Below are 174,413 nucleotides of genomic sequence, written 5' to 3'. Positions count from 1 at the left end.
CGCTGCACTCGTGGTTGGCCCGGTATGAGGCGCATGGTCTTGAAGGACTCGTGGATCGGTCGCATCGTCCGGTGTCGTGTCCGCATCAGATGTCTGCCGAGGTAGAGGCGCGGCTGTTGGAGTTGCGGCGCTCGCGCCCGTATTGGGGGCCGCGGCGGTTGGTTTTCGAGTTGGCCAAGCGTGGTGTGGTGCCGGTGCCCTCGGAATCGGCGGCCTACCGAGCGTTGGTGAGGGCGCAGATGATTGATCCGCATGCGCGGGATCGACGGTCGCGGAAGTGGAAACGCTGGGAGCGCGCGGCAGCGATGGAGCTGTGGCAGATGGATGTCGTGGGTGGTTTCCCGCTGGCTGATGGCACCTCGGCCAAGGCGTTGACCGGGATCGATGATCATTCTCGGTTGTGCGTGTGTGCGCAATTGATGGTCCGCGAGCGCACCCGCGCGGTCTGCGACGGGCTTCGCGGCGCATTGACCCGATATGGGGTGCCATCGCAGATCCTGACCGATAATGGCCGGGTGTTCACCGGCCGGTTCAACCATCCTCCGGTGGAGGTGCTCTTTGATGCGATCTGTCGGGAGAACGGTATCGAGCACTTGTTGACTCAGCCACGCTCGCCGACCACGACGGGCAAGATCGAGCGCTTCCATCGGAGCTTGCGAGCGGAGTTCCTCAGCGGGCGAGCACCTTTCAAGAATGTGAAGGTTGCCCAGCAGGCACTTGATGAATGGGTGGCGTTCTACAACACTGAGCGTCCGCATCAGGCGTTGCAGATGCACACTCCGCAGTCGCGGTTCGGCGCGGCCCGGGCAGTCGATGCGACTGTGGTCTCACCGCCGGCTGTGCAAGGACTGCGTGGTGAGCGCGCCGGTGCGGACTGGGTGAGTCGCCGGGTGACCACCAACGGGGTGGTGTGCGTGTCCTGGCAGCAGGTCAGTCTGGGCCGTCACTACGCCGGTGCGCGGTGCGACGTGCATGTCGACGGTGAACTGCTGCGGTTCTACATCGGCGACATTCTGGTCAAGACTGCCGCGCGCAGCAGTACCGGCGAGGTAAGAAACAAACGGGCACTGCGCAGCAGCACAGAGCCTTAACCACAACACCGAGTGTCAAGGATCAACCGCAACAGATCCGTCAAGCATCAACCGAAGCCCAACAGGGGCACGGTGTGTGATGTCGCAAGACATCGGAATAGCCGCGGACCTACTTCAGGTCCGCGGTTTTACCATATGGGCCCTCTGGGGTGGCGATGGGTTCGGTAGCGGTGTCGTCCGCGACGCCACCAAGCCAACAAGCGGCGAAGTGGACAGAATTCGGACTTGCACAACGTCCACTGTGCCTATGCTCCCACGATGAAGACGGTTATCGGCGCGCGTATCGGGATGTCGCTCCTGGTGACGGTGATGGGGTTGGCGACGTTCGCGCCCCACGCTGCCGCCAATCCCTACTCCGGAGCGGACGACGCGCACGTTCAGTTCTTCAGGTCGCCGACAGGCAACATCCAATGCGAAATCAACTTCGGACGCGCAGGCGCGGAATCGCTGCCGGACGGGGTCTACTGCATGTCCCAGCAACCACTACAGAGCGTACAAATCCGCGCCGATGGGTCGCTGACAGACGTCTGCACGGGCCCGACGTGTGGCAGTGACGGGCCCACAGATCAGGGCGTCCTCGCCTATGGCCAGAGCGCGACCCTCGGGCCATTCACCTGCCTGTCGGAGGAGTCGGGGATGACCTGCACCGCCAACGGCCGGGGATTCGAGATCTCGACCGCCGGCATCTTTGCGGTGTAGCGGGCCACCGCCCTCACTTCACCGCCAGCTCGTCACACCACCGACGCGCCCGCTGCTCCACGAACTGCCGTGCCTTCTCGATATCGGGGTGCTGGTAGCGGTCTTGGTCCAGATGGCTCACCTCGGAACGGAACTCGTTGAACAGCTTCGCCGTCTCCGGTGAGAGCCGCAGCCCCTCGTTCAGGTCGATGGCCTGCGCCGCGGTCAGCAATTCGATACCCAGAATGTAGGTCAGGTTGTCGATCACCTGCATCAGCTTGTAGGCCGACGTCCCGCCCATGCTCACATGGTCCTCCTGCAGCTGGCAGGTGGCGATGGTGTCGACACTGGCCGGGGCCGACAGCACCTTGTTCTCGTTGACCAGGGCGGCCGAGGTGTACTGCGGGATCATCAGCCCGGAATCCAGGCCGGGCTTGGCCACCAGGTAGTCGGGCAGGCCGTGCTGGCCGGACAGCAGTTGGTAGGTGCGGCGTTCGGAGATGCTCGACAGATCCGTCAACGCGATCGCCAGCAGGTCCATCACCATCGCCGACGAGGCGCCGTGCAGGTTACCCGCGCACAGTTCGGTGCCCTCCTCGTAGAAGAAGACCGGATTGTCCGAGACGGTGTTGCATTCCTGCTCGATGATCTGGGTCGCGAAGTTGATCGCCTGACGCGCCGCGGCATGCACCTGCGGCACGCAGCGATACGAGTACGGATCTTCGTGGGCGATATTGCACTGCGGCAGCTCGTGATGGTTACTGCCCGCCAGCAATGTCTCCAGATTCTTGGCGACGGTGACGCGCTCGGGGTGCCGCCAGGTCTTCTCCAGCAGCGGCTGATAGAAGCTCTTGGCGGTGCTGAAACCCTGAATGCTCAACGCCGTCACCAGATCCGCGAACCGGATGAGGGTGCGGGCACGCAACAGGCAGTCGACGGCGATCGCGTTGATGTACTGCACGCCATTGGTCAGCGCCAGCCCCTCCTTGGGGCGCAGCCGCAGCGGCTCGAAACCCTCGCCCGCCAGCATCGTGGCGGCATCGACGAGTTCGCCCCGGTAGTAGACCTTCCCCTCACCGATCAGCGGCAGCGCCAGATGCGCCAACGGCGCGAGATCGCCACTGGCACCGACGGTTCCCTTCTTCGGAATGGCCGGCACGATGCCACGGGCCCAGAAGTGGAGCATGCGGTTCACGGTGTTCGGCGTGATCCCGCAGTACCCGCTGCGGAACGTGAGCAGCTTGATGACGGTGGTGATCCGGCTGATCCGCGCGGGCATCGGCTCCCCCACCCCGCAGGCATGCGACAGCAGGTGGCGGTGCTGCAGTTCGGACTGCTCGTGTTCCTCGATGCGCCGCACGCACAGCGAGCCGAAGCCGGTGTTGATCCCGTAGATGTGGCGGTCCTCGCCAGCGATGCTGGCGATGTAGTCCGCACCGCGGCCGATGCACTCCTGCACCTCACCGTCGAGGGTGAGTTCCTGTGCGTTGTCGACGATATCGGCGATATCGTCGAGGCGGTAGAAGTCCAGTGAGATACTGCGAGTTTCTGTCATCACTTCGTCTTTCTGATGTTCGATGGTGGCGCGGCAGCCGGTGATTCAGCGAGCCGCCGCGGAACAGCGGTCTTTGACCGTGGCGAGCCGTTCGATACTTCCCAGGGCCTCGTGAGCCTCGACGCCGAAATCGACAAGGCAGGCGATATCGTCGACACCGATTTCGGCGAATCGCCCAGCGACATCGACGCATTGGTCGATATCACCGAGCAGGCCCACACCGTCGAAGTATCGTTCGACGCGCAGGTCGAGGAGTTCTTCGAGAATGTCGTCGTCATAGCCGTCACCGTCGGACGCGGCCGCCGCCTTGATGTCCAGCTGCAGGGCCGAACCCAGGTAGTGGCGCAACGGCGCGGCGGCCACCGCCCGCGCATGGTCGGCGTCCGCACCGACGAAGGTGTGCAACATGACTGTGACGCAACCGGTTTCGGGATCGTGACCGGCCGACCGCAGAGCCTGGCGATACTGGCCGATCAGCTCGGCCAGCTCGGCGAAATCCTGGGTGATCATATGGGTCAGCAGGTTGGCTCCCGCGGTGCCGGCGCGCACGAACGTCTCGGCGGTGCCCCCGGTGGTGATCCACACCGGTAACTGCGATTGCACCGGCCGCGGGGTCAGCTCGACCTCGATCTGCGCGCCGACGCCGTTGGTCCGCCGGATCCGCTCCCCGCGCCACAGCGCGTGCACCGTGTCGATCTGCTCCCACATCAGGTCCTTGCGACCGCCGTACTGCGCGGGCGCCAAGGCGAAGTCATTCGGATTCCACCCGGAGCCGAAGGACACCGCGGCCCGGCCGCCGGACAGGTTGTCGATCATCGACCAGTCCTCGGCGATCAGCAGCGCATCGTGCAACGGCGAGATGACGCTGCCCGCCCGCAACTGGATGTTCTCGGTCACCGCGGCCAGCGCCGCATTCGTGACGACCGGGTTCGGGAAGACCCCACCGAATTCGTCGAAATGTCGCTCGGGGGTCCAGATCCCGGCGAAACCCTGCCGGTCGGCGATCCGCGCGGCATCCAAGAGCAGCTGGTAGTGCCGCTGCGCGTCACCGGTGGCCAGGCTGGCGAAAAACATCAGGGAGAACTTCATCGCGCGGCGCGCACCCCCGCCGTGCCACCGATCACCGGACTTGCCGGGGCCGATGCCGCGGCGATGGCCAGACCTTGGATCGTCGGATCATCGATGAACGTCCCCAGGCTGATGCGCACCCCGAACTGTTTGCGCACCCGCGACAGGATCCGGGTGGCCACCAGGGAATCCCCACCGATGCGGAACAGGTTCGCCGATCGGGAGATGCCCTGTTGTTTGAGCAGGTCCTGCCAGATCTCGGCGATGGCCACCTCCACCTCACCGGTGGGCTGGTCGCCATCATCCTCGTAGGGCTCCGGGGAGGCCAGCTGCGCCACCGCGGGCCGGTCGATCTTGCCGTTGGCGTTGCGCGGCAGGTGCTCTACCGCAATGACGGCCGAGGGGACCATGTACGCGGGCAGGGCGGCGGAAAGTTGTTCCCTGACGGACTCGGGATCGAAATCGTCCGCCCGCTGCGCCACGGCGAAGACCACCAGCGTCATCGCCCCGCTCGGCGAGGTCCGCACATCGGCGGCGGCCGCGAGCACCGCACCGGTGTTCATGACCGCGGCTTCCACGTCCTCCAACTCGACGCGCTGACCGTTGATCTTCACCTGATTGTCGGTGCGACCGACGAAAAGCAGCTCCCCGCCGGGCAATCGGCGCGCGACGTCGCCGGTGCGGTAGATCACCTCGCCGGTATCTGGCACGGTGACGAAACGGTTCTCGGTCGCCGCGTCGTCGTTCAGATATCCCTTGGCCAGATAGGAACTGGCGATGCAGATCTCACCCTCGTCGCCCACGGCCCCGTCCTGATCACGCAGGGTGATCGTCCGGCCGGGAATGGCATGCCCGATCGGGACGGTGCCCAGGTCGGCGGGCAGCTCCCCGATCGGGTAGAAGGTCGCCGCCACCACCTCGGTGGGGCCGTAGACGTTGACCAGTTTCGTTGTGGGCGAGAGCAGCTGACGCGATCGCGCCACCACCGACGGTGACAAGGCCTCGCCGACGAACAGGACGGTGGTCAGGTGCGGCAGGTCGGTACCGGTCTGCTCGATCTCCGAGAGCAACGTGGCCCAGTGCCCAGACACGATCTGCAGCAGCGAAATACGTTCTGCCCGCAGCCACTGCACCAGCGCGGCGGGATCATTGCGGATCTCATCGGAGACCATGTGCACGGATGCACCGCGCGTCAACGCCCCGAAGATCTCACAGAACGACACGTCGAACCCGGGTGGCGCCAGCGCCGCGACCCGGCTGCCCGCGGACACCCCGAACGCCACCGCCTGCCAGTCGACGAACTGCTGCAGCGTGGCATGCCGGTGCGGGATGCCCTTGGGCAAACCCGTCGATCCCGAGGTGAACGCGATATATGCCGGATCGTTGCAGGTCACATCGGGTCGGTCGAGTCGCGTGGACACCGAAGCCGCGGGGGTGGTCGACAGGTGCGGCAGGTGAGCAAACTCGTCCTCGACGAGCCGGCGGTGCTCCTGCGGCGCGTCATCGTCGATCAGGATGGCACCTGGCCGCGCCGCAGTGATGACATGACGGACCCGGTCGACGGGGTGCGCCGGATTGGCGACGACGAAAACGCCACCGGCGGTGAGCGTTCCGAACATCGCGATGACCATCGACGGGCCGCGGTCGGCGATGATCACCACGGGCGTCTGCGGCTGCAGACCGGCATCGGTGAGGCCGTCGGCCAGCCGCCGGGACGCTTTCTCCAGTTCGGTGTAGCTCAGTTCACACCGTCCCGCCTCGGTCACATGCGACAGCGCGAGGGAACCCGGAAGCCGCTCGGCGTGGCGCCAGAACATGTGATGGAGTACCTGTTCGGCCATCGTTTCGTGCGTCTCCTTCGCAAATGCAGACCTTGCTGGCGTCGCCGCCCGCCGAGACTATCCCACGGCAAGTTAAGTTAGCCTAAGCTGCCGTCAGGAGAAAGACGTCCGGTGCCCGTGCGCTATCGGCCCCGCGTGGGTGCACTTCGCATCGGTGAGCCACCCTCTACCACCAGACCCGGGAGCGCATACATGCATGCTGTCGACGAGCGCGAAGCGTCCTACGGCGAGGCTCGGCTGTGGTCGCTGTACCGCCTGGACGGTCCGACTGCGGCAAACAATGTGCCGCTCGCTGTCGAATTCCTCGGACCGCTGGATGTCGACGCACTGAACAACGCGGTGATCGCCGTTGCCCGGCGCCACGTTCCGTTGCGCACGGTGTACGCCGAGATCGACGGTCGGCTGAAACCGACCATCGTCGATCCCGAGGACGCCGCCCTGGAGGTCATCGAATGCCGCCGGGAAGATCTGGCGGCGGTGCGGGCCGACCTGGAGAACTGGGCGTGCGACCTGGGCACCGAGATGCCGTTCCGCGCTCGGTTGCTGCGGGTTTCCCCCGATGAACACGTGTTGTCGATGGTGATCCACCACATCGCCATCGACGGCAACTCGATCGGCCCGCTGTTCGACGACCTGCAACGCAGCTATCGCGCACACCGGGACGGTGCCGGTGACGCGGGCGAACCGCCCGCGGCCCAGTACCACGACTACGTGCGCTACCACCGCGACCTGCTGGAGACACCGGGCCTGCAGGACGAACAGCTCGAACACTGGCGCGCGGTGCTCGACGGCGCCCCTGCCGAGGTGGCACTGCCGCTGGACCGAACGCGCCCACCGGTGCGCGGCTACCGCGGCGACGCGGTGCTGATCCCGCTGCCCGACGACCTGTCGAAGCGGGTGACCGATATCGCGCGGGCCGCCGATGTCACACCGTTCGTCGTGCTCTCCAGCACGGTGGCCGCCGTGCTGTCCCGGCTCGGCGCCGGTGACGACATCCCGCTCGGCACGCCGGTCGCCGGCCGACTCGAAGAGGAATTCGACGACCTGGTCGGCTTCTTCATCAACATGCTGCCGCTGCGGCTGGACCTCAGCGGCCATCCGCGATTCTCCGAGGTGCTGCGCCGGGGCCGTCGCACACTGTTCGCGGCGCTGAGCAATCAGGAGGTCCCGTTCGAGAAGATCGTCGACGCCGTCAACCCGGTCCGCTCACCCAACCGCAACCCGCTGTTCCAGGCGCTGGTGTCGCTGCAACCGGCAGATCCGGAACGCCTCGATCTCCCCGACGTCCAGGGCCGCCTGCTCGACCCCGTGATCACCCCCGCCGCATTCGACATCGCCTTCGAATTCTTCGACCTGCCCTCCGGGGGACGTCGGCTGCGCATCGTCTATGCCACCGACATCTTCGACCGCACCGGTGTCGAATTGCTGGGCCACCGACTGCTCGGCGCGCTCACCGCGGTGACCGCCGACCCCGACATCCGGCTCGGCGACATCCCCCTCGTCGACGACGCCGACCGCTGGTCCGCCGTGGGCATCGGACCGGCCGGCCTGCGCGCGACCGTCACCGAACTGTTCGACGCGCAGGTGCGTCGCACCCCGCGCAGCATCGCACTGCGCCACGGCAACAGCGAGATCCGCTACGAGGAACTGTCCGAGGCCGCCGACCGGCTCGCCGGCGCACTGGCCGAAGCCGGCGTGCGCCGCGGTGACACCGTGGCCCTCGCGCTGTCCCGCGGCACCGATCTGGTGATTGCGCTGCTGGCGGTGTTACGCGCCGGCGCGGCGTATCTGCCCATCGATCGGCGCTACCCGGCGCAGCGTGCGCACTACATGTGGTCTGACGCGCAACCCCGCGTCATCATCGTCGACGACGCGAGTGCACCGGACTGGTCCGACCATCCCGCGGTGCCCGTCACCGCCCGCGCGCAATCGCGCGCAACCGCACCGCTCGGCCCCGACGATGCGGCCTACGTGGTCTACACCTCGGGCAGCACCGGGCGCCCCAAGGGAGTGATCGGCACCCACGGTGCATTGGCCAACCGCCTGTGGTGGGCCGCCCGATCATGGTCGACCCGTGCCGGGGCAGATATCCGGATCGCCAAGAGCTCCATCGGGTTCATCGACGGCAGCACCGAGATACTCGGCGGACTACTGGCCGGCGCACTGGTCGTCATCGCCGATGACGACACCGCAGGCGACGGTGACGCGCTGACCGAACTGATCGAACAGGCAGGCGCCACCCAGATACTCGCGGTCCCCAGCCTGGCCGGGGCCATCGCCGAGTCCGCACCCGACCGGCTCGGCTCCGTCGCGCGGTGGATCTGCAGCGGTGAGCGACTCGACTCCTCGACGGTGGCGGCATTGCGGGCGGTGTCCCCCACCGCCGAACTCGTCAACTCCTATGGCTCCACCGAGGTCGCCGGTGATGTGCTGACCGCGGTCGTCGACGACGGCCGGGTATCGCTGGGGCGCCCCGTCCCCGGCGTCACCATTCACCTCCTCGGCCCCCACCTGGAGCTCGTCCCCCCTGGCGTCGCGGGTGAGATCTATGTCAGCGGACTCCAGTTGGCACGCGGCTATATCGGTCAACCGGCCTCCACCGCCACACGTTTCGTCGCCAACCCGCACGGCGGAGCCGGGGAACGGCTCTACCGCACCGGTGACATCGCCAGGTGGACACCCGAGCATCAGATCGAATACCTGGGCCGCGCGGATGACCAGGTGAGCCTGCACGGATTCCGCATCGAGCTCGCCGAGGTGGAATCCGCCCTCACCGCGCTACCCGGTGTGCACAACGCCGCCGCGGCGGTCCGGGAGAACCCGGCCGGGGGCAGGCGACTGGTCGGCTACGTCACCGCCGAGGACAGCGTCGACCAGGAACTCTGCCGGACCGAGCTGGCCCGCCGGCTGCCCGACTACATGGTCCCCGCGACGCTGGTACAGCTTCCCGAAATGCCGCGTGGCGCAACCGGAAAAATCGATCGCCTGGCGCTGCCCGATCCGGAATTCACCAGTATCTCCGCCGGGCGCGCGCCCCGCACCGAGTTCGAGACGGTGCTCTGCGAGGCGATGGCCACGGCGGTCGGCATCGCGGTCGTCGGCCCCGACGACCAGTTCTTCGCCATGGGTGGTGACTCGATGTCGGCCATCCGCGTCGCATCGCTGGCACGCGGCCGCGGCGTCCGGGTCACGCCCCGGCAGGTGCTCGAACACCCCACACCTGCGGCACTGGCCGCCGTCGCACGCGGTGTTGTGGACGACGGCGAGCTCCCCGGAAATGCCGACGCGGCGGCCACATCCGCGGGCATCGAACTCAGTGCCGCCGAACGTGCGGAACTGTCCGCCCTCGGGTCTATCGACACGGTCCTGCCACTGCTCCCCCTGCAGTACGGCATGTACCTGCATTCGGCCTATACCGAGCCGGAGACCGACCTCTACCGCATCCAACAGATTGCCCGCCTGAGCGGCCCGCTCGACCCCGATGCACTGCACGAAGCAATCCGGACAGTCATCGCACGGCACCCCGCCCTGCGGGTGGCCATGCACACACTGGTCGACGGATCACCGGTGCAGGTGGTCTTCAACGAGGTCGAACCTCGTTGGCGCACTATCGACCTGCGCGGCACCGATCCCCACGCGGCACAGGCCGAACTACTACGCATCGCCGCCGCCGAACGCGCCGCGCCGCTGGCGCTGGACCGGCCACCCCTGCTTCGCCACGTCCTGGTGACGCTGACCGACGACGACCACCGGCTGGTCCAGTCGATGCACCACATCGTCGCCGACGGCTGGTCGCTGTCGTCGATGTTCGACGAGATCGCACGGGTCCACAATGCGATCGTGGCCGGCTCCTCGCCGGAGATCGCCGTCGACGGCTTTGCCGACTTCGTCGCGCGGACCGAACGTCGCGCCGAGAGTTCCTCGCGGGCATGGGAAACCGTCCTGGCCGATGTCCGTCCCACCCTGCTCGCCGCGACCGACTCGCGCGCGGTGGAGAGCCAGGACCACCGCGACGTGACCACCAGTCTGTCTCGCGCGCGTACCGACCGACTCTATGCGGCCGCCCGGCGTGCGGGTGTCACCGCGGCCACCGTCGTGCACACGGCGTGGGGCCTGGTTCTCGGTCGCCGACTCGGGATCGACAGCGTCGTGTTCGGCTCGCTGGTCTCCGGGCGCGGAACGGGCCATCCCGGTGTCGAATCGATCGTCGGCCTGCTCATCAACACGGTACCGGTGCCGCTGTCGTGGCAACCCACGGACAGCCTGAGCGCGGCGGCCACCCGACTGCAGGAACAGCAGAACCGCGTGCTGGAGGCCCAGCACGCGCGGCTCACCGACCTGACCAGGTCAGCCGGCACCCGCGCCCTGTTCGACAGCGTCGTCGTGATGGAGAACTTCCCGGACACGGGCGCCACCGACGGTGATCGAAACACCCTGGCCTACCGGGGATTCGACGGCTCCAGCGTCAAGACCGACTATCCGGTCGCGCTGGTCGCCGACGCCGCCGACGAGCTCGAGCTCCGGCTCGACTACGACCCCGGCCTGATCGGCGCCGCGCACGCCGGCGATCTGCTCGGCGATGTCCTGACCATCCTCGAGGCCTTCGCGGCCGACCCGGGCGCGACGATCGCAGCGCTGCCCCCGGTCGATGCGATGCCGGCATCGCCGAGCACTGGTCCTGTCTCAGCCGGCGCTCCCGCCCGTTCCGCCGATGCCGCGGTCGTGGCTCAACTGGCCGGCCTCTACACCGATCTCCTGGGTGTCCCGGCCGGCGCAGACGACGACTTCTTCACCCTCGGCGGTGACAGCGTGCTGGTGATCCGCCTCGCCGGACGCGCCCGCCGCAGCGGACTGCCGCTCAAGCCCCAGGTGGTTTTCGCCCATCGGACGCCCGCCGCGGTGGCGGCCGCCCTCGCCGCCGATTCCGGGGCGCAGGGGTCGCCCTCCGTCGCCGACGGGCCGCTGCTGGAACTCTCCGAGGCCGAACGCGACCGGGTGGCGGCGGCGACCGAACGCACCGTCGTCGACGTGTGGCCGCTGTCGCCCCTGCAGGCGGGGATCTACTTCCAGGCCCGCTACGCCGAGAATGCCGCGGTCTACATCCTGCAGAACGTCATCGAGCTGCGCGACAGTGTCGACATCGCCGCCATGCAATGGGCGTATGCACTTGTGCTGGAACGTAACCCGGTACTTCGGTCGGGGTTCGTGGCCGACGACCTGCCGCACCCGGTGGCCTTCATCGCCGGCGACCCGTCCTGCCGTGTGCAGCTCGTCGATCTGTCCGAGGACGACCGGGACAGTGCTCTGGCAGCCACCCGACGGCTGATCGAGCAGGACCGACACGTTCCATTCGACATGACCGCGCCACCGTTGTCGCGGCTCACCCTCATCCGCAGGCGCGGCGGTGACGCGCTGATCCTGAGCTGCCATGTGCTGCTGATGGACGGTTGGTCACGCGAATTGCTGATGCGTGACCTGCTCAGCGCCTACGCGATGGCCACGCAGGGACGCCTCAGCCCGCCGCGCGGTCCGGCGCACGGCTACCAGGATTATCTGCGCTGGCTCGGCGCCCAGGACAGCACGGCCGCCGCCGACTACTGGGCACACGTCCACGACGGACTCACCGAACCGACCTTGCTGCTGCCCGAGGCCGCAGGTGCCGAACCGGCCATGACCTCGCGGGTCGACCTCCAGCTCTCCGACGACTGCGCCCACGCGTTGCGGGAGACCGCGCAACACCTCGGCGTCACACTCAACACGCTGCTCACCACCGCGCTCGGCATCGTCCTCGGTTATGAGACCGGCCGCGACGACGTGGTTTTCGGTACCACCGTCGCCGGCCGCCCCACCGAGGTGGACGGCTCCGACGCGGTCATCGGGTTGTTCCTCAACACGGTTCCGGTGCGCCTGCGCCTCGATCCCGGCGCAACGGTGGCCGATACCGTGCGCGGTGCACAATCCGATCGCCTGCGGTCCCTCGACCATGAATTCCTCGGTCTCGGTGATATCCAGCGCGCGGTGGCCGACGCACACCGCAGCTCCGGTCTGCTCGCCGGCGGCGGGGCGCTGTTCGACAACCTGTTCGTGCTGCAGAACTTCTGGAGCGACGAGGCGTTCGCCGATGCCGAGAGCGAGTTCGGCATCCTCAACCATGACACCTTCGACGCGTCCCACTACCCGCTGACATGGGTGGTGGCTCCCGGGGACACCCTGGCGGTGAAGCTGGAGTACCGGCCCGATTTCGTCACCGAATCGGCCGCTCGGCGCCTGCTGGACCGCTACCGCACCGTCGTCGAGTTCCTCGCCGCCCGACCCGATGCCACGCTGTGCTCCGTCGCAGTCCAGCTCCCCGACGAACGCGACGGCCGTGCCGACCGCAGCAACCGGGCCCACCACGAGGTACCCGACCTGACCATCGCCGAGATGCTCGCCGACTACACCGATGGCGACAGCACGGCGCTGGTGTACGGATCCGCCTCGGTCACCCGCACCGAACTCGACCAGCGGGTCAGCCGATTGGCGGGTCTGCTTGCCGCCGAGGGCATCACCGGTGAGGACACCGTCGCGCTGGCCATTCCCCGCTCCATCGACACCGTGGTCGCCCTGTTCGCGGTGTTGCGCGCCGGTGCGGCGTACTTACCGCTGGAACTGGACTATCCCGACGAGCGCCTGGCCGTGATGCTCGACGATGCCCGTCCGCGCATCCTGCTCACCACGACGGCGGTGCGCGAGCGCATCGACGCCATCACCCCGCCGGATTGCCTGCGGATCACGTTGGACGACGCGGGAATCCACAGCGCGCTGGATGCGTTGGCGCCGAACTGGACCGGCGAACGACCCACGCCGGACCGCCCGGCGTATGTCATCTACACATCCGGGTCCACCGGTAAGCCCAAGGGTGTCGTCACGCCCTACCGCGGACTGACCAACATGCACTTCAACCACCGGGAAGCCATCTTCGCCCCCGCGATCGCCAAGGCCGGCGGCCGGCGACTGCGCATCGCCCACACGGTCTCCTTCGCCTTCGACATGTCCTGGGAAGAACTGCTGTGGCTGGTCGAGGGTCACGAGGTGCACATCTGCGATGAAGTGTTGCGCCGCGACGCGGCCGCCCTCGTGGCGTACTGCCGGGCACACCTGATCGACGTCATCAACGTGACGCCTACCTACGCCCAACTGCTGTTCGAAGAGGGCCTGCTCGACGACGGTGAACACCACCCCGTCCTGGTCCTGCTGGGCGGTGAGGCGGTGCCACCGGCGGTGTGGGACCGGCTCCGCGACGACCCCACCACCTACGGCTACAACCTCTACGGACCCACCGAATACACCATCAACACCCTCGGTGGCGGCACCGACGACAGTGCCGAACCCACTGTCGGGCAGCCGATCTGGAATACCGATGCGCACATTCTCGACCCCTGGCTGCGCCCCGTGGCCGACGGCCATCCCGGCGAGCTCTACATCGCCGGTGCCGGCCTGGCACGCGGCTACGCGCACCGATTCGGCCTGACGGCGCAGCGTTTCGTCGCCAATCCGTACCCCACCGCCACCGCGCCGGCGGGCACCCGGATGTACCGCACCGGTGACCTGGTCCGGCGCGGCGCCGACGGCAACATCGAATTCCTCGGCAGGACCGACGAGCAGGTCAAGATCCGCGGGCACCGCGTCGAACTCGGTGACGTGGAGTCGGCGATCGTCGCCCATCCGGGCGCCGCCCAGGCCGCGGTGATCGCCACCGACGATCCGCGGGTGCCGGGCACACAACGACTCGTCGCCTATCTGGTTCCTGCTGCCATCCCCGAGGACGACCGCGCGGCCGCCGAAAGCGCCCATGTGGGCGAATGGGAACAGATCTACTCCGACGAATACTCGACGATCTCCACCGCGGTGTTCGTCGAGGACTACGCCGGCTGGGATTCGAGCTACGACGGTACACCCATTCCGTTCGAGGAGATGTCGGAATGGCGGGCCACCACGGTGGCCGCCATCGCCGGGTTGTCTCCGGCGCGAGTCCTCGAGATCGGCGTCGGCACCGGGCTTTTGCTCGGGCAACTCGCGCCACGGGTCGACGAGTACTGGGGCACCGATCTGGCCGCGCCGGTGATCGAGGCGCTGAACAACGAACTGCGCACCGATCCGGAGCTCCGCGATCGGGTCCATCTGACCGTCGCCCCTGCCGATCGGCTCGGTGACGTCCCCACCGGCCACTTCGATGTGGTCGTCATCAACTCGGTGATCCAGTACTTCCCGTCGGTGCGCTATCTGGCCGACGTGATCGAGAGTGCCGCCCGGCACCTGCGGCCCGGCGGTGCGCTCTTCATCGGCGATGTCCGTAACAGGTTGCTGCTGAACACCTTCCACACCGCGATCGCGCTGTCCCGAAGTGCCTCCGACAGCGCCGACGCCGAGCAGATTCGCCGCGCCGCCGACCGGGGCGTGGAACTGGAAAAGGAACTGCTGCTCGATCCCGAGTTCTTCGTCGCGCTCGCACACCGACTGGGCCTGACGGCCGAGATCAGACTCAAGACCGGCGCATTCCACAACGAACTCAGCAGGCATCGTTATGACGTGATCCTGCGCGCTGATGCGCCCGCTGCACCGGCGCGACGCGCGACGCTGCACTGGCCCGGTGACCTGGAGACGGTGAAGGCCGCGCTCGGGGAGGCAGATTCGGACGGACTTCGGGTGACGGCCATCCCCAACGGCAGGTTGGCCGGCGAGATCGGCGCGACGGAGCGACTCGCGGCGGGTGATGTCACCGGCGCCAGGACCGCATTGCGCACCCCCGCCGGTGTCGATCCTGCGCACCTGTACGCGTTGGCCGGTGCGACCGGCTGGACGGTCCGACTGACCTGGCATCCCGGCGACCCGGCGCTGATGGACGCCGTGTTCACCACCACCGGTGAGCCGCTCGGTGACCTGTACAGCTCGAGTGCCGTCGACCGCCCGCTGGAGGAACTCGGCAACAACCCCGCCGGGGCGCGCGAGCGCTCGGGCGCCATCGCCGCGCTGCGCCGCCATCTGCGCGACACCCTGCCCGACTACATGGTGCCGTCGGCATTCGTCGCGCTGGACCGGATACCGTTGACCGACAACGGGAAACTGGATGTCCGGGCACTGCCCGATGCCGACGCGGCCGCACCGGTCTCCACCAGCCGCGCCGCCCAGAATCCCGTCGAGGAACTGTTGGCGGAGTTGTTCGCCGAGGTGCTCGGCGTCGACCAGGTCGGCGTGGAGGACAACTTCTTCGACATCGGCGGCCATTCCCTGCTGACCATCCGGCTGATGAGCCGGGTGCGCAGTGCGATGGGCGCCGAACTCACCATCCGCGATGTCTTCGACGCCCCGACCGTGGCCCAGCTGGCCACCAAGCTCCGGCTCGACGCTCCCACCCGTCCGGAGCTGACCGCCGCGGCACGCCCCGATCGGCTGCCGCTGTCCGCCGGGCAGGAACGGTTGTTCGTCCTCGAACAGCTCGGTGAAACCGGTGCGGCATACAACTATCCGCTGACCTTCCGGCTCCGCGGATCGCTCGATACGGACGCGTTCACCGCGGCGCTGACCGATGTGGTGGACCGCCACGAGGTGCTGCGCACGGTCTTCACGACCCAGGACGGCACCCTGCACCAGGCGATCCTGCCCGTCGGTGCGCGGGTGCCGGTCACGGTGCTCGACTGCGACGAATCCGCCGTCGGTGCCCTCGTCGACGCCGCGGCCAACCACCGCTTCGACCTGAACACCGACATCCCGCTGCGCGCGACGATCCTGCGTCTCGCCGAAGACGACCATGTCATCGCGCTGATCCTGCACCATATCGCCGTCGACGAGTGGTCGGATGCGCCATTGCTCGACGACCTCGCCACCGCTTACCGGGCCCGGCGGGCCGGCCAGGCACCCGCGTGGTCACCACTGCCCCTGCAGTACGCCGATTACGCGCTGTGGCAACAGAACCTGCTGGCCTCCGTCGCCGACGAGCAGACCGCATTCTGGACCGCGACGCTGGCGGGTGCACCGGATGAGCTGGCGCTGCCCACCGACAGGTCGCGTCCGGCCAAGCCCAGCGGCGCAGGCGGCACGCTACAACTGGACCTGCCTGCCCCGGTGGTCGCCGGCCTGCGTCGGATGACCGGCGAGCACCAGGTGAGCACCGTGATGTGCTTCCATGCCGCCGTCGCCGCACTCCTGCACCGCCTCGGCGCGGGTGAGGACATCGTGGTCGGCACACCGGTTGCCGGACGCACCGAAGCCGAGCTGAACCCGTTGGTCGGATTCTTCGTCAACACCGTGGTGCTGCGCGTCGACGTGTCGGGCAACCCCACGTTCGTCGAGCTGATCGACCGGGTTCGCGATGTCGACCTGGCGGCCTTCGACCACCAGGATCTGCCGTTCGACCGAGTGGTCGAGGCGCTCAACCCGCCGCGTGCCGCGGGACGTAACCCGCTGTTCCAGACGTTCGTCGGCTACCACTACCGCGACGACGCGACCGCCGATGTGCTCGACATTCCGACAGAGTGGTTGTCGCCCACCGTCACGGCCGCCATGTTCGACCTCGGCTTCACCCTGATCGACAACATCGCCCGTGGGCAGATGACGGTCCTGGCGGAGTTCGCCACCGACCTGTTCGACACCGACACCGTCGAGCGCATCACCGAACGCCTGCTGGCGCTGCTCACCCAGGTGGTCGCCGAACCCGCCACCCGCATAGCGGATTCCGAGGTGTTCCTGCCCGGTGAACGTCAATGGCTCGCCGAGGTCGGCTCCGGACCGGTCGCACCGGTATCGCCGGACGATCTCGCCACGATGGTGATCCGCCAAGCGCTGCGCAGCCCCGATGCCGTCGCGGTGCGCGGTGACGAGGCGGACACTGCGCTCACCTACGCCGAGCTCGACGCGTGGTCGCGCCGGCTGGCCGCCGATCTGGCCGGCGAGGGTGCCGGGCCCGGCACCCTCATCGGAGTGGCGGTGCCGCGCTCGGTCGAGCTGATCGTCGCGCTGGTGGCGATCGCCCGGTGCGGTGCGGCATTCCTGCCCCTGGACAGTGACTTCCCCGTCGACCGATTGCAGTTCATGCTCGACGACGCGCAGCCGGTGACCGTACTGCGGGACAACACACGGATCCGGGCCGCCCGACACGGTGAAAGCGGCACCAGGACAGCACGATCCGAGAGTGCAGCCCGGGGTGAGCACTGGGCGTATGTGCTCTACACGTCCGGGACCACGGGACGGCCCAAGGGTGTGCCCGTGCCCCACCGCGCCATCGCCAACCGGATCGCGTGGTTGCAGCAGGCCTACCCGCTGTCGGTGGCCGACCGGATGCTGGTCAAGACCCCGATCAGCTTCGACACCTCGGTCTGGGAGGTGTTCTGGCCGCTCAGCGTGGGCGCGACCCTGGTGCTCGCCCGACCCGGCGGACACCGCGAACCCCGCTACCTTGCCGAGACCATTGCCGCGCATGGCGTCACCGCCGTGGACTTCGTCCCTTCGGTGCTCGAACTGTTCCTCGACGAACTCGACACCGACCGCTCGGCTGATCTGTCCAGCCTGACCCGGGTCACCGTGGGTGGTGAGGCATTGCCCCGCGAACTCGCCGACCGGACCGCCCGACGCCTGGGTGTCCCCCTGCACAACCTGTACGGACCGACCGAGGCCGCCGTGGACGTCCTCGGCTGGACCGCCGACGGCGGCCCTGTCGCGATCGGCGTCCCGGGCGCCAACGTCCGGGTTCACGTCCTCGACGGCCGCCTGCGCCCCACTCCCCCAGGCATTCCCGGTGAGCTGTACCTGGCCGGCGTGCAGGTGGCGGACGGATATCTGGGCAGACCGGCGCTGACCGCCGAACGATTCGTGGCCGATCCCTGGGGACCGGCCGGTGCCCGGATGTACCGCACCGGTGACGTGGTGCGGTGGCGGTCGGACGGACAACTGGAGTATCGCGGCCGCGACGACGACCAGATCAAGGTCCGCGGTGTGCGCATCGAACCCGGTGAGATCGAGGCGGTGCTCGCCAGGCACCCGGCCGTCAGCTCGGTCCGCGTATTGCTGCGCGCGGGCGCACTCGTCGCCTATTACGTATGTGCGGGCGCGGATTCGCCGACTACCGAACAGCTGCGGCGCTTCGGCGCGCAATCACTGCCGATGCACATGGTGCCCGCGGCATTCGTCGAACTCGACGCGCTGCCGGTGACCGCGACCGGCAAGCTCGATCGCGATGCGCTGCCCGATCCGCTCCCTTCGCCGGGATCCGGCAGGGCACCTGCCACGGCGACCCAGGCCGGCTTGTGCGCGCTCGTCGGTGATGTCCTCGGCGTCGAAACCGTCAGCATCGACGACGACTTCTTCGCTCTCGGTGGGCATTCGCTGTCGGCGATCAGGTTGCTCGGCAGGATCCGCGCGACCCTGGGCGTCGAGTTGAGTCTTCGTGAGCTGTTCGACGCCCCGACCGTCGCCGAACTCTCGGCTCGTATCGACCAGGACAGCGGTGTCGCGGCGGTACGGCCGACGCTGGGTGCGCGGCCGAGGCCCGACCGGGTGCCGCTGTCGCCCGGGCAGGCCAGTATGCGGTTGCATTACGCACTGGAGGGTCCGAACCCGACCTACAACGTGCCCATGGTGTGGCGGGTGGACGGTCGGTTCGACATCGCGACACTGGAACTCGCGCTACACGACGTGATCGGGCGCCACGAGATCTTGCGGACCATCTATCCCGACCGGGACGGTGTCTTCGAGCCTCGTGTCCTCGACCCCGCCGAGGTGGCTCTGCATGTCGAGCTGATCTCCGACCATGAGCTCCGCGATGCGGCACGGTACTGCTTCCGCCTCGACGAGGAGATACCGGTCAAGGTGTACCTCGTTGCCCGGGGCACCGAGAGCGTGCTGTTGGTCAACATCCACCACATCGCCACCGACGAGTGGTCCGACGAACCGCTGCTGCGTGATCTGCGCACGGCCTATGAGGCCCGTCGCGCCGGGCTGGCACCGCAATGGCCGGAGCTGTCACTGCAGTACGCCGACTACGCCCTGTGGCATGCCGAATTGCTCGATGGTGTCGCCGAGAACCAGTTGCGGTACTGGCAGGAGGCGCTGGCCGGGGTTCCCGAAGAGACCGGCCTGCCGACCGATCACCCACGCCTGCCGACGAACACCTTCCGTGGCGGCACCGTGACGACGTCGCTGCCGCCCGAGACCGTCGGTGCGCTGCGTGCACTCGCACGCGACAGCCAGTCGACGATGTTCATGGTCGCCCACTCCGCGGTGGTCACGCTGCTGAACCGGATGGGCACCGGCGACGATATCGTCGTCGGAACACCGGTGTCGGGGCGATCGGATGTGCTGTTGCACGACCAGATCGGCTATTTCCTGAACACGGTGGTGCTGCGCTCCCAGGTGCGCGGCACGCAGACCTTCGCCGAATTGTTGGCCGACAACCGGGCGGGCGTTCTGCGAGCCTTCGACCACCAGGACATCCCGTTCGACCGGATCGTCAAGGAAGTCAATCCGATTCGCGTCCGCGGGCAGCACCCGCTGTTCCAGATCATGATGATGTACCTGGTGAGCGGGGACACCGAGCGCATCGAGATCGACGGGATGACGCTGACCGCCGATGAGGTCGATACCGGCACGGCGAAGTTCGACCTGTCGATCGATTTCGTCGAGCATGCCGACGAATCGGTCACCCTCACCATGGAGTACAACGCCGACCTGTTCGAGGCGTCGACCATCGACGCGCTGCTGGCCCGTCTGGTGGCGGTGCTCGACCGGGTGTCGCAGGACGCGAGCGTCCGGCTGTCCGATATCGACATGCTCATCGAACCCGAGCCGGACCGGATCGCCGGATGGGAGCACGGCACCGAGGTCGCCACCCCGGCGGCGACGCTGACCGCACTGTTCGAGGCACAGGTGCGCGCCACTCCTGGTGCCCTGGCGATCATCGACGGTGCGCGGGAGCTGACGTTCGACGAGGCGAACCGTCGGGCCAACCGGCTCGCACGCCACGCGATCGCGCGGGGTCTGGGGGCCGACGATATCGCCGCGCTGGATCTGCCCCGTTCGGCCGATGTGCTCATCGCAATCCTGGCCGTACACAAGGCCGGCGGGGCGTATCTGGCGCTCGACGCCGAATATCCCCGCGAACGAATCGCGCACATGCTCGCCGATGCCCGCCCGGTGCTCACTATCACCGCCGAAACGATGGCCGACGCAGACGGTGACCAGACGCTCTCCGATGCCGACGTCACCGATGCCGAGCGCCGCACCCCGGCGCATCCGGATCATGCTGCCTACCTGATCTACACCTCGGGCAGCACCGGAAAGCCCAAGGGTGTCGTCGTGCCGCAGCGCAGCATCGTCAACCTGTTCGCCAGCCACCGCGAACGCCTCTACCGGCCGACGATGGCGACCGCAGGCCGCGACCAGCTACGGGTCGGGCACGCCTGGTCGTTCGCGTTCGACGCGTCGTGGCAACCGCAGCTGTGGCTCTACGACGGCCACACCATCTGTCTGGTGTCCGACGAGACACGTCGCGATCCGGCGCTGCTGGCCACCCAGCTCGACGACCAGCGATTCGACTTCATCGAGCTCACACCGTCGATGTTCGACAGCGTCGCCCGCGCCGGGGCTATCCGCGACGGGGCGTGCCGCTTGTCCGCGATCGGCGTCGGCGGCGAGGCCGTCCCACCGGAGCTGTGGGCCGAGCTGGGCGCGATGCCGGGCACCCGGGCCTACAACCTGTACGGGCCGACGGAGACCACCGTCGACGCCCTGGTCGCCGAGCCCGCCGGTTCGCTCGAACCGAAGATCGGTACCCCGGTGTCGAACTCGACGGTCTACGTGCTCGACCAGTGGTTGCGCCGGGTTCCGCCCGGGGTGCGCGGTGAGTTGTACGTCGCCGGAGCAGGTCTGGCGCGCGGGTACCTCGGCCAATACGCCAACACCGCACAGCGCTTCGTCGCCAATCCCTACCGCGATGGCGAGCGGATGTACCGGACCGGTGATCTTGTCAGCTGGTCGGTCGACGGGCAGTTGGTCTACCACGGCAGGGCCGACGAGCAGGTCAAGATCCGCGGCTATCGGGTGGAGCTCGGTGAGATCGAGTCGGCACTGCGGGCGGCGCCGGAGGTGGCCGACGCGGCCGTGGTGGCCCGCCATGACTCGGCGAATCACGCTGTCCTGGTGGGGTACGCGGTGCGGACCCCTGGCTGTGCACCGGACCCCGCCGAGCTCAAGCGGCAGCTGTCCACGCGGTTGCCGGGCTACATGGTCCCGACGGCGATCGTGCTCGTCGAGGCCATTCCCTTGTTACCCAACGGCAAACTGAACCGGGCGGGTCTGCCGGTGCCCGATCTGGCCGCCGCGCCGGTGGTGCCACCGCGCAACGAGCTGGAGGCCGCGCTGTGCGATGCGGTCGCCTCGGTCATCGGTTGCGACGACATCGGTATCCACGACGACTTCTTCGAGCGCGGCGGCGACAGCGTCGCCACGATGCGTCTGGTCGCCGCGGCCCATGCCGCCGGGATCGCCGTCAGTGCGCGTCAGATCTTCGAGCACCGCACGGTCGCCGAACTGGCGACCGTCACCGCGATCAAAGCCGGATGAATGCCGGGATGAACCGATGAGAGTGGCTCTCGGCGAACCGGTCCCGTGAACACAACACACCGCGAGCGCGGCGCGGTCGACGCGCTGCGTTCGCGGTGTGTGTTACCGCGTCGGGGTCAGCTGACGATTGCCGGGACGGTGGCCGGGTTGCCGTCGAGCGCCACGGCGAGTTGCGGGGCCAGCCGATCCAGCAGGTACGGGATCGACAGCACCGAGGCGAAGTAGTAGGCGCAGCTGGCGTCCGAGCCACCCTGGATGAACACCGAACGGTCTTCCCGGGCGACGCGTAGCCGGGAGAAGATCGGGTCGGCGGCCAGTTCGGCCTTCAGCGCTGCGACATCCTTGGGCTCCCAGACCAGAACATCGGCATCGATCAGGTCGGCCCGCTCGAAACTGATGGTGGCGTCGAAGTTGTCACCCAGCGCGTCCTTGACGGCAGCGGACTGGGTGAACCCGAGCATCTGCAAGAACTGGCCGCGCGGATCGGTCGCCGCGGAGACGCTGTAACCGTCCTCGTTGCGGTAGACCGACAGACCGGTCTTGCCCTCGAATTGCGGGTAGGTGGACTTGGTCTCGGCGATCTTCTCGCGGGTCTGGGCCAGCAGCTGGTCACCCTTGGCCTTTTCGTCGAGAGCCTGCGCGAGGATCGGGGTGATCTGTTCCCAGGTCGCGGCGTAATCGTTGGTGTCCTTGGGCTGCGCCAACGTCGGCGCGATCTGCGACAGCCGCGCGTACTGCGTATCGGTCAGGTCGGAGTACAGACCGACGATCAGATCCGGTTTGAGGTTGGCGATCTCCTCGTACGGCGGCGCACCGTCGGCGGCGAAGGACAACTCGGCGGGTGCCTGCCGGTCCCCGAGCAGGTCCTTCGACCACGGGCCGAGCACGCCGGTGGTGAAGTATCCGTCCCAGGTCATCACGGCGACGGGCACGGTCCCGAGCGCGATCAGGGTGTCCTGCTCCTGCAGCCCGATCACCACGACGCGGGTGGGCTTCTGCTCGAGCGTGGTGCTGCCGTATCGATGGTCGATGGTGACCGGGTAGGACCCCGACTGCTGGGCCGAGGTGGCGGCGGAGTCGGTTTGACTGCTCGAGCAACCGGCCGCGACCAGCGCGAACAACATCACCAAGAGCATCAATACCCGGCCGCGCGCCCCGTTGCCGCCACGGCGGTCCGTGCTGGTCTGTCGCTCGGGCATGGTTGCCGCCATGGTCATCACAAAGATTCCCTCCGATGATCGAATTTGGTGAGCCTAACCTCGCACAGGTGGCCGGTTCAAGCGGCACGGGGCGCACCACCCGGGCGTGTCCGACCGCTAGCCTGTCCGGGTGCCTGACGACCGCGATGCGCAGATCTCGTACCTGCCCCGTGCACTGTGGCCACTGCGCAACCGCGACTACCGGCTGCTCACGCTCGGGCTGTCGACCACCCTGCTGGGCAACGGGCTCTGGTCGGTCGCCTTGGTGTGGCAGGTCATCGCGATGGGAGGCGGTGCCGGCCAGGCGGCGATCGTGATGACGATGTTCAGCGCGGGCCTGCTGATCAGTGTGCTGCCCGCGGGGGTGGCGGCCGACCGGCTGCCCAAACTCGTCGTCATGCGCGCCTCGCTGTGGGTGCAGGCGACGCTGCTGATCATCGTCGGGGTCCTTGCCGTCGGCGACCAGGTGCAGATCTGGCATCTGGCGGTCACCGGCTTCGCGTTCGGCATCGCCGAGGGTTTCTACATTCCCGCCTACACCGCACTGCTGCCGACCATCCTGGCACCCGAGGAACTGTTGGCCGCCAACGGGATCGAGGGCGTGCTGCGCCCCGGTCTGCAGTTCGCCCTCGGCCCGGCGATCGGTGCGCTGCTGGTGCAGCTGTGGTCGCCGGCATGGGCGATCCTGATCCAGGGTGCGATGTTCGTCCTCGCCGCGATCATCCTCGGGTTCATCAGGCCGCCTTCGGCTGTCGCGTCCGAGACCGCGGACCACGAACCGGAATCGGCACTGGGGGACCTGCTGGCCGGACTGCGGTACATGTACCGCACCAGGTGGTTCTTCGCGACGCTGTTGTTCGCCGTGGGCAATGTGCTCGTCGTCGTCGGCCCCATCGAGGTGCTGCTGCCCTTCGTGATCCGCGATAACGGCGGAACCCCCGGGCATCACGCGACCGTGCTGGCGGTCTTCGGGGTGGCCGGTGCGGTGGGCGCTCTGTTGGTGGCCTCGCGCCCGCTGCCGCGGCGCTACATCACCGTCATGCTGGTGCTCTGGGGGCTGGGAGCACTGCCGCTTGCCCTGATCGGCTACACCGAAGCGATCTGGATAATCGCCGCGGTGATGGTCGTCGTCGGCGCCACGTCCGAAGCCGGGCAGGTCATCTGGGGAACCCTGCTGCAGCGGCGAGTGCCCGCCGAGATGCTCGGTCGCGCCTCCAGTCTGGATTTCTTCGTGAGCCTGGTGATGATGCCGGCGTCGCTGGCGCTGGCGGTACCTGCCGCACATCTGATCGGCACGACGGGCGTCTTCATCGTGGCGGGCGTCGCACCCGTGGTGTTCGCGGTGATCGCGCATCTGGCCGCCCGGCTCGGCCGCGATGAACTCGACCACCCGCTGGATGACCGGACATGACGGGCTGCCGCACCGATGAGTGCTGATACCTCGCTGCCCGTGCCCGACGTCACGAGCGATGCCCGCCGGACGGGCACCAGAACTCGCCTGGTCTGGCTGGCCATCTTCTGTCTCGTCCTGCTACTGGTCTGCATCGCCAGCGCCGCCGTCGGCACCCGAGACATCCCGATCGCGACGGTCATGCGCGCACTGTTCGACTATCAGGGATCCGACGACGAAGTGGTGGTCCGCGCGGTCCGCATTCCCCGAACCGCGCTGGGGCTCCTGGTCGGCGTGGCGATCGGCGTCGGCGGCGCCATGATCCAGGCCGTCACCCGCAATCCGCTGGCCGATCCCGTCGTGCTGGGCATCACGCCCGGCGCGATGTTCAGCGTGGCGCTGGCCGTCGGCATGTTCGGATTTCGGTCCATCCACCAGTACCTGTGGTTCGCGCTCGTCGGATCCGCCGTGGCGATGGCGATGGTCTACGCCATCGGCCGCTCGGGCCGCTGGGGTGCGACGCCCATCCGGCTGACGCTGTCCGGGATCGCCATCGGCGCGGTCTTCACCGCATTCACGTTGGCCCTGACGCTGTTGAACCCGTCGGCATTCGACCAGATGCGGGCGTGGGACGCGGGATCGATCGCCGGACGCGGCTGGGACGTCACCCTCGCGGTGCTGCCGTTCGTCCTTGTCGGACTGGCGATCACGGCGTCGGTGGCCCGTGGCCTCGACGCGATCGCACTCGGTGACGATATGGCGCGCGCACTCGGCACCCAGCTGGTCCGGACGCGCACCCTGGGACTCATCGCGATCACCCTGCTCTGCGGTGCGGCGGCAGCTGCGGCAGGCCCGATCGCCTTCGTCGGTCTGATGATCCCGCACATCGCCCGGTGGCTGGTCGGCGCCAACCAGCGGTGGATCCTGCTCATCTCGGCGATCGCCGCCCCGGCGCTGGTGCTGGCCGCCGATGTCCTCGGCCGGATTGCGTTGCGTCCGGCCGAATTGCCCGTCGGGATCGTCAGTGCGTTTCTGGGGGCTCCCGCCCTGATCTGGTTGGTCCGGCGCAAGACGGTGATCCAACCGTGACGACCGGGACGCAGCGGGTCGATTTCGGGCGCCCCACCGTGCGATGGCGGCAGCTGCGCATCGACGTCATCTCCGTGGTCACCACCGCCGTGCTGGTTTTCGCGGCGGTCGTGGTGTCGATCCTCAGCCTCGGTGCCGGTGACTACGACATCGCGCCATGGGACGTGCTGCGCGCGGTGTTCGGCGCCGGGGCGCCGTTCGACATCGTGGTGGTCCGCGAGTGGCGGGCACCGCGGGTGTTGATGGCGCTGATCCTCGGTGCGCTGCTGGGCATCTCGGGTGCCATCTTCCAGTCGCTCACCAAGAACGCACTGGGCAGCCCGGACGTCATCGGCTTCAATTCGGGTTGCTACTTCGGCGCGCTCGTGGTGATCCTGTTCGTCGGCGCGCACTCCAGCGCACTGCTCGCCCTCGGCGCGGTCGCCGGCGGCTTCGCGACCGCCGCCATCGTGTATCTCCTTGCCTTCAAACGTGGTATCGCCGGCTTCCGGTTGATCATCGTGGGGGTCGCGGTCGCTATCATGATCGAGGCCGTCAACACGTGGATGATCCTCAAGGCCAACCTGCAGGTCGCCATATCGGCCGCAGCATGGGGTGCGGGCACCCTGGCCAATGTCACCAACAACCAGGTTCTGGTGGTCCTCGCCGGAACCGCCGTGCTCGTCGTGCCGCTGGCCGTGATCGCCCGACGGATGCCGGTCGCCCAGCTGGGCGATGACGTCGCCGCCGCGCTCGGCCTGCGCATGGAGGCCACGCGGGTGTTGATGCTGGCCGTCGGTGTCGGATGCGTGGCCATGGCAACCGCTTTCACCGGGCCCATCAGTTTCGTGGCGTTGGCCGCACCGCAACTGGCCGCCCAGGTCACCCGCGGCGGAGGTTTGCGGCTGGCCCCGTCGGCGGCGATGGGAGCGGCCATCCTCGCCGCATCCGATGCCGCGGCCCAGCACCTGTTGCCCGGCCAGCTGCCCGTCGGCGTGATCACCTGGGGTATCGGCGGCGCGTATCTGGTGTGGCTGCTGATCAGACAGTCGGGCTGAGCGACTGCGAGAGGTGGTCAGTAGACCGTGAGGATCGGCTCCAGCTCCGAGGGTGTGGCGCCGTGCAGAATCACCCCGTCGGCGCCAAGAGCCAACTGCTCACGAATGGTGGTGACACACTCCTGCGGACTGCCGGTGGCCGCCGGCGCCGTCCACTCCGGGGGCAACAACGTCGCAATGTGCTCGAGCTTCTCGACGGGAGTGGTCGGGCTGTCGATGGCCTGCAATCCACCCACATAGAAACTCTGCACCACCTCGTCATCGCGAAAGCGCTGCAGCACAGCCGGATCCCAGCGATTGGTCCGCACCAGCAGATCACCATAGGCCTGCAGATAGGTCGCCAGCCGGCCGACGAGCTTGCGCAGCCGCATCTCCTCGGGAAGGTGATCCCCGATGGTCGCCAGACATGACCACACCTTCACATCGTCGGGGTTGCGGCCGGCCCGCTCGGCGGCGTACTTCACCGTCTGGACACACCGCGCCAGCGTCTCGTCGGTGAAGAAGGTGTGCAGGATGACCTGGTCCATTACTCGGCCTCCCAGCTCAAGGGAGTTCGGCGCGAAGGCGACCATGCCCATCGGGATATCGACGTCGTAGTCCTGGCCGAGCCGCAGCAAGGGAAAGCTGCCCATCGGACCGTCATGGCCGACGATGGTCTCACCGCGGAACAGTCGGCGCATCACCCCGACGAAATCCTCCATCTGAGCGGTGGTGATGCGCGGCATCCCGAACGCATCCTGCAGCGGCGGCACACCCCGGCCGATACCCAAGGTGAAGCGGCCCTCGCTCAGACGCGACATCGTGAGCGCATAGGCGGCGGTGACGATCGGGTGGCGAGTGTTGTGATTGGTTGCGCCGGTGGCGATGGCGATGCGTTCCGACACCGCGGCTGCGGCCCCCGACAGGGTGCATGCCTCCTTGGTGTTGAAGCGCTCGGAGATGAAGACGTGGCCGAGCCCGAGTTCCTCGGCGCGGCGGATCTCGTCGATCATCACCCGCGGTGATTCCGGTTGCCCGCCAAGGGTGTAGAAGCCCAACTCGGATTTCATGGTCGCGGTCACAGCGTTGCCTCCTCGGCCAGTTCGGGCCACCGGTCATGGTCATACGTGCAGGGATTCCATACTTCGACGATGCGTCCCCCGACCACCCGATAGACCTCGATCGAGGAGATGACGTCGTGTGTTCCGTCGTGATGGACGATGTCTGCTTGGTAGACAATCGAACACAGCTGCTCATCGGCGACGATATGCGGCAGCGTGAAATGCACGCTGCGCACGCCCGCCCACAGATCGCGCACCCGCTGCACTGCCTCGTCGTGGGTGAGCACGGTTCGGCCGCCTGGGGTGTTCCGGATGATCTGCTCACCGATGATCTGCTCGCCGACCGGGTAGTTCCGCTCATTCCACAGCTCGTAGTTGTAGCGCTCGATGACAGTTCTCGGATCGGCCATCGGGACACTCGGCGTCGGCGCAGCCGGCTGCGGTGTAACCATGCACACATTCTTACTTGCTTGCGCGCAAGTTAACAACTACTTTTCGAATATGACGTCGACAACACAGCTCTTCCCCCGCTCCGCGTCCGAGCTGACGGCGGACTGGCTCACCGAGATCCTCACGTCCTCGGGCGCCATCGCATCGGGGACACACGTCACCGAACTGCGCGCGCAACGCATCGCCGAGGGCGTCGGCTTCGCCTCGTTCCTGTATCGGGTGCACCTCGGTCTCGACGGTGCGGGCCCGGCCACCGTGATCGCCAAGTTCCCCACCGACTACCCCGATTACCAGCTGCTGGCCTCCTCGATCCGGCTCTACGAGCGAGAGGTGACGTTCTACAACGCGGTCGCCACGTCGGCTCCCGTGCGCACCCCACGCGCGCACGCGGCCGCGTTCGATGCCGCCACCGGCGAGTTCGTCATCGTGATGGAAGACGTGGACGCTCTCGAAAATGCCGACCAGGTGGCCGGATTGAGTTTCGACCGGGCCCGTGCAGTGCTCGCGGAAACGGCCCGCTTCCATGCCTGGGGCTGGGATACGACACCACCGGTCACCGCTCACCCGGCCTTCCTCGGTCTCGACGACGCGCGGATGGCCGGGCTCTTCAGCGCCGGCACCGCGGCGGGATGGCAGGTGTTCGCCAAGCACGGACGCGCTTGTGCGCCTGCCGATCTGGCGGCGGTGATCGACGACTACGCCGCATCGGCACCGAGTCTGTTGGCAGCACTGGGGACGCCCACCACACTCATCAACGGGGACTTGCGGGCCGACAACCTGTTCTTCGCCGAGGACGGCTCACACGTCACCGTGGACTTTCAGTTCACCGGTCGCGGGTGCGGTATGTGGGATGTCGCCTATCTGGTGGGCCAGGGTATGTCGCCGACCGAACGGGACGGCCGACAGACCGAGTTGGTGCGCCATTATCTGACCACCCTTGCCGGGCTCGGCATCGACTACCCGTTCGACAAGGCCTGGCGACAGTTCCAGATCGCCACGGTGCTACAGATCGCGTTGCCCCTGGCGGCCATGATGTCCTGGGACAACGTCAACGACCGTGGCCGCGAACTCCTTCAGGTCCTGATGGAGCGCAGTATCGCGATCATCGCCGACTGCGGTGCGATCCCCGCGGTCCACGCCACGCTCGGCTGACCTCACCGGTCACCGAAGCCCGTTCGTCAGCCTCACGATCAGTCGGTCGTGCAGCCGGCTCAAGGTTTCGTCGAAATTCGTCGTGTCGGGGTTCAGCAACCACGCGTAGGCATACCCGATGGCCGCCGCGGTCAGTTCCGACGCGATCTCGTCGGCGTCGCATTCCGGTGCCACCGAACCATCGGACTGTCCGTCGAGCACGGCCTGGCGAAGTCCGGCGCGGGTCCGTGCGAGCCAGCCCTCGATACGCGGCCGAAGGATGTCGTGGTCATGCAGGGCCTCGAAGTTCAGGGTCAGCGCGGCGCGCAACAACCGTGGGTCCTCCGCCGCGAATTCACGAAGCGCCACCACCGGCGCGAGCACCTTCTGCAGGCCGGAAGCACCCGGCTCGGGCGTGACCTCGACGCCCCGCTCGTACTCCTGCAGCACCGTCTCCAACAACGCCTCTTTGGACCCGAACCGCTCCCGCACCATGGCCCGGCTGTAACCGGCCCTGATACCGATCTCCTGGGCCGTCGCGTTGGTGTAGCCCTTCTCGGCGATGAGTTCGATTGCCGCTTCGGCAAGTCGGCGCGAAGACTCCTCGACGCGTTCCCGCTGCGAACGGCGCTCCGTGCTCATCGCGTCGCCGGGAAGGATCTGCAGAGATACATCCGCGAGATTCTAGCCACCTGCCACCAGCGGCAGCCCGAGCCCGCACCGGCACTACATGTCCAGCACCACATCCCCGGACGGATACGCGCAGCACGGCAGCAGATTGCCCGCAGCGGGCGGTTCCAGCGGCTCGGGATCGTAGCCGACCTCGCCGGCGAGCAGCCCCGTTTCGCAGGTGTGGCAGACCCCGGTGCGACACGACCACCTGGTCGGCACGTCACAGGCCTCGGCGAACTCGAGCAGGCTGCCGTAGTGCGCGCTCCACGCCACGGTCAACGAGCTGCGGGCGAAGGACACCGCAGGCCCCGAACCGGTTTCGGCAGGCGGGTGCACTCCGGCCGGCACCACCACCCCCGCAAGACCCGGATTGACCGCGGCCGCCGCACCGAAGGTCTCGGTATGCAGCCGGCCGGTGCCGATACCGAGGTTCTCCAGCCCGGTCACCAGATCGTTCATGAATCCGGTTGGGCCGCAACCGTATATGTCACCTTCCAACGGAACACCGAGTCCCCGCAGGGTGTCCACCGATATCCGCCCGGCAAGGTCGTAATCGAGCCCCAGACGATCCGCCGGACCGGGCCGGCTGTAGAAGGTGCGGCTGTGCGCGTGAGGCAGCCGCCCGATCAATGCCCGGATCTCCTCGGCGAAGGCATGTTCGGCACCGTCGCGCGACCCGTGAATCCACCAGACTTCGCGTGTGGAACGGTGATCTGCGAGCAGGTGCAGCATCGACAGCAGCGGCGTCACCCCGATACCGGCCGACAGCAGCACCACCGGATCCGCACCGTCGTCGAGGGTGAACGCACCGCGCGGCGCGGCCACGTCCACCGCATCGCCCACGCCGACCCGGGTGTGCAGATACTCCCCGGCCGCGCCACCGGCAAGGCGTTTGACGGCCACCCGGAACTCCGGTGAGCCCGGCAGATTGGACAGCGAGTAGCTGCGGATGACCGCCGGCCCGTCTTCCGGGGTGAGGCGCACGGTGACGTACTGCCCGGGTCGCCACCCCGGCAGTGGGCCACCATCGCGATCGACCAACGTCAGCACGACGATATCGGCGCCCGCACGTTCCAGCGTGCGCACCGCGAGCCGACGGAACCCGGCCCAGGCCGGTGGCGCGCCCGCGGCGGCGGTCAGGCCCGGATTTCCCGACGATCCGGGCTGCTGCTGACCGTCCTGCTCGGCGAGCGCGCGCAGTGACTGTTGCCAACCCGGGCTCAGCGCAGGGATCTTCAACGCCCGCGCGAGGAGCTCGGGGGAATGGCCGGGAAGGTAGAGCAGCGCATCGATCTCGGCCACCGACACCTGCTCGGGACCGGTGGCGATCTTGGTGATCACCTCCCCGGGTCGCACCTCGCCCTCTTCGATGACCCGGCAGTAGAAGCCCGGGCGATGATCGGCCACCAGCAGCGCGGCCATGCGTGGCTCACCGAGTCGCAACCCCACGCGATAGCAGGTGACCCGTGGCTGGGTGACCTCCAGCACCACCGCTCCGACGCGGAACCTGTCCCCGATGCACACCTCGTCGTCGCCGAGGCCCGAGACCGTGAAGTTCTCGCCGAAATGCCCGGGCCGCAGGTCATCTCGACCCAGGACCGCCGACCAGTGCTCATACGACCCGAGTTGGTAGACCAGGACCGCACGTTGCTCGCCACCGTGCCCACCCAGGTCCCCCTGCCCGTCACCGTCGATGTTGAGCCTGCGCACCATCACCGGCCCGGACACCGGTGTCTTGTACACCGCCGTTCGCACGACCCGCCCCTGCCACGGCACATCCTGGGGCATACCGATATTGATCGACACCAACCTCGGGTCCCCCGCGGCGTCCGCCATCATGGGCCGCTCAGTCCTGCCTGGCTGCCATCGCGGACACGATCTCGGCGGTGTCCGGGACCGCATGCGCGAGATAGGCGAAATTCACCAGCGCGGCCTGATATCCGTCACCGCGCACCGGATGGCGGGGACCGGCGGTCGCATCGCGGACGACGGCCACCTCGAAACCCTGCTCCAGCAGATCCCGCAGGTGTGATTCGACGCAGATGTTGGCGAGCATGCCGCACAGGATCACCCGTTGCACGCGCCGCTTGCGCAACTGCAGAACCAGATCGTTGGTCTGCGGGCCCCACACCTTGTGCGGGCTGACCACGGTGGTCGCCTCGTCCTCGATGAACGGTGCCAGTTCGGCCAGCCAGTCCGCGCCCGAGCCGGTCAAGCCATCCAGGTTCAGCACACCGGTGCGGGCAAAGGTGCCCGTGCTCAACTCGTCGTTCTCCAGCGGTCCGTTGAAGGCCCAGCGGTGATCGTGCGGATAGAAGTAGTGCGGTGAGACGAATACTCCGAAACCGGTGTCCCTGGCGGTGCCGAGAATCTGTGCAAGGTGTTCCACCACGCCGTTCTCCGTGACGCTCGCACCCAGCACGGCCCAGTTCTTTCCGGTCGGGCTCAGGACATCGTTCTGCGGGTCGATGACGACCACGGCGGTGTCGTCGGGGCGATAGAGCACCGGTAACTCCTGGGATGTGGATCTGGACGGATCGACCGGTCGAACGCTACGCCCAATTGCGCGGCTGCTCGGACAATTCACACCTCTGCCGGCCCTCGACCTCGCGCCGCGCCCGATGCGCGGGTGTTCGGCCAATCCGCGACGAACAAGATCAGCCAGGCGCTGCTGCGTGGTGACTTATGGGTAGGGTCGTCATTGTTGTCAGTTATTAGGAGATCCGGTGCGACCGGGGCCAGCGCCCCAGGTGGGGGATGTTGATCTTTCATGCCCGCACCACAGCGTCCGCTGGCTTCACCCGGGCTCAATGTTGCCTCACCCATAGGGCGAGCGCCGTTGTCCCTGCTCCTGGTCGAGGATGATCGCGGCGACGCGTTGCTCGTCGAGGAACTCATCGAGGAGGCCGGCGCAGGTTTCCAGTTCAATTGGTCGCAGTCGGTCGCCGAAGCCGAACGCGCCGTCGCCGACCGTCGACCCGACTGCATTCTTCTCGACCTGAACCTGCCCGACTCCAACGGCATGGATGCCGTGCACCGGATCGGCAGACTGGACTCGTCCATCCCCATCATCGTGCTCACCGGGCACTCCGATGAGCACTTCGGCGTGAACGCGATGACCTCGGGCGCACAGGATTACCTGGTCAAAGACCGCGTCGACCCGGAAATGCTGCGCCGCGCGGTGCTCTACGCCATCGAGCGCAAGCGGGCCGAGATCGCGACCGTCGACCTGCATGCCAGCCAGATGCGTGCCATGGAGAACGCCCGGCTGGAGCGTGGGCTGCTGCCTTCACCGGTCCTGCTCGACTCCCCCGGGGTCAACATCGTCACCCGATCACGCCCCAGCCGCCAGGACGCCCTGGTGGGCGGTGATTTCTTCGACGTCGTACAGACCCCGAACAGAACCGTGCACATCATGATCGGCGATGTCGCCGGTCACGGCCCCGACGAGGCCGCCCTCGGGGTGGCGCTGCGCATCGGCTGGCGGGCCCTCACATTCGCCGGATTGCGCGGAAACGAAAGAATGCGCGAATTGGACCGCATCCTGGTCAGCGAGCGCCCTCACAAGGGCATCTTCGCCACGTTGTCGAGCGTCGCGCTCGAACCGGACACCGGGGCATTCACCATCCTGCGCGCCGGTCACCCCGGGATGCTGCTGCAGGGCGGGGGCACCGTGGACTGGATCGAGCCCGTCGCAGGTAAGGCACTCGGGCTGGGCGCCACCGAATGGCCGGTCAACGAGTACCAGCTGGCCGAGCATCACGGGCTGCTGCTGCTCACCGACGGACTCTTCGAAGGGCATTCCGGCCCCGGCGAGGAGCGGCTCGGCGAACACGGGCTGCTCGCCATCGCCCGCTCGCTGGCCACGCTGCCCGATGCCCAGTTCGTCGAGGCACTCATCGAACATGCCGAGGCGCGCGCGCAGCAACACGGCGGCCTCACCGACGACATCGCCGTCATCCGAGTGGAGCGGTCGCGGACATGAAACTGACGGTGCAGGGTTGGCAGAACCTGGTGCTCGCGGTCATCGGCACCGCGGTGCTGGCGTGCGCGGTGGCCACGACGATCCTGGTGAGCCAGGCCGACAAGGTGTCCAACCGGCTGCGCGACGGTGTCCAACCGGCTGCGCGACGGTGTCCAGCCGGCCCGCGTCGCGGCCTACCAGCTGCAGGCCGCACTGCGTGACCAGGAGACCGCCGTCCGGGGCTACCTGATCACCGCCGATCGCCGCTTCCTTGACCCGTACAACGACGGCCGCGCCGCCGAGGCCACCGCCGTCGAGGAGATCCGCGACACCATCGCCGAGTATCCGGACCTGCTCGACGACCTCGACAACATCGAGGCCGCGGCCCAGAACTGGCGCGTCGAGTACGCCGATCCCCTGTTGGCCAGCGCCGCGCCGACCCGGGCCACCGAGGAAGCCGGGATCGAAGAGGGCAAGGCCCTCTTCGATCGACTGCGCGCGCTGTTCACCATCCAGAACGACCATCTGAGCGAGGCCAGGAACGCCGGACTGGCCCACCTCGAACAGATCCGGCAGTGGCGCGACGCCACCCTGGTGGCCATGATCCTGGCGTTCGTCACCACCGCGGTGCTGCTGGCGGTGGTCATGCGCGCGGCGGTGAACCGACCGTTGTCGCAACTGGCCGCGTCGTGCCGGCGGATCACCGAGGGCAATTTCGGTGAACGCATCATCCCGAGCGGGCCCAGGGATATCCGCGCGATGGCCACCGATGTCGAGAACATGCGCCAGCGCATCGTCGACGAGCTGGAGATCTCCCGTGCCGCGCGCAGCGCGCTTGACGAACAGGCCGGCGAGTTGCGGCGCTCCAATGCCGAACTGGAGCAGTTTGCCTACGTCGCGTCCCACGACCTTCAGGAACCGCTGCGCAAGGTGGCCTCGTTCTGCCAGCTGCTGGAGAAGCGCTACGGCGACAAACTCGACGAACGTGGAACGGAATACATCGCTTTCGCCGTCGACGGTGCGAAACGGATGCAGATCCTGATCAACGATCTGCTGACCTTCTCCCGGGTCGGTCGGCTCAACGCCACCATCACCGAGGTCGCGCTGGACGCCACCGTCGACGCCGCGATGCACAATCTCAGCAGCACCATCGAGGAGTCCGGCGCCGAGATCGTCCGCCCGAACGAACCGCTGCCCACGATCGACGGCGACCCCACGCTCCTGACCATGGTGTGGCAGAACCTCATCGGCAACGCCGTGAAATTCCATCGCGACGGGGTCACGCCCAGGGTGCTGATCGAGTGCCACGACGGTACCGGCGAGAACGCCGAGAGTTGGGTTTTCACCTTGTCGGACAACGGTATCGGGATCAGCGCCGAGTTCGTCGAGAAGGTATTCGTCATCTTCCAGCGACTGCACGGCCGCGACGCGTATGCGGGCACCGGCATCGGTTTGGCGTTGTGCAAGAAGATCATCGAGCATCACGGCGGCACCATTCACATCGACACCGCCTACACCGACGGCACCCGATTCGTCTTCACCCTGCCCAAGACTCCGGTCACCGAACCCGATCTGGCGCCCGGTAGGGCGCCGGATGCCCAGCTGGAAGGAACCAACCGATGAAGCTACCCGAGGGCCGCGCGATCGACATCCTGCTTGTGGAGGACGACCCGGGTGATGAGCTGATCACACGGGAAGCGTTCGAGCACAACAAGATCAAGAACAATCTTCATGTCGCCCACGACGGCCAGGAGGGGTTGGACTTCCTCTACCGGCGCGGCGAGTACGCCGATGCGCCCCGACCGGATCTGATCCTGCTCGACCTCAACCTGCCCAAGTACGACGGTCGGCAACTACTGGAGCAGATCAAGAACGACGAGAACCTCTGCCACATCCCGATCGTGGTGCTCACGACATCCTCTGCCGAGGAGGACATCCTGCGCAGCTACAAGCTGCACGCCAACGCCTATGTCACCAAACCGGTCGACTTGGACCAATTCATGAGCGCCGTGCGGCAGATCGACGAATTCTTCGTCCAGGTGGTGCGGCTACCGCAGTCGTGACCTGTGACTGGGCGTGATGTGATCCCACTCCAACCGGACGCTGGTGCCGGTCGGCGTGGTGTCGATATCGGCGCGGTCAGTGAGCGCGTGGATCAGCGGTAGCCCGCGCCCGCGCGCCGAATCGACCATGCTCTCGTCCTTGGTCCGCCACACACCTTCGTCGGTGATCGTGACCTGCAAACTGCCGTCACCGGGATGGAATGCGGCGTGCATGTGCATCAGACCGGGCTCCGGCGCGCCGACATAGGCGAATTCGGCGGCATTGGCCAACGCTTCATAGACAGCGAGCAGCACATCGCTCGACTTCTCCGGATCCAGCTGAAAATGATCCCGCAGCCACGCCGCGAACTCCTCCCGCACCTGGGCGGCGAGTTGTGGATCGGCGAGGACGCCGACCTTGGCGAAGCTAGCGGAGGCGCCTTGCTCTGTCATGTCGGACTGCTGGCTACCCGTTCGCCGATTTTTCTAACTCTGCAACGCTGCCAACGCTTCATCCAGCGTGGCGTAGAGGTCGACGATATCGGCGATGCCCACCAATCTCAGCGGTCGGCTGGTCGCAGGCCCGTCGGCCACCACGCTCAGTTTCACCCGAGGCGAGAGGTCACCATGGGCGGCGACCAGGACTCCCATCCCGGCCGACGCCAGAAACTCCACGGCGGTGAAATCGACGACGACCGCCGACGGCGAACTCTGCGCCGCCGCCGCGATGGCCGCTTCCAGCTTCGGAGCCGTCAACATGTCGACCGTTCCGCTCACAGCAACCACGCTGATATCGCCGACACGACGTTCCTCGACCTCGCCGACAGCCGCTGCACGGCTGGGAGTGGGGTCTTGCTGGCTACTCATCGATACCTCCGAACATCTTTACCCACCCGAAGGTGGCAACGGCCAGAGTCTATCCGCACAACACGGGCACACGACGAACCCGGTATCCGCGGTCAGCTGCTGGTACCGGCCAGCGCGCGCAGCCGCCGCGGCCGTCGTCGTCGTTCACACAGGTCAGCGCCGGTGTAGTCCGGCGCAGGTTGGGGTACAGATTCCTCATGCGGACCCCGGCTGCCCTCCTCGCGGCCGTGCTGCTCGTGGCCTGCACGGCCTGTTCGCCGGGCCGCGGAGTGGACCTGGGGCAGGGCTCGGGAAACCTGATCGCCGCCATCGCCGGCGAGCCCGACCAGCTCGATCCTCACAAGACCAGCGCCTACTTCTCGTTCGAGGTGCTGGAGAACGTATTCGACACGCTGGTCGAACCCGATGCCGACCTCAACATGGCACCGGCGTTGGCCGAGTCGTGGGACACCGCGCCCGACCAGCTCAGCTGGACGTTTCACCTGCGTCCCGGAGTCACCTTCCACGACGGCAGCCCGCTGACCGCCGATGATGTCGTGTACTCCTACCGGCGCATCATCGATGAGAAGCTATCCACCGTCGACAAGTTCAGTGCCGTCACCGCCGTCTACGCGATCGACCCCGGTACCGTCCGGATCAGCCTCTCCCGACCCACCCCGAACCTGCTGACCAACCTCGGCGGATTCAAGGGAATGGCGATCGTCTCGCGCCGCAACGTCGAGGACGGCTCGATCGCGACCCACCCGATAGGCACCGGCCCGTTTGCCTTCGCCGGGCGCCAGAGCGGTGACTCGATAACCCTGACGGCCAATCCGGACTTCTGGGGCGGGGCCCCGAAACTGCCCGGTGTCACCTTCCGGTTCATCAGCGAGACCTCGACGGCGCTGGCGGCGCTGCAGGCCGGCGAGGTCGACTGGACCGACGCGGTGCCCCCGCAACGGGTGCCTCAGCTGGAAGGTGACGATTCCCTGCGACTGGCCCGCACCCCCAGTAATGACTACTGGTACTTCGCCCTCAACGCCGCCCGACCGCCGTGGAACGATGTCCGGGTTCGCCAAGCCGTCGCCTACGCCGTGGACCGGCCCTCGATAGTGCAGGCCACCAGTTACGGCACCGCCGAGGCGAACCAGCTGGCGATCCCGCAGGGCAACCCGTGGTTCACCCCCTATGACCGGTACAGCCGCGATATCGACCGGGCCAAGGCATTGCTTGCCGAGGCCGGGGCCGCCCCGCAGCGCATGGACATGTTGGTCACCAGCGAGTATCCGCAGACAGTCACCGCGGCACAGGTGGTCGCCGACAATCTCGAACCGCTCGGCATCACGGTCGACATCCGTACCGTGGACTTCGCGACCTGGCTCGACGAGCAGAACAACGGCAACTTCGACATGCTGATGATGGGTTGGCTGGGCAATATCGACCCCGACGACTTCTACTACGCCCAGCACCACACCGACGGCGCCAACAACGCCCAGAAGTTCTCCGATCCGCGCGTCGACGCCGCACTGGATGCCGGTCGCTCCGAGGTTGATCCGCAGGCACGCAAACGCGATTACGCCACCGCGGCCACCCTGATCGCCGATGGGGTGAGCTACATCTTCCTGTACAACCCCGCCGTACTGCAGGCGTGGACACCGAACCTGCACGGGTATGAGGCGCGCCGGGACAAGGCAATCCGGTTCCGGGACGCGGCACTGGGCGGTGAGCCGTGACGGTCGTGAAATTCCTGGGCCGCCGGCTGGCCTACTCGGCCGTGGTCCTGGTCGGGGTGGTGATCGTGGTATTCACCCTGGTGCACCTGGTTCCCGGCGACCCGGTCCGCATCGCGCTGGGCACCCGCTATACCCCGCAGGCCTACGACGCGCTGCGCGCGGCAAGCGGATTGGACCAGCCCCTGCTCACGCAGTTCTTCCAGTATCTGGGCCGCGCGGCGACCGGCGACCTCGGCGTCAGCTTTCGCAACGGCGCCCCGGTGACCGAGGTCCTGCTGGAACGCCTGCCGGCCACCGTCTCACTGGCACTGGTCGGCATCGTGCTGGCGCTGCTGATCGCTCTGCCCGCGGGCACCTGGGCGGCCCTGCACGAGGGCCGGACGAGTGACGCCCTGGTGCGGGTCACCAGCCAATTCGGCGTGTCCGTACCGGACTTCTGGCTGGGCATCCTGCTGATATCACTGTTCTCCACGACGCTGGGCTGGTTACCGACGTCGGGATACCGGCCGCTGTTGGAGGACCCCGCCGGCTGGTTACGCCACATCATCCTGCCCGGCCTGACGGTGGGAGTGGTGGCGGCGGCGATCATGACCCGCTACATCCGTTCGGCGGTCCTGGAAGTCGCGGCCATGGGCTATGTGCGCACCGCCCGCTCGAAGGGGCTTCCGCCGCGCACGGTGACGTTGCGGCACACCGTGCGCAATGCGCTGGTGCCGATCCTGACCATCACCGGAATTCAGTTGGGCACCATCCTCGGTGGCGTCATCGTCGTCGAAGTGGTGTTCGCCTGGCCCGGTATCGGCAGGCTGGTCTACACCTCGGTGGCCGCCCGCGACTACCCGGTGATCCAGGGCGCTGTCTTGTTGATCGCCGTGTCGTTCCTGGCGATCAATCTGCTGGTGGACCTGTTGTACGCCATCGTCGACCCGAGGATCCGGCTGTCATGAACCGAGTGAACGCCTGGCGGCTGTTGGCCGGTAATCCGGTGACGCTGCTCAGCGCCGCGGTATTGGCGGCGGTCGTGGTGATCAGCGTTGCCGCCCAATGGATCGCGCCGTTCGGCGTCAACGATATCGACGTGCCGCAGGCCCTAAAGCCGCCGAACGGCGCACATTGGTTCGGCACCGACGAGCTGGGTCGCGATGTGCTGTCACGGGTGCTGGTGGCCGTCCAGGCCTCGATGAAGGTCGCGGTGGTCAGCGTCGCGTTCGCTGCCGTCATCGGGGTGGCGGTCGGGGTGATCGCCGGATACCTCGCCGGACGCGAGGGCGGCTGGTTGGACACCGTGCTGATGCGCATCGTCGACGTGATGTTCGCCTTCCCGGTGCTGCTGCTGGCATTGGCCATCGTCGCGGTGCTCGGCCCCGGGATCGGCACCACCATGCTGGCCATCGGGGTCGTCTACACCCCGATCTTCGCGCGGGTGGCGCGCGCCAGCACGCTGTCGGTGCGGGTGGAACCCTATGTGTCCGTGTCGTACACGATGGGCACCGGCGCGCGTTACATCGTGACCCGGCACATCCTGCCGAACATCAGCGGACCGCTGATCGTGCAGACCTCACTGTCGCTGGCGTTCGCGATCCTGGCCGAGGCCGCGCTGTCCTTCCTCGGGTTGGGTATCCAGCCCCCGCAACCCTCACTGGGTCTGATGATCTTCGACGCACAGGGTTTCGTGACGTTGGCCTGGTGGATGGCGGTGTTCCCCGGTCTGGCGATCTTCCTGATCGTGCTGGCGTTCAACCTTCTCGGCGATGGGCTGCGCGATGTGCTGGACCCCAAGCAGCGCACCATGATCGAAGCCCGGCGGGCCAGATGAGCATTCTGACGATCAGTGACCTCTCGGTGCGGATCGGGCGCCGTGACATCGTGCGCGGCGTGTCCTTGACCGTCGATCCCGAACAGACCGTCGGCATCGTCGGCGAGTCCGGATCGGGCAAGTCGATGACGGTGCTGGCGGCCACCGGCCTGCTGGACGCACCGGGCGCGGTGGTACACGGATCGTGTGTTCTTGCCGGAGAACAGGAACTCGTCGGAGCATCGGCCCGGACGCTGCGCGCGGTGCACGGCGGTCGGATCGGTTTCGTCTTCCAGGATCCGGGCACGTCGCTCAATCCGTTGCTGACCGTCGAACGCCAGATCACCGAATCGCTGGAGACACACCGCAGGATGACCCGCCGGGCCGCCCGGCAGCGCGCGCTGGAACTACTCGACGCCGTGGGACTTCCGGACCCGGACAGACGTCTTGAGTCCTATCCGCACCAGCTCTCCGGCGGTCAGCGGCAGCGGGTGATGGTGGCGATCGCGCTGTCCTGCGATCCGGGGCTGCTGATCGCCGACGAACCGACCACCGCCCTCGACGTCACCACCCAGGCCCAGATCATCGACCTGGTCGCCGAACTGCAACGCGACTTCGGCACCGCGGTCATCTGGATCAGCCACGATCTGGGCGTCATCGGGGAGGTGGCCGATACCGTGACCGTGCTGCGCGACGGGAGCATCGTCGAGCAGGGCACGATCGACCAGATCTTCGACGCCCCCGGCCAGGAGTACACCCGCGAACTACTGGCGGCACGCCCGCTGCTCGACGGCACCGGCCCGCCCGCGGCCCCTGCCGACACCGAGGTGCTCCTCGATGTGCGCGGCCTCGACGTGCGCTACGGCGGCGTGCGCGCGGTGGACGATGTGTCGTTCCAGATCCGGCGGGGCACGACGCTGGGACTGGTCGGCGAATCGGGGTCGGGTAAGTCCACGGTGGCGGCCGCGCTGACCGGATTGGTGAAACCCGATGGTGGCAGCGCGATGCTCGACGGCGCCGATGTGCTGGACCGCAAGGCCGACCGACGACGCATCGGCATGGTGTTCCAGGATCCGTTCGCCTCGCTGAATCCCCGGATGGCGGTGGGTGTGTCGATCGCGGAGCCGCTGGTGGTGCATCGACTGGTCGGCGGTCGCGCGCAGCGCCGGGCCCGGGTCGCCGCACTGCTGGAGATGGTGGGGCTGGACCCGGATTTCGCCGGGCGCTATCCGCACGAGCTGTCCGGCGGGCAGCGCCAGCGCATCAGTATCGCCCGCGCACTGGCGGCGGAGCCGGACCTGCTGATCCTCGACGAGGCGACCGCCGCGCTGGATGTGTCGGTACAGGCGACGGTGCTCGAGCTGTTGGCCCGTCTGCAATTCGAGCTGGGGCTGACCTATTTGTTCATCGGGCACGATCTCGCGGTGATCGAGCGGATGAGCCACGACGTGCTGGTGCTGCAGTCCGGTCGGACCGTCGAATATCGCAGTGCGGAGCAGCTTTTCAGCGCACCCGAGCAGGACTACACCCGAGCTCTGTTGGCGGCAGTTCCCCCGGCGCGGCCGAGCCGTTCCTGATCTCGCGCGGCTCGCGGAAATGGCCGAGCTCGGAGGCCAGCAGGGCGATCAGGATGGAGCCCGCCGCAGCAGCGAGCAGGACCGCGAATCCGTAGGGCAACGCCGCCGCACCGATGAGCGGGGCGATGGAGATACCGATGTACATCGCCGTCGAGTACCAGGCCAGGGCCACGCCGGCATATCGGGCGTCGATGACGGCGAGCCGGTATTGGATGGCCACCGAAGCCGCGGTCCCGGCCAGACCAGAGCAGGCGAAGACCGCCGCGGTGGCGACCACCGAGTGATGTGCCGGTATCAGCGTGAGGAAGGCCGCGCACTGGACGGTGAGCACCCCCTGCAGGGTGCGGCGGCTGCCGATACGGTCGGTGAGCCTGCCGCCCAGGACGTTGCCCGCGATACCGGCCATGCCGTACACCAGCAGCAGCACGGCGGTCTTCGAACTGTCACCGCCCGTCGCGTCGTGGGTGATGACCGCACTGAAGATGTAGACCATGTTGAACGCCAACATCATCAACAGCGATGCGGCGGTTGCGAAGACGATGTGCCGGTTGCGCATCACGGCCACCCGGTCGCGCAGGCGCACCCCGTCGCCGAGGGGCACGTCACGCACCACGAGCAGCAGCACCGGGGCCAGCACGGCGGCCAGGCCGGCCAGCAGGGCCAGCGGCAGCCGCCATCCGCCGATATCGGCCAGTGCCGTCCCGATCGGTGATCCGATCGCCATGGCGAGGGTGAATCCCATGCCGACGAAGGCGATCGCACGACCACGCACCGCCGCAGCCACCAGTACGGGTGCGGCGGCGATAGCCGTCGGCACCAGGGCGGCACCACCGAAAGCGGCAACCACCCGGCCGGCGGTGAACACCGCGAAGGTATCGGCCGCGGCGGCCAGGAAGGTGCCGATGGCGATCAGGACCAGTCCGGCCGCCATCACGCGCTGTTGGGGCATGCGGCCGCAGGCGACGGAAACGACGGGCGAGGCGACCGCGACGACGGCGGCGTAGACGGAGATGGCGTACCCGACGGTGCCCGGCCCCACGCCGAGTCCTTCACCGATCTTGGGCAGCAGGCCCGCGATGACGAAGGCGTTGGTGCCGACGATGAACAGGGCCAGCGCGAGCAGCGTCAATCGCACGGTGTTCACCCTGCCCAGACGCGCCGCCACGGTACCTCAGCGTACCGGGCTTTGGGCTACACCGTTTACCGCCGACACTTCATGCCGGGCACAGCACTCACCCTCAGGCCGCCTCCAGCGCCAGCAGGGTCGCCTTGACCGCCGCACCGCCGGCGTACTGGCCGATGGAACCGTCGGTGCGGACCACCCGGTGACACGGGATGACCAGGGGCAGCGGGTTGTGCCCGCAGGCGCTGCCCACCGCCCGCACCGCCTTCGGATTCCCGACGGCGGCGGCGACGTCGGCATAACTCTCCCGTAGGCCGTAGCCGATACGCCGCAGGTGTTCGACCACCTGCCGCCGGAACCCGGCCGTGAGTCGCAGGTCCAGCGGCAGATCGAAGGTGGTCCGGTCGCCGGCCAGATACTGCTCGATCTGCGCGGCCGCATCGTCGAGGCGGGCCGGGGCACGCAGCACCCGCGGGCTGACCTTGGCGGCGAGCCTGCTCAGCTCGGCTTCCTCGGGATCGTGGGCGAGGAACGCGACCCGCACCAACCCGGCCGGTGTCGCGGCGAGCAGCAGGGGTCCGACGGCGGTATCGACGGTGCGGTAGGCGACGTCGAGCGTGCCTGCGTGCTCGGCATCGCGGGCCAACCGGTCGCGCAACCGGCTCAGCGCGCTGTCATCGGCGATCAGCCGATCGAAGATCTCGGTCATGAGGACTCCCTCGGATAGGTGGTGCGCAGGGTCTTGATGCCGTCGGCCGCGGCACGCCGGGCGGCCTCGGCCGAACCGCCCAACAGTTCGGCGATCTCGCCGTAGGGCAGGCCGGCCAGGTAGCGGTAGGCCAGGGTGTGGCGTTGTTTGTCGGGAAGTGCCGCCAGCGCGGCCCACAGGTCGGGGTCGAAACCGTCGATGCGAGCCGTCTCCGGGATCTCGGCTACCGGCGCGGGGGCCCGGGTCCGCGAACGGCCGATATCGATGGCCCGCCGGTGGGCGATCGTCACCAGCCAGGCCTGCACATTGGCGTCGGGATCGAGATCCGGATAGCCGCGCATCGCCGACAGGAACGTCTCAGACCAGGCGTCCTCGGCGTCGATGGGACCGAGGACCGCCCGGCACACCCGCAGCACCATCGGGCCGTACTCGGTCACGATGCTCTCGAAGGGTCGCACGCTCACATTGTGTAGACGTCGGCGGCGGGCGAAACGTGAGATCACCCTCGAGTCACTCTCTTAGTTGTAGTAGCGTCGGTCGACATGACCGCCAACGTCTGGATCCTCGGGGGTTACCAGAGCGACTTCGCCCGCAATGTGCAGCGCGAAGGCGGCGATCTGAGCACGCTGACCGCCGAGGTGGTCCGCGAAACCCTCGCCGCGGCACACACCCGTGCGGCCGATATCGGTGTGATCCATATGGCCAACGCCTTCGGCGAGTTGTTCGCCCATCAGGGCCACCTAGGCGCGATGCCCGCCAGCGTCGAGCCCGATCTCTGGGGTACCCCCGCCACCCGGCACGAGGCGGCCTGCGCATCGGGCAGCGCGGCGGTGCTGGCCGCCATCGCCGATCTCCGATCGGGCGCCTACCCCAGCGCCCTGGTGCTCGGGGTGGAGCTGGAGAAGACGGTCCCCGGTGATATCGCCGCCCGCCACCTCGGCGCCGCCGCCTGGACCGGACACGAGGGCAGTGACGCGACCTTCATGTGGCCGTCGATGTTCTCGCGGGTGGCCGACGAATACGACCGCCGCTACGGCATCGACGACGTCCACCTCGATGCCATCTCCACCCTGAACTACGCCAACGCCCGGTCCAACCCGAACGCCCAGACCCGTTCCTGGCGCGTCGACCCGGAGTCCAACCCCGTCGTCGAGGGACGGATCCGGCGGCTGGACTGCAGCCAGATGACCGACGGTGGCGCGGGCCTGGTGCTGGCATCCGACGAGTACCTGCGTGCCCATCCCGACGTGCACCCGATCGCGGTGATCGCGGGATGGGGGCACCGCACCGTCGGCCTGGGGTTGGCACAGAAGCTGGACCGCTCCGACGACTACGTCTTTCCGCATGTGCGCCTGGCCGTCCAGGACGCCTTCGCCCGCGCCGGGGTCGGTCTCGACATGCTCGACGGGTTCGAGGTACACGACTGCTTCACTCCCAGTGAGTATCTCGCGATCGACCATATCGGCCTGACCGGGCCCGGCGAATCGTGGAAGGCCATCGAGAACGGCGAGATCGCGATCGGCGGCCGGTTGCCCATCAACCCCGGTGGCGGACTGATCGGCGGTGGCCATCCGGTCGGGGCGACCGGCATCCGGATGATCCTCGACGCCGCCCGCCAGGTCTCCGGCACCGCCGGGGAATATCAGGTCGACGGCGCCCGGAGCTTCGGCACCCTGAATTTCGGTGGTAGCACCGCCACCACCATCAGCTTCGTGATCGGCTCTGCCGAGGAGGTTTCGTGAACACGGATGTGGTCGCCAAGTATCTGTCGACATTGCCCGAGGGTGACGATCATCCCTACCGCACCGGGCCCTGGCGGCCGCAGACCTGCGAATGGGACGCCGACGACCTGATCGCGGTGGAGGGCGAGATTCCCACCGATCTGGACGGGGTGTACCTGCGCAATACCGAGAACCCGCTACACCCGGCGTTCAAGGCCTATCACCCCTTCGACGGTGACGGGATGCTGCACATCGTCGGCTTCGGCGACGGTAAGGCGTTCTACCGCAACAGGTTCGTCAAGACCGACGGATTCCTGGCCGAGTACGAAGCCGGTGGGCCACTGTGGCCCGGGATCGCCGAACCCGTCGAGCTGGCCCAGCGCGATCATGGCTGGGGTGCGCGCACCCTGATGAAGGATGCGTCGAGCACCGATGTCACCGTGCACCGCGGGGTGGCGATGACGAGCTTCTACCAGTGCGGCGACCTGTACCGAATCGACCCGCGCACCGGCGACACCCTCGGCAAGCAGGCCTGGGCACCCGCCGGGCTCGGGGTGTCGGCACATCCCAAGGTCGACGATGCCACCGGCGAACTGCTGTTCTTCAACTACGGCAAGGATGCGCCGTACATGCACTACGGGGTGGTCGACGAGACCGACACCCTGGTGCACTACGTCGACGTGGAACTGCCGGGACCACGCCTGCCGCACGATATGGCGTTCACCGAGAACTACGTGATACTGAACGACTTTCCGCTGTTCTGGGACGCCGAGTTCCTCAAGCACAATGCCCATCTCCCCCGGCTGCACCGCGACCTGCCATCGCGGTTCGCGGTGATCCCGCGCCGCGGATCGGAGGTGAAATGGTTCGAGGCCGACACCACCTATGTCCTGCACTTCACCAACGCCTACGAGGACGGCGACGAGATCGTGCTGGACGGCTTCTTCCAGGGTGATCCCGAGCCGGTCTCGGGTATCGACAACGGGATGAATCCGAAGTGGCAGCGCATCTTCCGCGGACTGTCCCTCGACGGGATGCAGACCCGCCTGCATCGCTGGCGGTTCAACCTCGTCACCGGCGCCACCCGCGAGGAGCAGCTGTCCGACAGTCTGACCGAGTTCGGGATGATCAACTCCGGTTACGCCGGTCGCCCGTATCGCTACGCCTACGCCGCCACCGGTAAGCCGGGCTGGTTCCTCTTCGACGGGCTGGTGCGCCACGACCTGCAGACCGGCGCCGAGGAGCACTTCTCGTTCGGCGAGGGTGTGTACGGCAGCGAGACGGCCATGGCACCGCGGGTGGGAAGCCGCGGTGAGGACGACGGCTATCTGGTCACCATCACCACCGATATGACCGCCGACGCGTCGTACTGCCTGGTGTTCGATGCCGCCCGGGTTTCCGACGGACCGGTGTGCAAGCTGCAACTTCCCGAACGGGTCTCCAGCGGAACACATTCCACCTGGGCGCCCGGGTCCGAACTGCGCCGGTTCCGGCCAGAAGGATCTGCGACGGCCCGGTGACCCCGACCCGACTGGCCGCCGGCGATGTCAATGCCGTCGGCCGCATGCTCGGCGTGCTCGCCGACGAGTGGACGCTGTTGATCGTGCAGCAGTCGCTGCTTGGGGCCACCCGGTACGCCGAATTCGCCGCGCGCCTGCCCATCTCACATTCGGTGCTGAGCCGGCGCCTGGCGGCGATGGCCACCGATGATCTGCTCAAACGTGTTCGGTATAAGGACAACCCGCCTCGCTTCGAGTACGCCGCCACCGAACGCGCGCAGAGCCTGTGGCCGGTGCTGACCAGCATCTGGCACTGGGAACGAACCTGGGTGCCCGACCATCCCGAGCCGTTGCCCGCGATTCGGCACACGGTGTGCGGTGCGGCCTGCTCGCCGGCGCTGACGTGCCGCACCTGCCGGCAGCGCGTCACGACCGGCGACCTCACCGCGCACTGGGGACCCAGCGGATCATGGGCACGCTCGATACCCGAGGTCGCCACCCGGCGCCGGTCCCACCGCGACCGCGCCGACGGAGCCTCGGACCTGTTCCCGCACACGATGAGCATCCTCGGCAACCGGTGGGCGTTCGCCATCATGGTGGCCGCCTTCGTCGGGACCACCCGATTCTCCGAGTTCGCCGGGCAACTCGGCGCTCCCCCGGGTTCGCTGGCCGATCGGCTGCAGATCCTGGTGAGCAATGGCGTGCTCGACGGTGACTACCGGCTGACACCGAAGGGGGACGCCGTCCTGCCGATCATCGTCACCGCGCTCGACTGGGCGCAGCGGTGGTTCGTCGCCGTCGAGGGCCCGGCGGTGAATGTGACCCACATCGGCTGCGGCGCAGCCTTTGTCGCAATGTTGACATGTGACCGATGCAACGTCACTCTGCGCGGAAATGACATCGAAAGAGGGTTGGCACTCGACGCACTCGAGTGCTAAATTCGGTGGTGCACAGTGATTGGCTGCCCGCCAGGGTGGTGGGCTCTTGATCGACGAGGAGGTGGATTGCTGTGCTCCGTTTCGATCCGTTCAGTGACCTTGATTCCATGACCCGCAACCTGCTGACCGGTCAGACCGGCTCGGCGCGCACGCCGAGGTTCATGCCGATGGACCTGTGCAAGATCGACGATCACTACGTCCTCACCGCCGACCTGCCCGGCATCGATCCCGGATCGGTGGACATCAGCGTGGACAACGGCACGCTCACGATCTCCGCCCACCGCACGGCCCGCTCCGAGGACTCGGTGCAATGGTTCGCCAACGAGCGCTTCTTCGGCAGCTACCGCAGGCAGCTCTCGCTCGGCGAAGGCATTGACACCGCGGCCATTTCGGCGACCTACGAGAACGGGGTGCTCACCCTGACCATCCCGCTGGCCGAACGCGCGAAGCCGCGCCGGATCGAGATCGCACACAACACCCAGAAATCCGTCGAGGCACCGACCGTCGACGCCGATTAGTTCGCGGCGGTGCGGTCCAATCGGTGGTTCAGATTGGACCGCACCGCCGGCCACTCGATATCCAAGATCGAGTAGACCACGGTGTCCCGGCGCGATCCGTCGGGCAGAAGCTGGTGGCTGCGCAGCACACCATCGAGCTTGGCGCCGAGGCGTTCGATTGCCGCGCGGCTGTCGGCATTCATGAAGTGCGTGCGGAATTCCACTGCCATACAACCGAGCTCGTCGAATGCGTGGGACAGCAACAACAACTTGGTCTCGGTGTTCACCCCGGTGCGCCGCGCGGCGGCCGTGTACCAGGTGGCACCGATCTCCAACCTGCGGTTGGGTTCGTCGATGTTGAGGTAGCTCGTCGACCCCACCAGCGTGCCGTCCAGCCGTCGCACCACGAACGTGCTGCCCCGCGCATCGGCCAGTCTGGTCTGCACCCAGTCCCTGGCCGTCTGCGGTGACGGCGCAGAGGTGAACCAGAGGTCACCGGCATCGGCGACGGCCGCGATCTCGTCGGCGTGTTCGGAGCCCAGCGGCTCCACGACCACCCAACGGGTTCCGGTCAGCACCACCGGCGCCCGGAAACTCATGCGCCCGCCCGTCCCCAGGCCACCACCATGGCCGCCACCGAGAGCAACACCGACACCACGGTGACACCGGCCGCCAGGTACATGCCGTAGCCGACCGCCACCGGATCCTGGACGTACAGGCGGAAGTACCAGGCGATCAACGCGCCGATGATCATCGAAACCGACAGCGCCGCAGCAGAAGCCCACCGCGCGGACAGTCCCCGGGCCGCCATCGCCGCCGCGACCATCAGCAGCGCCGAGAGCAGCAGGATCAGCTGGCCCACCCCGAAACCCGGCGGCGGCACGTCGATGCTGCCGACCTTGCCGCCGATCGCGTTGGCCCGCCCCGCTGCTGTGGTCAACCACGGCAGCCAGGCGCTCACCGCGAGCGCCAGCGCACAGAACGCGACCAGCCAGCCGGGACGCAATCGAGCCATGCGCCACAGATTATCGGGTGGGTCTGCGTAGGGTGAACTGCCATGACGGAACTGCCCGACTGGGCCCGCGAGCTCGACCTCTCCCCGCACCCCGAGGGTGGGTGGTTCCGCGAAACCTGGCGCAGTGACCTCACCATTCCACAGTCGGCGCTGCCTCAGGACTACTCCGGGCCCCGCCGGGCCGGTACCGCGATCCTGTTCCTCCTGATGCCCGGCCAGCAGTCCGCGTGGCACACCGTGCGCAGTGCCGAACTGTGGCTGTACCACCGCGGCAGCCCGTTGGTGCTGGAGGTGGGCCGTGAGCAGCACGACGCCGACAGCGTGGTGCTGGGGCCCGATATCGCCGCCGGTGAGCAGCCGCAGTTCGTGGTGCCACCCGGATACTGGCAACGAGCAACCCCTCGCGACCAGGCGCCGACCCTGGTCAGCTGCGTGGTGGTCCCCGGTTTCGACTTCGCCGATTTCGCGCTCAGTGCGGGGGCAGCGACGACAGATTGAACCCGGCCCCGGTCGGGTCGGCGACCGAGGCCAGCCGGCCATACGGGGTGTCCTCCGCGGCGCGGACGACCGCGCCGCCGTGATCGACGATCAGCTCGATCGTCTTGTCGACATCATCGGCACCGAGGAAGAAGTACCAGCTCGACGGTTCGTCGGCCGCCATGAACGCTGCGCCGTCCATCACGCCGATGCGCGGCTCACCGCCGAAGGTCACCGTGCTGTAGCGGAATTCGTCGCTGTCGGCCTCCACCTGGGTCTGCCACCCGAACACCGTGCGGTAGAAGTCCACGGTCTCCGCGAGATCCCGCGTCGTCACCTGATGCCATACCGGGGCGCCCGCGACACCGGTCGCCTCGAAACCCAGGTGCCCGGTCGGCTGCCAGAGCCCGACCATCCCGCCGGTCACATCGGAGATGACCGCCATCCGGCCCTTGTCCGGGATGTCCATGGCTCCCCCGCAGCTGAACCCACCGGCACCTGTCACCGCCCGCAGCGTGGCGTCGACATCGGCGGTGTGCAGATAGGTGGTCCAACCATCGGGCATATCCCACGTCGGGTCGTTGGGCATCAGCCCGGCAACCTGGACACCGTCGACGTACGCGCTGACATAGCCACCGTATTCGGGTCCGGCGGACTCGAAGGTCCAGCCGAACACCGCACTGTAGAAGCGTTGCGCGCCGTCGATATCGGAGGTCGACAGATCGATCCAGCAGGGGGCACCGAGCGGGTGTGAATTGGTCATGCCCATACCGACCCGGCCCGGCACCGAAACTCATCGCCCGACTGCAGACCCCGGCCGAGAGTGACGCTGTGGTCGCCCGCGGACTCGCCGCGGCAACCACAGCGTCACTCTCGCGGCGAAGCTAGGAGTAGACCTTCTTGAACTGCTCCAGCGAATGCTTGATATCGCTCTTGAGCGCACCGGCCACGATCATGCCGATGGGCCCGAACAGCGCGGGTCCACCCAGATGGATGTCCAGCTGCACCGAGGCGCCGTCGGCGACGGGCTTCACCCGCGCGATGAGCTTGATCTTGACCCCGCCGACACCATCGCCGTTGAGCGTCATCGACTCCGGCGGCTTGTAGTTCACGATGGTCCAGTCGACCCGGTTGTTCATCCCCTTGACCTCGACGATGGACGAGATCTTGGTGCCCTTGTCCAGTGTCTCGGGCAGCTTCGAGCGCCACACGCGGTGGATCGTCAGCCACTCGTCGAATCGGGACAGGTCCGATGCCGCTTCCCAGGCCTGTTCCGGAGACAGCGGAACGTCGATGGAGACCGACAGCTTCGCCATCTACGGCGCCGCCGGCGGCGGTGGCGAACCGGCCGGCGGCTGACCGGACTGCTGATTGGGCGGCACCTGGGGCGGTTGCTCGGCACCGGTCTGTTCGCGGGCGGCCTTCTTCGCCGCCTCCTGCACCTTGTCGACATGCTGGGCGTACTTGCCCTGGGTCTTCTTGTCGACCAGGTCACCGGCCTTCTCGATCACGGTGTCGACCTTGTCGGTGTTCTTCGCCACCAGGCCTTTGATCTTGTCCAAGAAACTCATGCCTCAACCCTAGCGCCACAGCTTCCGTGGTTCACCGGACAATTTGCCCTCCACCCACCAGGCGATCTCGACCAGCGCCGCCCCGACGGCGCCGATCAGCAGACCCATCGAGGTCAGCTGGAGGTTCGACGGGTCGAGGAGGAAGGTCCGCTGGGCCAGTGGCAGCGCGAAGATCACCACATAGGCCAACCCGGACGCCGCCACCAGCGCGACCCGCCACCATTCGTAGGGCCGCGCGACGACGGCCAACACCCACACCGAGGCGACGAGCAGGGTGATCAGGGCGGTCGTCGACGCCTGGGTCTGCTGCTCGGCCGTGGCACCACGCCCCTCGTAGGCGAGCAGATACGACACGAACGTGCTGACCCCGACGATGACACCGGCCGGCAGCGCCGAGGTCATCACCCGGCGCACGAACCCCGGATTGGCCCGCTCATGATTGGGCGCCAGCGACAGGATGAAGGCCGGGATCCCGATGGTGAACCAGGCGGCGATGGTGACGTGGATCGGCTGGAACGGATAGGGCAGTGGATCGGTGCCGAACAGTGCGGAGGTCAGGCCGCCGATACCGACCAGCGCGGCAAGCAGCACCGAGTACACGGTCTTGGTGAGGAACAGGTTGGAAACCCGCTCGATATTTCCGATCACCCTGCGTCCCTCGGCCACCACATAGGGCAGCGTGGCGAACTTGTTGTCCAGCAACACGATCTGGGCCACCGCACGCGAGGCCGAGCTGCCCGAGCCCATCGCCACACCGATATCGGCGTCCTTGAGTGCCAGCACGTCGTTGACGCCGTCACCGGTCATCGCCACGGTGTGCCCGCGGGACTGCAGTGCGTGCACCATGGCCCGCTTCTGGTCGGGGCGAACCCGCCCGAAGGTGGTGTACCGATCCAGCGCGTCGGCCATCTCCTCGGTCTGCTCGGGTAATCGCCGGGCGTCCAGCGTCTCACCGTGCAGGCCCAGTGTGCCGGCGACGGCGCCGACCGACTTGGCGTTGTCCCCGGAGATCACCTTCACCGTGACCCGCTGCGAGGCAAAATATTCGAGGGTGTCCTTGGCGTCGGGACGCACCCGCTGTTCCAGGATCACCAGCGCGACGGGGGTGACGGTGCCGGGTGCCGCCGGGGCGTCGACCGCGGTGTCGCACGACCCGAGCAGCAGCACCCGCAGCCCCTGCGAACCGATGCGCTCGGCCTCGGCGGCCTCCGGGGATTCCGGGTCGAGCAGGACGTCGGGGGCGCCGATCACCCAGTTACCGTGCTCCCCATAAGAACTACCGCTCCATTTGGTGGCGGATTTGAAGGGGGCGGTGGCGGTGGCGGTCCAGCCGGGCGGATCGGCGTAGGCCTCGGCGATGGCCGCCATGCTGGCGTTGGGTCTGGTGTCGTCGGCGGCCAGCTGGGCCAGCACCGCGGCCGCCTCGGATTCGCCGAAAGACTCCAGATCGCTGACCCGCATCCCGTTCTCGGTCAGGGTGCCGGTCTTGTCCGCACACACCACGTCCACACGGGCCAATCCTTCGATGGCGGGCAGTTCCTGCACCAGGCACTGCCGCCGGCCCAGCCGCACCACGCCCACGGCGAACGCGATCGAGGTCATCAACACCAGGCCCTCCGGGACCATCGGCACCAGCGCCCCGACCATCCGCAGCACCGATTCCCGCCATCCCGCGTCGGTGGTGAACAGCTGGGTGTAGATGATCAACGCACCGGCGGGCACCAGCAGGTAGGTGATGAACTGCAGGATCTTGTTGATACCGCTGCGCAGTTCGGATTTCACCAGGGTGAACTTGCTGGCCTCCTCGGCCAACTGCGCGGCATAGGCCTCGCGGCCCACCTTGGTGGCGCGGTAGGCACCCGTTCCCGCGACGACAAAGCTGCCCGACATCACCTTGTCACCGCGATCCTTGGGCATCGGATCGGCCTCACCGGTCAGCAGCGACTCGTCGACCTCAAGGTTGTTCTCCTCCAACACCTCTCCGTCGACGGTGATCTGGTCCCCTGGACCGACCTCGATGATGTCGTCGAGAACGACCTCACTCGGGGCCACGGCCCGGGTACCGGACTGCCTGCGCACCACCGGTTTGGCCTGCCCGACGATGGCCAGCTTGTCCAGGGTCTGCTTGGCCCGCAGCTCCTGGATGATGCCGATGGCACTGTTGGCCACGATGAGCAGTCCGAACAGCCCGTTGATCAGCGACCCGGTGGCCACCACGATGGCGAACAGCACGCCGAGGATGGCGTTGATGCGGGTGAACACGTTGGCGCGCACGATCTCCGAAACGCTGCGCGCGGCCCGGGTCGGGACGTCGTTGGTCTTTCCGTCGGTAACCCGCTGGGCGACCTCGGCATCGGACAGACCGGTGATCATCGCTGTCACCTGTGCTCCATTCTCTTCGCGCAGGCGCTCATCGCAAGAACACCGCGTCGTCGTAGTACTCCAGCGTCAGCTTCGCGCCGTCGAAGGTGGCCGCAGATATCGTCCCCGGCGGTGCGTTCTCGGTGACGAAGGAGAAGGTGAACACGTCGCCGTCCCAGTGGGTCAGCTCGAAGGAATCCCCCCGCGGACCCATCCCGAGGAACAGCTTGCCGTCCCGCTCGGACACCGTCGCCGGACCCCAGAAGTCGTTGCGGTAGGTACCCACATAGCTCGAAAGCAGCTGCGCCGGAGCGGGATCGGCCGGCGGCGTCTTACCGACCAGCGATCCGACCGGGTCACTCATCGGCAGCATCCGGGCCGAGTACAGGTCATACCAGGGCTCGCGGACCTCACCGAACTGCACCAGATCGGCGAACTGCGCCGTCAGCGCCTCCGGCACGCCCGAGATCGTCCCGTTGGTCAGCGCGATGATCCCGACATCGGCCGAGGGCAGCAGCAGCACGTTGGTGCCCGCCCCGAGCTGGAAGGCACCCGAATGGCTGGCCTCGGTACGGGCGGCGGCGGTGGTACTCAGGTTGAATCCGTAGCCGTAGAACCCCGATCGCATGGCCGGTTCGCTGCCCGGGCTGGACACGATCTGCGGGGTCAGCGCGGGCAGCAGCGACGCCGGCTGCATCAGCGGTCGGCCTTCGGCGAGCACCATCGACATCCAGCGCGCCATATCGTTCACCGAGGAGCTCACCCCACCGGCCGGCGACTGAGCATCGGGGTCCCTGGTGTAGCGCGGTTGGTAATCGCCGGGCGCGACGCGGATGTGCCCGACGGCGCGGTTCTGCCGCCCCTGGTAATCGGAGAACCGGTAGCTCGTCGAGGTCATACCCAGGGGCCCGAATAACGACTCCTGGGCCAGCTGCTCCCACGGTTCGCCGGCGGCCGCGGCAACCGCCTCGGCACCGGCGGTCAACCCGAAATTGGTGTAGGCGTAGGAGATCCGGAACGGATCCAACGGCAGCTGCCGCAGTTTCTCCAACACCGCGCGCCGGTCGTAGCCGATGTCCTCGAGCTGATCGCCGGCGTGGTCGGGCAGCCCGGACCGGTGTGAGAACAGATCACCGATGGTGAGCATGCGGGTGACGGCCGGGTCCGACAGGGCGAACCACGGCAGCTTCTCGGCCACCGGGGTGTCCCATCCGACGGTCTTCGCGTCGACGGCCCGGGCGGTGACGGTGGCACTCACCGGTTTGGACAACGAGGCCAGCTGGAACACCGTGTCGGGATCGACCGCTTCACCCGTGCGGATGTCACGCACCCCGAAACCCTTGGCGTAGACGGTTTTTCCGCCGTGTACCACGGCCACCGCCATACCGGGCACACCGGAGGTCTGCAGCAGCTGTTCGGCGATACCGTCCAGCTTGGCGACGGCGTTGTCCACCGCGTTCTCCGGCAGCGGCATCGCCGGGACCAGCGGCGGCGGAACCGGCGCCCCCGGTGCACCGGGAGCGGCACCGGCAGAGGTCGTGGCGGTCTCCGGAGCACCGACGTCCGTGGCGCAACCGGCCAGCACCAGGACCGCCGCGGCACAGGTCAAGATCAGTCTCACGGCATCAACGCTATCGGGTCAGCCACGCCACCATGTTTGATTCTCGGGCGACCGGGCCGGGTCCGCGGACACCTGCTCCCCCGGGCGCGGGGTCGCCACCGCGACTCCCTCGGCGGCCGCCGCGGCGAGCATCCGCTCCACCGGCTCCGACCAAGGGTGCGGCGCCAGCCGGAAGGTCGCCCAGTGGATCGGCACCAGCAGCCCCGTATCGCTGACATCGCGGTGCGCCCGCACCGCCTCCTCGGGATTCATGTGGATATCGGGCCAGCCCGGGTGATAGGCGCCGATCGGCATCAGCGTCAGGTCGAACGGCCCGTAGGAGTCGCCGATCCCGGCGAATCCCTCGGTATAGCCGGTGTCACCGCCGAAGAACACCCGATGCCGAGGTCCGATGAGCGACCACGACGACCACAGCGTCACGTTGCGGGTGAGAAACCGCCCGGAGAAGTGCCGGGCCGGGGTGCATACGATGGTCAGCGAACCCAGCTGTGCGCTCTGGTCCCAGTCCAGTTCGACGATGCGCGCCGCCGGGATCCCCCAGGTCCGCAGGTGGGCGCCGATACCCAGCGGCACGTAGAACTTCGCACGCTGGCTGCGGGCCAGCGCCGTGATGGTGTCGGTGTCGAGGTGGTCATAGTGGTCGTGGCTGATGATCACCGCATCGATCGCGGGCAGCTCGTCGATATCTGCGGGCACCGGATGCAGCCGCTGCGGACCGATCACCCGCGACGGCGAACAACGCTGACTCCACACCGGATCGGCCAGCACCCGATAGCCGTCGACCTCGATCATCACCGAGGAGTGCCCGTACCAGGTCGCGGCCAGGTCGGCCGGTGCGATATCCGGCGCCGGGCGGACCAGCGGGATCTCCCGCGGCGGGTGCTGCTGCCTGCCGCCGGCGAGGAGGTCGCGCACCAGCGCGAACTGGTCTTCCCGGCTCAGCTGCACCTCCGAGGCCGGTTCGCGGTTGACGAAGACACCGTCACGCCAGTTCGGAGACCGTTTCGCGGTGGCCCCGATATCGGCGGCGCCCAGCGCGGCGGGCGTGCCCTGCACGGCACGCAGCAGCCAGCCGCCCGCGGCCACCGCTGCGGTTCCACCAAGCACCCGGGCCGCCGCGCCGAACATCAGGCGCCTTGGAACTTCGGTGCGCGCTTCTCGATGCGGGCGACCTGCGCCTCGATGACGTCCGGGCTCGCCCACGCCTTGTCGAAGCCCTCCTTGTGGGCCGGCCACGGTTCCTCGTAGGCACCGTCATCGTTGAGCACGCGCTTGGAGTGCGCCACCGACAGCGGGGCGTATCCGGCGATCTCGACGGCCCAGCTCTGCGCGTCGGCCAGATCGCCAAGCCGGTTGACCATGCCGGTCTGCACAGCGGTGTCCAGATCCAGGCGTTCGGCGGCGATCAGCATCGCCCGCGCCCGACCATGCCCGACCAGCGACACCAGCCGGCGGATCGACCAGTTGTCCAGCGCCAGGCCGTACTTGGCGATCGGGAACTGGAAGAAGGTGCCCGCTACCGCGACCCGCAGATCGCAGATCATCGACAGGATGACGCCGGCCCCGATGGCCGGGCCGTTGAGGGCGGCGATGATCGGCAGCGGGCTGGCGTCGATGGCCAGGTTGAGGTCTCTGGCCTTGTCCGGTAGTTCCTTGGCCACCCCTTCGGCATCGGACAGATCGGCGCCCGCGCTGAACACGGTGCCCTGCCCGGTGAGCACGATCGCCCGCACTCCGCTGGACGCGGCGTCCTGGCTGGCCTTCTCGATCTCCTCGCGCAGGCCGTCGACCAGTGCGGCGTTCAGCGCGTTGCGGCGCTCGGGCCGCTGCATCTCCAGGGTGAGGACGTTGCCGTCCCGGGTCACTCCAATCATGGGGCCAGCCTATTAGCCTTCTCGTGTGAGCAGTGCGCTGGCACTACGTGATGCCGTCCTGGACGAGGGTTCCTTCCGCAGCTGGGATACCGCCCCGCTGCAGGTGGCGACCTCCGAGCAGTACCGGGCCGAGTTGGCCGCCGCGGCCGAGAAGTCCGGGCTCGACGAGTCCGTGCTGACCGGTGAGGGCACCGTGTTCGGGCGTCGGGTGGCCGTGCTGGCCTGCGAGTTCGATTTCCTGGCCGGATCCATCGGGGTGGCCGCAGCCGAGCGGATCACCGCCGCGATCACCCGCGCGACGGCCGAGCGGCTGCCGCTGGTCGCCTCGCCGGCCTCGGGCGGCACCCGTATGCAAGAGGGCACCGTCGCCTTTTTGCAGATGGTCAAGATCGCCGCCGCGGTGCAGCTGCACAAGCGCGAGCACCTGCCCTACATCGTCTACCTGCGTCACCCCACCACCGGCGGGGTGTTCGCGTCCTGGGGTTCGCTCGGCCACGTCACCGCCGCCGAGCCGGGCGCGCTGATCGGGTTCCTCGGGCCGCGGGTCTACGAGCATCTGTACGGCGAGAAGTTCCCCGAGGGGGTGCAGACCGCCGAGAACCTCTACCGGCACGGGGTCATCGACGGGGTGGTGGCGCTGCCACAGCTGCGGTCGGTGCTCGACCGCACGCTGGCGGTGCTGTGCGATCCGCCGGGCCCGGCGCCCGCGGTGCCCGCGGCCGATCCGATTCCCGATACCGCGGCCTGGGATTCGGTGCTGACATCTCGGCGCCCGGACCGGCCGGGGTCGGAGTTCGTGCTGCGGCACGGCACCACCGATCCCGTGCAGCTCTCCGGTACCGCGACGCAGATGCTGCTGGCGTTGGCCAGGTTCGGCGGCCAGCCGGCGGTGGTGCTCGGTCAGCGCCGGCTCGGGATGCTCGGCCCGGAGGCGCTGCGTGAGGCACGGCGCGGGATGGCGCTGGCGGCGGGGCTGCGGTTACCGCTGGTCTCGATCATCGACACCGCGGGGCCGGCGCTGTCGGCCGAGGCCGAGCAGGAGGGGCTGGCCGGTGAGATCGCGCGGTGTCTCGCCGAATTGGTGACGCTGGAGGTGCCGACGGTATCGGTGCTGCTCGGTCAGGGCAGCGGCGGCCCGGCGTTGGCGATGGTGCCCGCCGACCGGGTCCTGGCCGCCCAGCACGGCTGGCTGGCGCCGCTGCCGCCAGAGGGGGCCAGCGCCATCGTCTACCGCGATACCGAACACGCACCGGCACTGTCCGCCGCGCAAGGCATCCGGTCTGCCGATCTGCTGCGCAACGGCATCGTGGATGCGATCGTCGCCGAGCACCCGGATGCCGCCGACGAACCCCGCGCCTTCACCGAACGGCTCTCGGCGACCATCGCCGTCGAGCTACACCGGCTGCGGACGATGTCCGATCTGGAACGGGTCGGCACCCGGCTGCACCGCTACCGCAGGATCGGGCTGTAGGACCGGCAGCCGGATCACGAAAGCCGTTGCGCCGGGCTCGGACCGGGCAGTGATGGAACCGCCGTGCGCCTCGATGATCGAGGCCGCGATCGACAGTCCCAGTCCGAAACTGCCGGCGTCGCGGGCTCGGGACTTGTCGGCGCGGACGAACCGCTCGAACAGGTGCCCCAACAGCTCGGCGGGGATGCCCGGCCCGTCGTCGGCGACGGACAGCTCCGCATGCCCGTCCGTCACGACGATCCCGGCTGTCACCGAGGTCCCGTCCGGGGTGTGCACCCGGGCGTTGTGGAGCAGGTTGGACAATGTCTGATGCAGCCGCGCGCGGTCGCCCCGCACCCACACCGGATGTCCCGGCAGCTCCAGGTGCCACCGGTGCTGCGGCGCCGACACCGTGATGTCATTGACGGCATCGGCCAGTAGTTCGGTCAGGTCGACGGCGGCAATGTCGAGGTCCTGCCCCTCGTCCAGGCGGGCCAGCAACAGCAGATCGGCGACGAGGGAGTTCATCCGGCGCGTCTCGGATTCGATTCTGGCCAGCGAATATTCGGTGGTCTCGGGCAGCACGGCGGCATCCTGGCGGGTGAGTTCGGCGTAACCGTGGATCGCTGCCAGCGGGGTGCGCAACTCATGGCTCGCGTCGGTGATGAACTGGCGCATCCGCCGGTCGGAGGCGGCGACGTCGGACAGCGCACCCTCGACATGGTCGAGCAGCCGGTTCAGCGTGTGCCCGACGAGGCCGACCTCGGTGCGCGGGTCGGTGTCGCCGACCGGCACGCGCGGGGTGATGGTGTGGTTGTCGCGGTCCAAGGGCAGCGCCGCCACCTCGGCGGCCGTCGCCGACACCCGGTGCAACGGGCGCAGCGCGAACCGGACGATGGCCAGCGTGCTCAGGGCGGTGACCACCAGTGCCAGCAGGGTCAGACCGGACACGACGGCGGTCTCGCGCATCATCGCCTCCCACGCCGGGGTGCGCGACACCCCGGTGACCAGCATCTCGCCGTCCTCACCGAGCTGGCCGACCATCCGGTACCAGCCCAGACCGGGCAGTTCCACGGTGCGAATCTCGCCGTCGGCCCACGGGATCCGGGCAATCGTCGATACCGCTTCCGGCGGGGCGGGCACGGCATCATCGGGCAGGAAATGGGCCGAATCGACGACCTGCCCGCCCTGGATGAGCGCCACCACGTTGCCCTGCGCCTGCCCGATCAGGTTCACCAGGGGTTTCATCTCCCCCGGTCCCGGCAGTTGCCCATCGGCGCCGGGGGTCGCGCGGTATTTCACCACCGAGGTGACGCATCCCTGCAGCGCGCCGGCCAACTGGGTGTCGATGATGCCGAGCACCGAGGACCGCAGCGTGAGGACCGACATGGCACCGATGGTCGCCACCGCGAGCATGACCATCAGCGAGAGCCCCACGACAAGCTGCTTGAGCAGGGTCCAGCTGCGCCACATCCGCCTCACGGCGCGGCCCGCAGCAGGTAGCCCACACCGCGGACGGTGTGGATCATCGGTTCCCGGTCGGTATCGACCTTCTTGCGCAGATACGACACGTAAAGGTCGACGATGCTGGTCTTTCCGCCGAAGTCGTAATCCCACACCCGTTGCAGAATTTCCATGCGGCTCAGCGCCTTTCGCGGGTTACGCATCATGAACCGCAGCAGGTCGAATTCGGTGGAGGTCAATGCGATCGGTTCACCACCGCGGGTCACCTCTCGGCTGGCGGCGTCCAGACAGAGGTCCCCGACGGTGAGCAGCTCCTCCTCGGCGGGCGTCAGATAGGCGGTGCGGCGCAACAATCCGCGCAGCCGGGCGACCAGTTCTTCCAGCGAGAACGGTTTGGTCATGTAGTCGTCACCGCCCGCGGTCAGCCCGGTGACGCGATCGGCGACCGAATCACGTGCGGTGAGGAACAGCGTCGGGGTGTAGGTTCCGGATTCGCGGATCTTCGCCAGCACACCGAGGCCGTCCAGGTCGGGCAGCATGATGTCCAGAACAAGCAGGTCCGGGGTGTTGGCGCGGTACTTCTCGACCGCCTCGGCGGCATCGTGGGCGACGTCGATCTCCCAGCCCTCGTACTTCAGCGCCATCCGGATCAGATTGGTCAGGGCGCGTTCGTCGTCGACGAGCAGCACCCGGATCGGGGACCCGTCGGGGCGGTACATCTTCGGTAGCTGGCCGAGGATGGCACGCCGCGGTCCCTGGTCGTCGACTGGTGCGGTGCTCACGGCTCCATTGTTGCCGCAGTTCACAGCGAAAGATCATGTGAATCGTCTATGAGAGTGACGGTCGCGGCTCGATCAGCCAGAAGACTCGGGGGCATACCGAACCGGCAATCCACCGAAAGGGGCGGACCCCGTGTCCATCTCGAAGTCCACCGTCACGACGCCTGCCACCACGGCAGTCGATGATCGCCTGTCCGCCAACGCCCCGATCGTGCTCGGCGTGTTCCGCATCCTGGTCGCGCTCATGTTCGCCATGCACGGCACGATGAAACTGTTCGGTTTCCCCAGCGGGTCGCCCGCGGTGCTGGGAGCCTGGCCCAACTGGTGGGCCGGCGTGCTGGAGATCGTGCTCGGACTGTTGATCGCCGTCGGATTCTTCACCCGCGCGGCGGCGTTCGTCGCCTCCGGAATGATGGCCGTCGCATACTTCTGGATGCACTTCCCGGAAGCGTTCTGGCCCATCGACAATGGCGGCGAGAGCGCCGCACTGTACAGCTTCATCTTCGCGCTGTTGGTGTTCACCGGCCCGGGAGCGCTGTCGATCAACCGCAGGTAGGTAGCCCCCAATTTCCGGTACGTGCGTGCCAACATCTGGATCCATGACCACTTCGACAGTCGATGGCGTTGCACGCATGCAGGATCCGCTGACCGCCCGGGCCCCAATGGCCCTCGGCGTGTTCCGGATCCTCGTCGGTCTGATGTACGCCATGCACGGCACGGTCAAACTGTTCGCCTTCCCCGACGGGCCGACGGTCACCTTCGGCGCCTGGCCGAGTTGGTGGGCGGCGGTGCTGGAAGTGGTGTTCGGCCTGCTCATCGCAGTCGGATTCGCCACCAGGGTGTCGGCGTTCATCTCCTCCGGCGTGATGGCCGTCGCCTACTTCTGGAAGCACTTCCCGGACGGTTTCTGGCCCATCGCCAACGACGGCGAGACCGCGGCGCTGTACAGCTTCATCTTTGCGCTGCTGGTGTTCACCGGCCCGGGGGCACTGGCACTGCGGCGTCAGCGCTGACCGGGGGTCAGACCTCGATCGGCGGGTTCAGACGCTCCATCGTGTACTGCCGGTCCCGCCGGGCCGCCCATGAGCTGGCGGCCAGTGCGGCGACCAGCAGCCCACCGAGCACCGCGATGGCGATCCACATCCGGTGATCGACCCCGCCGGCGATGGTCTGCCGCAACCCGTTCACCGCGTAGGTCATCGGGTCGAACGGGTGCAGGATCTGGAACGGTTTGGCGGTGGTCTCCACCGGATATATGCCGCCGGCCGACACCAGTTGCAGCATCAGGAAAGCCAGCGTCACCACGCGTCCCACCGATACCCCGAAGACGGCATTGAAGGCCTGGATGACCGCGAGGAAGGTGGCCCCGATCAACAGCAGGAACGCCACCGTGGCCAAGGGGTGTTTGGCCTGCAGCCCGACGCCGAAATGCACCACCACGTACATCACCGCCACCTGGCACACCACGATCAGCAAGGCGGGCCAGTAGGAGGCCAGCGCCACCCGCAGGGCGCCGAGCCCGTGCACGACGGGCCGTGACTGTATCGGCTTGAGCAGCATCCAGATGATCAGCGCCCCGATGAACAGGGCCAGTGGCAGGAAGAACGGCGCGAACCCCGTGCCGAAGGTGGCCGCCGGATTGTCGGTGCGCAGGTCCAGCGCCACGGGGGTGGCGATCGTGCGCGCCACGTCGGTGCGCTGTTGCGGAGTCCAGGACGGCACTTGGGCCGAGCCCTCTTTGAGCTTGCTCGCCAATTCCGCACTGCCGTCGGCGAGTTTCTGCGTGCCGTCGGCGAGTTGGTCGGCACCGTCGGTGAGCTGGCGCCCACCGGCGGCGAGCTGGACCAGTCCACTGTTGAGCTGGTGGGCACCATTGTTCAATTGGTCGACACCGTCGCGCAGTTGGGCCACGTCATCACGCAATCCACCATTGAGCGCACGGGTGATGAACACCCGCAGCTTGCTGTTCGGGTCGCCGAGTTCGCCTTCCAACCGGGATGCGCTGTCGCGCAACTTGAGTAGGCCGTCATCGGTTGCGGGATCGATTCCGTTGGCGCGCAGCAGTCGCTGCGCACCGGCCAGGACGTCACCGGCATGCCGCACCGTTGGGTCCGGGTTGGTCTGCAGGAGGCCGAGGGCCTGGTCGACGATCGCCGCGGCCTGCGCCTGATCGATATTCAGCGCTGCCACCCGATCGGTGGTGGAGCGCACCGCCAAACTGAGCCGCTGGGCGAGCAGGCCCACCTCGTTGGGGTCGAGTTGCAGCCCGTGGACACGATCCAGCATCTCCAACAGCGGGCCGGTCGCCGAATCCACCCGGGAGGCCAGCTGTTGGGTGCCCGCCATCAGTTGTGCCGACCCGTCGCGCGCGGTGACCAGACCGGTGGTCAGCTCGCCGGCCCCGGTAGCCAACCGTTGAGCACCGTTGTTGGCCTGGGCATTACCACTCGCCAACTGTTGGGCACCGTCGGCGGCCTGCACCAGACCGGCTCCGGCATCGGTCAAGCCCGTCAGCACCGTGCCCACCGTCTGCTGACCGATGCTGGCGTTGACCTGGTTGATGACCTCGCGGGCGGCGTTCTGCCCGATGATCGAGCCCAGGTAGTTGTTGGCGTCGTTGAAGGCGAAGTCGATCTGGGCCTGCTGCGGTGAGCCGCCCGAGGGTGAGGCGATATCGGCGCTGAAATCCTCGGGCAGGGTGACGGTGAAGTAGTACCTGCCGCTGCGCAGCCCGTCGGCGGCCTCATCGGCCGAAACCTCGTGCAGCTGCAGCTGTCCGGAGCTGATCAGAGCGTCGGCGACCTGTCTGCCCGCGTCCAGTGGCTTACCGTCGACCTCGGTGCCGGTGTCCTCGTTGACCAGCGCCACGGGCACCTTGTTGACGGCATCGAACGGATTCCAGAAGGCCCACAGGTACATCGCCCCGTAGAGCAGTGGCATCAGCACCACCGTTACCAACGCGATCCGCGGCATCGCCCCGCGGGAGAAGCGCTTCAGGTCCGTGCCCAGCGACATTCCGGCAAGCATCGTCACTCACTCACTTTCAGCTCGGCTTTGGCGCCGGGAACGGGATTGGCGGATGCGGTGATCACCGTCTGGTTCTCCCCCAGCGCGATCAGCCGGTCCAACACCACCGCGCGGTTGTTGTCGTCGGTGATGCCGTCGAGGTCACCGACCACCAGCAGCGGCGGGGTGCCGGTATTGGCCAGCGCGATGCGCAGCAGAACCTGGTTGAGCTCGCCTACCTGGTCGAAATAGGCATCCATATCGGGCAGCGGCACATCCCCGAATGTCGTCGCGCAGAGGGCACTGAGATCGGATGCTCCGGCCTTCCCGATGAACCGATACCAGGGGGCGTCCCAGCGCTGCTGTTCGGTGATCAGATCGGCGACGGTGACCGACTCGGCGATCTTGTCCAGCGCGTCGATATTGGCCAGCGCCGAAACGTCGAAGATCTTGCGGGCGTCGCTGTGCCCGAAGACGGTGATGGTGCCCGACTGCGCCCGCATCCGCCCGGCCAGCGTCAACAGCAGGGCGGTGCGACCGGTACCGGCCGGATGGATCAGGGCCGTCACGCCACCGGCGTCGATGTCCAGGTCGACCGGGCCATAGACCGGACCCCATGGGCCCTTGACCCGTATTGCTCTGGCGACGACGGCCGGTTCTGGATCTGCCACCGACCAATCTCAGCACACACCTCAGCTCAGGTGCAGATACCCGCCGAACATCTCCAGCAGTTGTGCTGTCCGCCACCAGATGAGCACGCCGAACAGCACCAGGAGCCCGCCCGCCACCGCGGCCTGCACCGCGTTTCGTTGCGCGCGCGGTGCGTAGACGAAGCCGGCGGCCACCAGGCCACCGGCGATCAGACCGCCGAGGTGGCCTTGCCAGCTGATGGCACCGGCGCCGATCAGCGGGGCCGCGAAGGTGAACACCACGTTGAGCACGATCAGCCCGATGACCCATTTGACGTCGAGGTTGAGCTTGCGCGACACCACGAAGATCGCACCGAACAGCCCGAACACCGCACCCGATGCGCCCGCCGTGGCGGTGTTCAGCGGGGAGATCAGGTACACCAGCACCGACCCGCCGAGCGCGCTCAGCCCGTAGAGCGCGCTGAACCGCAGCCGGCCGAGAAGGCGCTCCAGCGACGGGCCGATGACATACAGGGCGTACATGTTGAACAGGATGTGGGCGATCCCGTAGTGCAGGAACGCCGAGGTGATCAGCCGGTAGAACTGGCCGTCGGCCACCGCGGGAGGCCACAGCGGCAGCTCGTTCTCCAACCGCCCCGACGCCATCTGCAGGACGAACATGACGATGTTGATCGCGATGAGTGCGTAGGTGATCACCGGGGTGTCACCGGCGACCTTGCCACCGAACCGTCCCTGCACGGGCCGCACGGTCGCCGCGCCGGCCGCCACGCATTCCGGGCACTGGTGACCCACCGCGGCCGACTGCATGCAGTCCCCGCAGATGTAGCGGCCGCAGCGGGTGCAGGAGACATAGGTCGGGCGGCCGGGATGGCGGTAGCAGGCCGGGGCCGGCGGTGGCGGCGGCTGCTGCGGGTACGTCATGTCCCCCATCATTCCCGATGCGCTACAGCCCCAGGATCTGCACACTCTCCTCGCGCATCTGCACCTTACGGATCTTGCCGGTGACCGTCATCGGGAACTCCTCGACCAGATGCACATAGCGCGGGATCTTGTAGTGCGCCAGCCGGCCCTCGGCGAACGTCCGCAGCGCCGCGGCATCGAGGGGGTGCGCCCCCGGCTTCATCTTGATCCAGGCGCAGATCTCCTCGCCGTACCGCGCGTCCGGGACACCGATCACCTGGGCGTCCTCGATGCCGGGGTGGGTGTAGAGGAATTCCTCGATCTCGCGCGGGTAGATGTTCTCGCCACCGCGGATCACCATGTCCTTGATCCGGCCGACGATGGTGCAGTAGCCGTCCTCGCGCATCACCGCCAGGTCGCCGGTGTGCATCCAGCCATCCTCGTCGATCGCCTCGGCGGTCTTGTCGGGATCGTCCCAGTACCCGAGCATCACCGAGTAGCCACGGGTGCAGAACTCGCCGGGGTGCCCGCGTTCGACGATTTCGCCGGTGTTCGGGTCGACGATCTTCACCTCGACATGGGGGTGCGCCCGGCCGATGGTGGCGGTGCGGCGCTCCAGGTCGTCATCGTGCAAGGTCTGGCACGACACCGGCGAGGTCTCGGTCATGCCATAGGCGATGGCCACCTCGGCCATGTGCATCTCGTTGATGCAACGCTTCATCACCTCGACCGGACACACCGCGCCGGCCATGATCCCGGTGCGCAGGCTCGACAGGTCACGGTCGGCGAAGCTCGGGTGGTTCTGCATGGCGATGAACATGGTCGGCACGCCGTACACGCCCGTACAGCGCTCGGCCTCAACGGCTTCCAGGGTCAATCCGGGATCGAACCCGGGCGCCGGGATGACCATGGTGACGCCGTGGGTGGTGCAGCCGAGATTGCCCATCACCATGCCGAAGCAGTGGTAGAACGGCACCGGTATGCAGAGCCGATCGCCGGGGGTGAAGTTGATGCCCTCGGTGACGAAGAAGCCGTTGTTCAGGATGTTGCGGTGCGACAGCGTCGCACCCTTCGGGAAACCCGTTGTGCCCGAGGTGTATTGGATATTGATCGGGTCGGTGTTGGACAACGTCGCTTGGCGTTCGGCCAGCCGGCCTGCGGGTACCGCGTCGTCGCGCAGAGCCTCCCAGTCGCCGGTGCCCAGGAAGATCACCTCGCTCAACGAGGGCGCCTCCTTGCGCACCTCGGCAACCATCCCGACGTAGTTGCTGGTCTTGAACTCGGTTGCCGAGATCAGCATCCGCACTTGCGCCTGGTTGAGCACATAGGCCAATTCGTGTGTGCGGTAGGCCGGATTGATATTGACCAGGATGGCACCGATCTTGGCGGTCGCGTACTGGACGATGGTCCACTCGGATCTGTTCGGAGACCAGATCCCTACGCGGTCGCCCTTGGCGATACCCCTGCCGAGCAAACCCCGCGCGATGATATCGACCTCATCGTCGAGTTCGCGGTAGGTCCACCGCTTTCCCTGCGCCACATCGACAAGTGCCTCGATATCGGGGTGCGCAGCGACCGTGCGGGCGAAGTTGGCACCGATGGTCTCTTCGATCAGAGGGGTCGTGGTGGGCCCCGCGTCATAGCTTTTCATCTGTTCACCCACCTATGTCCCGTCGCTTCGCTCGCCCAGGAGATCCTCGTAGCGGTGTTCGGTCTCGATCTGCTTACCCGACTTGTGTGCCTCATCCTCGCGCCTGCGCAGTTCGACGCGCCGGATCTTGCCGGAAATGGTCTTGGGTAACTCGAAGAACTCGACGCGACGCACCTTCAGGTAGGGCGCCAGATGGTCGCGGGCGTATTCCATGATGCCCTTGGCCGTCTCGGCATCGGCCGGCCATCCTTGGGCCAGCGCGACATAGGCTTTCGGCACGGCCAGCCGGGTCTCGTGCGGCTGCGGGACGATGGCGGCCTCCACCACGGCGGGGTGCTCGATCAGCACACTTTCCAGTTCGAACGGCGACACCTTGTAGTCGCTGGATTTGAAGACGTCGTCCGTGCGCCCGATATAGGTGATGTATCCGTCGGCGTCACGGCTGGCCACATCGCCGGTGTGGTAGTAGCTGTCGGCCATCACCGCCGCGTTGCGTTTCGGGTCGTCGAGGTAGCCGGTCATCAGATTCAGCGGCCTGGCAACGAGATCCAGACAGATCTCGCCCTCGTCGGCCTGATCACCGGTCAGCGGATCGACCAGTACCACCGGCACACCGGGCATCGGGCGGCCCATCGAACCGGGCTTGACCGGCTGGCCGGGGGTGTTGCCGATCTGCAGGGTGGTCTCGGTCTGCCCGAAGCCGTCCCGGATGGTCAGTCCCCACGCCCGCTCGACGGCGCCGATGACTTCGGGGTTCAGCGGCTCGCCGGCGCCGAGGATCTCGCGCAGGCCGTCGGGCTTGGGCCCCAGATCGGCCTGGATGAGCATCCGCCATACCGTCGGGGGCGCGCAGAACGTGTTGACGCCGGCCCGACGGATCTGGTGCAGCAACTCGGCGGCATCGAAGCGGCTGTAGTTGTAGACGAAGATCGTCGCCTCGGCGATCCACGGCGCGAAGAAGCAGCTCCAGGCGTGCTTGGCCCAGCCCGGTGAGCTGATGGCCAGATGGACGTCACCGGGTGTGACGCCGATCCACGCCATCGTCGACATGTGCCCCACCGGGTAGGACACCTGCGAGTGCTCGACCAGCTTGGGCTTGCTGGTGGTGCCGGAGGTGAAGTAGATGAGCAGCGGGTCACCCGTCGTGGTCACCGCCTCGAAGGTCTGCGGGGTCACCGCGTAGGCGTCGGTGTAGGAGTGCCAGCCGTCCACCTGCCCGATGCTGATCCGCGTGTACTCCCCCGGCACCGCATCGAACTTGCCCGCGTCAGCGGCGTTGGCGATGACGTACTGGGCCGCGCCGCGGGTGATGCGATCGGCCAGATCCTCGGGGCCCAGCGCGCCGGTGGTCGGCATGATCACCGCGCCGAGTTTCGCGACCGCGAGCATGGCCTCCCACAGTTCGACCTGGTTACCGAGCATCAGGATGACGCGGTCACCCTTACCGACGCCCAGGCTCTTGAGCCAGGTCGCGACGCGGTCGGAACGCTGTGCCATCTCGGCGAAGCTGACCTTCGTCTCGGTGCCGTCCTGCTCGACGATCCACAGCGCCGGGCGTGTGTTGTCGCGCGCGATGACATCGAACCAGTCGATGGCCCAGTTGAACGTGCCCTCGATATGCGGCCATTCGAAGGTGCCGACAGCCTTGTCGTAGTCGCTGATCACGGCCACCAACTGGTCGCGGGCGGCCCGATAACGCTCGGTGTTGATGCTCATGGGCACTAGGATCTAGGTCACACTTGTCCGCCCGCTACCCCCGGAAGAGGGGAACCCGTGTCGTCCCTGTTGCGTCCCCGCGACACCGACGCCGTGCGCGCCGCGCTCCGCCGGGTCGCCGCCGAGGGTGATGTACCGGTGCTGTTCGGCGGTGAGGTGCACGAGGACGCGCTGTTGCTGAGCGAGTTCGTCGGCACCCGGACCGCCGGGCTGCGGGGGCTGGTGGTGCGGTCCAATTCCGGTCTGGGCGGGGCGACCATGGTGGCCGGACGGCCGCTGGCGGTCTCGGACTACCGCAACGCCGCGTCGATCACCCATGACTACGACGCCCCGGTGCTGAGCGAGGGCATCCGGTCGGTGCTCGCCGTGCCCGTCGTGGTCGACGGCTCTGCCCGCGCGATCCTGTACGGCGCGTACCGCTCGGGGGCACCGTTCGGCGGGTTGGCCGCGGACCTGATGGTGGGGTCGGCGCGTCGCCTGGCCCAGGAATTGCGGGTGCGCGACGAGGTGGACCGCCGGATGCGACTACTGGAAGCGCGGATGACCGGCGCGGCGAATCCGGAGACCATCCGCGAGGTGTATGCCGGACTGCGCACGCTGGCCGCTGGCGCCGACACCGATACCGCCGCCGAACTGCACCGGTTGGCCGAACTACTGTCCGCACCCGCGGCGTCGGAGTTCCATCTGAGTCCGCGGGAGATCGACGTGCTGGCCCAGATCGCGTTGGGCTGCACCAATGCCGAGGCCGCCGAACGGCTTTCACTCAAGACCGAAACCGTGAAGAGCTATCTGCGCAGCGCGGCGGGAAAGCTAGGAACCAAGACCCGGCACGAGGCGGTGTCGAAGGCGCGCCGTGCCGGGCTGATTCCGTAGTGGCGTCGACCCTTTACGCCAACGACTCCACCCACGCCCGGTGCAATCCGGCGAATTGCCCGCCGGCATCGACCAACTCGCTGGGCGGTCCGTCCTCGACGATCTCGCCGTGCTCCAGCACCAGCACCCGGTCGGCACTGAGCACCGTGGAGAGCCGGTGTGCGATCACCACCGCGGTGCGGTCGGCCAGCACAGTGGTCATGGCACGCTGCACCATCCGCTCACTCGGGATATCCAGTGATGACGTCGCCTCGTCCAGGATCAGCGCCGCCGGATCGGCCAGGAACGCGCGGGCGAAGGCGATCAACTGACGCTGCCCCGCCGACAGCCGGCCGCCACGCTTGGCGACATCGGTGCCGAAGCCCTCGGGCAACCCGTCGATGAAGCGGTCGGCACCGACCGCCGCCGCGGCCGCGCGCACCTCGGCGTCGGTAGCCGTGGGCCTGCCGAACCGGATGTTGTCGGCGATGGTCCCCTCGAACATGAAGTTCTCCTGGGTCACCATCACCACCTGCTCACGCAGCGCGCTCTGGGCGATGTCACGCAGGTCGATCCCGTCGAGGGTCACCGCGCCGCTGACCGGGTCGTAGAACCGCGCCAGCAGCTTGGCGATCGTCGTCTTGCCGGCCCCGGTGGTCCCGACCAGCGCGACGGTCTGTCCGGCCGGGATGTCCAAGGTCAGTGACGGCAACACCGGACGATCCGGGACATAGGAGAACTGCACATCGTGAAAGCCGATATGGCCCTTCACGTCCGACAGTGGCACCGGGTGCGCCGGATCCTGGATGTCGGGATCCTGGGCGAGTACCCCGGCGATCTTCTCCAGTGCCGCCGACGCGGACTGGAAGGTGTTGAAGAACTGCGAGATCTCCTGCATCGGCTCGAAGAAGATGCGCAGATACAGCAGGAACGCGGTCAGCGTGCCCAGCGTCATCTCGTCGTGCAGCACCAGGTACCCGCCGAACAGCAGAACCGCACCGGTGGTGAGGTTGCCCGTCAGCCGCACCGCGGGCATGAAGATCGCGAGCAGTTTGAAGGCCCGCTCGTTGATCGACTTGTACTGGTCGGCAACGTCTTCGAAGATCTGCTGGTTACGCGGTTCGCGGCGGTAGGCCTGCACGGCCTTGATACCGGTCATGGTCTCGACGAACTGCACGATGACCAGTGCGGCAGCCTCGCGCACCTTCAGATACGTCTTGGACGACTCGCTGCGGAACCACCACGTCAACAGCACCAGGATCGGGAACGCCGTCAGGCAGACCAGCCCGAGCCGCCAGTCCAGCACCACCAGCAGCACGGCCGTGCCGAACATCGTCAGCACCGCGGTGATCAGCCCGTCGAAGCCGGTGGCCAGCATGTCCTGGATGGCGTCGACATCGTTGGTGGACCGCGCAACCACCCGACCGGAGGTGTAGCGGTCGTGGAACGCCACGTCGAGGCGCTGGAAATGCCGGAACAGCCTGCGCCGCAGTTCGATCAGGATCTCCTGGCCGATCCGCCCGGACCGGCGCAGGAAGTACATCCGGCTGGTGGCCTGCACCACGACCACACCGCACAGCGCGGTCAGGATCAGGACGAGTTCGTGCGCGGTGCCACCGGCGACGATCGGCGGGATGCCGTGGTCGATTCCGCGCTGCACCAACAGCGGCACCGACAGCCGGGCGGCGTTCTCCACCACCACCACGACCGCCAGCACCGCGAGCACCGCCTTGTAGGGGCGCAGCAGGGAACCTAGCAGCCAGCGGGCCTCGCGGCGCCGCGATACCGACTCGTCGATGGGCAGGTTCTCGTCGTCGGCGGTGACCGCCTGCCCGCGCCAATCCGTGTTCGCCGTCATTGCTCGGCCCCGGCGAATTCATCGTCGGCGGCCAACAGATACCGGTACTCGGGCGCATCGGCCAGCAACTCGGCATGGGTGCCGACCCGGGTGACGGTCCCGTTCTCCAGCAGCGCGACCCGGTCGGCCAGCAGCACCGTCGAGGCCCGGTGGGCCACCACGATGCCGGTGACATCACGCAGCACCCGGCCCAACGCCTCGGTGACCTCTGCCTCGGTGTGCACGTCCAGGGCCGACAGGGTGTCGTCGAGCACCAGGATGCGCGGTTCGGCGATGATCGCGCGCGCCAGCGAAAGCCGTTGCCGCTGGCCACCCGACAGGCTCATGCCCTGCTCACCGATGCGGGTGTCGAGCCCGAACGGCAGGTCGTAGACGAACCCGGCCGAGGCCACCTCGATGCCGCGGGCCAGGTCTTCCTCGGTCGCGTCCGGGTTGCCCAGGCGCAGGTTCTCGGCGACCGACATCGAGAACAGCGTCGGATCCTCGAACGCGGTGGCCACGGTGTGCCGCAGCGCGGGCAGCGACAGATCCCGGATATCGGTGCCGTCGACCAGGATGGCTCCCTCGCTGACATCGTGCAGCCGCGACAGCAGCGAGGCCAACACCGACTTCCCGGACCCGGTGGCACCGACCAGTGCGACCGTCTCCCCCGGCTCGACGGTCAGATTCACGTGCTGGAGGGCCCATTCTTCGGAGTCCGGGAACCGGAAACCCACGTCGACCAGTTCCAGAGAACCGCCACGAGGCAGTTCGGATACCGCCCCGTCGGTGATGGTGCGCGGCTCGTCGAAGATCTCGGCGACACGGTTGGCCGCCGTCATCGACTCCTGCGTCATGGACAGCAGGAAGCCCAGCGAGGCGATCGGCCACACCAGCGACAGCATCATCGTGATGAACGCCACCAGGGTCCCCATGCTGATGAGCCCATGACCAGTCGCATACGCGCCGAAGCCCAGCACGATGATCAGCGTGACGTTCGGGATGACCTCAAGCAGCGTCCAGAACTTGGCCGACACCCCTACCTTGCGGATCTCGGTCTCGAACAGGCTGGTCGCGCGGTCGTCGAAACCGCGGTAGGCATGCTCCTCGCGGCCGAAGGATTTGATGACCCGCAGCCCCAGCGCGGACTCCTCGACATGGGTGGCCACGTTGCCCGCCTGGTCCTGGGACTGCCGCGACAGCATGGTGAACTGACGCTGGAAGTGCAGGATGGTCAGGGTGATCGGCACGATCGCGACCATCACGACGACGCCGAGCGGCCAGTACATCGACAACAGGATCGCGGTCACCACGATGATCTGGACGATGTTGAGCATCAGGAACAGCAGCCCGAAGGACAGGAACTGCCGAATCGCCGACAGGTCGTTCATCACCCGGGAGAGCAGCTGGCCGGACTGCCAGTTGCCGTGGAAGGACATCGGCAGCACCTGCAGCCGCGCATAGAGGTCCTTGCGGATATCGGCCTCGACACCCATCGTCGCGCGGGCCACCAGCCAGCGCCGGACGAACCACAGCACGGCCTCGGTGACCAGCAGCGCCATCGCGGCCAGCCCCAACGTCCACAATCCGGCCGAATCCTTCTCACGCACCGGCCCGTCGATGACGGCCTTGGTGAGCAGCGGCACCGACACCGTTGCGCCGAGGCTGACGAAGGCCGCGATGACCATCGCGAACCAGCGGACCCGATAGGGCTTCAGGTAGGGCAGCAACCGCAGGATGTCCGAAGAGGAACGGATGCGCCGCGGCGGTGCGGCGATGGCCGGTGCCGACACCAGCCCGTCACGCGCACTCGACATACGCCATCACCTCCTCCCCCCGACCATCTTGAGTTCTACGGCACCAGTCCGACAACCGATTAACGCTGTGTACCCACCGTAAAACCTGAACAATGGATGAGGTCAAACTGATTCCGCGCAGCGCGGCGCGGGAAAATACCTGGTCTCAGCCGGGTGGACGCCGAGCGTGATGAGGTTGAAGCAGTGTAGGAAAAAGCGCCCCACCACCGATACCAGTTCAGCCGGTTGCCGATACCTGTGCCGAGACTGAAACCAGGTGACAATGCGAGCAGCCGAACCCGGCGGTGCGTGCGCTACCCCACAAAGGCGCAGCGCCGACCGGCCAGCATCCCCCAGCCACCGGGCCCTTTGGGGCAGTATTGGCGGCATGGAAAGTGGTTCCTCGACCTCGCCTCGGGTCCTCGTCGTCGATGACGATCCCGACGTCCTCGCATCGCTGGAACGCGGTCTGCGGCTGTCCGGTTTCGAGGTCTCCACCGCGGTCGACGGCGCCGAGGCCCTGCGCAGCGCGACCGAGACCCGCCCGGACGCGATCGTCCTGGACATCAACATGCCGGTGCTCGACGGTGTCAGCGTGGTGACCGCGCTGCGTGCCATGGACAACGACGTCCCGGTGTGTGTACTCTCCGCACGCACCAGCGTCGACGACCGGGTTGCCGGTCTGGAGGCCGGCGCCGATGACTACCTGGTGAAACCCTTCGTCCTGCAGGAGCTGGTCGCGCGGGTCAAGGCGCTGCTGCGCCGCCGCGGGTCTACGGCGACGTTCTCCTCGGAGACCATCTCGGTCGGCCCGCTTGAGGTGGACATCCCCGGCCGGCGCGCCAGGGTCAACGGCGCCGATGTCGACCTGACCAAGCGCGAGTTCGACCTGCTGGCGGTGCTCGCCGAACACAAGACCGCCGTGCTCTCGCGCGCCCAACTCCTCGAGCTGGTCTGGGGCTACGACTTCGCCGCCGACACCAACGTCGTCGACGTGTTCATCGGTTACCTGCGCCGCAAGCTGGAGGCCGGCGGCGCGCCGCGGCTGCTGCACACCGTGCGCGGTGTGGGCTTCGTGCTGCGGACGCAATAGCCCGTGGACCTGTACGACCGGCTCTACCGGATGCTCGGGCTGCCCAAGCGCATCGTGTCGCTGCGCACGATCGTGTTGGTCGCGGCGCTCGGCGTCGTCACCACCGTCATCATCATCGGGACCTGGGTGTGGATCGGTGTCACCAACGAGCAGTACAGCCAGCTCGACCGGCGCCTCGACTCGATAAGCAGCCTCGGCGATGTCAGCACGCTGCTCTCCGACGCGATGAAGAACGACGGCGACGCCCCGGTGGTCGATCCCGACCTGGTGCGCACCGCGCGCATCGGCGGCGCGACGGTGTCGGTGCCCACCGATGTGGTGCTGCCCGAGTTCCCCGACGGTTTCCAGACCACCACCATCAATGGTGTGCAGTACCGGGTCCGTACCTTCACCGCGGGCCAGGCATCGATAGCGCTGGGCTCGACCCTGACCGACACCGAACGTCAGATCGACAACCAGCACCGCCGGGTGCTGCTCATCAGCGGCGGTGTCATCGGCGGCACCATGGTGGTCGGGTGGATCATCTCGGCCATCATGATCACCCCGTTCCGGCGACTGGCCCAGCAGGCCCGGGCCATCAACGCCCAGTCCAACCCGGACGAGGTGAACGTGCGCGGGGTCTGGGAGGCCAGTGAGATCGGCGAGGCCGTCGAGGGCATGCTGGCGCGCATCGGCGATGAACAGCAGCGCACCAAGGCGGCGCTGGAGTCGGCGCGCGACTTCGCCGCCGTCGCCTCCCACGAACTGCGCACGCCGTTGACCGCCATGCGTACCAACCTCGAGGTGCTGGCCACCCTCGACATGCCCGACGACCAACGCGCCGAGGTACTGGGCGACGTCATCCGCACGCAGTCGCGGATCGAGGCCACGCTCTCGGCCCTGGAACGGTTGGCCCAGGGCCAGTTGGCCACCTCCGACGACCACGCTCCGGTGGACCTGACCGATCTGCTCGACCGCGCCGCACATGACGCGATGCGGGTCTATCCCGAACTCGATGTATCTCTGGTGCCCGCACCCACGGTGCTGATCCTCGGGCTGGCGGCCGGGCTGCGATTGGCCGTCGACAACGCCATCGCCAACGCGGTCAAGCACGGTGATGCGACCAGGGTCCAACTGTCGGCGGTCAGCTCACGCGAGGGTGTGGAGATCGCGGTCGACGACGACGGCTGCGGTATCCCCGAAGAGGAACGCACCAAGGTGTTCGAACGGTTCTCCCGCGGATCGACGGCATCGGCGTCGGGCTCCGGGCTCGGGCTGGCGCTGGTGGCCCAGCAGGCCGAGTTGCACGGCGGGACCGCCTCGCTGGAAGCCAGCCCGCTCGGTGGGACCCGCCTGTTGCTGCGGTTGCCCGCTCCGCACTAGGGCTAGGGCAGCCGGCGCAGACCGAACGCCAGCGTGCACACCACACCGGCAAGGAAGGACACCAGCAGGAGTCCGGTGTTCACGATCGATCCTCGCTCTCCTGCGGGCACGGTTTGACCACCAGCACCAGCACCACCCAGGTCAGTGCCGAGCCGAGCACGAATGCCAGCAGGTACCCGAACCACTGCATCAGAAAATCCACGGCCGTCCCCTGACTATTGCGGCACCGGCGGAGCCGTCGAGAGCACCGCGATATCGTCGAGCACCTTGAGCTCCGGCCACGCCGTGCCCACCGCCTGCTCCAACCGGAGTTTGGCGGCATCGGACTGCGCCGTGCCGAACAGCGTGATGGTGGCGCCCTCGATGCTGAATCCGAAGTCCGACAACGGCTCACCGGCCTTGAGGACACCGTCGAATCGGGTGAGGTCGGCCGCCGTGACACCGTCGATGGGGGTCAGCAGGTCGAGCACCGTGGTGCCGGGAAGATTGTTGCGCACCTTGTCGACGGCAAACGCCACCGAGGCCGGATCGGGCAGCTGACCGGACAAGACGACGTCATTGCCTTTGCGCCGCAACGAGAACGGCGCCACCATCGCCTCGGGTCCGGCCGTGTCGTTATCCGTCGCGGTGGTGGCGATGACGGGAAGGTCGGGCAGGGCCTCGCGTTGCGGTGAGCCCGCCCAACCGATCAACCCCAGACCCAGCGGCACCGCGATCAGCGCAGCCAACCAACCGGCGCCCGGCGCGCGCCGGTAGTAGCGCGCCGCCGGGCGCCGGTGGGTGTTGGCCATCGCGTGTCGCTAGCGAGCGCCGAGCAGATCGATGACGAAGATGAGCGTCTTGCCGGAAAGCCGGTGCCCCCCGCCCGCGGGACCGTAGGCCTGCTCCGGCGGGATGGTGAGCTTGCGGCGGCCGCCGACCTTCATCCCCGGAATGCCGTCCTGCCAGCCCTGAATCAGTCCGCGCAGAGGGAACTCGATGGATTCACCCCGATTCCACGAACTGTCGAACTCCTCGCCGCTGTCGTATTCGACGCCGACGTAGTGCACCTCGACGTTGCCCCCGGGCACCGCTTCGGCGCCGTCACCGACGATGATGTCTTCGATGGTCAGCTCGGTGGGCGCCGGGCCATCGGGAAATTCAATCTCAGGTTTCGTTGCCACGATTTACAACCGTAGTCGGGCAGACTGACTTTGTGGCCATGGACGCGGACACCGATCTGGACATCGTCATCGTCGGCGGCGGGCACAACGCGTTGGTCGCCGCCGGTTACCTGGCCCGTGCGGGCCGGCGCGTCAGAGTGCTCGAACGGTTGGACCACGTCGGCGGTGCGGCGGTCTCCGCGCACGCCTTCGAGGGCGTCGATGCTCGGCTGTCGCGGTATTCGTATCTGGTGAGCCTGCTACCCCGGCGCATCATCGACGATCTGGGAGCCAGGCTGAGACTGGCGCGTCGCCGCCAGTCGTCCTACACGCCCGACCCCGCGACCGGCGGGGCGACCGGACTGCTCATCGGGCGCGACAGCACGTTCGGGGCGATCGGCGCCGACGCCGACGCCGAGCGGTTCGCCGACTTCTACCGCCGCGTGCGGCTGGTCACGACCGCGCTGTGGCCGACCCTGTTGTCACCGCTGACAACCCGCTCGGCGGCCCGCGATCGCGTGCTGTCGGGCGGCGATCCCGCGGCCGCCGCGGCCTGGCAGGCGCTCATCGAAGAGCCGATAGGCCACGCCATCACCAAGGCGGTGGACAGCGACCTGGTCCGCGGCGTGCTGGCCACCGACGCGTTGATCGGGACGTTCGCCGCCACCGACGATCCCTCGCTGATCCAGAACATCTGCTTTCTTTATCACCTGCTTGGCGGCGGGACCGGTGACTGGGAGGTGCCCGTCGGCGGCATGGGGGCGGTCAGCGGTGCGCTGACGGCCGCCGCGTGCGGTTTCGGGGCCGAGATCGTGACGGGCGCCGACGTCTATGCGATCGACCCCGACGGCGAGGTGCGTTACCGCAGAGGCGACGTCGACCATGTCGTGCGGGGGCGGCATGTGCTGGCCGGAGTGACCCCCGCGACATTGGCCCGGCTGTTGGGTGAGCCTGAACCCACGGTAACCCCCGGTGCGCAGATCAAGGTGAATCTGATGCTGACCCGGCTACCGAGACTGCGCGACCCCGCCGTCACCCCGGAACAGGCTTTCGGGGGCACCTTCCACATCAACGAGACGCTGCACCAACTCGATTCGGCATACGCCGCAGCGGCCGCCGGTGCGCTACCCGAGCCGCTGCCGTGTGAGATCTACTGCCATTCACTCACCGACCCGAGCATTCTGTCCGACTCCCTGCGCCGGTCGGGCGCGCACACCCTGACCGTGTTCGGTCTGCACACCCCGCATGGATTGCTCGACGGACTCGATCCCGACACGGCGCGGCTGCAGTTGACCGCGGCCGCACTGCATTCACTGAACACCGTTCTGGCCGAACCGATTCAAGATGTCGTGATGATGGACCGCCATGGCCGCCCGTGCGTCGAGGCGAAAACCACGAGCGATCTGGAGCACGCGCTGGGTATGACGGCAGGAAACATCTTCCACGGGGCCCTGAGCTGGCCGTTCGCCGAGGACACCGAGGAACTGGACACCCCGGCGAAACGCTGGGGTGTGTCCACAGCGCATGAGGCGATCATGTTGTGCGGCTCGGGAACTCGCCGTGGCGGCGCGGTGTCCGGGATCGGCGGCCACAATGCCGCCATGGCGGTACTGGAGAGCTAACCGCGCGTTGCTTTGTGCAGAATCTCTTGTAACGCACTCAAATCCGCGTCACTGAGCGAGCGCATCAGATCCGGAGCGGGATTGTCGACGCTGTCGATGGCGACCAGCAGCTCGCGCCCGGCATCGGTGAGTGAGACCTTCTTGCAGCGTCTGTTGTCGGGATCGGTCTCACGGATCACCAAGCCACGCTTGGCGAGGTCGTTTACGGCGACGGTGGCCGCCGGCGCGTCGATGGTGGCCGCGTCGGCGATCTCCTTCACCGACAGGGCCCGGTTGGCCAACCGACTGATTATCCGGATCCGACTGAACGGCAACCCCGTTCGTTCGACGACGGCGCGTTTCCAGGTGTCCTGGTTGTTGATGACGATCGAGGACATCAGCCGCCACACATCGTCGGCGCGATCAGACATCGGCGCGCACCTTCGGTCCCTCGATGAGCGGGGCCAGCCGGCGCGCCGACTCCATCGCCCGGGGCGCGGTCGAGATCACGCCGAGCACGGCGATCACCACACCCAGCACCACGCATGTCGACCACAGCGGGCGTGCCGCGTCGGCGAAGTTCACGGCCGCCGCGGCATGACTCGAACCGGCCGCCGCCAACGCCGCACCGGCGATCGAACCGCACAGCGCCACACCGATACTCACTCCGATCTGCCGGCTGGTACTGGTGACCGCGGATGCGGCGCCTGCCCGGTCCAGCGGCATCCCACTGACGGCGGCGTTGGTGATCGGCGCGTTGACCATCGAGAAGCCGATACCGAACACCGCGAACACCAGCATCAGCGTCCACACCGCAGCGTTCTCCGGCAACAGCACCAGCACGGTCGAGGCCAGCGCGATCATCAACCCCGAGATCACCAAGGACGGGCGGGCCCCGTATCGCCCGACCATCCGCCCCGACAGCGGCGAGAAGATCAACGCTCCGACCGCGATGGGCAGATAGATCAGACCGGTCTGGACGGCCGAGAACCCGCGTGCCCCCTGCAGATACAGCGACATCATGAACAGCAATGCGCCCCAGGATGCGAAGGCGCAGATGGCGATGACGGTAGCCGAGGCGAACGGCACGCTGCGGAAGAAGCGCAGATCGATGAACGGGTCCACGCGCCGGGATTCGATGCGCAGGAACGCCGCGAAAGCAAGCAGCGCGACCGCCGCGGCACCGATGACGCGATAGTTGCCCCAGCCCAGAGCCGGACCCTCGATGAGCGCGAACACCGTGCCGAACAGGAACAGCACCGCCAGAATCTGGCCGACCGGATCGACATGGCGCATGGTCGCGGACTTGGTCTCCGGCACGAACAGGGCCGTCAACACGATGGCGGCCAGACAGATCGGCAGGTTGATCCAGAACACCGCGCGCCAGCCGATCAGGTGGATGAGCAGACCACCGACGGTGGGACCGAGCGCCATCGCGATGCCGACGACGGCACCCCAGACACCGATGGCCCTGGCCCGTTCGACCGGGCCGGTGAACACCTGCGAGATGATGGACAGCGCCACCGGATTCAGCATCGAACCGCCGACGGCCTGCAGGAAGCGCGCGGCGATCAGGGCGTCGATACCGGGGGCCAGACTGCACAGCAGTGAGCCCACGGCGAAGACGGTCAGTCCGATCTGGAACACCCGGCGGCGCCCGAACCGATCCCCCATCGCCCCCGAGAGCATCAACAACGACGCCAGCACCAGGGTGTAGACGTCGATCACCCATTGCAGCTGGGAGGCCGTCGCCCCGAGATCGGTGCGGATCGACGGGATCGCGACGTTGACGATGGTCGCGTCCATCGACACGATCAACAGACTCAGGCAGCACGACGCCAACACGATGCGCTTGCGCGCAGCCGTCATCCCGGCCATTGCCCCACGACCCGGATGCGGGACAGTTGTATTCACACAACTATTGTGAAACTACAACCGTCCAACGGTCAAGCCGAATATTGCCCCGACGCGATCGGCGAGGCGGGAAAGAGTGTCAGCGGGCGCCCAGGTCGACGTAATCGCGCTCGGTGTAGCCGGTGTAGATCTGGCGCGGACGGCCGATCTTCGAGGGCTCGGAGTGCATCTCCTGCCAGTGCGCGATCCAACCCGGCAGCCGGCCGAGCGCGAACAGCACGGTGAACATGCGGGTCGGGAAGCCCATCGCCCGGTAGATCACGCCGGTGTAGTAGTCGACGTTCGGGTAGAGCTTGCGCTCGACGAAGAAGTCGTCGGTGAGCGCGATCTCCTCGAGCTGCTTGGCGATATCGAGCAGCGGATCCTCCACACCGAGCTTGCCGAGGATCTTGTCGGCCTGCTCCTTGACGATGCGGGCACGCGGGTCGTAGTTCTTGTACACGCGGTGACCGAAGCCCATCAGCTTCACGCCGTCCTCGCGGTTCTTGACCTTCTTGACGAAGGTCGCCACATCGTCGCCGCCGTCGCGAATCTTGGTCAGCATCTCCAGGACAGCCTGGTTGGCGCCGCCGTGCAGCGGGCCCCACAGCGCGTTGATGCCACCGGAGATCGAGGTGAACAGGTTGGCCTGCGAGGAACCCACCAGCCGCACCGTGGACGTCGAGCAGTTCTGCTCATGGTCGGCGTGCAGGATCAGCAGCATGTCGAGCGCGCGGACGATCTCGGGATCGACCTCGTAGGGTTCGGCCGGGAAGCCGAAGGTCATCCGCAGGAAGTTCTCGACCAGGGTCAGCGAGTTGTCCGGGTACAGGAAGGGCTGGCCCTCGGACTTCTTGTAGGCGTAGGCGGCGATGGTCGGCAGCTTGGCCAGCAGGCGGATCGTCGACAGCTCGACCTGCTTGCGGTCCAGCGGATCCAGCGAATCCTGGTAGTAGGCGCTCAAGGCGTTGACCGCCGAGCTCAACACCGGCATCGGGTGGGCGTTGCGCGGGAATCCGTCGAAGAACCGCTTCAGATCCTCATGCAGCAGGGTGTGCCGCTGGATCTGGTTGGTGAACGACTCCAGCTGCTCGGCGGTCGGCAGCTCACCGTAGATCAGCAGGTAGCTGACCTCGATGAAGGTCGACTGCTCGGCCAGCTGCTCGATCGGGTAGCCGCGGTAACGCAGGATGCCGGCGTCCCCGTCGATGTAGGTGATCGCGCTCTTGGTGGCCGAGGTGTTGACGAACCCACCGTCGAACGTGGTGTAGCCGGTCTTGGAGAGCAGCGGCCCGAGGGCGATTCCGTCGGAGCCTTCTGTGGCCTTGACGATGTCGAGGTCGATCTGACCGCCCGGATACGACAGGGTTGCTGTCTCGTCAGGGCTGGAGTTTTCGGCCACTTGAACCCCTTCTGTGGTCTGGGCTGCGCGTCACTACTGGACGGTAGTCGCTTACGTTACGTCGCGCCTGCGCGGGGTTCCCCCTCGGGTACCTCGCTCGACCGCACCCTCGAACCCCATGGCCGCCAGGTGCGGACCAGCAGGTCATAGGCGGCTTGGATGCGAGTGGCGACGATCTCCGGCTCGATCGGCGGGTACCCGGGCGTGCCGAGACCGTGACACGCTGTGTTCATCACCACAGTCCAGGTCTCCAGCACCAGGTAGACGGCGTCGTGGTCGGTCGACAGGCCCATCCGTTGCGCGACCGCCCGCACCGTGGGAAATCGATCCTTCTGTTCGCGGTACGGGATCGCGGTCACGTTGAGGCTCGCCGAGGAGTTCACGATCTGGATCAGGGCAGCCATCCGCTTGAAGATCGGCGTCTGCTCACCGCCGGGCCCCGGCTGCAGGGCGACCAGATGCGCCCGCAGCATCGCTTCGTACTCGGTGATGTCGTGGGGCAGCGCCGACAGTGCCGCCGCGACATAAGCGGCGGTGTCCTCCACGATCGCGATGACCACCGCATCCTTGGTCGGAAAGTAGCGGCTGAAGGTGCGCGGGGACACCTCGGCGGCCGAGGCGATCTGTTCCACGGTGGTGTTGTCGTAACCGTGTCGTTGGCACAGCTCGGCCGCGGTCGAGATCAAAGTGGCCCGAGTACGCAGCTTCTTGCGTGCCCGCAGCCCCTCCGGCTGATCAGACATTCGTCGCGAGATCGGTTTCGGTCAGGACCGGAGCGGTCACGATCGGCTCGACCGGACCGGGCAGGTCCGCCGGGACGATATCGGTGCTGAACAGTTCCCCGGCGAACCCGGCGACATGCCGGCACGCGCGGTTGAGGCGATCCGCCATGACCAGCGGGCCCAGCGGCGCGCCGTCGTCATCGGAGACGAGGTCACCGCAGGCCGCGATGATGATGGCCGAGAACAGCGAAAGGCCGAGCAGCATGCTCCGGTCGTCGGCAGGCACACCCATCTGGTCGGACAGCGCGGCGATGACGCTGTCGTTGCGAAAATCGAATGCACTCTGACGCAGCGCATCTGCGCTGTTGATGATCCGAAGGATCAGCACGACGCGCTCACTGGTCAACCGGCCGACGCCACCGGCGGCGGTGCGCGTCAGCACCGAAACATGGGCGGCTCGCAATGCTTCCAATGGTCCGAGGCCGCGCGGAAGCCTGCGCAGTTCCAGCGCGATCTCCTCGGACAGTTCCTCGAGCAGGGTCAAGAAGACCGCTTCCTTGGAGGCGAAATAGCGGCTGTAGGTCCGTGGGGACACCTCGGCCAGCGCGGCGATCTGATCGACGGTGGTCGTCTCGTACCCCTGGCGCAGGCACAGTTCCAGCGCGGCGTCGATCAGTGTCGTCCGAGTCCGCTGCTTCTTCCGTTCGCGCAAACCGAGATCGGTTTCCCTGTTCGCCGCAGCCACCCGAGGATGGTAACCCGTGCGACTGAGAGTGCACGGTAGGTTTCCGGTGGGCTTCGCCACCCGGGCCACGGCCGCTACGGTTGTAGCCGCTCGATTCGCGCGCCGGCATCGGTGACCCGAATCCTGTTATGCACCCGGTTTTCCCGGCCCTGCCAGAACTCGACCACCTCCGGTGCGATCAGATAGCCGCCCCAGTTCGGCGGCACCGGAACCGCTTCCGATTCGCCGAAACGTGCCGTGACGTCCACGAGTTGATCGAGCAGGACGGCCCGCGACGCGATCGGGTGCGATTGGCGCGATGCCCAGGCCCCCAGCTGCGATCCGCGCGGACGCTTGGCCCAGTAGTCGGCGGTGTCGGCCTCGGACACTTTGTCGACCGGGCCGCGAACGTGCACCTGGCGGCCCAGCCCGTACCACGGGAAGGTCGCCGAGGCGTACGGCTGTATTGCCAACTGCTCCCCCTTGTCCGAGTCGTAGTTGGTGAAGAACGTGATCCCGGCTTCGGTCGCCCCCTTGCACAACACGGTCCTGGTGGCCGGCCGCCCCTGTGCGTCGACGGTGCCCACGACCATGGCGTTGGGTTCGGTCAACCCCGCGGCGCGCGCATCCGACAGCCACCTGCCGAACAGCGCCAGCCAGCCGTCGGCAAGCCAGTCGGCATCGAGGTCCGCACTGCCGTCCTTTTCCACCGATCCGTACTCGGCGCGCATCCGGGCCAGTTCCTCGGGTTCCATTTGCAAGACGGTACGCCCACGCCGGATATCACCGGCGAGTGCGAGAATCTTCGATATGACGCAGGAGTCAGCGGTTGCCGCTGATGGTCCCGACGCGTTCACCGCCGGATTGGAAGGCGTTGTCGCGTTCACCACCGAGATCGCCGAACCCGACAAGGACGGTGGCGCGCTGCGTTACCGCGGTGTCGACATCGACGACCTGGTATCGGACCGGGTGACTTTCGGTGATGTCTGGGGGCTGCTCGTCGACGGCGACTTCGAGCGTGGCCTGCCGCCCGCCGAGCCGTTTCCGTTGCCGATCCACTCCGGTGACGTTCGCGTCGACGTCCAGGCCGGACTGGCCATGCTGGCCCCCATCTGGGGCTTTTCACCGATGCTCGACATCGACGACGACACGGCCCGTGAGCAACTCGCACGCGCATCGGCCATGGCGCTGTCCTATGTCGCCCAGTCGGCCAGAGGAATCCACCGACCCGCGGTGCCACAGCAGAACATCGATCAATGCCCGACTGTCACTGCACGTTTCATGACTCGCTGGCAGGGTGAACCGGACCCACACCATATCGAGGCCATCGACGCGTACTGGGTGACGGCGGCCGAACACGGCATGAATGCCTCCACTTTCACCGCCCGGGTCATCGCCTCCACCGGCGCCGATGTGGCCGCCGCATTATCGGGGGCGGTCGGCGCGATGAGCGGCCCCCTGCACGGTGGCGCGCCCGCGCGGGTGCTGCCGATGATCTCCGAAGCCGAACGCACGGGCGATCCCGCCGCCGTGGTGCGCGGCATCCTGGACCGCAAGGAAAAACTCATGGGCTTCGGGCACCGGGTGTACCGGGCCGAAGATCCACGCGCCCGGGTGCTGCGCGCCACCGCAGAACGACTGCGCGCGCCCCGCTTCGAGGCAGCGGCCGCCTTCGAGCAGGCGGCGCTGGCCGAACTGCGTGAACGCCGCCCCGACCGCGCCATCGAGACCAACGTCGAGTTCTGGGCCGCGGTCATCCTCGACTTCGCCCAGGTACCGCCCTCGATGATGCCGGCCATGTTCACCTGCGGACGCACCGCCGGCTGGTGTGCCCACATCCTGGAGCAGAAGCGACTGGGCAAACTGGTGCGCCCGGCCGCGGTCTACGTCGGCCCCGCACCGCGCTCACCCGAATCCGTACTCGGCTGGGACCGGATCCGTCCGTGACGGTGCTCGATCCGTCCATGACGGTGTTCGACTCGGCCGCACGCTCTTTCGAGCAACTTGTACGCGGACTCGGCACCGCGGACTGGGACGGGCCGGGTCTGGGCGACTGGGACCTGCGGGCACTGGTCGGGCACACCTCGCGGTCACTGGTGACGGTGATCGAGTACCTGAAAGGGCCCGCACCGAACGGCCCGCTGGTCGACGCGCCGGGCTACTACCTCGCGGTCCGCGATGTCAGCGCCACCGCCGGGGCCGAGGCCATCGTCGAACGCGGCAGGCAGGCCGGCCGCGATCTCGGTGATGACCCGGCCGCCGCCGTCTCGGCACTGGTCGCCACCGCGTGCTCGGATGTGGAGCAGGCCGGCGACCCGGTGATCTCGGTGATCGGCGGAATCTGCATCACGCTGTCGGAGTATCTGCAGACACGAGTGTTCGAGCTGGTGGTGCACGGCCTGGACATTGCCCGTGCAACGGGGCGCGACTACCGGCCGTCCGAGCAGGTGCTGGAGGCCGCGACCGTCCTGGCGGCCAGGATCGCAACCCGGTCTGGCCGGGGCGGGTCGCTGCTGCTGGGCCTCACCGGGCGCGCCGAGCTGGGTGACGGATTCTCGGTCGTCTGACACTGTCCTGCAGACAGGTGTGCGCTGTCGCGATGAGAATTGCGCTGTCGTCCGGTCCATACAACGACATCCCGACGTCATCCCGACGTCCCAGCTTGAGGAGCACCATGACCATCGACATCACCCCCGCCGTCATCCCGCACCTGGTCGTCCACGACGGCGCCGCCGCCATCGATTTCTACGTCAAGGCGTTCGGTGCCACCGAGCTGGGCAGACTGCCGGGCCCGGACGGTCGGCTGGTGCACGGCGCCGTACAGATCAACGGATCGACGGTGATGCTGGCCGACGACTATCCCGAATACTGCGACGGTCAGTCCGAGACACCCAAGAGCCTCGGCGGCACTCCGGTCACCATCCACCTGGTGGTCACCGACGTCGATGCCGCCTTCGCACGCGCCACCGAGGCCGGCGCCGAGGTGGTGATGCCGATCGAGGATATGTTCTGGGGCGACCGGTACGGCGTCGTGCGGGATCCGTTCGGGCACAAGTGGTCGCTGGGCCAACCGGTGCGTGAGGTCAGCGACGAGGAGCTGAGCAAGGCTATGCAGGAATTCCCGTGACCCCGGGCAGGTAGAGCTCCAGCAAGCCCGTCGGCAGCGCGTTCGCGCCGGTGATCGCACTGATCGCCGAGATGCTGGCGGGCTTGGGGGTGCGCTCGAGCTCAGGGGTGCTGGGATCGGAACCGTACAGCCCGAACTGCAGGTGATAGCCGTCGGCCCACTCCAGGTTGTCGACGAACGACCAGTACGTGTATCCACGGATATCGGTGCCGTGGGACACCAGATCCTGCACCACCGCGATGTGATTGACGATATAGCCGGGCCGCTTGGTGTCGTCATCGTCGGCGACACCGTTCTCGGTGATCCACAACGGTTTTCCGTAGGACGCGGCCACCTCGAGCACCTCGCGGAAGCCGCCGGGGTCGATGGGCTGGTTGAAATCACTACAGGTCTGCTCGGCTGCCTGGCAGCGCAGCGGGATGCCCTGCAAGAAGTTGAATCCGGGCACGGGCGCGAACCCGAAGCCGACCATCGGCTGCGAGCCGTAGTACTGCACGCCCATGAAGTCGACCTTGTCGGCGAAGCCGGGTCGCACCTCGTCGGCGTCCTTGTGCCCGTCGAAGTTCAGGTCGACCCAGCCGTCGATGACGGCATTGGGGAACCATTCGTTGAAGACCCGGTTCCAGGCGTCGGCGGCGGCCACATCCTGTGGGTTCACCGGATCGGACGGGCGAGCCGGAACCATGTTGTTGGCGAAGCCGACGAACGCCGTCGCGTCGTACTTGTGGATGGCGTCATAGGCCGCCACATGGCCACGGGCCTCGTTGACCAGGAAATGCACGGCAAGGTCAGGGCGCAACACACCGGGTGGCCAGGCCGGGACGATGCCCGGGATGGACAGGAACTGGGTCATCACCGGCGGGACCGGCTCGTTGATGGTGACCCAGTTGTCGACCTGATCGCCGAAAGTCCATGCCAGATAGGCGGCGTACTTCTCGAACTCGACCGGGGTCTGCGCAGACAACCACCCGGCGCGCTCGACGGGCAGACCCAATTGGGTCAGCGGACGGGCCGCGACCGGGTCGTGTATCCAGATCGGCAACGTGAAGTGGTTGACCGTCACCAACGGTTCGAGTCCGTGCGCACGCAGCGCCGCGAACACCGCCCGGTAGTGGGCGACCTCTTCCTGATTGGCCAACGCATCGAGCGCCTGCAGATCGGCAAGGCTGACCCCACCGCCCTCGTCGCCGATGTCGATGGCGGCCGTCGAATTCGGGAAGATCCGGCTCCACTCGATGGACATCCGGAAGGTGTTCATCCCCAACTCGTTTCGGGCCAGTTCGGCATCGGACTCATAAGACACATAGGTGCCCGGCCCGTTCTCCGGCAGTCCCTTGGTCAGCCCGAGGGCTTGGTTGAGGGGGTCGTGCACCCAGGCGTACCAATCCGAGTTCGGGTCGATCGGAGAACCGGGACCGCCCTCGGCCTGGAATCCGGCGTGCGCCACGCCCCAATGGAAATCGTCGGGGAACGACAGGTCGATGCCGGAGACCGGTGCGACGGTGACGGTGATCGTCTTGGCCACCGCGTGACCGCCGCCGGGGTTCAGCAACTGCCCGATGATCGGTATGTGTTGGAGAAATCCGAGCGGGCCGTGCCAGTGCACGCCGGAGTGCTCGTCGGACACCACCACCGTGAAACTGTCCTGTCCGCCGATCGCGGCCATCGCATTCATCGGCCGGTAGATGAAGGCACCGGTGTTCTTGTCGATCACGACCGAACCACCGTTGGCCGGCCGTCCCACCACCGTGTAGGTGAGGGCGTCACCGTCGGGATCAGATGCGCCGACGTTGCCGGTGACCAGACCCGTGCTGGTCTGGGTGGTCTCGCCGGAGTAGTCGATGCGGGGACCGGAGTTGAAGAATTCGCGCCGGACGAAGGCCAGGACCGCCCACAGCGACGGCGGACCGGTCGGACCGGCAGGCAGGCCCGCGGCGAAAGGCGCCAACACCGCACCCACGAAGCTGCGGATCACATTGACCACGTAGCTGACAGCGGTCACCGGGTTGGGCAGCGTGGGCGTCCACGCCGTGGTCACCTCGTTGGCGGACAGTGCAGCGGCCGACGACGCGGCGACCTCGGGAAGCGGCGCGGTCGCGCTCGAGCGTTCGGCCGAGACCGACAGCGACCGTGCGTCCTGCCGGGTGTCGGCGGGTTCGGGTGCCTCCTGGGTGGTCTGGGTATCGCGTGTCTCGAAGGCGTTGCGGGTGGCCGCATTTCCGTCCGATGGCCTCAGCGGTGCGTCGTTCGGCGGCGCGTCGGTCCCTTCGGCCTCCTCTACCGGGCCGGCCTCGTTGTCCTCAACCACAGGCTCTTCGGTGTCGAGTTCCTCGGTAGCATCTTCGCCGACCGAGTCTTCCTCGGGAGCGTCTTCCTCGACAGCCTCTTCCTCGGGTGTGCCTTGTTCCGGCGCGCCGACCTGGGTCTGCGCACCGTCGGTCGTGTCGTCACCGGCGTCCGTTCTCACCGACTCCCGGTTGTCCGGCGCGTCCTGAGAGCTCGGGGAATCACGGGAGTCCGCGGCGGGCGAATCGGCCAACGCCAAACCCGGTGAACCCGTTCCGATGGCGGTCCAAATACCGACCGCCATTGCCAACCCCGCCGCCCGACCACAACGCATGCATTTCCGTATACACGCTCGACACCGTCGGTGACCGCGTTTTGGCCGGTCTTCAGTGCCGCAGCCCCGCGAGAAGTCGCTTACCCAAGGGCGGACGCGGCGCGGTGGCCGCCGCAGCGAGCATGTCGGGGACCTGGGTGAACTTGCCCCGCGGCCGAACCCCGCCACCTCGCGCGATCTCGGCCGCATCGATGGCACGCCAGCCCGCGGCGTCAACGACCGCGGGCTGGCGGCCTCGGACGAGCTTGTCCAGCGCCGCCGGCCTGTGATCCGGGTCGCCGAGCCGTCCTCGGTTGTAGTCTTCGACCAGCCGGTGCACGGTCTCGGCCGCACACGACTTGTTCGAGCCGATGAAGCCCGTCGGGCCGCGTTTGATCCAGCCGGCCACATAGGTCCCCGGCGAATCGACCACCCGGCCACCGTCGTTGGGCACGACGCCCGCCCGCTCGTCGAATGGCAGATCCGCGATCGCTTTGCCGCGGTATCCGATCGAGGTGAGCACCATGCCGGCCTCGAGCACGCCGGCACCGGATCCGGTGAACTCGATACCGGTGACTCGCTGGTCGCCGAGTACGCGATGCGGTGTCACGTTGTAGGCCAACCTGATTCGCGGCCGCGTGATCGGCGCCGACGCGTCCCCGAGTTTGGCGAGGATCTCCAGCTTGTTCCTGGTCAGGGGATCGGTCACGCCGGCCAGGTCCACGATCACCTGTTGGTGGTCGGCCGCATCGAGCACCACATCGCAGGTGGTGGTCAGGCCGATGAGTTCGGGCAGGGTGAAGGCCGAGAACTGCGGACCCCGCCTCGCCGCGATCACCACTTCCTGGACGCGGGAAGACCGCAGGGCACGCAGCGCGTGATCGGCGATATCGGTGCGCGCCAACTGATCCGGGTCGGAGGTCAGGATGCGGGCGACGTCGAGTGCGACGTTGCCGTTGCCGATGATGACAACTCGCTCACCGCTGAGGTCCACCGCCAGATCGGTGAAGTCGGGATGGCCGTTGAACCACGCCACCACCTCGGTGGCGGTACCGGTTCCGGGCAGGTTCATCCCCTCGATATCGAGTCGACGATCATTGGGCGCGCCCACGGCATAGAGCACGGCGTGATGGTGCTCGAGCAGATCGGCATGCGAAATATGCTTGCCCACCTCGACATTGAGATAGAGAGTCAGGCCGTTCTGCTCGGCCATCCGGTCGAAGAGCTTGGTGACCCGCTTGGTGCTCTGATGGTCCGGCGCGACTCCGGCCCGAACCAGGCCGTAGGGCGTCGGCAGCTTTTCGAACATGTTCACCCGGACCCCTCGCTGGGTGAGCAGCTCGTCGGCCGCGTACATGGCCGCCGGCCCGGACCCGACGATCGCCACCGTCAGCGGACCCTTGCGCGGTTCGATCCGTGGCGCCTCGATCACCGGGGCCAGTTTCGAGGTCGGCGGAATCCGACCTTCCCGTTTCGGATAGAACGCCGCGTTCAGCTCGATGAACGGCAGCTGGTTGTCGGTCAGCTTGGTATCCGGCGAGATGGCCCCGACCGGACACGCGCTGACACAGGCGCCACAGTCGACACAGGCCAGCGGGTCGATGTAGAGCATTTCCGCGGTCGCGAAGCCCGGCTCATCCGGTGAGGGATGGATGCAGTTGACCGGGCACGCATAGACACAGGACCCGTCGCTGCAACACGACTGGGTGACGACATGCGGCATGACCGACGCTAGGCCACGCTGACCAGGTGCTCGCGCGCAGGTTCACTGCGGTAACGGGCCGGCGGTCCGTCGATCTTGCAGAGCTTCCAGATCAGCTTCGCGACCGGGTTCATCAGCCCGGTGTCATGGCACAGCATGCGCACGTCGGAGAACATGTTGCGCAGGAACATCCGGGATTCGGGCGCCGAGAAGAAGATCTCCTTGCGCACCGAGCGCGGAATGTCGAATTCCTTCCAGAATTCACGCGGCGGCACCACGATCGCCGAACACAGGATGCGCATGGTGAGCGGGACGAAGATCGACAGCATCCAGCGCTGCTTGCGGCGCAGCGTCGGCACCCGCTTGTGCAGGTACTGGTGCGCGAAGGAGATGTGCCGCGCCTCCTCGGCGACGTGAATCGCCATGACACGCTCCATGATCGGATGCAGGGACTTACCCTCGCGCAGCACGTTCTTCTGGGTGTGGTCGATGGGTTCCTCGCCGGCGAGAACGCCGAAGAAGAACGGGATGGGGAACGGGCCGGCGGCCAGCGGGATGATCGGCTGCAGCCACTTCAGCAGCTTGGGCATACCGGGGACGTCCACGCCCATCCGGTTCACCATCTCCTGGAACATCAGGGTGTGGTTGCACTCTTCGACCGACTCGTGCAGGCAGTAGCGGTATTCCGGTGAGCCGTTGGGCACCCAGAACGAGTACTCCATGAGGCCGCGGATGAGGATGTTCTCGAAGTGCAGACCGACCTTGGCCACATTGGCCTGGCGCCACATGCCGATCTCGATCTGCCGATCGACGGGCTGAGCCTGGTACCACGGGTGGCCGCCGATCGGGTCGGTGGCGGGCAGGATCCAGCGCTCGTCGTTGGGGATCACGGCGAATTCCGGCGAATCCCATTCGATGTCGTTGAACGGGTTGAAGCTACGGCGGACGGAGCCCTCGGAGAGGGTCTGCAACATCTCGACGTACTCGGTGTCATCCCGGACATCCATGTTCTTGCGCCACCGCTGGATCACGCGTGTCCTGGCTTCTTTGACCGCCATGTCGAGGCCTCCTTGCCTTGCCCGGCTTGCCTTGCCCGGGGGTTTACATTCGATCGCTCGATGTCTAGGAACAGTACCCGCGGTCCCACTAAATAAACAGGGGTTTTGCCCAGCTGTGGGGCAGCCGGGTTACCTGGGTCACATGTGACCGCAGTCACTGTTTTGGTGCAGTTGGGCGGCAAAAGTGACATCCCCGTAGCTAAGATTCGCCCGTCACTCTCGGCGGACGGGGAAGCTCATGAGTACACGAAAGCGCGTCGACATCACCGCCGGGACGGGGTCGGGCTCCGGCAGGAAGAAGAAGTTCCTCCTCGTCGGCGTCGCCGCGGTGTTAGTCGTCATCGGCGCGATCGTCCTGTCCTCGTGCGCCACCCAGATCGGGCCCGGACAAACCGCGGTCAAGGTCGACGACTACTGGCTGATCCCCGCGGATCCGAAGGTCGACGGGTGCATCGAACCGGAAACCTCGGCGTTCAACCCGCCGGGTGGTTTCACGGCCTACCGGTATCCATCCCGACAGATCAGCTGGGACGCCACCGGCAGCCCCGATTCCGAAGCCGATCCCACGATCGTGGTCTCCAACGCCACCGCGCCGGCCGAGCTTCGGGTTCCCGTCGTCATCACCTTCGACCTGACCAGCGACTGCGACATGCTGATGGACTTCCACCGCGATTTCGGCACCAAGTACCAGGGCTGGCTGGACGATGACGGCCTGGTCACCACCGGCTGGGTGAACCTGCTGCGCTACGTGATCGGGCAACCCGCCGAACAGGTGCTGATCAGCGTTGCCCAGAAATACACCTGGCGCGAGATCTGGAATGACGAGAAGGTGCGCATCGAGTTCCAGAACGCACTACGCGACGCGCTGCCCGGGGCCTCCAAGGCCCGTACCGACGGCCGGGAGTTCTTCACCAACTTCCAGGTGACCGTCATGAAACCGGACCCCGTGGACCAGGGCCTCAAGGACGCGATCATCGCCGAACAGAAGGCCATCGCCGATGCCCGCGCCGCCGAGGCCAAAGGCGTCGCCGATGCGAACGCCGCGCGCGCCAAGGCCGAAGCGGACCGGGCCGCCGCCCAGGCTCAGACCGAACTCGCCCGCCAGGTCGCCCTGCAGAAGCAGGCCGAGATCGCCGGCTACCCCAATGTCGAGGCGTATCTGCGGGCGCTGGCAATCGAGCATGGGCAGAACCCGTACCAGCCGACCTACGTGGTGCCCCAGGCCCAAGGCTGACCCAGCGGTAAAAACCATGTGCCCGGACCGATAATCTTGGCGGTATGGCCGAACTGACGATCCCCGCCGATATCAAGCCGAACGATGGACGGTTCGGCTGTGGACCGTCGAAGGTGCGGCCCGAGCAGTTGGCCGCCCTGGCCGCGGCGGGCGATCTGTTCGGCACCTCGCACCGGCAGGCGCCGATCAAGAATCTGGTCGGCCGCGTCCGTGACGGACTGCGTGAGCTGTTCTCCGTGCCCGACGGATACGAGGTCATCCTCGGCAACGGCGGCTCGACGGCATTCTGGGACGCCGCGGCGTTCGGCCTGGTTGACAAGCGCTCGCTGCACCTGACCTACGGCGAGTTCAGCGCGAAGTTCGCGTCGTGCGTGGCCAAGAACCCGTTCGTCGGCGACCCGATCATCGTCAAGACCGACCCGGGGACCGCGCCGGAACCCACCTCGGATCCGTCGGTGGACGTGGTTGCCTGGGCGCACAACGAGACCTCGACCGGTGTCGCGGTGCCGGTGCAGCGCCCCGCGGGTGACGCGCTGGTGCTCATCGATGCCACCTCGGCTGCCGGTGGCCTGCCCGTCGACATCACCGATACCGACGCCTACTACTTCGCGCCGCAGAAGAACTTCGCCGGAGACGGCGGTCTGTGGCTTGCGGTGCTGTCGCCCGCGGCGCTGGCCCGCATCGACGCGATCGCCGCGAGCGGACGCTGGGTACCGGACTTCCTGTCGCTGCCGATCGCGGTCGAGAACAGCCTCAAGAACCAGACCTACAACACCCCCGCCGTGGGCACGTTGATCCTGATGGCCGAACAACTGGACTGGCTCAACGGCAACGGCGGCCTGGACTGGGCGGTCAAGCGGACCGCCGACTCGTCACAGCGGCTGTACTCATGGGCAGAGTCGTCGGAGTTCGCGACCCCGTTCGTCGCCGACCCGGCGCTGCGCTCGCAGGTCGTGGGCACCATCGACTTCAACGATGACGTGGATGCCGCAGCGGTCGCCAAGGTGCTGCGCGCCAACGGGATCGTCGATACCGAGCCCTACCGCAAACTCGGCCGCAACCAGCTGCGCATCGCGATGTTCCCCGCCGTCGACCCCGAGGACATCAGCGCCCTGACCCAGTGCGTCGACTGGGTGGTCGCCAACCTCTGAGGCTGCCGACCTCAGCGTGTCTGCGCGGTAACGGACGGATAACAACGTAGGGTGCGCGAAGGAGGTCACTATGCGGGAACTCAAGGTCGTCGGACTCGATGTGGACGGCAAACGAATCATCTGCGAGGCTCCCGACTCCGGTGACAACTTCGCCATCCGTGTCGACAATCGCCTGCGCGCTGCCGTGCGCGGCGATAAGGCAACCTCAAATCAAACCGAGATCGAGGTCGAGGTGACCCAAGGATTGCGACCCAAAGAGATCCAGTCCAGGATCCGCGCGGGCGCATCCGTGGAACAGGTCGCCGCGATCGCCGGTGAAGACATCGACCGGATCCGCCGATTCGCCAACCCGGTCCTGCTGGAGCGGGCGCGCGCGGCCGAACTCGCCACCGCCGCACATCCGGTGCTGGCCGACGGACCGTCGGTGCTGACCCTGCTGGAGACCGTCACCACCGCGATGATCAACCGGGGTCTGGATCCGAACGCGACGAACTGGGATGCCTGGCGCAACGAGGACGGCCGCTGGACCGTTCAGCTGTCTTGGAAAGCAGGCAGGTCGGACCTGCAGGCACATTTCCGCTTCACTCCCGGATCACACGGGGGCACCGTGGTGGCCTTCGACGACAGTGCCTCCGAGCTGATCGATCCGAACTTCGCGCCGCGTCCGCTGCGGCCGGTGGCCGCTGTCGCGCAGCTGGATTTCGAGTCCCCCGCAGCCGCACCGGTGCCGGGACCTGTCACGCCGCCGGTGCCCGCGCCGGCCGCCGTCGCGCCGCCGGTCGCCCAGCCCGCTCCACTTCCTCCCGTTGCGGCGCCGACGCCCCCGCCGGTGGCGCAGCCCGAGCCCGCCGTGGCGCAGACTTCCGAGGACACCGTCGCGGCGGCCGAGCCCGAGCCCGCGGCCCCCAAGCCGCGTCGTACCCGCAAGGCCAAGCCGTCCGTCCCGGCGTGGGAGGACGTGCTGCTGGGCGTGCGGTCCGGGACCCAGCGCTGAGCTTTCGCTAGAACGGCGGGTCGCCGTCGAGCGCGATCTGTAGCGCATTGCGAGCCCGTTCGGCATTGACGCGGTATTCACGGTCCTGTTTCCGGGTGCGCTGTCGCGTGGGCAGGATAGGTTCGCGGTCGTCCTGGTCGATGAGGCTGATGCGTCGTGTTCTCGGTACGTCGGCGCGAATGGTGTTGCGAGGGAACAGAACTGCGGCCAACGGCCTGGTGGTGTACGCATGGCCGGTAGGTGCCGTCCAGGTGGTCGATCCGTCGGGGTGGGCGGTGGGGGTCCACCCGGTGTTCAGTGTCTTGACGAGGTGGTGCTCGCGGCAGTACGGGCGCAGGTTGCCGGGGTGAGTGGCGCCGGCGGGCCACGGGGTGAGGTGGTCGATGTCAGCTTTGTGCGCGGGGCGTCCGCAGCCCGGGAAGGCACAGGTCATGGCCGTCATACGGACGTATGCCGAGAGCTTGGCCGACGGACGGTATCGGGTTTCGGAGCCCAACTCGGCCGCGTTACTCAGGGGCCGGACTTTCGCTCCGGTGTTGATGAGTTCGGTGAGCAGGTGGGCCGGGATGATGGCGCCGTCCAGGGAGATGCCCGCTCCGGCGCCGGGCGGGGTGTACTGCGCGGCAGGTGCGGCCGGGAGCGCGGGTTCCGCAGCCGCGGCCGGCTTCTCAGCTGACTGATCCTCGTCTGATGCGTCGCCCGGCCCGCCATCGGGTTCCACCGGCCCCGACCCTGGTCCGCCCTTCGGCCCAGGTCCCGCCGCGGGCTCGGCACCCTCACCGGCGTCGGGATTCTGACCGGTGAGCACGTAGATGTTGACGGCGCTGGAGCGCGGGTCTTTGCCCGAACCCACGCAACTGCTGTCACCGCACAGGCAGGTGAGTTGGTCGGCGCCGGCTGCCAGCGCGGCGATGGCGTCGACGCGGCGCTCCCGTTTCGTGCGGGGATCGTTGGCGCAGACACCGTCGGCCAACTCATCGGCGCGAGCGTCGGTGATCTTCGCGTCCGTGGTGCGCATCCGGCCCCAGAAGGACACGACACCGTCGGGGTCATCGCGGTCACCGAATTCGAGGTAACGGTCCTTGGCCGCAGCCTTCGACCGGATGACCGCCAGCGGATCGTACTTGTGGACCCAGAAGTCGACGGCCGCGGTCAGCGCGTTCTCTGACAACATGCCGAACCCGTAGGCATTCTCGGCGATGCCGGCATCGATCGAGGCCAACGCGCCAGGGTCAGTGACCAGGTGAGTACGCCAGGTGATCGCGTTGATCACCTTGGCCGATATCGCCCCGGTACCGAACACGGCGGCGGTCCGCGGCAGCCGTTCGCGCAGGGCGACTCCGATACGCATCTGCGTGTTCGCGGCATGCGGCCCCAGGTTGCACGCCGCGCCGATCTGGGCTTTGGCTTGGGCCCAGCCGTCGATCAACTTCAGTGCCGAAGCGTCGTCCTCGTCATCGCACCAGCGCGAGGTGGCCTCGGCGATGAAGGCCAGTCGGCGAGCGGCGACGGCGGCCTCCTCCCGGGTGGCGGCTGCAACTGCGTCGATGAGCGCCTCATCGCTCATCTCCGACAGTTCCAATCGTTCGAACATACTTGCGATATTACCGAGGGGGTGCGACACGGCGGGGCATCGCAGTTGCAGTGCCGATAATCCAGGCGAACAAGAAGGCCGGCATTGCAGTGATGGAACCACCCTCGAGCGAAAGCGGTCCCTCTCGAACGACGAACGTCGCCAGCAGAAGTGGATGAGTCACGGCACCCGCCAATGCAAGATGGGCCGTGTAACGCGGCATTACGCGGTACCCGTACACCGCCGCCGCATACGAGCCAAGGGCTACAACAGTTGGCATGCCCGACATCGCGAGCAGGCCGAAGGTCAAGTCGTACAGCATGATCGACATCTCGCCGCTGCGATCCCGGCACAACAGCAGGTTGAATGCCGTGAATCCACTCAGCAACAGGACGACACACCCGCCGAAGCTCGCCGCGAAGCATGCCGGCAATAGCGACCGCTCAGGCAGCCTGTCCCGAAGGACCGCATAGAGGGCGGCACCGAAAACCAGCCACGTCGTAACGCCCACGGTGTTGAGCATCATCGTCAACGTCAATCGACCGTGGTTGCCAGCCGACCATCGCGCCAACTGGTCCCCGGCAATCTGCGTCCCAGGAAACATCCAGATCGGGTACGTCGCGAGCGTGAGCGCCGGAAGGACGAACCCTATGACTCCCGCCCAGCGCACTACACGGGGCGCGTTCCAGCCCGTCATTTTCCACCCCTTGTCCGGAATCTTACCGTTGGTAAGATAGCTATTCGCGCGACTTTGCCCCCTTGACGCGAACTTATCAATGGTCAGTTCGCCGGTAGGGTACGTGACCATGGCAAACACCTCGAGGCCGTACCACCACGGCGATCTCGAACGTGCAGTGATCGACGGCGCGGTGGACGAAGTACAGACAGAGGGCATCGCCAGGGTGAGCATGCGTCGCATCGCTCGGCGCGCAGGTGTCTCGCACGCAGCGATCGCCTATCGCTTTGGAGACAAGACAGGTGTTTTCACCGCCGTGGCTACGGAAGGATTCCGTCTGCAGGCAGACATGCTCCGGTCATCCGCGAATGGAGTCGACGACTTCCTCCGCGGCGGCCAGGCGTACATCACTTTCGCACTTGCCCATCCCGGCTACTTCGAAGTGATGTTTCGCCCATACCTGTACCGCGGCGACGATCCCAGTCTGTTGGACGCAAAGGGGGCGGCGTTCGAGGTGTTGAGTGGCACCGCGCGCGCCAGCCTCGGTGAGCACGCCGGCGAAGAAGAGGTGTCTGCTCTGGCTCTCGCCGGATGGTGTATGTCCCATGGATTTGCAACCCTGGCGCTCACGTCGAACATCCTCGAGTTGCGGAATGCCGACCCCATTGCTGTCGCCGAGAAAATACGAACAGGCACTGTCGCACTGGGGAAACTCGCCGCCAAGCTGTAACGCTCATCCACATCACACCAAAAAAGGGAAGGCATCGCGCCTTCCCACTCTCACTTTATAGCGCACCCCCGGGCTTGCGGCAAGGCCCGGGGTATGCCGCAGAATCACTGTCCTCGAACGAGATTCAGGGGGAACAGTGCGAGTTTTGCTCTACACATTCGGGTCACGCGGGGATATCCAACCGCTGCTCGCGTTGGCCATCGCGCTGCGCGACCGAGGCGCCGAAGCCGTCTTCTGCGCACCGCCGGACTTCGCGGATCTGCTCGCGACCAACGGCATGGAGCACGTGCCCACCGGCCCGTCGGTGCACGAATTGGTGCACGTCCGCAAGGCCACCCACAAGGACGCCCCGGCCCTTGCCGCGGAACTGGTCGCCACCCAGTTCGGCACGCTGCAGACCGCGCAGCGGTGCGACGCCATCGTCGGGACCGGCCTGATGCCGGCAGGGATGCGCTCGGTGGCCGAGTTGGCCGGAATTCCCTACCGCTGCGCGGTGTTCACCCCGCACGTGCTGCCCTCACCGCATCACCGTCCGTTGCCGCGGCCGGGTAAGCCGTTCCCGGAGGGCCTGACCGATAGCGCACGATTGTGGGAACTGGACGCCGAGAAGGTCCAGGCCCTCTACGGACCGGCACTCAACGAGCACCGCGCGAGAGCCGGCCTCGATCCCGTCACCGACGTCCGCGACCACACGTTCACCGACAGCCCGTGGTTGGCCGTCGACCCGGTGATAAGTCCGTGGCCACCGGCACCGAACATCAGCCCGATCCAAACCGGCGCCTGGATCACCCCGGACCGCCGCCCGCTGCCGGCCGACCTCGACGATTTCCTGGCTGCGGGCCCACCACCGGTCTATGCCGGATTCGGCAGCGTCACCGCGCCCGAGGATGCCGCCAGCACCGCCGTCGAGGCCATCCGCAGCCGTGGCCACCGCATCGTGCTCGGTAGCGGCTGGGCAGGCCTGACGAGCACCGCCGAGGACTGCTTCATGATCGGCGAGGTCAACCAGCAGGCCCTGTTCCCGCGCATGGCGGCCGTCATCCATCACGGCGGGGCGGGCACCACCACCACGGCCGCGGCGGCCGGTGTCCCGCAGGTGGTGGTGCCCCAGATCGTCGACCAGCCCTACTTCGCCCGTCGTGTCGCCGCGCTCGGTATCGGCGTCGCCCACGACCGACCTGCGCCGACGGTGAACACACTCGCCGAAGCGCTTAGGCTGGTAATGCAGCCCGAGATACGCACCCGCGCGAGCGCCCTCGCCCCCACCATCGCCACCGACGGGGCGGGCACCGCCGCGACGATGCTACTCGACGCATGACAGAGACTATTCGAATCAACAAGGGGCACATGACTTCCCACGAGTACGAAGCGGAACTGCTCGCCGAGCGCGAGTACGTCGCCGCTCTCTACACACGCCTGGACAACGAGCGCGCACGCGCCGACGAGCGCTACCGCGCCGCGCTGCGGGGCGATATCGACAAGCAGGACGGTGCGACGCTGGTGCAGCGTGACGCCGACGTGCGTGCGCTGGCCGGTGAGGTCAGCCGCCTCGACGTGGCCGACAGCGGGCTGTGCTTCGGCCAACTGGAGAGCGTCGAAGGTGAGCGGTCCTATATCGGCCGTATCGGATTGTTCGACAACCAGAACGACTACGAACCGCTGCTGCTGGACTGGCGCGCGCCCGCGGCCCGCGCCTTCTACGTGGCGACCGCCGCCAACCCCGAAGGCATGCGACGACGTCGCCAGTTCCACACCAGGGGACGCGACGTGCTCGACTTCACCGACGAAGTGCTGGGCAGGCCCGGGGACGACGGCGCACTGGAAGCGTCCAGCGATGCCGCGCTGCTGGCCGCGGTCAACGCACCGCGCACCGAGGGCATGAGCGATATCGTCGCCACCATCCAGGCCGAGCAGGACGAGATCATCCGGCTGGATCATGCCGGCGTCCTGGTCATCGAGGGCGGGCCGGGCACCGGCAAGACCGTCGTCGCGCTGCATCGCGTCGCCTACCTGCTCTACACCCAACGGGAACGGATGGAGCGCCACGGCGTCCTGGTCATCGGCCCGAGCCCGGCGTTCCTCAACCATGTCGGTCGGGTGCTGCCCTCCCTCGGCGAGACCAACGTGGTGTTCCTGACCACCGGCGAGCTGTTCCCCGGGATACGCACCACCGCCGAGGACAGTCCCGAGGCCGCCCGCATCAAGGGCTCGCTGGGAATGTTGGACATCCTGAAAGCCGCGATCGCAGACCGGCAACGCACCCCGGAGGAGCCGCTGGAGATCAAGCTGGCCGATGTCACGGTGGCCATCAACGCCGAGACCGCCGAATGGGCGATCCAGGAGGCACGCGAGACGGGGCTCCCGCACAACGATGCCCGCACCACCTTCGTCGACGTCATCACCTGGGTGCTCACCGAGCGGGCGATCGCGCGGATCGGCAAGGGCTGGCTGAGCCGCGAGGACAAGCAGGCCTGGGAGCATCTGCGCTCCGAGTTGCTCGACGAACTCGACGACCACGAGGGGCTGGCCAGGGCGTTGAACCAGCTGTGGCCCGAGTTGACCCCGCAGGCACTGCTGTCCGGCCTCTACGAGTCCCCGGAGCGGCTCACCGCCGCCGGTGCCGATCAGGCGCTCCACCGCGCCGACGGTGCGGCGTGGACGGTCTCCGATGTGCCGCTGCTCGACGAACTGGTCGACCTGCTGGGCGGTATCAAGGTCGACAAAGCCGCCGAACGGGAACGCCAGGAGGAGCAGGCCTACGCCGCCGGTGTGCTGGACCTGATGGTGGCCCGCGAGGATCTGATGGACGACGAGGACCACCTGATCGCAGCGGACCTTATCGACGCCGAGGAACTGGCCGACCGGTTCACCGAACGCGACACCCGCGATCTCGCCGAACGGGCCGCAGCCGACCGCGAGTGGACCTACCGGCACGTCGTCGTCGATGAGGCGCAAGAGCTTTCCGAGATGGACTGGCGGGTGCTGATGCGCCGCTGCCCGAGTCGGTCGTTCACGATCGTCGGCGACCTGGCGCAGCGCCGCAGCGCGGCGGGAGCCACCTCGTGGGCCGATATGCTCAAGCCCTATGCGGCGGACCGCTGGGTGTACCGGCCGCTGACGGTCAACTACCGCACGCCGGCCGAGATCATGGCCGTCGCCGCCGCGGTGCTCGCCGAGTTCGCACCGACCGTGCAACCCCCCGAGTCGGTGCGCTCGTGCGGCGTTCAACCGTGGGCCAAGCAGGTGTCCGAGGACGAAATTGCCTCGGCGATAGCGGCTTTCACGGAAGACGAGGCGACGCGGGAGGGCACCAGCGTGGTGATCGGCCCGCCCGGCATGCCCGGCGCGGTGACCGCCGCGCATACCAAGGGTCTGGAATTCGATGCCGTTCTGGTGGTGGCACCCGAGCGGATTCTGGCCGACGGTCCACGCGGTGCGGCCGAACTCTACGTGGCGCTCACCAGGGCCACCCAGCGGCTGGGGGTGCTGCACCTGGGGCCGCTGCCACCCGCGCTGCAGATGTTGGCCTGACGGGTTCGCTACTGGGACAGGGCCATCGCCAACAGCACAAGCCATCCGACGGACACCCCGACCGCCGAACCGAGAACGAACCAGCGCCGCACCGGAATCCGGCGCCATCCCCAGACGGTCGGGGCCAGCCCGCCGACGGCCACCAGGTTGAGGCCCAGAGCCAACAACGGGTGGATGCGCAGCAGGCCCAGACCGAGCACCACGATGGCCGTGCCGACCACACCGGCGACGAACGCCGCCACGGTCAGCCCGGTACCCCAGGGTGTTGGCTCGCTCATCACTGCAATCTAGCCCGCTCGTAAAAGGCCAGCGCCGCAGCGGTGGCCACGTTGAGCGAGTCGGTGCCCCGTGACATCGGGATACGCACCCTGACATCGGCGGCCCGCATGGTGTGTTCCTTCAGCCCCGGCCCCTCGGCCCCGACCATCATCGCGATCTTCACGTCGCCGAGTTCCGCCATCGCCGAGGCGAGGGTCGGGGCGGCCGGGTTGGGCGTCATCGCCAGAACCCGGAACCCGTTGTCGCGCAGCGTGTCGAGTTCCGCGGGCCAGGCCGGCGCCCATGCATAGGGCACCAGTAGGGCGTGCCCCATCGACACCCGCACCGCGCGCCGGTACAGCGGGTCGGCGCACCCGGTGCCGAAGATCACCGCGTCCACCCCCAGGCCGGCGGCATTGCGGAAGATCGAGCCGAGGTTCTCGTGGTCGTTGACACCCTCCAGGACCGCGACGGTGCGGGCACCGTCGAGCACCTGCTCGACGGTCAGTTCGGTAGGTCTTGGCGCGGCGGCCAGCACACCGCGGTTGAGGTGAAAGCCGATGACCTCGGCCATCACCTCGGCGCCGGCGCGGTAGAACGGCACGTCCACACCGTCCAGGTCGGTTGCCAGTTCACCGAGGCGCCGGTCGGTGCCCAGCATCGCCCTCGGCCGGAACCGAGAGGCGATCATGCGTTGCACCACCAGCACACCTTCGGCGATCACGAGGCCCTTGCCGCTGGGCAGGTCCGGGCGGCGGTCCACACTGTTCAGATCGCGGAAATCGTCAAGGCGAGGGTCGGCCGGGTCCGCGATATCGATGACGTCGGCCAGCTCAGGCACCCTCGTCGACGATGGCGAGCATCAGGTCGGCGGCGGCCAACAGCGTGGCGCGCTCGTCGGCGGTCAGCTCGTCGAGCCGCTGCTGCAGCCATTCCCGACTGGCCCGGCGTTCGGCCTCGATCAGCTCCATGCCGGCCGGTGACACCGACACCAGCACCTGGCGCCGGTCGTCCGGATGTGCGATGCGGTCCACGAACCCGAGATCGACAAGGGACGCGATCACCCTGGTCATCGACGGCGGCCGGACCCGCTCGCGAGCGGCCAGCGCACCCGGGGTGATCGGCCCCTCCTTGACCAGCGTCGCCAAGGCGGAGAGCTGCGACAACGACACCGGAGAGTCCGGCCGGCGGAACCGCAGTTGGCGCGCCAACCGGATCACGGCCAACGACAGATCGCTCGGCAGCCGGGCGTCGACGTCGTCTGTCACAGGTCCGAACAATACCCAGCGGGCATCGGCTAGGTTGTCAACCGATGCCCGAGGACACCGCACCGCAGCCGCCCGCCCTCCCGGCGCGGTTGCTCGACCCGGTCCCGGTGGTCGTGGTGATCGCGATCGCCTGGCTCGTCGCGGTGGTGCTCGCCTTCACCGTCCCTGCCCTGCACGACTGGCGGCCGATCACGGTGGCCGGAGTCGGCGTCGGCATTCTGGGTACGTCGATCTTCCTGTTGCAACGGCGCTCGGCCCGTCGTGGGGACCGCGGCGCGCAACAGGGCCTCACCTGACAAGGAGCACACACATGGGAGCCCCACTGCTGCAAGCCCAGATCGATATCGATGCCCCGCCGGCAAAGGTGTGGGCACTGATATCGGATCTGAGCCGGATGCCCGAATGGAGCCCGCAGACGCGCAAGATGAAGTTGCTCGGCGGGATGCGGGTCGGCGCCAAGACGGTGAACGTCAACCGGCGAGGCCTGCAGGCATGGCCGACGACGAGCACCATCACCGCGATCGAGCCCGAGCGCAGGCTGGCATTCCGGGTGGACCTGAACGGGACCGAGTGGAGCTACGAGTTGGAGCCCATCGACGGCGGCACCAGGGTCATCGAGAGCCGCCGCGCACCCAACGGCGTCAAGAAGGTGTCGACGGTGCTGGTCAACGCCATGATGGGCGGTGTGCCCAGCTTCGAAGAGGAGTTGGTCGACGGCATGAATCAGACGCTCGCTCGCATCAAGGACGCCGCCGAACGCGGCTGAGCGGCCCGGCTCAGGTCAGGTCGAGGACGCCGTCGTCGAACGGCACGTACAGCGGCGAGCCGGACCCGGCGGGAACCGGAGTGTCCGAATGCGCGCCGCAGCCGTACGTGCTCTCGACCACGCGGCCGTCGGCGGACAACTCGTTGCAGCAGACCCCGAACAGGGTGCCCAACGACCCGGACAACTGCACGTAGAAACCACATTCGCGGCACACCCGCTTGGTGGCCCGCGCCATCGCCGATGACGGGCCGAATTCGCCTTCGTGCCAACGTTCTGCCGCGTCGAGGCGGCCCTCCAGGCTCAGCACACGGCGCCGGCCCAAGCCGATCTCGCCGGCCAGCTCGTCGAGTTCGGGGTCGCCGCTGGACAGATAGCCGGGGACCAACCGGGGATCATCGGGCGGGGTGGCCAACAGGTCGCCGGGACTCAGATCGCCGGGCTGGACGCGTTCGTCCCAGGGCACCCACTGCGGCGCCAGCAGGGCCGTCGGGCCCGGCACCAACACGACCTCGCTGATGGTCACATGATCGGCGCCGGGGTAGGCGGCGACCACCACGGCCCACTGCCAACCCTGATAGCCCGGTTGCACGGCCAGGAAGCGATGGGTTGCCGCCGACTGGTCGTCGAACACCGCGCCGAGGTACTCACCGATCGAGTCGGGTCCGCTGACCTCCTCGATCGCTTCGCGCGCAGGCCCGACGGCGCCCATCAGCAAGGCTTCCAGGGCTGGCGCTCGCTCGGGCGACACCTCGGTGTCCGGGGCGGAGTTCTCGGCTTCGGTCATGCTGTCCATCGGCGTCCATATTGCCTGACCCGACCCGTCGGAGCCACACCGGTGGCCTGCACGCGGGTGCGCAGGTCTTGAGGGACAATCGAGCACGTGTCTTCCCGGGATCCCCGCTACCACCCGCCGCGGCCGCCGTCGGCCGACGAGCACCCGGGCATGGCCAACTATCCCAGCGACGCCGACCTCCCCCGGCAACGCAGGCAGCAGACGCCCAGCGCCAACCGTTGGCTGCCACCCCTCGACGACCAGACCACCAACCACCGACGTAACGATCCACCGCCGCCGCGCAGCAGCGCCACCGGCGGCGAGCGCATCACGGTCACCCGCGCCGCCGCCCAGCGCAGCCGTGAGATGGGATCACGGATGTACGGCCTGGTGCACCGCGCCGCCACCGCCGACGGCGCCGACAAATCCGGTCTGACGGCGCTGACATGGCCGGTGGTCGCCAACTTCGCGGTGGACGCGGCGATGGCGGTGGCGCTGGCCAACACCCTGTTCTTCGCGGCGGCCTCCGGGGAGAGCAAGAGCAAGGTCGCGCTGTATCTGTTGATCACCATCGCGCCGTTCGCGGTGATCGCACCCCTGATCGGCCCGGCCCTCGACCGACTTCAGCACGGCCGCCGGGTGGCGCTGGCGTGCTCGTTCGCCGCCCGCACCGTGCTGGTCGTGGTGCTGATCGCCAACTACGACGGCGCGACGGGCAGCTTCCCGTCCTGGGTGCTGTACCCGTGCGCGCTCGGAATGATGGTCTTGTCCAAGTCTTTCAGTGTGTTGCGCAGTGCGGTGACACCGCGCGTGCTGCCGCCGTCGATCGACCTGGTGCGGGTGAACTCCAGGCTGACGACATTCGGGCTCATCTTCGGGACGATGATCGGCGGCGGTATCGCTGCGGGCTCGGAGTATCTGTTCAACATGCTCGAACTGCCCGGCGCGCTGTATGTGCTCGTCGCCGCGACCGTCGGCGGCGCCATCCTGGCCATGCGCATCCCGAAGTGGGTGGAGGTCACCACCGGTGAGGTGCCCGCCACACTGAGCTATCACGGTGGCACCGACCAGCTGCGCAGGCGCCCGGATCGCAGCGCCGCCCGGCAACCACTGGGCCGCAACATCATCACCAGCCTCTGGGGAAACTGCACGATCAAGGTGATGGTCGGTTTCCTGTTCCTGTATCCGGCCTTCGTGGCCAAGGCGCACGGCGCCGGCGGTTGGGAACAGCTGCGCATCCTCGGCCTCATCGGCGCCGCCGCGGCCATCGGCAACTTCGCCGGAAACTTCACCGCCGCGCGGCTCAAGCTCGGTAGGCCTGCCCTGCTGGTGGTCCGCGCGGCCATCGTCGTGACGGCGGCGGCGTTGGCGGCCGCGGTCACCGGCAACCTGCTGGTCGCCGCCGCGGCAACGCTGATCACCTCCGGCTCCAGCGCCATCGCGAAGGCATCGCTGGACGCATCGCTGCAGGACGACCTGCCCGAGGAATCGCGGGCCTCGGCATTCGGCCGCTCCGAATCGGTGTTGCAGCTGGCCTGGGTGCTCGGCGGGGCGACCGGCGTTCTCATCTACACCGAACTGTGGGCGGGCTTCACGACCGTCACCGCGATACTGATTCTGGGGCTGGCACAGACATTGGTCAGTTACAACGGCGCATCACTCATCCCGGGATTTGGCGGCAACCGTCCCGTCCTGGCCGAAACCGAAGGCGGCATCCTGAACTCCCCCGATCCCACCGTCCGGAGCCATCGATGAAGCGCGGCCTGGCAGCCCTCGCCATCGTCGCACTGCTGGCCACCGCGGGCACCGTCGCGTTGGTGATGCAGCTGCGCAAGCAGCCGCACAGCCCGTTCCCGCAGATCAGCGCCTACTCACACGGGGAGACCGTCCGCATCGGACCGTACTTCTACTGCAGTGTGGAAAATCTCGATGATTGCGAGAACCCGGAGACGACGGGCGAGCTCACCCTCACCTCGCGTAGCGCGCTGCAGCTTTCCGTCGAGCCTGCGATTGCCAGGGCGCCCTGGTGGCTGGCACGCACGTACGAGGGTGCCGATGCCGCGATCGTGCAGGAGTTCCGCCCGAATACCAGGACGGCGGTGACGATCCCGCCGATCGACGCGCGGTACGGCAGGCTGACCGGAGTGGTGGTACAGCTGCCGACACTGGTACGTGACGAGTTCGGCAACGAGTTCCCGCTACCGCACGCCGAATGGTCGGTGCGCACCGTCTGGGAGCCCTCCGCGCAGTACCCGGAGTCGGTGTCGGATTACCCCGGTCACTGACCGGCGGTGTGCCCGGCCGGTACCCGCTCGCCCTCACGCGTGGGCCCAGGCGGCGTGCCGTCGCCGAATGGCCTGCCGCCCAGGGATTCCCGGCCGTGCGGTGTCAGCCAGCCGGCCAGCTCCGGCCCCTTCGGGACGACCTGGGTGGGGTTGATGTCGGTGTGCACGATGTAGTAGTGCTGTTTGATCTGCACGAAGTCGGTCGTGTCGCCGAAGCCCGGGGTCTGGAACAGATCACGCGCATAGGCCCACAGCACCGGCATCTCGGAGAGCTTCGACCGGTTGCACTTGAAGTGTCCGTGGTAGACGGGATCGAACCGCGCCAGGGTGGTGAACAGCCGCACATCGGCCTCGGTGATGGTGTCGCCGACCAGATACCTTTGCGCGGAGAGCCTTTCGGTCAGCCAATCCAGCGCGGTGAACAGCCGGTCGTAGGCGGCGTCGTAGGCGTTCTGGGATCCGGCGAATCCGCAGCGGTAGACCCCGTTGTTGACCTCGGTGTAGATGCGCTGGGCCACCTCGTCGATCTCATCGCGCAGCGGTTCGGGATAGAGCTGCGGGGCGCCCTCGCGGTGATACTGCGTACACTCGGTGGAGAAGTCCAAGGTGATCTGGGCGAAGTCGTTGGTGACCACCTGGCCGGTGGGCACGTCGACGATGGCGGGCACCGTGACGCCCTTGGGGTAGTCCGGGATGCGCTTGTCATAGGCATCGCGCAGATAGTGGATGCCCAACACCGGATCGACCCCGTCGGGATCGAGGTCGAAGGTCCAGCTGCGCTCGTCGTGGGTGGGTCCGCAGAATCCGATGGACAACACGTCCTCCAGGCCCAGCAGCCGGCGCACGATGATCGCGCGATTGGCCCATGGGCACGCCCGTGCCACCACCAACCGGTAGCGGCCGGGCTCGACGGGATAACCGTCGGCACCGTCGGCGGTGATGCGGGTGTCGATGTACTTGGTGTCGCGGCTGAACTCACCCTCGGGGTTCACATAGCTCATGGCACCAGTGTTCCCAATTTCGCGCCAAAACCCGCAGTCTCGGCGCGGACGATCTAGGCGTCGAGCTCGCGCGCCACTGCCTTGACGACCTCGGACACCCGCCGGGCGACCTTGCGGTCGGGGTACTTGCCGTTGCGCAACTCGGGCTGGATCGTGCTCTCCAGCAGCGTGATCAGGTCACCGATCATGCCGTGCAGCTCATCGGGGGTGTGCTTGCGCTCGACGGTGGCCGTCTCACGGCGCGTCCGCGACAGGCTCGGCGGCGGATCGATCAGCTTGACCTGCAGCGCCTGCGGGCCGCGGCGGCCGGCGGCAATGCCGAACTCGACCTTCTGGCCGGCCTTGAGTCCCTCGACACCCGAGGGCAGCGCCGAGGAGCGCACGTAGACGTCCTCGCCCTCCTCCTGGGAGAGAAAGCCGAAGCCCTTCTCGGAGTCGTACCACTTCACCTTGCCGGTCGGCACTGCTGTCACCCGTTCACTCGGTAGATCACATAATTAATGCGTCCCGCCTGCGCAGGACGCAATGGCTTTGATCCTAACAAGTAGGCTGGGCGGACAGCCCGGAGGAGACCATGCGCCTGATCCTGAACGTCATCTGGTTGATCTTCGGTGGGCTCTGGCTGGCACTTGGCTACTTCCTCGCCGGGATCATCTGCTTCATCTTGATCGTCACCATCCCGTTCGGGTTTGCCGCCTTCCGCATCGGCGTCTACGCCCTGTGGCCGTTCGGCTACAAGGTCGTCGACAAGCCCGGGGTGCGGCCCGGCGCAGCGATCGGCAACGTCATCTGGTTGATCGTCGCCGGGATCTGGCTGGCGATCGGTCATGTGCTCTCCGCAATCGCCTTCGCCATCACCATCATCGGCATCCCGCTGGCCATCGCGACACTCAAGCTGATCCCGGTCTCGCTGATGCCGCTGGGCAAGGAGATCGTGCCGACCGACGAACCGTTCGCCGGAGTCGCGCGGTGACGGTGACCAATCTCGGGCTGCCCATGCCGACGCGGCCGAACACTCCGGGCATGCCCACCCGCGGCCCGTTGGTCGACACCTTCGGCCGCGTCGCCACCGATCTGCGCGTCTCGTTGACCGACCGCTGCAATCTGCGCTGCACCTACTGCATGCCCGCCGAGGGCCTGGACTGGTTGCCGGACAACCAGCTGCTGCGCGCCGACGAACTGGCCAGACTGCTGCGTATCGCCGTGACGCGGCTCGGCATCACCAGCATCCGGTTCACCGGCGGCGAGCCACTGGTGTCCCGGGACCTCGAAGCCACCATCGCCGCTGCGGCGGCATTACATCCCCGCCCCGAGATCGCCGTGACCACCAACGGCCTCGGTCTCAAGCGGCGCGCCAAGGCACTCAAGGACGCGGGCCTGAACCGGGTGAACGTCTCACTGGACACGGTCAACGCCGAACATTTCGCCCAGATCACCCGTCGCGACCGGCTCGATGATGTGTTGGCAGGCCTGGCAGCCGCCGCCGAGGCCGGCCTGGGACCGGTCAAGGTCAACGCGGTCCTGGATCCGCGCACCGGCCTCGACGACGTGGTGCCGCTGCTGCGCTTCTGCCTGGACCACGGCTACCAACTCCGGGTGATCGAGCAGATGCCACTGGACGCCGGCCATGAATGGTCGCGCGCCAAGACCATCGACGGTCAGACGGTCCTGGACACCCTGCGCCGACACTTCGACCTACGGCCCGACCCCAGCCCGCGGGGCTCGGCACCGGCCCAGTTGTGGCGGGTGGACGGCGGCACCGGGACCGTCGGCGTCATCGCCTCGGTCTCGGAGTCGTTCTGCGGGGCGTGTGACCGGACCCGGCTGACCGCCGACGGCCAGATCCGCAACTGCCTGTTCGCGACGACGGAGACCGACCTGCGCCGGCTGCTACGCGACGGCGCGGACGACGACGACATCGAGGCGGCCTGGCGGTCGGCGATGTGGGCGAAGGCGGCCGGACACGGCATCAACGACCCCAACTTCGTCCAGCCCGCACGACCGATGAGCGCGATCGGCGGCTAGCTGTGAGCGAGATAGAGATAGAGGTCCGGTACTTCGCGGCCGCACGGGCGGCGGCAGGAACCGAGACCGAAACGTTGCGGGTTCCGGGCGGGACCACCGTGCTTGCCGTCGTCGACGAACTGGCCGGGCGCGGGCCCGAGTTGGCGAAAGTGCTCGCACGCTGCTCGTACCTGGTCGACGGAGTGGCGGTACGCGATAAAAACGTTCCGCTCTCAACGTCCGAGACGCTCGACGTGTTACCCCCATTCGCCGGCGGATAGCCGTGATTTGCGTCACATAGCGAACCGGCCACCTGGGGTACACCTGCGGTTTGCGCCCGGAAAACACCTGCAGAAACGCCCGAGCTCCCTGCGCCTTTAATGTCCTCTCATAGTTCTTAAGCACGGGAAACGCCGAGAGCCGACGGAGATGACGCTCCAAGGTTCACGGGCTAACGTCTTGCCAAGCCTTTCGACCCAAATCGGTTGGCCCGCCTTGACTGATTGCGCCGAGCTCCATCCATCAGCCAAGGGACACACCAACAAATTGGATGGAGGCGGGGGACCCACCGGTCCGCCGAACAAGCAGACCAGGGACCGCAAGGTTCCTTGGGGTGAAGCTCTGGTCACGACGACAGAGCCGGGCAACCTCTCCAGCCCGAACCCGACAGCTGACCTCGTGGGCGCTGATGAGAGGACCTTTTACCTACATGAGTGGACGGCACCGTAAGCCCACGTCATCGTCAATAAGCGTCGCGAAGATCGCCTTCACGGGTGCAGTCATCGGCGGCGGCAGCATCGCACTCGCCGGGCACGCCGGCGCCGCCACCGATGCCGAGTGGGACACCGTCGCGAACTGCGAGTCCAGCGGTAACTGGGCGATCAACACCGGCAACGGCTACCACGGTGGCTTGCAGTTCTCGCCGAGCACGTGGGCCGGACACGGCGGTGGCGAGTTCGCCCCGGCCGCCTATCTGGCCACCAAGGAAGAGCAGATCGCCGTCGCCGAACGGGTGCTCGCCAGCCAGGGCAAGGGCGCCTGGCCCACCTGCGGTCGTGGTCTGTCGGGCCCGACGCCGCGCAACGTGCTGCCCGAGCCTGCTCCGCTGGACAACCCGCTGGTGAATCCGCAGCTGCCGCCCCCGCCGCCTGCTCCCCTTCCGCCGGCTCCCCTGCCCCCGGCCCCGGTCGATGCGCTTGCCGCTCCCCTGCCGCCGGCCCCGCTGCCGCCCCCGCCCGCTCCGCTGCCCCCGGCCCCGATCGACGCCGTCCCGCTGGCCGCCCCTGCACCCCTGCCCCCGGCCCCGGCCCCGCTGCCTCCCGCACCGGCCCCGGCGCCCGTGGACGCCGTCGCACTCTCCGCTCCTGCCCCGCAGGCTCCGGTGGACCCCGCCGTGCCGCTGCCCGGCGCCCCCATCGACGCCCTGCCGCTGGACGCGCCGCTGCCGCCGGCCCCGGCCGTCAACGCCGCGAACTGGGACACCGCGGAGTCCGCGCCCCACCAACCGCAGCTGTGGTCGCTGGAGGCCCCGCTGCCGATGGAGCCCGCTCCAGTGATCCCGGCACCCGCGCCTGCCCCGGCACCGGTGCCCGGGGCGCCCGTCGCGCCGCCCGCCTCGGATCCGGCCGCCCAGCCCGTCTCCGCTGACCAAGCCGTCCCGGCCGAGGGTGTGCCGCACCTGGTCAGCCCGGAGAACCTGCCGCCGGGAACCACCCTCAATCCGACTGCGCTTCCCAACGAGGGCCCCAACGTCAGCTACCTGCGCCAGATCTGGAACGCGGTGCAGCAGCAGCAGATCACCGGCCGCGACGCCCTGCTCGCGATCACCACGCAGCGCTCGCTGGCCGGCGAGGCCCCCGGACCGCAGGTGCCGATGGCTCCGCCCGCGCCCGGCGCACCGCTGCCGCCGCCGGCCCCAGGCGCACCGGTCCTCACGCCGGTCCCGCCCGCGCCGCTGCCCTGACACAGCACGTCGAGAAGCCCGCATCCGAAAGGATGCGGGCTTCTTCGGTTCTGGGTGTCGCGCCGATACTAGGCCGAATTGACCCATTCATCGGTGCCGTCGCCGAAGTGCTGGTGCTTCCAGACCGGCAACCGCTCCTTGACGATGTCGACCATCCGCGCGCACGTCGCGAATGCCGCGCCGCGATGATCGGCGGCCACCGCGACCACCAGCGCGGCATCGCCGATGCTCAGATTGCCGATGCGGTGACTCACGGCCACGGCACGCACGCCCGCTGCTCCCGCCGCGACCTCGTGCACGACCTCGGCGAGGGTCTCCAGGGCCGACGGGTGCGCCGAGTACTCCAGCCGCGTGACCGGGCGTCCGCCGTCGTGGTCACGGACGACCCCGGCGAACCCGACCACCGCGCCCGCTGCGGCATGCGCCACCAGGTCCTCGTGCTCGGTCAGCGAGATCGGTTCCTCGGACAGTCCGACCCGCAGGACGTCAGCGCCCATGGTCACCCCCGGCCAGTTGATCGAGTGCGTGCTCCAGCACATCGGCAAGGACGCCGAGACCGTCCTTCACCCCGCCCGACGATCCGGGCAGATTGACGACAAGCGTCGACCCGCTGACCCCGCAGACGCCGCGGGACAGCACCGATGTCGGCACCGCAGGCAGTCCCGAGCGGCGAATCGCATCGGCAAGCCCGGGAATCTGATAATCCACGACGGCGGCGGTGATATCGGCGGTGCGGTCCGTCGGCGAGATGCCGGTACCGCCCGAAGTGATGATGACCGACACCCGTTCGGCAACGGCCCGGCGCAGTGCGGTCTCGACGTCGTCACCGTCGGCCACCACGATCGGCGCGGGGACGTCGAACCCACGCTCACCGAGCCAGTCCGCGATGATCGGGCCGGTCCGGTCTTCATAGATGCCGGCGGCGGCCCGGGTGGAAGCGATGATGACCCGCGCGGTCCTCATGGGGTCCAGGTGCCCGTTTTGCCGCCCTCTTTGCGCAGCACGTGGACGTCGTCGATGCGGGCGGCAGGATCGACGGCCTTGATCATGTCGTAGACGGTGAGCGCCGCGATGCTGACCGCCGTCAGCGCCTCCATCTCCACGCCGGTGCGGTCGGTGGTGCGGACGGTCGCGGTGATGGTCACTTCCGTTGCGCCGATGCCGAATTCGACATCGACACCGGTCAGAGCCAATTGATGACAGAGCGGGATGAGATCGCTGGTGCGTTTGGCCGCCATGATCCCGGCGACCCGCGCGGTGGGTAGCGCATCACCCTTGGGCAGCCCGCCCGTGGCGATCAATTCGATGACATCGGCCCGGGTGTGCACGCTGCCCCGAGCGACAGCGGTGCGCTTGGTGGCGGACTTGGCCGTCACGTCGACCATGTGGGCCGCGCCGGCCTCGTCGAGGTGCGAAAGGCCGCTCACCGCTACTTGTTGACGACGGTGACCGGGTGCACGTACGGCAGCTCCTCGGCCGGCAGCGGGAAGGTCACGTCGCCGAACGGGGACAACGATCCGGTGCGGTCGCTGACGAGCTCGCTGACCGCGTGGTCACCCTCGGCAACCTCGGGCCAGCCGTTGTCTACGTATTGGTTCTTCTTGTCTGCCACACCCGACATTGTGGCAGGTACTACGCGCGGTGGCGAGACCGGGACGCTGCTTTACGCTGGTCAGCAATGACCCGGGGAATCAAGAGCGTGCCGCTGGGCGTCTGGCTGGCAGACCTGCCCGATGAGCGCCTGGTACGGCTGCTCGAGCTGCGGCCCGACCTCACCGCGCCGCCGCCGAGCACGATCGCGGCGTTGGCCGCGCGGGCGCAGGCCCGCCAGTCGGTGAAGGCTGCCACGGACACACTGACCTTCCTGCACCTGGCCGTCCTGGACACGCTGTTGGTGTTGCACGCCGACGCCGCCGCGGTGCCTCGGGACGCGGTGGCCGATTTCATCGGCGCGCGCGCCGACCGCGCGGACGTGGACGAAGCCCTCCAGGATCTGCAGGACCGCGCGCTGGTGTGGGGTGACGAGGGCCTGCGCGTGGTCGCCGAGGTGAGCGCGGGTGTGCCCTGGTACCCGGGGCAGGCCGTGCCCGACGGGCCCACTCCGACCGCCGACGAGATCCGCCGACTGATCGACGCGCTCGACGAACCCAGCAGGGAGCTGCTGACCAGACTGGTCGAGGGTTCCCCGGTCGGGCGCACCCGGGATGCCATCCCCGGGGCGCCTGCCGACCGGCCCGCCCAGCGACTGCTCGCCGAGGGTCTGCTGCACCGCATCCCCAGCGATACCGACGACACCGTGATCCTGCCCAGGGTGGTGGGCCAGGTGTTGCGCGGTGACTTGCCTGGGCCGACCGGTCTGCGCACACCCGATCCCGCGGTACACACCACCACCCAGGCCGAGGTGGATTCGGTGGCCGCCGGCGCCGCCATCGACCTGCTGCGCGAGATTGACCTGGTGATCCAGACACTGTCCGATGCTCCGGCCTCGGAGCTGCGCAGCGGCGGCCTCGGTGTCCGCGATGTCAAGAAATTGACCAAGCTCACCGGCATCGACGAACAGCGCCTGGCACTGATCCTGGAGTTGTCCGCGGCGGCAGGCCTGCTCGCACCGGGAACCCCCGACCCGGAGCCCGCGGCGGGCAACTCGCCGTACTGGGCACCGACCGTCGGTGCGGACCGCTTCATCGAGATGTCCACGGCAGCGCGCTGGCAGCTGATCGCATGGACCTGGTTGAATCTGCCGGCCCGGCCCAGCCTGGTCGGTCAGCGGGGTCCCGATGGCAAGCCCTACGGCGTGTTGTCCGATGCCCTGTATTCGACGGCGGCCCCCCTGGATCGCCGCCTGCTGTTGACGGTGCTGGCCGGATTGCCCGCCGGGGCCGGGGTCGATGCGGAGTCGGCGGCACTGGCGATGATCTGGCAGCGCCCGCGATGGGCGGCTCGTCTGCAGCTGGGCCCGGTGACCGATCTGCTGCGCGAGGCCCATGCCGTCGGATTGGTGGGCCGCGGCGCCATCGCGACGCCGGCGCGGGCCATGCTGGCCCAGCAGTCCGAGGACGCCGCGGATGCCACCATCGCCGCGATGGACAAGGTGCTGCCCGCGCCGCTGGATCATTTCCTGCTGCAGGCCGACCTGACCGTGGTGGTGCCCGGCCCGCTGCTGCGCGAGCTCGCCGAACAGCTCGACGTCGTCGCGACCGTCGAGTCGGCGGGTGCGGCGATGGTCTATCGCATCAGCGAGGCATCCATCCGCCGCGCGCTCGATGCCGGTCGCACCGCGGGCGGGTTGCACGCGTTTTTCGAGAAGCACTCGAAAACTCCTGTCCCGCAAGGTCTGACGTACCTCGTCGACGATGTGGCACGACGGCACGGCCAGCTGCGGGTCGGGATGGCGGCGTCGTTCGTGCGCTGCGAGGACCCCGCGCTGTTGGCCCAGGCCGTGGCGACCCCGGCGGCCGAACCGCTGGAGCTGCGCATCCTGGCGCCCACCGTCGCGGTGTCGCAGGCCCAGATCGGCGACGTGCTGGCCGCACTGCGCGCAGGCGGGTTCGTCCCGGCCGCCGAGGACGCTTCCGGGGCGGTCGTCGACATCCGCGCCCGCGGGGCCCGGGTGCCCACCCTGAGCCGACGTCGGGTCTTCCGGCCGCTGACGGCGCCGACGAACCAGACCCTCGGCGCGATCGTCGCGGTGATGCGCAGCGTGGCCGCCTCGCCGCGGTCCAACGAGCGGCTGGATCCGGCGGTGCTGATCGCACTGTTGCAACAGGCGGCGGTCGAGCAGACCACGGTGGTGATGGGTTACGTCGACCCGGCCGGGGTGGCCACCCAGCGGGTGGTGGCCCCGATCAACATCCGCGGCGGCCAGTTGACGGCGTTCGACCCCGCCGCCGGACGGGTCCGGGAGTTCGCGATCCACCGCGTGACATCCGTGGTGTCGGCCGACTCTGGATAATGGACGGGATGAGCACCGAGGGCCCACTGATCGTGCAGTCCGACAAGACCGTGCTGCTCGAAACCGATCACGAACTCGCCGGCGCCGCGCGCGCCGCGATCGCGCCGTTCGCCGAACTGGAACGCGCACCCGAACACATCCACACCTATCGGATCACCCCGCTGGCGCTCTGGAACGCCCGCGCCGCGGGCCATGACGCCGAGCAGGTCGTCGATGCGCTGGTCAGCTTCTCCCGCTACGCGGTACCGCAGCCGCTGCTGGTCGACATCGTCGACACCATGGCGCGCTACGGGCGCCTGCAGCTGGTCAAGCACCCCGCGCACGGGCTGACGCTGGTCAGCCTGGATCGCGCGGTGCTCGAAGAGGTCCTGCGCAACAAGAAGATCACCCCGATGCTCGGTGCCCGCATCGACGACGACACCGTCATCGTGCACGGCAGCGAGCGAGGGCGGATCAAACAGATGCTGCTCAAGATCGGCTGGCCCGCCGAGGATCTGGCCGGTTACGTCGACGGTGAGGCACACCGGATCGACCTCGCCCAGGACGGTTGGGCGCTGCGCGACTACCAGGAGATGGCGGCCGAATCGTTCTGGGCAGGCGGCTCGGGTGTGGTCGTGCTGCCGTGCGGCGCCGGGAAAACGATCGTCGGCGCCGCCGCCATGGCCAAGGCCGGTGCCACCACCCTGATCCTCGTCACCAACACGGTGGCGGGCAGGCAGTGGAAACGCGAGCTGATCGCACGGACCTCGCTCACCGAGGAGGAGATCGGCGAGTACTCGGGCGAGCGCAAGGAGATCCGCCCGGTCACCATCGCGACCTATCAGGTGATCACCCGGCGCACCAAGGGCGAATACAAGCACCTCGAACTCTTCGACAGCCGCGACTGGGGCCTGATCATCTACGACGAGGTGCATCTGCTGCCCGCGCCGGTGTTCCGGATGACCGCCGATCTGCAGTCGCGCCGCCGGCTCGGATTGACCGCCACCCTCATTCGGGAGGACGGTCGCGAGGGTGACGTGTTCTCGCTGATCGGTCCGAAGCGCTACGACGCGCCGTGGAAGGACATCGAGGCCCAGGGCTGGATCGCACCGGCCGAGTGCATCGAGGTCCGGGTCACCATGACCGACAACGAACGGATGATCTACGCGACCGCCGAACCGGAGGAACGCTACAAGCTGTGCTCGACGGCGCACACCAAGATCGCGGTGGTGAAGTCGATCTTGGAGAAGCACAAGAACGAGCCGACACTGGTGATCGGCGCCTACCTAGACCAGCTCGACGAACTCGGCCAGGAACTCGGTGCGCCGGTGATCCAGGGGTCGACCAAGAACGCCGAGCGCGAGGAGCTCTTCGACCAGTTCCGGCGCGGCGAGATCCGCACCCTGGTGGTCTCCAAGGTCGCCAACTTCTCCATCGACCTGCCAGAAGCCTCGGTCGCCGTCCAGGTTTCGGGAACCTTCGGGTCGCGTCAGGAGGAGGCGCAGCGGTTGGGCCGGTTGCTGCGGCCCAAGGCCGACGGCGGTGGCGCGATCTTCTATTCGGTGGTCAGCCGCGACAGCCTGGATGCCGAGTACGCCGCACACCGGCAGCGGTTCCTGGCCGAGCAGGGCTACGGCTACCTCATCAAGGACGCCGACGACCTGCTTGGCCCGGCGATATGACCGTTGGCCGGGTGGTCCCGATCTTGACCGTGCCCGATGTCGACGCCGCCCGTGCCGCGTATATCGCGACGCTCGGGCTGACCGAGGTGATGAACCACGGTTGGATCGTCACGCTTGCCGATGCCGACCACCGTCATCAGCTGAGCCTGATGACAAGAGATCAGACCGCGCCGGTCAACCCCACGGTGTCGGTCGAGGTCGATGATGTCGATGCCGCGTACCAGGCAGCGGTGGCCGCCGGACTGACCATCGTGCACCCGCTCTCCGATGAGCCGTGGGGTGTACGGCGGTTCTTCTTCGCCGACGCCGCGGGCAATATCGTCAACGTGTTGTCACACCGCGGCTAGGAATCGAGCGCCCCGGCCGCCACCGCGGCCAGGTTGATCCGGGTGAGCACGGAGTGCAGCTGCTCCAGTTCGGCCATGTCGACGCCGAGTCGGGCCACCACGGCCGGGGGGATGGCCAGCGCCTGCCGTCGCAGTGCGGAACCGCCCTTGGTCAGGGTGACCAGCGTGGTGCGCTCGTCGGAGACACTGCGGGTTCGGCTGATGAATCCGAGCGCCTCGAGGCGTTTGAGCATCGGCGAGACGGTGGCCGAGTCCATCTGTAGCAGCCCGGCGATCTGCTTGACCGACAGCGCATCACCGCCAGCCTTGTCGTTGTCCCACAGCGCCAGCATCACGAGGTACTGGGGATGGGTCAGGCCCAGCGGTTCCAGGAGCGGGCGGTACACCGCCAGCACTGCGCGGTTGGTAACCGCCAGCGCGAAACACACCTGACGTTCCAGGGCGAGGGGGTCGAGGTCTTCGGTCACAGCGGCCACCATCACACTGTACTACTTGCTTCGCCTACTAATAGTTAGGGTACTATCTAAAGTATGGCCGCAACACCGAGCTTCTTCCAGCGGGTGCTCTATGCATATGGACGCCGCCTGCCCGACTCCATGCGCGATTGGGTGACGGCCGACCTGACCGGCAAGGGTGCGGTGCGCAGGCACATGCTGCGCTACGCGATCCCACCGGCCGTCATCCTCGCTCCGCTGTGGCTGTTGCCGGCATCACTGTACGTCCACCTGGAGATGACCGTGCCCATTTACACCTGGGCATTGATCATGGCCTTCGTGCTGAACAAGGTGTGGCGTCGGCACCGACTGTCCCAGCACGGGCTGGACCCCAAACTGATCGACACGATGAACCGCGAGAAGAACGCCCGCCTGCACGAGGACTACGCGCGCCGCTACGGCGCCCGTCCGCAGGACGCCGAATGGCAGTCCAACCCGAGCCCGTTCTAGACGTGCGGACCGACGGCCTTCACGACGGTCAACAGCACCACCGAATCTTCGAGCGCCGACAGCCCGTGCCGAACCTTCGGCACCACCAGATGATCGCCGGCTGAGCCCTCCCAGTTCGCCTCGGCCGTCGTGAGCCGGACCCGGCCCTGCAGCACCTGCAGCGTCGCCTCCCCCGGGCTCTCGTGATCGTCGAGCCCGTTTCCCGCCGACAGCGCCAACAGCGTCTGCCGCAAGCTGTGTTCGTGTCCGCCGTAGACGGTGTGCGCACTGCGACCACTGCTGGCCGAACGTGCGGTCTCCAGATGCTCGCGAGCCAGCGCGGTCAGTGAGATCTTTTCCATACCTGCCACTATCGCACCTCTGACAAGGGCCGAGGGTCGGCGTCAGGTGCTGAACCCGACCGCCAAAAAAGTTTCACTCCAAGGCATTTCGGCGCAGTCCACTGCGCCACGTCAGCCACAGCCGCTCCCCTAGCTCAGGGCAGGAATGACCTCACGCTCGAAGAGTTCGATCCCAGAGCGGTCGTAGGCCGCTTCGGGGAAGTACATGATGGCGTATTCGCACCCGAGATCACGCAGCCGCGAGAGGCGTTCGATGACCTGCTCGGGGGTACCGGTGGCCGAGTCCGGCGAGGCGACGTTGGCGAGCATGGCATCGATGGCAGGTGCGGCGTCCTCGCCGACGGCGCCGACCTGGCGGTCCCGGATGTGCTGCAGGCGCCGGCTCACCTCGTCTTCGGAACTTGCCAGGACGCAGTTGAAGTTCGCCGAGCGGACGATGGCGTCGAAGTCGGTGCCCACCGCGCGACAGTGCTCGGCCAGCACATCGGACTTGTGCCGAAAATCCTCCGGCGCGCTGCTGAAGTTCGTGTAGCGGGCGTATTTGGCCGCGATCTTCAATGTCACCTTCTCGCCGCCGCCTGCGATCCACAGCGGCGGCCCGCCCTCCTGCAGCGGCTTGGGCGCGACGATGGCGTCGTTCACCTGGTAGTGCTTGCCGTCGAAGGTCACCCGGCCGTCGCGCCAGGCGTCGCGCATGATCTGCACACCCTCGTCGAGTCGGCCCAGCCGAGCGCCCGCCGAGGGGAACCCGTAGCCGTAGGCGCGCCACTCGTGTTCGTACCAGCCGCCACCGATACCCATCTGGACGCGGCCGCCGGAGATGATGTCGGTGGTGGCGGCGACCTTTGCCAGGTAGGCCGGGTTGCGGTAGCTCATGGCGGTGCACATCTGGCCCAATTTCACCCGTTCGGTCACCGCCGCGAACGCCGCCATCAGCGACCAGGCCTCATGGGTGGCCTCGTCGGTGGGTAGCGGAACGGTGTGGAAGTGGTCGTACACCCACACCGAGTCCCACGTGCTGTTATCGGCGTGACGAGCCAGTTCATTCATCACTGACCAGTGGTTTTCGGTGGGGATGTCGACGAGATCGAGTCGCCAACCCTGCGGGATGAACAGTCCGAAGCGCATAGCCATCGACTTTAGGCCCACGCGCCACTTTCTTACATCGTCTACACTGTGACGGGATCGTTGCTGTACCTAAATCGTTGCTGCACCAAATGAAGGACATGGTCATGACTGCCCTCCGACGTCGCATCGCGAATGCCGCGCTGGCGGCTGCGCTGCCGCTGACCGCCATGACCGTGGCCTTCGCACCCCCGGCGCTTGCCGAGCAGTGCTCGCGCGGTCAGGTCTCCTACAACGGCAACTGCGTCGACACCTGCAATGACTCTCAGGTCCGCAACTCCGACACCGGCGAATGCCAGTCGTTGATCTCGGCCGCCGTCCAGAAGGCCCGGACGCCTGCCGTCGCCAAACTGACCCCTGATCAGCTGGGTGGCGTGGTGCAGTTGGCCCGCAACGTCGGCGCGATCCCCGAGATCAACTCGACCATCGGTACGTCCTTCGGCATCGCCAACACCATCGTCGGCTGGCCCGCGGTGCTCGCCGGCGCCGCCGCAGACACCGCCGCCGTTCTGGCGCTGTTCGGCCTGTTACCCGGTGAGGTCAATCCCTTGGGCGGTGCCCTGGGTGCCGTTCAGGCAACCGGTCAAACCTTCTCGGCTGTCTCCGATGTGGCACGAGTGTCCACGGCACTTCCTGCGCTGGGTCTGCCGAGCCTTCCCCCACCGCCCGCCGGGCTTCCCGGCTTGCCGCCGCCCCCGCCGATCGGGCTGCCCGGTCCCCCGCAGCTGCCGCCCCCGCCGCCGATCGGGCTGCCGGGCCTGCCGCCGCCTCCGGGATTGCCCGGTCCGCTGCTCGGTTGTGGCCCGCGACTGCTGTTCTTCACCCCCTGCATCTGATCAGGGCCATCGGCAGCTAGCCGAGGTCGGACACCTCGCGCAGCGGCCGGCCGCGACCGCGGTACAGATCGGCGTCCGCGCGGGCATACAGCCCGGCAATATCGGCGGGTGCCGCGTCGGTGGCGGTGCCGATGCTGACCCCGGGTGTGCTCGAGCGGATTCCGTCGAGCAGTCGTTCACATTGCGTGGTGGTCGCGCCCGCCAGACAGATCGCGAACTCGTCGCCCCCCAAGCGCGCCAAGACCGCCCCGCGCGGTACCAACCTCGACCACAACTGTGCGTAGTCGGTGATACGCCGGTCACCCGCCGAATGTCCCTGGGTGTCGTTGATCGCCTTGAGCCCGTCGATATCCAGCGCTATCACCGTGACCGGTCGCGCACCCGACCGGCCGATCAGATCCGCGGTCGCCATCTCCCAGCCCGCGCGGTTCGCCAGTCCGGTGAGCGGATCGGTGCACGCGGCGGTGAACATCGCACGCATCAGTAATCCGAAGGATTCCGCCGCACCGGTGATCGCGACCGCGATGATGAGGAAGGTGATCACCCCGACATGCGGTGCCGGGGCCACCGCGACCGCGCCGACACAGCACATGACCAGTATCGCGATCCACGTCCACGCGCGGCGGGCCGGATAGAAGGCGCGTAGGTACATCGCCAGGAACATCGGCGCGATTAGGCACATGTATTCGGCGGTCAGGGTGACGTGGAAGGCCATCACCGTCGGGGTGGCGGCGACCGCGGCGACGGTGGCGGGCAGCGTGTGGTCCGGGCGGACGGCCAGCTGGATCAGCGCCGCTGCGCTGAGTGCAACCGCGATGATGCCGCCGACGGGATTGGCGAACTCGAGGTCGGTACGCACCGGGAAGATCGTGAACACGACACCATAGGTGTAGAGAAACCCGGTGGCGCACAGGTAGATGCGCAGTAGCCGGACCGACTGGTCGGCGATGGCCGGGAACTTCGCTGCCGAACGCGAGGCGAAGTGGGTCATCCGGTCAGCCTGCTCTACCGGGTCGGCAGATACAACGTGACCACTATCCCGAGAAGCACCCGCGGTACTCGCGCGGTGTGGTGCGCATCTGCCGGACGAAGTGATGGCGGAAGGTCACCGGTGACTCGAAGCCGACCCGCGTGGCGATCTGTTCGACGCCGAGGTCCGAGGATTCCAGCAGCGCCAGGCTGGCCTGGATGCGTTGCTCGATAAGCCATTTGATCGGCGTGGTCCCGGTGGCCTTGGCGAACTGGCGCAGGTAGCTGCGCCGGGACAGCGACGACCGCTCGGCGAGCTCGTCGAGGGTGATGGGTCGGTCCAGATGTTCCAGCGCCCAGGCCATCCCGGCGGCGATCCGGCCGTCGACCGTCGGTTCGGGGACCGGCGTTTCGATGTACTGCGCCTGCCCGCCTGCGCGGTGCGGTGAGATGACCAGACGCCGGGCGACGTCATTGGCCACCCGCACGCCGTGGTCGGCACGCACGATGTGCAGGCACAGATCCAGCCCGGCCGCGCAGCCCGCGCTGGTGAGCACCCGCCCGTTGTCGACGTAGAGCGGCGCCGGATCCACATCGATCGCCGGATAGCGCTGCGCCAACAGGTCGGCGTAGATCCAGTGTGTCGTCGCGGTGCGCCCGTCGAGCACGCCGGCCGCAGCCAGCGCGAAGGCACCGGAGCAGATGGAGACCAACCGGGCACCCCGGGCATCGGCCGCGCGGATGGCGTCGAGCAGATCATCCGAGGGTGCCTGCTCGACATCGCGCACGCTGGGTATCAGCACCGTATCGGCGTTCGCCAGATCCTCGATGCCGTAGGAGGTGCGCACCACGGCGCCGCCCAGCATGCGGATCTCGGGTTGTTCGGAGCACAGCTTGACCGCATATCCGGCGGGGGCCACCCCGGCGGAGAACCGTCCTGGCAGCTCGGCCATTCCGAAGATCTCGGCGGCCAGACCGGATTCGAATCCGGTCATCCCGTCATAGACCAGGATGGCAACAGCGTGCATGTCACTATCTTATCGTTAGTCGACATCAGTGCCAGTGTGCTCACGGCGGCGGACCCGGCATCGTCGTCGATATGACGCATCGACACCCCGTTTCCCGCATCTGGTCCGCCGTGGCGGCCTTCGCCGCCGGGATCCATGCCGCCAACGGGCTCGCCCATGGCATCACCCCTGCCGAGGAGTCGCCGGCGCGCACGAGAAAACCCCCGGGCTCGCCGTTTCGAGGACAGCGGGCCCGGGGGCTTCTGGTCTTACCGCGCGCCCAGTGGCGCGCCGCGATCAGCCCTCCAGCGAGGCGGGCGGGTTGAAGCGGTCGCCGTAGCGGGCGGCCAGTTCCTTGGCACGGGCCACGAACGCGGCCTTACCGACACCGTGCGGGCCTTCGTAGCCGACGATGAACTGCGCCGAACCACCGGTGTACGGCGGGTAGCCGATACCCATGATCGAACCGATGTTGGCATCGGCGGTCGAGGTCAGCACACCCTCGTCGAGGCACTTCTGGGTCTCCAGAGCCTCGGCGAACAGCATGCGGTCGATCGCATCCTGCAGCTCGATGGTGGCGCTACCGGAGTTGAAGGTCTCCTTGAGCCCCGACCACAGACCGACCCGCTTGCCATCGGCATACTCGTAGAACCCGGCACCCTTCAGACGCGACGGGCGACCGATCTCGATCATCTTCTCCACGACGGCCTCGGCCGGGTGCGGCACGTAGGTCTCACCGGTCGCCTCGGCCGCCTTGCGGGTCTCGCCGGCGATCTTGTGCATCAGCTCCAGGTTCAACTCATCGGAGAGCTGCAGCGGCGCGGCCGGGTAACCGGCCTGGGCTCCGGCCTGCTCGATGGTGGCAGCCTCGATACCCTCGCCGAGCATCGCCAGCGCCTCGTTGACGAAGGTGCCGATGACACGGCTGGTGAAGAAGCCACGGCTGTCGTTGACCACGATCGGCGTCTTCTTGATGGCCAGGGTGTAGTCGAACACCCGGGCCAGCGCCTCGTCGGAGGTCTTCTCGCCCTTGATGATCTCGACCAGCGGCATCTTGTCCACGGGGCTGAAGAAGTGGATCCCGATGAAGTCCTCCTGGCGCTTCACACCGGTGGCCAGACCGGTGATCGGCAGGGTGGAGGTGTTCGAGCCCAGCAGCGCGTTGGGCTCGACGATGTCCTCGATCTCCTGGAACACCTTGTGCTTGAGTTCCTGGTTCTCGAAGACGGCCTCGACCACGAAGTCCACACCCGCCAGATCGGCCGGATCGGCGGTCGGGGTGATCTTGGCCAACAGTGCGTCGGACTTCTCCTGCGTGGTCTTGCCACGCTTGAGTGCCTTGGCTTCCAGCCCCTCGGAGTAGGCCTTACCCTTCTGCGCCGCCTCGATGGTGACGTCCTTGAGCACCACGTCGTACCCGGCCTTGGCCGACACGTAGGCGATACCGGCGCCCATCATGCCCGCGCCCAGCACACCGATCTTCTTGATCGGCACCGGCGCGATGCCCTCGGGACGCGAGGCGCCGCCGTTGATGGCCTGCAGGTCCAGGAAGAACGCCTGGATCATGTTCTTGGCGACCTGGCCGGTGACCAGCTGGGTGAAGTAGCGGCTCTCGATGCGGGTGGCACCCTCGAAGTCCACCTGGGCACCCTCGACGGCCGCACTAAGGATCGCCCGCGGGGCCGGCATGGGCGCACCCTTGAGCTGCTTCTTGAGCAGCGCCGGGAACGACGGCAGGATCGCGGCGAGGCCGGGGCTGCTCGGGGTGCCCCCGGGCATCTTGTAGCCCTTGACATCCCACGGCTGCACGCCGCCTTCGGGGTTGTCCTTGATCCACTTCTTGGCCGCCGGGATCAGCTCGTCCACGCTGCCGACCAGCTCGTCGACCAGACCGATCTCCTTGGCCTTGGTCGGGTTGAACCGGGTGCCCTGGCTCAGCACCTCCATGAAGGCCTTCTGGATGCCGAACATCCGCACGGTGCGGGCCACGCCGCCACCGCCGGGCAGCAGGCCCAGGGTCACCTCGGGCAGACCGATGACGACACCCTTGACGTCGGCGGCGATGCGGTGATGGGTGGCCAGCGCGATCTCAAGACCGCCACCGAGCGCGGCGCCGTTGATGGCGGTCACGACGGGCTTGCCCAGAGTCTCCAGCTTGCGCAGGTCGGACTTGATGAACTCGACCTCGTCGAATGCCTGCTGGGCATCGTCGGGGCCGATGTTGATCATGCCCTTGAGGTCACCGCCGGCGAAGAAGGTCTTCTTCGCGCTGGCGATCACCACACCGGTGATCGAATCCTTCTCGGCGACAAGGCGTTCCACCGCGTCGTGCATGGATTGCTTGTAGTGCTCGTTCATCACGTTGGCCGAACCGGTCGGGTCGTCCAGCGTCAGGGTGACGATGCCGTCGGCATCCTGTTCCCACTTGATGGTGTTCTCAGCCATGGTTGTTCAGTCTCCCTAGACGCGCTCGATGATGGTGGCCACGCCCATGCCGCCGCCGACGCACAGCGTGATCAGCGCACGCTTGGCACCGCGACGCTCGAGCTCGTCGACCATGGTTCCGGTGATCATGGCGCCGGTGGCACCAAGCGGGTGGCCCATCGCGATGGCGCCGCCGTTGACGTTGAGCTTCTCGTCCGGGATGTTCAGATCCTTCTGGAACTTCATCACCACCGAGGCGAACGCCTCGTTGAGCTCGAACAGGTCGATATCGTCGACGGTCAGTCCGGCGCGGTCGAGCACCTTCTTGGTCGCCGGGGTGGGGCCGGTGAGCATGATCACCGGGTCGGCGCCGCTGGTGGCGGTGGCCACCACACGCGCCCGCGGGGTCAGCCCCTGGGCCTTGCCAGCCGCCTCGGAACCGATGAGCACCAGCGCGGCGCCGTCGACGATGCCCGAGCTGTTACCGCCGGTGTGGACGTGGTTGATCTTCTCCACGTAGTGGTACTTCTGCAGCGCCACATCGTCGAAGCCGCCCATCGCACCCAGGTCCGCGAAGGCGGGCTTGAGCTTGCCCAGGCTCTCCACGGTGGTGCCGGGACGCATGTGCTCGTCGTGATCGAGCACGACGAGGCCATTCTGGTCCTTGACCGGCACCACGGACTTGGCGAAGTAGCCGCCCGACCATGCCGCTGCGGCCCGGTCCTGCGAGCGCGCGGCGTAGGCGTCGACATCCTCGCGCGAGAAGCCCTCGATGGTGGCGATCAGATCGGCGCCGATGCCCTGCGGGACGAAACCGACGCGGTAGTTGGTCTCGGGGTCGCCGGCCCAGGCGCCACCGTCGGAGCCCATCGGGACGCGGCTCATCGACTCGACACCGCCGACGAGGACCAGGTCGTCCCAGCCCGAGGACACCTTCTGGGCGCCGAGGTTGACGGCCTCCAGGCCCGAGGCGCAGAACCGGTTGAGCTGGAAGCCACCGGTGGTCTCGGGCAGACCCGACACCAGCACCGCGGTACGGGCGATATCGCCGCCCTGATCGCCGACCGGGGATACGACACCCAGGATGACGTCGCTGATCAGGTTCTCGTCGAGGTCGGGGTAGCGCGCCCGGATCTCGTCGATCAGACCGACGACGAGGTTGACCGGCTTGATCTCGTTGAGGGCGCCACCGCGCTGCTTACCGCGCGGGGTGCGGATGGCCTCATAGATGAAGGCACCTTCGGACATATGTTGTTCCCTTTCGGGTGGGTGACAGGGCACTGATCGCGCACCCTAACAAAATCGTAAACCAACCTGTTGGTTGGTCCAATTTCCACCCATCCGCAAGTGGCCACCTATCGCACGCCATCAGGCAAAAGGCGTGCGATAGGTGGCCACTGGGGCTGCCTGGATCAGGCCGACTGCGGTTCGGCCTCCGCGAGCGTCGGATAGTCGACGTACCCGGCCGGGCCGGAGGCGTAGAAGGTCGCCACGTCGGGCTCGTTGAGCTCGGCCCCGAGCAGCAGCCTGTCGATCAGGTCCGGGTTGGCCAGCCAGCTCCGACCCACCGCGACCGCGCTCGCCGCACCCCAGTCCACCAGGGACTCCAGCTGGCAGAAATCGGTTCCGGTGTCGCGGCCGGTGTTGAGCACCAGGGTGTCCGGCCACAGCGCCCGCAGCGCCCCGAACGTCTGGGTGCTGGGATCGATGAGGACGTGCAGATAGGCCATGCCCAGCGGACGGATGCGGTTCAGCAACGCCTCATAGGCGCCGACCTGATCGTTCTCACGCATATCGCCCGCACCGTTTCCCGGGGATATCCGCAATCCGACGCGGTCCGCACCGATCTCGTCGGCGACCGCCTCCACGACCTCGGCGGTCAGTCGGGCGCGATTCTCCGCAGATCCGCCGTAGGCGTCGGTGCGCAGATTCACCACATCGGAAAGGAACTCGTGCAACAGGTAGCCGTTGGCCGAGTGGATCTCCACCCCGTCCATACCGGCATCGACGGCGCGGCGGGCGGCGCCGCGGAACTGGCCGATGATGGTGCCGATCTCACGCTCGGTGAGTTCACGCGGCACCGGCAACGGCTGCTTGCCCGACGGGGTGTGGGTGAGCATGTCCGCGGCGACCGCCGACGGACCCACCGTCTCGAATCCGCTGATGTCCGGATGGGCCATCCGACCCACATGCCAGAGCTGCACGAACATCTTTCCGCCCCCGGCATGCACCGCATCGGCGATATCGGACCAGGCCTCCTGGTGCCGGTCGGTGTAGATGCCGGGGGTGTTCATATAGGCGCCGTTGGCCTGCTCGCAGATCGCGGTGGCCTCACTGATGATCAGCCCGGCCCCCGCCCGCTGGGAGTAATACAGCGCCGCGAGATCCGACGGCGTGGCGTCGGACTGGGCGCGCGAGCGCGTCAGGGGCGCCATGAACACCCGATTGGCCGCCTCAATGGCTCCGACCCGCACCGGCGTGAGCAGGGTGGCATCAGGGGCGAGACGGAAGGTCTGGTCGGTCATGCCCGTCTAAGCGCTGTCGGCGGCCCAAACATTCCCCGCCAGCAGCCGCCCCGACAGCAGACCCCAGGTCACCGCGTGCGACACACACGCCGCCCGGTTACTCGCGCCGAGCTTGACCATCGCACTCTCCAGGTGGTGGCCCGCGGTCCGGACGCTGATGAACAGGCGGGCGGCGATCTGATTGTTCGTCAGACCCTGCGCCGCCAGGGTCAGGGCATCGAGCTCACGGGCGGTGATACCGAACGGCAGCGGGTCGCGGGTCACCAACAGCACACCGGAAAGACTGTCCCGCTCGAAGCGGCGGGCGGTGTCGATGATCCTGCTGTGCAACCAGGTGGTGCCGTCGAACCACCGGGTGGCTTCGGGTCGCAATCCCAAACCCGTTGTGCGGGAGGCCATCACCATTTCGGCCACCAGCATGCGATCCAGCGGGGCGGCGAAGGTGTCACCGTGGATCAGCAGATGCGCCTGTCCGTCACCGTCGATCGCCCAGGCCTGCGCCTCGGGCGCCATCAGCTCGGCGACCATGCGCGGTCGCGCGGAGAAGTCGAGCTGAGCGGCCATCTGTGCGCGCAGCGAATTGATCTCTGCCACATCGTCATCGGTGGGGTGGCGGGCGTCGTCACAGTTGACGTGGATAGTTCCGGCATAGCTGCCGTCCGCGGTCACCAGGCGCGCGGAAAGCCCCTCGTCGAAACCCGCCGGGGCGAAAACGCCCTGCACGGAGTAGGTATCGCGATACTCGGGGAAGTCGCGCCAACGCAACGCGCCGAGGCCGCGTACCCGCATCGAGTCGAACAGCGGGTCGTGGTCGATGAACCAGGTGTTCAGGTGCTCCATCACATGATCGGGGTAACCGTGGTTGGCGACGGCCACATGGCGGCGACGGATCGGATCCCACAGGCTGATCGCCGACGCCGACGAGGCCGACCGCGCGCTCAGCGCCTCGAGCATCTCGTGGGCGCGCGTCTCGATACTCGCGCTGCTACCCAGCACCTCCGCGTATGCGCCTGCCATCAGATCCTTCTTGTCACGTCCCCGAAAGCATGATGGGCAGGCCATGTTTCGCCGATGTTTCGCCTGCGCGGCGGACAGGCAACAGCACCGCAGAAATGGGAGATTCCTCCCATAGCCCACAAATCCCCTGGTTCCTACGCTGATCGCCAACGATCCACGACCAGCGAAGGCGACTCATATGAACAGAATCAGCGCGGGAGTGGCACTGCTCGCCACCACGACCATGCTCGCGGTCGGTTGCGGCAGTCGGGCCGGCGACGACGCCGGCGCGGCGGCGCAGGGCTGCGCGGACACATCGGGCTCCGAGGTCACCATCGGTTCGATCAACTCACTGTCGGGCGGTCTGGCCGTCAGCGAGTCGGTCATCCATGACGCGATCGCGATGGCCGTCGAAGAGATCAACGCCGGCGGCGGGGTGCTGGGCAAGCAACTCGACCTCGTGTCCGAGGACGGCGCATCGGATCCCACCGTGTTCGCCGAGAAGGCCAACAAGCTGGTCAATAGCGACTGTGTCGCAGCGGTTTTCGGTGGATACACCTCGGCAAGCCGCAAGGCGATGCTGCCGGTGTTCGAGGATTCCAACGCGCTGCTCTACTACGGTCAGCAGTACGAGGGTCTGGAGTCATCGAAGAACATCTTCTACTCGGGCGCCACCACCAACCAGCAGATCATCCCGGCCCTGGACTATCTCAAGCAGCAGGGCGTCACCTCGCTCTACCTGGTGGGCAGCGATTATGTCTTCCCGCGCACCTCCAATGCCATCGTCAAGGCCTACGCCGCGGCCAACGGTATCGAGATCAAGGGCGAAGACTATGTGCCACTGGACAGTACGAACTTCGCGACGATCGTCAACAAGATCCGCAGTGCCGGTGCCGACGCCATCTTCAACGTCGTGGTGGGCGGTTCTCTGACGGCATTCTTCCGGGAATACAACAGCGCCGGGCTGACCGCCCAGACCATGCCGGTGATGTCGATGTGCGTCGGTGAAGAGGAGGTCAAGAGCATCGGCGCCGACACCCTGGTCGGGCAGCTGTCGTCGTGGAACTACTACGAGACCCTCGACACTCCGGCCAACAAGAAGTTCGTCGCCGACTTCAAGGCCAAGTACGGTCCCGGCAGGGTCACCTCGGATCCGATGGAATCGGCCTACACCGCGGTGTATCTGTGGAAGGCGACCGTGGAGAAGGCCGACTCGTTCGCGGTGGCAGACATCCAGTCCGCGGCCGGCGGCGTCACCGTCGACGCCCCGGAAGGGGCGGTCACCATCGACGGCGAGAACCACCACGTCACCAAGACCGCACGCGTCGGCAAGGTCGTTCCCAGCGGCCTGATCGACCAGGTCTGGCAGTCACCGGAACCCATCACCCCCGACCCATTCCTCAAGAACTATCCGTGGGCCGAGGGAATCACGGGCTGACGCATGCATCTGACACCCAAGGACGAAGACCGACTGTTGGTGTTCCTCGCCGCCGAACTGGCCCGCAAGCACCGTGCGGCGGGCCTGGCGTTGACCTACGCCGAAGCCCGGGCACTGATCGCCGACGAGGTCATCGAGGCCGCCCGATCCGGCGCCGGGGTGGCCGAGGCCGCCGCCATCGGCGCCGATCTGCTCACCGATGACGATGTCATGCCCGGTGTGCGCACCCTGCTGGGTTCGGTTCAGGTCGAGGCATTCTTCGACGACGGGCAGAAGCTCGTCACCGTGCACGATGCGATCGGACCCGGCACCCGGACCGCCGACGAGATCGCGTTCACGCCGGGTGAGGTCCTGGCCGCCGACGGCGAGCTTGAGCTGAACGCCGGCCGGGCCAGCGTGTCGGTGAGCGTGCAGAACACCGGCGACCGCCCCATCCAGGTCGGTTCGCACTTCCACTTCTTCGAATGCAACCGGGCGCTGCGATTCGACCGGCGATCGGCATTCGGCATGCGGTTGGACATCCCGTCGGGGTTGGCGGTGCGCTTCGAACCCGGTGAGACGCAGGAGGTGTCGCTGACCTGCTACGGGGGTGACCGCGTGGTGATCGGTCAGAACGATGTCACCAACGGACGCACCGATATCCCGGCCGATGCGGCGCTGATGAGCGATGTGCGCGCCCGCGGTTTCCTGGACACCTCGGATTCGGAGAGCTGAGATGGCATACCGCATCAGCCGTGCCCGCTATGCCGAGCTGTACGGACCGACCACCGGGGACCGGGTGCGCCTCGCCGACACCGAACTCCTGGCCCGTGTCGAGGCCGACGCATGCGTCTACGGTGACGAGGCGGTCTTCGGTGGTGGTAAGACCATGCGCGAGGGCATGGCTGTGCACGGTGACATGACCAATGGTGATGGGGCGCTGGACTTCGTCATCACCAACGCCCTCATCATCGACGCCGTGTTGGGGATCCGTAAAGCCGATATCGGTATCCGAAACGGGCGCATCGTCGGGATCGGCAAGGCGGGCAACCCGCGCACCATGGACGGTGTGCACCCCGATCTGATCATCGGCGCGGGCACCGACATCCGCTCCGGTGAGGGCATGATCGCCACCGCGGGCGCCATCGACGTGCACGTGCACTTCGACAGCGCCGGCCTCGTCGAAGAGGCCATCTCCAGTGGCATCACCACCATGATCGGTGGCGGCCTCGGCCCGGTGACCGTCGGCATCACCTCGTCGGGGCCGACCAACCTGGCGCGCATGCTGCGGGCCGCGGAGGCCTTCCCGATGAACTTCGGTTTCATCGGCAACGGCAGCGCGTCCGGTACCGCACCGCTGATCGAGCAGGGACTGGCCGGCGCCATCGGGTTCAAGATCCACGAGGACTGGGGCGCCACCCCGGCGGCCATCCGGGCCTCACTGGACGCCGGCGACGAACTGGACCTGCAGGTGCAGATCCACACCGACACCCTCAACGAGTCCGGCTTCTACGAGGACACCATGGCCGCGATCGGTGGCCGGGTGATCCACACCTATCACGCCGAGGGGGCCGGCGGCGGTCACGCGCCGGACATCATGCAGGTCGTCGGCGAACCGTATTGCCTTCCGTCCTCGACCAATCCGACGAACCCCTACACGCTCAACACCTTCGACGAGCACCTCGACATGGTGATGGTGTGCCACCACCTCAATCCCCGCATCCCCGAGGATGTGGCCTTCGCCGAATCTCGGATCCGACGCGAGACGATTGCCGCCGAGGATGTCTTGCACGATATGGGCGCCATCTCGGCGATGGGTTCGGACTCCCAGGGAATGGGGCGCATCGGGGAGACCATCGCCCGCACATGGCAATTGGCCTCACATATGCGGGCCACCCGCGGACCCCTGCCCGCCGACGAGGGCACCGGCGCCGACAATGCCCGGATCCTGCGTTATATCGCCAAGCTGACCATCAATCCGGCCCGTCTGTTCGGGATCGATCACGAGGTCGGCTCACTGGAACCGGGCAAACTCGCCGATATCGTGCTGTGGGAGCCGAAGTTCTTCGGAATCCGGCCCGAGGTCGTGTTCAAGGGCGGTTTCCCGGCATGGTCGGTGATGGGCGAAGCCAACGCATCGCTGATGACGTGCGAGCCGTTGAAGTACCGCCCGCAGTGGGCGGCCTACGGGCAGACCCCGACCGATGTGTCGGTGAACTTCGTGGCAGCCGCGGCGATCGACGCCGGACTGGGTGCGCGGCTCGGCCTGCAGACCCCGCTGGTGGCCTGTCGGGGCTCGCGCGGACTGACCAAAGCCGATCTGCTGCACAACGATTACCTACCCGATATCCGCATCGAGCCCGACACCTACCGGGTGATCGTGGACGGCCAACTGTGCCAGAGCGTGCCGATGACGACGGTGCCGCTGGGCCGTCGGTACACGTTGAAGTAGAGGAGAACGCGATGGGCGAGGTACTTCGCATCGGTATCGGCGGTCCGGTCGGGTCGGGCAAGACCCGGCTGGTGGAGACGCTGGTGCCTGAACTGATCGGCAGGGGTCTCGGCGTTGCGGTGATCACCAACGACCTGGTGACCGACGAGGATGCCCAACGGGTGCGCCGTAGTGGGGTCATCGACCCGAACCGGGTGCTGGCCGTCGAGACCGGCGCCTGCCCGCACACCGCCATCCGTGAGGACCCGTCGGCGAATCTGGCCGCCGCCCGCCGGCTGGCGGCCGAATTCGACGACCTCGATCTGATTCTCATCGAGTCCGGTGGTGACAACCTGGCCGCCACCTTCACCTCCGACCTGGTGGACTACTGGATCTTCGTCATCGACACCGCCGGCGGCGACGATATCCCCCGTAAGAAGGGCATCGGGCTGCTGCAGGCGGATCTGCTGGTGGTCAACAAGATCGACCTGGCCGAGCTGGTGGGTGCCGATCTGGACGGGATGCGCCGCGACTGCGCGGTGGCCCGCCCCACCAAGCCGACGGTGTTCACCGATCTGCGCTCCGGATCCGGCGTGGACGCCCTGACCGAGGAGTTGCTGCGCGGTGTGATGCTCACGGCGCGAGCATGATCGCCCCCGGTGTGCTGAGCCTGCACACCCGCGCCGATGCCAGCGGCGCGACGCGGATCACCGGGCTGCGGCAGCGATACCCGCAGCGGGTGACCACCGCGCTGCACAGTGATCCCGCCTATCCCCACGCAGCCAATCTCTGTGTGCAGAGTCCCAGCGGCGGAACCTTTTCCGATGACGACCTGCGCACCACCGTGCGGTGTGCGTCCGGCACACATCTGCACCTCACCTCCCAGGCCGCCACCCAGGTGTTCGCCGGCGGCGGACCCGGCGCCCGGCATCGGTTGTCATTCGGTGTGGAGTCCGGGGCGGTACTGGAATACCTGCCCAAAACGATCATTCCGCAGGCTGATTCGACCTTTGTCCAGCAGTTGGAGGTCGATGTCGCACGCGGCGGGGTGTACATCGGCTGGGATGCCATCGCCGCCGGACGGATCGCACACGGCGAACGATTCCGGTACGCCGCCGTCGATACCGCTTTCACCGTGCGTATACAGGGCCGTGTGGTGGCACGGGACCGTCAACTGGTCACCGCGGACGCTGCCATCGGGGCCGACTATCTGGCCACCCTGCTGATCATCGCGCCGGACCGGTGCGTCACAGCCGTCCTGTCCGCCGTGCGCGCGGCGCTGGCCTGGCACCGGGACAGCGAGGGCGGGGCCGGGGAACTTCCCTCTGCTGCCGGTATTTTCGCACGAATCAGGGCGGAGAGCGCACCGGCGCTGCTCGCCGCGCAACTAGCACTGCACACCGCGGCTCGCACCATATTGGCCACCGCACCGATCGTCAGGAGCACCCCGTGATAGTCGATACCGTACTCGGACACGTCGATGATCCGGCATTCGCCGGCCGCCGACACCACCATGTCGACATCGGCTGGGGTGACGCTGGTAAACACCGGCAGCTCGTCACCACCGACACCGGTATCGAGGTGCGGATCATGCTGCCGCGCGGCACTTTCCTGCACCAGGATGCCGTGATCGCCGATGACGGTCACGCCATCGTGGTGGTCCGCCGTCCCGCCGAGCCCGCCATCCGGGTCAGGTTCGCCGACAACACCGCGCGCGCCATGCTGATGTTCGGACACCTGCTCGGCAACCAGCACGCCCCCGTCGACGTCGATGATGACGGTGTGACCGTTCCGCTGTTCACCAGCGCCGATGCCGCCAGGGACATGCTCGCCACGATGGGTGTCGTCGGTGAGGTGACCGACCTGGCGCTGGCCGGCCACGGTTGGGCGCGGACGTCCGCGGATGACCATGCCGGCCACCACCACTGACCTCACCACCGCACTGGCGCTGTGGTTGCAGCTACACGACAGTGCGTTCCCCGCCGGGCGGATGGTGCACAGCCACGGTCTGGAGGAGTGGTTGCATCGTCGCCCGGAGGCCGGTGCCGACGCCGTCGAAACGGTGGTCTGCGGATACCTGCGGCACGGTGTCGCGACGCTGGACGCCACCATCACCGCGCATGCCTGGCTCGCCGATGATCTCGACACCCTCGCCGACCTGGACGATCTTGCCGCGACCTACAAGCTGTTCGGCAATACCCGCACCGCCTCGGTGTCCGCGGGCGGCCAACTGGCGGCCACCGCTGTCGACATCGGGATCGGGCAACGGCATCCCTACCTGCTGGCGGTGGCGACGGGGGCGGTGCCCGGTCATGCCGCCGTGGTCGACGGAGTGGTGCAGGCGCTGTTGGGCATTCCCCGGGAGGTCGCCGTCATCGGCGTGCTGCGATCGATGATGGCCTCGTTGTTGAGCGCGGCGGTACGGCTCGGCAGGTTGGGCCCGCTGCAGAGCCAGCGCATCCAACTACGCAACGCCGAAGCGATGGCGGTGCTGGCGCACGCCGCCTGCGAACGGCCACTGAGCGAGTTGAGCAGCGTGTCACCGGCATTGGAGATCAGCGGGATGCGTCACGAGGAGCGGACATCGCGGTTGTTCGCGACCTGATCGTCCGGTCATTCGATGACTGCGCTGAACTCCGCTTCGACGAGGGGACCGCGCCTCAGCCGGTCGCCGGACTCTTGAGAGCCCGGATGGCCAGCCACGCGGCCGTCCGGTCGTCGGGGCTGGCCATCGACAGCCCGGTCAGCTCCTCGATACGGCGGATCCGCGCCGCCAGCGTCTGACGGTGCACCTGAAGCCGGCTCGCCGAGGATCCCCAGGCACCGTGCTCGGCCAGGTAGATCTCCAGGGTGCGGGTCAGCTCGCCGTGCCGGCCACCGTCGTCGCGCAGCGGGTCCAGTATCGCGGCGACGCGCGTCATCGCGCTGTCGTCGAGGTGATCCAGCACGTAGGAGACGGTGGCCAGGGAGCGGTACCAGACGACCGGGCGCGAATCGACCACCGCGATCTCGAGCGCCTGTCGTGCCTCTGCGGCGGTGCGGGCGAGCAACTCCGGCGTCGCAGCCGATCCCAGCCCCATCCGCAGCGGCATACCGGCCTCGGTCAGTCGTTCTGCCATCGCGGCGAGTTCCGGGGCCCGGTCCGCACCGATGAATCCCAGCACCCGACCCCGTTCGGCGGACACCATGTGGACGGCTCCCAGTTCGTCGAGCCACCGGATGGACTGTCGTTCCGGGTCGATCGCGCTCGATCGCGATGCCACCGCGAAGGCCGTCAGCGATTGTTCGTGAACGCCCCAGCGCCGCAGCAGTGTTGCGGCCTCCACACCGCCACGCAACAGTGTCGACAGCAGCACCTCACGCCCCAGACGCTCGGTCGCCGGGTGATTGGCGGTGTGCAGTAACAGATCCAGCAGGGCGGCCACCTGGGAGGCCAGATCCCTGCTGCGACTGGTGGATCCGCGTGCCCCGATCACCAGGTAGGCGCTGACGTCGGCACCCTGGCCCACCGGATGCACCTGCAGGCCTGGATGCCGGATCCGCACCCGGCGCCCGAATGCGGCCGAACCCGCGTCACGCACGTGCAGACTGCCCGCGCCGGCAGTGGTGATCACCTCGCCGTGGGCATCGAGAAGCACTGCCCAGCCGTCGATCCGGTGTGCCAGCTCGGCCACCACCGCCACCACACCGCCGCGGCGCGCCACCTGCGTGAGCACCTTGGTCCCCGTGGTGACCCTGCGGTCCTCGGCGGCCTGGTCGGCGGCGATCAATGCCGTCAGCCGCGCATGCACGACATCGGCGGACAGCTGCGGCACGGCGACCGCGGTTCTCGCCCCACCGACGAGGGCATCGCGCAGTCCGCCATCCAGGGATCCGCCGGCGATGATCGCCACGCATCCGGCCAGCGGCGCCTTCGCGGCACCGGCGGCCAGCGTCAGCGCCCAGTCCCCGGGGGCGGCCACCACCAGCGTCGTGTACCCGGGCGAACTGGGCAGCACCAGATCGGCCAGCGCCACGCTGTCCTCGACCGGCGTCGCCCCGTCGACGGCACCGGCGACCAGCTCGGCGCCGAAATGCTCGGCGATCGCCCGCACGTCATAGGCCACATCGGAAGTGTACAAAATGATGGTTTGATCTCACTCGATCACAATTTTTGCGGCTGTCCACGCGCTGGTGCGCTCCCTACGATTCGGAGCATTCCCGCAATCAGAGGAGCCCGAGTGAAAGCGATCGTCTTCCGTGATCCCGCCACGCCCATCGAGTACGTGGACGTCGACCTGGCCGGCCCCAAGCCCGGCGAGGTGCGGGTGAAGATCGCCGCCGCCGGGGTCTGCCATTCGGATCTGCACGTCAAGCGCGGCGAGTGGGATGCGAAGGCCCCGCTGGTGATGGGCCACGAGGGCTCCGGCGTGGTCACCGAACTCGGCGAGGGTGTCACCACGCTGGCAGTCGGCGACCACGTGGTGCTCTCCTGGGTACCGCCGTGCGGCGAGTGCCGCTACTGCCGCTCCGGCCACGAGGCCCGCTGCCAGAAGGTCGCCACGGTCGTCGCACCCCTGGGCACCCTGTTCGACGGCACATCGCGGCTGTCGCGCAACGGCGAGACGGTGCACCACTATCTCGGGGTCTCCTCGTTCGCCGAGGAGGTCATCGTCCCGGCCTCGGGTGCGGTGAAGGTGCGCGAGGATGCCCCGCTGGACGTCATCGCCGTTGTCGGCTGCGCGGTGGCGACCGGTGTCGGCGCCGTGCTCAACACCGCCGCGGTCGAGCCGGGGGCCTCCGTCGCAGTGATCGGGTGCGGCGGCGTGGGCCTCAACGTCATCCAGGGCGCGAAACTGGCCGGAGCGAGCCGGATCATCGCCATCGACGTCCGCGACGACAAGACCAAGATGGCCGTGCAGTTCGGCGCCACCGACCGCATCAACGCATCCACTGGCGACGCCGAGGAACAACTGCGCGAGCTCATCCCCGACGGCGTCGACTACGCCTTCGACGCGTTCGGCCACACCGGCACCACCGAGCAGGCCATCCGGATGCTGGGCCTGGGCGGGGCGGCCGTCGTGGTCGGCCTGCCGCCCACCGGCGCCAAAGCCTCCTTCGAACCGCTGGTGCTCGCCGAAGCCGACCAGCGCATCCTGGGCTCCAACTACGGATCGGTCCGCCCCTCGATCGACATCCCCGCACTCGTGGATCGGTACATGGACGGTCAGCTCAAGCTCGACGCCCTGATCTGGGCCAGCCGGCCACTGAACGAAGCGGCGGCGGCGTTCGAGGACCTGGAATCCGGCGAAGCGCTGCGCACCCTGCTCATTCCCTGACCTCACCGGCGTACAACGACTTTCGATACAAAGGAGCCGAATGGCCACCACGAACCCGCCCGTCGACGCCGGCCTGCGTCACGGGGTGATGTCCGGTCCGGAGCTGGCCGCGCAGGCCATCGCCAACATCGCGCCCAGCGCCGTCATCGCCTTCACCGCGGCGGCCATCTATCTGAGCGCGGGCACCGGCACCATCTTGTCGTTCGCGCTGGCGACGGTGGTCATCCTTTCGGTCGGGTACTGCGTGGTGGTGTTCGCCCGCCGCAATGCCTCGGCCGGCTCGCTGTACACCTATGTGTCCAAGGGTCTCGGCCCGTTCGGGGCCTACCTGGCCGGTGTCGCGCTCCTGGTCGGCTGCTGGGGCATCGCCGCCGGATCCCTGGGCGGCGCGATCTCCTACACCAGCGACTTCCTGGTCTCCCTGGGCATCCCGGCCGGCGGTACCGTCGCCACGATTGTGCTCGCGGTCGTATTGGGCGGGTTGGCAACGCTTTTCACGATCCGAGGAATCCGGCTCTCGGCCCGGGTCTCGTTGACCCTGGAACTGATGTCGGTCACCATCATCATGATCCTGCTGGTGCTGGCGCTGGTGTGGGCCGGACCGGCCGCCTGGGATCCGTCACAGTTCTCGCTCAGCGATGTCCCGGGGCAGGGTGTCGCCGCGGGCATGGTGCTCGGCATCCTCGGATTCGTCGGGTTCTCTTCCGCCGACGCACTGGGCCGCGAGGCGCGGAACCCCTACACGGCGATACCGCGGGCCATCATGTGGAGCGCACTGGTGGTGGGTGTGCTCTATGTGTTCGCCGCCTACACCCAGATCGCGGTGCTGCAGGAGGGACTGGCCGACAGCGCGAATCCGTTGCAGGACATCGCCACTCTGATCGGCATGCCGACCTGGTTCAATCCGATCCTGCTGTTCGGGGTGGGTGCCTCGTTCTTCGCGGTCGTGGTCGCCCCGCTGAACGTCGTCGGCCGCATCGGGTACGTGATGGGCAAGGAGGGCGTGGTCGCCGACCGCTTCGGTCGCACCCATGACGGTCACCTGACACCGCACCGGGTGCTGCTGATCGCCGGGCCCGCCGCGATAATCCTGGACATCATCCTGCTGGCAGCCGGCGTGCATCCGATGGACATCGTGGTGTGGGTCGACACCTACGCCACCTACGGGTACATGATCGCGTACTCGCTGGTCGCCGCCGCCTGTGTGGTCTACACCCGGCGCGCCGGGCTACCGAACCGGCTGGTCTGGATCACCGCGGTGATCGCGATCCTGGCCATGGCCTACACCTTCTTCGCCAATGTCTATCCGGTGCCGACGTTCCCGCTGAACATCCTGCCTTATCTGTTCCTGGCCACGATCGCCGTCGCCCTGGGCTGGTACTACCATCTGGTGCGCAACCGGCCCGAGGTGATCGCCCGGATCGGCCAGACCGAGACGGACACGCTGGAGGGCGTCGGCTGAGCACTACCCTGTGGTGATGACCGGACATTTCGCGGTACTGGGAGCCACCGGCGCACAGGGTGGCGCAGTGGTCAAAGCGCTACTGGAGGCCGGGGCGACGGTGCGCGGGATCACCCGCCGCACCGATTCACGTGCGGCGCTGCGACTGGCCGAGGCCGGCGTCGAGGTGGTGGCCGCCGATCTGTCCGATGAGGCGTCGGTCGCGCAGGCCTTCTCCCGCGTGACCGGGGCCTACGCGCTGACCACCCCGTTCGAGGAAGGACCGCAGGCCGAGATCGCGCAGGGCCGGACCATCCTGGCCGCCGCCCGGTCGGCGCAGGTGCCGCACCTGGTGTTCTCGTCGGTCGCCGATGCCGATCAGCACACCGGCATACCGCATTTCGACAGCAAGGCCGTGGTCGAGGCCGAGCTGGCCGGATCCGGCCTGTCGTACACCATCGTCGGGCCGTCCTATTTCTATGACAACATGCTCGGCGGTCTCGACGACATCAAGGCCGGGGTGTTCGAGCTTCCGCTGCCCGCCGACGCGCCGCTGCAGCAATTGTCCCGGCGTGATCTCGGGCGGTTCGTCGCCGCGGTGCTGGCCGATCCCGATCCGGTGCGCGGCGCGCGCATCGACCTCGCCTCCGATGAGCCGTCCGGTCGGCAGATGGCGGCCGCCCTATCCGAAACTCTCGGCCGTCCGGTCGAATTGGTGACCCACGATCCGTCGCAGATCGGCTCGCCGGACATGCGGGCCATGTTCACCTTCCTCGCCGCGGGTGGCTACACCGTGGATATTGCCGCACTGCACGCGCAGTATCCGCGGATCGGCTGGCAGAGCTTCACCGACTGGATCGACACCGACCTGCGGCCGCTACTGGGCTGACGGTCACGGGGCTGCCGGGAGGGCAACTAGTCTTGGCCCATGACCGTCTCCCGCCTGCAGCCCTACGCGGTGACGATCTTCGCGGAGATGTCGGCACTGGCCGCCAAGATCGGCGCGGTGAATCTCGGACAGGGTTTCCCTGACGAGGACGGCCCCGCCCAGATGCTGAAGGTCGCTCAGGACGCCATCGCCGGCGGCGTCAACCAGTACCCGCCGGGGTTGGGCATTCCAGAGTTGCGCAACGCGATCGCCGCGCAGCGCCGGCGACGGTACGGCATCGAGTACGACCCGGATTCCGAGGTGCTGGTGACCGTCGGCGCCACCGAGGCGATCGCGGCTGCGCTGCTGGGCCTGGTCGAGCCGGGGTCCGAGGTGCTGGTCATCGAGCCGTTCTACGACTCCTATTCCCCCGTCATCGCGATGGCGGGATGTCACCGTGTCACGGTCCCCCTGGTACCCGCCGGCCGCGGTTTCGCCCTCGACGTCGAGGCGCTGCGCGCCGCGGTCACCCCGCGCACCCGGGCACTGCTTCTCAACTCGCCGCACAACCCGACCGGCATGGTGCTCAGCGACGCCGAACTGTCGGCGGTTGCCGCGCTGGCGACCGAGCACGATCTGCTGGTGATCACCGACGAGGTGTACGAGACCCTGGTCTTCGGCGTGGAGCATCGCCCGCTGGCGGGCTACCCGGGTATGCGCGGGCGCACCGTCACGATTTCCAGCGCGGCCAAGATGTTCAACGCCACCGGTTGGAAGATCGGCTGGGCGTGCGCGGCACCCGAGTTGATCGCCGGTGTGCGAGCGGCCAAGCAGTACCTGACGTATGTCGGCGGGGCACCGTTTCAGCCCGCCGTCGCGTACGCACTCGATCACGAGGATGACTGGGTGGCCGGTTTGCGCGCCGATCTGCAGGCCAAGCGTGACCGCCTCGGCGACGCATTGGCCGATCTGGGCTTCGAGGTGCACGACAGTGCCGGCACCTACTTCCTGTGCGCGGATCCGCGACCCCTCGGTTACACCGACAGCACGGCGTTCTGCGCCGAACTGCCGCACCGGGCCGGGGTCGCGGCCATCCCGATGTCCGCGTTCACCCGCGCCGACCCGGACAACCCCGCGGATGACTGGAATCATCTGGTGCGCTTCGCCTTCTGCAAGCGCGACGACACCATGGACGAGGCGATTCGCCGGCTCCAGGTGTTGCGGGGGCGCTGAACGGGCTTATCCGCTCGCGCCGACCACGAGTGAGACGTTGTCGCGTTGTCCGGCACGGAATTCACGCAACAACGTCACACTCGGGCGTCACACTCTCGGCCCTGCCCGAGGTTCAGGACAGCGACGCGGCAACCAGCTTGTCGCGGGTGCCCAGCAGGTAGTACACCGCGAAGCCGACACCACAGCCGATGAACCAGCTGTACTGGGCGGCAGTGTACATGCCCGGGACGCTGCCGCCGAGCAGCACCGGGATCACCGCAAGGACCGCGCCCAGCACCGTGGCGATCACCGCGACGCGGTTGTATCCCTTGGTGTACCAGTACTTTCCGGATTCGGCCATGGTGAACAGATCATCGATCACGACCTTCTGCTTGCGCACCAGGTAGTAGTCGGCGATCAGGACACCGAACAGCGGACCGATGAACGCGCCCAACGTCTCCAGCGTGTAGTGGATGACCTCGGGGTTGGCGTACAGGTTCCACGGGGTGATCAATACCGAACCGACCGCGGCGATCATGCCGCCCGCGCGCCAGCTGATGCGTTGCGGGCTGACGTTGGAGAAGTCGAAGGCCGGTGAGATGAAGTTGGCCACGATGTTGATGCCGATGGTGGCGATGGTGAACGTCAACGCGCCCAACACGATGGCGAAGGTGCTGTCGATGCGGGCCACCGTCTCCACCGGATCGGTGAGCAGTTCCCCGAACACCGGCAATGTCAGTGACGCCGTGACGACCACCAGCACCGAGAACACCAGGAAGTTCACCGGCAGGCCCAAGAAGTTGCCCCGCTTCACCGCCTCGAAGGACTTGCCGTAGCGGGAGAAGTCACCGAAGTTGAGCATCGGTCCGGAGAAATAGGAAACGACCAGTGCGATGGCACCCAACATGACCGGCACCGCCGACCAACCGGTGTGGGTGACCGCACCGAGGTTCAGATCGATGGCTCCCCACCCGGCCTTGTAGATCAGGTAGCCGCACAGCATGAACATCACCACATAGACTGCCGGACCGCAGAAGTCGATGAACTTGCGGATCGACTCCATGCCGCGCCAGAACACGCAGGCCTGCAGCACCCAGAGCAGCAGGAAACTGCACCAGCCCAGCAACGAGAGCCCGGCAAAGCCATAATCCTCGACCACCGCATACGGCATCAATCCGGGAAAGAGCTTGAGCAGCACGACATCCAGCGCCGCCGATGCGAGGTAGGTCTGGATTCCGTACCAGGCCACCGCGATCAACCCGCGGATGATGGCCGGGATGTTGGCACCGAGCACGCCGAAGACGGTGCGGCAGATCACCGGGTACGGGACGCCGGTGGCCTGACTGGGCTTGGCCACCAGATTGCAGAAGAAGTAGACGATGGTGATGCCGACGAGCAGCGCCACCAACACCTGCCAACTGGCCAGGCCGAGCGCGAACAGACTGCCCGCGGTGACATAACCGCCGACGCTGTGCACATCCGACATCCAGAACGCGAAGATGTTGTATGAGGTCCAGGACTGCTTGCCCAGCGGTGCGAGGTCCTCATTGGTCAGCCGCGGGTCGTAGCCGGGCTTGATGACGCCGCCGCCGACGGGGTGGCCGGCGGCTTCGACGATGTCACCGGCGCCGACGGCGGCTCCCGGTGGCGCGCTATTGGGTGGGACAACGGTTTCGGTCATGGTTGCCGACTATGCGACCGGTTTGTTTCCCCGCCGTTTCCCCGGACTTATCTTCTCGGTTGCGGGCGAAATATATTCCTCAGGCCAACAGGCCCGTATCGCGCGGTAGCGTCGCGATGACGGCATTGAGCCGCCCGGCATGGTGTTCGGCGACCGCCAGCAGACCGGCCACATCGCCGGCGAGGAATGCCTCCAGCATGGCGCGGTGATCGGAATGCAGCTCGGCCCGATCGGCGGGACTGACGTGGACCATCGATTGCACCGGCTCGGTCACGTTCCATGCCGCCTCAAGCATGTGCAGAAGGCGGTGCATGCGTGACGGTGCGGTCAACGCGGCGTGAAACTGCCGGCTACCGCGGTGATACGCCGCGCCGTCTCCGTCGCTGATGGCCTGTTCGAGGCGTTGATTGGCCAAGACCGCGGTGGCGCGGTCGGCATCGGTGGCGTTGTAGACCGCGGCGGTCAGCGACGCTGACTCCAACGTCTCCCGCACGATGTACATCTCCCTGAGCTCCTGCGCGGTGAGCAGGGCGATGGTGTATGCCCCGTTGCGTCGGTGCGTCACCAATCCCTCGGCCACCAGGGTCTTGAGCGCCTCGCGGATGGGAATTGGGCTGACCCCGAACAGGTCGGCCACCTCGGCCGGCGGAATCGGAGTGCCCGGTGGCACGCCACCGTCGAGGATGGCACGGCGCAACTCGACGAGGATCTCGTGCTGCGATGTCCTGGTCCGGTCGGCAACCAGGCGGTCGAGCAGCGCCGAACGTCGCACCGGCATCATCGGTTCACGGTAAGCCGCGGATGTTGCCGCCGTGTTGCCCGGTTCGTACCTACAGCGAAGAAGCGACCTCCCAGAGCCGCTCCAGCGTCGGCAACGAATGATCCAGCGGGCTCAGCGCCACGTCGGTGGCCCCCGCGTCCAGATAGCGACGCAGCTGTGCGCGCACCGTCGCGGCGTCACCGACGGCGGCCAGGTCGGCGATCGAATCGAGCTGTTCGCGCTCGATAACCCTCTGATACGAGGGAATGGTCGCGTAGAAGGCCAAGGTGTCGGCCGCGAGTGTGCGTCCGGCGTCGACGTCATCGGTGATCAACGCGGGCACCATCGCGATGATCTTCGGGGCGGGCCTGCCCGTGGCGGTGGCAGCCGCGGTGATCTGGGGGACGATGAACTCCCCGACCGTGCGGGGTCCGGCCAGATACGGCAGCGTGCCGTCGGCCAGTTCACCGGTGACCCGCAACGCCTTGGGACCCATCGCCGCCACGTATACCGGGACCGGAGTCCCGCCGGCCACCGATACCGGCCACTCGGGGCCTGCGCTGAACTCCGCACCGTGGAAGTCGACCGCGCCGTCGTCGAATACCGCGCGCAACACCTGCAGGTGCTCGCGCAGCCGCGCCACCGGATTCGGCCATGATCGACCGAAGGCATCCTCCTCGGGCTTGTGTGCGCCCAGCCCGATCCCGAGGCTGAAGTTGCCGTGTGCGGCGGCCTGCGCGGTCTGGGCCTGCGCGGCGACGATCAGCGGGTGCCGTGGATTCAGCGGGACGACGGAGGTGCCGACACCGAGTCCGGGCACGGCGGCGCCGATCAGGCCGGCCAACCCGATGGCGTCGTGATCGAACTGCTGGGCCAGCCAGATCTGGCGGACCCCGGCGTCGTGGGCGCGGCGGGCCTGGGCGATGGCGTCGTCGACATGGTTGGCCGACTGTCGGTTGGGAACGAGAACGATTCCGGTGGGCATGTACCGGACAGCGACCGGGCGGCGGTCAGAATTCCTTTTGCCGCACGCCGATTCTGACCTTCGGCTTCCCGGTCAGCCGTAGAACCGGCAGACCCGGGCGCGCAGTCGGTCGACGGCGGCGTCGAGGACGAGCTTCTTGGCGCGCCGGATCAGGAACTCCGGGATGGGTGCGGCCAGATCGATGATCAGGTCGAAACGGACCCGGGTGCGGTCGCCCTCGCGGATCAACTTGTACTCACCGTGCTGACCGCGCTGCTGGAAGGTGTCCTGGGCGTCCCAGACCATCCAGTCCTCACCCCAGTGATATTCGAGCATCTCCTTGTCGGTGATGCCCATGATCTTCACGGTCGCCTTGACGTGATGGGGCCTGCCATCCGGATGACGATCCACCACCTCGGTGGCCCTGTGCAGGGTTGACCACGTCGGCACCTCGTCGATGTCGGCGAGCGCATCCAGGATCGCCTCCGGCGAGGCGTCGAAGAGAACTTCCCTCGACGCTCTGACAGCCATCAGGCAAATATAAGACCGTCCTTATATTGCCGCAAGGATTTTGTCGAACTGGTTTTAACTAATTGACGTCAAGTTCTTCAGCAAAGCCGTCACCATCCGAGGTCGGCGAGCTCGGTGGCGTGCTGCGGTGGAACACCGACCTGTCCGGCCGGCGTGCGGGAGAACCGTGGCGCCGGCGCGGCCTGCCGCACACCCCCGACGTCGATCAGGGTGTCGCGCGCCCGCAGGTGCGCGCTGTCGGCGGCCTCGGCCCAGCTCAGCACCGGCGTGACGCAGGCGTCGGTGCCGGCGAACACCGCCATCCACTCGGCACGCGTGCGCGTGGCAATTCGCGCCTCGAACGCGGCGCGCAGTTGCGGCCAGCGGTCGCGTTCGAACTGCCCCGGCACCTCGTCGGCCCGTAACTCCAGGCCGGCGAGCAACGCCGCGAAGAACTGTGGCTCGATCGCCCCGACCGCCAGGTGACCGCCGTCGGCCGTCTCATAGGTTCGGTAGAACGGGGCGCCGCCGTCGAGCAGGAACGACTCGCGTTGATCGGCAAGCGATCCCGTCGCCTTCATGGTCCACATCATCTGAGCCAGCATGCTGACCCCGTCGACCATCGCCGCGTCGATCACCTGTCCCGCTCCGGACCGCTCACGCTCGTAGAGCGCGGCCAGGATCCCGGCCAACACCAGCATGGAACCCCCGCCGAAATCGGCGACCAGGTTCAGCGGTGCGACGGGCGGGCGATCCCGATACCCGATGGCGCTCAGCACCCCGGTCTGGGACAGATAGTTGATGTCGTGCCCGGCGGTCTGCGCCAACGGCCCGTCCTGCCCCCACCCGGTGATGCGCGCATAGATCAGCCGCAGGTTCACCGCGGTGCACTCGTCGGGCCCGATGCCGAGCCGCTCGCAGGTGCCGGGGCGGAAACAGTCCAGCAGCACATCGGCTTTCGACACGAGGTCGAGCAGCGCCTGCGGTTCGCGCTTCACATCGAGGTCGACGACGCGCTTACCCCGGTGCAGCAGGTCGACGTTCTCGGCAGGCATCTGCAATGAACCGGGGCGACGGACGCGCACCACGTCGGCGCCCAGATCGGACAACATCATCGCCGCGTGCGGCCCGGGCCCGATCCCGCCGAGTTCGACGATCCGGACGCCCGCGAGCGGACCGGTGGGAGTCACCCCTTCTTGACCTTGAGCACCTGCTTGCGCAACCCGTCGGTGGCCACGTCGATGGCGCCGGACATGACCTTCTTGAGCAGGAACCCGGGCAACGGGATCGCCAGGTCGATGGTCATGTCGAACCGGACGCGGGTCTTGTCCCCCTCGGGCGTCAGGGTGTAGCTGCACTCCTGGGATTTCAGCTGACTGGCCTTGACCAACACCCAGCTGACCTTGTCCTCCGCCCACGTGTAGTCGATCGTCAACTGATCGCTGATACCGACGGTCTTGATGGTCTGGACGACACGGTGGGGGCGGCCCTCCGAGTCCCGGTCGACCACCTCGGCCTTCTGATACTGGGGAGACCACGACGGGGTGGATTCGACGTCGGCGACGACGGCGAGGATCTCCTCCGGGGTCGCCTCGATGACCACTTCACGGGTAACGCTGGTTGCCATGGGCTGACAGTAGCGACCGCGGGACCGCCCCGGGTGCACTATGCCGACGGCACCAGCATGGACTCCCAACTGCGTTCGCCCGACTGCGCCAGGTCCCGCTGTGTATAGCGCCTGCCGTCGGGGCCGATGTACGAGCCGGTGGCCGGGTCGTACACCGCGACCGCGACATTCTGCGGTGCACCGCCGACCGACGTCCCGGCGATCGGTCCGGTCGGCTGCGGTGCACCGGCGGGCTCGGTCGCGTTCGAGTTGCCACCTCCGATCGGCGGTGGAGGTTCGCCGGGTGCGGACACCCCGGGCGGGTACTGCGGCACGCCCTGCCCACTGAGCGTCGCGTTCGGGTCGCCCTTCCAGTTGTAGCCGTCGTTGAGCGGGACGTACTCCTCATCGCTCTCGCAGATCTCCACGGTGGGCGCGCGTTTCCACGGTTTCGTCTCGCACGGGATGTTGCGCACCCCGCGGACGTTGAGATCGGAGTTCTGCGGCACCCGGCAGTACAACTCCCCCGATGGGCGGTCCGGGGCGTCGACGTCGGTGGGGATGCGCTGCTGGCGGGCCGGTAGGAATCCGGTGTTGCACGGCGGCGGCCAGTTCAGGTTCAGGTTGAAGTCCAGATAGATTCCGCGGTACGCCTGTTTGGTGTTCGCATTGGCCGTGGTGATCGCGGACATGACGGCCGTGCCCTGCGGGTACAACACAAGCAGTTGCTCCAGATCCGCGCGGTAGGTCACCGCGATATCGCCCAGGCTGACCATGTTCGCCAGTAGGACCGGTAGCGCGGGGGCGAACCGGTCGAACAGCGCCTGGCCCTCCTGCAGGGCGGGTCCGCCCTGGTTGAGCAGATCGCCGAAAGCGGCGTCCTGAGCCGCGAACTGGCCGGTCACCGACGCCATCCGCGACGCCCATGTCTGGATCGAATCGGCGGTCCGCGCTTGGGAGTCCAGCACTTCCGGCGACTGGTCGATCAACGTGGTCAGCTGATCGGTGACGGTACCGGCATCGGTGGCAATGGCGGTCGAACCGTCGACGATCCGGGCGAGTTCGCGTCCGAGACCGCCGACCGCGGTGTCGGCCTCGTCGACCAGGGTGCGCAGATTCTCCCGCGGAATGGCTTGCAGCGCAGTATTGGTCGCATCGAGCAGACCGGCGATATCGGCGGGCACCGATACCCTGCCGGCCGCGATGGCATCGCCGTCGTGCAGGTTCGGGCCACCCGCACCGTTCGGGGTCAGTTCGACGAACTGCTCACCGATGGCCGACCGGCTGTGCACCGCGGCGGAGACATCGGCGGGTACCGGGGTGTCCGATTCCAGTGTGAGGACGGCCCGAACCCCGACGTCGGTGACATCGACGGAGGTGACGCGACCGATCTCGTCACCGCGGTAGGTCACCACCGATGTCGGATAGAGCCCGCCGGAACGGGGCAGCTCGAGGGTGACCTGATAGCGCCCGACACCCAGCAGCGCCGGTGCTTGGACGAACCCGAAAAGCATGACCGCGCCGGCGATCACGGTGACCGAGCCGAGGACGGCCAGTTGGATCCAGACCTTGTGGTGCAGACGTATCACCTCAGTACGCCCCCCACCGGTACGGTGCGACCAGCGGGTTGCCCGCCGTGTACGGGCTCGGCATGGTGCCGATGGTGCGGCCCCACTGCATCTCCAGTTCGGTCAGGTTGCCTTCCCACCGGGTACCGGTGAAGATGCTGCTGTCCAGCCGGCTCAGGGTGAGATCGACGATGAGGCTGATATTGGCGAAGTCGCCGCGGAACCAGTTCGGGATGGTGCTCTTCACCCACGGGTAGGTGGACAGGAAGTCCAGCCCCCGGGTGAGGGCGGGTCCGGCATCGGCGAGCTCGCGGAACACCGGTGCGATCTGGCGCAGATTGTTCACCAATGATTCGCGGCTCTGCTGCACCGTCGAGTTCGCGATGGCGCTGAACTTGCCGAGCGCGTCGATGGCATCGGCCAGTTTGGTGCGCGAGTCGGCGAGAACCTTCAGCGCCTGCGGCATGGTCGTCAGCGCCCGGTCGACGACGACGTCGTTGGCGGCGACCTGTCCGGCGAGGTCGTTGAGATGTTCGGTGGCGGTGATGATGTCATCGGTTTGTGCGTTCAACGCGCTGATGAAGGAGTCCAGTTGGGTGAGCAGACTGCGCATATCGTCTTCACGCCCGGCCAGTGCTGTCGCGAAGCTCTGGTTGATCTCCTGCAACTGAGCCAGCCCGCCGCCGTTGAGCAGGACCGACACCGAGGCCAGGGTCTGCTCCGTGGTGGGGTAGGTCGCGGCCGCGGACAGCGGTATCACCGAACCGTCGGTCAATCGGCCCTGCGGGACCGCGTCGGTGGGTGGGGCGAGCTCGATGTGCATGGAGCCCAGCAAACTGGTCTGGCCGACCTTGGCCGTGGCGTTGGCGGGCAGCACGACGTCTCCGTCGATCCGCATGGTGACCAGGGCGTGCCAGTCCTGAACCTCGATCTTGGTGACGTTTCCGACGTTGACGTCGGCAACGCGGACGCGGGTGTTCTGCTGGATGACCACCACGTCGGGTAGCTGCGCCTGGATGGTGTAAGCCCCGTCGCCGGTGCCCGCGGTACCGGGCAGGCTCAACGAATTCAGGCCTCGCCACTGGCATCCCGGAACCAGTGCCAGCACCGCAATGAGGATCCCGACCAGCGCTATGCGGCTCACGGGGTGCCGCCCGGCACCATCAGACCGGGCAGACCGGCGGCGGGGTCGGTCGGTACCGCGGGGCCCTCGGCGGCCAGCATGCCGATCGGGTCCGGCGGCGGTGGCGCAGCGGCAACGAAGTCGGGTCGCAGATGGTTCTCGCTGTAGGTGATCTCGTTGGGGCGTGCGGTGGCCCCGACGAACGGGTTTCCACCGATCGGCAGGAAGTTGTACTGCCGGTTCTTGACGATCGGCGCCAGATATTGCGTGCAGAGTTTCGCGGATTGTTCGCTGTTCAACCGGGAGGCGGCCTGCACTGCGCCACAGATGAATCCGACAGTGTTGGCGAAATTGCCCAGTGCCATGATGCCGGTGACCGCGGCCTGCGCAGGTTGATAGATGTTCATGAAGTTCTGGAACACCGTCGGTGCGACGTGCAGGACCTGTTTGACATCACCTCGGCGATCGTTGAGCGCGGTGGTGACGGCGGTGAACCGGTCGACGGTGGTGCCCAGTGATTCCCGATTGTCGGCGATGAACCCGCGCAGATCGGTGACGGCCGCATCGAGACCTGAGGTGGCGTCGGCGATCTCGTCGGGGGTGTTCGACAGCACGGTCGACACGTCGGCGAGGTTCACGTTGAACCTGGCCATCAGGTCACTGCTGGCAGACAGCGCCGACACCAGCATTTGCAGGTTGCGGACGGTGCTGAAGATATCGGTGCTGTGGTCACCGAGCACCGACATCGCCTGCGAGAGTTTGAGGACGGTGTCACGGGCGGTGCCGCCCTGGCCGCGCAGGTTCTCCGCTGCGCTGTTGATGAATTCACCGACGGCGTTCGGGCCTCCGGGCGTCGTCGGCTGCAGGGCTTCGGTGAGCTTCTGCAATTGCGCGCGGAAGTCGTCCCATTCCACCGGAACGGCCGTGCGCTCCAGCGGGATCGCGGCGCCGGCGGCGAGTTTCGGTCCACCGTCATAGGCGGGCACCAGTTGGATGGCCCGGGCGCTCACCAGGGACGGGGAGAGCACGGCGGCCCGGACGTCGGCGGGCACCGGGTAGCGGGCATCCACCGAGAAGGTGACCTTGATGTTCTGCGGTTGCGGCTCGATCGATTCGATATCTCCGACGGCGACGCCGAGAATCCGGACCTCGTCACCGACATAAAGGCCGTTGGTGTTGGCGAAATAGCCGACGTAGGTGTTGGTGACGACCCGGTCCCACCACGAGGTGCCCACGACCGAGATGCCGACGACCAGCAGCACCGACAGCACGGCGGCCAGCGCGATCCGCAACTTCGCCGTCATGGTGCGACCTCACCGGGCGCGGGAACATACACCGCGGTCGGGCCGACCGGCACAGGACCGGCGAACCCGGGCGGGGGTGCTGCCGGCGGACCCGGCGGTGGGCCACCCGGTGGCGGGCCGGGTAGCGGCTGCCGGTAAGGGTACCGCGGATCGCCTGGATGCCCGGTGATGGCATCGGGCAGAGTGAGATTCGGCTCGCCACCCTGGCCGGTGCGCGGGAACGGCACCGGCAGCGCCGGGGTACCGGGTTGGCCCACGCCGGGATCGACCAGCTGCGAGGGCACCCGCACGTTCGGGTCCAGACCCAGATCCGAGAAGGCCGCATCGACGAACGGTTGGACGAATTGGCCGGGCAGCAGGTTCACCAGCGAGGCCTTGAAGAACGGGCCGGAGCCGAGCACCTCACCAAAGGACATCGCGTAGCGGCGCAACAGGTACAGCGTGCGCTGCAGTTCCTGTTTACGGTTGTCCAGGATCGACAGCACTCCGTTGAGCTTGTCCAGGGCGGGTTGCAGTTGTTCGCGGTTGTCGGCCACCAGGCCGGACAGCTGGGCCGATGCCGCTGCCAGATTGCCCATGAACGCGTCCACCGAATCTCGTTGTGACAGTAGCTCGGCCAGCAGGGCGTTTGCGTTGACCACGAGCGAGGCGATCTGGTCGCTGCGCTTGGCCAGCACTCCGGTCACCTTGTCGGCATCGGCGAGCAGGGTGCGCAGCTGGGCGTCGCGGGTGTTGAGGGTGTCGGAGAACTGCGCGACACCTTCGAGGGCGAGCTTCAGGTCGGCCGGGGTGTTCTGGAAGGTCTCGGCCAGGGTCGACAATGCGGTGGACAGTTGGGTGGTGTCCAGCCCGCTGATGGTGGTGGTGAGATCCCCAAGGGCGGTGGGCAGATCGTAGGGTGAGGTGGTCCGTTCCAGCGGGATGGTCCCGTCGAGTTCGCCGTCGCCCTGCGGGGTGAGTTCGAGCATCTTGGTGCCCAGCACCGTCTCGGTCTTGATGGCCGCCTCGGTGCGGTCACCGAGTTCGACGTCGTCATCGACGGTGAACTCGACGAGAACCTTGGTGCCCTCCAACGTCACGCTCGACACGCGACCGACACCGTATCCGGAGACCCGGACATCGCTGCCCGGTTTGATACCACCGGCCTCGGCGAAATACGCGGTGTAGTCCGAAGTCCCCTTGATGACGGGCAATTTGTCGTAGGAGAAGGCGGCTGCCACGACCGCGACCAGCACAAGGGTGCCCACGGCTCCGACGGCCGCGCGGTTGCGTTCGGCGATGGGTTTCATTTCTTCGGTGTGCACCTTCCGGTGTCCTGGCCGGCCAGCTTGATGTACACGGGTTGACCGCCCTTCCCGTTGACCTTGAGCGCGGCGTCGCACAGGTAGAAGCCGAAGTAGTCGCCGTAGAGGCCCTGCCGGGCCAGGATCTGGTAGGTATCGGGCAGGGTCCGCACCAACTCGTCGACGTAGTCGTGGTCGGCCATGATCTGTCCGGCCACCCGGTCCGTCTGTGTTACTGCCTCTTTCACCGGTTCCCGGGCCTGCACCAACAGGTCGGCGACGGTACCGGCCGCAGCACTGATATGCGCCACGCCGGCGGCGATATCGTCGCGACGGTCGGCAAGACCCCGCACCAGGCTCGACAGGTCACCCAGCCCCGCGGAGAACTGGTCATCGCGTGCGGCGAACGTACTCAGCACGGTGTTGAGGTTGGTGATCACCTGTCCGATCAGCTCGTCGCGTCCGGCCAGCGTCTTGGTCAGCGCCGAGGTCTGGGCCAGCACCGAGGACACCGTGCCGCCCTGGCCCTGGAACACCTTGAGTAGTTGCCCGGACAAGGCGTTCACCTGGTCGGGATCCAGCGCTCGGAACAGCGGCCGGAAGCCGCCGATCAACGCGTCGACATCGAGGGCGGGGTGCGTGCGCTCCAGCGGGATGGTCTGGCCGGGCTGTAGCGGTCGCACCGAACCGGGTCCCTCTTCCAGTGCGAGGTAGCGGTCGCCGATCAGGTTTTCGTAGCGCACCGCGGCCGTGGTGCCCTCGGTGAGGGACAGGCCCCTGTCGACGGCGAATTCGACGGTGACGGTGCCGTCCTTGTGCAGGGTCAGGTTGGTCACCTTGCCCACCTCGACGCCGGCGATGCGGACGAAGTTGCCGCCCTTGAGGCCGGAGATGTTGGTGAACACGGCGCTGTAGGAGACCCGCGAGTCGAAGCGGAACTGCCCGAAGACGGTGACGAGGGCGAACAGGAACACCAGGCACATGGCGGTGAACCCCGCGACCCGCACCACGGTACCGGTGATGCTCTTGCGGCGCATGACAGGTCCTTCCTACGGCGTGGGTGGGCCGGGTGGCGGGAATGTCGCCGGGGCCGGCGGGAGCGGGAACGGCGGTGCCGGCGCTCCGAACGGGCCGGGCCCGGGTGCCGGACCGCCGGGGTAGCGGATGCTCGGCTGTTCGGGAACCGCGCGGGTGACCGGAAGGTAGTCGGCCCAGCCGGGGAAGCCGATACCGGGGTTGGTGCGGATCTCGTTGGGCAGGGCGCCCCAACCGGTGTCGGTGACCAGTGCCTTGACCGGGAAGTTCTGGCTGACATCGGGCAATGAACCGCAGCTCGGCTTGCCGCCGGGGCCGCCGGTGGCATTGGTCTTGGGCAGGTTCTGCGGGAATCGGTAGGCATCGTCGCCGGCGAGCATCGCCGCGTCCATGATGACCGATTTCCCGTTGCCGCCGAGGGCATCACGGCCACCGTGTTCCAGGAACCAGACCGCGCCCTGGAACAGGCACGTGTACGTCGGCGAGTATTTCATCAGCAGGGCCGTGGTCGGGTCGAGCAGATTCATGGCGCGCACCAGAGCGGGTTGGTTGCCGCCGATTACGTCGACACCCGATCGGGAGAAGCCGACCGCCGAGAGCAGCAGGGTGTCCAGCGGCTGCGCATGACTTGCGATGGTCGAAGAGGTGGTCGAGAACGAATCGAGGATCGATACGATGTCCTGCGCCGCAACGGAATACGCCTCAGCAGTCTGTCCGAACAACTGCCAGTCGCGTTGCACGGTGGGCATCCGTGGATTGACGGCCAGCAACACCTTGTTCGCCTCGGTGATAGCCCGGCCTATCCGGTCACCCTTACCGCGCAGCGATTCCGACACCGCGGCCAGTACGGCGTTGAGCTTGGCCGGGTCGACGGCCTGCACGACGGCTTGCAGGTTCTCGAATACCGTGTTGACCTCGACGGTGACATTACGACTGCGCAGCACCGCACCGGGTGTCAGCCGGCCCGCGCTGGGCCCGGAGTCGGGCACGATGAGATCCACATACTTGGCTCCGAAGGCCGTGGTGGACTTGATCTCGGCCTCCACGTTGGCGGGCAGATGCTCGAACGGTCCGGGGTATATGTTGAGATGCAGTGCGGCGAGCCCTGATTCGGTGCCGATCGATCCGACCTCGCCGACCTGCACGCCACGCAGTTTGACCTTCGCACCGTTCTCCATCACCAGGCCGGCCCGATCGGATATCAACGTGACGGGCACGAACGTGCGCAGCGTCCCGGAGAACAGCAGCGCGGTCATCACCGTCAGCGCGATGATGACGATCAGCAGGATGGGCGCATACCAGATCGGGTCGATCTTCTCGCGGCGCGGCGCATTGTTGTTCACGCGCTATCCCGAGAGATGGAAGTTGCCGGACTGCCCGTATACCGACAGCGTGATGGTCAACAGGACGAACACCGTTGCGGTGACCGAGGTCCGCACGGCACGGCCGACCGCCTCCCCCACCCCGGCCGGACCGCCGGTCGCGGTGAATCCGTAGTACGTGTGCACCACCATCACCGCGGCGGCCATCGACAGCGCCGCCACGAAGGACCACAGCAGGTCCGACGGCCGAAGAAACGTCGAGAAGTAGTGGTCGTAGACGCCGGCGGACTGACCGTAGACGACGGTGGTGCCCAACCGTGTTGCCAGGAAGGACATCAGGACGGCGACGGTGTAGAGCGGAATCACCACCACGACGCCGGCGACGATGCGGGTGGACACCAGGTAGGTGATGGCCCGGATGCCCATCACCTCGAGGGCGTCGATCTCCTCGTTGATCCGCATGGCGCCGAGCTGCGCGGTGGCGCCCGCACCGATGGTCGCGGCCAGCGCCACCCCGGCGGTGGCGGGTGCGATGAACCGGACGTTGAGGAAGGCCGACAGGAACCCGGTAAGCGCCTCGATGCCGACATTGGACAGCGTGTTGTACCCCTGCACGGCGATCAGCGCACCGGTGGACAGCGTGAGGAAACCGATGATGACGACGGTGCCACCGATCACGGCCAGCGCGCCGGTGCCCATGCCCATCACGGCGATGAGCCGCAGCACCTCGCCCGGGTAGCGGCGGACCGCGTCACCGATGTGGGCCAGGGACTGGCCGTAGAAGGCGGTCTGCTCGCCGAGCAGGCGGGTCCGGTCGACCAGCCCTTGCCCGAAAGTGGTCATCAGGGGGCCACTTTCACGCCGAGCGCGGTGGCCAGGATGTTGATCAGGAACAGCGCCATGAACGCGAAGACCACGGTCTCGTTTACCGCGTTACCCACGCCGGTCGGTCCGCCGCCCACCGACAACCCCTTGTAGCAGGCGATCAACCCGGCGGAGAGCCCGAACAGCAGAGCCTTGACCAGCGAGACGATGACCTGCGGCAGACCGGTGAGCAGTGTCAGGCCCGCGACGAAGGCTCCCGGGGTGACATTCTGGACATAGACCACGAACAGGTAGCTGCCGGTCAGCCCCACCACGGCCACCACCGAGTAGAGCATCAGGGCTACGAAGGTGGCCGCGATGACGCGGGGCACCACCAGCGCCTGCACCGGATTGACGCCGATGACCTTCATCGCGTCGATCTCTTCGCGGATGGTGCGGGCACCGAGGTCGGCGCACATGGCGGTGGCGCCGGCGCCGGCGACGACGATGGCCGTGACGACGGGTCCCACCTGGGTCACCGAGGCCAGCGCGGCACCGGCTCCGGACAGGTCGCCGGCACCGATTTCGAGCAACACGATGTTGAGCGTGAAAACGATCAGCACCGTGTAGGGGATGGACAGCATGATGGTCGGGAAGATCGATACCCGGGCCACGAAGGCGATCTGGTCGAAGAGCTCCCGCCATGCGAACGGGCGCCGGAAAATGGCACCGAACGATTCCGCGCTGAGCACCATGAAGCCACCCACGGCATCCATGGACTTCGTCAACTGACCGGAGGTGCTCATCGCGGCGGACGTTATGACCGGTGGAATTTGCTGTCAAAGGCAACTTTCAGCAGTATGCCGACGTCAATATCCGATTCGGCTGGTGGCCATTCCTCGCGCGATTTAGCTCAGCGTGATTCGATCACGGTGATGCATAGTGCCCGCACTGCGTAGACTCGCCCGTGTGGATGTCGATCCCTCGGTTCCCCCATCAGGTAGCGGCTGCGTGGAGTGCGACGCCGACGGCGGATGGTGGGTCCACCTGCGTCGCTGCACCGCGTGCGGGCATATCGGCTGCTGTGACGATTCGCTGGCGCGGCATGCCTCACACCACTGGCGCAGCAGCGGCCACCCGATCATCCGAAGTTTCGAGCCGGGTGAGGACTGGTTCTGGAATTACGACACCGGCCAGTATTACGACGGCCCGTAATTGTGTGCACCCCAGGCGCATCCCATCGATCAGTCGGTACCGGGTCCCCGATCGCGGGTGCCCGCCGACTGGATGGAGCAGCTGCAGAACCGGGATGCTTGAGTACCGTTTCGACCTCGGCGAAACGGGTATCGACTCCCCGTGAGCGCAGATCCCAAGACCACCGAGTCAGACGCAGGTAAACCGGGCGCCGAGGACGATGTCCTGAGCGACCCGGCCAAGGGTGCCGAGGACCGCTCGGACTGGTCCGACGAGGGCGGCGCGCCGGCCGGCGAAGAACACGCCTAACCTGCGTCGGCAAACACCGCCTGCGCGGCGTTGTAACCGGGTATGAAGGTGATACCGGGCCCGCCGTGGCATCCGGCGCTGCCCAGGTAGAGACCGTCGATCGGGATCGGCTGGTCGACAAAACCTTTCGGTCCAGGACGGTTCGGACCCATCTGCTCGGGGTGGATCAGCCCATGGCAGTAGTCGCCACCGGGTGCGCCGAACATGGTGCTCATGTGCTTGGGCGTGAAGGTGGTGTGCCGGATGATCCGCTGCTCGAAATCCGGTGCCAGTCGCGTGATCTTGTCGATCACCCGACGACCCATCTCGACCTTGAGATCCCCGTAGGACGCCCGCGCGTTGCCCTCTACGGGGAACCACAGCGAGAAGGCCGACACCGCATGCTTGCCGGGCGGGGCGAGGTCCGGATCCTGCACCGAGGGCATCTGCAGTGCGATCGCCGGGTCGGTGGGCACGTCGCCGCGACGGCTCTGCTCCCACTGCTCCTGCAGTTCCTCCGGAGTGTTGAAAATGCCTATCGCCGACTGCATCTCGGGATCGTTGAGCATCGTGTACGGGTCGGCAAAGGTGAGCAGGCCGTCGAGCGCGAAATGCATCTGCAGGTAACTGCCACGGTGGTCGGTGCGGGCGAAGCGGTCACGCACGTCGCCGGGCAGCGCGACGGGGTCGAGCAGCTGGGTGACGGTGGTATCGGGCGACAATGCGGAGACGACGACGGACGCGCTCAGTTCGCTGCCATCCGCCAGTCGCACCCCGGCGACCCGCCCCGCGGCGGTGCGGATCTGCTCGACCTTGGATCGCAGGCGCAGCTCACCACCGCCGTCGATGAGCATATCGCGCAGGTGGGCGGTCAGTGCGCCGATGCCGCCGCGGAGCTTCTTCATCAGCACCGCGTTTTCGTCGGGCACCGCCAGCCCGAACGCCAGCGCCGCGGCGCTGCCCGGTGTCGCGGGGCCCCGGTAGGTGGTGTTGACCGCCAGGAATGACAGCATGCCGCGGAGCGCGCCGTGCTTCTCGGCGTCGGGCAGATAGCGGTCCAGCACGTCGGTGACCGAACCGAACAGCATGTCGGTGATGGCCGCGCGCTCGAATTCGTTTGTCGCGCAGGCATACATCTCGTCGAGAGTCTTGGGCGGCAGGCCCGCCTCGAATCGCCCGAGCGCGCGGGTCGGGGCCTGACTCCAGGCCATCAGCCCCGCCATGCCGTTGACCGCCTCGGCGCCGTGCACCTCGTTGAGGTGACTGAGTAGCTTCATCGGATCGGTGTAGTAGACGACCGGATCGTCGCCGATACCGCGCAGCGATACCGACATGACGTCGACGTCGATGCACGGCAACGCGTCCAGGCCGAGCTCGCGGCTCACCACCGCCGAGGTCGGGAACTGCAGGGATCCGGCGATCTCGAAGTGGTAGCCGTCGAAAAGCTCGACGGTGGAGGCCATTCCGCCGGCGTAGAGCTTGGCGTCCAGGCACAGGGTGCGAAGGCCGGCCCGTTGCAGCAGGGCGGCGGCGGCCAGGCCGTTGTGGCCCGCGCCGATGACGATGGCATCAAAGCTGTCCGACATCACCCGAGGCTGACATCGGTCCCCATGTTTTGTCAATATTGACAAAACATCTAGCGCTGCGGAACCACACCCGCCTCCAGCGAGTCCAGCGCCGTGCGGCACAGCCGGGCCAGCTCGGGCAACGACCGGTCCTCGGCGAGCATCCACACCTCCATGGCACCGAACACCGCGGCGGCGATGCACCGCGCGGTCACGGTGATCTGCAACCGCGTGTCGATATCGGTGGCCGGTGGTTGATCGTCGCGCAGGTGCTCCTCGACGACCTCGGCGAAGGATGCCTCGACCTGCCTGATGTGCCGCACGATGCGCCCGGGATCCAGCTCGTCGGAGCGCAGCTCGGCGATCCGCGCGACGGCGTCGACGTCATAAGGGGATTCCAGGATGGCGGCGTGCACGGCCTCGACGATGGATTCGTCGGCGGACCGGTTGGCCAGCGCGGTGCGAAACCACTCCAGTCCGGCGTCGTAATCGACGAACAGCAGGTCGTGTTTGGAGGAAAAGTGCCGGTAGAAGGTGCGCAGCGAGACGCCGGCATCGGCGGCGATCTGTTCGGCGGACGTCTCCTCAACGCCCTGGGCCAAGAAGCGCACCATGGCGGCCTTACGCAGCGCGTCCCTGGTGCGCTCGCTGCGAGCCGTTTGCGCGGGGCGGACCATCGGCTCAACGTACCGCAGGGCGAACAACCCCCGACGTACCCGCTTGGGCGAAGTCCATAAGCTCTCAGCAAAGGTCCACAGGGGGGTCAGACTTTGCGCGTCCATCATCTCAATTGCGGCAGCATGCCCGTTCCGAGCGCACCGCTGGTGTGCCACGTCCTGCTCGTCGAGTCCGACGACGGACTGATACTGGTCGACAGCGGCTACGGGCTACTCGACTGCGCCGAGCCGGCCCGGCGCCTCGGACCGTTCCGGTTCGCCTCCAGGCCGGTACTCGATCCGGCCGAGACCGCGGCGCGCCAGATCGCGGCCCTGGGGTTCGCTCGGGAGGACGTCCGGCACATCGTCGTCACGCATTTCGACTTCGATCACATCGGCGGGATCGCCGACTTCCCTGCCGCGCAGGTGCACGTCACCGCCGCGGAGGCCGCCGGTGCGGTGCACGCGCCGTCATGGCGGGAACGGGTGCGCTACCGCAGCATCCAGTGGTCGCACGGTCCGACGCTGGTCGAGCACGAACCGGACGGTGAGCACTGGCGCGGATTCGGGGCGGCCAAGGAGATATTGGACGGCGTCGTGCTGATTGCGCTACCCGGGCACACCCGCGGGCATGCCTGTGTCGCCGTGGACGCCGGGCACCGCTGGGTGTTGCACACCGGTGATGCTTTCTATCACCGCGGCCGGATCGACGGCAGGCCCATACCGAAGATCCTGGGGATGGAGATGGTGCTGGCCTTCGACCGCAAGCAGGTGCGCGACAACCACATCCGGCTCGCGGGGCTGGCCGCGCGCAATGAGCCCGACCTGCTGATGGTCAACGCCCACGACCCGATCCTGTTGCAGCAGGCCCGAGCCACCGCCTGATCAACCGGCGGCGACCAGCGCGATGGTTGCCTCGACGGCGTCCTCGGTGATATCGCTCATCGTCCCGCCGTTCTCCACGGTGACCGCGGTGAGCTCGCGCAGACCGCCGAGCAACATGATGATGCGCGGACGGGACACTGGCCCGATACCGGCCTCGCGGAACCGCGGGCTGTCGATCAGAGCGTTGACCATCTCGATGAATTGCTCCATGGAATCGCGGGTCAGCGCGCGGCCGGCGGCACCCAGCGACGGGCCGTCGCGGATCCAGCTCAGCGTCACATCGGGGCGGGACTCCCCCGAGGCGATCCACGCCTCGATGGCCTGGCGGGCCTGATCGCGCCATGGCGCGTCGGGATCCACGGCGGCCGAAATCTGACGTATCTGATCGGCATTCGCGTCGGCCAACAGCGCCATGAAGCACTCCTCCTTGCTGGAGAAGTACTCGTAGAAGGTGCGCCGCGATGTCCTGGCCCGCCGGACGATATCGGCGATCGTCATCTTGGCGTAGCCGTCCTCGGCGATCGAGGCCTCACACGCGGCCAGCAACCGGGTGCGGAAGTCGGCCCCGGCTGCGTCCGTCGTCACCCGCTCACCATATGACGGCGATACCCGCCGCAGTCAGCGAGAGTGCCCCGGCGAGGTAGAACAACGGCGGCGCGACGGGGTGACCGGTGCGTCGCTGCCGGGCGCTGCCCATGCCCAGCACGCCGCCCAGGATTACCAGCAGGACCAGCTTGACCCCGATCTTGGGGTAGTTGAGCACGACATCGGACGGCCACGGCGCGGCCAGCGCCAGACCGGTGATCAGCGAGACCAGCAGGCCGTAGTCCATGACCCTGGTGAATCGGGGTTGCGCCGAGAGCGCCGCCGACGCCCAGGCGCCGAAGGTGACGGCGAAACCGACGATGTGCAGCAGCACAACTACGCTGCGTAGTAGCTCCATGGCCGGAGCGTACCGCCCTCACCGGATGGCCATCACCGGACTGAGGACATCCTTGACGAACTGGCCGATGTTCGTCGCCGGGTCGCCGTCGGGGAAGCTGACGGTGGCCAGCACATTGGCCCCGGCGTCGACGAAGTTGGTGTCGGCACGGTCCTGATGGGTCGACGAGGTCACCAGGATGATGCCCGAGGTATCGGCCTTCTTCGCCAGCGGGACCGAGAAGCGCGCATTCTGCACGGTGCTGTTGGCCTTGTCCTCCACGATGATCCGGTTGGCCGGGAACCCGAGCATCTGCAGGAGGTTGCGCATCTCGCCTGCCTCGGTGCGGCCCTGGCGCGGATTGCCGCCGGTTACGATGATCGGCGATTGCGGGAACGCCTGCGCGACGGCCAGCCCGGTCAGCACCCGGGTGAACAGGATGGGTCGCATCCAGCCGTCGGGGGTCAGGCCGTAACCAAGGATCACGATGGCCGGTTTGGAGAAATCCTTGCCCGCCGGTTGGGCCTGGGCCGCCGGAGCGCCGGCGAGAGCGAACACCGCGAGCAGGGCGGTGACGAGAGCGACCGCGGCAGCGGTCAGGCGAGTACGTGTTTCATCCCCGAATGATTGCGACACGACTGTTGATCGTGATCAGTGGGAAGGATGTTACGAAGACGACAATTTCGATCTGAGTGGCCAGGGCCGGGATCGAACCGGCGACCTTCCGCTTTTCAGGCGGACGCTCGTACCAACTGAGCTACCTGGCCGGAAGGCCCCGGCCTTTCGACCGGGATACCTCGCCGAGATGGCGACCCTGACGGGACTCGAACCCGCGACCTCCGCCGTGACAGGGCGGCGCGCTAACCAACTGCGCCACAGGGCCTTGCTCTGTACTGCTGCACTCCGGTGTGTCACCACCGTCGTGCCGTACCCCCAACGGGATTCGAACCCGTGCTACCGCCGTGAAAGGGCGGCGTCCTAGGCCGCTAAACGATGGGGGCCTATCCGGATTTCTCCGGGCCGCTCTCAACGCCGGTGACGTTGGAAGCTTCGATAGCTTAGGACACAGCTGCTCGAAATCCCAAACCGGATGCCCCCACCCGTCTGATCAGCGGGCCAAGTATCCTTTTCGAGCACACGCCCCTATAGCTCAGTCGGTAGAGCTACGGACTTTTAATCCGCAGGTCCCAGGTTCGAGCCCTGGTGGGGGCACCACGTATTCCGCGCCGCAGGCCGCCCCGGCGTTTACCTGACTTCAGCCCGCCCGCCTCATGCGCTTCGCGACTGAAGCCAGGTAGCTCTCAGCGTCGAAATCTCTACACCAGTTCAGTCTCGACCGCCGGTCGCCTGTGGCGGCTGAAGTAGTGGACGGGTCGCTGGGGGCACCACGCCAAACCCGGCCCACGAGAGTGACGTTTCCGTGCTCGAACGGCCGCTGGGACCGCAAGAACGTCACTCTCGCGGAGTCGGGCCCGGCGCGTCAGCGGTCCGGCTTGGGTTTCGGCCCCTTGTCACCCTTTCCGTTCCCGCCGTTGCCGCGCCCGGGACCCCCAGGCGGACCTGGCGCGGGTGCGGGCGCAGGCGCTGCCGTGGTCGTGGTCGTGGTCGTCGGCGGTATCGACACCGAGGAGACCGGAGCCGGCGAGGTCGCGCTCGGCGCCGGCGCCGGCGTGGGCGTCCCGTTGCGTGAGGCGGTATCGACGAGGAAGGCGGCGAGCAGCACGAGCAACGCCACCACCCCGCCCGCCATGGCAAGCACACGGCGCCGACGGCTGCGCGGCCGCGGCACCACCACCCGCACCGTCGCGGGGTCGGGCAGCGGCTGATCGAGCACCAGGGTGCCCGGCCGCGCCGAGAGCGCCGCGAGCATCTGCTCGGCACTGGCGAAGCGCACCCGCTCGTCGGCGGCCAGGGCCCGCTGGATCACCGCCACCAACGCCGCGTCGGCGTCGGGGCGCAACGCCGCCAGATTCTCGTGCGGCAGCGGGATTCGGCCGACGAGACCCTCGGCAGCCACCATCGCGGCGGCGTAGAGATCATCGGCGACCGTCGCGGGATGCCCGGCCAACCGTTGCGGACTCAGATAGCCCAGCGTCCCGACGACCTGGCCGGTCATGGTGTGCGCGGAGGTGGGACTCTTGGCGATCCCGAAATCGGCGATCTTGATACCGCCGGCCGCCGTGACCAGGATGTTGGCCGGCTTGATATCGCGGTGCAGGATCCCGGCGGCATGGGCGGCGGCCAGACCGGAAAGCAACTCGCACAACAGCACCCGCACCTGCTGTGCGGGCACCGGACCGGCGGCGAACACATCGGCCACCGTGCGCCCGGGAAGCCGTTCCATCACCAGGTAGGGCAGGCCGTTGTGTTCACCGCTGTCATGCACGGCAACGATGTTCGGGTGGTTCAGGGTGGCGACCGCGCGCGCCTCGGACTCGAAGCGCCTCCGGTCGCCCGCCGTCGGGTCCATCAGCTTGATCGCGACCGGGCGTCCCAGCCGGGTGTCCCAGCCGTCATGCACCGCGGCCATCCCGCCGCGGCCGAGCAGTCCGCGCAATTCGTAGCGACCGCCGAGTGGCTGCTGCATGCGGTCCACCGTAGACCGCGCGGTGACTACACCTGAGGGCAGTAGAAGTTCGGGTTGCCCCGGTACTCCACGGGCGGGAGATTGCGGGCCGGGGTCTGCACCAGCGGCGAGTCGGCGGGCAACCGGCCGCTGGCCCGATCCACCGCGGAGCGCTTGCGCGGGTGCATCAACGAGCGCTTGGGCAGCACCTTGCCCGCGAACGTGATGACCTCGCACAGCCGGTCGTGCAGGAACTGTTGCCGCGGTGTCCAGGTGTAACCCATCAGCTCGCGCACCGGCTCGTCATAGAGGGCCACGGTCATGAACGTCAGGAAGCGCTGCATCACCTTCAGATTCAGCTTCCATAGCGGGTCCGGAATCCATTGCAGGGAGGGATGTTTGGGCATCGTGGACAGATCCATCACGGTGACGGCGGCCCAGTTGCGCTCCAGGACCTCGGTGCACATGTGATCCCAGTAGGCCTCGAACTCCTCCCAGGACTTCGGCACCGGCCGCATGCTCATGCCGTACATGCGGTACCACTGCACGTGCTCGTCGAACAGTTGACGCTTGTCGGCGAGCGAGATACCGCCGCCGAACTTCTCGGCCGCCAGCAGCGTCGACTTGAAGAACGTCGCATGCGCCCAGTAGAAGACGTCCGGGTTCAGCGCGCTGTAGCGCCGCCCCAGCTTGTCCACACCCTTGATGCCGATGTGATAGTCGCGGACCTCGGCACCGGTCTGCGGCGCCCGGTCACCGTCGAAGACCACGCCGCCGATCGGGTAGATCGACCGCAGCAGGCGCGGGATGCGCTCGATGAAGAAGATCGAATGCTCCTCGACCGCGGCCCCGAGCTGCGGGTGCATGTTCTGCATCGACCCGGCCCAGGTGCCCTGGAACAGTCCCGTCCACTGTCCGAAGTACTTCCAGGTGAGTGAGTCCGGCCCGAGCGGGACGTCGTCGTATCCGGCGCTCACGGGGCAACCGGCAGCACCGGCGGAATCGCTGGTCACCGGGCATGTCTCGGACGTATCTTGAGTCACTGACGACCTTCCGTTCGGGTCGGGGAAGCAATTCTGACTACACCCGTTGTCACCAAGCAGCTTAGGAGTGATGTGCCGTCCGGTCAACGACGCGGTCGATGGTCCGGCGTTCCCCTGCAGGACCGCCAGGCGCTGCGCCGCAACGAGCTGATCAGCGCGGGCATCGCGCTGCTCGGCGCCGCCGACGGACCGGCACTGACGGTCCGCGCGGTCTGCCGGGCGGCCGGCCTGACCGAGCGGTACTTCTACGAAAGCTTCACCGACCGCGACGTTTTCGTACGCGCCGTCTACGACGAGGTGTGCCAGGCGGCCATGACCGCACTGCTGGCGGCACAGACACCGCGCGCCGCAGTGGAACAATTCGTCGAGCTGATGGTCGACGACCCGACTCGCGGCCGGGTACTGCTCCTGGCACCCGAGCGCGAGCCGGTGCTGGTGGCCTCGGGCGCGGAGTGGATGCCCGACTTCATCGCCCTCATCCAGCGCAAGCTCACCCAGATCGCCGATCCGGCAGTGCAGGAAATGGTGGCCACCGGACTGGTCGGCGCGCTCACCGCACTGTTCACCGCCTACCTGAACGGCCGCCTGGCGGCCGGCCGCGAACAGTTCGTCGACTACTGCAGCACGTTGCTCCTCAATCGGGCCGCCGCCCATCAGTAACGGTGAGCATGCCCAAAAGACGGGTAACCGTTACGCGACTCACGTTGACGGAACTTGAATGTCACCGCGAGACACAGATATATTGACTGCAACCAACAGGTACAGATACATCGGAGGGTCCATGACCGAGGAACTGAGCGATCTGCAGCTCCTGCACGAGCTCGAGCCCGTGGTGGAAAAGCAGATCAACCGGCACCTGAGCATGCGCAAGGACTGGAACCCCCACGACTACATCCCGTGGTCGGACGGCAAGAACTTCTACGCCCTCGGCGGCCAGGAGTGGGATCCCGAGCAGTCCAAGCTCTCCGAGGTCGCGCGCATCGCGATGATCACCAACCTGTTGACCGAGGACAATCTGCCCTCGTACCACCGCGAGATCGCGATGAATTTCAGCATGGACGGCCCGTGGGGTTTCTGGGTCAACCGCTGGACCGCCGAGGAGAACCGGCACGGTATCGCCCTGCGCGATTACCTGCTGGTCACCCGCGCCATCGACCCGATCGAACTCGAAGAGCTGCGCGTGGAGCAGGTCACCCGCGGCTTCTCCCCCGGCCAGAACCTGCAGGGCGGCGACGAGCTGTTCGCCCAGAGCCTGTTCGACTCCGTCATCTACGTGACGTTCCAGGAGCTGGCCACCCGCGTCAGCCACCGCAACACCGGCCGCGCCTGCAATGACACCGTCGCCGACCAGCTGCTCGGCCGCATCTCCGCCGACGAGAACCTGCACATGATCTTCTACCGCGACGTGTCGGCCGCCGGTATGGAGATCGCACCCAACCAGGCGATGAAGTCGCTGCACAAGATCCTCACCAACTTCAAGATGCCCGGCTACACCATCCCCGATTTCCGCCGCAAGGCCGTCGTCATCGCCACCGGCGGGGTCTACGACCCGCGCATCCACCTCGACGACATCGTGATGCCGGTGCTCAAGAAGTGGCGCATCTTCGAACGCGAGGATTTCACCGGTGAGGGCGCCAAGTTGCGCGACGAGCTGGCCAAGCACGTCGAAGAGCTCGAGGAGACCTGCGAGAAGTTCGAGATCGCCAAGGAACGCCGCCTGGAGCGGGAGCGCAAGGTCGCCGAGAAGAAGGCGATGAAGAACCTGCTGGTGAGCTCCTCCGCAGCCGGATGACGCTGCTCGACAATCCGCCGACGGCCCGATCTGCCCTGCAGATCGGGCCGATCGCATTGCGTTCGCCTGTCGTCCTGGCCCCGATGGCCGGCGTCACCAACGTCGCGTTCCGCACACTGTGCCGCGAGCTGGAGATGGCCCGCGCCGGCACCATCAGCGGCCTGTACGTCTGCGAGATGGTGACCGCACGCGCCCTGGTTGAACGCCATCCGGTCACCATGCACATGACCACCTTCGCCCCGGATGAGACGCCACGCTCGCTGCAGCTCTACACCGTCGACCCCGAGACCACCTATCGCGCGGCCAAGATGATCGCCGACGAGGGCCTGGCCGATCACATCGACATGAACTTCGGCTGCCCGGTGCCCAAGGTCACCAAGCGCGGCGGCGGCGCGGCCATCCCGTTCAAGCGGCGGCTGTTCGGTCAGATCATCGGGGCGGCCGTCCGCGGTATCGAGGGCACACCGATCCCCGTCACGGCGAAATTCCGGGTCGGCATCGACGATGAGCACACCACGCACCTGGATGCCGGGCGCATCGCCGAGCAGGAGGGTGCTGCCGCCGTCGCGCTGCACGCTCGCACCGCCGCCCAGCGCTACTCCGGCGCGGCCGATTGGTCACGCATCGCCGAACTCAAACAACACGTGACCGGCATCCCGGTGTTGGGCAACGGTGACATCTTCGACGCCCGCGACGCGGTGGCCATGATGTCGCAGACCGGATGTGACGGAGTCGTCATCGGACGCGGGTGCCTCGGCAGGCCCTGGCTTTTCGCCGAACTGTCCGCCGTCTTCAACGACCGCCCGATTCCCACCCCGCCCACCCTCGGCGAGGTCACCGATATCGTGCGGCGCCACGGTGAGCTGCTCGCCGAGCACTTCGGTGTGGACAAGGGCATGCGTGACATTCGCAAGCACGTCGCCTGGTACCTGCACGGTTTCCCCGTCGGCGGCGATTCCAGGCGGGCATTGGCGCTGGTCAAGACCGTCGAGGAGCTCGACGAACTGCTGGCCCAGCTGGACCAGGACGCACCGTTCCCCGAGGTGGGTGACGGCCCGCGCGGCCGACAGGGTTCGCCGGGATCGGTGTCGCTGCCCGCGGGTTGGCTCGACGATCCCGACGACGACACCGTGCCCGAGGCCGCCGATGTGATGCACTCCGGCGGCTGAGCCGAGATGGTCCCGAGACCGCTCCGTCACTGCACTGCGCTGGCCGACGCTCAGGTTGTCTCAGTACGATGAGTGCCCACGTACCCGGACTCCGGTGGCGCGGCCGGGCATGGGCCTGCTACAAGAAGTAGTGCGCCGCGTCCGAACGCAGTATCCGGGCAGCCCGTACGACATCCGTGCGCAACGGCGCGCACGCCCCACGAGCCGAAGGTCGGTAGGACATGAGTGACGGCGACAACGCCACTCCTGGCCGGCCCGACCGTGCGCGCGGTGACAACGATTGGCTTACCCGATCGGAGCGACCGGCACCAGGCGCCGCGCCGTGGGAGCGCGCCGGCACGCCAGACACGAATGACCGGGACACGAGTACCCCGCAGACCAATCCTCAGGACACCGGCAATCACACCGATGGCGTCACCGTCGCCGATCTGATCGCCAAGCTGGCCGCCGACAACCCGAACAGCACCGGGCGCAGGCGGCGCCGGGCGACCGATGAGGCGGTCGAGGAGTCCGGCTCCGTCGTACCCGAGACCGACGCCGAGATCACCGACCCGGTGGCCCCGGTCGAGGCCGTCATCTTCGAACCCGAGACATCCCACGCCGATGGGCTGGAGCCGCCGACCGAGGTGATGTACGTCCCGTCGGCGTACGCCCCCGAACTTCCCGACCTCGCCGCCGCCCGGCCGCCCGTGCACGCCGCGCGCCCCCGGCACCATGCCGGTCGCACCGCGCGCAATGCCGGCCGGGTCGCCGCAGCGCTGGCCGCGATCTGCGCCCTGCTGGTGACCGGCGGGGCCTGGCAGTGGCAGTCGATGAAGAACAACAGCCTCAATCAGGTGTCCGCACTGGACCTCAACTCGCGCGACATTCTTGACCCCAACAAGCAGTTCGGCGACGAGAACTTCCTCATCGTGGGCACCGACAGCCGCCTGGGCGCCAATTCCGAGGTCGGCGCGGGCACCACCGATGATGCCGCCGGCGCGCGGTCGGACACCATCATGCTGGTCAACATCCCGGCCGACCGTAAGCGCGTGGTCGCGGTCTCGTTCCCACGCGATCTGGCCATCACACCGATGAAGTGCGAGCCGTGGGACCCCGAGACCCGTGCCTATGGCCCGATCACCGACCCGGAATCCCCGATGTACGGGATGGACGAGGCGTACACCGAGACCAAGCTGAACTCCGCCTACGCCGTCGGCGGGCCCAAGTGCCTGGTGAAGGTGATCCAGAAGCTCTCCGGACTGTCGGTGAACCGGTTCATGGCCATCGACTTCACCGGATTCTCGAAGATGGTCGACGCGCTCGGCGGCGTCGAGGTGTGCAGCACCACCCCGCTGGAGGACTACGAGCTGGGCACCGTGCTGGCCACCCCGGGCCGCCAGATCGTCGACGGTCACACCGCACTGAACTATGTGCGGGCCCGGCAGGTCACCACCGAGTTCAACGGCGACTACGGCCGCATCAAGCGTCAGCAGCTGTTCCTGTCCTCGCTGCTGCGCTCGATGATCTCCAAAGAGGTGTTCTTCAGCCTGTCGAAGCTCAACAACGTGGTGAACATGTTCATCGAGGACAGCTACGTCGACAACATCAAGACCAAGGACCTGGTCGATCTCGGCCAGTCGGTGCAGGGTGTCAACGCCGGGCGCATCACCTTCGTCACGGTGCCCACCACCGGTTACGCCGACGACTACGGCAACGAGCAGCCCCGCGTCGACGATATGGCCGCGCTGTTCGCCGCGATCATCGACGACGATCCGCTGCCCGAAGAGCACAACGACGACAGCAGCCCGGTCCCGCCGGCACCCGAAAACCACGGCGGCTCAAGCACCCCCACCACCGACGCGAACGGTGCCGAAACCGTCGACGCGGTCGCCACCGATCCCGGTGCGGTGACCGTGCGGGTGTCCAACTCCACCGGCCAGTCCGGACTGGCCGCCAACGCCGCCTCCGTTCTGCAGCAGCACGGTTTCCAGGTCGACACACCCGACGACTACCCCGGCCCGCTGCATTCCACGACGGTGTTCTTCTCCCCCGGCAACGAGCAGGCCGCGGCGACCGTCGCATCGTCGTTCCACAACGCGACCATCGAGCGCACCACCGGGATGGGCGATGTGGTGCGGGTCGTGCTCGGCACGGACTTCACCTCCGTCACGCCGCCGTCGCCCAGCGGTTCGACCGTCCAGGTCCAGATGGTCCGCGGCACCTCGTCCTCTTCGTCGTCCTCGGGAGCCACGACCACCGAGCTACCGGAGGACCTCACCGTCACCAACGCAGCGGACACCACCTGCGAGTAGGGCGGTAGGACCGATACCCAGGCCATCCATGGGCATTCACCTTTCGTTCACCTGTGGCGCCGTGACCTGCAAGCTCGCTGAACGTAAGGTATTCACATGCGTACTGCGTACCAGGAACAACTGTCGTCCTTGACCGTTCAGCTCAGCGAGATGTGTGGGCTGGCCGGTGTGGCGATGGAGCGCGCAACCCAGGCCCTTCTGCAGGCCGATCTGGCGCTGGCCGAGCAGGTGATCTCCGAACAGGATCGGCTCGGTGAGATCCGGGTGCGCGCCGAAGAGGCCGCGTTCATGCTGCTCGCGCTGCAGGGTCCGGTCGCCGGCGATCTGCGCGCCATCGTCAGCGGTATCCAGATCATCGCCGATATCGACCGGATGGGCGCGCTGGCCCTGCATGTGGCCAAGATCGCGCGGCGCCGCCACCCCCAGCACGCACTGCCCGAGGAGGTCAACGGGTACTTCGCCGAAATGGGGCGGGTGGCAGTCGACTTGGCCCACAGTGCGCGCGAGGTGCTCGACACCCTCGATCCGGAGAAGGCTCGCCAGATCCGCGACGAGGACGATGCGATGGATGATCTGCACCGACATCTGTTCTCGGTGCTGATGGACAAGGACTGGAAGCACGGTGTCACCGCCGCCGTCGATGTCACGCTGTTGAGCCGTTTCTACGAGCGGTTCGCCGACCACGCGGTCGAGATCTCCCGCCGGGTCATCTTCACCGCCACCGGCGAGCTGCCCGAGGACAACCTGGCCGAACCGCAGTAGCCGGCAGCTCTCACGAACCGTCGGCGACGATCCGCACCCCGTCGCGGCCCGCCGCCATCAGGTCGGCCAGCACCTTCTCCACGATCTGGAGTTCGGCACTGGTGTAGCGGTTCAGGAACGCCCGCCTGCCCAGGTCCATCTCCTCGTGCAGCCGGCGGTGCGCGGCAGCGACCAGTTCGCCGTCCGCGGTGAGCGTCAGCTGGGTCTCCTTGCGGTTGCCGGGGACCGGACCGCGGTGCACCAGTCCAGCCTCGACCAGCCGGTGGACGTGCTTGCTGACGGTGCCCTTCAGCTGTCGTGACCGAGCTGCCAATCCGACCAGGCTCGACGGGCCGTCGGCCAGCTCGGCAAGCAGGTGCACCGACAGCTGAGGGAGCTCACGGATCGGCCCCGCCAACCGCTGCGGGCAGCGCGCCACCATGAAATCGCGCTCCGGGTCGCCGTCGGAGTCGCCTTCGAACTTGTCCCCCACCGCGTCGATCAGCTGGTTGATGTCCTCGATCAGCCGCGACTTGGTTTTCACGGAAACAATATTGCCATCTGCCGCCGCGCGCCGTACATTGTTTCTATAGAAACCATTTCTCAGGAAACACAGGAGTCGCCATGAAGGCCGCCGTGATCGACCGATGGGGGCACCCGCCCCGCTACACCGACTTCCCGGATCCAGAGCCCGGGGACGGCACACTGACCGCCACCGTCGAGGCCAGTGCGCTGACGAATCTGACGAAGGGCATCGGGAACGGAACCCACTACGCCAGCAGGGAATTGGGCTTACCGATGATCCCCGGCGTGGACGGTGTCGCGCGACTCGACGACGGCAGACGGGTGTACACCGGCGCGGTGCCACCGTACGGAATGCTGGCCGAGCGCACCCTGCTCAACGCACGCGACATGGTGGAGCTGCCCGACGGGATCGACGCCGTCACCGCGGCCGCCGTCCCCAATCCGGGCATATCGTCCTGGCTGGCACTCGAACACGCCGCGGCACTACGACCCGGTGAACACGTGCTGATCCTCGGGGCCACCGGTGTCACCGGTTCGCTCGCCGCACAGCTGGCGGCATCGGTGTTCGGCGCAGCGCGGGTGGTCGTCGCCGGCCGCGACACCACCCGGCTGGCCTGGCTACGCACCGTCGGGGCTGACGACGTCATCGACCTGCGCAATGACGATGTGCGCGCCAGGGTCCGCGCCCTGCACGCCGAGCAGCCCTTCGACGTCGTGCTGGACTACCTGTGGGGCGACCCCGCGGCGCAGGTGCTCGCCGCCCTCGCCGACGGCCCCACCGGCAGCTATCACCGCACCCGGTTCGTCCAGGTCGGCGCGATGGCCGATCCGACGATGCCGCTGCCCGCCGCGCTGCTGCGCAGTACCGGTATCCAGCTCCGCGGGGTCGGAATCGGCAGCGTCCCGCCCGCGGTCCTGGCCTCGGCGCGTGCCGAGGCACTGCCCCGGCTGTTCGACATGGTCGGCAACGGCAGTCTCGAACTGCGCACGGCCGCAAGACCGCTGGCCGATATCGCCGACGCGTGGACCACGACCGACCCGTCCGGCACGCGGGTGGTGCTCACACCCTGACGGCGCGGGCTAGCCGAACCGACCGGAGATGTAATCCTCGGTGGCCTTCTGGGTCGGGTTGGAGAAGATCTTCTCGGTGTCGTCGATCTCGATGAGCTGACCGGGCTTACCGGTGGCCTCGAGGTTGAAGAACGCCGTCTGATCAGAGACGCGGGCGGCCTGCTGCATGTTGTGCGTGACGATCACGATGGTGAAGTCCTGCTTCAGCTCCGAGATCAGATCCTCGATCGCCAGCGTCGAGATCGGGTCGAGCGCCGAACAGGGCTCATCCATCAGCAACACGTCGGGCTGCACGGCAATGGCGCGGGCGATGCAGAGTCGCTGCTGCTGACCGCCCGAGAGACCGCCACCGGGCTTGTCGAGGCGATCCTTGACCTCGTTCCACAGGTTGGCGCCCTTGAGCGAACGCTCGGTCACCTCGTCGAGGGTCTTCTTGCTGCGCACACCCTGCAGTTTCAGGCCCGCCACCACGTTGTCGCGGATGGACATGGTGGGGAACGGGTTCGGGCGCTGGAACACCATGCCGATGGTCTTGCGCACACCCACCGGATCGACACCCGAGCCATAGATGTCGTCACCGTCGAGCAGCACCGAGCCCTTGACGTAGGCGCCCGGGATCACCTCGTGCATGCGGTTGAGCGTGCGAAGCACGGTCGACTTACCGCAGCCCGAGGGGCCGATGAATGCGGTCACGCTGCGCGGCTCCACCGACAGCGAGACGTTCTGCACGGCGTGGAAAGCGCCGTAGTAGATGTTGACGTCTTTCAGATCCAGGCGTTTGGCCATCTCGGATACTCCTAAACCTTTTTCGGGGCAAAGAATTTGGCGATGAATCGCGCACCCACGTTGAGCACCGCGATCAGGACGACGAGGGTGAGAGCGGCGCCCCAGAGCCGGTCGGTGGGGACCGGGTTGGCCCCGGCGCCAGCCGAGGTCTGGTCGAACATCATGCCGGGCAGCGAACCCATGAACCCGCTGAACATGTCGAAGTTCATCGCCTGGGCGTAGCCGACCAGGATCAGCAGCGGTGCGGTCTCGCCCATCACGCGGGCCAGAGACAGCAGCACACCGGTGACGATGCCCGACAGCGCGGTGGGCACCACGATGGCCGAGATGGTCTTCCACTTCGGCACACCCAGTGCGTAGCTGGCCTCGCGCAGATCCATCGGCACGATGCGCAACATCTCCTCGGTGGAGCGCACGATCACCGGGATCATCAGCAACACCAGTGCCAGCGACACCGCGAAGCCCGAACGCTGGAAGCCCAGGGTGGCCACCCAGAGTGCGTAGATGAACAGCGCCGCCACGATCGAGGGCACCCCGGTCAGGATGTCGACCATGAAGGTGGTGATCTTGCCCAGCCGGGTGCCGCCGCCGTACTCCACCAGGTAGATGGCGACGAAGATGCCGATGGGGATGGAGATGACGGCGCAGACCAACGCCTGCAGCAGCGATCCGACGATGGCGTGATAGGCACCGCCGCCCGCGGCGAACGCCGTCATACCGGCCTGCGAGTTCATCCACCAGGTGCTCGAGGTGACGACCCCGATGCCCTTGGAGACCACCGTGTAGAGCACCCACAGCAGCGGGACGATGGCCACCACGACCGAGGCGGTGACCAGGATGGTGGCCAGCTTGTCGGTCACTTTCCGGCGACCGCTGACACCCTGGAAGGTCGGGGCCTTGACCGGCTTCTCCAGCGCTGCGGTCATGATGCGGACCTGTCCTTTCCGGAGACCGCGGCACGCGCCAGCGAGTTCACCACGAACGTGAGGATGAACAGCACCAAACCGGCCGCGATATAGGCGCCCGCCTTGTACTGGTCGTTGAATTCCGATGCTGCCGAAGCGATCTTGCTGGCAAAGGTGAAGCCACCGTCGAACAGCGACCAGCCGAACGCGGTCTGGGTGCCGCGCAGGATGATCAGTAGCGCGATCGTCTCACCGAGTGCGCGGCCCAGTCCCAGCATCGCCCCGGAGATGTAGCCGGACATCCCGAACG

Annotated in this window: 156 protein-coding genes, 4 tRNA genes, 3 pseudogenes and 1 riboswitch (1 of these 164 only partly in view); of the genes and pseudogenes, 69 read left to right on the top strand and 94 right to left on the bottom strand. The window is 67.4% G+C overall.

The genetic code is table 11. The features are described from left to right. Both G154_RS15130 and G154_RS15125 read left to right on the top strand, forming a co-directional pair. Positions 1-1,091 (top strand): IS481 family transposase (locus tag G154_RS15130; RefSeq protein WP_036479837.1); only part of this gene is annotated, 1,091 nt, incomplete at its 5' end. A 258-nt stretch (positions 1,092-1,349) separates the two neighbouring features. Next, positions 1,350-1,790: a hypothetical protein gene (locus G154_RS15125; RefSeq protein ID WP_019510349.1), complete on the top strand. Its 441-nt coding sequence runs from the start codon at positions 1,350-1,352 to the stop codon at positions 1,788-1,790. A gap of 13 nt (positions 1,791-1,803) precedes the next feature. Here G154_RS15125 and hutH read toward each other — a convergent pair whose 3' ends face one another. Genes hutH through G154_RS15110 form a run of 3 tightly spaced genes read right to left on the bottom strand, consistent with a single transcriptional unit; the run spans position 1,804 to position 6,233 of the window. After that, the gene (gene hutH, locus G154_RS15120; protein ID WP_019510348.1) at positions 1,804-3,324 is read right to left on the bottom strand and encodes a histidine ammonia-lyase; all 1,521 of its coding nucleotides are present in this window, start codon (positions 3,322-3,324) and stop codon (positions 1,804-1,806) included. Between the two features lie 45 nt (positions 3,325-3,369). Further along, positions 3,370-4,413, bottom strand: coding sequence for a MupA/Atu3671 family FMN-dependent luciferase-like monooxygenase (locus G154_RS15115; protein ID WP_019510347.1), 1,044 nt, complete (start codon positions 4,411-4,413; stop codon positions 3,370-3,372). Next, a complete protein-coding gene (locus G154_RS15110; RefSeq protein WP_019510346.1) occupies positions 4,410-6,233 on the bottom strand; it encodes a non-ribosomal peptide synthetase in 1,824 nt (607 codons plus the stop codon). Before G154_RS15110 ends, G154_RS15115 begins: the two co-directional genes overlap by 4 nt. A 192-nt stretch (positions 6,234-6,425) precedes the next feature. Here G154_RS15110 and G154_RS15105 point away from each other — a divergent pair, with 192 nt between their 5' ends. Then, on the top strand, positions 6,426-21,824 hold the full coding sequence (locus tag G154_RS15105) for a non-ribosomal peptide synthetase (protein ID WP_019510345.1): 15,399 nt from the start codon (positions 6,426-6,428) through the stop codon (positions 21,822-21,824). Between the two features lie 116 nt (positions 21,825-21,940). Here the strand turns inward: G154_RS15105 and G154_RS15100 are convergent, their stop codons facing one another. Continuing rightward, positions 21,941-23,041, bottom strand: coding sequence for an iron-siderophore ABC transporter substrate-binding protein (locus G154_RS15100; protein WP_019510344.1), 1,101 nt, complete (start codon positions 23,039-23,041; stop codon positions 21,941-21,943). A gap of 166 nt (positions 23,042-23,207) precedes the next feature. Here G154_RS15100 and G154_RS15095 point away from each other — a divergent pair, with 166 nt between their 5' ends. The 3 genes from G154_RS15095 to G154_RS15085 are packed head-to-tail and all read left to right on the top strand — an operon-like array spanning position 23,208 to position 26,539. Further along, positions 23,208-24,434: an MFS transporter gene (locus tag G154_RS15095; protein ID WP_031601680.1), complete on the top strand. Its 1,227-nt coding sequence runs from the start codon at positions 23,208-23,210 to the stop codon at positions 24,432-24,434. Positions 24,435-24,449: 15 nt separating this feature from the next. Next, positions 24,450-25,502 (top strand): iron ABC transporter permease, encoded by a 1,053-nt coding sequence (locus tag G154_RS15090; protein ID WP_023986242.1) that lies wholly within the window; start codon positions 24,450-24,452, stop codon positions 25,500-25,502. After that, a complete protein-coding gene (locus G154_RS15085; RefSeq protein ID WP_019510341.1) occupies positions 25,499-26,539 on the top strand; it encodes an iron chelate uptake ABC transporter family permease subunit in 1,041 nt (346 codons plus the stop codon). The genes G154_RS15090 and G154_RS15085 overlap by 4 nt, the downstream gene beginning before the upstream one ends. A 17-nt stretch (positions 26,540-26,556) precedes the next feature. Here the strand turns inward: G154_RS15085 and G154_RS15080 are convergent, their stop codons facing one another. Together G154_RS15080 and G154_RS15075 are read right to left on the bottom strand one after the other, a co-directional pair. Beyond that, the gene (locus G154_RS15080; RefSeq protein ID WP_045546391.1) at positions 26,557-27,588 is read right to left on the bottom strand and encodes a TIGR03857 family LLM class F420-dependent oxidoreductase; all 1,032 of its coding nucleotides are present in this window, start codon (positions 27,586-27,588) and stop codon (positions 26,557-26,559) included. 8 nt (positions 27,589-27,596) lie between these two features. Further along, the gene (locus G154_RS15075; protein WP_110918290.1) at positions 27,597-28,031 is read right to left on the bottom strand and encodes a nuclear transport factor 2 family protein; all 435 of its coding nucleotides are present in this window, start codon (positions 28,029-28,031) and stop codon (positions 27,597-27,599) included. 49 nt (positions 28,032-28,080) lie between these two features. Between G154_RS15075 and G154_RS15070 the strand changes: the two genes are divergently transcribed. Further along, positions 28,081-29,181, top strand: coding sequence for a phosphotransferase family protein (locus tag G154_RS15070; protein WP_019510338.1), 1,101 nt, complete (start codon positions 28,081-28,083; stop codon positions 29,179-29,181). A gap of 9 nt (positions 29,182-29,190) precedes the next feature. Here G154_RS15070 and G154_RS15065 read toward each other — a convergent pair whose 3' ends face one another. The 3 genes from G154_RS15065 to G154_RS15055 form a co-directional block, all read right to left on the bottom strand. After that, positions 29,191-29,802 carry a TetR/AcrR family transcriptional regulator gene (locus G154_RS15065; protein ID WP_019510337.1) on the bottom strand — a complete coding sequence of 204 codons (612 nt, stop codon included), beginning with the start codon at positions 29,800-29,802 and terminating at the stop codon, positions 29,191-29,193. 84 nt (positions 29,803-29,886) lie between these two features. Continuing rightward, the gene (locus tag G154_RS15060) at positions 29,887-31,671 is read right to left on the bottom strand and encodes an MOSC and FAD-binding oxidoreductase domain-containing protein (protein ID WP_019510336.1); all 1,785 of its coding nucleotides are present in this window, start codon (positions 31,669-31,671) and stop codon (positions 29,887-29,889) included. A gap of 7 nt (positions 31,672-31,678) precedes the next feature. Continuing rightward, complete coding sequence (locus tag G154_RS15055) at positions 31,679-32,338, bottom strand: cysteine hydrolase family protein (RefSeq protein WP_019510335.1); 660 nt, start codon at positions 32,336-32,338, stop codon at positions 31,679-31,681. A 264-nt stretch (positions 32,339-32,602) separates the two neighbouring features. Between G154_RS15055 and G154_RS15050 the strand changes: the two genes are divergently transcribed. The 3 genes and pseudogenes from G154_RS15050 to G154_RS15040 all read left to right on the top strand — a co-directional run bounded on the left by G154_RS15050 (position 32,603) and on the right by G154_RS15040 (position 35,859). Beyond that, entirely contained in the window at positions 32,603-33,817 is a 1,215-nt protein-coding gene (locus tag G154_RS15050) for a PP2C family protein-serine/threonine phosphatase (RefSeq protein ID WP_036479792.1), read from the top strand. Continuing rightward, positions 33,814-35,419 (top strand): annotated as a pseudogene (locus G154_RS15045) (CHASE3 domain-containing protein). The gene G154_RS15050 and the pseudogene G154_RS15045 overlap by 4 nt, the downstream one beginning before the upstream one ends. Further along, positions 35,416-35,859 (top strand): response regulator, encoded by a 444-nt coding sequence (locus G154_RS15040; RefSeq protein ID WP_019510332.1) that lies wholly within the window; start codon positions 35,416-35,418, stop codon positions 35,857-35,859. The pseudogene G154_RS15045 and the gene G154_RS15040 overlap by 4 nt, the downstream one beginning before the upstream one ends. Here G154_RS15040 and G154_RS15035 read toward each other — a convergent pair. Together G154_RS15035 and G154_RS15030 are read right to left on the bottom strand one after the other, a co-directional pair. After that, positions 35,845-36,291: an ATP-binding protein gene (locus tag G154_RS15035; RefSeq protein WP_019510331.1), complete on the bottom strand. Its 447-nt coding sequence runs from the start codon at positions 36,289-36,291 to the stop codon at positions 35,845-35,847. The two genes, G154_RS15040 and G154_RS15035, sit on opposite strands and share 15 nt — an antisense overlap. 33 nt (positions 36,292-36,324) lie before the next feature. Next, positions 36,325-36,705 (bottom strand): STAS domain-containing protein, encoded by a 381-nt coding sequence (locus G154_RS15030; RefSeq protein WP_023986245.1) that lies wholly within the window; start codon positions 36,703-36,705, stop codon positions 36,325-36,327. A 197-nt stretch (positions 36,706-36,902) separates the two neighbouring features. Between G154_RS15030 and G154_RS15025 the strand changes: the two genes are divergently transcribed. From G154_RS15025 to G154_RS15010, 4 genes are read left to right on the top strand one after another with little or no spacing between them, the layout of a single operon-like run. After that, positions 36,903-38,417: an ABC transporter substrate-binding protein gene (locus tag G154_RS15025; RefSeq protein ID WP_019510329.1), complete on the top strand. Its 1,515-nt coding sequence runs from the start codon at positions 36,903-36,905 to the stop codon at positions 38,415-38,417. Continuing rightward, entirely contained in the window at positions 38,414-39,364 is a 951-nt protein-coding gene (locus tag G154_RS15020) for an ABC transporter permease (RefSeq protein ID WP_019510328.1), read from the top strand. The genes G154_RS15025 and G154_RS15020 overlap by 4 nt, the downstream gene beginning before the upstream one ends. After that, on the top strand, positions 39,361-40,233 hold the full coding sequence (locus tag G154_RS15015) for an ABC transporter permease (RefSeq protein WP_019510327.1): 873 nt from the start codon (positions 39,361-39,363) through the stop codon (positions 40,231-40,233). Before G154_RS15020 ends, G154_RS15015 begins: the two co-directional genes overlap by 4 nt. After that, entirely contained in the window at positions 40,230-41,789 is a 1,560-nt protein-coding gene (locus tag G154_RS15010) for an ABC transporter ATP-binding protein (RefSeq protein WP_019510326.1), read from the top strand. The genes G154_RS15015 and G154_RS15010 overlap by 4 nt, the downstream gene beginning before the upstream one ends. Here the strand turns inward: G154_RS15010 and G154_RS15005 are convergent. The 3 genes from G154_RS15005 to G154_RS14995 form a co-directional block, all read right to left on the bottom strand. Further along, positions 41,716-42,954 carry an MFS transporter gene (locus tag G154_RS15005; RefSeq protein WP_019510325.1) on the bottom strand — a complete coding sequence of 413 codons (1,239 nt, stop codon included), beginning with the start codon at positions 42,952-42,954 and terminating at the stop codon, positions 41,716-41,718. The two genes, G154_RS15010 and G154_RS15005, sit on opposite strands and share 74 nt — an antisense overlap. A gap of 73 nt (positions 42,955-43,027) precedes the next feature. Beyond that, complete coding sequence (locus tag G154_RS15000) at positions 43,028-43,621, bottom strand: methylated-DNA--[protein]-cysteine S-methyltransferase (protein ID WP_019510324.1); 594 nt, start codon at positions 43,619-43,621, stop codon at positions 43,028-43,030. Continuing rightward, positions 43,618-44,085: an RNA polymerase sigma factor gene (locus tag G154_RS14995; protein WP_019510323.1), complete on the bottom strand. Its 468-nt coding sequence runs from the start codon at positions 44,083-44,085 to the stop codon at positions 43,618-43,620. Before G154_RS14995 ends, G154_RS15000 begins: the two co-directional genes overlap by 4 nt. 78 nt (positions 44,086-44,163) lie before the next feature. Between G154_RS14995 and G154_RS14990 the strand changes: the two genes are divergently transcribed. The 4 genes from G154_RS14990 (at position 44,164) to G154_RS14975 (ending at position 48,297) form a co-directional block, all read left to right on the top strand. Then, positions 44,164-45,363 (top strand): acetyl-CoA acetyltransferase, encoded by a 1,200-nt coding sequence (locus G154_RS14990; RefSeq protein ID WP_019510322.1) that lies wholly within the window; start codon positions 44,164-44,166, stop codon positions 45,361-45,363. Further along, on the top strand, positions 45,360-46,862 hold the full coding sequence (locus tag G154_RS14985) for a carotenoid oxygenase family protein (RefSeq protein ID WP_019510321.1): 1,503 nt from the start codon (positions 45,360-45,362) through the stop codon (positions 46,860-46,862). The genes G154_RS14990 and G154_RS14985 overlap by 4 nt, the downstream gene beginning before the upstream one ends. Before the next feature lie 44 nt (positions 46,863-46,906). Continuing rightward, complete coding sequence (locus G154_RS14980; RefSeq protein ID WP_031601682.1) at positions 46,907-47,779, top strand: helix-turn-helix domain-containing protein; 873 nt, start codon at positions 46,907-46,909, stop codon at positions 47,777-47,779. A 71-nt stretch (positions 47,780-47,850) separates the two neighbouring features. After that, positions 47,851-48,297 carry an Hsp20/alpha crystallin family protein gene (locus G154_RS14975; protein ID WP_019510319.1) on the top strand — a complete coding sequence of 149 codons (447 nt, stop codon included), beginning with the start codon at positions 47,851-47,853 and terminating at the stop codon, positions 48,295-48,297. On the opposite strand, the gene G154_RS14970 is transcribed toward G154_RS14975, so the two are convergent. Continuing rightward, a complete protein-coding gene (locus G154_RS14970) occupies positions 48,294-48,875 on the bottom strand; it encodes a GNAT family N-acetyltransferase (RefSeq protein ID WP_019510318.1) in 582 nt (193 codons plus the stop codon). The two genes, G154_RS14975 and G154_RS14970, sit on opposite strands and share 4 nt — an antisense overlap. Further along, positions 48,872-49,291 (bottom strand): hypothetical protein, encoded by a 420-nt coding sequence (locus G154_RS14965; RefSeq protein ID WP_019510317.1) that lies wholly within the window; start codon positions 49,289-49,291, stop codon positions 48,872-48,874. The genes G154_RS14970 and G154_RS14965 overlap by 4 nt, the downstream gene beginning before the upstream one ends. A 42-nt stretch (positions 49,292-49,333) precedes the next feature. Between G154_RS14965 and G154_RS14960 the strand changes: the two genes are divergently transcribed. Continuing rightward, positions 49,334-49,789 carry a cupin domain-containing protein gene (locus G154_RS14960; protein WP_019510316.1) on the top strand — a complete coding sequence of 152 codons (456 nt, stop codon included), beginning with the start codon at positions 49,334-49,336 and terminating at the stop codon, positions 49,787-49,789. On the opposite strand, the gene G154_RS14955 is transcribed toward G154_RS14960, so the two are convergent. From G154_RS14955 to G154_RS14925, 7 genes are all read right to left on the bottom strand, one after another. Beyond that, positions 49,761-50,537: a VOC family protein gene (locus tag G154_RS14955; RefSeq protein ID WP_019510315.1), complete on the bottom strand. Its 777-nt coding sequence runs from the start codon at positions 50,535-50,537 to the stop codon at positions 49,761-49,763. The two genes, G154_RS14960 and G154_RS14955, sit on opposite strands and share 29 nt — an antisense overlap. Before the next feature lie 115 nt (positions 50,538-50,652). Then, the gene (locus G154_RS14950) at positions 50,653-51,084 is read right to left on the bottom strand and encodes an SRPBCC family protein (RefSeq protein WP_019510314.1); all 432 of its coding nucleotides are present in this window, start codon (positions 51,082-51,084) and stop codon (positions 50,653-50,655) included. Then, a complete protein-coding gene (locus G154_RS14945; protein ID WP_019510313.1) occupies positions 51,085-51,339 on the bottom strand; it encodes an antitoxin in 255 nt (84 codons plus the stop codon). Between the two features lie 9 nt (positions 51,340-51,348). Beyond that, a complete protein-coding gene (locus G154_RS14940; RefSeq protein WP_019510312.1) occupies positions 51,349-53,712 on the bottom strand; it encodes a cation-translocating P-type ATPase in 2,364 nt (787 codons plus the stop codon). 37 nt (positions 53,713-53,749) lie between these two features. Then, on the bottom strand, positions 53,750-55,321 hold the full coding sequence (locus G154_RS14935) for a serine hydrolase (protein ID WP_019510311.1): 1,572 nt from the start codon (positions 55,319-55,321) through the stop codon (positions 53,750-53,752). A gap of 18 nt (positions 55,322-55,339) precedes the next feature. Next, a complete protein-coding gene (locus tag G154_RS14930) occupies positions 55,340-56,449 on the bottom strand; it encodes an MBL fold metallo-hydrolase (protein ID WP_019510310.1) in 1,110 nt (369 codons plus the stop codon). Further along, the gene (locus G154_RS14925) at positions 56,449-57,195 is read right to left on the bottom strand and encodes an enoyl-CoA hydratase (RefSeq protein ID WP_023986247.1); all 747 of its coding nucleotides are present in this window, start codon (positions 57,193-57,195) and stop codon (positions 56,449-56,451) included. The genes G154_RS14930 and G154_RS14925 overlap by 1 nt, the downstream gene beginning before the upstream one ends. Positions 57,196-57,220: 25 nt before the next feature. On the opposite strand from G154_RS14925, the gene G154_RS14920 reads away from it, so the two are divergent. Then, positions 57,221-58,666: a carboxyl transferase domain-containing protein gene (locus G154_RS14920; protein ID WP_019510308.1), complete on the top strand. Its 1,446-nt coding sequence runs from the start codon at positions 57,221-57,223 to the stop codon at positions 58,664-58,666. On the opposite strand, the gene G154_RS14915 is transcribed toward G154_RS14920, so the two are convergent. Next, positions 58,589-60,118, bottom strand: coding sequence for a cell wall metabolism sensor histidine kinase WalK (locus G154_RS14915; protein WP_045546394.1), 1,530 nt, complete (start codon positions 60,116-60,118; stop codon positions 58,589-58,591). The genes G154_RS14920 and G154_RS14915 overlap by 78 nt on opposite strands. A 5-nt stretch (positions 60,119-60,123) precedes the next feature. Further along, complete coding sequence (locus G154_RS14910) at positions 60,124-60,891, bottom strand: response regulator transcription factor (protein ID WP_023986248.1); 768 nt, start codon at positions 60,889-60,891, stop codon at positions 60,124-60,126. Between the two features lie 130 nt (positions 60,892-61,021). Between G154_RS14910 and G154_RS14905 the strand changes: the two genes are divergently transcribed. Further along, positions 61,022-61,444 carry a DoxX family protein gene (locus G154_RS14905; protein WP_019510305.1) on the top strand — a complete coding sequence of 141 codons (423 nt, stop codon included), beginning with the start codon at positions 61,022-61,024 and terminating at the stop codon, positions 61,442-61,444. A gap of 43 nt (positions 61,445-61,487) precedes the next feature. Then, on the top strand, positions 61,488-61,901 hold the full coding sequence (locus G154_RS14900; protein ID WP_069566725.1) for a DoxX family protein: 414 nt from the start codon (positions 61,488-61,490) through the stop codon (positions 61,899-61,901). A 7-nt stretch (positions 61,902-61,908) separates the two neighbouring features. Here G154_RS14900 and G154_RS14895 read toward each other — a convergent pair whose 3' ends face one another. From G154_RS14895 to G154_RS14875, 5 genes are read right to left on the bottom strand one after another with little or no spacing between them, the layout of a single operon-like run. After that, entirely contained in the window at positions 61,909-63,915 is a 2,007-nt protein-coding gene (locus G154_RS14895) for a YhgE/Pip domain-containing protein (protein WP_023986249.1), read from the bottom strand. A 2-nt stretch (positions 63,916-63,917) separates the two neighbouring features. Next, a complete protein-coding gene (locus G154_RS14890; protein WP_019510302.1) occupies positions 63,918-64,565 on the bottom strand; it encodes an ATP-binding cassette domain-containing protein in 648 nt (215 codons plus the stop codon). A 21-nt stretch (positions 64,566-64,586) separates the two neighbouring features. Continuing rightward, complete coding sequence (locus tag G154_RS14885) at positions 64,587-65,465, bottom strand: rhomboid family intramembrane serine protease (RefSeq protein ID WP_019510301.1); 879 nt, start codon at positions 65,463-65,465, stop codon at positions 64,587-64,589. A 22-nt stretch (positions 65,466-65,487) separates the two neighbouring features. Beyond that, complete coding sequence (locus G154_RS14880) at positions 65,488-67,095, bottom strand: AMP-binding protein (protein ID WP_023986250.1); 1,608 nt, start codon at positions 67,093-67,095, stop codon at positions 65,488-65,490. A 12-nt stretch (positions 67,096-67,107) separates the two neighbouring features. After that, positions 67,108-68,811, bottom strand: coding sequence for an AMP-binding protein (locus tag G154_RS14875; protein WP_019510299.1), 1,704 nt, complete (start codon positions 68,809-68,811; stop codon positions 67,108-67,110). A gap of 57 nt (positions 68,812-68,868) precedes the next feature. On the opposite strand from G154_RS14875, the gene G154_RS14870 reads away from it, so the two are divergent. Continuing rightward, positions 68,869-69,684, top strand: a complete 816-nt coding sequence (locus G154_RS14870; protein ID WP_019510298.1) for a LuxR C-terminal-related transcriptional regulator — start codon at positions 68,869-68,871, stop codon at positions 69,682-69,684. 13 nt (positions 69,685-69,697) lie between these two features. Here the strand turns inward: G154_RS14870 and G154_RS14865 are convergent, their stop codons facing one another. Together G154_RS14865 and G154_RS14860 are read right to left on the bottom strand one after the other, a co-directional pair. Then, complete coding sequence (locus G154_RS14865; protein ID WP_019510297.1) at positions 69,698-71,521, bottom strand: ABC transporter ATP-binding protein; 1,824 nt, start codon at positions 71,519-71,521, stop codon at positions 69,698-69,700. Beyond that, a complete protein-coding gene (locus tag G154_RS14860; protein WP_019510296.1) occupies positions 71,518-73,317 on the bottom strand; it encodes an ABC transporter ATP-binding protein in 1,800 nt (599 codons plus the stop codon). Before G154_RS14860 ends, G154_RS14865 begins: the two co-directional genes overlap by 4 nt. A gap of 358 nt (positions 73,318-73,675) precedes the next feature. Between G154_RS14860 and prrA the strand changes: the two genes are divergently transcribed. Further along, positions 73,676-74,389, top strand: coding sequence for a two-component system response regulator PrrA (gene prrA / locus G154_RS14855; protein WP_023986252.1), 714 nt, complete (start codon positions 73,676-73,678; stop codon positions 74,387-74,389). Positions 74,390-74,419: 30 nt separating this feature from the next. Then, positions 74,420-75,751 (top strand): cell wall metabolism sensor histidine kinase WalK, encoded by a 1,332-nt coding sequence (locus G154_RS14850; RefSeq protein WP_031601684.1) that lies wholly within the window; start codon positions 74,420-74,422, stop codon positions 75,749-75,751. A 79-nt stretch (positions 75,752-75,830) separates the two neighbouring features. Here G154_RS14850 and G154_RS27115 read toward each other — a convergent pair whose 3' ends face one another. Genes G154_RS27115 through G154_RS14840 form a run of 3 tightly spaced genes read right to left on the bottom strand, consistent with a single transcriptional unit; the run spans position 75,831 to position 76,914 of the window. Next, entirely contained in the window at positions 75,831-75,953 is a 123-nt protein-coding gene (locus G154_RS27115; RefSeq protein ID WP_019510293.1) for a hypothetical protein, read from the bottom strand. 13 nt (positions 75,954-75,966) lie between these two features. Further along, on the bottom strand, positions 75,967-76,542 hold the full coding sequence (locus G154_RS14845) for a hypothetical protein (RefSeq protein WP_019510292.1): 576 nt from the start codon (positions 76,540-76,542) through the stop codon (positions 75,967-75,969). 9 nt (positions 76,543-76,551) lie between these two features. Next, the gene (locus G154_RS14840) at positions 76,552-76,914 is read right to left on the bottom strand and encodes an FKBP-type peptidyl-prolyl cis-trans isomerase (protein ID WP_019510291.1); all 363 of its coding nucleotides are present in this window, start codon (positions 76,912-76,914) and stop codon (positions 76,552-76,554) included. Between the two features lie 38 nt (positions 76,915-76,952). Here G154_RS14840 and G154_RS14835 point away from each other — a divergent pair, with 38 nt between their 5' ends. Continuing rightward, positions 76,953-78,515: an NAD(P)/FAD-dependent oxidoreductase gene (locus G154_RS14835; RefSeq protein WP_019510290.1), complete on the top strand. Its 1,563-nt coding sequence runs from the start codon at positions 76,953-76,955 to the stop codon at positions 78,513-78,515. Here the strand turns inward: G154_RS14835 and G154_RS14830 are convergent. From G154_RS14830 to pdxH, 6 genes are all read right to left on the bottom strand, one after another. Further along, entirely contained in the window at positions 78,512-78,925 is a 414-nt protein-coding gene (locus G154_RS14830) for a MarR family winged helix-turn-helix transcriptional regulator (protein WP_019510289.1), read from the bottom strand. The two genes, G154_RS14835 and G154_RS14830, sit on opposite strands and share 4 nt — an antisense overlap. Then, positions 78,918-80,363, bottom strand: a complete 1,446-nt coding sequence (locus tag G154_RS14825; RefSeq protein ID WP_023986253.1) for an MFS transporter — start codon at positions 80,361-80,363, stop codon at positions 78,918-78,920. The genes G154_RS14830 and G154_RS14825 overlap by 8 nt, the downstream gene beginning before the upstream one ends. A gap of 124 nt (positions 80,364-80,487) precedes the next feature. Next, complete coding sequence (locus tag G154_RS14820; protein WP_019510287.1) at positions 80,488-81,789, bottom strand: citrate synthase; 1,302 nt, start codon at positions 81,787-81,789, stop codon at positions 80,488-80,490. 56 nt (positions 81,790-81,845) lie between these two features. Next, positions 81,846-82,532: a TetR/AcrR family transcriptional regulator gene (locus G154_RS14815; protein WP_019510286.1), complete on the bottom strand. Its 687-nt coding sequence runs from the start codon at positions 82,530-82,532 to the stop codon at positions 81,846-81,848. Further along, a complete protein-coding gene (locus G154_RS14810) occupies positions 82,525-83,256 on the bottom strand; it encodes a TetR/AcrR family transcriptional regulator (RefSeq protein ID WP_019510285.1) in 732 nt (243 codons plus the stop codon). The genes G154_RS14815 and G154_RS14810 overlap by 8 nt, the downstream gene beginning before the upstream one ends. A 74-nt stretch (positions 83,257-83,330) precedes the next feature. Beyond that, entirely contained in the window at positions 83,331-83,990 is a 660-nt protein-coding gene (pdxH, locus tag G154_RS14805) for a pyridoxamine 5'-phosphate oxidase (RefSeq protein ID WP_019510284.1), read from the bottom strand. A gap of 55 nt (positions 83,991-84,045) precedes the next feature. Here pdxH and G154_RS14800 point away from each other — a divergent pair, with 55 nt between their 5' ends. From G154_RS14800 to G154_RS14790, 3 genes are all read left to right on the top strand, one after another. Beyond that, complete coding sequence (locus G154_RS14800) at positions 84,046-85,182, top strand: citrate synthase 2 (RefSeq protein WP_019510283.1); 1,137 nt, start codon at positions 84,046-84,048, stop codon at positions 85,180-85,182. A 17-nt stretch (positions 85,183-85,199) separates the two neighbouring features. Continuing rightward, entirely contained in the window at positions 85,200-85,802 is a 603-nt protein-coding gene (locus G154_RS14795; RefSeq protein WP_031601685.1) for a maleylpyruvate isomerase family mycothiol-dependent enzyme, read from the top strand. Positions 85,803-85,909: 107 nt separating this feature from the next. Continuing rightward, a complete protein-coding gene (locus G154_RS14790; RefSeq protein ID WP_019510281.1) occupies positions 85,910-86,362 on the top strand; it encodes a VOC family protein in 453 nt (150 codons plus the stop codon). On the opposite strand, the gene G154_RS14785 is transcribed toward G154_RS14790, so the two are convergent. The 3 genes from G154_RS14785 to G154_RS14775 form a co-directional block, all read right to left on the bottom strand. Continuing rightward, a complete protein-coding gene (locus tag G154_RS14785) occupies positions 86,343-88,952 on the bottom strand; it encodes a family 1 glycosylhydrolase (protein ID WP_019510280.1) in 2,610 nt (869 codons plus the stop codon). The two genes, G154_RS14790 and G154_RS14785, sit on opposite strands and share 20 nt — an antisense overlap. 82 nt (positions 88,953-89,034) lie before the next feature. Further along, on the bottom strand, positions 89,035-90,684 hold the full coding sequence (locus G154_RS14780) for an FAD-dependent oxidoreductase (RefSeq protein WP_019510279.1): 1,650 nt from the start codon (positions 90,682-90,684) through the stop codon (positions 89,035-89,037). A gap of 8 nt (positions 90,685-90,692) precedes the next feature. Beyond that, positions 90,693-91,721 (bottom strand): diiron oxygenase, encoded by a 1,029-nt coding sequence (locus G154_RS14775; RefSeq protein WP_023986258.1) that lies wholly within the window; start codon positions 91,719-91,721, stop codon positions 90,693-90,695. Positions 91,722-91,959: 238 nt separating this feature from the next. Here G154_RS14775 and G154_RS14770 point away from each other — a divergent pair, with 238 nt between their 5' ends. From G154_RS14770 to sepH, 3 genes are all read left to right on the top strand, one after another. Further along, positions 91,960-92,955, top strand: a complete 996-nt coding sequence (locus G154_RS14770; RefSeq protein ID WP_019510277.1) for an SPFH domain-containing protein — start codon at positions 91,960-91,962, stop codon at positions 92,953-92,955. Positions 92,956-92,999: 44 nt separating this feature from the next. Then, entirely contained in the window at positions 93,000-94,106 is a 1,107-nt protein-coding gene (gene serC / locus G154_RS14765; protein WP_019510276.1) for a phosphoserine transaminase, read from the top strand. Between the two features lie 70 nt (positions 94,107-94,176). Then, positions 94,177-95,100, top strand: a complete 924-nt coding sequence (sepH, locus tag G154_RS14760; RefSeq protein WP_019510275.1) for a septation protein SepH — start codon at positions 94,177-94,179, stop codon at positions 95,098-95,100. 7 nt (positions 95,101-95,107) lie between these two features. Here the strand turns inward: sepH and G154_RS14755 are convergent, their stop codons facing one another. Beyond that, the gene (locus G154_RS14755) at positions 95,108-96,694 is read right to left on the bottom strand and encodes an HNH endonuclease signature motif containing protein (protein ID WP_019510274.1); all 1,587 of its coding nucleotides are present in this window, start codon (positions 96,692-96,694) and stop codon (positions 95,108-95,110) included. Between the two features lie 10 nt (positions 96,695-96,704). Continuing rightward, a complete protein-coding gene (locus G154_RS14750) occupies positions 96,705-97,481 on the bottom strand; it encodes a hypothetical protein (RefSeq protein ID WP_023986261.1) in 777 nt (258 codons plus the stop codon). Between G154_RS14750 and G154_RS14745 the strand changes: the two genes are divergently transcribed. The 3 genes and pseudogenes from G154_RS14745 to helR all read left to right on the top strand — a co-directional run. Further along, the gene (locus G154_RS14745) at positions 97,480-98,079 is read left to right on the top strand and encodes a TetR/AcrR family transcriptional regulator (protein WP_023986262.1); all 600 of its coding nucleotides are present in this window, start codon (positions 97,480-97,482) and stop codon (positions 98,077-98,079) included. The genes G154_RS14750 and G154_RS14745 overlap by 2 nt on opposite strands. 136 nt (positions 98,080-98,215) lie before the next feature. Continuing rightward, complete coding sequence (locus tag G154_RS14740) at positions 98,216-99,397, top strand: glycosyltransferase (protein WP_023986263.1); 1,182 nt, start codon at positions 98,216-98,218, stop codon at positions 99,395-99,397. A 14-nt stretch (positions 99,398-99,411) separates the two neighbouring features. After that, positions 99,412-101,618, top strand: a pseudogene (gene helR / locus G154_RS14735) (RNA polymerase recycling motor ATPase HelR); the annotation flags it as partial. On the opposite strand, the gene G154_RS14730 reads toward helR, so the two are convergent. Genes G154_RS14730 through G154_RS14720 form a run of 3 tightly spaced genes read right to left on the bottom strand, consistent with a single transcriptional unit; the run spans position 101,619 to position 103,136 of the window. Next, on the bottom strand, positions 101,619-101,888 hold the full coding sequence (locus G154_RS14730) for a DUF2537 domain-containing protein (protein ID WP_019510269.1): 270 nt from the start codon (positions 101,886-101,888) through the stop codon (positions 101,619-101,621). Further along, positions 101,888-102,700 carry an RNA methyltransferase gene (locus G154_RS14725; RefSeq protein WP_031601689.1) on the bottom strand — a complete coding sequence of 271 codons (813 nt, stop codon included), beginning with the start codon at positions 102,698-102,700 and terminating at the stop codon, positions 101,888-101,890. The genes G154_RS14730 and G154_RS14725 overlap by 1 nt, the downstream gene beginning before the upstream one ends. Before the next feature lies 1 nt (position 102,701). Next, a complete protein-coding gene (locus tag G154_RS14720; RefSeq protein ID WP_019510267.1) occupies positions 102,702-103,136 on the bottom strand; it encodes a MarR family transcriptional regulator in 435 nt (144 codons plus the stop codon). A gap of 44 nt (positions 103,137-103,180) precedes the next feature. Between G154_RS14720 and G154_RS14715 the strand changes: the two genes are divergently transcribed. Further along, positions 103,181-103,432 carry a DUF2530 domain-containing protein gene (locus G154_RS14715; RefSeq protein ID WP_019510266.1) on the top strand — a complete coding sequence of 84 codons (252 nt, stop codon included), beginning with the start codon at positions 103,181-103,183 and terminating at the stop codon, positions 103,430-103,432. Positions 103,433-103,446: 14 nt separating this feature from the next. Next, entirely contained in the window at positions 103,447-103,902 is a 456-nt protein-coding gene (locus G154_RS14710; protein ID WP_019510265.1) for an SRPBCC family protein, read from the top strand. A 10-nt stretch (positions 103,903-103,912) separates the two neighbouring features. On the opposite strand, the gene G154_RS14705 is transcribed toward G154_RS14710, so the two are convergent. Beyond that, positions 103,913-104,686 (bottom strand): DUF3027 domain-containing protein, encoded by a 774-nt coding sequence (locus G154_RS14705; RefSeq protein WP_234713048.1) that lies wholly within the window; start codon positions 104,684-104,686, stop codon positions 103,913-103,915. A 159-nt stretch (positions 104,687-104,845) separates the two neighbouring features. Here G154_RS14705 and G154_RS14700 point away from each other — a divergent pair, with 159 nt between their 5' ends. Both G154_RS14700 and G154_RS14695 read left to right on the top strand, forming a co-directional pair. Next, positions 104,846-106,429: an MFS transporter gene (locus G154_RS14700; protein ID WP_019510263.1), complete on the top strand. Its 1,584-nt coding sequence runs from the start codon at positions 104,846-104,848 to the stop codon at positions 106,427-106,429. Further along, on the top strand, positions 106,426-106,959 hold the full coding sequence (locus G154_RS14695) for a DUF2771 domain-containing protein (protein WP_019510262.1): 534 nt from the start codon (positions 106,426-106,428) through the stop codon (positions 106,957-106,959). The genes G154_RS14700 and G154_RS14695 overlap by 4 nt, the downstream gene beginning before the upstream one ends. Here G154_RS14695 and G154_RS14690 read toward each other — a convergent pair. Together G154_RS14690 and G154_RS14685 are read right to left on the bottom strand one after the other, a co-directional pair. Then, on the bottom strand, positions 106,953-107,960 hold the full coding sequence (locus G154_RS14690) for a glutathione S-transferase family protein (RefSeq protein ID WP_019510261.1): 1,008 nt from the start codon (positions 107,958-107,960) through the stop codon (positions 106,953-106,955). The genes G154_RS14695 and G154_RS14690 overlap by 7 nt on opposite strands. 53 nt (positions 107,961-108,013) lie before the next feature. Further along, positions 108,014-108,424 (bottom strand): cold-shock protein, encoded by a 411-nt coding sequence (locus G154_RS14685; protein ID WP_019510260.1) that lies wholly within the window; start codon positions 108,422-108,424, stop codon positions 108,014-108,016. Positions 108,425-108,534: 110 nt separating this feature from the next. Between G154_RS14685 and G154_RS14680 the strand changes: the two genes are divergently transcribed. The 4 genes from G154_RS14680 (at position 108,535) to G154_RS14665 (ending at position 111,927) form a co-directional block, all read left to right on the top strand. After that, positions 108,535-108,933, top strand: coding sequence for a YccF domain-containing protein (locus G154_RS14680; RefSeq protein ID WP_019510259.1), 399 nt, complete (start codon positions 108,535-108,537; stop codon positions 108,931-108,933). Beyond that, the gene (moaA, locus tag G154_RS14675; RefSeq protein WP_019510258.1) at positions 108,930-109,985 is read left to right on the top strand and encodes a GTP 3',8-cyclase MoaA; all 1,056 of its coding nucleotides are present in this window, start codon (positions 108,930-108,932) and stop codon (positions 109,983-109,985) included. The genes G154_RS14680 and moaA overlap by 4 nt, the downstream gene beginning before the upstream one ends. Before the next feature lie 2 nt (positions 109,986-109,987). After that, positions 109,988-110,245: a MoaD/ThiS family protein gene (locus G154_RS14670; protein ID WP_019510257.1), complete on the top strand. Its 258-nt coding sequence runs from the start codon at positions 109,988-109,990 to the stop codon at positions 110,243-110,245. Positions 110,246-110,460: 215 nt separating this feature from the next. Next, positions 110,461-110,664: riboswitch (cyclic di-AMP (ydaO/yuaA leader) on the top strand. 9 nt (positions 110,665-110,673) lie between these two features. Then, complete coding sequence (locus tag G154_RS14665) at positions 110,674-111,927, top strand: transglycosylase family protein (RefSeq protein WP_023986265.1); 1,254 nt, start codon at positions 110,674-110,676, stop codon at positions 111,925-111,927. A 68-nt stretch (positions 111,928-111,995) separates the two neighbouring features. Here the strand turns inward: G154_RS14665 and G154_RS14660 are convergent, their stop codons facing one another. Genes G154_RS14660 through G154_RS14645 form a run of 4 tightly spaced genes read right to left on the bottom strand, consistent with a single transcriptional unit; the run spans position 111,996 to position 113,548 of the window. Further along, positions 111,996-112,424 carry a molybdenum cofactor biosynthesis protein MoaE gene (locus G154_RS14660; protein ID WP_019511180.1) on the bottom strand — a complete coding sequence of 143 codons (429 nt, stop codon included), beginning with the start codon at positions 112,422-112,424 and terminating at the stop codon, positions 111,996-111,998. After that, entirely contained in the window at positions 112,414-112,890 is a 477-nt protein-coding gene (locus tag G154_RS14655; RefSeq protein WP_019511179.1) for a molybdenum cofactor biosynthesis protein B, read from the bottom strand. The genes G154_RS14660 and G154_RS14655 overlap by 11 nt, the downstream gene beginning before the upstream one ends. Continuing rightward, positions 112,887-113,354 carry a cyclic pyranopterin monophosphate synthase MoaC gene (gene moaC / locus G154_RS14650; RefSeq protein ID WP_019511178.1) on the bottom strand — a complete coding sequence of 156 codons (468 nt, stop codon included), beginning with the start codon at positions 113,352-113,354 and terminating at the stop codon, positions 112,887-112,889. Before moaC ends, G154_RS14655 begins: the two co-directional genes overlap by 4 nt. Before the next feature lie 2 nt (positions 113,355-113,356). Next, complete coding sequence (locus G154_RS14645) at positions 113,357-113,548, bottom strand: hypothetical protein (protein WP_019511177.1); 192 nt, start codon at positions 113,546-113,548, stop codon at positions 113,357-113,359. Positions 113,549-113,605: 57 nt separating this feature from the next. On the opposite strand from G154_RS14645, the gene G154_RS14640 reads away from it, so the two are divergent. The 3 genes from G154_RS14640 to G154_RS14630 are packed head-to-tail and all read left to right on the top strand — an operon-like array spanning position 113,606 to position 117,887. After that, positions 113,606-115,879: a helicase-associated domain-containing protein gene (locus G154_RS14640; RefSeq protein ID WP_019511176.1), complete on the top strand. Its 2,274-nt coding sequence runs from the start codon at positions 113,606-113,608 to the stop codon at positions 115,877-115,879. An 8-nt stretch (positions 115,880-115,887) separates the two neighbouring features. Beyond that, positions 115,888-117,540 carry a DNA repair helicase XPB gene (locus tag G154_RS14635; RefSeq protein WP_036479808.1) on the top strand — a complete coding sequence of 551 codons (1,653 nt, stop codon included), beginning with the start codon at positions 115,888-115,890 and terminating at the stop codon, positions 117,538-117,540. Beyond that, positions 117,537-117,887 (top strand): VOC family protein, encoded by a 351-nt coding sequence (locus G154_RS14630; RefSeq protein ID WP_019511173.1) that lies wholly within the window; start codon positions 117,537-117,539, stop codon positions 117,885-117,887. The genes G154_RS14635 and G154_RS14630 overlap by 4 nt, the downstream gene beginning before the upstream one ends. Here G154_RS14630 and G154_RS14625 read toward each other — a convergent pair. After that, on the bottom strand, positions 117,884-118,363 hold the full coding sequence (locus G154_RS14625) for a MarR family winged helix-turn-helix transcriptional regulator (RefSeq protein ID WP_030133238.1): 480 nt from the start codon (positions 118,361-118,363) through the stop codon (positions 117,884-117,886). The genes G154_RS14630 and G154_RS14625 overlap by 4 nt on opposite strands. 54 nt (positions 118,364-118,417) lie before the next feature. On the opposite strand from G154_RS14625, the gene G154_RS14620 reads away from it, so the two are divergent. After that, positions 118,418-118,831: a DUF5313 domain-containing protein gene (locus tag G154_RS14620; protein ID WP_019511172.1), complete on the top strand. Its 414-nt coding sequence runs from the start codon at positions 118,418-118,420 to the stop codon at positions 118,829-118,831. Here G154_RS14620 and G154_RS14615 read toward each other — a convergent pair. Continuing rightward, positions 118,828-119,172 carry a cupin domain-containing protein gene (locus G154_RS14615; RefSeq protein WP_019511171.1) on the bottom strand — a complete coding sequence of 115 codons (345 nt, stop codon included), beginning with the start codon at positions 119,170-119,172 and terminating at the stop codon, positions 118,828-118,830. The two genes, G154_RS14620 and G154_RS14615, sit on opposite strands and share 4 nt — an antisense overlap. 129 nt (positions 119,173-119,301) lie before the next feature. Next, positions 119,302-120,300, bottom strand: a complete 999-nt coding sequence (locus tag G154_RS14610; RefSeq protein ID WP_019511170.1) for an LLM class F420-dependent oxidoreductase — start codon at positions 120,298-120,300, stop codon at positions 119,302-119,304. Positions 120,301-120,404: 104 nt separating this feature from the next. Here G154_RS14610 and G154_RS26820 point away from each other — a divergent pair, with 104 nt between their 5' ends. After that, entirely contained in the window at positions 120,405-121,133 is a 729-nt protein-coding gene (locus G154_RS26820; protein WP_187697568.1) for a hypothetical protein, read from the top strand. A 16-nt stretch (positions 121,134-121,149) separates the two neighbouring features. On the opposite strand, the gene G154_RS14600 is transcribed toward G154_RS26820, so the two are convergent. From G154_RS14600 to G154_RS14575, 6 genes are all read right to left on the bottom strand, one after another. After that, on the bottom strand, positions 121,150-122,124 hold the full coding sequence (locus tag G154_RS14600) for a GGDEF domain-containing protein (RefSeq protein WP_019511168.1): 975 nt from the start codon (positions 122,122-122,124) through the stop codon (positions 121,150-121,152). 43 nt (positions 122,125-122,167) lie between these two features. Next, positions 122,168-123,130 (bottom strand): helix-turn-helix domain-containing protein, encoded by a 963-nt coding sequence (locus tag G154_RS14595; protein ID WP_019511167.1) that lies wholly within the window; start codon positions 123,128-123,130, stop codon positions 122,168-122,170. A gap of 276 nt (positions 123,131-123,406) precedes the next feature. Further along, positions 123,407-125,554, bottom strand: a complete 2,148-nt coding sequence (locus G154_RS14590; protein WP_019511166.1) for a 3-hydroxyacyl-CoA dehydrogenase NAD-binding domain-containing protein — start codon at positions 125,552-125,554, stop codon at positions 123,407-123,409. A 15-nt stretch (positions 125,555-125,569) separates the two neighbouring features. Then, the gene (locus G154_RS14585; RefSeq protein ID WP_019511165.1) at positions 125,570-126,781 is read right to left on the bottom strand and encodes an acetyl-CoA C-acetyltransferase; all 1,212 of its coding nucleotides are present in this window, start codon (positions 126,779-126,781) and stop codon (positions 125,570-125,572) included. A 164-nt stretch (positions 126,782-126,945) separates the two neighbouring features. Further along, entirely contained in the window at positions 126,946-128,058 is a 1,113-nt protein-coding gene (locus G154_RS14580; RefSeq protein ID WP_019511164.1) for an alkene reductase, read from the bottom strand. A 6-nt stretch (positions 128,059-128,064) separates the two neighbouring features. Next, positions 128,065-129,075 (bottom strand): helix-turn-helix transcriptional regulator, encoded by a 1,011-nt coding sequence (locus G154_RS14575; RefSeq protein ID WP_023986266.1) that lies wholly within the window; start codon positions 129,073-129,075, stop codon positions 128,065-128,067. Between the two features lie 178 nt (positions 129,076-129,253). Between G154_RS14575 and urtA the strand changes: the two genes are divergently transcribed. The 7 genes from urtA to G154_RS14540 are packed head-to-tail and all read left to right on the top strand — an operon-like array spanning position 129,254 to position 135,507. Beyond that, positions 129,254-130,492, top strand: a complete 1,239-nt coding sequence (urtA, locus tag G154_RS14570) for an urea ABC transporter substrate-binding protein (protein WP_019511162.1) — start codon at positions 129,254-129,256, stop codon at positions 130,490-130,492. Between the two features lie 3 nt (positions 130,493-130,495). After that, positions 130,496-131,206, top strand: a complete 711-nt coding sequence (locus G154_RS14565) for an urease subunit beta (protein WP_019511161.1) — start codon at positions 130,496-130,498, stop codon at positions 131,204-131,206. Position 131,207: 1 nt separating this feature from the next. Next, positions 131,208-132,923 (top strand): urease subunit alpha, encoded by a 1,716-nt coding sequence (ureC, locus tag G154_RS14560; protein WP_019511160.1) that lies wholly within the window; start codon positions 131,208-131,210, stop codon positions 132,921-132,923. 11 nt (positions 132,924-132,934) lie between these two features. Next, positions 132,935-133,552 carry an urease accessory protein UreG gene (gene ureG, locus G154_RS14555; protein WP_019511159.1) on the top strand — a complete coding sequence of 206 codons (618 nt, stop codon included), beginning with the start codon at positions 132,935-132,937 and terminating at the stop codon, positions 133,550-133,552. Beyond that, positions 133,549-134,355 (top strand): urease accessory protein UreD, encoded by an 807-nt coding sequence (locus G154_RS14550; RefSeq protein WP_019511158.1) that lies wholly within the window; start codon positions 133,549-133,551, stop codon positions 134,353-134,355. Before ureG ends, G154_RS14550 begins: the two co-directional genes overlap by 4 nt. Beyond that, positions 134,352-134,831: a hypothetical protein gene (locus G154_RS14545; protein WP_019511157.1), complete on the top strand. Its 480-nt coding sequence runs from the start codon at positions 134,352-134,354 to the stop codon at positions 134,829-134,831. The genes G154_RS14550 and G154_RS14545 overlap by 4 nt, the downstream gene beginning before the upstream one ends. Next, on the top strand, positions 134,806-135,507 hold the full coding sequence (locus tag G154_RS14540) for an urease accessory UreF family protein (protein ID WP_019511156.1): 702 nt from the start codon (positions 134,806-134,808) through the stop codon (positions 135,505-135,507). The genes G154_RS14545 and G154_RS14540 overlap by 26 nt, the downstream gene beginning before the upstream one ends. 55 nt (positions 135,508-135,562) lie before the next feature. Here G154_RS14540 and G154_RS14535 read toward each other — a convergent pair whose 3' ends face one another. Then, positions 135,563-137,008, bottom strand: a complete 1,446-nt coding sequence (locus tag G154_RS14535; protein ID WP_019511155.1) for a CdaR family transcriptional regulator — start codon at positions 137,006-137,008, stop codon at positions 135,563-135,565. A 114-nt stretch (positions 137,009-137,122) separates the two neighbouring features. Between G154_RS14535 and G154_RS14530 the strand changes: the two genes are divergently transcribed. Genes G154_RS14530 through G154_RS14515 form a run of 4 tightly spaced genes read left to right on the top strand, consistent with a single transcriptional unit; the run spans position 137,123 to position 141,762 of the window. Continuing rightward, entirely contained in the window at positions 137,123-138,220 is a 1,098-nt protein-coding gene (locus G154_RS14530) for an alcohol dehydrogenase catalytic domain-containing protein (protein ID WP_019511154.1), read from the top strand. Between the two features lie 40 nt (positions 138,221-138,260). Next, positions 138,261-139,682, top strand: a complete 1,422-nt coding sequence (locus tag G154_RS14525) for an APC family permease (protein WP_019511153.1) — start codon at positions 138,261-138,263, stop codon at positions 139,680-139,682. A gap of 16 nt (positions 139,683-139,698) precedes the next feature. After that, positions 139,699-140,550, top strand: coding sequence for an NmrA/HSCARG family protein (locus G154_RS14520; RefSeq protein WP_023986269.1), 852 nt, complete (start codon positions 139,699-139,701; stop codon positions 140,548-140,550). Between the two features lie 39 nt (positions 140,551-140,589). After that, positions 140,590-141,762 carry a pyridoxal phosphate-dependent aminotransferase gene (locus tag G154_RS14515; protein ID WP_019511151.1) on the top strand — a complete coding sequence of 391 codons (1,173 nt, stop codon included), beginning with the start codon at positions 140,590-140,592 and terminating at the stop codon, positions 141,760-141,762. A gap of 112 nt (positions 141,763-141,874) precedes the next feature. Here the strand turns inward: G154_RS14515 and G154_RS14510 are convergent, their stop codons facing one another. The 14 genes from G154_RS14510 to G154_RS14445 form a co-directional block, all read right to left on the bottom strand. Beyond that, positions 141,875-143,422 carry an NCS1 family nucleobase:cation symporter-1 gene (locus G154_RS14510; protein ID WP_019511150.1) on the bottom strand — a complete coding sequence of 516 codons (1,548 nt, stop codon included), beginning with the start codon at positions 143,420-143,422 and terminating at the stop codon, positions 141,875-141,877. Positions 143,423-143,501: 79 nt separating this feature from the next. After that, on the bottom strand, positions 143,502-144,203 hold the full coding sequence (locus G154_RS14505; RefSeq protein ID WP_023986270.1) for a GntR family transcriptional regulator: 702 nt from the start codon (positions 144,201-144,203) through the stop codon (positions 143,502-143,504). Between the two features lie 49 nt (positions 144,204-144,252). Then, entirely contained in the window at positions 144,253-145,167 is a 915-nt protein-coding gene (locus tag G154_RS14500) for an LLM class F420-dependent oxidoreductase (protein ID WP_019511148.1), read from the bottom strand. A gap of 72 nt (positions 145,168-145,239) precedes the next feature. Continuing rightward, entirely contained in the window at positions 145,240-145,677 is a 438-nt protein-coding gene (locus G154_RS14495; protein ID WP_019511147.1) for an SRPBCC family protein, read from the bottom strand. A gap of 89 nt (positions 145,678-145,766) precedes the next feature. Next, positions 145,767-146,846 carry a CaiB/BaiF CoA-transferase family protein gene (locus tag G154_RS14490; RefSeq protein WP_019511146.1) on the bottom strand — a complete coding sequence of 360 codons (1,080 nt, stop codon included), beginning with the start codon at positions 146,844-146,846 and terminating at the stop codon, positions 145,767-145,769. Beyond that, on the bottom strand, positions 146,843-147,283 hold the full coding sequence (locus tag G154_RS14485) for an SRPBCC family protein (protein WP_023986271.1): 441 nt from the start codon (positions 147,281-147,283) through the stop codon (positions 146,843-146,845). The genes G154_RS14490 and G154_RS14485 overlap by 4 nt, the downstream gene beginning before the upstream one ends. 38 nt (positions 147,284-147,321) lie before the next feature. After that, positions 147,322-148,851 (bottom strand): MCE family protein, encoded by a 1,530-nt coding sequence (locus tag G154_RS14480; protein WP_019511144.1) that lies wholly within the window; start codon positions 148,849-148,851, stop codon positions 147,322-147,324. A gap of 1 nt (position 148,852) precedes the next feature. Beyond that, complete coding sequence (locus tag G154_RS14475) at positions 148,853-149,965, bottom strand: virulence factor Mce family protein (RefSeq protein WP_234713049.1); 1,113 nt, start codon at positions 149,963-149,965, stop codon at positions 148,853-148,855. 5 nt (positions 149,966-149,970) lie between these two features. Further along, positions 149,971-151,257, bottom strand: a complete 1,287-nt coding sequence (locus G154_RS14470; protein ID WP_019511142.1) for a virulence factor Mce family protein — start codon at positions 151,255-151,257, stop codon at positions 149,971-149,973. Further along, positions 151,254-152,546 (bottom strand): MCE family protein, encoded by a 1,293-nt coding sequence (locus G154_RS14465; protein WP_019511141.1) that lies wholly within the window; start codon positions 152,544-152,546, stop codon positions 151,254-151,256. The genes G154_RS14470 and G154_RS14465 overlap by 4 nt, the downstream gene beginning before the upstream one ends. Beyond that, the gene (locus G154_RS14460; protein ID WP_019511140.1) at positions 152,543-153,577 is read right to left on the bottom strand and encodes an MCE family protein; all 1,035 of its coding nucleotides are present in this window, start codon (positions 153,575-153,577) and stop codon (positions 152,543-152,545) included. The genes G154_RS14465 and G154_RS14460 overlap by 4 nt, the downstream gene beginning before the upstream one ends. A gap of 12 nt (positions 153,578-153,589) precedes the next feature. Further along, the gene (locus tag G154_RS14455; RefSeq protein ID WP_019511139.1) at positions 153,590-154,918 is read right to left on the bottom strand and encodes an MCE family protein; all 1,329 of its coding nucleotides are present in this window, start codon (positions 154,916-154,918) and stop codon (positions 153,590-153,592) included. Positions 154,919-154,921: 3 nt separating this feature from the next. Then, on the bottom strand, positions 154,922-155,740 hold the full coding sequence (locus G154_RS14450) for an ABC transporter permease (protein ID WP_019511138.1): 819 nt from the start codon (positions 155,738-155,740) through the stop codon (positions 154,922-154,924). Beyond that, entirely contained in the window at positions 155,740-156,507 is a 768-nt protein-coding gene (locus G154_RS14445) for an ABC transporter permease (RefSeq protein ID WP_019511137.1), read from the bottom strand. The genes G154_RS14450 and G154_RS14445 overlap by 1 nt, the downstream gene beginning before the upstream one ends. A gap of 163 nt (positions 156,508-156,670) precedes the next feature. Between G154_RS14445 and G154_RS14440 the strand changes: the two are divergent. Then, positions 156,671-157,018, top strand: a pseudogene (locus G154_RS14440) (UBP-type zinc finger domain-containing protein). Positions 157,019-157,057: 39 nt separating this feature from the next. After that, positions 157,058-157,204, top strand: coding sequence for a hypothetical protein (locus G154_RS26815; protein WP_019511135.1), 147 nt, complete (start codon positions 157,058-157,060; stop codon positions 157,202-157,204). Here G154_RS26815 and G154_RS14435 read toward each other — a convergent pair. Further along, positions 157,201-158,769, bottom strand: a complete 1,569-nt coding sequence (locus G154_RS14435) for an NAD(P)/FAD-dependent oxidoreductase (protein ID WP_019511134.1) — start codon at positions 158,767-158,769, stop codon at positions 157,201-157,203. The genes G154_RS26815 and G154_RS14435 overlap by 4 nt on opposite strands. Before the next feature lie 50 nt (positions 158,770-158,819). After that, a complete protein-coding gene (locus G154_RS14430; RefSeq protein ID WP_019511133.1) occupies positions 158,820-159,425 on the bottom strand; it encodes a TetR/AcrR family transcriptional regulator in 606 nt (201 codons plus the stop codon). A gap of 93 nt (positions 159,426-159,518) precedes the next feature. Between G154_RS14430 and G154_RS14425 the strand changes: the two genes are divergently transcribed. Continuing rightward, a complete protein-coding gene (locus G154_RS14425) occupies positions 159,519-160,289 on the top strand; it encodes an MBL fold metallo-hydrolase (protein ID WP_023986273.1) in 771 nt (256 codons plus the stop codon). Here G154_RS14425 and G154_RS14420 read toward each other — a convergent pair whose 3' ends face one another. The 6 genes from G154_RS14420 to G154_RS14395 form a co-directional block, all read right to left on the bottom strand. Continuing rightward, the gene (locus G154_RS14420; RefSeq protein WP_019511131.1) at positions 160,290-160,874 is read right to left on the bottom strand and encodes a TetR/AcrR family transcriptional regulator; all 585 of its coding nucleotides are present in this window, start codon (positions 160,872-160,874) and stop codon (positions 160,290-160,292) included. Positions 160,875-160,878: 4 nt separating this feature from the next. Then, positions 160,879-161,232 carry a hypothetical protein gene (locus G154_RS14415; RefSeq protein ID WP_023986274.1) on the bottom strand — a complete coding sequence of 118 codons (354 nt, stop codon included), beginning with the start codon at positions 161,230-161,232 and terminating at the stop codon, positions 160,879-160,881. Between the two features lie 18 nt (positions 161,233-161,250). After that, positions 161,251-161,778 (bottom strand): YdcF family protein, encoded by a 528-nt coding sequence (locus tag G154_RS14410; RefSeq protein ID WP_234713050.1) that lies wholly within the window; start codon positions 161,776-161,778, stop codon positions 161,251-161,253. 126 nt (positions 161,779-161,904) lie between these two features. After that, positions 161,905-161,978, bottom strand: a tRNA-Phe gene (locus G154_RS14405). 39 nt (positions 161,979-162,017) lie between these two features. After that, positions 162,018-162,094: transfer RNA gene (locus G154_RS14400), tRNA-Asp, on the bottom strand. A 45-nt stretch (positions 162,095-162,139) separates the two neighbouring features. Next, positions 162,140-162,212, bottom strand: a tRNA-Glu gene (locus tag G154_RS14395). 138 nt (positions 162,213-162,350) lie between these two features. On the opposite strand from G154_RS14395, the gene G154_RS14390 reads away from it, so the two are divergent. After that, positions 162,351-162,426, top strand: a tRNA-Lys gene (locus G154_RS14390). Between the two features lie 265 nt (positions 162,427-162,691). Here the strand turns inward: G154_RS14390 and G154_RS14385 are convergent. Both G154_RS14385 and G154_RS14380 read right to left on the bottom strand, forming a co-directional pair. Then, a complete protein-coding gene (locus G154_RS14385) occupies positions 162,692-163,798 on the bottom strand; it encodes a serine/threonine-protein kinase (protein WP_019511128.1) in 1,107 nt (368 codons plus the stop codon). Between the two features lie 26 nt (positions 163,799-163,824). Further along, entirely contained in the window at positions 163,825-164,820 is a 996-nt protein-coding gene (locus G154_RS14380; protein WP_023986276.1) for an oxygenase MpaB family protein, read from the bottom strand. A 72-nt stretch (positions 164,821-164,892) separates the two neighbouring features. On the opposite strand from G154_RS14380, the gene G154_RS14375 reads away from it, so the two are divergent. The 5 genes from G154_RS14375 to phoU all read left to right on the top strand — a co-directional run bounded on the left by G154_RS14375 (position 164,893) and on the right by phoU (position 170,837). Next, complete coding sequence (locus G154_RS14375) at positions 164,893-165,480, top strand: TetR/AcrR family transcriptional regulator (protein ID WP_019511126.1); 588 nt, start codon at positions 164,893-164,895, stop codon at positions 165,478-165,480. Between the two features lie 121 nt (positions 165,481-165,601). Further along, the gene (locus G154_RS14370) at positions 165,602-166,612 is read left to right on the top strand and encodes an acyl-ACP desaturase (protein WP_019511125.1); all 1,011 of its coding nucleotides are present in this window, start codon (positions 165,602-165,604) and stop codon (positions 166,610-166,612) included. Beyond that, positions 166,609-167,781 (top strand): tRNA dihydrouridine synthase DusB, encoded by a 1,173-nt coding sequence (dusB, locus tag G154_RS14365; RefSeq protein WP_019511124.1) that lies wholly within the window; start codon positions 166,609-166,611, stop codon positions 167,779-167,781. Before G154_RS14370 ends, dusB begins: the two co-directional genes overlap by 4 nt. 221 nt (positions 167,782-168,002) lie before the next feature. Next, positions 168,003-170,075: an LCP family protein gene (locus G154_RS14360; RefSeq protein ID WP_019511123.1), complete on the top strand. Its 2,073-nt coding sequence runs from the start codon at positions 168,003-168,005 to the stop codon at positions 170,073-170,075. 96 nt (positions 170,076-170,171) lie between these two features. Beyond that, on the top strand, positions 170,172-170,837 hold the full coding sequence (gene phoU / locus G154_RS14355) for a phosphate signaling complex protein PhoU (protein ID WP_019511122.1): 666 nt from the start codon (positions 170,172-170,174) through the stop codon (positions 170,835-170,837). A 10-nt stretch (positions 170,838-170,847) separates the two neighbouring features. On the opposite strand, the gene G154_RS14350 is transcribed toward phoU, so the two are convergent. Further along, positions 170,848-171,360 carry a MarR family winged helix-turn-helix transcriptional regulator gene (locus G154_RS14350; protein ID WP_019511121.1) on the bottom strand — a complete coding sequence of 171 codons (513 nt, stop codon included), beginning with the start codon at positions 171,358-171,360 and terminating at the stop codon, positions 170,848-170,850. 80 nt (positions 171,361-171,440) lie between these two features. Here G154_RS14350 and G154_RS14345 point away from each other — a divergent pair, with 80 nt between their 5' ends. Further along, the gene (locus G154_RS14345; RefSeq protein ID WP_019511120.1) at positions 171,441-172,412 is read left to right on the top strand and encodes a zinc-binding alcohol dehydrogenase family protein; all 972 of its coding nucleotides are present in this window, start codon (positions 171,441-171,443) and stop codon (positions 172,410-172,412) included. A gap of 9 nt (positions 172,413-172,421) precedes the next feature. Here the strand turns inward: G154_RS14345 and pstB are convergent, their stop codons facing one another. The 3 genes in view from pstB to pstC are tightly spaced (at most 11 nt apart) and all read right to left on the bottom strand, a layout consistent with a single transcriptional unit that may run on beyond the window. Beyond that, a complete protein-coding gene (gene pstB / locus G154_RS14340) occupies positions 172,422-173,198 on the bottom strand; it encodes a phosphate ABC transporter ATP-binding protein PstB (protein WP_019511119.1) in 777 nt (258 codons plus the stop codon). A gap of 11 nt (positions 173,199-173,209) precedes the next feature. Next, entirely contained in the window at positions 173,210-174,124 is a 915-nt protein-coding gene (gene pstA, locus G154_RS14335; RefSeq protein WP_019511118.1) for a phosphate ABC transporter permease PstA, read from the bottom strand. Continuing rightward, on the bottom strand, positions 174,121-174,413 hold the end of the coding sequence (gene pstC / locus G154_RS14330; protein WP_019511117.1) for a phosphate ABC transporter permease subunit PstC. It continues 781 nt past the right edge of the window; the window shows 293 of its 1,074 coding nt (coding positions 782-1,074); the start codon falls outside the window, past its right edge; it ends in the stop codon at positions 174,121-174,123. Before pstC ends, pstA begins: the two co-directional genes overlap by 4 nt.

The organism is Mycobacterium sp. VKM Ac-1816D (assembly GCF_000416385.1).
GTDB classification, from domain to species: Bacteria; Actinomycetota; Actinomycetes; order Mycobacteriales; family Mycobacteriaceae; genus Mycobacterium; species Mycobacterium neoaurum_A.
Note: the sequence above shows the minus strand (reverse complement) of the source record. Positions and strands in the feature narration are given on the sequence as shown.

What these genes read in the sequence shown, in the direction of transcription:
- G154_RS15125 (WP_019510349.1), top strand. Translation starts at nt 1,350, where the DNA reads ATGAAGACGGTTATCGGCGCGCGTATCGGGATGTCGCTCCTGGTGACG.
- hutH (WP_019510348.1), bottom strand. Translation starts at nt 3,324, where the DNA reads ATGACAGAAACTCGCAGTATCTCACTGGACTTCTACCGCCTCGACGAT.
- G154_RS15115 (WP_019510347.1), bottom strand. Translation starts at nt 4,413, where the DNA reads ATGAAGTTCTCCCTGATGTTTTTCGCCAGCCTGGCCACCGGTGACGCG.
- G154_RS15110 (WP_019510346.1), bottom strand. Translation starts at nt 6,233, where the DNA reads ATGGCCGAACAGGTACTCCATCACATGTTCTGGCGCCACGCCGAGCGG.
- G154_RS15105 (WP_019510345.1), top strand. Translation starts at nt 6,426, where the DNA reads ATGCATGCTGTCGACGAGCGCGAAGCGTCCTACGGCGAGGCTCGGCTG.
- G154_RS15100 (WP_019510344.1), bottom strand. Translation starts at nt 23,041, where the DNA reads ATGACCATGGCGGCAACCATGCCCGAGCGACAGACCAGCACGGACCGC.
- G154_RS15090 (WP_023986242.1), top strand. Translation starts at nt 24,450, where the DNA reads ATGAGTGCTGATACCTCGCTGCCCGTGCCCGACGTCACGAGCGATGCC.
- G154_RS15080 (WP_045546391.1), bottom strand. Translation starts at nt 27,588, where the DNA reads ATGAAATCCGAGTTGGGCTTCTACACCCTTGGCGGGCAACCGGAATCA.
- G154_RS15075 (WP_110918290.1), bottom strand. Translation starts at nt 28,031, where the DNA reads ATGGTTACACCGCAGCCGGCTGCGCCGACGCCGAGTGTCCCGATGGCC.
- G154_RS15070 (WP_019510338.1), top strand. Translation starts at nt 28,081, where the DNA reads ATGACGTCGACAACACAGCTCTTCCCCCGCTCCGCGTCCGAGCTGACG.
- G154_RS15065 (WP_019510337.1), bottom strand. Translation starts at nt 29,802, where the DNA reads ATGAGCACGGAGCGCCGTTCGCAGCGGGAACGCGTCGAGGAGTCTTCG.
- G154_RS15060 (WP_019510336.1), bottom strand. Translation starts at nt 31,671, where the DNA reads ATGATGGCGGACGCCGCGGGGGACCCGAGGTTGGTGTCGATCAATATC.
- G154_RS15050 (WP_036479792.1), top strand. Translation starts at nt 32,603, where the DNA reads ATGCCCGCACCACAGCGTCCGCTGGCTTCACCCGGGCTCAATGTTGCC.
- G154_RS15040 (WP_019510332.1), top strand. Translation starts at nt 35,416, where the DNA reads ATGAAGCTACCCGAGGGCCGCGCGATCGACATCCTGCTTGTGGAGGAC.
- G154_RS15035 (WP_019510331.1), bottom strand. Translation starts at nt 36,291, where the DNA reads ATGACAGAGCAAGGCGCCTCCGCTAGCTTCGCCAAGGTCGGCGTCCTC.
- G154_RS15030 (WP_023986245.1), bottom strand. Translation starts at nt 36,705, where the DNA reads ATGAGTAGCCAGCAAGACCCCACTCCCAGCCGTGCAGCGGCTGTCGGC.
- G154_RS15025 (WP_019510329.1), top strand. Translation starts at nt 36,903, where the DNA reads ATGCGGACCCCGGCTGCCCTCCTCGCGGCCGTGCTGCTCGTGGCCTGC.
- G154_RS15015 (WP_019510327.1), top strand. Translation starts at nt 39,361, where the DNA reads ATGAACCGAGTGAACGCCTGGCGGCTGTTGGCCGGTAATCCGGTGACG.
- G154_RS15010 (WP_019510326.1), top strand. Translation starts at nt 40,230, where the DNA reads ATGAGCATTCTGACGATCAGTGACCTCTCGGTGCGGATCGGGCGCCGT.
- G154_RS15000 (WP_019510324.1), bottom strand. Translation starts at nt 43,621, where the DNA reads ATGACCGAGATCTTCGATCGGCTGATCGCCGATGACAGCGCGCTGAGC.
- G154_RS14990 (WP_019510322.1), top strand. Translation starts at nt 44,164, where the DNA reads ATGACCGCCAACGTCTGGATCCTCGGGGGTTACCAGAGCGACTTCGCC.
- G154_RS14980 (WP_031601682.1), top strand. Translation starts at nt 46,907, where the DNA reads ATGCTCGGCGTGCTCGCCGACGAGTGGACGCTGTTGATCGTGCAGCAG.
- G154_RS14970 (WP_019510318.1), bottom strand. Translation starts at nt 48,875, where the DNA reads ATGAGTTTCCGGGCGCCGGTGGTGCTGACCGGAACCCGTTGGGTGGTC.
- G154_RS14965 (WP_019510317.1), bottom strand. Translation starts at nt 49,291, where the DNA reads ATGGCTCGATTGCGTCCCGGCTGGCTGGTCGCGTTCTGTGCGCTGGCG.
- G154_RS14960 (WP_019510316.1), top strand. Translation starts at nt 49,334, where the DNA reads ATGACGGAACTGCCCGACTGGGCCCGCGAGCTCGACCTCTCCCCGCAC.
- G154_RS14955 (WP_019510315.1), bottom strand. Translation starts at nt 50,537, where the DNA reads ATGGGCATGACCAATTCACACCCGCTCGGTGCCCCCTGCTGGATCGAT.
- G154_RS14950 (WP_019510314.1), bottom strand. Translation starts at nt 51,084, where the DNA reads ATGGCGAAGCTGTCGGTCTCCATCGACGTTCCGCTGTCTCCGGAACAG.
- G154_RS14945 (WP_019510313.1), bottom strand. Translation starts at nt 51,339, where the DNA reads ATGAGTTTCTTGGACAAGATCAAAGGCCTGGTGGCGAAGAACACCGAC.
- G154_RS14940 (WP_019510312.1), bottom strand. Translation starts at nt 53,712, where the DNA reads ATGATCACCGGTCTGTCCGATGCCGAGGTCGCCCAGCGGGTTACCGAC.
- G154_RS14930 (WP_019510310.1), bottom strand. Translation starts at nt 56,449, where the DNA reads ATGTTCGGCGCGGCGGCCCGGGTGCTTGGTGGAACCGCAGCGGTGGCC.
- G154_RS14925 (WP_023986247.1), bottom strand. Translation starts at nt 57,195, where the DNA reads ATGATTGGAGTGACCCGGGACGGCAACGTCCTCACCCTGGAGATGCAG.
- G154_RS14915 (WP_045546394.1), bottom strand. Translation starts at nt 60,118, where the DNA reads ATGTGGCGCAGCTGGACCCTGCTCAAGCAGCTTGTCGTGGGGCTCTCG.
- G154_RS14900 (WP_069566725.1), top strand. Translation starts at nt 61,488, where the DNA reads ATGACCACTTCGACAGTCGATGGCGTTGCACGCATGCAGGATCCGCTG.
- G154_RS14895 (WP_023986249.1), bottom strand. Translation starts at nt 63,915, where the DNA reads ATGCTTGCCGGAATGTCGCTGGGCACGGACCTGAAGCGCTTCTCCCGC.
- G154_RS14885 (WP_019510301.1), bottom strand. Translation starts at nt 65,465, where the DNA reads ATGACGTACCCGCAGCAGCCGCCGCCACCGCCGGCCCCGGCCTGCTAC.
- G154_RS14880 (WP_023986250.1), bottom strand. Translation starts at nt 67,095, where the DNA reads ATGAAAAGCTATGACGCGGGGCCCACCACGACCCCTCTGATCGAAGAG.
- G154_RS14875 (WP_019510299.1), bottom strand. Translation starts at nt 68,811, where the DNA reads ATGAGCATCAACACCGAGCGTTATCGGGCCGCCCGCGACCAGTTGGTG.
- G154_RS14865 (WP_019510297.1), bottom strand. Translation starts at nt 71,521, where the DNA reads ATGACGGCGAACACGGATTGGCGCGGGCAGGCGGTCACCGCCGACGAC.
- G154_RS14860 (WP_019510296.1), bottom strand. Translation starts at nt 73,317, where the DNA reads ATGTCGAGTGCGCGTGACGGGCTGGTGTCGGCACCGGCCATCGCCGCA.
- G154_RS14850 (WP_031601684.1), top strand. Translation starts at nt 74,420, where the DNA reads ATGCTCGGGCTGCCCAAGCGCATCGTGTCGCTGCGCACGATCGTGTTG.
- G154_RS14845 (WP_019510292.1), bottom strand. Translation starts at nt 76,542, where the DNA reads ATGGCCAACACCCACCGGCGCCCGGCGGCGCGCTACTACCGGCGCGCG.
- G154_RS14835 (WP_019510290.1), top strand. Translation starts at nt 76,953, where the DNA reads ATGGACGCGGACACCGATCTGGACATCGTCATCGTCGGCGGCGGGCAC.
- G154_RS14830 (WP_019510289.1), bottom strand. Translation starts at nt 78,925, where the DNA reads ATGTCTGATCGCGCCGACGATGTGTGGCGGCTGATGTCCTCGATCGTC.
- G154_RS14825 (WP_023986253.1), bottom strand. Translation starts at nt 80,363, where the DNA reads ATGACGGCTGCGCGCAAGCGCATCGTGTTGGCGTCGTGCTGCCTGAGT.
- G154_RS14815 (WP_019510286.1), bottom strand. Translation starts at nt 82,532, where the DNA reads ATGTCTGATCAGCCGGAGGGGCTGCGGGCACGCAAGAAGCTGCGTACT.
- pdxH (WP_019510284.1), bottom strand. Translation starts at nt 83,990, where the DNA reads ATGGAACCCGAGGAACTGGCCCGGATGCGCGCCGAGTACGGATCGGTG.
- G154_RS14800 (WP_019510283.1), top strand. Translation starts at nt 84,046, where the DNA reads ATGACGCAGGAGTCAGCGGTTGCCGCTGATGGTCCCGACGCGTTCACC.
- G154_RS14795 (WP_031601685.1), top strand. Translation starts at nt 85,200, where the DNA reads ATGACGGTGTTCGACTCGGCCGCACGCTCTTTCGAGCAACTTGTACGC.
- G154_RS14790 (WP_019510281.1), top strand. Translation starts at nt 85,910, where the DNA reads ATGACCATCGACATCACCCCCGCCGTCATCCCGCACCTGGTCGTCCAC.
- G154_RS14785 (WP_019510280.1), bottom strand. Translation starts at nt 88,952, where the DNA reads ATGGCGGTCGGTATTTGGACCGCCATCGGAACGGGTTCACCGGGTTTG.
- G154_RS14780 (WP_019510279.1), bottom strand. Translation starts at nt 90,684, where the DNA reads ATGCCGCATGTCGTCACCCAGTCGTGTTGCAGCGACGGGTCCTGTGTC.
- G154_RS14775 (WP_023986258.1), bottom strand. Translation starts at nt 91,721, where the DNA reads ATGGCGGTCAAAGAAGCCAGGACACGCGTGATCCAGCGGTGGCGCAAG.
- G154_RS14770 (WP_019510277.1), top strand. Translation starts at nt 91,960, where the DNA reads ATGAGTACACGAAAGCGCGTCGACATCACCGCCGGGACGGGGTCGGGC.
- serC (WP_019510276.1), top strand. Translation starts at nt 93,000, where the DNA reads ATGGCCGAACTGACGATCCCCGCCGATATCAAGCCGAACGATGGACGG.
- sepH (WP_019510275.1), top strand. Translation starts at nt 94,177, where the DNA reads ATGCGGGAACTCAAGGTCGTCGGACTCGATGTGGACGGCAAACGAATC.
- G154_RS14755 (WP_019510274.1), bottom strand. Translation starts at nt 96,694, where the DNA reads ATGTTCGAACGATTGGAACTGTCGGAGATGAGCGATGAGGCGCTCATC.
- G154_RS14745 (WP_023986262.1), top strand. Translation starts at nt 97,480, where the DNA reads ATGGCAAACACCTCGAGGCCGTACCACCACGGCGATCTCGAACGTGCA.
- G154_RS14750 (WP_023986261.1), bottom strand. Translation starts at nt 97,481, where the DNA reads ATGGTCACGTACCCTACCGGCGAACTGACCATTGATAAGTTCGCGTCA.
- G154_RS14730 (WP_019510269.1), bottom strand. Translation starts at nt 101,888, where the DNA reads ATGAGCGAGCCAACACCCTGGGGTACCGGGCTGACCGTGGCGGCGTTC.
- G154_RS14715 (WP_019510266.1), top strand. Translation starts at nt 103,181, where the DNA reads ATGCCCGAGGACACCGCACCGCAGCCGCCCGCCCTCCCGGCGCGGTTG.
- G154_RS14710 (WP_019510265.1), top strand. Translation starts at nt 103,447, where the DNA reads ATGGGAGCCCCACTGCTGCAAGCCCAGATCGATATCGATGCCCCGCCG.
- G154_RS14705 (WP_234713048.1), bottom strand. Translation starts at nt 104,686, where the DNA reads ATGACCGAAGCCGAGAACTCCGCCCCGGACACCGAGGTGTCGCCCGAG.
- G154_RS14700 (WP_019510263.1), top strand. Translation starts at nt 104,846, where the DNA reads ATGGCCAACTATCCCAGCGACGCCGACCTCCCCCGGCAACGCAGGCAG.
- G154_RS14695 (WP_019510262.1), top strand. Translation starts at nt 106,426, where the DNA reads ATGAAGCGCGGCCTGGCAGCCCTCGCCATCGTCGCACTGCTGGCCACC.
- G154_RS14690 (WP_019510261.1), bottom strand. Translation starts at nt 107,960, where the DNA reads ATGAGCTATGTGAACCCCGAGGGTGAGTTCAGCCGCGACACCAAGTAC.
- G154_RS14680 (WP_019510259.1), top strand. Translation starts at nt 108,535, where the DNA reads ATGCGCCTGATCCTGAACGTCATCTGGTTGATCTTCGGTGGGCTCTGG.
- G154_RS14665 (WP_023986265.1), top strand. Translation starts at nt 110,674, where the DNA reads ATGAGTGGACGGCACCGTAAGCCCACGTCATCGTCAATAAGCGTCGCG.
- G154_RS14660 (WP_019511180.1), bottom strand. Translation starts at nt 112,424, where the DNA reads ATGGGCGCTGACGTCCTGCGGGTCGGACTGTCCGAGGAACCGATCTCG.
- G154_RS14655 (WP_019511179.1), bottom strand. Translation starts at nt 112,890, where the DNA reads ATGAGGACCGCGCGGGTCATCATCGCTTCCACCCGGGCCGCCGCCGGC.
- G154_RS14645 (WP_019511177.1), bottom strand. Translation starts at nt 113,548, where the DNA reads ATGTCGGGTGTGGCAGACAAGAAGAACCAATACGTAGACAACGGCTGG.
- G154_RS14640 (WP_019511176.1), top strand. Translation starts at nt 113,606, where the DNA reads ATGACCCGGGGAATCAAGAGCGTGCCGCTGGGCGTCTGGCTGGCAGAC.
- G154_RS14635 (WP_036479808.1), top strand. Translation starts at nt 115,888, where the DNA reads ATGAGCACCGAGGGCCCACTGATCGTGCAGTCCGACAAGACCGTGCTG.
- G154_RS14630 (WP_019511173.1), top strand. Translation starts at nt 117,537, where the DNA reads ATGACCGTTGGCCGGGTGGTCCCGATCTTGACCGTGCCCGATGTCGAC.
- G154_RS14620 (WP_019511172.1), top strand. Translation starts at nt 118,418, where the DNA reads ATGGCCGCAACACCGAGCTTCTTCCAGCGGGTGCTCTATGCATATGGA.
- G154_RS14615 (WP_019511171.1), bottom strand. Translation starts at nt 119,172, where the DNA reads ATGGAAAAGATCTCACTGACCGCGCTGGCTCGCGAGCATCTGGAGACC.
- G154_RS14610 (WP_019511170.1), bottom strand. Translation starts at nt 120,300, where the DNA reads ATGCGCTTCGGACTGTTCATCCCGCAGGGTTGGCGACTCGATCTCGTC.
- G154_RS26820 (WP_187697568.1), top strand. Translation starts at nt 120,405, where the DNA reads ATGACTGCCCTCCGACGTCGCATCGCGAATGCCGCGCTGGCGGCTGCG.
- G154_RS14600 (WP_019511168.1), bottom strand. Translation starts at nt 122,124, where the DNA reads ATGACCCACTTCGCCTCGCGTTCGGCAGCGAAGTTCCCGGCCATCGCC.
- G154_RS14595 (WP_019511167.1), bottom strand. Translation starts at nt 123,130, where the DNA reads ATGCACGCTGTTGCCATCCTGGTCTATGACGGGATGACCGGATTCGAA.
- G154_RS14590 (WP_019511166.1), bottom strand. Translation starts at nt 125,554, where the DNA reads ATGGCTGAGAACACCATCAAGTGGGAACAGGATGCCGACGGCATCGTC.
- G154_RS14585 (WP_019511165.1), bottom strand. Translation starts at nt 126,781, where the DNA reads ATGTCCGAAGGTGCCTTCATCTATGAGGCCATCCGCACCCCGCGCGGT.
- G154_RS14580 (WP_019511164.1), bottom strand. Translation starts at nt 128,058, where the DNA reads ATGACCGACCAGACCTTCCGTCTCGCCCCTGATGCCACCCTGCTCACG.
- G154_RS14575 (WP_023986266.1), bottom strand. Translation starts at nt 129,075, where the DNA reads ATGGCAGGCGCATACGCGGAGGTGCTGGGTAGCAGCGCGAGTATCGAG.
- urtA (WP_019511162.1), top strand. Translation starts at nt 129,254, where the DNA reads ATGAACAGAATCAGCGCGGGAGTGGCACTGCTCGCCACCACGACCATG.
- G154_RS14565 (WP_019511161.1), top strand. Translation starts at nt 130,496, where the DNA reads ATGCATCTGACACCCAAGGACGAAGACCGACTGTTGGTGTTCCTCGCC.
- ureC (WP_019511160.1), top strand. Translation starts at nt 131,208, where the DNA reads ATGGCATACCGCATCAGCCGTGCCCGCTATGCCGAGCTGTACGGACCG.
- ureG (WP_019511159.1), top strand. Translation starts at nt 132,935, where the DNA reads ATGGGCGAGGTACTTCGCATCGGTATCGGCGGTCCGGTCGGGTCGGGC.
- G154_RS14550 (WP_019511158.1), top strand. Translation starts at nt 133,549, where the DNA reads ATGATCGCCCCCGGTGTGCTGAGCCTGCACACCCGCGCCGATGCCAGC.
- G154_RS14540 (WP_019511156.1), top strand. Translation starts at nt 134,806, where the DNA reads ATGACCATGCCGGCCACCACCACTGACCTCACCACCGCACTGGCGCTG.
- G154_RS14525 (WP_019511153.1), top strand. Translation starts at nt 138,261, where the DNA reads ATGGCCACCACGAACCCGCCCGTCGACGCCGGCCTGCGTCACGGGGTG.
- G154_RS14520 (WP_023986269.1), top strand. Translation starts at nt 139,699, where the DNA reads ATGACCGGACATTTCGCGGTACTGGGAGCCACCGGCGCACAGGGTGGC.
- G154_RS14515 (WP_019511151.1), top strand. Translation starts at nt 140,590, where the DNA reads ATGACCGTCTCCCGCCTGCAGCCCTACGCGGTGACGATCTTCGCGGAG.
- G154_RS14510 (WP_019511150.1), bottom strand. Translation starts at nt 143,422, where the DNA reads ATGACCGAAACCGTTGTCCCACCCAATAGCGCGCCACCGGGAGCCGCC.
- G154_RS14505 (WP_023986270.1), bottom strand. Translation starts at nt 144,203, where the DNA reads ATGATGCCGGTGCGACGTTCGGCGCTGCTCGACCGCCTGGTTGCCGAC.
- G154_RS14500 (WP_019511148.1), bottom strand. Translation starts at nt 145,167, where the DNA reads ATGCCCACCGGAATCGTTCTCGTTCCCAACCGACAGTCGGCCAACCAT.
- G154_RS14495 (WP_019511147.1), bottom strand. Translation starts at nt 145,677, where the DNA reads ATGGCTGTCAGAGCGTCGAGGGAAGTTCTCTTCGACGCCTCGCCGGAG.
- G154_RS14485 (WP_023986271.1), bottom strand. Translation starts at nt 147,283, where the DNA reads ATGGCAACCAGCGTTACCCGTGAAGTGGTCATCGAGGCGACCCCGGAG.
- G154_RS14470 (WP_019511142.1), bottom strand. Translation starts at nt 151,257, where the DNA reads ATGACGGCGAAGTTGCGGATCGCGCTGGCCGCCGTGCTGTCGGTGCTG.
- G154_RS14465 (WP_019511141.1), bottom strand. Translation starts at nt 152,546, where the DNA reads ATGAAACCCATCGCCGAACGCAACCGCGCGGCCGTCGGAGCCGTGGGC.
- G154_RS14460 (WP_019511140.1), bottom strand. Translation starts at nt 153,577, where the DNA reads ATGCGCCGCAAGAGCATCACCGGTACCGTGGTGCGGGTCGCGGGGTTC.
- G154_RS14450 (WP_019511138.1), bottom strand. Translation starts at nt 155,740, where the DNA reads ATGACCACTTTCGGGCAAGGGCTGGTCGACCGGACCCGCCTGCTCGGC.
- G154_RS14445 (WP_019511137.1), bottom strand. Translation starts at nt 156,507, where the DNA reads ATGAGCACCTCCGGTCAGTTGACGAAGTCCATGGATGCCGTGGGTGGC.
- G154_RS14435 (WP_019511134.1), bottom strand. Translation starts at nt 158,769, where the DNA reads ATGTCGGACAGCTTTGATGCCATCGTCATCGGCGCGGGCCACAACGGC.
- G154_RS14430 (WP_019511133.1), bottom strand. Translation starts at nt 159,425, where the DNA reads ATGGTCCGCCCCGCGCAAACGGCTCGCAGCGAGCGCACCAGGGACGCG.
- G154_RS14415 (WP_023986274.1), bottom strand. Translation starts at nt 161,232, where the DNA reads ATGGAGCTACTACGCAGCGTAGTTGTGCTGCTGCACATCGTCGGTTTC.
- G154_RS14385 (WP_019511128.1), bottom strand. Translation starts at nt 163,798, where the DNA reads ATGCAGCAGCCACTCGGCGGTCGCTACGAATTGCGCGGACTGCTCGGC.
- G154_RS14370 (WP_019511125.1), top strand. Translation starts at nt 165,602, where the DNA reads ATGACCGAGGAACTGAGCGATCTGCAGCTCCTGCACGAGCTCGAGCCC.
- dusB (WP_019511124.1), top strand. Translation starts at nt 166,609, where the DNA reads ATGACGCTGCTCGACAATCCGCCGACGGCCCGATCTGCCCTGCAGATC.
- G154_RS14360 (WP_019511123.1), top strand. Translation starts at nt 168,003, where the DNA reads ATGAGTGACGGCGACAACGCCACTCCTGGCCGGCCCGACCGTGCGCGC.
- phoU (WP_019511122.1), top strand. Translation starts at nt 170,172, where the DNA reads ATGCGTACTGCGTACCAGGAACAACTGTCGTCCTTGACCGTTCAGCTC.
- G154_RS14345 (WP_019511120.1), top strand. Translation starts at nt 171,441, where the DNA reads ATGAAGGCCGCCGTGATCGACCGATGGGGGCACCCGCCCCGCTACACC.
- pstB (WP_019511119.1), bottom strand. Translation starts at nt 173,198, where the DNA reads ATGGCCAAACGCCTGGATCTGAAAGACGTCAACATCTACTACGGCGCT.
- pstA (WP_019511118.1), bottom strand. Translation starts at nt 174,124, where the DNA reads ATGACCGCAGCGCTGGAGAAGCCGGTCAAGGCCCCGACCTTCCAGGGT.